This window comes from Chromobacterium sp. INPA-IVC, from assembly GCF_059047085.1.
This window is the reverse complement of sequence record NZ_JBTNLS010000006.1, coordinates 97,756-318,733: the sequence shown is the minus strand read 5'-3', so window position 1 is coordinate 318,733 and position 220,978 is coordinate 97,756. Positions and strand designations below refer to the sequence as shown.

Genomic DNA, 220,978 nt, shown 5'->3' with positions numbered 1-220,978 from the left:
CCCGCAAGGAAATCGCCGCGTTGGCGCGCCGCGGCCTGGACGGCTACGTTTACCCGGGCACCTGCCGGCGCGGCTGTCCCGGCGACCGCGAGGGCCGGGCCTGGCGCTTGGCCGTGGCCGAAGGGGAGCGGGTGGTGGACGACAGGCTGCAGGGCGCATACCCACAGGATCTGGCGCGCGACATCGGCGATTTCGTGCTGCTGCGCGCCGACGGCTTTTGGGCCTATCAACTCGCGGTGGTGGTGGACGATGCCGAGCAGGGCGTCACCGACATCGTCCGCGGCGCGGATCTGCTGGTGTCCACGCCGCGCCAACTGGCGGTTTACGACGCGCTCGGACTGCCCGCGCCAGGCTATTGCCACCTGCCGGTGCTGACCAACTCCGCCGGCGAGAAATTGTCCAAACAGACGCTGGCGCCGGCGATATCGACCCGCGACGCCGCGCGGCAGCTGCGCGCGGCGCTTGAGCTGCTGGGGCATGTCCCGCCGGCAGACTGCGAGAGCCTGGACGAGCTGTGGCGCTGGGCGGTGGCGAATTGGTCATTGAGCCGCGTGCCGGCCGGTCCCTTGCAACTCCCTCATTCCTGACGATTTTCCATTTAAATGACGCAAGCATTTGTCTGCTAACGGTTTTTTGATGAAAAAAATCGTCAATGCGACATGTTTTTACGTCAAAACTGTGTTTTAATGCGCCCTTTTTTTGGCGCGGCGGCAGGCCGCACCCGGCTGCGGCGCAGCCGAGCGTTCCGGCTTCAGCTATCTTGAAGCCATGGCCAATAGGCCTGCCGATGCGGTTTTGACCTTTGCGCATGTCTGACGCCGGGTGCGACCACCCCGGCGCGCGATGCTTTCGTTCCCACGGAGAGTCAGGTTTGAACGAAAACAGTTCCACTAAAAAGAAGGGCTCGCTCGGAGTCTGGATGTGCACCGCCCTAGTGGTGGGCAATATGATAGGCTCCGGCGTTTTCCTGCTGCCGGCTTCGCTGGCGCCCTTCGGCGGCGTGTCGATGCTGGGCTGGCTGCTGACTTCCTGCGGCGCCATCTGCCTGGCGCTGGTGTTCGCCCGCCTGTCGGCCATCCTGCCGCGCGAGGGCGGGCCGTACGCCTACATCCACGCGGGCTTCGGCGATTTCGCCGGTTTCTGGATCGCTTGGGGCTACTGGATCGCGCTGTGGGCCGGCAACGCCGCGCTGGCGGTGGCGGCCACCAGCTATATGCAGGTGTTTTTCCCGGTGTTGGGGCACAACGAGCCGCTGGCCGGCGCGGTCGCCATCGGCCTGATCTGGATCGTCACCTGGATCAACAGCCGCGGCGCGCGCAGCTCCGGCGTGGTGGCGGTGGTGACCACGCTGCTGAAGCTGCTGCCGCTGGCGGCGGTCACCTTCATCGGCTTCTTCCATTTCCAGCCGGAAAATCTGACATTCAACCCGCACAACAAGCCGCTGCTGTCCTCGTTGTCCGCGACGATGGCGCTGACGTTGTGGGCCTTCCTCGGCCTGGAGTCGGCGTCGGTGCCGGCCGGCGACGTGGTGGAGCCGGAGAAGACCATCCCGCGCGCCACCGTGATCGGCACCTTGCTGGCCACCGTGCTCTACATCCTGTCCACGGTGTCGCTGATGGGCCTGATGCCGGCGGATACGTTGGCGGCTTCGCAGGCGCCGTTCGCTGACGCGGCCAAACTGATGTGGGGCGACTGGGGCTACTGGCTGGTGGGCTTCGGCGCGGTGGTGTCCTGCTTCGGCGCGCTCAACGGCTGGAGCCTGATGCAGGCGCACGTGCCGGCGGCCGCGGCCAAGGATGGTCTGTTCCCCAGCCGTTTCGACCAGCGCAACGCGGCCGGCGTGCCCATCTTCGGCCTGGTGCTGTCCAGCGCGCTGGTCACCATTCTGATGGCGATGAAGTATGCCGGCGGTGACAGCGGGGTGAAGATCTTCGAATTCATCATCCTGCTGGCCACCGCCACTACGCTGCTGCCGTACGCGTTCTGCTCGATGGCGCTGATCGCCATCATGCTGATGCGCGGCAAGGAGTTCGCGCCCAAGGATTACGTCGCTCCCGGCTTCTTCGCCGGCATCGGCTTCGTTTACTCGCTGTGGGCGTTGTACGGCTCCGGCGCCGATATTGTCATGTGGGGCATGTTGCTGTTGCTGATGGGCCTGCCCATCTATGTCTGGCAGTTGAAGGAACGGTTCGTTGGGGATTGAACGACGTTCCGGTCAGCGAAAAAGCGCAGCGCGAAAGCCTGCGCTTTTTTCGTTTTCGAACCATTTCAATGCATGAGGATGAGCGGTTTTTTTCCTTGAAAAACATTTATTCAGACTGTTTGATATAGAAATAATATTGGCTTGCCAAGGCCCGGATATTGACACCATAATCGCCGGGTCATACAGGAGAGAGCGGCTTTTCGGCCGCCGCCGAAGGCGCAAGCGCACCCGCAATCGCTCAGGCAAAAGGACTGTATTATCGGCCGGCGGCAGCCGGTTCGCGCAATCTGGAGAGCGGCGCCCGCGCGGCGTCCACCGAAGGGGCTAACGGCTTATCCGGCCGGAAAATCTCAGGTGCAGGGACAGAGGGGTGTGGTTGATAGAGGATATCCACACTTTGCTCGAAGGAACCGCGCCATGACGGCCCCGAAACGTACTCCGCTGTATGAAGCCCACCTCGCCGCCGGCGCCAAGATGGTCGATTTCGCCGGTTGGGAAATGCCCATCCATTATGGTTCCCAGCTGAAAGAGCATGAGATCGTCCGTACCGACGCGGGCATGTTCGACGTTTCCCACATGACGGTGGTCGACATCACCGGCTCCGACGCCAAAGCCTGGCTGCAAAAACTGATCGCCAACGACGTGTCCAAGCTCGGCTTCGAGGGCAAGGCGCTGTATTCCGGCATGCTGACTCCGGAAGGCACTGTCGTCGACGACTTGATCGTCTATCTCACTTCCTATGGCTACCGCATGGTGGTCAACGCCGGCACCACCGAAAAAGACCTGGCCTGGATGGAAAGCCAGAAGGCCGGCCTCGACGTGGCGCTCAAGGTACGCCGCGATCTGGCGATGCTGGCGGTGCAGGGCCCGCAAGCCATAGACAAAGTCTGCGCCGTGAAGCCGGAACTGGCCGACGCCATCCGCGCGTTGAAAGTGTTTCAAGGCCTGCCGCAGGATGAATGGTTCTACGCCCGCACCGGCTACACCGGCGAAGACGGCCTGGAAATCATGGTTCCGGCCGACCAGGCCATCGCCTTCTTCAACCAACTGCAAGCCGCCGGCGTGTCGCCGATCGGCCTGGGCGCGCGCGACACGCTGCGCCTGGAAGCCGGCATGAATCTGTACGGCCACGACATGGACGAGACCGTGTCGCCGCTGGAAGCCGGCATGGGCTGGACCATCGCCTGGGAGCCGGCCGAGCGCAAGTTCAATGGCCGCGAGGCGCTGGAAGCGCAAAAGGCCGCCGGCGTGAAGATGAAGCAGGTGGGCCTGGTGCTGGAAGGCCGCGGCGTGCTGCGCGAGGGCCTGAAGGTGGTGGTGGAGGGCGTCGGCGAAGGCGTGATCACCAGCGGCACCTTCTCGCCGACGTTGAAGCACTCGATCGCCATCGCTCGCGTGCCGGCCGCCACCGGCGCCGCCGCCCAGGTGGATCTGCGCGGCACGCTGACCGATGTGCGCGTGGTGAAGATGCCTTTCGTGCGCAACGGTAAGAAAGTTTTCGAATAATCGGGCAGCGCCTCTAGGCGACTGCCGTCACCATTGATCTGATCTTAAGCTGGAGAACTTCAAGATGAGCAACATTCCCGCCGAACTGAAATACGTCGACAGCCACGAGTGGCTGCGCCTGGAAGCCGACGGTTCCGTCACCGTGGGCATCACCGCGCACGCGCAGGAATTGCTGGGCGACATCGTCTTCGTCGAGCTGCCGAAAGTCGGCGCGAAGCTGGCCAAGGATGAGCAGGCCGGCGTGGTGGAGTCGGTGAAGGCCGCTTCCGACGTCTACTGTCCGATCGCCGGCGAAGTGCTGGCCGTCAACGAGGAGCTGGAAGGCGAGCCGGAGCTGGCCAACACCGATCCGTACGGCGACGGCTGGTTCTTCAAGATCAAGCCGGCCAACGCCGCGGATCTGGACGGCCTGATGGACGCCGCCGCCTACGCCAAGGAAATCGGCGCCTGATAGCCTGACCGCCCCGCCGTCGCAAGACGCCGGGGCGTTGTTTTTCCCGGCGCGGCCTCGCGCAGGCCGCCGCAAAGAAGGAAGTCCCAAGCATGTCGCTCTCCGAACTCTTCAATCACCACGAATTCATCGCCCGCCACATTGGCCCGTCCGACGCCGAGCGCGCCGAGATGCTGGCCGCTGTCGGCGTGCCGTCCATCGACGCGCTGGTCGACCAGACCTTGCCGGCCGACATTCGCCTGAACCGCCGCCTGGATCTGCCGTCGCCGCAGCCGGAAGCCGAGGCGCTGGCCGCGCTGAAGGCGGTAGCATCCAAGAACGTGGTCAACAAGTCCTTCATCGGCCTGGGTTACTACCCGGTGCTGACGCCCACCGTCATCCTGCGCAATGTGCTGGAAAACCCGGGCTGGTACACCGCTTACACCCCGTACCAGGCCGAGATCGCACAGGGCCGTCTGGAAGCATTGCTGAACTTCCAGCAGATGGTGATAGACCTGACCGGCCTGGAAATGGCCAATGCGTCGCTGCTGGACGAGGCTACCGCCGCCGCCGAGGCGATGGCGATGGCCAAGCGCGTGTCCAAGTCCAAATCCGCCAGCTTCTTCGTCGACAGCCGCGTGCTGCCGCAGACGCTGGATGTGATGAAGACCCGCGCCAAGTACTTCGGCTTCGAGCTGGTGCAAGGCCATCCGGAAGAGGCTGGCAACGGCGATTACTTCGGCGCGCTGTTCCAGTATCCGGGCGAAGCCGGCGATCTGATCGACCTGACCCCGCACATCGCGGCCATCAAGGCCAAGGGCGGCGTGGTCGCCGTCGCCGCCGACGTGATGGCGCTGGTGGCGCTGAAGTCGCCGGCCGAAATGGGCGCCGACATCGCCCTGGGCAACACCCAGCGCTTCGGCGTGCCGATGGGCTTCGGCGGCCCGCACGCCGCTTACTTCGCGTTCAAGGACGAGATGAAGCGCTCGGCGCCGGGCCGCATCATCGGCGTGTCCATCGACGCCAAGGGCAAGACCGCGCTACGCATGGCGCTGCAGACCCGCGAGCAGCACATCCGCCGCGAGAAGGCCAACTCCAACATCTGCACCAGCCAGGTGCTGCTGGCCAATATCGCCGGCCTGTACGCGGTCTACCACGGCGCGGAGGGCGTGCAGCGCATCGCCGCCCGCATCCATCGCCTGGCTGCGATCTTCGCCCACGCGGTGAAAGAGGCCGGCGGCAAGCTGGCGTTCGACCGCTTCTTCGACACCGTGCAGGTGGAGGCGGCCAAGGCCGACGCCATTTACGCCGCCGCGCTGGCCGCCGGCTACAACCTGCGCCGCGTCGGCAAGACCGTGTTGGGCGTGGCCTTCCATGAGGCCGCCACTGAGTCGGACCTGGCCCGTCTGATCGAGCTGTTCACCGGCAAGCCGGCCGACATCGCCGCTTTGGACGCCGCCGCCCAGGACGCGATCCCGGCCGCGCTCAAGCGCGAGTCGGCCATCCTGACCCACCCGGTGTTCAACACCCACCATAGCGAGCACGAGATGCTGCGCTATATGAAGAAGCTGGAAAACCGCGACCTGGCGATGAACCACTCGATGATCTCGCTGGGCAGCTGCACCATGAAGCTGAACGCCACCAGCGAGATGATCCCGATCACCTGGCCGGAATTCGCCAATATGCACCCGTTCGCGCCGCGCGAGCAGACCGTCGGCTATCTGCAGCTGATCGAAGGCCTGCAGACGCAGTTGAAGGCGATCACCGGCTTCGACGCGATCTCGATGCAGCCCAACTCCGGCGCCCAGGGCGAATACGCCGGCCTGTTGGCGATCAGCCGCTACCATGAGTCGCGCGGCGAGAGCCACCGCGACATCTGCCTGATTCCGCAATCGGCGCACGGCACCAATCCGGCCACTGCGCAGATGATGAATATGCAGGTGGTGGTGGTGAAGTGCGATGAAGCCGGCAACGTCGACGTGGCCGATCTGAAGGACAAGGCCGAGCAGCACGCCGCCAATCTGGCCGCGCTGATGATCACCTATCCGTCCACCCACGGCGTGTTCGAGCAGGGCATCAAACAGATCTGCGAGATCGTCCATAGCCATGGCGGCCAGGTCTATATGGACGGCGCCAACCTGAACGCCCAGGTGGGCCTGACCCGTCCGGCCGATATCGGCGCCGACGTGTCGCACATGAACCTGCACAAGACCTTCTGCATCCCGCACGGCGGCGGCGGCCCGGGCATGGGCCCGATCGGCCTCAAGGCCCACCTGGCGCCGTTCATCGCCAACCACGTGGTGGCGCCGGTGCCGGGCGCGGTGGAAGGCCAGACCGCGGTGTCGGCCGCGCCGTTCGGTTCCGCCTCCATTCTGCCGATCTCGTATATGTACATCGCGATGATGGGCGCGGAAGGCATGAAGCAGGCCACCGAGAACGCGCTGCTGTCGGCGAACTATCTGGCTACTCGCCTGGCCGAGCACTTCCCGGTGCTGTATACCGGCGCCAACGGACGCGTCGCCCATGAGTGCATCATCGACCTGCGCCCGCTGAAGGCCGCTTCCGGCGTGACCGAAGTGGACGTGGCCAAGCGCCTGATGGACTACGGCTTCCACGCGCCGACCATGAGCTTCCCGGTGCCGGGCACGCTGATGATAGAGCCGACCGAATCCGAGCCCAAGGCCGAGCTGGACCGCTTCATCGCGGCGATGGCCGCTATCCGCGCCGAGATCGACCAGGTGCAAAGCGGCGCATGGCCGGCGGACAACAATCCTCTCTGCAACGCGCCGCACAGCAAGGCCGACATCGCCGGCGACTGGAACCGCCCGTACAGCCGAGAGCAGGGCCTGTTCCCGCTGCCTTACGTGCTGGAAAACAAGTTCTGGCCGAGCGTGAACCGCATCGACGATGTCTATGGCGACCGCAATGTGGTATGCAGCTGCCCGGGCATGGAAAACTACGCGTAAACGTCTGCCGGCCTTGCCGGTTCAGCCTCAACCCGCCGCATTCAGTCGGCGGGTTTTTTATGTCTGATAAATGTGTAAGGGTAAATACTTAGAAATAGTAACTAAGTAGTCATACGTTCATGTACGAACTATCACTAAGGGGGATGCAACGCGGCCTGGCGGGGAAGGCGCGCAGGCGCATATTTGAGCAAGAGGCGAGCGGGAGTGAGCGGAAATGTGTGTCGCTAATTTTGATGCTTTTTATCGAGGGAACGATTCGTTTTATGGCGACCGGCCGGCGTTGTCGCTGATGTATTTCCTGGAGAAGTACGGCGTGGGCGGCGGCGGCAGGGGGCTGGACCTGGCTTGCGGCCAGGGGCGCAACGCGCTGTACCTGGCGAAACGCGGATTCTCCATGTTCGGCGTGGACGAGTCGTCCGAGGCCGTGTCCAAGATGGGCGAGCAGGCTGATCGGCGGCGTCTGGATGTCAGCGGCAAGGTGGTCAATCTGACCGAGCTGGAAATCGAGCCGCAGCGTTACCGCATCATTGTCGCCTATACCGCGCTGGACCATGTCGACGCCGCCGCCGGCGAGCGGCTGGCCCAGGCGATGATGGAGGGGCTGGAACCCGGCGGCTATCTGTTCGCCGCGGTGTTCATGGTGGACGACCCCGGCTGCGCCGGAACGGGCGGGGGCGTCAGCGAAACCGCGGCTTATGTCCGCCACTACTACCAGCCGGGAGAGCTGCGCGAGCAGTTTTCCGGATTGACGCCTCTGGCGTACCAGGAGGAGTTCGCGCTGGATCTCAGCCATGGGCATCCGCACCATCACAGCATGGCCAGGCTGTTCGCCCATAAGCAGGCCGCCTGAGCGCGATCGCAAATCAAGAAAACAGGGCGTCAGCCCTGTTTCTCATTGCGGGAATGCATAGCGGGAATGTGCATCGGGCCAGGATCGCCCGGGCCTGATTCCTCGATGAGCAAAAAACGCGTCAGGAAATGAGACGTGTTTGTTACAATGGCAGGCGCCCGCGATGGCAGTCGCGCGGCGCTTTTTTGATGAATAAATAAAAGGTTAGCGGCGGACATGCCGATAAGAAGCGTACTTTCCTGGCAGGGGGGCGACCTGGAGCTGCTGGAGGCCTTGAGCCTGCCGGTATGGATTTTCGATATCGACCACAAGCGGGTGTTCTGGGCCAACGAGGCCGGATTGCAGGTGTGGGGAGCGGCCAGCTTGCTGGAATTGCAGGCGCGCGACATGTCGCAGGACATGTCGGTGTCGGTGGCGCAAAGGCTGGCCCAGTATCAGCAGGACTTCGAGCGCGAAGGCGCCTGTTTCGTGGAAAGCTGGACGCTGTATCCCAACGGCCGGCCCAGCGTGCTCAAGGTGAAGTTCCGCGGCATACGGGTGAATGGCCGGATGCTGATGTTCTGCGAGGCGCAGAACAGCCTCAGCGCCGACCCGGCGTCCCTGCGCAGCACGGAAGCGCTGTTGCACACCTCGGTGCTGATCACGCTTTACGATGGCAACGGCGGCGCGCTGTATCGCAACCCCGCCTCGCGCGAGCAGGTGGCGGTGGCCGGCGAAGGCTGGCGCCAGCATTTCGTCCACGACAGCGACTGGCAGCAGTTGCGGCAGGGCGTGGCCGCCTGCGGCGAATCGCGGCTGCTGGCGAGGGTCAATACGCGGGAGGGCATGCGCTGGCACGAGGTGTCGGCCCGCGCTTGCCGCGACGCGGTCACCGGGCAGGACGCGCTGCTGGTCAGCGAAGTGGACATCACCGATCTCAAGCACGCCGAGGCGCGCGCCAGCTTCCTGGCCAATCACGACGTGCTGACCGGCTTGCCCAACCGCAACGGCATCCGCAGCGAATTGCTGCCGCATCTGCAGCAAGCGCTGCGCAATGGCCGCCAGGTGGCGCTGATGTTCATCGACCTGGATCGCTTCAAGAACGTCAACGACTCGCTGGGCCACGCCTGCGGCGACGAGCTGCTGATCCGGATGGCCGGCCGGCTGGTCGGCCTGCTGGGCCATGACGAGAGGGCGGCGCGGCTGGGCGGCGACGAGTTCCTGGTGATGCTGAGCGCGCCGCAGGTGGCGGAGCAGGCGGAGGCGCTGGGGCGGCGCATCCTGCAGGCGCTGGCGGTGCCGATGCGGCTGGAGGGCATGGACGTCGGCGTGTCGGCGTCTATCGGCGTCAGCGTATGCGAAGGCCGGACGCTGGACCTGGAGCAGATGATGCGCCACGCCGATCTGGCGATGTACGCCGCCAAGGATGCGGGGCGCAACAACCTGATGTTCTTCACGCCGGCGCTGGAGGCGCGCAGCCAGGCGCAGCTGGCGCTGGAGAACGATATTCGCCGCGGCCTGGAGCACGGCGAATTCATCGCCTATTTCCAGCCGCGGGTGGACATCGCCAGCGGACAGGTGGTCGGCGCCGAGGCCTTGGCGCGTTGGCGCCATCCCTTGCGCGGCCTGTTGATGCCGGATAGCTTCATTCCCATTTGCGAGGATTGCGGCATGGTGATGGAGCTGGGCCGGCAGATACTGGTTCAGGCCGCGCGCCAGCAGCGCCAGTGGCGAGATCGGGGGCTGGACTTGCTGGTGTCGGTCAACCTGTCCGCCAGCCAGTTTGTCGATCCCGGCCTGCCTGGCCTGGTGGAGCAGATACTGGCCGACAGCGGCTGCCAGCCGGACAAGCTGGAGCTGGAGATCACCGAGTCGGTATTGCTGGGGCACGATGAGCAAACCATGAACACCTTGCAGGCCTTGCGCGCGCTGGGGCTGCGCATCGCGGTGGACGATTTCGGCACCGGCTATTCCAATCTGGCCTACCTGCAGCGCTATCCGCTTACCTCGCTGAAGATAGATCGTTCCTTCATCGCCGATCTGGACGACAAGCCGGCCATCACCGAACTGATCACGACTCTGTGCCGGATGATGGGACTGAACATGGTGGCGGAAGGCGTGGAAACCGAAGCGCAGCTGGCCTGGCTGGCCGAGCGCGGCTGCCAGGAATACCAGGGCTATCTGTGCAGCCCAGCCTTGTCCGCGCAGGAATTCCTGCAGCGCTTGTTCTAGCGCTGTCGATAGCGGGGGAGGCGAGAGCGGCCCCCGATTATCGTTTCTCCTCCACGGTCGCCGGGCGCCATGGACGGCCTCTTTATATCAATATGTGGATTAAATCGTTGGATTCGCGGCATTCTTCGCTTACCCTATGCCGGTAATGCAGGCGGCATGTTCCGGCCTGCGGCAAGGAGAATGAGATGAAGACATTGTGCGCCGCCGCGCTGGCGGCCCTGTTGCCGATGGCCGCTTTCGCGGCCAAGCCCCTGACCGTATGCACCGACGCCAACCCTGAAGGCTTCGACGTGGTGCAGTACAACTCGCTGGTCACCACCAACGCTTCCGCCGACGTATTGATGAACCGCCTGGTGGAGTACGACGCCGCCGCCGGCAAGCTGCAGCCGGGGCTGGCCAGCAGCTGGGAAGTGAGCGCGGATGGCCTGAACTACACCTTCCACCTGCGGCCCAACGTCGGCTTCCACAACACCGACTACTTCAAGCCGACGCGCAAGCTGAACGCCGACGACGTGGCGCTTACCTTCGATCGGATGCTGAACCCCGACAATCCCTGGTACAAGACCGCGCCGGCCGGCTATCCGCACGCGCAGGCGATGCAGTTTCCCAAGCTGATCAAGGCTGTGCGCAAGCTCGATCCGCTGACGGTGCGCTTCGAGCTCAATTATCCCGAAGCCACCTTCCTGTCCAGCCTGACCATGGGCTTCGCCTCCATCTACTCCGCCGAATACATGTCTCAGCTGTTGGCCGCTGGCAAGACCGGCGAACTCAACAGCAAGCCTGTCGGCACCGGCCCTTTCGTGTTCAAGAGCTTCGCCAAGGACGCCTTGGTGCGCTACGCGCCCAATCCGGGTTATTTCGGCGCCAAACCCAAGGTCTCGGCGCTGGTGTACGCGATCACGCCGGATTCCAATGTGCGGCTGCAGAAGCTGCGCGCCGGCGAATGCCAGATCGCGCTGTCGCCCAAGCCGCAGGATGTGCAGGCGGCCAAGGCCGACGGCAAGCTGCAGGTGTCGCAGACGCCGGCCTTCATGACCGCCTTCGTCGCCTTCAACAGCCAGAAGAAGCCGCTGGACAACCCGCAGGTGCGACAGGCCATCAATCTCGCCTTCGACAAAGCCAGCTATTTGAAGACGGTGTTCGGCAATGCCGCCAGCGCCGCCAGCCTGGTCTATCCGCCCAATACCTGGAGCTATGACAAGACCATCAAGCCTTATGCCTATGATCCGGCGCAGGCGAAGAAGCTGCTGGCCCAGGCGGGTTATCCCAACGGTTTTGATGTTTCTGTGTGGGTGCGCCCCAGCGGCAGCACGCTGAATCCCAATCCCAAGGCCGGCGCGGAGCTGTTGCAGGCCGACTTGGCCAAAGTGGGCATCCGGCTGCAGATCAAGGTGCTGGAGTGGGGGGAGCTGATCAAGCGCGGCAAGGCCGGCGAGCACGAGATGCTGTTCATGGGCTGGGCCGGCGACAATGGCGATCCGGATAATTTCCTGACGCCGCAGTTTTCCTGCTCCGCGGTGCAGTCCGGCACCAATTTCGCCCGTTATTGCGACGGCAAACTGGACAAGCTGATCGCCGACGGCAAGAAAACCAGCGACTTCAAGGCCAGAGCCAAGCTATACCAGGCGGCCCAGCACGCCATCCATGAACAAGCGTTGTGGCTGCCGTTGGCGCATCCCATCGCCTATGGTTTGGCGCGCAAGGAGGTGACGGGCTATGTGGTTAATCCTTATGGCCGGGTCAATTTCGCCGCAGTGGGCTTGAAATAAGCGGTTTCCCGAGTAAAAATAGACCACTTTGTTTTATAAACAGAGTGGTCTCTTTCTTTTTTGGCATGCTTGCGCCAGAGCAAAGCCGCATTTCTCCTGGGCGGAGATAATGCTCGATGGCGCGCAGGATGGGGCGTCGCCGCGACAAAGCGCTTATGCGTGGCGCAGCGACGTGTTGCCAGTTGCATGCAGACCGCCGGGATTTGGTAGTATTGCTGAAGCGGTCGCGCTTGGCGCGGCCGCTGGGAGAGAGAGGAGCGCCTTGCCGTTGGCGTGTCTTGCTTGTTCTTAGAATGTGCCCGCCCTCGCTTGAGCATGCGCTTTCGCGTATCATGCGCCGGGCTCGGGCCGATAAATGATAAAACAATAGATGCAAACTAGACGAACACAGCAAAGCCGCAGGGAGTCCACCATAGGCAAACTGGTGGAGGCGGCGATCGAATGCCTGCTGGAAAGCGGCTATCACGGCACCAGCGTGCAGCTGATCTGCGGCCGGGCTGGCGTGTCCCAGGGCGCGCTGTTCCGCCATTTCGCCACCAAGAACGAGCTGATGCAGCCGGTGGGGCGCAAGGTGGTGGACGACATCTTCGAATCCGCGCTGACGCTGGCGGCGCAATTGCCGGCCGGCATGTCCGAGGAGGAGCGCATCATCGCGCTGATGAAGGCGCTGGTGATGTCGCCGCGCCACATCGTGCTGCTGGAGCTGCTGATGGCAGCGCGCACCACGCCGGATCTGCGCGACATCTTCCTCGGCAGCTCCAGCACCTATTTCCGCGACCGCTTCGTCGCGATGATGGCCTCGCTGTTCCCGCGCTACGCGATCTCCACCGGTTTCTTCGCCACCCTGCTCACCATGATGACCACGATGCACGGCATGGCGCTGTACCGCACGCTGGCCGAACATCCGGAAGGAGACAAGATGCGCGAGCAATGGCTGCTGTCCGCGTTGAGGGCCGAACTGGAGCGGATACGGCAGGAAGGGGCGGATACCCGCAACCCGGTTTACCAGCTGCCGTTCTGAATATCCGTTTTTCAGCTAAAACCCCGTCGCTTGCGGCGGGGTTTTCTTTATCTATTGAATTTGGAGTTGATCGGCTAGCTGGGGCGGGATATGCGATTGTGCGGCGTTAGCCGCTAGGATTGTTTTATCCATTTGAAACGGACATGAAAAAAGACCCGCCGAAGCGGGTCTTTTTTGCGTCTAAGTTCGCAGGTTCTTGCGTCGAACCGTTGAATTAGAAGGCGTGAACCATGTTCAGACCGAAGGACTTCAGGTCTTTGTTTTCGTACTTCACGCCATTAACAACGTAGCTACCGCCAACAGCGATTTGGCCGTATTGAGCACCGACGGTGGTGCGCTTGGACAGAGCGTAGTCAACGCCCAGTACGTACTGATCGTACTTGGTGTTATCCAGTTTCACGCCGCCAACTTCAACCTTGTCGCCGTGGGCGTAGGTGAATTTCGGAGTGATAGCACCGAAGGTGTAAGCAGTAGTCAGAGCGTACTCGCGGGTCTTGACCTTGCCGTTGGCGCTGATGGTTTGGCCTGCCGGAACCAGTGCAGCGGTAATTACTTGGCTGCCCCAGGTGCTGCCCAGTACATCCAGACCACCCTTAGCTTGTTGGTAGCCGAAGCCAACGAACAGGTTGTTGGCGTTGTAGCCAACTTCCAGACGATGCTTTTCGTTGGCAGTATCGTTCAGACCGAAGCCGGCAACAGCAACGTGATTGGCATCTACGGCACCAACAGACACGATTTTGCCAGTAGCTTTGTCTACAACGACAGCAACGTTGCTAGCAGCTTTGCTTTCGTGGCTGTAGTTGTACTTACCGAAGAAGCCGCTGTTCTCGTAGCCCAGACCCAGGTTGTAGGTTTCGCGGTCGGAGGATACTGCGCCCTTGGTTTCCTTGGCGCCGTATTGCAGAGCGGCGGTCAGGCCCGGAACCACGGTCGGCAGATCGTAGCGCACGGAGTTCTTCAGACGGGTAGCGTCGCGGGTGAAGATGCCCAGGCCCAGAGCGTTGCTGGAGTATTCCCAGGTGTCAACGGTGCCCATATCGCTGTCCAGGAAGTTGGACACGTTACCGAAACGCAGAGTACCCAGATCGCTTTGCAGGCCCAGGAAGGTGTTGCGGTTAGCGAGGGTGCCGCTGTTCGAAGAGCCGTACTGGGACGGGTTGCCGTCAACAGAGTAGCCGGTTTCAACTTGCCAGATGGTCTTCAGGCCGTTGCCCAGATCTTCAGTACCTTTGAAGCCGATACGGGAACCCAGGTCGTCGATATTGGTTTGCTTGGTAACGCCGTTGTCGTTGTATTCAACGCCAGCTTTGATTTTGCCGTAGATGGTTACATCGGCGAAAGCGGCAGCCGGCAGGGTGGCTACCAGCAGGGCGATCAGACTCTTTTTCATGGTCAAGTCATCCTTTTTTAGGTTTAGGAATGTGAGCAAATGCTATTGGCTGGGTTGTGAAAATGCAACTTCACCTGCCGAATTGTGTTGCTATCAAGCAACTGATGTTGTGTTTTGCGCAATCTTAAATTCGATTTTGTTTGTTGTAAGTTGCTGAATTGTCAGGATTGTTACTGTGATTTTATGATGCGCTGTATGTTGTTGCAAAAAAGCATCAATGTTATTAAATGCTTATGATTATTGGGTTTTGTGAGGATGCTTGCCTGTAGTCGGCAAAAAAATAGCCCGTCCGGAAGGGGCGGGCTGAAAAATCAACGTGACTTGAAGTGAATCCTGCAGGCGCGGATAGCATCCACATGAATTCGCTTTCGATCATGATAAAAGAAAGCATTGGCTCTGTAAATGGAGTAGATATTCCATTTTTTGACTATTTGTTAATGCAGAATGTATTCAACTTATTGATTCTATTTGAAATTTTCCATATTAAGTAAGTTGCACAAAAACGCATCAACTGCTGAGCGGTGAGGTGTTTTGGCTGCGGAATCAAGCGCTTTCGGGGCCGGGGGAGGCTGGCGCGGCGGAAGAGGTTGGCGGAAATCACCTACAATGTCGCCATCGAATCAGGGGCTGGGGCCAGGTATATATAAGGTATGCAAACACTGACGGTGGTGGGGTTGGGCAGATTGGGGCGCAGCGTGGCCAGGCTGGCGGCGGTGAGCGGCGCGTATCGTCTGCTCGATGTGATGGGGCGGCGCTTGCCGCCGCTGGAGGAGGCGCGCGCCTTTGTCGGCTCCGGGCGGTTGGTGAGCGATATGAGGCAGTTGGCCCCGGCCGATCTGTATCTGCTGGCGGTGCCTGACGCCGCAATCGCATCTTGCGCGCGCGGCCTGGCGGCGGCGGGCGTGGCGCCGGAGGGCAGTGTGGTATTTCACGCCAGCGGCGCGGGCGACGTTTCCTTGTTGCAGCCTCTGGCGGAGCGGGGGGTATTGACCGCCAGCCTGCACCCGGCGTTTTCCTTCGCCGACCCTGAGCGGGCCGTGGAGGGCTTTGCCGGCACGCTTTGCGCGCTGGAGGGCGGCGAGGAGGCTTGCCGCAGGCTGGAGGTTTTTGCGCGCGCGCTGGGCGGGAGGCCGTTCCGGCTGGCGCCCGGCGGCAAGGCCGCCTACCACGCCGGCTTGTCGGTGGCGTCCAATTTTCTGGTGGCGCTGACCGAGATGGCGCGACAGTTGACGGCCCGGGCCGGCGTGCCTGAGGAGCTGATTCAGCCTTTGCTGGGCGGCTTGATGCGGCAGACGCTGGGCAATGCGCTGGAGATGGGGCCGTACGAGGCGCTGACCGGGCCGATTCTGCGCGGCGATATCGGCACCGTCGAGCGCCATCTGGAAGTGTTGGCCGATACCGGCTTGCTCTCCGCTTACCGCGCGCTGGGCCGCCAGGTGGTGGCGCTGGCCGGAGATCGCCTGCAAGAGCCGGCGCGCCAGCAGTTGCTGGCGCTGTTGTACTGAGAAGGTTTGGAAAAAAGCTTGCGAAATGCCTGAGTCAAGGCGCGCCGACTTATGTCGTGCCGGTCGTGCCGGTCGTGCGGCCAGGAGGCGCAGCGCAGGATCAGGGTTCTGTTGCCGGCTCTTGACGCGGGGCGGGCACCTTGAATACCTGGCGCAGGTAGGCGAGGAAGGTTTCGTCGCTGCACATGGTTTTGCCCGGGCTGTCGGATAGCTTGGCCACCGGCTGGCCGTTGCAGCTGACCAGTTTCAGCACGATTTGCAGCGGTTCCAGCCCCATGTCGTTGGTGAAGTGGGTGCCGATGCCGAAGCTGACCTGGATGTCCGGGCTGAAATGGCGCTGCAGTTTCAGCGCGCTGTCGACGCTGAGGCCGTCGCTGAAGGTCAGCATCTTGGTTGCCGGATCAATCCGTAGCTTGCGGTAGTGGGCGATCGCCCGTTCTCCCCATATATAAGGATCGCCGCTGTCGTGGCGCAGGCCGTCGAACAGCTTGGCGAAGTAAAGGTCGAAATCGGCGAGGAAGGCGTCCATGCCGACCACGTCGGTCAGCGCGATGCCTAGGTCGCCGCGGTATTCCTGCACCCATGACTCCAGCGCGGCTTTCTGGAAGTCCCTCAAACGCACGCCCAGGGCCTGGAAGGCCTGGAAGAATTCATGCGCCATGGTGCCGATCGGCGTGATGCCCAGCTTGCGGGCCAGGTAGACGTTGCTGGTGCCGCGGAACACCTGCGGCAGCGCATGGTTCAATCTCTCTACGACATGGGCCTGCCAGTCGCGGCTGAAGCGGCGGCGGGTGCCGAAGTCGGCGATCAGGAGCGGGAAGCGCTGGCCGGCGGCTTCTTCGCGCTGGAAGCGCTCCAGTTCGGCCAGCTTGGTTTCCAGCCGGCGACGGCCTTCCTCGCGCACCGCCTTGCTGTCCAGCGGGCGGAAATACAGCTCGTTGACGATGGCCAGCACGAAGATCTCGAAGAACATCGCCTGCACCATCGGGCCTTTGATCCGGATGGCCAGCTGCTCGCCTTCCTCGCTGACGCTGATGAAGCGGCGCTGTAGGTGGAACAGTTCCAAGTAGTCGACATAGTCGCTTTTGATGAAGCGCAGGCCGCGCAGATAATCCAGCTCGTCCTGGCTGAAGCGCAGTTCGCACAGCATGTCCAGCTGCGCCTCCAGTTGCTGTCTCAGCAGGGCCAGCGGCGTGTCAGGGTGGTTGCGGCAGCGGAATTCGTACTCGCCGTGGGCGGCGGGAAACTGGTGCAGCACCACCTGCAGCATGGTGAACTTGTAAAGATCGGTATCCAGCAGCGATTGGATGATGGGCGTGTTCTTGAGCATGGCGCTTCTCAGGCGGCGTGGATCACGAAGATGGCCGGCCGCTTGTGCAGGTCGGGCGGGTTTTGCGGCCAGTCCTGCACCTGATGGCTGACGATGGTCTGCGTCGGCAGGGTCAGATCGCAGGCTACCGCGAGCCGGGTGGAGGGCGCCAGCATTTCGCGCAGCTGTTGCAGCAGCGCGTTGTTGCGGTAAGGCGTTTCGATGAACAGCTGGGTCTCGTTGTTCTTGCGCGAGCGTTGTTCCAGTTCTTTCACCAGCTTGGCTTTTTCGACGGCGTCCACCGGCAGGTAGCCGTGGAAGGCGAAGCATTGGCCGTTGGCGCCGCTGGCCATCAGCGCCAGCAGGATGGAGGAGGGGCCGATCAACGGCTCGACGCGGATGCCGTGCTTGTGCGCCAGCGCCACCAGCTGCGCGCCGGGGTCGGCCACCGCAGGGCAGCCGGCCTCGGAGATCAGGCCGACATCGTGGCCAGCCTTCAGCGGCGCCAGCAGCGCGGCGACGTCCGCCTCCTTGGTGTGCTCGTTCAGCGTGCCCATGGACAGCTCGCGGATCGGCGTCGTTACGCCCAGCGCTTTCAGATGCTTGCGCGCGGTTTTTTCCGCCTCGACGACAAAATGGGCGATGTGGACGACTTTGGCGCGCTCGCCCTCGGGCAGCCAGGCGATGCTCTCATCGCCGAGCGGAGCGGGGATCAGAAACAGGGTGCCGCTCATTTCAGCACCTCCACGCCTTCATTCGCCAGCATGGAGATCAACTGGAACAGCGGCACGCCGATCAGCGCGTTGGGATCGTCGGACTCCACCTTTTCCAGCAGCGCGCCGCCCAAGCCTTCGCTCTTGGCGCTGCCGGCGCAGTGAAGCGCGTCCGGCTCGCGAGTGAGATAGTTGCGGATCTGCGCTTCGGTCAGCTGGCGCAGCGTGACGCGGGTGATGCCGACGCATTCCTGCAGCCGGCCGCTGTCGCTGTTGTACAACGCCAGCGCCGAATGGAAGATCACCGTGCGGCCGCTCATCCACTTCAGCATCTCCACGCCTTGTTCGAAGCCGCCGGGCTTGCCGATCTGCTTGCCGTCCAGCAGCGCCACTTGGTCAGAGCCGATAATCAGAGAGGCTGGGTGCTTGCCTGCCAGCGATTGGGCTTTGGTGTGAGCCAGGCGCACGGCGGTTTCCAGCGCGGTTTCGCCGGTCAGCGGCGTTTCGTCGCAGATGGGCGGTTCGGCGCTGAAGGGCAGGCCTAGGCGGGCGATGATTTCTTGACGGTAGCGAGAGGTGGAAGCCAGTACGATGTGCATGATTCGAGCCGGTTGGCGGCAACGCCGACGGCGCGGCCGAGTCGGCCGGCGGCCATGGTTCAGCCTTGCCTTGTTTCTTTTGACAAATCAGGGGAATGGATTGTACCATGCGGAGTTTATGTCTAAACCGATTTTGATCGATCCGCTCAAGTTCGCCCGGGAGGGGCGCTCGCTGTCCGGCAAACTGCCGGTTGGCGGGTTGGACGAGCGCGTTCACAGCGACCTGTCGGACACCTCTGGCGAGGTGTCCTATCAGCTCGACGGCTTTCGCGACGAGCTGCAGCGTTCTGCGCTGCGCATCCGCCTGACGGCGGATTTGCGAGTCACTTGCCAGCGCTGCCTGGACGGCATGCCGTTCAGCCTGGACACCGATTCGGTGCTCACGCTGTTCGCCAGCCAGGAAAAGCTGGAGGAAGCCTGCGAGCAGGACGAGGAGCTGGACGCCGTTCTCGCCGAACCCGAACTGGACGTGATTGCGCTGATCGAAGACGAAATCATCATGGGCTTGCCGCATTCGCCGAAACACGACGAATGCAGCAGGGATACTCTCTCGCTCGCCAAGGCTGACAAGCCCAACCCGTTTGCGGTGCTGGCGGCGCTTAAGAGACCCAAGTCCGAGTAACCCGGATTCGCATTAGAATCTACTTGAATTTCTTAGGAGTCGACCATGGCTGTTCAACAGAACAAAAAGTCCCCGTCCAAGCGCGGCATGCATCGTGCACACGATTTTCTGACCGCTCCGGCTCTGGCAGTTGAAGCCAGCACCGGCGAAGCCCACCTGCGCCACCACATCAGCCCGAACGGCTTCTACCGTGGCCGCAAGGTTGTGAAGACCAAGGGCGAGTAATCTCCCCGTCCTCACTTCCTTTCCTTTTTTGGTAGGCACTTTATACCGCAATCGTTGATGACTATCACCGTCGCGGTTGATGCTATGGGCGGTGACGTTGGCCTCAAGGTTACCGTCCCGGCATCGATCCAATTCCTGCAAGACCACCCCGACATCCATCTGATTCTCGTAGGCGACCAGCCAGCCCTGGAGGCTGAATTGGCCCTGCACGATGGCGCCGTGCGTGAGCGCATCCTCATCCAGCATGCCACCCAAGTGGTGGGCATGGACGAGGCGCCTCAGCTCGCCCTCAAGAATAAAAAAGATTCGTCGATGCGGGTGGCGATCAATCTGGTCAAGGAAGGCAAGGCGCAGGCCGCCATTTCCGCCGGCAACACCGGCGCGCTGATGGCTACCGCCCGCTTCGTCCTCAAGACCATTCCGGGCATCGACCGTCCCGCCATCGCCAAGCTGCTGCCCAATGTCAAGGGCACTTCCTGCGTGCTGGATCTGGGCGCCAATGTCGATTGCACCCCAGAACAACTTTTGCAGTTCGGCATCATGGGTTCCGAGCTGGTGGCCTGCCTGCAAGGCAAGGCCAATCCTTCCGTCGGCCTGTTGAATATCGGCAGCGAAGATATCAAGGGCAACGACAATATCAAGAAGACTGCCGAGCTGTTGCGCCAGTCGGAGCTGAATTTCTACGGCAACGTGGAGGGCGACGACATCTGCAAGGGCACGACCGATGTGGTAGTCTGCGATGGTTTTACCGGCAACGTGGCGCTCAAGACAGCTGAGGGGCTGGCGCACATGTTCGCCGTATTCCTGAAGGAAGAGTTCGGCCGCAGCTGGTGGACGCGCTTGTGCGCGTTGGCCGCGCTGCCGGTGCTGGGCCTTTTCAAGAAGCGCATCGATCCGCGCCGCTACAATGGGGCCAGCTTGCTGGGCCTGCGCGGCATCGTGGTGAAAAGCCACGGCGGCGCCGATGTCACGGGATTTCGTTACGCGTTGGCGCAGGCATGCGAGGAGGCCGGTTCCGACGTGATTGCACACATCGCCGATCGGGTTGCCAAACAACTAGACAACCTCAAGCAATCCGAGGCGGAAGCGAACTGAAACATATGGGCTATTCCCGCATTCTCGGCACTGGCAGCTTCCTGCCGTCCCAGGTGCTCACCAATGCGCAATTGGCCGAACGGGTGGAAACCAGCGACGAGTGGATTGTCTCTCGCACCGGCATCCGCGCGCGCCATATTGCCGACGAAGGGCACAAGACCAGCGATCTGGCGCTGAGGGCGGCGGAAGCCGCCATCGCCAGCGCCGGCATCGACAAGGGCGAGATCGACCTGATCATCGTCGCCACCACCACTCCCGACATGATTTTCCCCAGCACCGCCTGCATCTTGCAGGAGAAGCTGGGTTTGCCCGGCGTGCCGGCTTTCGACGTGCAGGCGGTGTGCGCCGGCTTCGCTTACGCGCTGGCCACCGCCAATGCCTACATCAAGAGCGGCATGTCGAAGAAGGCGCTGGTGATCGGCGCCGAAATCATGTCGCGCGTGCTGGACTGGGATGATCGCCGGACCTGCGTGCTGTTCGGCGACGGCGCCGGCGCGGTGGTGCTGGGCGCATCCGACGAGCCCGGCATCCTGCATGCCAAGCTGGCGGCCGACGGCCGTTATCAGGGCTTGCTGAATACTCCGGCGCAAATCTCCGGCGGCAAGATTCAGGGCATGCCCTATCTGCACATGGACGGCCCGGCCGTATTCAAGTTCGCCGTCAAGTCGCTGTCCGAAATCGCCGCCGCCACGCTGGCGGAGGCCGGCGTGGACAAGGCCGATCTGGATTGGCTGGTGCCGCACCAGGCCAACCTGCGCATCATCGAATCCACCGCCAAGCATTTGGGCCTGCCGATGGATAAGGTTGTCGTCACCCTGCCTGAGCAGGGCAACACTTCGGCCGCTTCCATTCCGCTGGCGCTGGACGCCGCGGTGCGGGATGGACGCATCCAGCGCGGCCAGACCGTGATGCTGGAAGGCATCGGCGGTGGCTTCGCCTGGGGCGCTGTGCTGCTGACCTACTGATTGGAATTCCGCAAAGTGGCTTTTTCGCCGCATGATCGCCGATAATGACAACGTTTATTGATCGGCGGCGTGGCGCGAGCGGCCGCTTTGCGTCATCCTTTGCGTCGAATTCTGTGGAGTCGACTATGGCTTTTGCTTTTCTTTTTCCGGGACAGGGCTCGCAGAGTCTGAAAATGATGGACGGCTTCGCCGACCTGCCCGTGGTGCAGCATACTTTCGAAGAGGCGTCCGACACGCTGTCGCTGGACCTGTGGGCGATGCTGCAGGTGGATGGCGCCGACGCGATCAATGCCACCGTGAACACCCAGCCCATCATGCTGGCCGCCGGCTACGCCACGTATCTGGCATGGCAGGAGTTGAACGGCAAGCAGCCGTCCATCGTGGCCGGCCATAGCCTGGGCGAATACACCGCCCTGGTGGCCGCCGGCGCGTTGCCGTTCGCCGAGGCGGTGAAGCTGGTGCGCCTGCGAGCCGAGGCGATGCAGGCCGCGGTGCCGGCCGGCGTCGGCGCGATGGCCGCCATTCTCAATCTGTCCGACGACGACATCCGCGCCGCCTGCGCGGAAGCCGCCCAGGACGAGGTGGTGGAAGCCGTCAACTTCAACTCCCCGGGCCAGGTGGTGATCGCCGGAAACAAGGGGGCGGTCGAGCGGGCGATGGATCTGTGCAAGGCCAAGGGCGCCAAGCGCGCGCTGCCGCTGCCGGTATCGGTGCCGTCGCATTGCTCGCTGATGCGGCCGGCCGCAGAGCGCCTGGCCGAGGCGCTGCAGGGCGTGCACTTGAGCGCGCCGGCTATTCCGGTGCTGCACAACGCCGATGTGGCCAGTTACAACGACGCGTCGCAAATCCGCGACGCGCTGACCCGCCAGTTGTACATGCCGGTGCGCTGGACAGAAACCATCCAGAAGCTGGCTGCGGATGGCGTCACCATGATGGCCGAGTGCGGCCCGGGCAAGGTGCTGGCTGGCCTGGCCAAGCGCATCGACGGCAACGTCAAATGCCTGGCGCTGACCGACCGCGCGGCGCTGGAAGCCGCGCGCGAAGAGCTGGCTTGACGCGACATTCCGGCGGGCCGGCTTGGGCCGGACCGCCATCGCCCCCTTCGGCGAGAGCCGGGCGGGGCGTTGACAATAAGGAGACACATTGATGAGTCTGCAAGGCAAAGTGGCGCTGGTGACCGGCGCCTCGCGCGGCATAGGCGCGGCGATCGCCGACGCGCTGGCCGCCGAGGGCGCGGTGGTCATCGGCACCGCCACGTCGGAATCCGGCGCGGCCTCCATTCATGAGCGCTTGTCGGCCGCCGGCGGCGCCGGCCGCGTGCTGAACGTCACCGAGGAGGGCGCAGTCGACGCGCTGATCGAATCGGTGGAGAAGGAATTCGGCGCGGTGGCGGTGTTGGTGAACAATGCCGGCATCACCCGCGACGGCCTCCTGATGCGGATGAAGGATGAGGACTGGGACGCCATCATGGACACCAACCTGAAGTCGGTGTTCAAAACCTCCAAGGCGGTGATGCGCGGTATGATGAAGGCCCGCAGCGGCCGCATCATCAACATCGCCTCTGTGGTGGGCGCGATGGGCAATGCCGGCCAGGCCAACTACGCGGCCGCCAAGGCGGGCATCATCGGCTTCACCAAGTCGATGGCTCGCGAGGTCGGCAGCCGCAACATCACCGTCAACTGCGTGGCTCCGGGCTTCATCGACACCGACATGACCCGCGCGCTGCCGGAAGCGCAGCGCGAGGCGCTGGTTGGACAGATTTCGCTGGGCCGTTTGGGTGATGCCAAGGACATCGCCGATGCCGTGGTATTCCTGGCGTCGGACCGGGCATCCTACATTACGGGCCAGACTTTGCACGTGAATGGCGGCATGCTGATGCCTTAATTCCTGTCCGGCTGGCGCCGGATAGAGATTTAGGTAGGCTGCTCTAATTTTTTTTTGTAGAATACCGGGGTTTTGTGATCCCGAATCAGAAAGGTCAAGGGTTTAAACAAATGGAAAACATCGAAGCGCGCGTCAAGAAGATCGTTGCCGAGCAACTGGGCGTGAACGAAGCCGAAATCAAGGTGGAAAGCTCTTTCGTCGACGATCTGGGCGCCGATTCCCTGGATACCGTTGAACTGGTGATGGCACTGGAAGAAGAATTCGAGTGCGAGATCCCGGACGAAGAAGCCGAGAAGATCACCACCGTTCAACAAGCCATCGACTACGTGACTGGCCATCTGAACAAGTAATCCCTCTTTTCGGGACCAGGACCTCTGCGTGGTGTGGCTTCGGCTCGCCTGCAGAGGTTCTTTTGTTAAGAAGGTTCCAAACGCGCGTTTGAACCTGGCTTGTGCTTGTCAGACGCGCGTGGTTTCATCGGGAGACTGCCCTCCCATCTATCACGGAGATTCTTCGTGTCCAAACGCAGAGTAGTAGTCACCGGCCTGGGCCATGTGTCCCCGGTCGGCAATGATGTCGCCACCGGCTGGGCCAACCTGTTGGCCGGCAAGAGCGGCATCGCCAAGATCACCCGATTCGACGCCAGCGACATGGCTTGCCAGATCGCGGGCGAGGTCAAGGACTTCAATATCGGCGACTATATCTCGCCGAAGGAAGCGCGCCGCAACGACCTGTTTATCCATTACGGCATCGCCGCGGCCCTGCAGGCCGTCGCCGACGCCGGGCTGGATGACATTCCGGGCCTGGACAAGACCCGCGTCGGCGTCAATATCGGTTCCGGCATCGGCGGCTTGCCGCTGATCGAGGAGACCGGCGTGGCGCTGATGGAGGGCGGCCCGCGCAAGATCGGCCCGTTCTTCATCCCGGGCTCGCTGATCAACCTGATCGCCGGCCAGGTCTCCATCCTGAAGGGCTATCAAGGCCCCAGCTACGGCATCGTGTCCGCCTGCACCACCGGCGCGCACTGCATCGGCGACGCCGCTCGCCTGATTCAGTACGGCGACGCCGATGTGATGGTGGCCGGCGGCGCCGAGGGCGCGGTTTCGCGCCTGGGCATCGGCGGCTTCGCCGCGATGAAGGCGATGTCCACCCGCAACGACGACCCCGAGGCCGCCTCCCGTCCGTGGGACAAGGGCCGCGACGGTTTCGTGATGGGCGAGGGCGCCGGCGTGCTGGTGCTGGAAGAGTATGAGCATGCGGTGAAGCGCGGCGCCAAGATCTATGCCGAGCTGATCGGCTTCGGCATGAGCTCGGACGCGCACCACATCACCGCGCCCAGCTCCGAAGGTCCGGCGCGCGGCGTGAGCAACGCGCTGCGCGACGCCGGCATCAACGCCGACGCGGTGCAGTACGTGAACGCCCACGGCACGTCCACCCCGCTGGGCGACGCCAATGAAACGACTGCCATCAAGATGGCTTTCGGGGATCACGCCAAGAAGCTGGTGGTCAACTCCACCAAGTCGATGACCGGCCACTTGCTGGGCGGCGCCGGCGGCGTGGAGGCGATCTACACCATCCTGGCGATCCACAACCAGGTATCCCCGCCGACCATCAATCTGGTCGAGCAGGATCTGGAGGCTGGCTGCGATCTGGATTACGTGGCCAACACCGCGCGCGACATGAAGATCGAGGTGGGCATTTCCAACTCCTTCGGTTTCGGCGGAACCAACGGCACCCTGGTGTTCAAACGGGTCTGATCGTCGCCGCAGGCGATTGACAGAGCGAACCGCTGCGTTACACTCGCAGCGGTTTTTCTTTTTTCGCCGCCGCTCAAGGCGGGCGGCGGTGTTGCAAATCAGTGCCGGGCCTTGCCGGCCCAGGACAGTAGATGTTCACTCAGAAACTCGACTTCATTCCCGATCTGCTGGCGCTGCACGCGGCTGACCGGGAGCACTTTCCCTATCTGATGCAATCGTCCGGCGACAGCGGCTGGGATCTGCTGCTGATGCAGGGCGAGCGGCGCGTGTTCATGGCGGGCGAGGGGCAGGCTTTCCTCGACGAGGTTCGCGGATTCCGGCCGCAGGCGGTGTCCAATCCGCACGGCCTGCCTTTTGTCGGCGGCTGGTTCGTCTATCTCGCTTACGATCTGTTGTCGGAGTTCGAGCCGCATGTGCCCGCCGCCCTGCCGGACAGCTTCCCATTGGCGGTATGGGCGCGCGCGCCGGCCGCGGTGCTGGTGGACCGCGCCAAAAACGAAGCCTGGCTGGTCGGCGAGACCGCCGACGACTGGCACGCGCTGGAACGGCTGGTGGCGGCCAAGCCTGCTTTCGCGCCCAAGCCGGTGGCGCTGGCCGGCCTGGAGGAAGATCCGCCCGAGTGGTACACCGACGCGGTGGCACGCCTCAAGCGTTACATCTACGAGGGCGACGTGTTCCAAGTGAACATTTCGCGCGGCTGGCGGGCCGAGCTGGCCGAGGGCATCGCCGCGCCCGATCTGTTCGCCGCGCTGCGCCGCGCCAATCCTGCGCCGTTCTCGGCGCTGGCGGACTTCGGCGACGCGCAGATCGTCAGCTCCTCGCCGGAGCGCTTGGTGAGGGTGAGGGACGGCTGGGCCGAGACCCGGCCGATCGCCGGCACCCATCCGCGTTCGACCGATCCGGCCGAGGACGCCGAGCTGAAGAAGCGGCTGATCACCAGCATCAAGGAGCGCGCCGAGCACGTGATGCTGATCGATCTGGAGCGCAATGATCTGGGCCGCATCAGCCATCCGGGCACGGTGGAAGTCAACGAACTGATGGCGGTGGCCAGCTATGCCTACGTCCATCACATCGAATCCAATGTCCGCGGCAAGCTGCGCGACGACGTCGCGCCGGCGGACGTGCTGCGCGCGCTGTTCCCCGGCGGCACCATCACCGGCTGTCCCAAGGTGAGGACCATGCAGATCATCCGCGAGCTGGAAAACAGCGCGCGCCGCGCCTATACCGGCAGCCTCGGCTATCTGAACCGCGACGGCACCATGGACTTCAACATTCTGATCCGCACCTTCATGCAGGAAGGCGGCAAGCTGCGCTTCCGCGCCGGCGGCGGCATCGTCGCCGATTCCGACCCCGAGCGCGAATTGCAGGAAACCCGCCACAAGGCGCGCGGCCTGCTCAGGGCGCTGGGCGTGGAGCAGGCCTGATGGCGATGCTGGTCAACGGCCTGCCGGGCGAGGCGGTCTCGGCGCTGGACCGCGGCTTCAACTACGGCGACGGCGTGTTCCGCACCATGCAGCTGCGCCACGGCCGGCCATGGATGTGGCGCTGGCAGTACGCGCGGCTGGCGGATGACGCCGCGCGGCTGGCGCTGACGCTGCCGGACGAGCAACTGTTGTTGGACGAGTTGATGGCGCTGGGCCGCGAACACGCATTGGCGGTGGGCAAGATCGTGATCACCCGCGGCGTCGGCGCGCGCGGCTACGCGATGGCCGGCGCCGGCGCGCCGACACGCATCGTATCGGCGGTGCCGTGGGCCGGTTATCCGGCGGAATGCGGCGAGCGGGGCGTCGAGGCGCGCTGGTGCGAGCTGAGGCTGTCGCTGCAGCCGCGCCTGGCCGGCGTCAAGCACCTGAACCGGCTGGAGAGCGTGCTGGCGCGGTCCGAATGGAACGACCCGGCGATACGGGAAGGCCTGCTGCTGGATCAGGATGGCTGGCTGGCCGAGGGCACGATGAGCAATGTCTACCTGCTGCGGGAGGGGGAGATCCTGACCCCTTTGCTGGATCGCTGCGGCGTGAACGGCGCGGTGCGGGATTGGTTGACGGACAATGTTTCAAATTTCGGACTTAAATTTTCAGAAAAGCGACTTTCCGCCGCCGATTTGATTGACGCTGACGCGGTGTTTCTCTCCAATAGCCTGATGGGCATCTGGCCGCTGGCTCGCCTGGGCGAGCGCGTCTGGATGCCTTCACCTTTGCTGCAGGCATTGCGGCAAGCCTTACTACAACAAGCCTGATGCATGGCGCCGGGGAACGTCGGCGCGATGTTCCGCTTGCCGCGCCGGCCGGCTCCCTCTCTTCTTCCGAATCGATCCGATCGCGCCGGAGCGGACGGGTTTTGTCCGGCGTCGCGCCAGGCGCGGCGGGCTGGATAACCCGGAAGAGGTTGCCTGTGAAATTGATTCTCAAACTGCTGGCCGGCATGGCGATCGGCCTGCTGCTGGGCCTGTACGCGCCCGGACCGCTGCTGACGCTGATGCTGACTTTCAAAGGACTGTTCAGCCAGTTCATCGGCTTCATGATCCCGCTGATCATCGTGTTCTACATCATGAGCGGCATCGCCGCGCTGGAGACCGGCTCCGGCCGCATGCTGGGTTGGACCGTGGGGCTGGCTTACGCGTCCACCATTCTGTCCGGCGTGCTGGCTTTCGCCGCGGCGTCCACATTTCTGCCGCAATGGCTGGGCGAGGCCGCAGCCGTTCCGGCCGCCGCCGACAAGCTGGCGCCGTTGTTCAAGCTGGAGATCAAGCCGCTGTTCGACGTGATGACGGCGCTGATGCTGGCCTTCGTCTTCGGCCTGGGCATCGCCGCCACCGGCGCGGCTCGGCTGCGCGAGATCGCCGATCAGGGCAAGGATATCGTCGAGATGGTGCTGGCGCGCGTGTTGGTGCCGCTGCTGCCGGCCTACATCGCCTGCGAGTTCGCCGACATGGCCGCCGCCGGCACCGCCTTCGCCACGCTGAAAACCTTCGGCGTGGTGTTGCTGATGGCGATTGCCCTGCACTGGCTGTGGCTGGCCGTGCTGTACGGCGCCAGCGGCACGCTGCTGGGCCGCAATCCGCTGTCGCTGCTGCGCGCGATGCTGCCGGCCTATTTCACCGCGCTGGGCACCATGTCGTCCGCCGCCACCATCCCGGTGGCGCTGCGCTCGGCCGGCAATATGAAGGTGTCGCCGCCGGTGGTGAATTTCGTGATGCCTCTGTGCGCCACCATCCATCTGTGCGGCTCCACCATCACCCTGGTTAGCTGCGCCACCGCGGTGATGCTGATGACCCATGGTCTGGAAGTGCCGGGCTGGGACGTGATGCTGCCCTTCATCCTGCTGCTGGGCGTGACCATGGTGGCCGCCCCGGGCGCGCCGGGCGGCGGCGTGATGTCGGCGCTGGGCATCCTGTCCAGCGTATTGGGCTTCCCCGAGGCCAGCCTGGCGCTGATGATCGCGCTCTATCTGGCGCAGGACAGCTTCGGCACCGCCTGCAATGTGGCCGGCGACGGCGTGGTCGCGCTGTGGGTGGACCGCCTGGTGGGCCGTGCTCCGCAGCCAGCCGGCGAGGCGGCCGTCCAGCGCGGCTGACGGTGATTTGCTAAGCAGAACAAGTGATTTGGGGGAATGGGCGGCGCTGGTTATAGTGTTCGCCTGACCGTTTGGCTGCCGCCTCAGCGCGGGGGTTTCGGTTTCTCTCGTTAATCGTGTTTGTTTTTGGCCGGGCCGCGCGCCCGGCTTTTTCTTGCCCGCCCGTTTTGCGGCTATAGCGGCTGGAACCATTCCTCGCTGGCCGGCAGCGACAGGCCGTGGCGCAGGCGGGCCGCCTGCCAGGCCGAGCGGAATGCGTCGCGGTCGGCGATGCCGGGGTAGACCTCCATCCAGGTGTCGGCGTCGTCGCAGCGGCGCAGCAGTTCGCCGGTCCAGCCGGCGGCGGCCAGCTCCATCTGCAGCGCGCGGAATCGGCCCAGCACGGTTTCAGGCTCGGAAGGCGCCTTGAAATAACAATACAGCGTCGCGGTCATCCAAATCTCCAGACTGGCCATGGCGGCAAAATTGTTTATGATAGACCTTCTCGCCGCGCAAGTGGCGGCAGGACAAGGGGGATGCAGGTGCAGCAGCAGATAGACACCCTGGTGGTGGCGGGCGTCGGCCTGATCGGCGGCTCGTTCGCGCTGGCGCTCAAGCGCGCCGGCAGGGTGAAGACCGTGATCGGCGTCGGGCGCACGCTGGCCAATCTGGAAAAAGCGCTGACGCTGGGCGTGGCGGACGAGATCAGCCGGGACATCGGCGCCGTCGCCCATCGCGCCGACATGGTGCTGCTGGCCTCGCCGGTGGGCCAGATGGGCGCGTTGATGGCGGGGCTGGCGCCGGGCTTGCGGCCAGGCTCGGTGGTGACCGATGGCGGCAGCACCAAGAGCGACGTGGCCGCGCTGTACCGCCAGCACTTGCCCGATCATCTGCCGTGGTGCGTGCCGGCCCACCCGATCGCCGGCTCCGATATGTCGGGCGCGGTGGCGGCCCAGTACGGTTTGTACGAAAACCGCCGCGTGGTGCTGACGCCGCTGGCGGAAACCGCGCCCGAGGCGGCGGAGACGGTGGCGGAGCTGTGGCGCGCCTGCGGCGCGGAAATCCATTGCATGGACGCGGCCGAGCATGATGCGGTGTTCGCCAGCGTCAGCCACCTGCCGCATCTGCTGGCTTTTTCCTACGTGGATCGGGTAGCGGCCAAGGCGAACGCCGAGCGTTGCTTCGATTTCGCCGCCACCGGCTTCCGCGATTTCACCCGCATCGCCGGCAGCCACCCTGAAATGTGGACCGACATCAGCCTGGCCAACCGCGACGCGCTGCTGGCCGAGCTGGCCGACTACCGCGCGGGCCTGGACCGGATGGCAGCGTTGCTGGAAGCCGGCGACGCGGAGGGCCTGAACCGTTTGTTCGGCGAAGCGCGCGCCGCGCGCACGCGCTGGCATCAGCAATTCTTGAGGAGAGGCTAGGATGGACGGCAAAGTGGCCTTGGTGACCGGCGGCACGCGCGGAATCGGCGCGGCGACCACGCGCTTGCTGGTCGCCGCCGGTTGGCGGGTGGCCGCCAATTATCGTTCGGACGAGGCCAGCGCCGCCGCGTTGAAGGCTGAGCTGGGCGAGGCGGTGCAGTTGTTCCGCGCCGACGCGTCCGAGGAAAAGGCCATCGTCAGGCTGTTCGACGACGCGATGTGCCATTACGGGCGGCTGGACGGGCTGGTCAACAACGCCGGCGTTACCGCGCCGATGTGCCGGCTGGAGGATTACAGCGCCGAGCGGGTGGAGCGGGTGTTGCGCGTCAATGTGCTGGGGCCGCTGCTGTGCTGCCGCGAAGCGGTGCGGCGCATGTCCACCCGCCGCGGCGGCGACGGCGGCGCCATCGTCAACGTGTCCTCGGCCGCGTCGAGGCTGGGCTCCGCCGGCGAATACATCGATTACGCCGCCAGCAAGGGCGCGATCGACACGCTGACCCTGGGCCTGGCGCGCGAAGTGGCGGAAGAGGGCATCCGCGTCAACGCGGTGCGCCCCGGCCTGATCGCAACCGATATCCACGCCTCCAGCGGCGAGGCGGGCCGCGTGGCGCGACTGGCGCCGACAGTGCCGCTGCGGCGCGGCGGCCAGCCGGAAGAGGTGGCCGAGGCCATTGCCTGGCTGCTGTCCGACGCCGCCTCGTTCTGCACCGGCAGCCTGCTGGACGTGTCGGGCGGCCGTTAGTCTCCTCGCACCCCGGCCAGGAAATTGGCCACCAAGGGCGAGCTCTCGTCGCGGCGGACGGCGATGCCCATGGACAGATAAGCGCCGTCATCCGACAGCGGCACGTAGCGCACCGCCGGTATCTGCACGCATTCCAGAGGTGAGGGCAGGATGGCGATGCCGACGCCGGCCGCGACCAGGCCGATCTGGGTGATCGCCTCGCCCGCCTCCTGCACCATTCTCAATTCCAGCCCGTTCTGCAGCGCCAGCTGGCGCACCACATCGCTGAGGCCGGAGCCGGATTCGCGCGGATAGCCGATCAGCGGCTCGCCGGCCAGCCGCCTCAGCGGCAGCGTTTTTTCCGCGGCCAGCGGATGGGCGCTGGGCACCACCGCCAGCAAACGGTCGCGGTGCAGCTCTTCCACCCGGATCAAGGGGCTGGGCGTTGGGCCGTTGAAACGGACGAAGCCCAGGTCCAGCTGGCGGCGTTCCAGTGCGTCGAATTGGCCGGCGGTGAACATTTCGCTCAGCGTCAGCCTGACCGCGGGATAGTCTCGCCGATAATGCTGCAGGCTGTGGTGCAGGATGGGCGTCAGCGGCAATGACGAAGTGAAGCCGATGCGCAGCTCGCCGGTTTCGCCGTCGGCGGCGCGGCGCACGGCGGAGGCGGCCGCCGCGCTGTCGGCCAGGATCTGCCTTGCGCGTGGCAGCAGTTGCAGCCCGGCGGCGGTGAGCTCCACCTTGCGCTGGTGGCGGCGGAACAGCGGCGCGCCCAGCTCGGCCTCCAGCGACTGGATCTGCTGGCTCAGCGGCGGCTGGCCGATGTGCAGCCGCTCGGCGGCGCGGGTGAAGTGCAGCTCTTCGGCTACGGCGATGAAGTAGCGCAGATGGCGCAGTTCCATATTGATACTTTAAAAGTATTAATCATGGTTTAAATATATATTGGACTGAGGTTTTTCCCAAGCCTAAGCTGACGGTGTCGTTGAAGAAGAGATTGATGCCGTGTCCGCCCCCTCCGTTACGCTGCAAGACAGCCAGCCTGATTCCGTTTCGCCATCCGGCAAGCTTCATGCCGGCACGCCGGCTTTCCGCTCCACCGCGCGGGCGATGTTCGTCGGCGGTTTCTGCACTTTCGCCATGGTTTACGGCACCCAGCCCTTGATGCCGCTGTTCGCCCATGATTTCTCGCTGACGCCGGCCGCGGCCAGCGGCGTGGTGTCGATGTCCACCGGCGGCCTGGCGCTGGCGCTGATTCCGGCCAGCTTGCTGGCCGACCGTTTCGGCCGCCGGGCGCTGATGAACCTGGCGCTGGCGCTGGGCGCGGTCTTGATGCTGATGTCGGCCTTTGTCGCCGGCTTCGGCGCTTTTCTGCAATTGCGGGCGGTGTTCGGCCTGGTGATGGCCGGCTTGCCGGCGGTGGCGATGGCCTATTTGAGCGAGGAGGTGGATGCCAAGTCGCTCGGCCACTCGATGGGGCTGTACATCGCCGGCAACGCGCTGGGCGGCATGTGCGGCCGGCTGCTGGCCTCGCTGCTGGCCGACCACGTAGGCTGGCGCGGCGCGGTGCTGGCGTTGGCCGTGATCGGCGGCGTCGGCGCCTGGCAGTTCTGGCGCTGGCTGCCGGCCTCGCGCCATTTCCAGCCGCGCCGCCACGACTTCGCCCGCATGGGGCGCGAACTGCGCGGGATGCTGCGCGACGGCGGACTGCCCTGGCTGTTCCTCACCGCCTTCCTGCTGATGGGCTGTTTCGTCAGCCTGTACAACTACCTGGGCTTCCGCCTGCTGGCCGCGCCGTTCCATCTGAGCCAGAGCGCACTGGCGCTGGTGTTCTCGCTGTATGTGGTGGGCATCTGGTCATCCGCCTGGGTGGGGCGTCTGGCCGATGGCCTGGGCCGGCGCAACGTGTTGTGGATGATGGTGCTGATGATGCTGGCGGGACTGCTGCTGACGCTGGGCGATACCTTATGGCTGCTGGTGCCGGGTGTGGCGCTGTTCACCTTCGGCTTCTTCGCCGCCCATTCGGTGGCCAGCAGCTGGGTGGGCCTGAGGGCCCGGGAGGGCAGGGCGCTGGCCTCGGCGCTGTATCTGACTGCCTATTATCTGGGTTCCAGCGTGTTCGGCTCGATGTCAGGCCTGATGTGGGGGCGCGGCGGCTGGCATGGCGTGGCAACGGCGCTGGCGCTGGTTTTGCTGGTCCAGCTGGGCGTCAGCCTGTGGCTGAGGCGGCTGCAGCCCTTGCCGCAGGCTTGAGCGGCTCATGAAAAAAGCCCCGCGACGCGGGGCTTTTTTATTTGCGGGGCTTAGCGGATGATGCCGCCGCCCAGGCAGATGTCGCCATGGTAGAGCACGGCAGACTGGCCCGGCGTCACCGCCCATTGCTTTTCCGCGAAGGTGAGCGTGGCCTGGCCGTCGACGATGGGCGACAGCGAACAGGCGGCGTCCGTCATCCGGTAGCGGTTCTTGGCGCTGTATTCGCCAGGCTGCGGCGCATCAGGCAGCGTCCAGCTGAGGTCGGCCATCGCCAGCGTCGGCTTCAGCAGCAGCGGGTGGTCGTGGCCCTGGACCACGATCAGCCTGTTGCCAGGAATGTCCTTGCCGGCGACGAACCACGGCTCGCCGTTGCCGTCGCGGGAACCGCCTATGGTCAGGCCCTTGCGCTGGCCCAGCGTGTAGTACATCAGGCCGATGTGCTCGCCCACCACTTTGCCGTCCGGGGTCACCATCTGGCCGGGCGAGGTGGGCAGGTAGCGCTGCAGGAACTCGCGGAACGGGCGCTCGCCGATGAAGCAGATGCCGGTGGAGTCTTTCTTGGCCGCGGTGGGCAGACCGGCCTGCTCGGCCAGCTGGCGCACTTCGGTCTTGCGGATGTCGCCCAGCGGGAAGATAGCCTTGGCCAGCTGATGCTGCTGCAGGCGGTACAGGAAGTAGCTTTGGTCCTTGGTGTGGTCCACCGCCTTCATCAGGTAGTGGGTGCCGTCCTGTTCCAGCTTGCGCGCGTAGTGGCCGGTGGCGATGCAGTCGGCGCCCAGCTCCATCGCGTAGTCGAGGAAGGCCTTGAACTTGATCTCGGCGTTGCACAGCACGTCCGGGTTCGGCGTGCGGCCGGCCGAGTATTCCTTCAGGAAGTACGAGAACACGCGGTCCTTGTATTCCTTGGCGAAATTGACGATTTCCATGTCGATGCCGACGATGTCGGCCACGCTCATCGCGTCCAGCGCGTCCTGCTTGATCGAGCAGTACTCGTCGTCGTTGTCGTCTTCCCAGTTCTGCATGAACACGCCGATCACTTCATGGCCTTGCTGCTTCAGCAGCCAGGCGGTCACCGACGAATCCACGCCGCCGGACATGCCGACGACTATGCGTTTCTTACCCGTCACGGGGCCTTTCCTTCCTTGCTTTTGCTTGCCTGTTTGACAGGCTCGGATACGGCCGGAGGCTCGTATCCCGTCATCCAAACTGAAAGGGGAACCACCACGGGCGGTTCCCCGAAATCCTTGAACCAGGTGTCCACCGCCCAGTCCTGATTGGCGGCGTTGTCGTGCAGCACGCCGGTGTAGTGCAGATCCAGAATCCACGGCGCCCGCCATTCAGGTGGCGCCGCGCGGTGGAATTTCAACCATCCCTGCCGCTGCAGGTAGTTGAGGAAAGTGGTGACGTTGCTGCTGTGGTCCACGCAGTCCATCCGGCCTTCAGCCGGGCCATCGCGGAAATTGCCGCCCTTGTCCTGCCAGATCGGCGTCGCGCGCGCGGCGATGCGGTACAGCGTCAGCACGGCGTCGGACACCGCTTCGCGCTCGGACGCGGCGGAGTCGGAGCGGCCCATGCGCGCGGCCAGCCAGTCATGCTCCTCGTCGGAGATGTCGAATTGGGCGTGTCTGGAACATCCGTAATGATAACAGATGTTTAGCCCGTCGGCGCGCGCGGCGGGAAGGAGCAGGGCAAGCAGCAGCGGCATCAATAGTCGCATCGGGCATCCTGTGGCGGGCGGGTCAGCGCAGGTCGCGTATCAGTTGCAGAGGATACGCGATGCCATTGAGATAGTCTGCCAGGCATTGCAGCACCACCGGGCTGCGCAGCCGCGCCGCCTGTGAGGCGATGTCTTCGTAGGCCAGCCAGTGCACGGCGACGATGCCCTCGTCCAGCCGCGGCGGGGAGGCGGGCGGGACGGCGTCGCCGTGGAAGGCGAAGCGCATATAGGTGATGTCGCCGTCCTGGGCGTCAGCCAGGTAGATGCCGGTGAGCCCGCGCGGCGTGAACAGCCAGCCGCTTTCTTCGAGGGCCTCGCGTGCCACCGCCTGCAGCAGCGTTTCGCCTTGCTCCAGGTGGCCGGCGGGCTGGTTGAGCCGCAGGCCGGACGGCGTCTCCTCCTCGATCATCAGGAAGCGGCCGTCGCGCTCGATGATGGCGGCGACTGTTGCATTCGGCTTCCATTGACGTTCTTTGTTATTGACAATCATTCTTGTTTGTTTCTATGATGATGATAATTATTCTTGATTGTAAGCCAGAGGGGGCTTCCGATGTATGTCTGCTTGTGCAATGCAGTGACCGACAGCCAGATCCGCCAGGCGGTTCATGGCGGTGCCACGCGCATGTGCGACCTGCGTCGGGAATTGGGCGTAGCCTCCGATTGCGGCAAGTGCGCCTGCATGGCCAATCAGATACGCAAGGACGCGCAAAGCGAACTGACCGTCTGCTCGGTGGCCCGTACCGCCGCCTGATCTTCTCCCAAAGGGGCGGAGCGCCGCTCCTCATGCCAGCCGGCGAGCTGGCTATTCCCATTTATGCCTTGAGCTATGCGTCTGCTGTGCCATAATGCCTGAACGATTTTTCAGGAGAACGTGACATGCAAGGCGACAAGAAGGTCATCAAGTACCTGAACCAGATTCTCAAGAACGAGCTCACCGCGATCAACCAGTACTTCCTGCATGCCCGCATGTACAAGAACTGGGGTCTGAAGAAGCTGAACGAGCACGAATACGAAGAATCCATCGACGAAATGAAGCACGCCGACAAGCTGATCGAGCGCGTGCTGTTCCTGGAAGGGCTGCCCAATCTGCAGGACCTGGGCAAGCTGCACATCGGCGAAAATCCGAAGGAAATGCTGGAGTGCGACCTGAAGCTGGAGCTGGAGGCGCTGCCGCTGCTGCGCGAGGCCATCGCCTACTGTGAAACCTCCAAGGACTACGTCAGCCGCGACATGCTGGAGGACATCCTGGAGAGCGAGGAAGAGCACGTGGACTGGCTGGAAACCCAGCTGGGCCTGATCGAGAAGGTCGGCCTGCAGAACTACCTGCAAAGCCAGATGGAAGACGCTTCCTGATTCCGGGCGGAGCAAAAGAAAAAGGGCTGTCGTTGCGACAGCCCCTTTTTTGTGCCTGGCTTATTTTTTCGCCGCAGGTTTGGCCGGCTCCGCGGCGGGAGCGGAGGCGTCGATGGTTTCTTCGTGCTCCTCCCACGGCAGCGGCACCTTCTGCTGGTGTATGGTCAGGCCCTTGGCATCGTATTTCAGATCGGTGGAAATCTGGCCGTTGTCCTCCACCAGGTAACCGCCTGATTTCCATTGCGTCAGCTGGCTGTCCAGCAGGCTTCTGGCCAGGTCTTCCACTTCCTGCATGTTCGGCTGATCTTCGGCGCTCTGGTCGACAGTGAACAGGTTGCGGGCCTGGGTCAGCACCAGTTCTTCCAGCGTCTGGCGCGGCAGGCTCAGCTTGGCGTCGGCCTCGATGCGCTTGGCCAGCTGCGTGATGTCGTTCAGGTCGGCCGGGGTGAAGCCGTTGATGCCCAGGCTGCCCTGCAGCTTGGCCTCGCCGGCCGGCATCTTCAGGTAGAACTCGTTGATCAGCAGCTTGGGATTGTTTTGCAGCAGCGGGATCGCGTTCTTCTTGATGGTGTCGACGTACTGCTTGCGCAGCACCGCCGGGTCCACGCCTTCGAACGGAATCTCGCTGATCGCCTTGTCCAGCTTCACCAGCGTCGGGCCGTGCAGGTGGTTGGCGGACACGTCCAGCCGCAGCGGGCCGTAGCGGTTGGCGTTGAAGCTCAGTTCGGCGAAGTTCACCTTGCCGCGGGTGTTGACGAACTCGTCCTGCTCGCTGGTGACGATCTGGTAACTGAAGTTCTTCAGCACCACCGACGACGGCTTGAATTCGCCGGACGGGTTGACGAACTCGCCGACGCGGACGCGGGTCATCAGGTAGATCAGCTCGTTCAGCTTGATGCTGTACGGCACGCTTTCACGCGAGCTCAGCTGAACGTTGCCTATGGTCAGTTCGCTGGTGCCGAGCTTGATGCCGGTGTTGCCCGGGCGCATGTCGGACACGTAGCGCACGCCTTCGAACGAGATGCTGCCCTTGCTGGCGGCTTCCAGCAGGAAGCCCGGCGACAGCGCCTCGGTCTTGTATTCCTTGTAGCCGTTGGCGTAATCGACCTTGAGATCGAAGCCTTTCCATTTCATCTTGACGCCGGACAGCGCCTCTTCGTAGTCGAAGGCGGGCACCGCCACTTCCAGCAGGCCGCCGCCGCCGAAACCGATGCGGTTGGTGATGGCGATCGGCTCCTTGTCGCCGAAGAAGGTCTTCAGCGTCTTGCGGGTGGCGTCGCTCATCGCGAACTCGGTGCGCACCAGCGCGCGGCCCGGGCGGAAGTCGAAGCCGGCCAGGCCCGGCAGCGGGCCGTGCTTGACGTTGTTGGTGAACTTGATCGTGGAGTTCAGCAGCGGCTTCATATTGTCCGGCAGCATGTTCTCGTACGGGCCGGACAGATGGCGGTTGAACACCAGCTCGGTGGTCTCGGTGGACGAGAACCAGCCGCGCTGATAGCTATGCGATTTGACCTTGAACAGCGGCAGGCCGGAGAGCATCCGGTACTGCTCCTGCAAGGTTTCCTCGGCCTTGACGCCGGCCCAGTAGCTGGAGCCCGCGTACAGGACGAACAAGCCGCCGATGGCGGCGCCGGCAATGATCAGTCGACGTTTTGGCAACACTAGTATTTTTCTGAACTAGGGTGAAATGATGCCCTATGGTACACCAATGCACCGGCGGATGCGCTCCCGGCGCGCTTGACCGGAAAATTTGATTCTGCATGGCGGCAGGGCTTGTTATAGAATAGAGCTTTGTCTCTAAGTCAACGGACGCATCGAATACATGAACCTGAACTGGCTCAACGGTCTGTTGGATCTGCCATGGTGGGGCAATATCGTCGCCGCCCTGATCCTGACCCACATCACCATCGCCTCGGTCACGATTTTCCTGCACCGCCACCAGGCCCACCGCGCGCTGGACCTGCACCCGATTCCCAGCCACTTCTTCCGTTTCTGGTTGTGGCTGACCACCGGCATGGTCACCAAGCAGTGGGCGGCCATCCATCGCAAGCACCACGCGCGCTGCGAAACCCAGGAAGACCCGCACAGCCCGCAGGTGCTCGGCATCAAGAAGGTGCTGTGGGAAGGGGCCGAACTATACCGCGCCGCCTGCAAGGACCAGTCCATCATGGACAAGTTCGGCCACGGCACGCCTGACGACTGGCTGGAGCGCAATGTCTACAGCAAGCACAATGCCAAAGGCATCTTGCTGATGCTGATCATCAACCTGGCGTTGTTCGGACCGATCGGCCTGTCGATCTGGGCGGTGCAGATGGTATGGATTCCGTTCTGGGCCGCCGGCGTGATCAACGGCCTGGGCCACTTCTGGGGCTACCGCAACTTCGAGAACGAGGACGCTTCCACCAATCTGGTGCCTTGGGGGATCCTGGTGGGCGGCGAGGAACTGCACAACAACCACCATACCTTCGGCACCTCGGCCAAACTGTCGTACAAGTGGTACGAGTTCGACATCGGCTGGATGTACATCCGCATGCTGGAAATCTGCGGGCTGGCCAAGGTGCGCAAGGTGGCGCCGCAACTGGCCCACGATCCGTCGCGCCCGCAGCTGGATCTGGAGCACCTGCAGGCCATCATCGCCAACCGCTACGCGATCGCTTCGCGTTACGCGCGCGAGCTGAAGGCCGAGTGCGGCGCGGAATTGGCCAAGCTTAGCCTGCCCGAGCTGCCGCAGGTCAACCTGCCGCGGAAGATGAAGGTGTGGCTGAAGCAGGACGCCAAAGACCTGCCCGAGTGCGACCGCGACCAGCTGGCCCGCATCCTGGAACAGAGCCACGTGCTGGCCACCATCTACAATATGCGCCAGGAACTGACCCGTCTGTGGGAGCGTTCCAGCCTGACTCGCGAGCAATTGCTGCAGGAGTTGCAGGACTGGTGCGCGCGCGCCGAAGCATCCGGCATCGCCGCCTTGCAGCGCTTCTCGCTGAACCTGAGGCAGACCGCGCTGGCCTGACGCCTGATTCCGTTTTCATCGCAACCCCGCATCCGACGATGCGGGGTTTTTTATCGCCCGGCATGCTGTTAGAGTTTTTTTCTATATTCAAATAGAAAATAAAGTTTGATTTCAAAATAGCTGAAAGAAATATAATGATGGCCTGTTGCTATCCGAGCGAGGTCATCGAGATGAGTGCATTGCAATTGGCGCAGACGCAGTCCGATCTGCCCTACATCCACGGTTTTTCCGCCACCGAGCAGGCTAGGCTGGTGCGCCAGGCGCGCTTTTCCGAGGCGATGGTGTACCGCGACGTCGATTTTTCCGGCGTGCAAAAGTTGCTGGAGGTCGGTTGCGGCGTGGGCGCGCAGACCGAGATCCTGCTGCGCCGCTTCCCCGAGGTGGACATCACCGGCCTGGATTTCAGCCAGCGGCAGCTGGCGGTGGCGCGCCAGCGCTTGCAAGGCAGCCCCGAACATGGCAGGGCGACGCTGCTGCACATGGACGCCGAGGATCTGGACTTCCCGCCCGCCAGCTTCGACGGCGCCTTCCTGTGCTGGATTCTCGAGCATGTGCACTCGCCGGAGCGCGTGCTGGCCGAGGTGCGGCGGGTGCTGAAGCCCGGGGCTAGGCTGTATGCGACGGAGGCGATGAACGCCACCTTCTTCCTGGCGCCGTATTCGGCCAATCTGCAAAAGTACTGGATGGCTTTCAACGACCACCAGCTGTCGGTGGGCGGCGATCCCTTCGTCGGCGCCAAGCTGGGCAATATCCTGATGCGACTGGGTTTTCGCCATGTGGAGACCAAGGTGAAAACCTGGCATCTGGACAGCCGCGAGCCGCACCGGCGCCAGCAGGTGCTGGACTACTGGACCGAGCTTTTGCTGTCCGCCGCCGATCAATTGATAGAAGCGGGCAGGGTGGACGCCGAGCTGGTCGAGTCGATGACAAGGGAATTAAGGTTGCTTAGGAGCGACCCGGAACTGGTATTCTTCTACAGCTTCATGCAGGCCAGTGCGGTGGTGTGAAGGCTGATTATATTTAGTAGGACTACTTCAATTTTGTAGAAGATTTTGCAATTTTTATATAACAAAAAATTACTAAAAGTAATTTTAAAATAGCCAGGAGTATGGAAATGCAGGACAATACCGTTTTATCGCTGATCGGCAACACGCCTCTGGTCCGCGTCAGCCATCTGGATACCGGCCCGTGCGAGCTGTATCTGAAGCTGGAAAGCCATAACCCGGGCGGCTCGATCAAGGACCGCATCGCGCTGACCATGATCGAGGCGGCCGAGCGCGACGGCAAACTGAAGCCCGGCGGCGCCATCATCGAGGCCACCGCAGGCAACACCGGGCTCGGCCTCGCGCTGGTGGCGGCGCAGAAGGGCTATCCGCTGACGCTGGTGGTGCCGGACAAGATGAGCCGGGAAAAGATTCTGCACCTGCAGGCCTTGGGCGCCCAAGTGGTGCTGACCCGCTCGGATGTCGGCAAGGGCCATCCGGAGTATTACCAGGACATGGCGGCGCGCATCGCCAGCGAGACGCCGGGCGCTTACTACATCGATCAGTTCAACAATCCGGCCAATCCGCTGGCGCATGAAACCACTACCGGACCGGAGATTTTGCGCCAGATGAACGGCGAAGTGGACGCGGTGGTGGTCGGCGTCGGCTCCAGCGGCACGTTGACCGGCCTGACCCGTTTCTTCCGCGCGCAATCGCCGGCCACCGCCTTCGTGCTGGCCGACCCGGTGGGCTCGGTGATGGCCGACTACGTCGAGACCGGCAGTTTCGGCCAGGCCGGAAGCTGGTTGATCGAGGGCATAGGCGAGGATTTCATCCCGCCGCTGACCGACCTGTCGATGGTGAAGCGCGCCTTCCGCATCAGCGATCAGGAAAGTTTCGATACCGCGCAGCAGTTGCTGAGCAGCGAGGGCATCCTGGCTGGCTCCTCGTCCGGCGCGCTGCTGGCGGCGGCGCTGCGTTACTGCCGCGAGCAGACCGAGCCCAAGCGGGTGGTGACGTTGGTGTGCGACAGCGGAAACAAGTATCTGTCCAAGATGTACAACCGCGACTGGCTGGTGGATCAGGGCATGCTGAGGCTGCCCGAGGTGGGCGGCCTGACCGACCTGATCGTCCGCCGCCACCAAGACGGCAGCACTGTGTCTTGCCATTCGGACGAACCGCTCAACGTCGCTTACCAGCGCATGCGGCTGCATGATGTGTCGCAGATGCCGGTGCTGGACGACGACAAGGTGGTCGGCGTGCTGGACGAGTGGGACCTGCTGTTGTCGGTGCACGGCGAGCCGGAAAACTTCCGCCAGACCGTGGCCACGGCGATGAGCAGTCATGTGCGCACGCTGTCGCCGCAGGCCTCGCTGCAAGATCTGCTGCAGGTGTTCAACGACGGCCACATCGCGCTGATCGTCGATAAGGGCCGCTATCTGGGCCTGATCACCCAGGCGGACCTGCTGTCGTTCTGGCGACGCCAGCCGCGCGCTGCTTAAACCGATTTTCCGCCCTGGCGCCATGCGCCGGGGCGCATGATTTTGAGAAAGGATAAAACATGACCGATTTCCACACCCTGGCCGTGACCGCAGGCGCCCATGAGGATCCGTTCGGCGCGGTGATGCCGCCGATCTACGCCACCTCCACCTACCGCCAGAGCGCGCCGGGCGAACATACCGGCTATGAGTATTCCCGCTCGCAGAACCCGACCCGCGAGGCGCTGGAGCGCGCGGTGGCCGAACTGGAAGGCGGCGTCCGCGGCTACGCTTTCGGTTCCGGCCTGGCGGCGATTTCCACCGTGCTGGAGCTGCTGCCTGCCGGCAGCCACCTGATCGCGGTCAATGATCTGTACGGCGGCACCTACCGCCTGTTCGAGAAGGTGCGCAAGGCCAGCGCCAATCTGGAGGTGACCTATGTCGCCTCCGAGGACAGCGCCGCGCTGGAGGCCGCGATCCGGCCGAACACGCGGATGATCTGGGTGGAAACGCCGTCCAATCCGCTCAACCAGTTGGTGGATCTGCAGCAAGTGTCCGCCATCGCCCGCCGCCATGATCTGATCGGAGTGGTCGACAACACCTTCGCCTCGCCGGTCAACCAGCGGCCGCTGGACTTCGGCTTCGACATCGTCGTCCACTCCGCCACCAAGTATCTGAACGGCCACTCCGACGTGGTGGCCGGCGTGGCCGTAGTCAGCCGCGACAAGCCGGAACTGGCCGAGCAGCTGGCCTTCCTGCACAACGCGGTGGGCGCCATTCTGGATGCCTTCCCCAGCTTCCTGGTGCTGCGCGGCCTGCGCACGCTGGCGCTGCGCATCGAGCAGCACAACCGCAACGGCCTGGCCATCGCGCGCTGGCTGGAGGCGCAGCCCTGGGTGGAGAAGGTGTTGTATCCGGGCCTGGAAAGCCATCCGCAGCATGAGCTGGCGCGCCGCCAGATGCAGGGCTACGGCGGCATCGTATCGTTCTACCTGAAGGGCGACGTCAAGGCCTTCCTGTCCAGGCTGAAACTGTTCACGCTGGCCGAGAGCCTGGGCGGCGTCGAGAGTCTGGTCTGCCTGCCGGCGGCGATGACCCATGCGTCAATTCCGGCGGAGCGCCGCGCGGCGCTGGGCATACACGACAACCTGATCCGCCTGTCGGTCGGCGTCGAGGGCGAAGCGGCGCTGATCGCGGATCTGGAGCGGGCGCAGCGGGACAGCTGAGCGCTTTATCGCTAGAATCAGCCGTCATGCCCACCCACTTATCCAATAAGGAGAACGATATGAGCATTTACCGTCACAAGCAGGGCGCCCGCCTGGCCGAAGCCGTGGTCACCAATGGCCTGATCTTCCTGGCGGGCCAGGTGCCGGAAAACACCGACGCCGACGCGCGCGGCCAGACCGAGAATGTGCTCGCTCAGATCGACGCCTTGCTGGCAGAGCTGGATTCGGACAAGAGCAAGATCGTCGACGTCACCATTTTCCTGGCCAGCCTGGCCGACTACGACGCGATGAACGCCGCCTGGGACGCCTGGGTGCCGGCCGGCAACGTGCCCGCCCGTGCCACGGTGGAGGCCAAGCTGGCGAATCCGGCGTGGAAAGTGGAAATCAAGCTGGTGGCCGCGCGCTGATTTGCCGCGCATCCATCTTGCCAGGGGATTGACGGCGGCGACGCCGTACCCGGCGAAGTTCAAAAGCCCGGAACCTGCAATGCAGGCTCCGGGCTTTTTCATTTCGTCAGCTCATCTGTTGATTCCATAGCGCAATCGCTTGTCCATTTTCTTTTCCCCCTCGGGCGCGCCCAGCTGGGCCTTATCGGGACAAGAAGAAAACATTCCTAAGTAATTTCAATTAGTTGTTTTTTAATTGAAACGTCATTTTGTCTTCGCTAGAACGGATGTAGGCGCTTCATTCAAGCCGGCAGGCAGGGATGGGCGCCTTTTCCATATCCGGCCGCTTCGTTTCCGGCCGGAAAGGCTTCCAGGGAGATACGCAAAATGTTCATCCGCAAATCGATCGCCGGCGCTGCTGTCCTGCTGGCCTGCCTGGCCAGCGGCGTCAGCCAGGCGCAAAACGCAGTGCCCGTGGATGTCGCGGCCACCTGTACGGTGACCCCGGGCATATTCCAGAGCTGGTTCCTGCTTGACCGGGTGACGCCCAACGGCGCGGTCACGCCGGCCAATAGCGTCAAGTTCAACCACGACACCGTCAATCCGCCGGCCAGCAACAAGACCATCAATTGCAATTTCTACCAGTGGTCGCAGCGGATGTTTCTGTGGCTGACGTCCTCGCCGATGCGCATGTACGGCGGCAACGGGACGGTGATGGATTCGGTGGCGTTCTACAGCGTGCTGGATAGCGACGACGGCAAGGCGCGCTGCCTGGTCAACCGCGAACTGGGGGTGAACACCTGCGGCGGCAAGCCGGCCTCGGCGTTCCGTATCCGAGTGAATGAGCCGCGCATCGATAAGACCGATGCCGTCGATAAGGACAGCGCCGTCAATCAGGCCGACGGCGGCGGGCCGAAGCAGGCGGACGGGGCGGCCTTGATGGCGCAGGGCGGCAAGATGGTTTACTACACCATCCTGGTCAACGATGTGTATGCCTTCTTCGCATCGGCCAGCGGCACCAAGAACCCCAGGCTGCGTTTTCCCACCACCCAAGCCGAACTCGACAAGGTGCTGGCTTGGGCCAAGCAGCACCATCACCAAGTGCCGGACGCCGACGCGCTGGCGCTGGAGCTGAAGGCTTCCTGGGTGGAAGCCAGCGGTCTGGATACCAACCGCTACGTCACCACCGTGGGCGAGATTCCGGTGTTCGATACCCGCGATCCACAGAAATGGGTGCAAACCGGCAGCCGCCAGGCGTTGCTGGCGCTGGTGGGCCTGCATGTGGTCGGCAGCGCGGCCGGGCATCCGGAAATGATCTGGGCCACCTATGAACATGACAACAACTCGCCCAATGGCGCTTACTCCTATGTCAACGCCAAAGGCGCGACGGTGGCGGTGCCGCAGGAAGTGCCGCGCGGCATGCTGTTTTCGGCCAATGGCGCGACTGGGCCGTTCAATGTCCAGCATATGTACGTCGATCCGGATGCCAGCCCGCTTACCGTCAGGGCTAGCGACAAGCAAACCATCTCTCCCAGCGATACCTTGCGCACCTACCCCTGGGGCGTGTCCGCCGCCTTGCCGATACTGCCGGCGCAAAGCGCGGCGGAGGCCAACAGCGAGGTGATTTCGATCAACAACAGCGTGCGCAGCCTGTTGATACCGGGCGACATCCGGCGCAACTACTTGTTGATCGGCGCCACCTGGACCAATGGCGGCAATGATCCGTACAGCCCGTTCCAGCCGGAAGGCGCCAACAACCAGCCCAATCATGTCGGCGGCAATGCGTTGGCCAATTCGACGATGGAAACCTACGTCACCCTCGAAAACAAGCTGTACAACTGCTTCTCCTGCCACAACGCCGGCAGTGCCACCAACACCAATGTCAAGGCCACGGTGAGCGTCAGTCATATCTACGAGAGCATCAAGCCGTTCACCGATCCCAAGCTGAACCAGCTTTGGGAGCGCGCGCTGACCAGATGAGCGCGGAGCAGCGGCGCGGCTCGGATGGGCCGCGCCGTTTTTATTCCGGAGTCAGGAAGAGATGCCGCCCGCGCAGCTTATTGCGGCGGGGAAGGCTTGTCGTTTCGCGGCGGAGGAGGAGGATGGTCGGGCACCGCCGCCATCCGGGCCGGCATCATCTTGCACTTGCCGGTCATTTTTTCGCCGCGGGGCGTGGTGAACGACACGGTGTCGCCGGCTTGCTTGCCGTTGCAGGCCTGGAACGCCTCGTCGGGCGGCACGCGCTGATGTTCCGGAGCAGGGGCGGCCTGGATTGATGCCGCTGCCAGCAGGGCATACAGGGGCGGCGGAATGGAGATGCGCATGGGACGTCTCCCGGGAAGATGTTTCACGATAGGCGGACGTTTGCATGAAGAACAAGACGACTCCTGATCTTCCGAACAGTTTTTGTCTGATTTTTTACTTTAAAAATATCGCGCAAGTAAATGTAATCCATTGATTTTTTATTGAAAATTCAATGGATTGGACCTTGTTTGCAAATTTGAACCGCAGATTTTCGACCGCTAAGACTACTGGTATGCGTTTGGTATTGTCGACGCAGTGAACTAAAACCGCATTCCCAGTAAGGAGAGTCCAGCCATGCAGTCGAAATCCGCAATCATTCTGGCGGCCGCGCTCGGCCTGGCCGCCATCGCCGCCGGCTCCGCGTATGCGCAGCCGCTCCCCACATTAAGCGCAAGCCAGGAGCAGGGCATCGCCGACGCCGCCCGCCAGGGCCTGGCCGGCTTCGTCAAGCGGAACCTGGCCGAATACGGCGCCCGCCTGCCGGACGGCTTTCCGCTTTCGGTGGCGGACGGGCGGGAATTGGCCTCGCTGCGGCTCGGCCGGGGATTCCCGGTGTACAGCGTGAATCCGCAGCGCCTGCTGGCCGCCGATGCCGACCTGAGCGGCTTGATGGCGCCCACCGGCAGCTGGCGCTTCGTGGCGCTGTCCGGTTCGCGGCCGGTGGGGCTGGTGACTGTGGAGAAGGTGGAAGGCCGCTGGCAGGCGATTGCCTTCGGCGCCGCCGAGCTGGCCAAAAATGTCGAAGCCGCGCAAGCGGGCATCGGCGGCCAGACCCGCTTCTTGCGCGTCTACCAGGCCCAGTCCGACTTTCTTGAAGTGGCGCAGGCCGGCGGCAAGCCGCGCTTCGCCGCGCTGATGTCCGCCCGCGAGACGCTGTCGCTGAAGCAGCAGCCGGCGCTGTTGGACGGCGCGGATCTGCTCGAGCCGCTGCGCGCCGCGGTGCGCGCCAATCTTGCCAGCTTCCGTTGAGGAGGGAGTGAACATGAACAAGCGCTTGAACACGACGATTCTGGCGGCGGTCCTGCTGGCGGCGACGGCCGCCGCTCAAGCGGACAGCAAGGTGCTGGGCGTGCCCCTGACGGTGCAGGAGCACAGCCAGTGGTGCTGGGCCGGATCGAGCAAGGCGGTGCTGGCGTGGTACAAGCAGACGCCCAGCCAGTGCGCCATCGTCAATTGGGCCTTCGGCATCAATTACGCCTGCGGCAACAGCAATTTCAACTGGAACAGCCAGGCCAACAGCCCCAACAATATGTTCGGCGGCGGCGGCAGCCTGCAGGACATCTTGAGCAACTGGGGGGTGTCCAACTTTACCGTCTACGACTATCTGTCATGGACCCATGTGCAGCAGGACATCCAGGCCAACCGCCCCTTCGTGATCCGTTACGGCTGGACCAATGGCGGCGGCCACTTCATCGTCGGCCGCGGCTATCAGACCGGCAGCGGCAATTACCTGTACATGATGAATCCGTGGCCGGGCGAGGGGATGACCTACGCCTCGTACAACAGTGTAGTGTCGGCCAGCGACCACGATTGGACCCACACGCTGAGGATGAGCGTCAGCCCCTGAGCGGGAGGGCGGATGCGAGAACGGCGGGCTGAGCCCGCCGTTTGCCGTTCAGAAGCCGCCGTCGTAGCGCAGCGATGCGGCCGGGGGCCGGCCGGCCAGGAAGTCGTCCACCGCGTCGCCGAGCAGCGCGGCCAGGCCGTCCCGCTGCGCGTCCACCGGAATCACGTCCAGGCTGCGCGTCCAGGTCAGCTGGCGCTTGGCCAACTGGCGGGTGGCGGCGACGCCGCGCTCGACGAATTCGTCCAGGCCGTACAGGCCGTCCTGATGTTCCCAGGCCTGGCGGTAGCCGACGCAGCGCATCGAGGGCAGATTCAGCGTCAAGTCCGGATATTCCGCGCGCAGCCGGCTGACCTCGTCCAGAAAACCTTGCTCCAGCATGATGCGGAAGCGTTCGGCGACGCGCGCGTGCAGCCAGCCGCGCTCGCGCGGCACCAGCGCCAGCGGCAGGAAGCGGAAGCCGGCGGCGGCTTCCTTGCCCTGGGCGATCAGCTCCGACATCGGCCTGCCGCTGAGCAGGCAGACTTCCAGCGCGCGGTGGATGCGCTGCGAGTCATTGGGATTGAGCCGCGCCGCGGTGGCCGGGTCCAGCTCGGCCAGGCGGGCATGCATCGCCGGCCAGCCCAGCAGCGCGGCGTCGGCGTCCAGTTCGGCGCGCAGCGCGGCGTCGGCTTGCGGCAGATCGGACAAGCCTTCCAGCAGCGCCTTGTAATAAAGCATGGTGCCGCCCACCAGCAGCGGCAGCCGGCCGCGGGCCTGGATCTCCTCAATCAGCCGGTTGGCGTCGGCGTGGAACTGCGCGGCGGAATAGTTTTGCAGCGGGCTGATGATGTCTATCAGATGGTGGGGGCAGGCGGCCATTTCCTCGGCGGAGGGCTTGGCGGTGCCGATGTCCATGCCGCGGTAGACCAGCGCCGAATCGACGCTGACGATTTCGACGGGAAAACGACGGGCCAGCTCCAGCGCCAACCCGGTCTTGCCGGAGGCGGTGGGGCCCATCAGCAGTATCGCTTGCGGGGTGTCGCTCATGGAGTTGCTCGTTGCGGTCAGGGGGCGATTGTCGCATAGCCGGCGGGGACATGCGCGAAAGGCTTGACCTTGCCGCTCAGCTGTTTACGATGTGAGTATCGACCCTGGGAGGCGTCAATGAAAATCGAAGCAGCCAGCGAGCAGCATCTGTCCGTCTATCGCCGCTATTTTCAGGCTTGTCGCGATGAGGACTTCGAATACTATCGCGGCCTTCCCTGCGATGCCGATGGCTGGCTGCGCAAGGTGGTGCAGCACGCCGACGGCGAGGCGCTGCCGGATGGCTGGGTGCCTTGCCAGACCTGGTTCCTGCTGAGCGACGACGGCGAGATCGCCGGCGCGGCGCGGTTGAGGGAGGGCGAGACAGCGGTGATCCAGGACGTGATCGGCCACATCGGCTTCGAAGTCCTGCCGCAGTGGCGGGGCAACGGCTACGGCCGGGTGTTGCTGCAATACGTGCAGGCGATGGCGCCGCCGCCGGCCTGCGGCAACTGGGTGCTGGTGTGCGACGCCGACAATCCGGCGTCGGTGCGTACGGTAGAGGCCTGCGGCGGGCAGCGGCTAGAGGACATGCCGCAGCCGGACGGCCGCGTGCTCAGGCGCTACAGCCTGGCTTCGTTGGGACTGATCCAATAGTTTCGCGCGCGGCGGAAGTCGTGTAGAATCCTCGGCTTCCCGCGCTTAAAAACCCAGAACTCCCCGGCACTCCGGTTTAATGTCCACCATTACCGATTTAAAGTATTTGAAGATTGTGCTGGAGACGGCTTTGCTGACAGCGCAGGAACCCTTGTCGGTTTCCCAGTTGAAACGGCTGTTCACCGAGGACGTCAAGGCCGCGTTGATCAACGACATCCTGGAGGATATCCAGGGCGACTGGCGCGGCAGGGGCATAGAGCTGATCAAGCTGGCTTCCGGCTGGCGCTTCCGCGCCCGGGCCGAATTCACGCCGTATTTGAACCGGCTCAATCCGGAAAAACCGCCCCGCTACTCGCGGGCGGTGATGGAAACCCTGGCGATCATCGCCTACAAACAACCTGTGACCCGTGGCGACATCGAAGCGATACGTGGAGTATCGGTGTCCACCAACGTGATGCAGACCCTGCTGGAGCGGGGCTGGATCGAAGTCATCGGCCATAAGGACGTACCGGGCCGCCCCGGCCTGTACGCCACCACACGCAAATTTCTGGATGATCTGAGCTTCGTCTCGCTGAACGACCTGCCGCCGCTGGCGGAGTTGGGCAGCCTGGTGGTGCCGGACAGCCAAACGCAGGACGACGGCCCCGACGCGGGCGCAGACGATCTCCCCCTCGACGATGAGGCGGACAATTTAGAGCCAGTCGCGGAATAACGCTTCCGCCAGTTGCTCGCATGGAAAGAGCAAGCACATGTCTACAAAAGGACAACGTAACCACGCGCGCCAGCCGGTAGCGCGTGCCAAAGGTCATGAAACCTCGCAGCCGCGCCAGAATGCCGGCCGCAGCCAAGGCCAATCGCGCCAGGGCCAGGGCAAGAACACCGCAGCCGGCGCTCAGCCGCGCTTCCCGCAGCAGCAAGCGCAACAAGGCCAGCAGGGCCGCCGCGGCGGTCAACCGCGCCAGGCGCGCGACGCTTACGGCAACCCCATCGCGCCGACGCAGAACGGCGCGCCGCTGTTCAAGCTGAGCCGCCGCGAGCAGGAGCAGCAGGCGCTGGCCGCAGGCAACCGCAAGCCGCAGTATCAACGCGACAGCAATGGCGACGTCAACGGCAATGTGGCGCTGGACCACGAGCAGCGTTTCGGCAACAAGAACGCCGCGCGCCCGGCCGCCAGCGGCAACGCCGCGAGGGGCCGCAAGCCCGCGGCCGCCCAGGCTCAGTCCGGCCAGGCTCCGGCGGCGGAAGCCAAGCCTCGCGGCGACGCCAAGCCCAAGCTGCAGGTGCAGAAAGCCAAGAAACTGCGTCTGCGCAGCCCCAGCCAGGACATCAAGAGCAAGGCGCAGAAGCTGAAGGAAGTGCGCGTCGATCTGAACGAGATCGAGCCGGTGCGTCTGCAGAAGGCCCTGTCGTCGTCCGGCGTCGGCTCCCGCCGCGAGATGGAAGAGTGGATCGAAGCCGGCCTGGTGACCGTTAATGGCAAAAAGGCCAGTCTGGGCGACAAAGTAGGTCCGCAGGACAAGGTGCTGGTCAAGGGCGACCAGATCAAGCTGAAGTGGCCGGACCGCCTGCCGCGCGTGATCATGTACCACAAGGAAGAGGGCGAGATCGTCACCCGCGACGATCCGGAAGGCCGCGTCACCGTGTTCGACCGTCTGCCGCAAGCCAAGTCCAGCCGCTGGGTGGCCATCGGCCGCCTGGACGTAAACACTTCCGGCCTGCTGCTGATCACCACCAGCGGCGAGCTGGCCAACCGCATGATGCACCCCAGCTTCGAAGTGGAGCGCGAGTACTCGGTGCGCGTGCTGGGCGATCTGACTCCGGAAATCATGAAGGACATGACCAAGGGCGTGGAACTGGAAGACGGCGAAGCCCGCTTCGACCGCATTTTCCAGACCGGCGGCCAGGAAGAGTCCGCCAACCAGTGGTTCAACGTGGTGATCAAGGAAGGCCGCAACCGCGAAGTGCGCCGCATGTTCGAGCATTTCGGCCTGACGGTCAGCCGCCTGATGCGCGTGCGTTTCGGCAATATCGGTCTGCCTCCTCGCCTGAAGCGCGGCCAGTTCTATGAGCTGAACGCCGCCGAGGTGGCCGCGGTGATGAAGTGGTCCAACCTGACTGTCACCGGCGGCAAGAAGACCGGCGGCCAGCGCCGCGGCTCGCCCCGCAAGCCCAAGGCCGCGCGCAGCGAGTAAGCCGGATTGACCGCGAAAGCGGAATCCGCGTCGAAGATATGGGCGACCGCCGAGAGGCGGTTGCCCGTTTTGTTTTGGGGAGGTCTGTTGGAAGAATTCGAACAATGCCAGGCCGGGCAGCCTTTGCCGGAGCCTGCGCGCAAGCAGCGCGCGTCCATCGTCATCATCGAGGACGGCAGGCTGCTGTTGATGCACAGGGTCAAGCCGGGCAAGGACTATTACTCGCTGCCCGGCGGCAATATCAAGCGGAGCGAGACGGCGGCGATCGCCTGCGTGCGCGAGACGCGCGAGGAAACCGGACTGAACGTCTGGCTGGAGCCCGGCCCGCTGTGCGTGCTGGAGAGCGAGAGCCGGACCGAGCACGTGTTCGTCGCCCGCGAGCATCGCGGCATGCTGAGGCTGGGCGGCCCGGAGCTGGCCAAGCTGTCGCCGGACAATCTCTACGAACTGGTCTGGCTGGACGTCGAAGCCTTGGCGGGAGTCAAGCTGCGGCCCAAGTCGCTGCGTCCGCATTGCCTGGCCTTGCTGGAGGCGGCAGGGCAGGCTGGGGCATAATGGCGCAACCCGCATCAGGATGAACGACATGAGCAAGGCGTTTACCAAAGAAGACGAGCAGCAGGACGATGACCTGCCGGCCGAGCGCCGCCTGCCGGCTTCGACCAAGAACTACATCACGCCGATCGGCTGGCAGCGGTTGAAGGACGAGTTGTACCACCTCGTCAACCGCGAACGGCCCGAGATGGTGCAGGTGGTGAACTGGGCGGCGAGCAACGGCGACCGCTCTGAAAACGGCGATTATCTGTACGGCAAGCGCCGGCTGCGCGAGATAGACCGCCGCATCCGCTTCCTGACCAAGCGGCTGGAGATCGCCGAGGTGGTGGACCCGGAAGCGCGCGAAGCCACCGATCAGGTGTTCTTCTCCGCCACCGTGCTGATCCAGCGCGGCGACGGCAACGAGCAGCGCCTGTCCATCGTCGGGGTCGACGAGATCGATCTGGCGCGCGGCCGCATCAGCTGGATCTCGCCGATCGCGCGGGCGCTGCTGAAGTCGCGCGAGGGCGATAGCGTGCTGTTCCGCGGCCCGGACGGCGACGAGGATATCGAAGTGCTGGAGGTCTGCTACGTCCGCCTGGACTGAGGCGGAACGCGGATGGAAAAACAGCGGCCCGGAATATTCCGGGCCGTTTCTGTTTGGGCGATGGGCGGGATCAGGGCTGCATGTGCTCGGACAGCTTGCCGTTGATCATGAACCAGTCGCGGGTGGCCTTGTCGCCGCAATCGTCGAAGGCGTTCTGCAGCACCCGCTGCTGCTCGCGGTGGAGGGCTTCCTCCAGCCTGAGGCCTTCCTCGCTCAGCGTCAGTTGCTTGACGCGCTTGTCGTGCGGCGCCGGCTGGCTGAGAACCAGCTCCATTTCCATCAACTGGCGCAGCGGGATGTTGATCGCCTGCTTGGTGACGCCGAGGAAGGACAGCAGATCCTTGACCGACAGCTTGGGATAGCGCGCCACGAAGAACAGGATGCGGTGGTGGACGCGGGCCAAGCCGCGCCGGGCCAGCATTTCGTCCGGTTTGGCGGTCAATGCCTTGTACGCGTAGTAGAAAATCTCGATCGCTGCCCGGGTGTCCAGACCGGTTTCCGCCTCCTTGCTTGCAACAGACTGGCTCATGTCGTGTCCTGTTCAGGTTGATGGGCGCCGGCGGCTGCCGGCATGGATGAATGGCTTCAGCGCTGGCGAATCACAACGTTGACGCTGGAAAGCGGGTGGGAGCTGATTTCGCCGACCGCGACGGATACCCAGGTGTCGTCCTTGTGCGCGACCAGGTAGCGGTCGGTCTTGTGATAGACGATGAAGGACGAATTCTGGGCGGTCTGCCAGAGGTTGGGGTCATTGGCGCAGGGCTTGTCGCAGACGAAGTCCAATGTGTAGCCGTTCTGGCGCAACTGGCTCTGGTAAGCGGCCCATACCTGCATCGTGCTCTGGGTTTCCGGGTGCTCGTACAGATCCTTGTAGACCTGGCCGCGCAGCAGCTCGGATTTGACGACGCGGATCGAGCCGTCGTTGTTCAGATTGGGGCGGCTCAGGAACACCGTTTGCTCGTCCAGTTCCTTATAGCTGTGGCGGTATTCATCCAGCTTGGCCGGCAGCGGCGAGGCGACCGGCGACGGCTGGCTCAGCCGCAGTCTGGGCGTGGTGGATTGGTCGCCGGTCTGGTTGGAGCCGATGGCGCCGCCGACGCTTTTGACCGTGTCGACGGCCTGGTTGACCGAGTTGAGCACCGAGCCCAGATCGAAGGCCTGGGCCTGGCTGCAGGACAATGCGGAAAAGGCGAGGCAGGCTGCGGCGAAGCGGCGCATGCGCATCTCCATTGAATGGGTTGATCACGGATGCGTCAGTATCCCGGCAGCGACTGAATAGATCAATGACATTTTCATTTCCGCGACGCCGAGAGGGGGATGAGTGTTGCGGCGCGGCTGCGGGGCTCGGATTGTTAGCGCTAATCTTGGCGCAGCGCCTTCCGACAAGGCCGATTCGCTGCGGTGGGCGGACTGGCGCGGCGTTCCGGACGCCAGTCCGACAGCGAGCGCCCTAGCTTGCCAGCCCTCTTTTTTTCAGCATGGCCTGAGCCGATGGTTCCCGTCCGCAGAACGCCTGGAAGGCTTGTCGCGGGTCGCGGGCGTTGCCGGCGCTGTAGATGTGGCGGTGCAGCGCGTCGGCGAGCCCGGCGTCGAACAGGTCGCCGCTTTCCTCGAAGCGGGCGAAGGCTTCGGCCTCCAGCACTTCCGCCCATAAGTAGACGTAGTAGCCGGCCGCGTAGCCGCCGTTGAACAGGTGATTGAAGTGGGGCAGCGAATGGGCGAGCCCGGCTTCTGCCGGCAGGCCGTAATGCTGGCATAGCTCGGCTTCGAAGGCGGAGGGATCGTCGACGCCGTCGGCTTCCTGGTGTAGCGCCAGGTCCAGCAAGGCCGATATCGTGTAGCGAACGGTGGCGTAGCCCTGCTGGAAGTTTTGCGCGGCGAGGATGCGGGCGCGCAGTTCCGGCGGCATCGGCTGGCCGGTTTCGGCGTGGCGCGCGTGCTTGTCCAGGATATCGGGCGCCAACGCCCAGTTTTCCATCAGTTGCGACGGCAGCTCGACGAAGTCGCGCAGCACTTGGGTGCCGGATAGGCGCTGGTAGTCGACATCCGATAGCAGGCCGTGCAGCGCGTGGCCGAATTCGTGGAACAGCGTGCGCACGTCGTCGAGGCTCAGCAGCGTCGGCTCGCCCCTGGAAAAATTGGTGTTATTGACCACGATGGGCAGCGAGATGCCGCCGTGGCGGCCCTGTGCGCGGTAGACGCTCATCCAGGCGCCGCCCTTCTTGCCGGGGCGGGCGAAGTTGTCGCTGAGGAACACGCCGATCAGCGAGCCATCGCGAAGCACTTCCCAGCCGCGCACGTCCGGGTGGTAGCGCGGCAGATCGCCGCGTTCGGCGAAGCTCAGGCCGAACAGGCGGCCGGCGGCGTCGAACATCGCGGCGATCATGTTCTCCAGGCTGAAGTAGGGTTTGATTTCGGCATCGTCCAGCGCGTAGCGCTCCAGCCGGACTTTCTCCGCCAGATAGCGCCAGTCCCAGGGCGCGATGTCTTCGGGCAGACCTTCGCGCCTGGCTGTTTCCTGCAACAGCGCCTTTTCCCGCGCGAACTGGCCGAGAGCGGCTTCCCAGGTCGGTTCCAGCAGGCGGTACACGGCCTGGGGCGTGCCGGCCATGCGGTCGCTCAGCGCGTAATCGGCATAGTTGGCGTAGCCGAGCAGGCGGGCCTGGCGCTGGCGCAACTGCAAGATGCCGCTGATCAGCGGACGGTTGTCCCGCGCGGGTGTCGCGCCGCGCGAAGTCCAGGCGCGCCACAGCGTCTCGCGCAGGTCGGCGCGGCTGGAGTGGGTGAGGAAGGCGATGGCGCTGGAGCGCGCCAGCGTGATCGCATGGCCGTCCAGGCCGCGCTCGCGCGCGGCGAGGGCCGATGCGTCGCGCAGCCAGCCGGGCAGGCCGGCGAGATCGGCCTCGTTTTGCAACTGGAGCGCGTATTCCGTTTCGTCGGCCAGCACGTTCTGGCCGAAGGCGGTGGACAGCGACGCCAGCTCGGCGACGCAATCGGCGAATTCGCGCCGCGCCGCGCCCTCCAGCTTGGCTCCGGCCAGCGTGAAGTCCAGATGCCAGCGCTGCAGCAGGCGGCGTTGCTCCTCGCTCAATTCCCAGCCGGGAGCCGCGCGCATCGCCTCGTCCAGCCTGGCGAACAGCCGGGCGTCGAGAAAAACGGCGCTGTAATGGGAGGCCAGCCTGGGCGCCAATTCCCGCTCCGCGGCGCGCAATGCCGGCGTGGTGTGGGAGTTGCACAGATTGTGCAGCGCCAGCGTCACCCGCTTCAGCGGCAGCGCCGCGGCGTCGAGCGCCTCCGCGGTATTGGCGAAGCTGACGGCGCTGGGCTGTGCTGCGATGGCGGCGACAGCTTGCCGATGTTCGGCCATCAGCTGTTCCAGCGCCGGCGCGAAATGCTCGGCGCGGATCAAATCGAACGGCGGCAGTTGGTGCGGGGTGAGCCAGTCCTGCAGCAGCGGGTTGTTCATGATGGTTCCTCTATTGTTGTTGTCGACTGGGTCCGTTCACGGCACCAGGATGGTTTCAGTCCAGGTTTCGGCATGCAGTCGGTACAGACGCCGGTCGTGCAGGCGATCGGCAAGCGATGCCCGGCCGATTTCCAGCAGTTTGGGCTTCAGCAGCAGGCGGGATACGGCGGGCGGCGCGGCCATGTCGTTTTCCAGCTCGGCATCCAGCGCGGCAAGCTCGTCCAGCAATGTCTGCCTTGACGGCAATGGAGCGCTTTGCGGCCGCACGCGTTGGTGGTACAGGTCGGCCACGCGGCTGGCGCGGGGCTTGGCCAACCATTCCTGCCGCACTGCCTTGGTTTGTTCCAGTTCGGCGTCGCCGCGCAGCCGGTATTGGACCATGATGCTTGGCCAGAAGCCGGACAGCTCCCATTTGCCATTCATCCGCCAGTGGCGGATCTTGGGGCTGTCGGCGTTGACCAGCAGTGCGATGCCGTCTTGATCCAGGCTGCGCAGGGTGACGATGCGCGAGGTCGGCTGGCCTTCTTCGTCCACCGTAGCCAGCGTGGCGAAATGGGCGCAAGGGTCGCGTTGCTCGATGGCGGCTTGATGCAACGCACCGAGCCGGTTCAGTGGCGTAGTCATGCGATGTTTGTCGGGGGGAGGCAAAAAAGCCAGCCCTGCGGAAGGGCCGGCCGGGATAAGGCGAGCTTACAACAGCCCGCGGTTCTTCAGCATCGCTTCCGCTTGCGGATCGCGGCCGCGGAAGGCGCGGAAAGCCGCGCGCTGCTCCCGGGCGTCGCCGGCGCTGTAGATATGGCGGTAGAGCTTGTCCGCCAGTTCCGGGTTGAACGGATCGCCTGTCTCCTCGAATGCGGCGAAGGCTTCGGCTTCCAGCACTTCCGCCCACATATAGACGTAGTAGCCGGCGGCGTAGGCGTCGTCGGAGAAGATGTGACCGAAGTGCGGCGGGCGGTGGTTCATGCCGGCCGCAGGCGGGATGCCGAGGCGCTCGCGCTCGGCGGTTTCGAAGGCGGCGATGTCGATGCCCTCTGGGTCGTCCCGCTCATGCAGCGCGAGGTCGATCAGCGTCGACGCCGCGTAGCGCACCGTCTCGAAGCCCTGGTTGAAGTGGCGCGCCGCCTTGATCTTGGCGACCAGTTCGGCCGGGATGGCCGCGCCGGTTTCAGCGTGGCGGGCGTGCTTTTCCAGCACTTCCGGCACCAGTGCCCAGTTCTCCATCAATTGCGACGGCAGCTCGACGTAGTCCCACGGGCAGTTGGGGCTGGCCAGCAACCGGTATTCCACATTGGACAGCAGGCCGTGCAAGCCGTGGCCGAATTCGTGGAACAGCGTGCGCACGTCGTCGAAGCTCAGCAGGGTCTGGCCGTGGCCGGCCTTGGCGAAGTTGTTGTTGTTGACGACGATGGGCAGCGCCTCGCCGCCGTTGCGGGCCTGATAGCGGTAGACGCTCATCCAGGCGCCGCCGCGCTTGCTCTGGCGGGCGTAGTTGTCGCCGAGGAAAAGGCCGATCACCTTGCCGCCGCGGCTGACGTCCCAGGCGCGCACGTCCGGGTGGTAGAGCTTGAGGTCATGGCGTTCGCTGAAACCCAGGCCGAACAGGCGGCCGGCGACGTCGAACATCGCGGCGACCATATTGTCCAGGCCGAAATAGGGCTTGATCTCGGCGTCGTCCAGCGCGTAGCGGGCGATGCGCACCTTCTCCGCCAAGTGGAACCAGTCCCAGGGCTGGATGTCGGCCGGTTCGCCGAGCCTGGCGGCCTCTTCGCGCAGCATCGTCTTTTCCGCTTCGAAGCGGGCCTTGGCCGGCTCCCATACCTGGTCCATCAGCGCATGCACCGCGGCCGGCGTGCCGGCCATGCGGTTGGCGATCGCGTAGTCGGCGAAGCTGGCGTAGCCCAGCAGCTTGGCCTGTTCGACGCGCAAGGCCAGGATTTGCTTGGCCAGCGGGCGGTTGTCGCGCTCGGCGTGCTCGCCGCGGCCGGTCCAGGCGCGCCAGGCGGCTTCGCGCAGGTCGCGGCGGGCGGAGAAGGTGAGGAAGGGCACGATGGACGAGCGCGACAGCGTGATGGCCCAGCCTGGCCGCTTGCGCGCTTCGGCCGCGGCGCGGGCGGCGTCCAGCAGGAAGGGCGGCAGGCCGGCGAGATCCGCCTCGCCCAATTGCAGCGCGTACTCGCTTTCGTCGGCCAGCACGTTCTGGCTGAAGGCGGTGGTCAGCTCGGCCAGGCGGGACACGATTTCAGCGTAACGTCGGCGATCATCGCCCTGCAGCTTGGCGCCGGCGCGGACGAAGTCGCGGTGGATCAGGTCCAGCAGGCGGCCTTGTTCCTCGCTGAGGCCCAGGCTGTCGCGCTGAGCGTGGACCTGGTCCAGCCGGGCGAAAAAGCCTTCGTGCATGTGGACGCGGCTGTGGTGGTCGGCTAGCTTCGGCGCCATGCGGCGTTCCACTTCCTGCAGTTCGGGCGAGGTTTCCGACCCGGTCTGGTTGTCCAGCAGCAGCTGGGCGCGTTCCAGCTTATGGCCGCTGCGGTCGAAGGCGGCTGCGGTGTTGTCGAAACTGGCCGGCGCCGTCAGCGCGGCCAGGGCGTCGATCTGGGACAGGTGCTCGGCGAACAGCGCGTCGAAGGCCGGTTCGAAGTGCTCGGGACGAATTTGCTCGAACGGGGGCAACTGATGAGGGGTGGTCCAGTCTTGCAGCAGGGGATTGGCGTTCATGGCGCTCTTCTCGCTTGGGTTGGCGTTGAGCTCATGACTTTAGCATTGTTTCTGGTCGGAACAAACCAATCCATGCTGCCGGAATGTCACAGGTTCTGCGCGATCCGCCACAGCACGCCGGATGGATCGGTCAGCGTGAAGTCCAGCATGCGCCATGGTTGCTGCTTCAGGTCTCCCATTTCGATCCGGTATGTCTCGGCGATGCCGCGGCGTTTCAGTTCCTCATGCCAGGCGGCGGCGTCTTCGACCAGCAGATGCATCATGCAATTGGCGGCGAATTCGGGATGGTAGTAGTCCTGCAGCAGGAAGCTGCAGTCGCCATGGGCGAAGTAGGCGATGCCGTCGCCGACGAATTTCCTCTCGAAGCCGATGTCCTGATAGAAGTCTTGGGACAGAGCGAAGTCGCGGCTGGGGATGAAGGCTTTCAGTTCGACGGTATTCAGATTCGGCACGGCGATTCTCCTCCAGGATGTGAAAAACCCGCCTAGGTTGCGCCGGGCGGGTCATCAGACTACGGAAATGGCGGCCTCACGCCAGCTTCGGTTCGCCTTCCAGCATCACCACGTCCGGCAGACCGGAGCGGAACACCGCCTGCCGCAGCGTTTCTATCGCCTTCTTGCGGAAGAACTGCTTGCGGGTCACCAGCAGCACGCGGCGCTGCGGAGCGGGCGCGTCGAAGGGGACGATGGACAGCAGCGACTCGTCGCCGGCGCCGACCGAGGTGGCCGGCATCACGGTGACGCCCATGCCGCTGGCCACCATGTGGCGTATGGTGTTCAGCGAGCTGCCTTGCAGCGCGCTGGCCAGATTGTTGCCATGGTTCTGCCGGCTGGACAGCTCGCTGCAGGTTTGCAGAACCTGGTCGCGGAAGCAGTTGCCCTGGGTCAGCAGCAACACGCTTTCCTCGGCCAGCTGACAGGGGTCGATGACCTGCTGCTTTTCCCAGGGATGGCCTTTGGGCGTGGCGACGACGAAGGGCTCGTCGTACAGCGGCCAGGCTTCGATGCCGGTTTCCTCGAAAGGATCGGCGACGATGATGGCGTCGACCTCGCCACGCTTGAGCATTTCCGCCAGCCGGGAGGTGTAGTTCTCCTCCAGGATCAGCGGCATGTCGGGCGCCAGGATGCGCAGCGCCGGAATCAGCTTGGGCAGCAAATAGGGGCTGATCGTGAAGATCACCCCCAGCTTCAGCGGCCCGGCCAGCTCGTTCTGGTGTTCGCCGGCCAGGCGCTTGACCGCCTCGGCCTCTTCCAGCACGCGCTGGGACTGCTCGATGATGCGTTCGCCTATTTCGGTGACGGCCACTTCCTGGCCGCCGCGTTCAAACAGGGTGATGCCCAGCTCGTCTTCCAGCTTCTTGATGGCGATCGACAGCGTCGGCTGGCTGACGAAGCAGCTCTGGGCCGCGCGGCCGAAGTGGCGCTCGCGCGCCACCGCCACGATATAGCGCAGTTCGGTCAGCGTCATGGCTTAGCGTTGGTGTTCCGGCAGCACGATGTTGACCTCCAGGACTTCGTAGTCGTCCTGGCGCTCGACCTGCACCTTGATGTCTTCCAGGTTGACGGACACGTACTTGGAGATCACTTCCATCAGCTCGCGCTGCAGCGCGGGCAGGTAGTCGGGCGCGTGGCGGCCGTTGCGCTCGTGCGCGAGGATGATCTGCAGGCGTTCGCGGGCGATGGCGGCGGATTTTTGGCGCTTGCCGAAAATCATATCGATCAATGACATGGCTTAACCTCCGAACAGGCGCTTGAAGATGCCCACTTTGGGGGCTTCCAGGAAGCGCATCGGGCGTTCTTCGCCCAAGAAGCGCGAGATCACGTCGCCGTAAGCGTCGGCCACGTCGCTGCCCTTCAGGTGGATGGCCGGGGTGCCGGAGTTGGACGCTTGCAGCACGCTTTGCGACTCGGGAATGACGCCGATCAGCGGCACGCGCAGGATTTCCTTCACATCGTCGACCGACAGCATTTCGCCCTTGTCGACGCGGCCCGGCGAGTAGCGGGTGATCAGCAGGTGCTCCTTGACCGGCTCGCGGCCTTCCTCGGCGCGTTTGGACTTGGACGACAAAATGCCCAGGATGCGGTCGGAGTCGCGCACCGACGACACTTCAGGGTTGGTGACGATCAGCGCTTCGTCGGCGAAGTAGAGCGACATCAGCGCGCCCTTCTCGATGCCGGCCGGGGAGTCGCAGACGATGTAGTCGAAGCCGGCTTCTTCCAGCTCCTTCAGCACTTTTTCCACGCCCTCCAGCGTCAGCGCGTCCTTGTCGCGGGTTTGCGAGGCCGGGAGGATGTAGAGGTTGTCGCAGTGCTTGTCCTTGATCAGGGTCTGGTTCAGGCTGGACTCGCCGTTGACCACGTTGATCAGGTCGTACACCACGCGGCGTTCGCAACCCATGATCAGATCCAGGTTGCGCAGGCCGACGTCGAAGTCGATCACGGCAGTCTTGTGGCCGCGCAGTGCCAGGCCGGAAGCGAAGCTCGCGCTGGTGGTGGTTTTGCCTACTCCACCCTTGCCGGATGTCACAACGATGATTTTTGCCACGGGGCTTTCCTTTGAAAGTGTTACTCGCCGAGCGCGGTCATCACCAGCCGCTCGTTCTCAAGATAGATTTGGGTCGGCTTGCCCAGAATGCTGTCCGGCAAGGCCTGTTCGATCGTGCGGTACACGCCGGCGATGGACACCAGTTCGGCCTCCATGCTGCGGGCGAAGATGCGGGCGGCGTGATTGCCGCGCGCGCCTGCCAGGGCGCGGCCGCGCAAAGGAGCATAAACGTGGATGTTGCCGTCGGCGATGACTTCGGCGCCGGCGCTGACCATCGCCAGCACCACCAGATCTCCGCCCTTGGCGTAGATCTGCTGGCCGGCGCGGACCGGACGGTCGACGATCATGGTCGCGGCGGCGGGCGACGCAACTGTTTCGACGGCCGGCTTGGCCGCCGGTTCCGCGGCGGCCTGCGCCGAGCGCGGCTGGGCGGCGCTGTTGGCGAAGGCGAGGCCGAAACGGCTGGCCATGGCGGCCAGCGCGTTGTCCGGGTGGCGCAGCGCCACCGCGCGGATGCCGCGGCGACTGAGCAGGGGCAGCAGGCGGCCCAAGTCCAGCTCAGCCGGGTTGGGCAGCGCCTCCACGTCGAGGACGAAGGCCTCGGCGGGGGCATCGCTGGTGTCGCCGAAACGCGCGTCCAGCGCCTGGCTCAGTTCGTCCAGGTTGTCGGTGCGCAGCAAGAGCGCCAGCAAGTCCAGGCTGGCGGATTTAATGTCGAAGGCGTTGGCCACGGGGCTCATTGGGCTAGCTTTAATTTTGGTAGATAGATTTCTTCTATGGCGCGAGTGTACTGGCTTGGGCGCGGCCTTTCAATGGCGGCGATCCGCCGGGGAGCCATGTCGTGGCGGCGCTCAGACATTGCCGGGCCGGCGCCGAGGCCGGAATGCGATCAGGGCTGTTGCAGCGCGAAAATTTCTAGCCGGAATCTTGCCTCGGCGGACAGGTGTGGCCTTGTCATGATTATGGAATAATCGCGTGATAAAACCGTGGCGAAATAGCCATTTAGTGTATTGTGCGTTGCGTCAAATTCTTGACTGGGCGAGTCGTCCGGCGTTAAAGTGGAATTGTTGCAATGCAGCATTCGCGGAACAGCGGTGTTGTCGCTGCCGTACCGAGTCGTTGTCTACCCGACATACTAGGAGCCGATCACATGTTTACCACAACCCAGGAACTCTCCGCCCTCGGCCAGTCGCAGTTCGACAAGGCCGTTCGTCTGTCCTCCATTGTCCTGGCAGGCGCCGAGCGCTTCGCCAGCCTGCAGCTGGACTTGTCCCGCAAGCTGCTGAACGACAATGCCGAGACCTTCAAGGCGCTGAGCGAAGTGAAGGACGCCAAGACGCTGGGCGAATTGCAGACCAGCCTGGCGCAGCCGGCGCTGGACCAGGCTTTCTCGGCCGCCCGCAACGTCTACGACGCCGCGCTGACCACCCAGAACGAGCTGAGCAGCTTCGTCGAAGAGCAGATCGCCGAAAACAGCAAGGCGCTGCAATCCGGCCTGGATCGCCTGTCCAAGAACGCGCCCGCCGGCTCGGACGTCGCCGTCGCCGCGCTGAAGACGCTGCTGAACACCTCCACCGCCGCGTTTGAAAGCGTGTCCAAGACCGCGAAGAAAGTGGGCGCTGAAATCGCCGAAGCCGGCGTGGAAGCCGCCACCAATTCCGCGAAGGCCGCCAGCGCCGCCGTTTCCCGCAGCAAGAAGACCACCACTAGCGCCGCCTGATCCCGCGTTCTGGTCAAGTCCCTCCCGCCGACGGCATGCCGCGGCGGGTTTTTCATTTCCGGGCGTCGTCCCGGCTTTGCAGATGGGCGGCCAGCTCGTTTTGCAGCTCGGCCCAGTCGTGCCCATCGGGCAGCGCCAGCAGGATGGTCCTGGCCAGGTTGGCGGCGTAATGGACTGCGGTTTCGGGCAGCGGTTCGGCGTAGGGCGGGAGCAGGCCGACGCGCTCGGCCAGATAGGCTTTCGCCAGTTGACGCAGCTTGTCGGCCAGCGCCCACTGCTTCTGCAGTATCGCTTCCCACTCCAGGGCGCGAGGCTGGTTGTCGGGTTCCGGCATCGCCGCGCGTCCGGCATGCATCAGGCCGTCGAAGGCGCGCTGGCAGAAGCGGGCGCTGTGGATGGGACCGCTGTGCAGCCAACAGCTGGGCTGGGGCGCCAGCGCGTCGAGAGCCAGGCGGGCGGGGGCGGCGGGAGGAGGCGGGTCGCCTACCAGCAGGATGAAGCCGAATTCTGCGCCTGCCGGCGCCCAGCCGCCGGCCAGCTCCACGAAGGAAAGGCCGGCGTCGCGGCAGCGGGCGGCGCGCTCGGCCAGCGCCTGGTCGCCATCGCGGCCTAAGTCCAGCCAGCAATCGGCAAATTCCAGGCCCGCCCAGTCGGCGGGCAGCCGGCTGGGCTGGTCGCCTTCCGGCGCAGCCGCCAGTCCTTGCGCGGCGAGGCGGCGCAAGAACCAGGGAATATGGGGGGCTTGTCCCCCGATGCGGTAGGAAACGACCATCATTCGGATACCACGGACCACCATGAAGCGAGGTTGCATGGGAAGCGTGGCAGATAACGCCGGCCACGGCAAACCATTATCCCGTGGAAGATAAGGGTTGTGCAATGCAGCATGCGCCGGGCGATAAAAAAACCGGCCATGAGGCCGGTTTGTTTCGCGGGGAACGGCTTATTTGCCGAAGCGCTCGATGCCTTCGACCAGTTCGGCTTTGGCGTCTTCCAGCGTGCCCCAGCCCTGGATCTTGACCCATTTGCCCTTTTCCAGATCCTTGTAGTGCTCGAAGAAGTGCACCATCTGCGCGCGCAGCAGCTCCGGCAGGTCTTCCAGCTTCTGGATGGACTTGTACATCGGGCACAGCTTTTCGACCGGAACGGCGACCAGCTTGGCGTCCACGCCGCCGTCGTCTTCCATCTTGATCAGGCCCAGCGCGCGACAGCGCACCACCACGCCCGGCGGCAGCGGGAACGGGGTCACCACCAGCACGTCGACCGGATCGCCGTCGCCGGCCAGGGTTTGCGGCACGAAGCCGTAGTTGGCCGGGTACATCATGGAGGTGCCCATGAAGCGGTCAACCACCAGCGTGTTCCATTCCTTGTCGAATTCGTACTTGATCGGAGCGGCGTTGGCGGAGATTTCGATGACGACGTTGAAGTCGCCCGGCATGTCCTTGCCCGGGCCGATGCTTGCGAGGTTCATTGCGCGCAATCCTTGAGTAATAAACGGGTTTAACCGGCCGATTATATCAGCTGCTGCCGGCGCTGTGCCCGCGAGGTATAATCTGCCGTTTGACGCCATTCACGCGAGGAAGAACGCGCCGATGCTGGACAAGCTGATCACCGAACTGGACAAGGGCCTGCGCACATTGTGCGCGCCGGCGCACAGCGCCCGCGCGCATCCGGACCAGGGCGTCGACGAAGCCGATCTCTCCGCGGCCGAGAAGCGCCACGCGCTGGGGCTGATGCGGGTCAACCACTGCGGCGAGGTATGCGCGCAGGCCTTGTATCAAGGCCAGGCGCTGACCGCGCGCGACCCATCCGCCCGTGAAGCGCTGCGGCAGGCGGCGCAGGAGGAGGTGGAGCATCTGGCCTGGACCGAGCGCCGCATCCGCGAGCTGGGCGGCCGTCCCAGCCTGCTGAACCCGCTGTGGTATACCGGCTCGCTGGCGCTGGGTGTCGCGGCCGGCGTGCTGGGCGACAAGTGGAACCTAGGCTTTCTGCAGGAGACCGAGCGCCAGGTCGGCGCGCATCTGGACAGCCATCTGAGCGCGCTGCCCGAAGACGACGCCAGGAGCCGCGCCATCGTCAGCCAGATGCGCGACGACGAGCTGCAGCATGCCGAGATGGCGCACGAGCTGGGCGCGGCTGAATTGCCCGCGCCCTTGAAGGCGGCGATGAAGCTGTCGGCCAAGGTGATGACCGGCAGCAGCTACCGCATCTGATTCTCCCTGGCTTTCATCCCAAACCCGCGGCCATCCGGCGCGGGTTTTGTTTTGCCGCTTGTTGACCGGAGTCATGGAGTGGGCGCGCCGCCAGGCCGCGCGTCGCAGTCGCTTGACCAAGGTCTAGGGCTTATCTTTCATCCTCGCCTAGCCTGTCGGAAACGTTTCGATTCCAGCAGGAGGCAGCAGATGAAAACCTACCAGGCCGACATCGCGATCGTCGGCGCCGGCGGGGCCGGATTGCGGGCGGCAATCGCCGCGGCGCAGGCCGATCCCGGGCTCAAGATCGCGCTGGTGTCCAAGGTCTACCCGATGCGCAGCCACACGGTGGCGGCGGAGGGCGGCTCGGCGGCGGTGAAGCAGGGCCATGACAGCTTCGATGCCCACTTCCACGACACCGTCGCCGGCGGCGATTGGCTGTGCGAGCAGGATGTGGTGGAGTATTTCGTCCGCCAGTGCCCGCAGGAAATGGTGCAGCTGGAGCATTGGGGCTGTCCGTGGAGCCGCAAGGAAGACGGCAGCGTCAATGTGCGCGCCTTCGGCGGCATGAAGATAGAGCGGACCTGGTTCGCCGCCGACAAGACCGGCTTCCACATGCTGCACACCTTGTTCCAGACCTCCATCCAGTTTCCGAACATCCAGCGCTTCGATGAATACTTTTGCGCCGACCTGATTGTCGATGACGGCCAGGCGCGCGGCGTGCTGGCCATCGAGATCGCCAGCGGCGAAAGCCTGCTGATCGAAGCCGGCGCGGTGGTGATGGCCACCGGCGGCGCCGGGCGGGTGTTCCGTGAGAACACCAACGGCGGCATCGTCACCGGCGACGGCATGGCGCTGGCCTACCGCCACGGCGTGCCGCTCAGGGATATGGAGTTCGTCCAGTACCACCCCACCTGCATGCCGCGCACCGGCCTCTTGTTCACCGAGGCCTGCCGCGGCGAGGGCGGGCTGCTGATCAACAAGGACGGCTACCGTTATCTGCAGGACTACGGCCTGGGGCCGGCGGAGGACAAGCCGCGCAACAAGTTCATGGAACTGGGCCCGCGCGACCGTCTGAGCCAGGCCTTCTGGTACGAGCAGCAAAAGGGCCGCACCGTGGAGGGCCCATGGGGCTCGGCGGTGTATCTGGACCTGCGCCATCTGGGCCATGCCAAGCTGCGCGAGCGCTTGCCGCAGATCTGCGAGCTGGCTGAGGAGTTCCTCGGCATCGATCCGGCGAGGGAGCCGATCCCGGTGCGCCCGGCGGTGCACTACACCATGGGCGGCATCCTGGTGGATGGCCGTTGCGCCGCGCCCATGCCCGGCCTTTACGCGGCCGGCGAGTGCTCCAGCGTCGGCATCCACGGCGCCAACCGGCTGGGTTCCAATTCTTTGGCCGAGTTGTCGGTGTTCGGCAAGGTGGCCGGCGTCGAGGCTGCGCGCTTCGCCCGCGACAGCAAGCCGGCCAAGCGCGAGCGGCTGCTGAAACAGGCCGAAGCAGCGGAGGCTCGCCTGCACGCGCTGCGCGCCAAGGACGGCAAGGAGCGCATCGCCGATTTGCGGCGCGAGATGGCGGAAACGATGGAGGCCGGCTGCGGCATCTACCGGATGGAGGATAGCATGCGCGCCACTTGCGACAAGCTGGCAGAGCTGAAGCAGCGTTTCCACAACGTCAATGTGGAAGACAAGTCCAGCGTGTGGAACAGCGACTGGCTGCTGGCCATCGAGCTGGGCTACCAGCTGGACGTGGCAGAGGCGATGGCGCACTCGGCGCTGCAACGCCGCGAATCGCGCGGCGCCCACCAGCGGCTGGACGGCTATGAGCGACGCGACGACGCCAACTTCCTCAAGCATAGCTTGGCGGTTTATCAACCGGACGCCGCGCCGCGCATCGAATACGGCGCGGTCAGAATCACCACCTCCCAGCCTGGCGTGCGCGCTTACGGCGCGGCGGGCGTGGCCGCAGAGCAAGGAGAGCGGGCATGACGGACCAGACGATCAAGATCGAGGTGCTGCGTTACCGGCCGGAGCAGGACAAGGAGCCATGGCTGCAAGGCTTCGATGTGCCGTACCGCGACGACATGTCGGTGCTGCAGGGCCTGCAATACATCCGCGATTATCTCGACGGCACGCTGGCCTTCCGTTGGTCCTGCCGCCAGGCCATCTGCGGCAGCTGCGGCATGATGGTGGACGGCGTGCCCAAGCTCGCCTGCAAGACCTTTCTGCGCGACTACCCCGGCAAGGTGCGCATCGAACCCTTGAATCACTTCCCGATCGAGCGCGATCTGGTGGTGGTGCTGGACGACTTCATCGAGAAACTCGAAAGCATTACGCCTTATATCGTGCCCAAGGAAGACAAGCCCTTGTCCGAGGGCGAATACAAGCAGACGCCGGCGCAGATGGACTGGTACGCCCAGTTCAGCGGCTGCATCAACTGCCTCTTGTGCTACGCTGCCTGTCCGCAGTACGGCCTGAATCCGGACTTCCTCGGCCCCGGCGCCATCGCGCTGCTGCATCGGTACAACCAGGACAGCCGCGACGGGGCTTGCGGGCAGCGCATGGAGCTGCTGGCCGCGCAGGAGGGCGTGTTCAACTGCACGGCGGTCGGCTACTGCTCGGAAGTCTGTCCCAAGGCGGTGGACCCGGCCAACGCGGTGAACCTGAACAAGACCGCGGTGGCCAAGGATTATTTCCTGCGATTCGCCAGGCCGAAGGGAGCATGCAAATGAGCAAGCGCAAGCCTTATGTCCGGCCCATGGAAGGCTGGTGGAAGAAAAATCCCTACTTCATCGAGTACATGATCCACGAGGGCACGGCGCTGTTCGTCGCCGCCTACGCCTTCGTGCTGCTGTGCGGCCTGTGGCGGCTGAGCCAGGGCGAGGCGGCGTGGAATGGTTTCATGGCGGCGCTGCAGAGCCCGCTGGCGCTGCTGTTCCACCTGATCCTGTTCTTGATGGTCGGCTACCACGGCTACACCTGGTTCATGATCATGCCGCGCACCTTGCCGCCGGTGATCATAGGCGGCAGGCGCGTGTCCGCCGCCGCCATCACCGCCGGCGGCTTCGCCGCCACCTTGCTGGCCAGCCTGGCGCTGCTGGGCATCGTCTGGGGGATCTCGCAATGAAAAACCGGCAATTGAAGCGTTCCCATGCGCCCATTTTCTGGGGGCTGTTCGGCGCCGGCGGCATGCTGGCGGCGCTGTTCGGGCCAATGCTGGTTTTACTCACCGGCTTCGCCGCGCCGCTGGGCTGGCTGCCGGCCAAGGCCGCCAGTTACCAGGGCATGCTGGCGCTGGCGCAGAGTCTGATTGGCAAGGCGGTTTTGTGGGTATTGATCAGCTTGCTGCTGTGGCATGCGGCGCACCGGATCTACCACAGCCTGCACGATGTCGGCGTCCATGGCGGTCCGCTGGCCAAGGCGCTGACCTACGGCGTGGCGGCGGCGGGCACGCTGGCGGCGCTTGGGTTGCTGGCGCAGATTTGATTAGGGCGTTAAGTAGCAATACTTAACCGACGGGGTTGAGGCGGCCTGCCTACCATCCTGTGCTTATAGTGAAGCAAGGTATATGTATTTATCATTTTAAATATACTAGTGCTTCCTATTTCCGGATGGCGGCTCGGTTTTTGCCGGCGGGACCGCGGGCGTGGCACTGGTTGAGAGGAGAGTGCCATGTCCATCAGCGCCATCAGCAGCCCCTTCTCGTCCATTGGCTACGCGCCTGCGGTCAATCCGCTTTCTCCGCCTCAGGCCCAGGGCGGCCCCGATGTCTCCCAGGTTGCCGGCGCGTCTTCAGAAGGCGGCCAGCCTGGCGGCGGCTTTGGCCAAAGCGTCATGCTGGCTTTGCAAATGAGCGGGATCAATGTGTCGGCCTCGAGCGCCGCGGGGGAGTCCGGGCCTGGCGCGGTTGGCGGGGCGTCTGGCGAAACTCTCGCCGGCGCGGCCCAGCAGGCGCTTCATACTTTTGTCCATGCGGTATACCAGGCGGTGCAGGCCGAGAGTTTTTCCAGCGGCGACTCCGGCGGAGGCCTGGGCTCGCCATCCGACGGGTATGGCGCGTTCCAGGACAATCTGCAGAAGCTGCTGCAGGATGTCGGCAACGGCGTGCAGAACGGCGCCACGCAGAACCTGGCTTCGGCTTTCCGCGATCTGCAGCATTCGCTGGGAGGCTCGGCCGCCGCCTCCATGTCGCGGCAGGCCTCCTTGCATGACTTCCTGCAAAATCTGGTCACCCTGCAAAACAATCCGCTGAACTCGTCGGGGGCTCTAGGGTCTCTGGTCAACACCTCAGCCTGAGGCTGAGCGCGGCCATGGGGGACGGTGTTGATCGACCTTGCGCAATGACGATTTTGATGTTTTCCTTGAATTAACAAAGATTTGCACTTTGTTGCTGTGCTTCGCAGTCTGAGTGCCGATATACCGATATCAGCGCAGGCTGGGCGTGGGCCATTAGGTTCTTCCTTGGAAGGAGAGCGTTATGTCAGTTAGTTCTCTCGGCAATAGCTCCATTTCTTTGCAGTACACGCAAGTGGACATACAGGAAAGCTTCTCTTCGGATTCGGGACAGTCGGCGGGCAGCGGCGCCGTTCAGGGAGGCGGCGGCCATCACCACCGGGGAGGCGGCGGCCAGTTCGCGCAGAGCGTGTTGCAGGCCTTGCAACAATCGGGTTTGCTGCAGCAGGCATCGTCAGGCTCTTCCAGCGACGACAGCGGAGCGTCCGACAGCGGAAGCGACGGCGCGGTGGGCGCGGCCGGCAGCAGCCAGCAGGCGATACACACCTTCATGCATTCGCTGTTCCAGGCTTTGCAGCAGGAAGGCGCGTCCGTTTCCGGCGGAGCCTCAACCAGCAGCGACGGCACGGATAGCAGCGGGCAGGATCAGGCGACCGGGGGTTACGGCGGTTTGCAGAACAATCTGCAGCAATTGCTGCAAGACCTCGCCAACGGCACGCAGAACGACGCCACCACGGGCATCCAGTCCGCGTTCCAAAGCTTGCAGCAGGCGCTGGGCCTGACTTCCCAGTCGGGACAGTCGTCGTCTTCGTTGCAAGCCTTTCTGCAGAACCTGGCTAATAATCTGCAGCAGAACCAGCCCGGCGCCAATGCCGGGGTCGGCGCTTTGCTGAGCACTTCCGCCTGACCAGGTTGCCCCGCGCGGGGCGCCGGGTCGGGATGGAAAAAGGCCGGGGGAAACCCCGGCCTTTTTCCTGTCCGCGGCAGCGGCTCAGCGTTTGTTGCGCGAGGGCAGGCTGGTCAGCACGCCCAGGCCGATGATGGCGACGCTGATCAGGCCGGTGGTCACTTCGCCCAGCTCCACGTGCAGCGCGGCGGCGAACATGATGGCCACCAGCGCGGCGATTGCCCAGAACGCCGAAACTTCCAGGTATTTGAACTGGCCCATCACATCGCGCTCCACCAGATAGAGGGTCAGCGAGCGCACGAACATCGCTCCTATCCCCAGGCCGGCGGCGATCAGCCAGAAATCGTTGGTGATGGCGAAGGCGGCGATCACGCCGTCCATCGAGAAGCTGGCGTCCAGCACCTCCAGGTAGACGAAGCCGATCAGGCCGTTTTTGGCCGCGGCGGTCTGGATGTCCACGCCGCCGAACAGCTGCTTGAACATATGCAGCACCATGAACGCCACATAGCCCCAGAAGCAGCTGCTGATGAAAGCCATCCGCTGGCCGGCAGGCAGCAACGCGGCGATGGCGGCCACGACGACGATGGTGACCAGCGACTGCGCGTTCTCCACGCTGCCCAGCTTGGCCAGCAGCGGCTCGATGCCGGGCAGCCAGTGCTCGTCCTTCTCGTGCTTGACGAAATATTCGATCACCACCATCAGCAGGAAGGTGGCGCCGAAGCCCATGATCATCAGGTGGCTGTCGTGCATGATCCGCTGGTAGCGCTCCGGCTGCTTGGTGGCCACCGCGAAGGCCTCGGCCAGCGACACGCCGCCGGCGGTGGCGACGATCAGCAGCGGAAACAGCACGCGCATCCCGAACACGGCCACCACGATGCCGACGGTCATGAAGATCTGCCGCCAGCGCGGGCTCATCGCCTTGAGCACGGTGGCGTTGACCACCGCGTTGTCGAAGGAGACGCTGGTTTCCAGCACCGCCAGCACCGCGGCGGTCAGCAGGAAGGCGCCGGCCTGTTCGACGCCACCGCGCGCGTGGCCGTACCAGGCGACGGCGGCCAGCACGGCGATGCCGAAGAGCAGCGAGCCGCGAAAATAGGAAAAAGTGGAACGCATGGGGTTAACCTGAGCAAGTGCGGCGTCGCCGCTATTTTTTTGAATGTATGAACGGCCGGAAGGGCCGGCCGTTGCGTGGGCATTATATGACGCCGTCAGCGCTTGCGCATCCGCGCGCTGATGGCGGCTGTCACAAGCGCTCAGATATTGCCGGGCTCTTCCACGGAGATGTCGCCATTCAGCGCTTGAACCGTGTAGGACACGTTTTTGCGGATAAACACTTCGATGTAGTTCGGATTGGCGCTCAACGCGGGGCATCGTCCCGCGCCCAGCCGGTTGTCGGGATGGTTCGTCTCGTAGATGGCGAAATCAGCCGCGCCGAGCGGATGGATGCGCCGCACTCGGATGCTGAAGTCACGCAGGGTGCTGCCGGCGAAGTTGAGCTGGCTTTGGCCGGGGACATTGCTGGTTGCCATGATGGTTCTCCTGTCTTGGGAGAAGCCGCGCGCAGTCCAGAATGGGCGCGCCGAAGCGCAGCCGCGGCCATTCCCACTTGCCGGGACGAGCATGGGCCGAACCTGTGAAGGCCGAGTTGATTGAACGCGGCAGATGGCCTGCCCGTTTGAGCCGGCTCAGGCTCCGGCGGCCAATTCCGGAGCGCTGAAAGGGAGGAGGGCGGTCTCGCCTCAGCGCGCGCCGGCCGCGCGGGTCAGGCATTGGCGGTAGCGGCCGTCCACCCGCTTGGCGAACCACTCCGTGGTCAGCTTGCGGCTGATCTTGGGGCTTTTCAGATCGATCTGCGGCATCCGTTCGCGCGGCAGCGCGCGGCCGGCCAGCCTGTCCGCCAGCGCGAACACCTGCCGGTAGAGCGGGGTCTGGCCGAAGGCGGCGTTCTTTTCCAGCTGCAGGTCGCGCTGGATGGCGGCGGCGCCCATGCCCAGCCGGCCGGACAGCGACAGCGCCGCCTGCTGGCTGCCGGAGGCGGCCTTGCCCTGGTAGTTCAACAGGTCTCCGTCCAGCGCCAGTTTGCGGCCGGAAAGCTGGGACAGCGCGGCCTGGAAGGCGGCGTTGCGGCTGCTGTAGCGGCCGGCGTTGAAGTCGGCGAAGCGGTAAAGCATGTCCTGATACGGGGCCGGATACTGCAGCAGGATGGCCGCGCCGAAATAGACGCCGCCGCGGCGGCTGAATACCTCGTGGCGTATGCTGCCCTGCACCGGATAGGGGTAGGGCCAGACTCTGGCGTGGCCTTCGGCGAACTCCACGCTGACCTGCATCGGCCCACCGGTGCGTATCGGATTTTTCATGTCCAGCGGCAGGCCCAGCTTCTGCGCTTCGCGCGACATGTCCTCGTACAGCAGGTTCATCTCGCGCTCGGTGCGCAGATTGTCTATCCGCGTCTTGTAGCTCTGGCCATTGGGCGAGGTTTTCAGCAGCGCGCCCTTCACCACGGTCAGCGGCACCAGGTAGCGGTGGGCGCGTTCTTCTATCTTGCCCCAGACGATCTTGGGCAGGCCCGGCACCACCGGGTCGGCTTGCCAGCTGGATTCCTGCTCGATCACCGCGGCCAGCGCGCAGGCGTTGTCGGCTGTGGCCGGGATCTGCAAATGGCGGAAGGCGGCGTCGATGTCGGCGATCCAGCCCTGGCGGTCGCGCGCGCTGCCGGGCACGGCGGCGGCGATGAAGGCGCGTGAGGCCGGCTGCGGCTTGGGCTGACTGGCAGGCGGCGTTGCGGGAGCGGCGGGCTGCGGCTCGACGATAGCGGGCTGCTGGGGGAGCGGTTCCGCCGGCGGCGGCGCGGCTTCAGGCAGGAGCGCCGGCGCGGAAGACGGAAGGGGGCGCGTGCCGGCGCAAGCGGCCAGCAGCGCGCACAACAGGATCAGGCTGATTGTTCTCATTGTATTTGGAGCGAGGGTGCGACAGCGGCGAGCTTAGGCCAAGCCGCCGCCGCGGGCAAGCGAAGCCTGGCGGCCATTCGCGCTCGGCCCGCGCGGGCGGTCAGCGCGGCGGCAAGTAGGCGGCGGGGTCCACCACCCGGGTGCCCAGCCGCAGCTCGAAGTGCAGCATCACCCGGTTGGCGCCGGAATCGCCCATGGTGGCGATCTGTTGGCCGGCGCTTACTTGCTGGCCTTCCTGCACCAATAGTTTCTGGTTGTGGGCGTAGACGGTCAGCGTGCTTTCATTGTGCTTGACGATCAGCAGATTGCCGTAGGCGCGTATGCCCTTGCTGGCGTATATCACTTTGCCGGCGGCGGCGGCGCGCACCGGATCGCCGGCCTTGCCGGCCAGATCCAGCCCCTTGTTGCGGTTGCCGTCGAAGCCGGATATCAGCGCGCCGTCGGCCGGCCATTGCAGCTTGATGTCCAGCTTCGCCGGCGGCGGAGCCGGCCTGGTTTCGGCCGGCTTCGACGCAGCAGGCTTTGACGCGGCAGGCTTGCCGGCGCCGGATGGCGCGGGCTTGGCCGCGCTTCCTGGGGGCTGAATCCGCAGCAATTGTCCGGCCTGGATGCTGGAGCGGTCGGCCAGCTGGTTCCAGCGGGCCAGGTTGGCGACGCTCTGCTTGTTCTGGCGGGCGATACGGTACAGCGTGTCGCCCGGCTGCACGCGGTAATAGCCGGCGGGCGCCGGAGAATTGGGCGTGGACGGGGTGGCGCAGGCAGCCAGCAATAAGCTGCTACAAAGAATAAGGGTACGCAGGGACATGGTTTGGGATTCTATCACCGTCCGCCGTCCGGACTGCTGTCCGGGCGAGAGGACGAACGGGGCTCCGCGATGAGGAAATGGTTTTGGCTTGGCTTGTGCTGCTTAGGTTCCCTTTGCCGGGCGGAACCCTTGATCAACTTGTATACCGTCGATTACCCGCCTTTTGTGATCCGCGAAGGCGCCGACCATACCCCTCATGGCATCGCCGTCGAGCTGCTGGCGCAGGCGCTGGCGCGTAGCGGGGCGCGCGCGCAGTACGTCGATCTGCCCTGGAAGCGGGCGCAGATGCAGGTCCAGGCGGAGGGGAATGGCTGCCTGCTGCCGCTGACCCGTTCGCCCAAGCGCGAGGATACCTACCGTTGGGTGGGGCTGATAGACGAGAGCAGCCAGTCGTTGTTCGTGGCGGCCGGCAGCAAGCTGCAGCTTCGCGGCGTGGCGGATCTGAAGGGCTTGCGCGTGGTGACGCTGCTGGGCTCGTCGATGGCGGAGTGGCTGCGGCTGCATCAGGTGGCGTTTTCCGAGCTGCCGACCACCGAGGACGCCTACCGCGAGTTGAGCAGCGGCGTGGCCGAGGTTTGGGCGGTGCACAGCCTGGTGGCGCGTTACATGGTGAAGAAGCAGGGAAGCGGCGCGGTGCCGATACGCGAGGCGCTGAAGCTGCAGAGCACCGGCATCTATCTGGCTTGCAGCCGGCGTTTGCCGGACGACGTGGCGCAAAAGCTGGGCGCCGCGCTCAAGCAGCTGCATGAGGATGGCACCAGCGCCCGCATCGTGGCGCGCTACCTGGATTGAGGGCGGCAAAAAGCCCCCGCGGGCGGGGGCTTGGAGACGCGACGCGGATCAGCGGGTGATCGGCTTGTAGCGGATGCGCTTGGGCTTGGCGCCTTCCTCGCCCAGTCGCTTCTTCTTGTCGGCTTCGTATTCCTGGTAGTTGCCGTCGAAGAAGGTCCATTGCGATTCGCCTTCCGCCGCCAGGATATGGGTGGCGATGCGGTCCAGGAACCAGCGGTCGTGGGAGATCACGAACACGGTGCCGGCGTATTCCAAGAGCGCGTCTTCCAGCGCGCGCAGCGTTTCCACGTCGAGGTCGTTGGACGGTTCGTCAAGCAGCAGCACGTTGCCGCCCTTGAGCAAGGTCTTGGCCAGGTGCAGGCGGCCGCGTTCGCCGCCGGACAGCATGCCCACCTTCTTCTGCTGGTCGGCGCCCTTGAAGTTGAAGCGGCCCAGGTACGCGCGGCTGGACATCTCGAAGCGGCCGACGGTGAGGATGTCGGCGCCGGCGGCCACGTCCTCGAACACGGTCTTGTCGCCATCCAGGCCTTCGCGGCTCTGTTCGACGAAGGCCATCTGCACGGTCTGGCCGATCTTCACGTCGCCGCTGTCCGGCTGTTCCTTGCCGGCGATCATCTTGAACAGCGTCGACTTGCCGGCGCCGTTGGGACCGATGATGCCGACGATGGCGCCCGGCGGGGCCTTGAAGCTCAGATTGTCGATCAGCAGGCGGTCGCCGAAGCCCTTGGACACGCCGTCGAACTCGATCACCTCATTGCCCAGGCGCTCGGCCACCGGGATGAAGATTTCCTGGGTCTCGTTGCGCTTCTGGGTTTCAAAGCTGGACAGCTCCTCGAAGCGGGCGATGCGCGCCTTGGACTTGGCCTGGCGGCCCTTGGGGTTCTGGCGCACCCATTCCAGCTCCTGCTTCATCGCCTTCATGCGGGCGCCTTCGCTCTTGGCTTCCTGCGCCAGGCGCTCTTCCTTCTGCTCCAGCCAGGACGAGTAGTTGCCCTTCCACGGGATGCCTTCGCCGCGGTCCAGCTCCAGAATCCATTCGGCGGCGTTGTCGAGGAAGTAGCGGTCGTGGGTGACGGCCACCACGGTGCCGGGGAAGCGCACCAGGAACTGCTCCAGCCATTCGACCGATTCGGCGTCCAGGTGGTTGGTCGGCTCGTCCAGCAGCAGCATGTCCGGCTTGGACAGCAGCAGTTTGCACAGCGCCACGCGGCGCTTCTCGCCGCCGGACAGCGGGCCGATCTTGGCGTCCCACGGTGGCAGGCGCAGCGCGTCGGCGGCCAGTTCCAGCTGCAGCGCCACATTGTCGCCGGCGCCGGCGGAGATGATGGCTTCCAGCTTGGCCTGCTCTTCGGCCAGCGCGTCGAAGTCGGCGTCCGGCTCGGCGTAGGCGGCGTAGACTTCCTCCAGGCGTTTTTGCGCGCCCATCACGTCGCCCATGCCGCTTTCCACTTCCTCGCGCACGGTCTTGTCATTGTCCAGCTTCGGCTCCTGTTCCAGGTAGCCGATCTTGACGCCGGCCAGGTGCTGCACCTCGCCGTCGTATTCCTTGTCCACGTTGGCCATGATGCGCAGCACGGTGGATTTGCCCGCGCCGTTCAGGCCCAAGAGGCCGATCTTGGCGCCGGGGAAGAAGCTGAGGGAGATATCCTTGATGATTTGCCGCTTGGGCGGGACGATCTTGCTCACGCGGAGCATCGACATCACGTATTGGGCCATGAGTGCGTTCACATTGGTTGGATGGGGCTAATCGCTGATTATAACGAAATCCGCGCTCATTCAGCGCGCAGGATGCGCGCATGGGCGCTCAGCGGCAGTTTTTGCGGAAGCTCAGCAAGATATTCATCGCTAGCGTCGGCCGCTCAGCCAGCCGCTGGGGCAGAAAGTCCGGGCCGTAGACGTCGACGAAGCCCGGCTGGCTGCGGATGGCCGCGTCATCCAGCCGGGTGAAGCCCATGCGCCAGTTGGCGAAGCTACGCCGCTCAATGTCCTCGAGCAGGATTTCTATCAGATTATGGTGGCGCGGGTCGTCCAGGATGCGCTGGTAGGTTTCGGCGACGGCTTCGGCTTCGCCTTCCAGCACCTGGATGAAGTTGCCGGGGCCATACAGCAGCACGCCGCTGATGTCGTTCTGCAGATTGTGGCGCACGCAGGATTCAAGCAGCGTTTCCAGTTCCGCGTTGTTCAGCTCGCGGCGGGCGGTGCTGACGTAGATCAGATGCTGCAGTGCCATGGCGGATATCCTCGGCTGAAGGGGCGGGCGCTATCGATCGCAGCAGCATAGCAAAATCTGGGCGCCCGGTGCCGGGATGGCCGCGCCGGCCATCCCCATGGCCAGGGGGTTACAGCGCCAGCGCCAGCGCGGCGGTGGCCAGCATCGCGAAGGCGCAGGCCACCTTGGCCACCGCGCCGACGATGAAGCCGATGAAGGTGCCGACGCCGACCTTGCCGGCCTGGAACGCGTCCTTGCGGGCGATGAATTCGCCGACGATGGCGCCGATGAGCGGGCCGAGAATGACGCCGGCGATGCCGAAGAACATGCCGACCAGGCTGCCGATGAAGGCGCCCCACAACGCCTGGCGGCTGGCGCCGGTGGCCTTGGCGCCGAGCAGGCCGGCGACGAAATCTATCAGCAGGCCCAGCGCGGCCAGCACCGCGAGCACGGTGAGGCTGACGGCGCCGAGGTGGTTGAAGCCGTCCAGCCAGGAGGCCAGCAGCAAGCCGCCGAACATCAGCGGCAGGCCGGGAATGGCGGGCAGGATGGTGCCGGCGAGGCCGGCCAGCACCATCAGCGCGGCCGCGATATAGCCAAGTATTTCCATGCGTTTATTCCGCCTCGGGGTTGCCGGTGTAGGAGGCCAGCAGCTCGCGCTGCGCGCAGTGCGGCTTGCCGCGGCTGGAGCGGCGCTTGTAGCCGCCGTCGGGCAGCATCTCCCAGCTGTTGACGTTGTCTTCCAGATACAGGCGCAGCGCCTCCTTGATGATGCGGCGCTTCAGCTTGCTGTCCAGGATCGGCGCGCAGGTTTCGATGCGGCGGAAGAAGTTGCGGCTCATCCAGTCGGCGCTGGACATCAGCAGGTCTTCCTTGTGGTCGTTGTAGAAATAGAAGATGCGCGGATGTTCGAGGAAGCGGCCGACGATGGAGCGGACCGAGATGTTGTCCGACAGGCCCGGTACGCCGGGGCGCAGCGCGCACACGCCGCGCACGATCAGCTGCACCTTCACGCCGGCCTGGCTCGCGCGGTACAGTGCGTGGATCACTTGCGGCTCCAGCAGCGAGTTCATTTTGGCGATGATCTGCGCCGGTTTGCCGGCCTGCGCGTGCTCGGTCTCGCGCTGTATCGCCTCCATGATCATGCTGTGCAGCGTGAACGGGCTTTGGTACAGCCGTTTCAGGCTGCCGGCGCGGCCCAGGCCGGTCAGCTGGATGAAGATGTCGTTGACGTCGCTGGCGATTTCCTCGTTGCAGGTCAACAGGCCGAAGTCGGTGTACAGCCGCGCGGTGCGCGGGTGGTAGTTGCCGGTGCCCAGGTGCACGTAACGGTGCAGGCCGGGGCCTTCGCGCCGCACCACCATCAGCATCTTGGCGTGCACCTTGTAGCCGATCACGCCGTACACCACGTGGGCGCCGGCGTCTTCCAGCCGGCTGGCCCAGCCGATGTTGGCTTCCTCGTCGAAGCGAGCCATCAGCTCCACTACCACCGTCACTTGCTTGCCGGCGCGGGCGGCGGCGATCAGCGACTCCATCAGCACCGAGTCGGTGCCGGTGCGGTACACCGTCATCTTGATCGCCACCACGTGCGGATCGGTCGCCGCTTGGGTCAGGAAGTCGATCACCGGCTGGAAGCTCTGGTACGGATGGTGCAGCAGCACGTCGCCCTTGCGGATGACTTCGAACAGCGAGGATTTGGACTTCTTCTGCAGATTGGCCGGCAGCGTCGGCGTGAACGGCGCGAACTTGAGATCGGCGCGGTCCACCAGGTCGGGCACCTGCATCAGCCGCACCAGGTTCACCGGACCGTTGACGCGGTAGACGTCGCGCGGCTGCAGATTGAACTGGGTCAGCAGGAAGGATTCCATGTGCTGCGGGCAGGTGTCGGCGATCTCCAGCCGCACCGCGTCGCCGAACTGGCGCTGGCGCAACTCGCCCTGCAGCGCGGTGCGCAGGTTCTTGAAGTCGTCGTCGTCGACCGACAGCTCGCTGTCGCGGGTGACGCGGAACTGGTAGCAGCCCTTGACCGTCATGCCGGGGAACAGCTCATGCACGTGCGAGTGCAGTATCGACGATAGGAATACGAAGCAGTGCGGGCGGCCTTCGCAGGCGTCGGCCGGCAGCTTGATCACCCGCGGCAGAATGCGCGGCGCCTGCACGATGGCGGTGCCGGAGGCGCGGCCGAAGGCGTCGCGGCCTTCCAGCTCCACCGCGAAGTTCAGCGATTTGTTCAGCACCTTGGGGAAGGGGTGGGACGGATCGAGTCCGATCGGCGTCAGGATGGGCATCAGCTCGCGGAAGAAATAATTCCGCACCCATTCCTGCTGCTGTTCCGTCCACTCGCTGCGGCGCAGGAAGACGATGCCCTGTTCGCGCAGCGCCGGGAACAGCACTTCGCTCATCACCGCGTATTGATCGCGCACCAGCTGGTGGCTGGCGCGGGCCACCTTGACCAGCGCCTGCTCCGGCGTGGCGCCGTCGGCCAGGATGCGGTCCGGCGTGGCGTGGGCCGCGTCTTGCAGCCAGGCGACGCGGACCTCGAAGAATTCGTCGAGATTGGAGGAGACGATGCAGAGGAACTTCAGGCGTTCCAGCAGCGGCAGATCCGGGTCCTCCGCCTGGGCCAGCACCCGGCGGTTGAATTCTATCAGTCCCAGTTCACGGTTCAGCAGCAGGTCTTGCGGTTGTGACATACGGTAGCGAGCCAAAATGACGGTGATCGGAAACAATAAAGCCCTCGCTTGGAGGGCTTGTTCACGGCTTTAGTTCTGCGGCGGCGTATAGCCCGCCGGCGCGTCGGCGCCCTGGCCGAAGAAGTAGGCGTCCAGCTGGCTGGCCAGATACTGGCGAGCGCGGGCGTCGGCCAGGCTGAGACGGTTCTCGTTGATCAGCATGGTCTGGTAGCGCAGCCAGCCTTGCCAGGCTTCCTTGGACACGCTTTCGTAAACGCGCTTGCCCAGTTCGCCCGGCAGCGGGGGAAAGTCGAGGCCCTCGGCTTCGCGGCCCAGCTTGATGCAGTTAACGGTTCGGCTCATCGCTTGAAATCCTTGCTTGAAATCGGATTGAAACAACAGGCTATTGTGTCACAGAGCCCGCGCCGTTCCAACCGTGGCGGCATCATCGCCGTTAATTGTTACAGCTTCTTTACGAATACCTTGGAACGGCGCTGGTAATTGTAAAACTGTTGGCGGGCCAGCGGCAGCGAGCTCTTGTCGGCCTCGGCGAAGCCGCGCTCGACGAACCAGTGCGAGGTCTGGGTGGTCAGCACGAACAACGACTGCAGGCCGCGGGTGCGCGCCTGGTATTCGACGTGCTTGAGCAGCATTTCGCCGAAGCCGCCGTCGCGCTTCTCCTGCGACACGGCGAGGCAGGCCAGCTCGGCGGTTTCCGCCTCCGGGAACGGGTGCATCGCTACGCAGCCGTAGATCTTGCCGTCGTGTTCCAGCACCGAGTATTCGCCGATCTCCACTTCCAGCCGCTCGCGGCTGCGCCGCACCAGAATGCCTTGCTCCTCCAGCGGGCGGATCAGGCCCAGGATGTCGCCGACGTCCTCGATGCTGGCGTTGCGCACCCGCACCAGCGGATCGCGGGCGATCATGGTGCCGTTGCCGCCGCGGGTGAAGTGCTCCAGCAGCAGCGCGCCGTCCTGATGGCGGCTGACCAAGTGGGCGCGCGGGATGCCGTCGCGGGTGGCGCGGATGCAGTAGGGCAGGTAGGTGGCCACGTCGTCGGGAAGGCTGCCCGATTGCAGCATCTCTTCGGCCTGGTGGGAGGTCAGCGAGCTGACCAGCTGGCCGTCGTGTTCTACGACGCCGCGGCCCTCGACCACGTAGATCAGTTTCTCCGCCTTCAGCGCGATGGCGGCATGGGCGGCCAGCTCTTCCATGGTCAGGTTGAAGCTTTCGCCGGTCAGCGAATAGCCAACCGGGGTCAGCAGCACCAGCTCGCCGGCGTCCAGCCGCTGGCGGATGGCGGCGGCGTCCACCCGGCGCACCTGGCCGGTGTACTGCATGTCCACGCCGTCCAGCACCCCCAGCGGCTGCGCGGTGACGAAATTGCCGCCGGCCACATGCAGGTGGGAGCCGTGCATCGGCGAGTGCGGCATGCCCATGGACAGCCGCGCCTCCACATCGTGGCGGGTGGCGCCGGCGGCTTGCTTGACGATGTCCATGGTGGCGGCGTCGGTGACGCGTCGGCCCTGGTGGAACTGGGGGGCGATGCCCTGGCGCTGCAGCAGGGTTTCGATCTGCGGCCGGATGCCGTGCACCAGCGCGATGCGCACGCCCAGGCTGACCAGCAGGTTGATGTCCTGCGCCATGCTGGAAAAGTCGCCGTCGAGCAGGCTTTCGCCGCCCATGGCCAGCACGAAGGTCTTGCCGCGGTAGGCGTTGATGTAGGGCGCGGCTTCGCGGAAGGTATGGACGAACTCGCGGGTCAGCATGCGGCGGGCTCCGGCCGGTGGAAGGGATGGATAACCATCAAGAATATCAGGATTGCCGCGGCATTGTGTTTCGGAAAGTACGCGCGGCGGCATGAAAAATGCCGCCCGGCGGAACCGGGCGGCACGATGTCGGGAACCGGAGGCTCAGTTCTCGTTTTTCTGCAGGATCTGCTGCACCTTGAGCACATTCAGCGCCTGAGACAGCTGGTAGTCGTTCTTCGGATTCGGCATCCGTTGCCCGCCCTGCGCATCCGGCGCGGCCGGCTCCTTGTCCTTGCTTTCCGGCGCGGGGGCCGGCGGCGGCACCGGCTTGGCGGCAGGCTTGGCCGTCTTGGCCGGCTTGTCGTCGCCGTTGGGATTGGCCAGGTGGTTTTCCAGGTCCGCCTCGCGCACGCGCAGCGCCTGATCGGCGGCGGTGAGCGTCGCGTCCTCGGCCACCACGTCCGGCGTGATGCCCTTGGCCTGGATGGAACGGCCGCTAGGCGTGAAGTAGCGGGCGGTGGTCAGCTTGATGCCGCCCTGGCTGCCCAGCGGCAGGATGGACTGCACCGAGCCCTTGCCGAAAGTCTGCGTGCCCACCAGCACCGCGCGCTTGTGGTCCTGCAGCGCGCCGGCGACGATTTCCGACGCCGAGGCGGAGCCGCCGTTGACCAGCACGGCCAGCGGCACGCTGCGCACCGCCACCGGCAGCTTGGCCAGCGGGTCGCTGCCGTTCTGGCGGGCGTAGTTCTGCAGCGTGGCGGTCAGGCGCATCTTGGCGTCCGGCGTGCGGCCCTCGGTGTAGACCACCAGCTTGTCCTTGGGCAGGAAGGCGGCGGCGACGCCGACGGCGCCGTTCAGCAGGCCGCCCGGGTCGTCGCGCAGGTCCAGCACCAGGCCCTTCAGCGGCTGCTTGTTCTCCTGGTACAGCTTCTGCAGGCCGGCGGCCAGGTCTTCCGCGGTATGTTCCTGGAACTGGGCGATGCGCACGTAGCCGTAGCCCGATTCCAGCATCTTGTACTTGACGCTCTTGGTCTTGATCACCGCGCGCGCGAGCGTGAAGACCAGTGGCTTGGCTTCGTTCTTGCGGGCGATGGTCAGGGTGACCTTGCTGCCCGGCTTGCCGCGCATCTTCTTCACCGCGTCGTTCAGCGACAGGCCGCGCACCGGGGTGTCGTCGATCTTGATGATCAGGTCGCCGCTCTTGATGCCGGCCTTCTGCGCCGGCGTGTCCTCGATCGGCGACACCACCTTGACCAGGCCGTCCTCGGCGCCGATCTCGATGCCCAGGCCGCCGAATTCGCCCTGCGTGCCTTCGCGCAGTTCCTTGAATTCCTCGGCGTCCATGTAGTCGGAATGCGGATCCAGGCCGGTCAGCATGCCCTTGATGGCTTCGTCGATCAGTTTCTTGTCCGTCACCGGCTCGACGTAGCTTTGCTTGATCACGCTGAACACCTCGGCGAAGGTGCGCAGTTCGTTCAGCGGCAGCGGCGAGGCTTCCTTGTCGGCCAGGGCCTGCATGCTGAGGGTCAGTACGCCACCGGCCATGGCGCCTGCCACCAACCATGCGATTTTCTTCATTTTTTGGCTGCTCATGCTTTGCTGATTCTCCGTGTCCGGCACCTTAGCGTGTCCAGGCTTGCGGGTTGAGGGTGCGGCCCAGGTGCCGGATTTCAAAGTACAATCCGGATTCCCCGTTGTCCAGCGATCCAGTGTTGCCGAGTGTTTCCCCGGCCTTGACGCTGCCGCCGGACGATTTGGCGATGGCGGACAGATTGGTGTACACCGTCATGTAATTGCCGCCATGGTCTATGATCACCGCCTTGCCGAATCCGCGCAACTCGTCGGCATAGACGACGGTGCCGTCGGCCACGCTGCGCACCGGCTGGCCGGCTGCGGCGCGGATGAACACGCCCTTCCAGGTGGTGCCTTCCTTGCGCGGCTTGCCGTAGGCGCCGCCGATCTGGCCGGCCACCGGCATCTTCATCTTGCCCTGCAGGCTGGCGAAGGCGCGGCCGGAGGCGCTGTCGTCGGCGACGTCGTCCACTTTCTGGACCGGCTCTTCCTTGACGATCACCGGCTTCTTCGCCTCTTCCGGCACCGGCTTGCCCTGTTTCTTGGCTTGCTCGGCCAGTTTGCGGCGGCGCTCGTTTTCCTTGCGCGCGGCTTCGCGAGCCGCGGCCAGCTTGGCTTTGCGCGCCTCGGCGGCCTTGCGCGCGGCTTCCGCCTTGCGGCGCTGGATTTCGCGGTTGATCTGGGCGATCACGTTGGCCAGGTGCTTCTCATCCTCCTGCAGCTGGGTCAGCTTGCTCTGGCCCTGCTTGATCTCGCCGGCCACTTTGTTCAGTTGCTGCACCTGCTGGGTCTTGTCCTTTTCCAGATCGCTCTTTTCCTGCGACTTGCGGTCGGACAGATTGTTCAGCCGCGCCAGCTCCTGTTCCAGCTGCGCGGACAGCGTCTCCAGTTGCTGCCGCTGGGCGACCAGTTGCTGGACCAGCTGTTGTTCGGCGCGGGCGATGTGCTGGTAGTAGGCGAGGTCGCGGGCGCTCTGATTGGGGTCGTCGGCGTTCAGCATCAGCTTCATCGCGTCGTGCCGGCCATTCTTGTACTGTCGCACCAGCATCTGGCCGACGCGCTGGCGGGTGTTCGCCAGCTTGGCCTGGGTCTGCTCGATCTTGCCGCGCAGCTCGGCCAATTGCTGTTCCGAGCGGCTCTGGCGCTGCTCCAGCGTGGCCAGCGCCTGCTTGGTCTGGGTGATCGCCTGCTCAGACTCCTGGATCGCGGACTGCGCCTCTTTCTGGACCGTCTGTTTCTGCGCCAGATCCTTTCTCAGGCTGTCGATTTCCTTGCGCACGTTTTTCAGGTCCTGCTGATGCGGCGCGGTGGACAGGCTGGTGGAGGAGGCGTTGGTGTTGGCCGCCTGGGCGGCGCCGGCCAGCAAGGCCAGCAGCAGGTAAGGTTTCATGCCCTTGGTATTCTTTCGCTTGAGGCAATAGCGGCGGCCATGCCGGAACATGGCCGCCGCTCCGTGAGGCGATTATTGGAAGTCGATCAGCGATTGACCGGTCATCTCCGCCGGTTGTTCCAGTCCCATCATTTTCAGCAGCGACGGCGAGATGTCGCGCAGCGAGCCGCCGGCGCGGATCTTGGCCGGGCGGCCGATATACAGGAAGGGCACCTGGTTGGTGGTGTGCTGGGTGTGCGGCTGGTGGTGCTGGCCGTCGTACATCTGCTCGCAGTTGCCGTGGTCGGCGGTGATCAGCACCTCGCCGCCGGCGGCCAGCATCGCGTCCACGCAGCGCTCGATGCAGCCGTCCAACGCCTCCACCGCCTTGACCGCGGCGTCGAACACGCCGCTGTGGCCGACCATGTCGCCGTTGGCGTAGTTGCAGAAAATGGCCTGGTACTGGCCGGACTGGATCGCCGCGACGATCTTGTCGGTGACTTCGCCGGCGCTCATTTCCGGCTGCAGGTCATAGGTGGCCACCTTGGGTGACGGCACCAGGATGCGATCCTCGCCCGGGTAGACCTGTTCCTCGCCGCCGTTGAAGAAGTAGGTGACGTGCGGGTATTTCTCGGTTTCGGCGATCCGCAGCTGCTTCAGGCCCTGCGACGACAGGTATTCGCCCATGCCGTTGTGGATCTTCTGGGGCGCGTAGGCGGTGGGCAGCGCGGAATAAGCTTCGCCGTAGCTGGTGAGGGTGGCGTAGCAGCCGAACTTGGGCTGGCGGGCCTTGAAGCCGTCGAAGGCTGGGTCGGTCAGCGCGGTGGTCAGCTGGCGGGCGCGGTCGGCGCGGAAGTTCATGAAGATCAGCGCGTCGCCGTCCTGCATCTTCACCGGCGCGCCGATGCCGGTGGCTTTGACGAATTCGTCGTTTTCGTCGCGGGCATAGGCGGCGGCCAGCGCCTCCAGGCCGGTTTCGGCGTGGAACAGGCCTTCGCCATCCACCAGCAGCCGGTAAGCGGGCTCGACGCGCTCCCAGCGCTTGTCGCGGTCCATCGCCCAGTAGCGGCCGGTCACGGAAACCAGGCGCGCGTTCGGGCACTCGGCCAACACCGCGTCCAGGCGCTTCAGATAGGTTTCGGCGCTGCGCGGCGGCGTGTCGCGGCCGTCGAGGAAGGCGTGGACGTAAATCTTGGGCACGCCGGCGGCCTGGGCGGCGCGGATCAGCGCGTGGATGTGGTTTTCGTGGCTGTGAACGCCGCCATCGGACAGCAGGCCCAGGATATGCAGGGCCGAGCCTTGAGCTTTGCTCATGGCTTGCTGCAGCGTGTCATTGTCGGCGAAGCGGCCGTCCTCGATGTCGCAGTCGATGCGGCTGATGTCCTGCTGGACGATGCGGCCCGCGCCGATGTTCAGATGGCCTACCTCGGAGTTGCCGAACTGGCCGGAAGGCAGGCCGACGAAGTTTTCCGAGGCGTTGATCGTTCCGTACGCGTACTGTTCGCGCAGGCGGTTCCATACCGGCATTCTGGCGTGCAGGATGGCATTGTCATCGCCTTCCGTGCGGTGGCCGAAACCGTCGAGGATCAATAACAACACTGGCTTGATGGATTTCATGGCATTCGCATTCAGAATATTAGAAAACCTTGATAGTATCTGGTTTTGTGGATACTATTGTACCGCAGTCAAATCAAAAAAATGTCAGGCTACATTAGGAGAAAAGCTTTGCTGTTCAACGACGACCAGATCGAACAGACATCGCGGGCGATGAAGGCCATGTCGCATCCGCTGCGTCTGAAGATCATATCGGTGCTGGAAGACAGGGAGGTGAGCGTGCAAGACATCGTCGAGCAGGTTGGCACTTCCCAGAGCAATATTTCCCAGCACTTGGCCATTATGCGGGACAAGGGCGTTTTGCGCACGCGCAAGGACGCCAACCGGGTCTACTACCGGGTGGGCGACATCCGCACGCTGGACGTGCTCAGGATGATGCGCGAAGTGTTCTGTGGTTTCGGGGAGTAAGCGCTTCCCGGGATCCATGTAGAAAAAGCCGCTCGATGCGGCTTTTTCTACATGGATCCTGCTCATCGGCGATCCGGCTTTTTGCGGACGTACAGCGTCTTGTGCACCACGGCCACCAGCTCGTCGTCGGCGTCGCGGATCTCCACCGTCATCTCCGGCAGATGCTTTTCGCCGTCGACGGTGCGCTCGCGGATGTCGGCCAGTTGTTGGTCGGTGAGGTCGAACAGCGCGCGCACCGTGCCGCGGCCGGGTTTCAGATAGTCGATGCTGCCGGTCTTGTCCCACACGTAGTAGTCGCCGCCCAGCTGGCGCAGCAGCATCAGCATGTAGAACGGGTCTGTCATCGCATATAGGCTGCCGCCGAAATGGGTGCCGACGTAGTTACGGTTGCCCAGGCCCAGTTTGAGCCTGACCTCGGCCTGGCGGAAGTCGGATGACAGTTTGTGCACGCGGATGCCGGCGCCGAGAAAGGGCGGCCACAGATTGAACAGCAGCTTGATCAGCCAGATGGGCAGGTTCATTTTTATTCAAACGGTCGTTTGGATATTTCCATCGTCGGCAAAGCTTTGACCGGTGTCAATGCCGGCGCGGAAAAATCCGTCCATGCGCTTGTCGATTTATCCACAGCAATCGCGGAATAACCTTGTGGATAAGTTGCGCGGCAAGCCGATGGCAACGGCTTTTGACAGTGCTTGCCCAAAAAAGTGGCAGGCGGCGTGAAATTTATTCCCGCGAGGTTGCCTGAACCCGGCTGTAGGGAATAAAGTCTGGCGTTTGTATCGATGACGGAGAATGCTTCGTGTGGGCTATCGTTGAAGCGGCCGGCTGGCCGATCTGGACCATCATCGCCGCGTCGGTGGTGTCGCTGGCCATCATTCTGGAACGCCTGTACACGCTGCGGCGCGGCGCGGTGGTGCCGCAGGGGCTGCTGGCGCAGACCTTGCAGGAATACCGGCGCATAGGCGACAAGGACGAGCTGCTGCAGCGATTGCAGGGCCATTCGCCGCTGGGCCGCCTGTTCGCCGCCGGCCTGCGCAATGTGCACGGCAGCCGCGAAGTGATGAAGGAAGCGATCGAGGACGAGGGCCGCCAGGTCGCCCATCTGTTGGAGCGCCTGCTGACCACGCTGGGCACCATCGCCGCGATGGCGCCGCTGCTGGGCCTGCTGGGCACGGTGATCGGCATGATCGAGATCTTCGGCTCGCAGAACGCCAGCGGCGCCAATCCGCAGCAGCTGGCGCACGGCATTTCCGTCGCGCTGTACAACACCGCCTTCGGCCTGATCGTCGCGATCCCCAGCATGATGTTCTACCGCTATTTCCGCTCCAAGGTGGATGGCCTGCTGGTGGAAATGGAGGCGCAGGCGGTCAAGCTGGTGGAAGTGGCGCACGGCGAGCGCAAGAACGGGAGCTGAGCATGGATTTTCGTCGCGGCAGAGCCCGGGAAGAGCCGGAGATCAATTTCATCCCGCTGATCGACGTGTTGTTGGTGATCCTGATCTTCCTGATGGTCACCACCACGTACTCGCATTTTTCCGAACTGAAGATCAACCTGCCGACCGCGCAGGGCGAGCAGCAGCAGAGCAAGACCGTCGAGATCAAGGTGGCGGTGGCCGCCGACGGCGCGATGGCGGTGAATGACGCCAAGCTGCCCGGCGGCGACAAGGCCGCGCTGCTGGCCAGCCTGAAGGCCGCCGCGGCCGGCAAGCGCGATGTGGTGGTGGTGGTCAACGCCGACGCCAGGTCCACCCATCAGTCGGTGATCGCCGTGATGGAGGCGGCCCGCGAGGCCGGCTTGTCGCAACTGACTTTTGCCACCCAGAACCTGAAGTGAAGCCTGAGGCGGCATGCGTTTGATAGAACAACACTGGTACCGGCCGCGAGGCTGGCTGACAGCCCTTCTGGCTCCGCTGGAAGGGCTTTTTGCGCTGCTGGCCGCTTTGCGCCGGCAAGCGTTCCGCCGCGGCTGGAAAACGAGCGAAAAGCTCGCGGTTCCGGTGGTGGTGATCGGCAACATCAATGTCGGCGGCGTCGGCAAGACGCCGTTGACGCTGGCGCTGCTGCGCGATTTCGCCGCGAGAGGGGTCAAGGCCGGGGTGATCAGCCGCGGCTACGGCGGGGAGGCGGCGACGCCGACCGAGGTGAAGCCGGACAGCGATCCGGCTTTGGTCGGCGACGAGCCGTTGCTGCTGGCCGCCGCCGGCGCGCCGGTGGTGGTGGGGCGCGACCGCGTCGCCGCCGGCCGCCGCCTGCTGGCGCTGCATCCGGACGTCGAGCTGATCCTCAGCGACGACGGCCTCCAGCATTACCGGCTGGCGCGCGATCTGGAGATCGCGGTGCTGGACGGCAGGCGCGGCCTGGGCAACGGCAGGCTGCTGCCCAACGGCCCGCTGCGCGAGCCGCCGTCGCGGCTGGAGACGGTGGACGCCGCCGTGGTCAACGGCGAGGGCGGGATGTTGGCCTTGCCGGCGGCGCTGCCGCGCTTCGCCATGACGCTGCGCCCCGGCGCCTGCCATGCGCTCGATGACGCGTCGCGCACGCGGGACGCGGCCGGTTTTTCCGGCTTGAAGGTGGCGGCGCTGGCCGGCATCGGCCACCCCGAGCGCTTTTTCGACACGCTGGCGGCGCAGGGCATCGTCGTCGATCGGCGGCTGGCTTTTCCCGACCATCACGCGTTCGCGCCCGGCGACATTCCCGCCGACGCCGACGCGGTGATCGTCACCAGCAAGGACGCGGTCAAGCTCGCGCGCGCGCTTCATGACGCGGCGCAGCGTGCTAGACTATGGGTTTTGCCGGTTCAGGCCTCGCTGGCGCCTGATCTGTGCGAATGGATACTAGCCCGCTTGAAGACGAAACATGGACGCTAAATTTCTGGAAATCCTGGTGTGCCCGCTGTGCAAGGGTCCGCTGGTGTTCGACAAGAGCAAGGAAGAGCTGATCTGCAAGGGCGACCGCCTGGCGTTCCCGATCAAGGACGGCATTCCGATGATGCTGGAGAGCGAGGCGCGCGAGCTGCCGCCGGAAGAAGAAGTCAAATGAACGGTTTCGTCGTGGTGATTCCGGCGCGGATGGCGTCCAGCCGCCTGCCGGGCAAACCGCTGGCCGACATCGCAGGCAAGCCGATGGTGGTGCGCGTGGCCGAGCAGGCGGCGAAGAGCCGCGCTTCCCGCGTCGTCGTCGCCACCGACCACGCCGACATCCTGGCCGCCTGCGCCGCCCACGGTGTCGAGGCGGCGCTGACGCGCGAAGACCACGCCAGCGGCACCGACCGCCTGGCCGAGGTGGCCGCCAAGCTGGCGCTGCCGGCCGACGCGCTGGTGATCAATGTGCAGGGCGACGAGCCGCTGATCCAGCCTGAGCTGATCGACCGGCTGGCCGAGTTGCTGGCCGCCGGCGACGCGCCGGTGGCGACGCTGGCGCACGCGCTGCACGACGCGGCCGACCATTTCAATCCCAATGTGGTGAAGGTGGCGCTCGACAAGAACGGCCGCGCGCTCTATTTCAGCCGCGCGCCTATTCCTTACGCCCGCGACGCCTACGCCGCAGACCATTCGGCGCTGCCGGCCGGACTGCCGGTCTACCGCCATATCGGCATGTACGGTTACCGCGCGGGCTTCCTGGCCGCCTACGCCGGCCTGGAGCCGGGACCGCTGGAGCAGTACGAGGCGCTGGAACAATTGCGCGTGCTCTGGCATGGTTACAGCATCGCGGTGGCATTGGCGGACGAGGCGCCGGCCGCCGGGGTGGACACGCCGGAAGACCTGGAACGGGTGCGACGGCTGTTCGCTTGAGGGGGCTGTAGGCGCTCCATAAAGAATTCATAAATCAAACAGACTGGAGTCACATAAATGCGATTGATCCTGTTGGGCGCTCCGGGCGCCGGCAAAGGCACCCAGGCCAACTACATCCGCGAGAAGTTCGGCATCCCGCAAATCTCCACCGGCGACATGCTGCGCGCCGCGGTCAAGGCCGGCACCCCGCTGGGCCTGGAAGCCAAGGCCATCATGGATGCCGGCGGCCTGGTCCGCGACGACATCATCATCGGCCTGGTCAAGGAGCGCATCGCCCAGGACGACTGTGGCAACGGCTTCCTGTTCGACGGCTTCCCGCGCACCATTCCGCAGGCCGAGGCGATGATCGCCGCCGGCGTGGACATCGACTACGTGGTTGAGATCGACGTGCCGGACGCCGCCATCGTCGAGCGCATGGCCGGCCGCCGCGTGCACCTGGCCTCGGGCCGCACCTACCATGTCGCCTTCAACCCGCCGAAAGCGGCCGGCAAGGACGATGTGACCGGCGAAGAGCTGGTTCAGCGCGACGACGACAAGGAAGAAACCGTCAAGAAGCGCCTGTCCGTCTACCACGAACAGACTGCCGTGCTGGTGGGCTTCTACGGCAAGCTGGCTGAGAGCGGCAGCGCCAAGGCGCCGAAGTACGTGAAGATCGACGGCACCCGCGCGGTGGAAACCGTGCGCGACGAGGTGCTGAAGGCGCTGGGCGCCTGATTCCGGCGGTGGTCGGGAAACAAGCGGGCCTCGGCCCGCTTTTTGTTTGAGCAAACCGCTGGTCTTGGACCGTCGGACGGGGGACAATGGAACCTTGAGGAGCGAATGAGGCTCCAAACTGCAGCAAGCGCCGGCCGGATGCCGGCCTCGAGGAAAAACAATATGTATCGCGGCGAACGCTTCAACGGCTATTCGCATCTTGCCGGCACCTTGCTGGCGATAGCCGGTCTGGTGGTGCTGGTGGTCGAGGCGGCCATGCAGCGCGATCCTTGGAAAATCGTCAGTTTCAGCCTGTACGGCGGCACGCTGGTGACGCTGTACCTGATCTCGACGCTGTACCACAGCTTCAGGGGACGGGCCAAGGCCATCCTGCAGAAGTGCGACCATTCGGCGATCTATCTGCTGATCGCCGGCAGCTACACGCCGTTCGCGCTGGTGACGCTGCGCGGCGCCTGGGGCTGGACCCTGTTCGGCGTCAGCTGGGGGCTGGCGCTGTTCGGCATCATCCAGGAGCTGACGCTGGGACGGCGCACCCGCATCCTGTCCATGATCCTGTACGTGGCGATGGGTTGGCTGGTGCTGATCGCGATCAAGCCGCTGATCGAGGCGCTGGAGCCTGGCGGCCTGTTCTGGCTGGCGTTGGGGGGCCTGCTGTACAGCGCGGGCATCTACTGGTTCCTGAACGACGAGAAGATACGCCACGGCCACGGCATCTGGCATTTGTTCGTGCTGGGCGGCAGCATCTGCCAGTATCTGTGCGTGTTGAACTACGTGGCCTGAGCTTATCGGGCGGAAACGAAAAAACGGCAGCGTTTCGCTGCCGTTTTTCTTTTGCGGGCGCCGAGGCTCAGTCGCCGAACTGAACCGGCAGCCTGTCTTCGTCCACCAGCCGGCTCAAAGCGGCGACCACGTGCGGGTCGAACTGGGTGCCGGCGCGGCCATTGATGTACTTCATCGTGTCCTCCATGCTCCACGGCTCCTTGTAGGGACGCTTGTTGAGCAGCGCGTCGAACACGTCCACCACCGCGACGATGCGGGCGGACAGCGGGATGTCCTGGCCTTTGAGCTTGCTGGGATAGCCGTTGCCGTCGAAGTGTTCGTGGTGGCCGCCGGCGATTTCCGAGCCCAGCGACAGATAGCTGGCGCCCTCCACCAATTGGGCGGACTTGGCCAGGATCTGCGCGCCTATGGTCGCGTGCTGCTCCATGATGGCGCGCTCGTCAGGGTCCAGCTTGCCGGGTTTCAACAGGATATTGTCGGGCGTCGCCACCTTGCCGATGTCGTGCAGGATGCTGGCCATGCCCACCATGTCCATGAACTCCCGGGTCATCAGCTCGGGGTAATGGTTGTCGCCGGCCATTTCCTCGGCGATGGCGTCGGTCAGCTTCTGCACCCGCAGCACGTGGTCGCCGGTGTCGGTGTCGCGGAATTCCGCCAGGTCGGCCAGCGCCACCACGGTGGCCTCTTGCGCGCTGCGCAGCTGGTTGTACAGATAGAGGTTGTCGTAGGCGGCCGAGATGCGCTGGCAGAACACGTCCAGCAAGTCGCGCTCCACGGCGTCCAGCGGCCATTGCGGCATGAAGTGGACGGCGAATTCGCGGCGGTTGCGCGAGGAGATGTACAGCACGTCGTAGGGATGCTGGTAAATGCTGCGCTTTTCCTTGAATACCTGCTGGAACACCGCTTCCAGGTGCGGCTCGTTGGACAGGTCGCCGGATTCCGCCAGGTATTCGTAGGCGCCGGACACCGCCAGGATTTCCAGTTCAGGCCGGCCGACCAGGTTGTCGTTGCGCACGCACAGAATGCCGTCGGTGCCGATGTCCAGCAGCGCGCTGATCTGGCGCAGCACGCCGGACGCGAACTCCCGCAGCGAGTGCAGCTGGTACAGATCGGACGCGCTCTCCAGGATCTTGGCCAGGCCCTGGCGGTTCTTTTCCAGCGACACCAGGTTTTCGTAGGCGCGCAGCGAGGCGATGGTGGTGGTGAACAGCTTTTGCGTGGTGAGCTCGGTCTTGGTCTTGTAGTCGTTGATGTCGTAATTGAGGATGACCTCTTGCTCGGGGGCCTGTCCGGGCTGGCCGGTGCGCAGCACGATGCGCACCACGCCGTTGGTGAGCTCCTCGCGGATGCGGTGCACCAGCCTCAGGCCCGCGTCCTCGCTTTCCATCACCACATCCAGCATGATCAGCGCGATGTCCTGATGCTGCTGCAGCATCTGGAAGGCCTCGGCGCCGCTGTAGGCGCTCAGCAGATCCAGCGGGCGCTCCTTGTAGCTGATGCCGCGCAGCGCGATGCGGGTGGCGGTGTGCACGTCCTTTTCGTCATCGACGATCAGCACTTTCCAGGGCTTGCGCACTTCGGACGGACGGGGCGTTTCCTCGCCGTCGTTGTCGTCCAGCAGCCAGTTGTCGTCGTCTGGAAGGGATGCTTGTTGGCTCATGCCACATTCTCCTTATGCTGGACGGTGGGGGCGATGCAAGGCATGTCCAGCGTGAATCGGGTGCCCTGTCCAACCTCGCTGTGAACCTCGATGTTGCCGCCCAGTCGCTGCCGCACGATGTTGTAGACGATGTTGAGGCCGAGGCCGCTGCCGCCGGTGCCCCGGCGGGTGGTGAAGAAGGGTTCGAATACCCGGCTCAGGTTTTCCTGCGTGATGCCCTTGCCGCTGTCGCTGATGGTCATCGATACATGCTGGGCGGCGTTGCGATGGGCCTCGATGACGATGGCGCCGGTGATCTCGCCGCCTTCGTAGCCGTGTATCAGCGCGTTGACCACCAGATTGGTCAGCACCTGGGCCAGCGCGCCGGGGTAACTGTCCAGCAGGATGTCCTCCTCGCACTGGATGTCTATCGAGACCTTGGTGTGCTTGAAGCGGGGTTTCAGGCTGGTGATCACCTCGTTCAGGTAATCGTGCAGGTGGAAGCTGCGCCTGGCCTCGCTGGTCTGGTCCACCGCCACCTGCTTGAAGCTGTGGATCAGGTTGGCGGCGCGCTCGGAGTTGGCCAGGATCAGCTCGCAGCATTCTTGCGCCGTCTCCAGATAGCTCTGGAAGTCGCTCTTCTTGATGTTGCCGCTGTCCAGCTTGCCGGTGATGTGCGAGGTGGCGGTTCCGAGGTGCGAGGCAGCGGTCAGCGTGATGCCGACCGGGGTGTTGATTTCGTGGGCGACGCCGGCCACCAGGCTGCCGAGCGACGCCATCTTTTCCGCCTCCACCAGCGTCTCCTGCGTCGCCATCAGCTGGCTGTAGGCCTGCTGCGCCTTCTCTTTTTCCTCGCGGGCGATCGCCTCGGCCGCGGTCCGCTTCACCAGGTCGGCGGCGGTGCGGGCGACGATGCGGTTGAAGCCGTTGACGATGCCGCCGATCTCGTCGTCGGCCAGATGGGTGATCTGGGCGCCGCTGGCGTCCGGCGCGCGGATCGCGGTGTTCAGCGCCTGCTGCAGCTTGGCCAGCGGCTGGAAGATGAAGCGCTGCAGATTGAACGACATGATGAAGAAGATCAGTCCGTCCAGCAGGACGATCTGGGCGACGATGGTGATCAGGTGCTGGTCTTCGCGCGCGCGCAGTGCGTCGTGCGACAGGTAGACGGTGGCGGTGCCCAGGTGCTCCTTGCCCTGGTAGATGATGGGAATGCTGAGGGTGTCGTCGACCTTGGGCTGCTCGTTTGGCAGCATGTCGCGCAGATTGCCGTTGGCGTCGCGGGTGCGGCCCAGATTGAGGCCGCTTTCGCCCTTGACGTTGATGGCGATCACCGAGGGCCAGCTCAGCTCGCTGTCCAGTGCCAGGCGGACGTTTTCGTCGTCTAGCTGCCAGATGCCGTGCGGCAGGGACAGGGAAAGCCGCGACTGCACGGCGGCGCGCTGGGTCTGGAAGTCATTCTGGTCGATATTGTAGTCATGGATGTAGAAATACAGTCCAGTCGTCCCCAGAATGGTGGTGATCCATGCCATCAGCCATAACATTAACCTTGTCTTGATACTTTTCATGGTGCCTGTTTACCCGTGCCCTCAGAATGAATCGTAGGCAGAGGGCGAAGGAATTGCCATGCCGGATCGAGAACGGCTCTTGGTCCGCGCGCGGTCGCGGCTCAGGACGGAGGCGCGGCCAGCGGTTGCGTTTGCGAGCGGCGCAGCGGCAGCTTCTGCGCGAGCAGGCCGCCCAGGATCAGCGCCAGGCCCAGAAGCGTCGACGGCAGGATGGCCTCGCCGACGATCAGGTGGATCAGCAGCAGCGACGCCATCGGCGCCAGGAAAATCAGGTTGGCGATGCTGGCGGTGCTGCGCGTCAGCTTCATCGCCGACAGCCACAGCACGAAGGTGAAGCCCATTTCCAGCGCGCCGACATAGGCGGCGCCGGCCAGCCCTTGCCAGGCCGGGAGCGCCAGTTGGCCGTGCCAGGCGCACCAGGCCAGGCTCAGCGGCAGGCTGCAGGCGAAATTCAGCGTCAGGCCCAGCACCGGCTCGCGAGCGTCGCGGGTGTTGAAGATCCAGTAGCCGGCCCACAGCAGCGTCGAAACGAGCGCCAGCAACACGCCCAGCTGGTTGGAGAAGTGCAGCTCCAGCAAGCGCCCCCGGGTGCCGATCACCAGCACGCCCAGATAGCAGATCAGCGCGGCGGCGGCGTCCTGGGCGCGCAGCCTCTGCTTCAGCAGCGGCACGGCCAGCAGGGCCATCGTCAGCGCCCAGGTGTAGTTGATCGCCTGCGCTTCCTGCGCCGGCAGCAGCGAATAAGCTTCGAACAACACCAAGTAGTAGACGAAGGGATTGACCGCGCCGAACAGCAGCGAACTTTTCCAGTGGCGGCGGAAGGCGGAGGCCAGCTCGGGCAAGCGGCGCTGCCAGGCCAGGATGGACAGCAGAGACAGCAGGGAGGCGGCGCTGGCGTACAGCACCAGTTGCATCGGACTGAGGTGTTGCAGGCTGAGCTTGAAGGCGCTGGCGACGGTGGACCAGGCCAATACGGCGCCGAGGCCGAAGGCGTAGGCTTTTTTCTGATTATGGGCGGACGACAAGACGGCTCTCCGATGTGGGACTTGCCGCTTGATCTTAACCACAAACCGCTGTCATCGGCAAAACGCTTCAGCCTCCGGCCAGCAGGCGGTTGAGCGCGCGGCTGAGGCGAGGGATGGTCGCGGAGGCGGAGAGGCCGATCGGGCCGCCGTTTTCGGCGCGGTAGCCGTCGCCGGCCAGCCCGTGCAGCCGGACCGCCAGCGAGGCGGCGTCGAAAGCGTCCAGGCCCTGGGCCAGCAACGCGGCGATAAGGCCGGTCAACACATCGCCCTGTCCGGCGACGGCCAGTTCCGGTCCGCCGCTGTCATTGACGCGGTAGTAGCCATCGGGCCGCGCGATCAGACTGCCGGCGCCTTTCAGCACGACGACGCTGTTGAGGCCTGCGGCCAGCCGGCGGGCATGGGCCACGCGATCGGCCTGGATCTCTTGAGCGCCCAGCCGCAGCAGCCGGGCGGCTTCGGCGGGGTGGGGCGTCAGCACGGTAGGCGCCTTGCGCTCGGCGACGAGGGCGGCCAGATCGCGGCGGACCGCCAGCAGATTGAGCGCGTCGGCGTCCAGCACCAGGGGAACGGCGCGGGCGATGGCTTGCTCTAGCAGCCGCTCTGCCAGTTCCTGTCTCCCCAGGCCGGGGCCGACGGCCAGCACGTCGGCGACGGGCAGGTCCGCGGCCTCGTCCGCCGGGCGCACCATCAGTTCCGGCGCGGCCGGATCGACCGGCAGCCTGTCGTCCAGCGGGCACAGATAGACCTTGCCGGCGCCGCCGGCCAGCGCGGCGCGGCCGGCGAGCAGCGCCGCGCCCAGCATGCCAGGCGCGCCGCCGATGACGGATACGGAGCCATAGCTGCCCTTGTGGCTGTCCCGGTTGCGGGCGAGCGCCGCGGCCGGCGGGCGGTTGAGCTCGCCTTCGGCTTGCGGATACAGGCTGGCGGGGCAGTCCAGCATGGCCAGCTCCACCTGGCCGGCGAGGTCGGCGCCGGGGCCGCCGAACAGCCCCGGCTTGTGGCAGAGGAAGGTCAGGGTGTGGTCGGCGCGGATGGCCGCGCCTTGAGGCTGCCCGGTATAGGCGTCCAAGCCGCTGGGGCAGTCCAGCGCCAACTTGGCGCAATCGAAGCGATTCAGCCGATTTATCAGGTCTTGCCAGGTGGGGTCCAGCGGACGGGACAGGCCGATGCCGAACAGGCCGTCTATCAGCAGCGCCGGAGGCGGCGCGCGGTCGGGCAATTCGGCCAGGATGGCGAGGCCGGCTTTTTCCGCCTGCCTGCGCGCGGCGCGGCATTCGTCGCTGGCCGGCGCGACGGGTTGCAGGACCGTCAGCGGATGGCCGCGCTTGCGCAGCGCCAGCGCCGCGTGCAACGCGTCGCCGCCGTTGTTGCCGGGGCCGGCGCAAACCAGCAGCGGCGAGGCGGGCGGGCAATGGCGGGTGACCCAGTCCGCGGCGGCCTGCGCGGCATGGCGCATCAGATTCAGCCCATGGTCGGCGGCGGCCTGTTCCAGCCGGCGCAGCGCTTCCAGGCTCAGGATCGGGCCGCCGTCTATGCTCATTCTCCCCAGCGCGGCGTCAGCGTTTGTTCGACGCCCAGTTGATCGAGGATGCGGGAGACGACGAAGTCCACCATGTCGTCCACGCTCTTGGGATGGGTGTAGAAGCCGGGGGCGGGGGGCAGGATCACCACCCCCAGGCGCGCCAGGTCCAGCATGTTTTCCAGGTGGATGGCGGACAGCGGCGTTTCGCGCGGCACCAGCACCAGCTTGCGCTGCTCCTTGATGCAGACGTCGGCCGCGCGTTCGATCAGATTGTCGCTCATGCCGTGGCGAATTGCCGCCAGCGTGCCCATCGAGCACGGGCAGACCACCATCGCGTCCGGCGGATTGGAGCCGGACGCCGCCGGCGCGAACCATTCCTCGCGGCCGTACACTTCCAGTTGGCCGTCGCCGGCGGGATAGCGCGCTTGCAGCCAGGCCTTCATTTCGGCCGGACGCGAGGGCAGGGTCAGTTGCATTTCCTGCTTGGCCACCACCTGGGCGGCTTGGGAATACAACACCCACACCCGCGCGCCGGCGGCGAGCAGGGCCTCGATCAGGCGCAGGCCGTAAGGCAGGCCCGAGGCGCCGGTGAGGGCGACGGTGACGGTCTTGCGGGTCATCGGCTTCTTTCTCCAGCCGGGCTGGACGGGCAGGGCGGCGGGCCCCGCCGATGGTCAGTGTTCGCGGTAAAGCTGGCGGTGGCGGACCAATACCTGGCGGTCGGGAAAGGCGCGCGCCAGATTCTCGATGATGTACACCGAGCGGTGCTGGCCGCCGGTGCAGCCGACGGCCACCGTCAGGTAGCTGCGGTTTTCCTTGCCGTAGCAGGGCAGCCACTTGGCGATCATCGCCTGGATGTCGGCTATCATCTCGGCCACTTCCTGGTGGCCGGCGAAGAAGTCGATGATGGGTTGGTCGCGGCCGGTGAACGGGCGCAGCTGCGGATCGTAATAGGGGTTGGGCAGGCAGCGGGCGTCGAAGACGAAATCCGCGTCCTGCGGCACGCCGTGCTTGAAGCCGAACGATTCGAAGATCAGCGTCAGCTGGTTGCTGTCGGCGTCTACCAGTTCGCGCACCCAGCTTCTGAGGGCGTTGGCGGACAGCTCGCTGGTGTCGATGCGGGTGCCCAGCTCCAGCACCTCGGCCAGCATTTCCTGTTCCAGCAATATGCTTTCCTCCACCGTGATGCCGGTGTCGGACAGGGGATGGCGGCGACGGGTTTCGGAGAAGCGTTTGACCAGGGTTTCCGGCTTGGCCTCCAGGAACAGCAGCCGCACATCGATGCCTTGGGCCTTCAGGGATTCCACCACCTTGGGCAGCGCGCCCAGCGTGGGGCCGGAGCGGGTGTCCACGCTGATGGCGATGTCCTTGTAGCCGAAGTCGGCATACATCGCCATCGCTTCCGGCAGCATGGTGGCGGGCAGGTTGTCCACGCAGTAGAAGCCCGAGTCTTCCAGCGCGCGCAGTGCCACCGACTTGCCGGAACCGGACAGGCCGCTAATCAATATCAGGCGCATTTTCCTGGTCTCGCAAGAAATTGGTGTGGCGTTCGATGAATTCGCGGGTGCTGTCGATGCCGCGCAGCTGCAGGATGTAGTTGCGCACGGCGGCCTCCACCAGCACCGCCAGGTTGCGGCCGGCGGCCACGGGCAGCACTACCTTGCGCACGGTGACGCCGATGATGTCCTGGGTCTCGGACTGGATGTTCAGCCTATCCAGCGCCTGCATCGCCTGGTCGTTGGCCTTGACCAGATGGATGATCAGTTTCAGCACCTTCTTGGGGCGGACCGCGGTCTCGCCGAAGATGGTGCGGATGTTGAGGATGCCGAGGCCGCGCACTTCCAGGAAGTCGCGCAGCAGCGGCGGGCAGCGGCCTTCCAGCGTATCTGGGCCGATGCGGTACAGCTCGACGGCGTCATCGGCCACCATGCCGTGGCCGCGGGAGATCAACTCCAGCGCCAGCTCGCTCTTGCCCATCGCGGAGTCGCCCATGATCAGCACGCCGATCTCGAACACGTCGAGGAACACGCCGTGCAGCACGGTCGACACCGCCAGCGCGCGGGCCAGGTAGATCCGCAGCACGTCCATCAGGTACGGGCTTTCCAGCGTGCTGCACATCAGGGGCACGTTGTGGCTGTGGCAGTAGTCGCGCAGCAGCCGGGGCACCGGCTGGTTGTTGGTGACCATCACCACCGACATGCTCTTGTGGAACAGCTGGTCCAGCGCGGTCTTGGCCGCCGACTGCTCCAGTTTGTTCAGGTAGTCGACCTCGGCGAGGCCCAGCACTTGCACCCGGTTGGGGTGGATGAAGTTCAGGTGGCCGACCAGGGCCAGCGTCGGGCGCTGGTCGTCGTTGCCGATCACGTTGTCGGAGCCGCCGGTGCCGGCGACCCAAGTCAGATTCAGCTTCTGCTGGTTTTCCTGATACAGCCGGCGCACGGTGATGCTAGGCATGGGGCGTCCATTCGCAAAGCAGCTTGTACAGTTCGTCGCGCGCGCCGGTGCCCAGCATCTGCTCGCGCATCTGGCGGCTGGAGAACAGCTGCGCCAGCTCCGACAGCACCTGCAGGTGCAGGTCGGTGGCGTGCTCGGGGACCAGCAGCACGAACAGGCATTGCACCGGCTTGCCGTCCGGCGCGTCGAAGGGAATGGGCGCCTTCAGGCGGATGAACACGCCAGTGGCTTCCTTGAGGCCGCGCGCGCGGCCGTGGGGAATGGCCACGCCCTGGCCGAGTCCGGTGGAGCCCAGTTTTTCACGGCTGAACAGGCTGTCGAAAACCTCGCTGCGGGCGATGCCGCGGGTATTCTCCACGAGCAGCCCCACTTGTTCGAACACCCGCTTCTTGCTGGCGACGTCCAGATCCAGCAGGATATGGTCCGGGGTCAGGATCTTGCCGATGAGAGTCATGTTGGATTATGCATGCGGCTCTTGGGGTGAAACTGTGAATTCTACGTTGCCTTGATAGTACTGAAAACCGGCAAGCGCAAAGAAAAACGGGAACCGTCAGGCTCCCGTTGTCTTCAGCTAGGCCTTACAGCGTGGCCTGGGTCTGAGACGCTTCGCCCGAGCCCAGCGCGCGGTGCTCGGTCAGCTTTTCCTTGTACTTCAGGACTTGGCGGTCCAGCTTGTCCATCAGGAGGTCGATGGCGGCGTAGAGGTCGGCCTCGGAAGCTTCGATGTGGATGTCCTTGCCGGACAGGTGCACATTGACTTCAGCCTTCTGGACCAGCTTGTCCACCGACAGGGTGACGGAGATATCGATCACGTGGTCGACATGGCGGGTAATGCGCTCGAGCTTGTTCTCGATGTATTCGCGCAGCGACGGGGTGACTTCCAGGTGCAGGCCAGTTACTTTGAGGTTCATACCCTAGCTCCTTCTGGTGTTGACCACCCGGTCGGGTTGCCGGGCGGCATTGTATTCTTGAGGCGCCCTACAGTGCCTTGCGCAGATTCACCGCCGGAATCTGCATGGCTTCACGATACTTGGCTACGGTGCGTCTGGCAACCTGTATTCCCTGCTTGGCCAGCGCGTCGGCGATGGCGCTGTCGGACAACGGCTTCGCGCGGTCCTCGGCGTCTATCATGCCGCGGATATGGGCCTTGATCGCCGTGGCGGAGCACTCTCCGCCGCTTTCAGTTTCCAGCGAACTGCCGAAGAAATACTTGAGTTCGAACAAGCCCCGCGAACAAAGCAGGTATTTCTGGCTGGTGGATCGGGAAACGGTGGATTCGTGCAGGCCCAGTTCTTCCGCGATGTCCCGCAGGATCAGCGGGCGCATCGCCACTTCGCCGTGCTCAAAGAACGATTGCTGGCGCTCAACGATAGCTTCCGCCACTTTGAGTATGGTGTCAAACCGTTGCTGGATGTTCTTGACCAGCCAGCGCGCCTCCTGCAAACGGCCGGACATTTCGCCGCCGGCGCGCTGGTCGGCCAGCATGCGCTCGTACAGCCGGTTGACTCGCAGGCGGGGCATCGCCGCGCGATTGAGCTCGGCCGCCCAGCGGCCGCGCAGCTTGCGCACGCTGATGTCGGGAATCACGTAATGGATGTCGCCGTGGCCGAAGCCGGTGGCCGGGTGCGGGTTGAGGCGGGCGATCAGCGCCTGCGCGCCGCGCAGCGCCGCGTCGTCGCAGCGCAGCAGCTTTTTCAGCTTGGCGTAGTCGCGGCCGCCGAGCAGGGCCAGGTGCTCGCGGACGATGGCCAGCGCCAGCGCGTGCCCGGGCTCGCCGCCGGGAAGGCGCTGCAGCTGAAGCGTCAGCGATTCTGCCAGCGAGCGGGCGCCGACGCCTGCGGGATCGAATTGCTGCAGCAGCTTGAGGCCCACGGCCAGCTCGTCGACTTCCAGCTCCAGCTCCAGCGGCAGGTTGCCGGCCAGCTCGTCCAGCTCCAGCGGCAGGTAGCCGTCGTCGTCCAGCTCCTCGATCAGCAGGCGCATCACCGCGCGGTCGCGGTCGGAGAGGGCGATCTCGCTCAATTGGGTCAGCAGGTGTTCGCGCAGGCTGACCGGGCAGGGCACGTTGAGCATGGGGTCGAAGTCGTCGTCGTCCCCCCTGCGGCTGCCCGCGCCCCAATCTAGTAGCTCGCCGGCGCTGTCGTCGCGTCCATCCGCCTCTTGCGGCTCGGCCGCGCTTTCGGGCTGCTCCGCGCTGTCGGCCGCGGCTTCGCCGTCGCGGGGCTCGTCGCCGCGCTCCAACAGCGGATTGTCCAGCAGGAAACGCTCCACCTCCGTCTGCAGGTCCAGCGTGGACAGTTGCAGCAACTTGATCGATTGCTGCAGCTGCGGCGTCAGCGTCAGTTGCTGGGATACCTTGAGCTGAAGTGCCTGTTTCATCGTTTACAGATGGAAGTGCTCGCCGAGGTAGACCTCGCGCACTCTCTCGTTGTTGACCAGTTCTTCCGGCTCGCCGGAGGCCAGCACCGAGCCGTCGCTGATGATGTAGGCGCGGTCGCAGATGCGCAGCGTCTCGCGCACGTTGTGGTCGGTGATTAGCACGCCGATGCCGCGCTCCTTCAGGAAGGAGATGATCTTCTGGATGTCGATCACCGCGATCGGGTCCACGCCGGCGAACGGCTCGTCCAGCAGGATGAAGCGCGGGCGGGTGGCCAGCACGCGGGCGATCTCCACCCGGCGGCGCTCGCCGCCGGACAGCGACAGCGCGTTGCTGTCGCGCAGGTGGCCGATGTTGAGGTCGTCCAGCAGCAGGTCCAGCTCTTTCTCCAGCTCCTTGCCCTTGAGGCCGGAGATTTCCAGGATGGCGGCGATGTTCTCTTCCACCGTCATGCGGCGGAAGATGGACGCCTCCTGCGGCAGGTAGCCGAGGCCGAGCTGGGCGCGCTGATGGATCGGGTAGTGGGTGATGGACGCGTCGTCCAGGCGGATGTCGCCGTCGTCGGCGCCGATCAGGCCGACGATCATGTAGAAGCTGGTGGTCTTGCCGGCGCCGTTGGGACCGAGCAGGCCGACGACTTCGCCGCTCTCGATGCTGAGCGACACGTCTTTGACCACGGTGCGCTTCTTGAAGCGCTTTTTCAGGTTGGTGACGGTGAGGATGCTGTGCTTCATTGCGCGGCGGCTCCGGCGGCGGGCTTGGCGGCCGCCGGTTGCGACGCGGTGTTCTTCGGCTGCAGGATCACGGTGGTGCGTCCGCCCTTGCCGGCGTTGGCGCCGCCGCCCATCACCTGGTAGACCTCGCTCTGGGTGTCGTAGGTGATCACGTTGCCGATCACGAGGTCGCCGTTGCGCTTGACGCGGGCGTTGCCGGTCAGCACCGCGAAGTGCTTGGCGCTGTCGTAGTCCAGCTTGCTGGACTGGCCTTCGATCCAGCCGCTGTTGTTGTCCAGCTTCTGGCGGAAGGTGACGATGCGGCCGGTGGCCTGCAGCGTCTGGTTGCCTTGCGGGTCTTGGGTGGCGACCACCTTGTCGGCGTTCAGGCGCAGCGTGCCCTGGATCACCACCACGTTGCCGGTGCAGGTGGAGACGCCCTTGGTCTGCTCCATGGTGCAGCCATTGTCGCTGGTGATCTCGATGGGCTTGGTTTTGTCTGCCTGTTCGGCGTGCGCCAGCGCGGAGGCGGACAGCAGCAGGCCGGCCAGCAGGATGCGGGAATTATTTGGCATAGACGATCTTGGTCTTGGAATACAGATTGAGCAGGCCCAGCGACTCCTGATAGCTGAAGCCGATGGAGTTGGCGACCGAGTTGCCTTGGTAGATCACCGACGGCGCCTTGGAGCTGGCGAAGCGCTTGCCGGTATCGACGAACATCGCGCTGCTGACCAGCCGGGTCTCGGGCTGCTTGCTGTCTGCGGGTTTGATCAAAACGACTTTCTTGTCGAAGTAGGCCTGCTGGCTCTTGTTGTTGTAGCGGCCGGTTTCCCCGGTGACATGGTATTGCAGCACGCCCTGCTGGTACTGATACAGGTCGGGGTTCTCGAAATAGGCGTCGGGCTTGCCCGGATACTGCCACATGCGGGTGGCGATCAGCCGGTCCATCAGCTTGCCTTGCTTGTCGTAGCGGGTGGCGATCATGTTTTCCGCCACGTACTCGGGCTTGTCCGGGTCGAGTTCGCGGCGGTGGCTGTCCCAGCGCGAAATCTGGTCCAGCCATATCGTCAGCAGCGCGGTCAGTCCGACCAGCAGCACCGGGAACAGGCGATGGGAGCGCAGCAGCTTGATCATGCCAGATACCGGGCGAGCACGCCTTCGAACGTGCCCTGGGCCTGCATGATCAGCTCGGCCAGCTCGCGCACCGCGCCGTGGCCGCCGGAATTGCCGGTCACGTAGTGGCAATGCTGGCGCACCTGCGGCGGAGCCTCGGGCACCGCCACCGCCAGGCCGACCCGGGTCAGGATGGGCAGGTCGATCAGGTCGTCGCCGATGAACGCGCATTGCTCGGCGGACAGGCCGGTCTTGTCCAGCAGCTCGGCCAGCGCGACTTTCTTGTCGTGGACGCCGCCGTAGTAGTGGTCGATCTTCAGCGCCTGGGCGCGGTGCTCGACGCAGCGGTCGGCGCGGCCGGAAATGATGGCCAGCTGCACGCCGGTGCCTTGCAGCAGGCGCAGGCCGAGGCCGTCCTGCACGTAGAACGACTTGCTCTCTTCGCCGCGGGCGTCGTAGTAGATGCGGCCGTCGGTCATCACGCCGTCCACATCCATGATCAGCAGTTTCACCTTGCGGGCCTGCTCGGAAATCATACGCATTGCTTGATCCTTGCCGCCGCCAGTCGCTGGGACTGGCCGGCTGGTTTTAAAACACGCCGGCGCGCAGCAGGTCGTGCATGTGCAGCACGCCGGCCAGCTTGCCCTGGGCGTCGACGACCACCAGGCTGGTGATCTGGTGTTGTTTCATCAGAAAGCCGGCTTCGGCCGCCAGCTTGTCCGGCTGGATGGAGCGCGGCTTGCGGCCCATCACCTCGTCTATCTTCAGGCTGTAGACGTCCACGCCTTTTTCCAGCGTGCGGCGAAGGTCGCCGTCGGTGTAGATACCGTGGAGCGTGCCGTCGGCCTCGCTGACCGTGACCATGCCCAGCCGTTTTTGCGACATTTCCAGCAACGCGTCCTTCAGCAACGTGCCCGGCGCCACCCGCGGCAGGTCGCCGCCGGCGTGCATCAGGTCCTTCACGTGCACCAACAGGCGCCGGCCCAGGCTGCCGCCCGGGTGGGACAGCGCGAAATCGCTCTGGCCGAAGCCGCGCGCCTCCATCAGCGTGACGGCCAGCGCGTCGCCCAGCGCCATCTGCGCGGTGGTGCTGGTGGTCGGGGCCAGGTTCAGCGGACACGCTTCGCGCTCGACATGCGTGTGCAGCAGGACGTCCGCGGCCTGGGACAGCGTGGATTCCGACCGGCCGGTCACCGCGATCAGCTTGCCGCCCTTCAGCTTCAGCGCCGGCAGCAGCGACACCACTTCGGCCGACTCGCCGGAGTTGGACAGCGCGATCACCACGTCGTCGCCGGTGATCATGCCGAGGTCGCCGTGGGCGGCCTCGGCCGGATGCACGAAGAAGGCCGGCGTGCCGGTGCTGGCCAGCGTGGCGGCGATCTTGCGGGCGACGTGGCCCGACTTGCCCATGCCGGTGACGATCACGCGGCCCTGGCAGGACAGAATGATCTCCACCGCCTCCAGGAAGTCGCCGTTCAGGCGTTCGGCCAGCGTGTTCAGCGCGGCCGCTTCTTCATGCAGCACTTCGCGCGCCGTTTCCAGCCGGCTGGTGTGATTTTTTTCCATAAGGCAAAAGTATATCAAAGGTTATAATCGATTGACGCGGGTGCTGGTGCAAGTTTTGCTTGGCGGTCGTGTTTTCCGTTGCCAATCGTATCCTGGAGCCCCGACCGCCGATGCATTCCATGGCCCCCATCGTCCTTGTCCTGTTGGCCGCCGTGCTGGTGGTCACCTTGTGCCGAAGCCTGAAGGTTCCGGCCATGCTCGGCTACCTGGTGGTGGGCTTCCTGACGGGGCCGGGGGTGATGAATCTGATCCCGCAGGGCAAGGAAACCGCCTTTCTCGGCGAAATCGGCATCGTGTTCATGATGTTCACCATCGGCCTGGAGTTTTCCCTGCCTAGGCTGAGGGCGATGCGGCAGCTGGTGTTCGGCGTCGGATTCGCCCAGGTGGCGCTGACCATGCTGCTGGTGGCGATGGCCATCGCCTATCTGACCGGCAGCCCGCTGACTGGTTTCGCCGTCGGCGGCGCATTGGCGATGTCGTCCACCGCCATCGTCAGCAAGCTGCTGGCGGAAAGGCTGGAGCTGAACCAGCCGCACGGTCAGCTGGCGATAGGCGTGCTGCTGTTCCAGGACATCGCCGTGGTGCCGCTGCTGATCATGCTGCCGGCCTTCGCCGGCGGCAGCGACACGCTGTGGCTGGATCTGGCCAAGGCGGGCGGCAAGGTGCTGGTGGTGCTGGCGCTGCTGCTGTTCTTCGGCCAGCGCCTGGTGCGGCCGTGGTTCCACCTGGTGGCGCGGCAGCGTTCCGGCGAACTGTTCATGATCAACGTGCTGCTGGTGACGCTGGGCATCGCCTGGATGACCGAGCTTTCCGGCCTCAGCCTGGCGCTGGGCGCCTTCGTCGCCGGCATGCTGATCTCGGAAACCGAGTACCGCTACCAGGTGGAAGAGGATATCAAACCCTTCCGCGACATCCTGCTGGGCTTCTTCTTCATCACCGTGGGCATGAAGCTGGAGCTGTCGGTATTGTTCGGCCGTTTCGGCGATGTGCTGTTGCTGCTGGCTTTGCTGCTGCCGCTGAAACTGGCGGTGGTGTTCGGCCTGGGCCGGCTGTTCGGCCACCGCTCCAACGACGCGATGCGCTCGGCGCTGGCGCTGGCGCAGGGCGGCGAGTTCGGTTTCGTGCTGCTGTCGCTGGCGCTGAACCTGAACCTGGTGGCTGCGCCGATGGCCCAGGCCGCCATCGCCGCCATCCTGATTTCGATGCTGGCGGCGCCTTTCCTGATCATGCACGGCGAGCGCATCACCCGCCGGCTGATCCGGCAGGACTGGATGCTGCAGTCGCTGGACCTGCACCAGATGCTGGTGGCGGGCATGAGCAAGGACGATCACGTGCTGATCTGCGGCTACGGCCGCAGCGGCCAGGCGCTGGCGCGGCTGTTGGAGACCGAGAAGATCAATACCTTCGCGCTGGACATGGATCCAGAGCGGGTGCGCGAGGCGGGCGAGGCCGGCGACCAGGTGGTGTTCGGCGACGCCGGCAAGAAGGAGGTACTGCTCGCCGCCGGCCTGATGCGGGCCAAGGTGGTGGTGGTGACCTTCGCCGACACCCACGCCGCGCTGCGCATCCTGCACACGGTGCGCGAAGTGCGGCCGGAGCTGCCGGTGATCGTGCGCACGATAGACGAGAGCGAGCTGGATGTGCTGCGCCAGGCCGGCGCCGATGAAGTGGTGGCCGAGGTGATGGAGGGCAGCCTGATGCTGGCCTCGCAGGCGCTGCTGGAGGCGGGCGTGCCGCCCAGCCGCGTGCTGCGGCGCATCCGCGCGGTGCGGGAGGAGCGCTACGACCTGTTCCGCGGCTTTTTCCGCGGCAGCAGCGACGAGACGGAGAGCCTGGAAGAGTCGCTGGTGCCCCGTTTGCTGAGCGTGCAGGTGTGCGGCGGCGCGGCGGCCATCGGCCAGCCGTTGGGCGCGCTGGGCCTGGCCGGCCTGGGCGTGGAGTTGAAGGCGATCCGCCGCAACCGCGTGCGCCGCACCGATTTCGACGACAGCTTCGAAGTGGCGCCGGACGACGTGATGGTGCTGCTGGGCACGCCGGAGCAACTGGCGCTGGCGGAGTCCCGGATCCTGCAGGGCGATTGAGCGCAGCCAGAGAAGAGAAGGCCTGATTTCGCGCGAGGCGCGCTGGACGCGCCGGCAGCAAAAAGCCCCGGGAAACCGGGGCTTTTCGTTCGAGCCCGGGGCTCAGGGCAGGATGGTGGTGATCTGCTTCTGCAGCTGCTGTTTCAGCGCCTGCTGCTTTTCGCCCTCGGTCTTCTTGCCTTTGACCAGCGCGTTGAAGTCCAGCGCGTACACCGGCGCATTGAGCGGGCCGGTGATCTTCAGCGGCACGTTGACGCCTTTCAGCCGGACGAACTCCTGCGGATTGGCCTGCACGTCCATCGTGTAGTCGACGATGCTCTGCTTCAGGTCCACCTTGCCGCCGCCGTTGACGTTGACCAGCTGCGAGGCCAGCTTCAGGTCCTGGCTGCGCGCCACGCCGCTGTCCAGCTTGAAGCTGGTGGACAGCGTGGAGAAGGTGGTCTTCTGGTCGTTTTGCGCGGCGGCGTTCCACTCTTTGAGTTCGGCCGGCAGGTTCTTCAGCGCCGCCACCAGGTCGATGCCGGTCAGGGCGCCGTTGTTCAGGCTGAAGGACGCGTCGCCGTTGAGCGTGCTGCGCAGCTCGGCGAAGGATTTGCCGTCGGCGTTGATGTCGATCTTGCCGTTGCCCTTGCCGTCCAGGCGGTTGAAGTTGAACAGGTCCACCAGCAGCGGGCGGATCTTCATGCCCTGCAGGGTCTGCTTCACCTGCAGATGCGGCACGTCGCGGCGGCTCAGCGAGGCGTCGCCCTGCAGGCGGCCGTCGTAGATGTCGGCGGACATCTGGTCCAGCTCCAGCGCGCGCGGATTGATGCGCACATTGCTGGTGATGTGGTTGATGCGGAAGCGGCCCATCGCGAGCTCGCCTATCGCCACCTTACCGTTCAGGTCGAAGAAGTCCAGCCAGTCCAGCGGGATTTCATTGGTGTTTTGGAAGATCGCCACCGGATCGCCCTGGGTTTCGGGCAGGTAGCGGTTCAGGTCCAGTTTGCCGATGGACAGCATCGCTTCGTGGCGCGGCTTGATCAGGCCGTACTGGCTCAGCGTGGCGGACACGTCGGAGCCGTCCAGCTTGCCGGCGACGCGCAGATTGAAGCGCGGCTCGTCGATGTCGCCGTCCAGCGCGCCCTCCATGCTGGCCACCAGGCGGCCGCGCGGCAGCGCCGGTGTGGTGATGGTGCTGGTCAGCTTCAGCGGCTGCATCAGCAGCTGATTCATGCCTGCCAGCGACAGCGGTGCGTTCAGCTTGACGTTGACCTTGCTGGAGCCGGCCAGCCAGTTGAACTCGCCGTCCAGCTTGTCGGCGTAGAGACCGCCCTCGCTCAGCTTCAGGTTGTCCAGCGCCGCTTGCAGCTGGTACTGGCTGCGGGCGTAGCTGAGCTTGGCGCTGAGAGTGCCGGACGGCATGGTCAGCTCGCGCAGGCTGGCGTTGATCTGCGGCAGGGTCAGCTTGACTTCGCTGCTGGGGCGCTCGCTGGTGAAGCTGACGGTGACGTCGCTGCCGGTGGCCTGCAGCGACGCGAAGTTGAGCTTGTACTGGCCGGCGACGGTCAATTTGGTTTCGCCGAGGCCCGGGATGGTGCTGATCGCCACCGCCTCCAGTTCAGGCAGGCTGACCTGGTCGTCCTGTATCGCCAGCGGCGTGGTCAGCGCCAGGCGCACCGGACGCTTGTCGTCGTCCAGAATGGCGCCGAAGCTGACGTCGGCGGTGCCGCGCAGGTTGTCGGCGTCCAGGCTGATGCTGGCCAGGCGCTTGTCGGTGTGGGTGAGCTGGTCGGACAGCAGCAGCGTGCCTTCGCGCACGGTCAGCCGGTCCAGCTTGAGGGTGTAGTTGTCCTGGCGGCGGCGCTGGAACAGGTCGGCGATGTTCAGTTGCCCGTCCAGGCCGCGGCTGACGCCGGCGCTGGGGCCGTACAGATCCAGCGCCTTGACTTCGCGGTTGCCCAGCAGCAGCGGCAGCCAGGCCAGCGACACGCGCAGCATTTCCACGCGCGCGAAGGCGTCGGGCTTGCCGGGCTCGCTGACGCTGAGTTTTTCTATTTCAATGCCGGGGTAGGGGAAAACCTGGGGCGTGATGCGGCCGTCGATGCGGACGCTGCGCCCGGTGTCTTGCAGGGCGTGGGTCAGGCTGCCGCGCACGGCGGCTTCGTCAAATTGCCAGTAGATCAGCGCTCGGATCAATACCAGCAGCAGGACCACGGCCAGGGTGCCGTAGGTCGCGATTCTTAGCCACAGCCGGCCGGAGTTCAATTTCATCGGGGTCGCTCGGAGAGGCCATGCATGGAGTTGTCTGGGAGGTGCGGGAAGCCTGTGGAGCGGGTGAAGGGAATCGAACCCTCGTCGTAAGCTTGGGAAGCTTCTGCTCTACCATTGAGCTACACCCGCGCGCTTCTAGAGCCGACGAATTTAGCGGGTTTCGCCGGGATTGGCAAGATTTTGCGGCGCAGCAAAATCACCATCCGGGACGGATTTGACGGAGGCGGCGCGGTTTGTTTTTCTAAGTGTTTGATGTGAAAGGATTCGCGTGGGCGCTGGCTCGGCGCCGCGCGGCGAGGGGGCAAAGTCCCGGAACGCGTCCCTCGTTGTCAGCGGCCCGGCCGGTACCACAGCCTGGCGTCGTCCAGCGGGGTGTCTTTCGGCAGCAGCGGATTTTCCAGCCGGATCAGCGTCCGGCTGTCCAGCTCGGCGCGCCGTATCGCCGCGCCGTAATGCTGCAGGAAAAACCTGTCGTAGGAGCCGTCCTTCAGCATCAGGCGCAGGCCTTCCTCCACTCGCTTGGCCAGCTCGGCGCCGCGTTCGCGATTGAAGAAAAAGTAATATGGCCACGGGTAGTAGAGCAGCAGGGCCTTGTCCACGGCCAGGCCGGGATAGATGGGCGCGCGGCTGTCGAATTCGGGGAAGACCTCGCCGATGCCGCGCGGAAACAGGTCGAAGCGTTTCTTGTCCAGCATGGAAAACAGCAGCTCGTAACCAGCCTCGGTCACCTTGATGCCGTTGTAGCGGTACAGCTGGATGTCTCCCCAGCCCAGCCCCTGGCCCACGCGCAGGCGGCGCAGGCCGGCCAGGTCGCGCACGCCGGCCATAGCCGTTTGGCGGTCGGCCGGGATCAGCGCGATTCGATAGCCGAGCAGGCCCTTGTCCAGCGGGATGCGCACGGCCAGCATCTGCCGTTCGCGCTCTTCGGTGGTGGAGCTCCAGATCACGTCGAGATTGCCCTGCTGCAATTCCTGCAGATAGCGGGACTCGTTCATCGTTCTGGAAGAGGGCTGCAGCGCGGCGGGGCCGTATTTGGCGTTGGTGTGCTCGACGGCTTCGCGCAGCAGGTCGAGATAGGGCTGGAAGCGGGTTTCGGATCCCTGCGGAAACGCCGGATAGCGGATCGGGGCCGGTTCTCCCGCCGCCATCGCTGCCGCCGCCCACGCCGAGCACAGCAAGGCCGTCAGCCTATGGCGGCCCGGAACGGCGAGACGGGTCCGGCGTTTCATCGATTCGTCGGTCGGCGTCGGCTTCATCGCGGGGAGAGATGCTGGCATATCGTTCGAGGCCGCTCGGGATTCAATTTCGCGGCGGCTGCTGGAAATATTCCATCTGCCGGCGCAGGCTGTCGGCGCGCTGGGCCGTTTCGTGAGCGGCCGCCGACAGCTCTTCGCTGGTGGCGGCGTTGTCTTGGGACAGATGGCTCAGGCCTTGCATCACCGAGGTGATGTTGCCGACTTGGCGGGCCTGGGCGGACGCGTCCCGGGAGATGCCTTCCACCAACTCCCGGGTTTCGCGGCTGGAGGCGACGATGGCGTCCAGGCTGGCGCCGGCGCTTTCCGCCAGCTGCACGCTGCGGGCGGCCACCTGGCCGATCTCCTTGGCGGCGTTCTGGCTGCGTATCGCCAGCTTGCGCACCTCGTCGGCCACCACGGCGAAGCCTTTGCCCACCTCGCCGGCGCGCGCGGCCTCGATGGCGGCGTTCAGCGCCAGCAGATTGGTCTGGTAGGCGATGTCGTCGATGATGTCGGTGCGTTGGGCGATGCGGCGCATCGCCTGTATCGCCTCGCCGACCACGCGGTTGCCGGCGTCGGCCTGGCTGGCGGCTTCGTTGGCGATCTCGCCGGTATGGCTGGCCTGGTCGGCCATGTCGAACATCTGGCGGCTGATGCTGTCCACGGTCACGCAGGTCTGCTCGATGCTGGCCGAGGTGCCGCAGGCGCTGGCGGACAGGTTTTGCGAGGCGTTGTTCAGCTGCAGCGAGGCATTGGCCACCGCGTCGGCGTCGGCCTGCACCTGCAGGATCACGGCGGACAGCTTCTCGCCCATCTTGCGGATGTGGGCGGCCAGGCTGCGCGTATCGCGTTTGGCCAGCGGCAGGGTGAAAGCCAGCCTGCCGTCGGCCAGCTCGCGCATGCCCTGCGCGACGTCTTCCGGCTCCGCGCCCAGGGTGCGGACGATGTCGCGGGCCAGCAGGATGGAGGCGCCTATCGGCAACAGCAAGGCCAGCCAGCTGGCCAACGCCAGCCAGCTGCGGCGCCGGGCCTGTTCGGCCTGGTCGGACGAGCGCTGGCGGATGTCCAGCAACATTTGCCGCTGCAGGCGGTACAGGGCGTCGATTCGCGCGCTGGCGGTCCGGAACCAGGCTGCCGGGGAAAGCCGCGGCCTCAGTTCGCCGGGTTCGCTTTCCAGCAGTCTGTCGCGCATGGCTTCGAAATCGCGCGTGGACTGCAGGGCCTGGGCCAGCGCGGAGGGGTTGCCGCCGTGTTGCAGATACAGCTGCTCGCATAGGGTTTCTTGCGATGTCACGCCGCTGACCCGGCGGACGTCGGCCACCGTTATCCGGCCGGATGACAGCACGCCGTTGACCAGGCCGCGGGTCCGGCCGGTGTATTCGCTTTGGCACTGCAAGGCCGACCATTGCTGCACGCTGGCCCGGATGTCTTCGCTCTGCGCGTCGAACAGCGCGACCACGCCTGTCAGCTGCTCTATCATCGTCGAATAGGCGGAGAACATCTCCAGCGGCGCGATGCGGTGGATGTCGACGCGCTCGCGCAGGCGGTTGAGCTGGTCCGCGGCGGGGACATTGCTGTCGATGAAGGCGCGCAGCCGCGGCTTCAAGCCGTCGGCCGGCTGCCGCCGCAGCCTGTCCAGCAGCGACGAGGCTTCTACGCGGCGCTGGCGCAGCGCGTCCGGCATCGGCGCCGAGGCGTTCAGATAGCCGTTGCTGAGACCGCGCTCGCTTTGCAGCGCATGGATCAACTCTCCGATCAGCGCCGCGTTGTCCGCCAGCTTCACGTCCTGTTGCAGCTGGTCCGCGGCATGCCGCCGATCCAGGGTGTAGGCGGCTGCGCCCGCCAGCAGCAACAGGGCCAGCGGCGCGGTGAGCAGCACCAGCTTGTGGACCAATTTCAAACGATGAGGCATGGCCGGGTTATTCCGCGAGATGCTTGAAGCGGTCCACCAAGCGCACCAGTTCCCCCGCGGATGCGTTCAGCCGGTCGGACAGTTTGGCCACCTCTTGCACCAGCGAGGCGTTGTCCTCGGCCAGCGAGGCGATCACGCTGATATTGGTGGCCACCTCATTGCTGGCCGAGGTCTGCTCGGCCATCGCGGTGGCGGTGTCCTGGCTCTTGTTGGCGGCGTGGCCGGCTTCGGCGTGTATCTGCTCCAGATCGTCGACGGTCCGGCTGACCAGCTGCAGGCCGGACTCCATCCGATCCTGCGCTTCCTGCATGTGGTGGGCCGCGGTCTGCGTCTCGCCGCGGATGTCCTCGATCAGAGCGGTGATGTCCAGCGTTTCCTTGCCGGTGCGCTCGGCCAGCTTGCGCACCTCGTCGGCCACCACCGCGAAGCCCCGGCCCATCTCGCCGGCTCGCGCCGCTTCGATGGCGGCGTTCAGCGCCAGCAGGTTGGTCTGGTCGGCGATCTCGCGGATGGCGGTGATGATGGAGCGGATGTCCTCGGATTTGCGCTGCAGCGATTCGATGCGGTTGCCGGCGTCGCCGAGCACCGACGAAGTCTGGTGCATGGCCGAGGTGGTGTCGCCCATGCGTTCGCGGCCGTCGTGGACGCTGCGCTGCATCTGCTGGGCCAGGGTCAGCGATTGCTGGGTGTTGCTGGTGACCGACTCGATGCCGGCGGACATCTGTTCGACGGCGGCGGCGATTTCAGTCGCCGACTGGCTTTGCGTTTCCGATGCCTTGGCCGCCCGCTCCGCGATGTCCAGCATGCTGTTGGCGGCGTCCACCAGAGTGTGGGCGTTGCGGTTGACCTCGTTCAGCGTGTGCGCGAAAGCATCCACCAGGTGGTCGAAGGCCTGTCCCATGCGGGCGATTTCGTCGTGGCCCTGGATCGTCGCCCGCGGACGCAGATCGAAATCCTGGCTCATCGACGTCATCAGCACCTCCAGCCGCTGCACCGGCACGTGTATGCCGCGATAGATGCCGAAGCCCAGGCCGCCCAGCAACAGGATCACCAGCGCCGATCCGCCCAGCGTCAGCGTCAGGTCCGAGCGAGCCTGCGCCACTTTGACGGCCACCATCTGCGCCATCTGCGCCAGCAATTGGTCCTGTCCGCTTTTCAGCGCGTCGATGCGCCTGGTGGTGGCCTGGAACCATGCGGCCGGCGCCACGCCAACCGGCTGGCCCAGCGCCTGGCTCATCACCTTGGCTCGCAACGCCTGCACCGCGCGGCTTTCGTCGCCGCTGTCCAGCGCTTCCTTCTGGGCGCGGAGGGCGTCGCCGGCGATCAGCTTGAACTGGCTGGCGCAGGCGTCCTGCTTGGCGATCAGGCTGGCCGCCTGCGCGTGGCTTTGCTGGTTGAGCACCCCGGTCTGCAGCAGGCCGTTGACGTAGCCGCGCTCCCGCCCCGCGAACTCCTTCTCGCACTGCAGATTGAGCAGGGCCATGGTGCTGCGCAGCAGGTCGCCGTCGTTGTTGGCTTGCGCCAGCCGGGCGATCAGACCGATCAGGCTGTCGATGTCCTTGGAGTAGGCGGCGAAGGCGTCCGGGGCGGCGATGCCGCGCTTCTCGATGTCCGCGCGCAGCTGGGCCAGGCCTTGCAGCTGGCTGTTCAGCCCGCCCAGCGTTTCCTTCAGCCGGCTGTCGCGCAGCTCGCCGCTGGCGGAGGCGAAACCGGCCAGCGACTTGTCGCCGTTGGCGCGCGCCGCCTGCAATGGCGGAGGCAGCGCGGCGGCTTGCCCGCTGAGGAAGCCGTTGCTGAGGCCGCGCTCGGTCTGGAGGTCGTGTATCAGCTGGCTGGAGTCGCCGGCGATGGCGATCAGCCGGTCCGAACGCTGCAACTCGTTCAGGGTTTGCAGGCGGTCCAGCGACAGGATGCTGGCGAGGCCTACCAAGGCCAGGGAAAAGGGCAGCAGCAGCAATAGCAGCTTGCTGGCGATCGATAGCCGGGACAGCATGCGTTACTCCCTTGATGGGATGAGGAATCCGGATGCCATGAATACGGGCATCGGATTTCACTATAGGCAAAGTCGCCGAGGAGGCTCGCGGGAGATGGGGATCGGATGAGGCCGTTTGCCGCGAAGCCGGCGGGATCCGAGGCGCGCGCGCCGGCTCGGCTTCAATATGTTGCTATCGGCTGACGCCTCCTGGCTTTGGCGGAGGCGTGTCCGGCAAAGCCGGGCGACGCATGCCGGACGGTTGGTTTGTAAATTCTTGGTGACATAAAGTTGCCCCAGGAATATGCTAAAAGGTTTCTTGCTGGATTTTGGCATGGCGAACGTCCTGGGGAGGCCGTTTGCGTGAAGGCGAATGATGGGAAGAGGCGCTTGCCTGTTTCCGGGGAACATAAAAGAGGGTGGGCCGGGCGGGGTATATGGGGCCGGTGGCGCGTCGCGGGCGATGCGGACCGGCGGCGCATGCATTCTGTTTGGGTGGTGGGCAAATGCACAAGATATTGCAAATACTGTCGTGGCTGCCGTTGGCGGCCTGTCTGGGCATGCCGGCGTTCGCCGCGGAGGCGGTGAGGCCGTACCAGGGGCCGCTCAAGTGCGCGGCGTCGGAAATGGCGGACATGTGGCTGGACCAGCGTCTGGGCTGCCTGAAGTCCGGCAGTCGGTTCATCGTCAATGCCGCTGGGGCCGAGGGCGCGGTGCAGGACATGGCCTACGTGGTCAACGAAGCCATCTATGACAAGGACTTCTACCTGATCAACAACCGCAAGGTTCGCTATTTCCAGTCTTTCTTGTGCGTGCGCAACCATCCTCAGGGCGTGCGCGCGCTGTTTCTGTCCGGCGATCTGGCCAATGCGCTGGAGCTGAACAATCTGGGCCGCAAGCCAGCCGGCGTCGGGCCGACTTCGGTGAACATCTCGGGAGGCGACAGGGCGGGCGGCGTCGCGACCACCTGCGATCCCGCCAGGCACCCGCTGATCGTCGATTACAGCAGCGGCAAGGTAGAGTCGGTCAATCCGCTGGCCCTGCAAACCCTGCAGGTATACGAACTGCCGTATAACTAAGCGGGTTGCCGTTGGCGCGGCCTAGGCTTCTCCAGGGCGCAGCCAGACCGATTTGAAGTCGAACCAGCCCATGCTGTTGAGACGGAAGTCTTCTATCTGGCCCGGCCCCTTCAGGCGCAGCCAATTATGAAACAGCGGCAGCATCCAGTGCCGCCTCACAGCCTGGGCCGCCAGGCTGTGCGCCTGCTCCTCGCCGCGGCGCCAGCCGCGCAGCCATTGTTCCAGCGGCAGCGCCGGCGCCAGGCAGCGCCGCAGCAGCGGCGTGCCCAGCAGCCAGGCCGGCACCGCATAGTCTATATCGCAGCTGAAATTGACCGTGCCCAGCCATAGGTCGGCCTCTCCTTCGCCGTATTCCCAATCCTGATAGCTGCAAGTCCGGCATTCGACGGCGATGCCGTGCGGCGCCAGGCATTGTTCGATGGCGGCGGCGATCTGCCGGTATTCTGGATGCTGTTCGTAATAGGCCAGCCTAAGCGGCGGGAGGCTGGGCGCGGGGGAGGGCGTTTGCGGCTGGCTGTGGTGCCAGCGCGGCAGCAGGCCGGCCGCCGCCACCCAGAACTGGCGGGCGGCGGGCGGGGTCTGCTGCATGATGGCCAGCGGCGTCAGCGCCTGGGCCAGCCATCGCCGGATGGCGTCGTCCCGCATCAGGGGAGAGCGGCCGTCGCACAGCAGGAAATAAACACCGGTTTCCAGCGACATTTCGGTTTGCTCCTGCGCCGGCCGCGGATTGATTTCCACGGTCAGATCGCAGATGCCCTGGACGTCCAGCTCCAGCTGGTCGCCCAGCTTGGGCACCATCCAGATGTCCACCTGGTCCAGCAGCGCGCGGTGGCCGAAGTAGTCGTCGAAGGCTTGCAGCGACAGCCGGTGCGCATCGTTGATCGCCACCCGGTAGGGGCCGGTGCCGACGGGACGGGAGGCGAAGCCGGGGCGGGCGCCGTGGTCGGCCGGCAGCGCCAGCGCGGCCGGGTCGGCCAAGAGCCGGGGCAGCCGGGGATCGGGCTCGGACAGCTGGATGGCGATGCTGCGCGGCGATAGCCGGCGCATGCCCGTTAGATGGGAAAACAGGGGCTGGGTGCGCAAGCGCGCCAAGGTGGCGGCGATATCGTCCAGGCTCAGCTCGCGGCCATCGTGCCAGCGTACCCGCGGCCGCAGGTGGAAATGCCACTCTCGCTCCGAATGTTGTTCCCAGTGATGGGCGAGATCGCCTTCTATTTCCCCTTTTTCCTCGTTTAGCCGGGTCAGTCCGTTGAAGATCTGGGACACCAGATGGCGTTCGGAGCGCCTGAGCGGCGTGCCGGGCATCAGATTGGGCATCGGCCGGTAATAAGGCACGCCCAGCACCTGGCGGTCCTGGCTCCAGCGGTGGCCCAGGCGGGACAGCAGCAGCGGCGCCAGTTGCCGGGGATCGTCGTCCAGCAGCGCCACCGCCTGTTCCACCTTGCCTTGCTCCAACAGCGTTTCCGCTTGCCGTCGCTGCAGTTCCCCCACGCCGCGCAGAAAGCGCAGGCCGGAACGGCTGCCGCGGCCGGCGCGGGCATCCCATTCCAGCCAGCCCAGTCCCTGCATCTGGACCAGCAGGCTGCGCATGTGGCGGCGGGTGCAGCACAGCAGGTCGGCCAGCTGCTGCAGCGAGGCTTCGCCATCCTGGCCGGCGAAGCCCTGGCGCAGGCGGCTGTATTGTTGCAACAGGCGATTATGGCTCATAAAGGGGAAATTTGTAGGAAAAAGTCAGCAATTTTTTGTTCATGTTATCAGCGCGACAATGCGGCATCCAGCATGAGGAGTGGAATATGGAGAGCAAATCGTTGTCGCGTTTTTTACATGACTATCTGAGCGGACAGCGCCCGTTGTTTGGCATTGATCCTCAAGAGGCCTTGAGCCGCCTGAACGAGGTGATGCAATGGGATGACGAAAAAAACGGCCGGGATGAGCCGGCCGCAAGCGGAGGAACAAGGGATTGATCCGGGCCCGCGGCTGGCGCGGGCCGGGAGCGCTCAGCGCAGATAAGGCAGGTAGGGCGCTTCGTCGCGGATGGCGTAGGTTTTTCCGTTCAGGCCCACTGTGTAGTGGCTGGGGCCGGAGATCGGCAGGTAATACACCACGTCCAGCGTCACGCTTTGTCCGGCGCCCAGGCTCTGCCAGCTGGGCAGCTTCACCGACACGCGGTTGAAGTCGCCCTTCAGGCCGCCGACGTTGCTGCCGCTGTGGCCGGCGCTGATCACCTTGAGCCCGAAGCCGGACTGGTCGGCGATATTGGCCGGCGCCGAGGTCGGCACGTCGAACTGGAACTCGGTGCCGCCGGGCAGCGTGGTTTGCGAGCGGTTGACGATGGTCAGCTTGGGATTGATCGGATAGTTCTGATCGCCCAGCTTGAAGCCGCCCAGGCTGAAGCCCACGTCTATCGCCGCGGTCGGCGCCGGCGCGGCGTCGGCGCGGCGGGCGCTGACCTTGGCCGGTTGGCTGAAGGTGTTGTACAGCAGCGAGGTCAGCGTGGTGCCGATGAAGTACTCGCCCTGGCCGTTGTTGCGCTGGGCTTTCCAGTCATAGTCGCCGGCCAGTTCCCAGAACATCACGCCGCCGATGTTGTTGGCGTCGATCCAGGCCGCTTTTTGCGCGATGGACTGCTCGTCCTCGGTGGACAGGAACACGTTCTTGCTAGCGTTCCACAGCCACGGCGCGGCCAGCGCGCTGTTGTAGCTGCGCTGATAGCTGCCGGTGAGCTGGTTGATCGGCAGCGTGGTGTCGATGCCGTAAGAGGCGAGGTAGCTGCCGGCCAGGCCTTTCTCCAGGTTCTTGGCGTGCCACATCGGGTTGGAGCCGCCCGGGATCTCCTTGCCGCTGTCGTCCAGGTCGTGCCAGATGTTGTCGATCCCCACCGCGCCGTCGCCGCATTCGGTCAGGCCGGTCGGGCAGTTGCTGCCCACCGAGCTGCCCCACAGGCCGTTGCTGCCGCCGGTGACGTTTTTCCAGCCGCGGGTGTAGTAGGGCACGCCCATGTTGACGCGCGAGGCCGGCAGGCCGCCGCGGTAGTAGTGGTAGGCCCAGTCGGTGTTCAGGTAGCCGATATTGCCGTACTGCGGCGTGCTGTACACGTTCCAGAACGCCAGTTCGGCATCCTTGCCGTCATCGTACAGCGCGGCGTTGGGGCCGACGAAACGGTTCCAGGCGCCGTGCAGGTCGTACGACATCACGTTGACGAAGTCCAGATACTTCAGGCCCTGGAAGGTTTCCATGCCGCGCAGCAGGTAGCCGGAGGCCGGCACCGCGGCGGTGATCTGGTAGTAGCGGCCGTCTTGGGCGGCGGCGCGGTCCAGGCGGTCGCGCAGCGTCTGCAGCAGCGCCACATAGCCCTTGGTCAGTGAGCCCAGGCGGGCGTTGGAGAAGCTCCAGTCCAGCGGGTTGCCAGCGTTGTTCATCGAGGTCGGGTATTCGAAATCGATGTCGACGCCGTCGAAGCCGTATTTGCGCAGGAAGGCGACCGCGGAGTCGGAGAAGGCGTTGATGCCGGCCTGGTTGACGGTGCCGTCGGCGTTGACGGTCATGCTGTAGAAGCCGCCGCTGGCCACGCGCTTGCCGCTGGCGTCGAAGTAGCCGCCGGTTTCCGCCCAGCCGCCCACCGAGATCAGCGTCTTCACGCCCGGGTATTTGCGTTTGTACTGGGTCAGCAGGTTGAAGTGGCCCTTGTACGGCAGGCTGGCGTCCATTTCGGCGCCGGCCACGCCTGGCCAGGTCATGTCGGTGGCTGGATTGCCCGGCGCGGCGTCGTTGACCGACAGCTTGTTGTCGCCGTCGACATGGGCGAAGGCGTAGTTGATGTGGGTGAGCTTGTTCCAGGGGATGTCGCTGGCCAGATAGGCCGGGCTGCCGTCCTTGCCGGTGCGCCAGCTGGTGAAGTAGCCGATGATGCGGCGGCGGCTGCCGTTGGCCAGCTGTTCCGAGCCGCCCTGCTTGTAAACCGCGCAGTAGGGAACGTCCACGCCCTGGGTCTGCGCCAGCGCCTCGGGCCGGCACAGCGCGTTGCCGGTGGGCGCGGGCACCTGCACCAGCGGCGGATCGACCGGCGGTGGATTGCCGCCGCCGCCGCACTGGCCGATCAGCTGCCAGGGGCTGGCGTCTCCGGCGGAGGGCGTATTGCCCTGGGTCCACCATTTGGCCTGCCAGGTCTGATTCTGGTAGCTGACGCGCTGGCCGCCGGTATAGACGGCGGTGGCGTTCCAGGCCGGGTCGGCGCAGCTGCTGTCTGCGGTCTTGAGCAGATAGGAGGCGGAATGCGTCGCCGGGAACGGGGCGCCGGATGGCACGGTGCCGGCCACCAGCGCGACGCCGCCTATGGCGCCGGCCGCGAGGCCGCTTTTCACAAGCATCAGGGTCTTGCTCACTCGGTATCTCCCTATTGTGATTGGGTGCGAAACAAGCGTTGTGAGTTGTATTGAAGTGGTATTGCAAGTTGGAATGTAGCGACTAGGATAAAAAATGACCCTGTACTTTTTTACAGGTCGATCTTGTAATTAATAACTTTCAGATTGAATTGGCTTTATTAATCAATTTTGATTATTAGAGGAAAAGCACTAAATGACATTGTCTTTGATTGGGATGGGTAAAGGCTTGTAGGGCGAGATTCTGCAAGCCTTGAGGTGCTGGCTGGGGATGGGGAGAGAGGGAGGTCGGGCGCGCTGGCACCGGCCTTGGTTTCAAGCACGGCTGGTCATCAGGTCAGTGAGTCTGTCCTGAATGTGTTGCATACCAGATACATACCAGATGTCAGGGATGGGGCGATGGCGCGCGATGGTGAGGCGCGGGCAGCAGGCCCTGGCTGAGCAGATGCCAGGCCAGCCACAGCAGCACCAGCGCGCCTAGCGCCGCGGCGAGGCAGACCAGCAGTTTGAGCGCGGGGCTGAGGCGGGAGTCGTTCCGTTCGCCGCTTTGCCGCGGCTCGGCCGGGACAGGCATCGGGGGCGAAAGCGTTTCCGCCGCGATGGCGGTTTCTGCGGACGGGACCAAGGGGAGGGCGGCTGGAGTCTCGGCAGGCGCCGAAGCCGGAATGGCTTCGGCCGGGCCTGAGCCTGTTCCGGCATCGCCCAGGCTGGCCAGCTTGCGGACCAGGGGAGCGAACAGCGGCAGGGGAGGCGGCGAGGCGGGCAGCTTGGCCCGCTGTTCGCGGACGATGCGGCTTTGCAGCAGCACGAAGCCCGCGCCCATAAGCGGCGCCATGACCAGCAGGGCCGGCACCTGGCTGGCCACCCAGTCGCCCCACAGCGCGTCGCTGGCGGCCAGGCCGCCGGCCAGCCAGCCCAGCACGGCGGCGCCGGCCGGGATCAGCAGCGGGTAGTCGTCCATCAGCTTGGAGAGCAGCAGGCTGCCGTACATCAGCAAGGGCACGCTGAGCGCCAGGCCCAGCAGCAGGAACAGCGCGTTGCCTTGGGCGGCGGCGGCCAGCGCCACCACATTGTCCAGGCTCAGCGCCAGATCGGCGCCCACCACCAGCATCACCGCGTTCCACAGTTGCTGGCTGTGGCCGGCCCGTTCCGCCAGCGCCTCGCCGCCGCCGTCTTCGTCTCCGCCCAGCAACAGCTGGATGGCGATGGCCAGCAGGATGACGGCGCCGATCAGCTTCAGCATCGGCACCCGCAGCAGCGCGCCGGCGGCGGCCGCCAGCAGCAGGCGCAGGACGATGGCGAAGCCGGTGCCCCACAGCACGGCGCGGCGGCGCAGCGCCTCGGGCAGCGAGCGGCAGGCCAGCGCGATCACCAGCGCGTTGTCGCCGCTGAGGATCAGGTCCAGGAAGGAGACCTGGAAGGTCAGGCTCAGCGAGTGGGCGAGGCTGTCGGGTTCCATACCGTATTCCTTGAGGGGCGGGCCTCAGCCCAGGCTGCCGACGATGCCGGCGTAGAGGCTGAAGCCGGCGAGCAGCAGCAACAGCGGCGCCAGCGCCATCCGGTAGCGGCGGCTGGGCGCCAGCGGCGCGGGCAACTCGCGGCAGGCCAGCCAGTACAGCCCGGCCAGCATGACGGGCAGCAGCAGCGCGTTGGCCACCGAGGTGACGATGGACAGCTTGACCAGGTTGATGCCGGAGGCCACCAGCGCGCCGGCGCCGGCCAGCATCGCGGCGAAGCCGCCGTAGAACCAGGGCGCGTCCAGCGGATGTTTTTCCAGCGAGTCGCGGCGTCCGGCCAGCTCGCCCAGCGTCCAGGCGCTGGTCAGGCAAACCACGATGGCGGCGACCAGCGCGCCGCCGCCCAGCGCCAGCGCGAACAGCAGGCGGCCGCCGGTGGGGCCGAGCAGGCGGGTGAAGCCGCCGGCGATCTCGGGGATGCTGTCCAGGCTCTGGCCGCCCGCGCCGTTGCCGAAGGCCGCGGCGGCGGCGATCAGGATGCCGGCGGTGATGATCTGGCACAGAATGGCCCCTAGCAGCGTGTCCATCCGCGCCGGCTTCAGGTCGTCCAGCGTCAGACCCTTGTCCAGCATCGCCGACTGCTGATAGCTGAGCGTCCACGGCATCACGCAGGTGCCGATGTTGGCGGCGGCCAGCAGCAGGAAGTCATGGTTGCCCAGCGGCAGGCTGGACAACTGCGCCGCCATCTGGCCGGGATCGGGGTGGGCCAGCCAGGCTTCGGCCAGGAAGGCCAGTTCGAATACGCCCAGGCAGATGGCGATGCGCTCCACCGAGCGGTAGCTGCCGCTGCACACCATGGCCAGGATCAGCGCGCACAGCAGGGTTATGGTCTGCCAGGCCGGGATGCTGAACAGCTGGCCGATGCCGGCCAGACCCGCCAGCTGGGTGGCCAACGCGCCCAGGCAGCTCAGCAGCAGCACGGCGGCGGAGGCCTGCTCGGCGCGGCGGCCCCAGCGGCGGCGGACCAGCTCGCCGTAACTCAGCCCGGTGCCCAGCGCCAGCCGTATCGTCAGCTCCTGCGCCAGATACAGGAAGGGAATCAGCACGAACAGCAGCGGTAGCATGCGGTAGCCCCAGTGCGCGCCGCTCTGGGCGGCGGCGATCACGCTGCCGGTTTCGGTGTCGGCCAGCATCACCACCAGGCCGGGGCCGAGCGCGGCCAGCAGATGGCGCAGCGTGGAGGCTTGCAGCGGCATGTCGGCTCCGTTCATGGCTTGCCGCCCGCGGGGCCGGTTTTCAGGTCATGCAGCAGCGCGGAGTCGGGCGACAGCACCAGCGTCGGCGCGGAGTCGGCCAGCGACTGGCGGTAGGTTTGCAGCGAGCGGTAGAACTTGTAGAACTTCGGGTCCTTGCTGAAGGCCTGGGCCAGGGTGCGGCCGGCGTCGGCGTCGGCTTCGCCGTGGATGATGGCGCTTTGCCGCTGCGCCTCGGACAGGATCACGGTGCGGTCGCGCTCGGCCTTGGCCTGGATCTGCTGCGCCCATTCCGCGCCCTGGGCGCGCAATTCCTTGGCCTCCTGCTGGCGGGCCGATTTCATCCGGTCGTAGATGGCCTGGCTGGTTTCCAGCGGCAGGTCGGCGCGGTGCAGCTGCACCTCGGTCACTTCCAGGCCCAGCGGACGGGCGCGCTCCGCCACCTCCTGCTGGATGCGGGCGACGATGGCGCGCCGGCCGGGAGACAGCAGGTCGGTCAGCGGCGCCTTGCCCAGCTCGCGCCGCAGCGAGGTGCTGACCAGCTGGGTGAGCTGGGCGCGCGCCTGTTCCTCGGTGCGCAGCGCCTGGTAGAAGCGCAGGGTGTCGGCGATGCGGTAGCGGGTGTAGGTTTCCACTTCCAGCCGCTTCTCGTCGCCCAGAATCACCTGCTCCGGCGGCGGCGCCAATATCTGCAGCCGGGTGTCGTAGTACTGCACGCTGTCCACCAGCGGCAGCTTGAATTTCAGCCCCGGCTCGCCGTCCACGTTGACCGGCGCGCCCAGCCGCACCACCAGCGCCTTCTGTCCCTCGTTCAGCGTGTATTGGGCCGACAGCGCCAGCCAGACGGCCGCCAGGCCCGCCGCCCAGCCGATTCCGCGCCATTGCTTGTCCATCAGCGGTTCTCCTTGCCGGCCTTGGGCTTGTCTTGCAGTTGCAGCAGCGGCAGCACGCCGGCGCCGCTCTTGCCGCTGCCGTCTATCACCACCTTGCTGGCTTTCTTCAGCATGTCGTCCATGCTTTCCAGGTACAGCCGCCACGCGGTGACGTCCTTGGCCTGGGCGTAGGTCTGGTACACCGAGTCGAAGCGTTTGGCTTCGCCCTGGGCCAGGTTGACCACCTGGCTGCGGTAGGCCTCGGCCTCCTGGCGGATGCGCTCGGCCTCGCCGCGCGCCTTGGGCAGGATGTCGTTGCTGTAGGCCTGGGCTTCGTTGCGCGCGCGCTCCTGATCGGCGCGGGCGCGCTGCACGTCGTTGAAGGCGTCGATCACCGCCGCCGGCGGGTCCACCCGCTGCAGCTGCACCTGAGTGATCAGGATGCCGGCCTGCTGCGCGTCCAGCCGCTGCTGGATCAGGCCGCGGGCCTCTTCGGCCACTTGCTGGCGGCGGTTGGACATCGCCGCCTGGATCGGCGTGCGGGAGATCACTTCGCGCAGCGCGCCTTCGGCGGTGATGCGCAGCGCTTCTTCCGGCTTGTTGGCTCGGAACAGGAACTGGCCGGCATCCTTGATGCGCCAGAACACCGCGCAGTCGGCCTCGACGATGTTCTCGTCGCCGGTCAGCATCTGCTTCTCGCGCGGGTCGGCGGCGTCGGGCGGGCCGCTTTCATACAGATTGGCCAGCTTCAGCTGCTTGATCTGAGTGACCTTGGGCAGCTGGATGGTCTCCACCGGCCAGGGCAGGTGGTAGTGCAGGCCGGCCGAGGTGGTGTCGCTCCAGCGGCCGAAGCGCTGCACCACGCCCTGCTCGTCCGGCTCCACGCGGTAGACGCCGGAGGCCAGCCAGAGGATGGCGACGATGCCGGCGAGCAGCGCCAGGCCCTTGCCGCGCATGCCCAGCAGTTCCAGCGTGTAGTCCAGCCGCTGCCGCAGCGCGGCCAGCGGGGAGGGAGAGGGCGGTGTCGGGAGACGGGTGTTGGGCATGTCGGGCTTGTCCTGATTTTAACCATGCTTGCTGTCGGGTTTAACGCGGCAAATGCCGGAAGGATGACAAGGAGCGCAGATTTAGGGATGCGGCAATGCCTGAGACAGATCAAATGAAGCCGAGCGCACGGGCGTTAGCATGAAGTCATGGCCGGCGGCGCCGGCCCCACCCACCGCGAAGGAGATGCCGATGTTTCCCGAATACCGTGAACTGATCACCCGCCTGAAAACCGAGGACACGCATTTCGCCCGCCTATTCGACAAGCATAATCAGCTGGACCAGCAGATCAAGAACATGGAAGAGCGCATCCTGTCGGCGACGCATGAAGAGATCGAAACGCTGAAGAAGGAAAAACTGAAGCTGAAGGACGAGCTGTACACGCTGCTGAGGGCCCGCGCCTCCTGATTCGCAGGCGAGGCGGAGATCCGAAAGCCGGCCGTTTGCGCCGGCTTTGCGATTTCCGGCCTGCAAATCGGCAGAGTTGAGACTAATACTAATAAAACAACTCTATGCCCCGGGGAAGGTTTCCATGCATTTCGACGAGATCCAAAGCAAGCATTTCGTTACCCTCAGCCGCACGCCGCTGCCGCATACGCTGATCGAGCAGGCGCTGGTCGCGATGGGAGGAGGCGGGAACGATGGCATGAATTTCCGCAAGCAGGCGCTGGCCGCCGCCGGCTGGAGCCATGACGGTCTGGTGCCGTTCGCCAAGCATCCGGACAAGGCCGCGGAGGCGTTCAACCGCCTGCGGGAGGCGATGGCCGGGGCGGAGTCGCCCGACGCCTTGTTGAAGGCGCTCGGCGCCGAGTAAGCGTCGCCGGTTTTCGCCAACGCCCCGAGTGGATGCCGCCGGGGCGTTTTCGCGCGCGGCGTCAGTCGTCGCGATAACGGCGGCGGATGGCTTGCAGCCGTCCGTCGGCGCGCACCCGCTCCAGCGCGGCCTGCAGCCGGGCCGTCTGTTCCGGCGGAGTCTGCGGATTCAGGGCGAACCAGTACTGCAGCTTGCCGTCCAGCAGCCAGGCGGGGGAAACGTTCTTTTCCGGCAGCCGCTGCTGGCGCATCTGCCAGGCCATCGCCCAGTCCAGCATCGCCACCAGGTCCACTCGCTTCAGCAACAGTTTTTTCAGATTCACTGCGTCGCTCTGGCCCAGGTCCAGATTCTGGCCGCTTTGCAGTCCCAGCGCTTGCAGCTGGTTGGCGGAGGCCGAGCCCGCCAGCACGCCGTTGCGGTAGCGCACCAGGTCGCTGGCGGCGTCGACGCGGATGTCGCCGCGTTTGTCCAGACGGTACATGTAGATGCGGCGCGAGCCGATGGGACCCACCCACTGGAACTGGGCTTCGCGCTCCGGCGTGCGCACCACGGTGTAGAGCAGGCCGCCCGGGGTATCCCTGGCCTTGGCGTAGGCGCGCAGCCAGGGCAGCACCTCTATCGTCAGATTAAGCCCCGCCTCGCGCGCCACCAGCTGCAGCACCTCGGTGGAGTAACCCTTCACGCTGCCGTTGTCCAGGTAGTTCAGCGGCGGAACGTCTTCGGTATAGGCATGGAGCTCCGCGGCCGGCGCGCAGCCGAACCAGCAGGCCGCCATCAGCGCCAGCATGCTTTTCATCACGGTCCACTCCATCCGGCTTGTCGTCGCCATTGTTTACATCAGCATAGGCCAAGAAGATTACCATTTGGCGTGGCCGGCGCATGTCCCGATGCCGCGCCGGCGCGCCTGGCCTCCGGCGGAGATGGGGTGGCGGGAGAAGGTCAGCGGCGGCGGAAGCTGATCAGTAGCACGTCGCGGTTGCCGTCGCGGGATGGATCCAGCTGGCTGACCGGAGTGACGCCGTGCAGCACGCGCTCGTCGTTGACCAGCGCGATGTCCAGCGGATCGGTCAGCGTGAACGAGGCGAGCGGCTGCTTTTCCAGATTGAACAGCTCGGTGGCGCCGCTCACCAGATTGTGGCGCTTGACCATCATCATCATCAGGAAGTGCACGCCGTCGCGGTGGACGCCTTCCGGCGTGGGCCAGCCGGGCTGGCGGTTCCGCGTTTCGATGCGGAATTGGTGCGCTTCGATGTGCCATGGCGTGTACGGCGATAATTGGCCGAAGATGGCGCAACCCAGGCTCAGCGCGGCCTGCATGGTGGCGCCGTGCAGGATTTCGTTGCGTATCGGCTCGAAATGGCGCGGCACGCCGCCATTGAGCGGGTTGTACAGTTTGCTCTGATAATGCGGGCGGTGGGCTTCGGCGCGCGCGGCGCGGGCGGACGGTTCGGCGCTGAGCGTCGCGTGCAGCCGTTTGCGGTAGCGCCCGCCATCCGCCATGAACTTGTCCTGCTGCAGATGGTTCCAACTGTCCTGAAAGGCCGCCCAGTCAGCCAATGCGCCCGGAAAGCGTTGCAGTAGGGAACGGCTTTGCTCCGCCGGCAGCAGGCAGAAATCGTGCAGCGCCAGGCGTTGGCAGATCTGCTCCAGCTGCGGTTCGGGGTGGGGCGGGGTTTGAGGGTGGTGGGCGGCGAGTGCCGAGCTCATGATCTCTCCAATGGTTCTTGTGCTTGTAGTCTGAATTCTGCTGTAACTGAATCGAAAAGAGAAATATTTTATGCAATATGAATTTAATCTGCGGCGATGCCCGCCCAATAGTCTGGGGGGCGCGTGTTGCGCGCATTCGACACGGGAGGATATTCATTGATGACGAGCTTGCTTCGCCGTTTCGTTCTGGCGCGCATGGTGCTGGCGCGGCCCAGGCTGGCCTGGTCGGCGCTGTTCGGCCTGCTGGCGATCGTGGTCTTGCCGCATGTCGTGGCGATCCACGACGTCACGCGCTACATCGTCGGTTGGAACGCCGGCGCCTGGCTGTACCTGGGGCTGGTCGGCTGGATGATGTTCGGGACCGGGCGCAAGCAGATACGGCACTGGGCCAGGGTGGAGGACGAGGGGCAGTGGCTGGTGCTGCTGCTGGTGTGCCTGGCGGCGGCGGCCAGCCTGTCGGCCATCGTGATGGAGCTGGCGGTGGTGAAGGACATGCATGGCTGGCTGCGCGCCGCCCATATCGTGCTGGCGGTGTTGACGCTGCTGTCCTCGTGGGCGTTCACCCATGTGATGTTCGCGTTGCACTACGCGCGCGGTTTCTACGCCAGGGAGGCGCATGGCTTGCCGGGAGGATTGGAGTTTCCCGGCACCCGGCAGCCGGATTATGAGGATTTCCTGTATTTCGCCTTCATCATCGGCACCTCGGGCCAGACCGCCGACGTCAGCTTCACCGACGGCAGCCAGCGCCGCACCGGCACCGTGCACTGCGTGCTGGCCTTTTTCTTCAACGCCACCGTGCTGGCCTTGATGATCAACATCGCCGCCGGTTTGATCTGAGCGGCCGACAATGCGAAACGCCACCGCGTGCGGTGGCGTTTTTTATCCGAAGGCGAGGCTCAGGCGACCGGCGGCTCGGTGTCCTGGAACGACTGGCGGGCATGGAGGCGCTGCAGCAGCGCGTCCAGATTGGGGTGGGCGGCGCGCCAGTCGATTTCCGGCGCGCGGAAATCCAGATAACCCAGGCAGCAGCCGACGGCGATGTCGGCCAGGCTGTAGCCGTGGCTGGTGCACCATGGCTTCTCGCCCAGGTCCTCCGACAGGGTGGCCAGTCCGCGCAGGATTTTGCCGCGCTGGCGCTCCACCAACTCCTCCATCTGCTTCGCCGGCGGACGGCGGCGCTCCAGCACGATGGCCACCATCGCGTCGATGATGCCGTCGGCCAGCGCTTCCCAGCGGCGGGTGAGGATGATTTGTCGATTGTCCTGCGGCAGCAGGCGCGACACCGGCGAGCTGTTTTCCAGGTATTCGACGATCACGCGGGAGTCGTACAAGGTGGAGCCGTCGTCCAGCTCAAGCACCGGCACCTTGCCCAGCGGGTTGTACTCGGTGACGCGGGTATCCGCGTTCCAGGGCACGTCCTCCTCCAGCGGGCAGTCGATTTTCTTTTCAGCCAGCACGATGCGCACCTTGCGGGCATAGGGGCTGGTCAAAGAGGCGATCAGTTTCATGTTAGGAGCGATGGCGAGGGATCGGAAGATGACGCCGGCCCCGAGACGGGGCCGGCGAGCGCAGTGCTTACTTTAGCGCAAGCGGGCGGGGGCTGAAAGCCTTACTTGAGTTCAACCTTGCCGCTGACTTGCAGTTGCAGCTGGGTCTGGCCCGGCTGCAGGTCGGGCTGGCTGACGTTGGACTCGGCCCCCGCCATCGCCGCCTTCATCATCATGACCGGCGGCCGGAAGCCGTGGTTTTGCTGGCCGATGTCCAGTTGCTGGATGTTGACCGTGTTCTTGCCCAGCGCGCGCGCGGCCACTTCCGCCTGGTTCTTCAGATTGGAGATGGCCTCGGGAATCATGCTTTGCTCGGCCTTGCGGCGGGCCTCGTCGGAAACGCCGAACTGCACGCCCTCCAGCAGCATGGTCTGCTGCAGCTTGGAGATCAGTTCGGCGGCCTGGGCGAAGTCCTTGCTCTTCAGCTGGATCTCGGAACGGCCTTGCCAGCCGGTGATCTTGCCGTTCTTGTCGTAGCTGGGCCAGGTGCTGTAGCTGCCGCTGGACAGCTGCACGTCCTTGTAGCCGCGACCGATGGCCATGCCGTTGGCGGTGGCCTTGTTCAGCCTATCGGCCAGCACGGCGGCCTGGTTGTTGCTTTGTTGCACATACAGGGTGGCGCTGATCTGGTCGTTGGCCACGTCGCGCTGGGCGCTGGCCGACAAATTGAGCTGCACGCCGTCGGCGGCGGAGGCCAGCGGCGCGGCGCCTGCCAGCATGAAACACAGCAGCATGGGCTTGATTCGGTTTTTTCTCATTTCGGCTCCTGGGCTGGATGTGAGGGAAGTAGACTCCGCTTCGATCGGCTTGGCAAGCGCAGGTTCCGTGCCTGCGGATGCCGCCGCCGTGGGCAAAAATGCCAAAAGGCCCCGGAAGGGGCCGTTCGGATCGCCGGATAATCAATCAGGCGATGTACTCGTAGCCCGGCAGCGTCAGGAATTCGACGAAGTCGTCCGAGGTGGTCAAGAGGTCGAACATCTTGGCCGCGTCTTCGTATTGCCGGGTCCAGCGCGCGCCGTATTCGGCTTGCAGCTTGGCCACTTCGCGGGCCTGCAGCTCGCGGAACAGCTCAACCGTCACCTTGCGGCCGTCGTCCAGCACGCCTTTGGGCGAGCGTATCCACTGCCAGATCTGCGAACGCGAGATCTCGGCGGTGGCGGCGTCTTCCATCAGGTTGTGGATGGGCACGCAGCCGTTGCCGGAAATCCAGGAACCCAGGTACTGGATGCCGACGTTGATGTTCATGGCCAGGCCGGCTTCGGTGATCGGCGCTTCCGGCTGGAAGTTCAGCAGGTCGGCGGCGGAAACCTGCACGTCCGGGCGCTGCTTGGCGATCTGGTTCGGCGCGTCGCCCAGCGCCGCGGTGAACGCCGCGTCGGCGATCGGCACCAGGCCCGGGTGGGCCACCCAGCCGCCATCGTAGCCGTCGGTGGCGTCGCGGTCTTTGTCGGCCTTGACGCCTGCCAGCGCCTTTTCATTGGCGTCGGCGTCGTTCTTGATCGGAATCAGCGCCGCCATGCCGCCGATGGCCGGCGCGTCGCGGTGGTGGCAGGTTTTCAGCAGCAGCAGCGCGTAGGCGCGCATGAAGGGCACGGTCATCGTGATCAGCGCGCGGTTGGCCAGGCAGAAGTCGCGGTTCTGCTTGAACTTTTTGATGCAGCTGAAGATGTAATCCCAGCGGCCGGCGTTGAGGCCGGCGGAGTGCTCGCGCAGCTCGTAGAGGATTTCGTCCATCTCGAAGGCGGCGAGGATGGTCTCGATCAGCACCGTGGCCTTGATCGTGCCTTGCGGGACGTTCAGCTCATTCTGGGCGAACGCGAAGACGTCGTTCCACAGGCGCGCTTCCAGATGGCTTTCCATCTTGGGCAGGTAGTAATAGGTGGCACTGCCGTTTTCGCGCAGGTAATGGATGTTGTGGAAGAACGACAGGCCGAAGTCGAACAGGCTGCCGGACACGATCTCGCCGTCCACCTTGACGTGCTTTTCCATCAGGTGCCAGCCGCGCGGGCGCAGCAGCAGGGTGGCGACGGTATCGTTCAGCCGGTACTGCTTGCCTTCCGGGCTCTGGTAGGAAATGGTCTTGCGATAGGCGTCGCGGACATTGATCTGGCCGGCGATCTGGTTGTCCCAGCTCGGGCAGTTGGAGTCCTCGAAGTCGGCCATGAAGCTCTTGGCGCCGGAATTCAGCGCGTTGATCATCATCTTGCGCTCCACCGGGCCGGTGATTTCCACGCGGCGGTCCAGCAGGTCCTGCGGCAACTGCGCGATCTTCCAGCCGCCAGCGCGCACGGCTGCGGTTTCCGGCAGGAAGTCCGGCAGCTTGCCGGCGTCCAGCTCGGCCTGGCGCGCGGCGCGGGCGGCGATGCGTTCGCGCCGGGTCGGCTCGAAGCGGCGATGCAGCTTGGCGACGAAAGCCAGCGCCTCGGGAGTGAGGATTTCGGCGTAGGCCGGAGTGATGTCGGCGAGAACTTCCACGCCCTGCGGGAGATTGACTGCCATGCGCGCGCTCCTTGGTAGGGGAAATGACATGATGATGCTGCAATGCAATGTTTGACAGTCTATTCGCCATCCAAGTAAAAAGAAATGGCATGAAAAACATAACATTTTTTACTTTTAGGTAGCTAATGAGCGAGCTGAAGCAGCTGGAGACCTTTGTCGCCGTGGTGGGACTGGGCAGCTTGTCGGCCGCAGCGCGGCAGCTGGGCGTGGTGCCAGCCATGGTGGGCCGGCGCCTGGACGCGCTGGAAGAGCGGCTGGGCGTGCGCCTGTTGGCGCGCACCACCCGCAGCGTCACGCCGACGCAGGAAGGCGAAGCGTTTTACGAGGACTGCCAGCGGATACTGGCCGATCTGACAGAAGCCGAGGCTGCGGTGGCGTCCGGCAGCGGCAGGGCGCGCGGCCATCTGCGCTTGTCCGCGCCGGCCGGCTTCGGCCGCCGTCACGTGGCGCCGCATGTCGCCGCTTTCCAGCGCCTGCATCCGGAGGTGAAGGTGACGCTGGACCTGTCCGACCGGCTGGTGGACCTGCAGCGCGACCGCGTCGACTGCGCCATCCGCATTTCCGACCTGTCCGATTCCGGCCTGGTGGCGATCCGGCTGGCGGAAAACCATCGCGTGGTGGTGGCGTCGCCCGCTTATCTGGCCATCCGCGGCGCGCCGCGGGCGTTGGACGATTTGCAGCATCACCAATGCCTGTCGCTGGGCGAAAGCCAGAGCCGCGGCTGGAGCTTCGTGGTGGACGGCAAGCCGGTGAATCTGAAGGTATCCGGCGCGCTGGAGTGCAACGACGGCGCGGTGCTGCACGACTGGGCGCTGCAGGGTCTGGGTCTGGCCTGGCGCTCGCTGTGGGAGGTGAAGGACGATCTGTCCGAAGGCCGGCTGGCGACGGTGCTCGACGATTTCTCGTCGCCGGACTACCCGGTGTACGCGGTGGTGCTGCAGCGCAAGCTGCTGCCGGCCAGGGTGCGGCATTTCATCGAACACCTGAAAGCCGCCTACGCCGCGCCAGGCTATTGGGATTGAGGGCGGTTTGCCGCGCCGGCCGCGGCTTGCTAAGGTAGGGCCTCGCCGCGCAGGGGGCGCGCGCACAAGAAGACAAACAACGTGAACAAATACCATCAGATCTATTCCGACATCGTCGCCGACATCGACAACCGGCGCTACGCCCAGGGCGAACGCATCCCGTCCGAATCCGAGCTGATGCACAGCTACGACGCCAGCCGCGGCACCGTGCGCAAGGCGGTGGACATGCTGCAGGAGCGCGGCTATGTGCAGAAAATCCACGGCAAGGGCATGTTCGTGCTCAAGCCAGGCAATATCGAATTCCAGCTCAGCGGCATCGTCAGCTTCCAGGAAATGAACGAGCGCATGGGGCGCAAGGTGGTGTCGCAAGTGGCGGAGCTGGCGGCGCAGCCCGCCGACGCGCTGTTAGCCCAGGCTACCGGCTTGGCCGAGGGCACCAGCATGGTCAAGATCAAGCGGGTGCGCAATATCGACGGCGAGAATGTGATCCTGGACATCAACCACTTCGTGGCCGGCCTGGTGCCCGGCCTGAACGCGGACATCGCCGCCGGCTCCATCTACCGCTACATCGAGCAGGATCTGGGGCTGACCATCAGCTACGCCCAGCGCATCATCGAGGCCCAGCCCTGCAACGACGACGACCGCCGCTACCTGGACCTCAACGGGATGGACCACGTGATCGTGGTCAAAAACCTGACCCACCTCTACGACGGCCGGCTATTCGAATACACCGAATCGCGGCATCGGCTGGACAAGTTTTATTTCACGGATATTGCGAGGCGCTAGTATTTCCCCTCAGTGCGAGGGTATGCAGAGTTTTGTGTGAGAGGATTTTGGGCAGGGGAAAGGGGAAATGGGCCACGTTTAATTTCATCTCGCTGAATTGATGGAAATTGTGGTCTGTTCCCCTTTTTTCGTCCAAGCCGAGGCATTGCTTTTTATCCGCTTTGCAATCAAGTGAACCGCTTTCGGCTATGCATGACGCTTGCGCGATAGACACGGCCGCAATGGCAAGTATCAGTCGAATGGCTCCGCCTAACGTTGAAATTACCCGTTGGCGTTAGCCCGTCTAGGGTGAATAAGGTGTTAGGGTTTAGGTAGCCCGGTTTTAACGCGTAAGCGTACAAAATTTATCCTGGCTTTTTCATATGCCAGCCAAGCTAAACGATCCTCTGCAAGTAAATTGGCCGCTTTTAAAATAGCCTCGCCAGTATTGAGTCCTCCTGCAACTAACCCGAATCGTGCTTCGAACATTTTCCATGTGTCGTTAAAGCCTAGTGGTGCATGAAGTGTAAGGGCATGACGGAGACTCATGTACCGCAGCCCATTTGGCAGCGTTTCATTTCTTGCGTTACGAATATCAGTCCAAAAAGTCACGGTAGCGCTAGTACCTGGATTAAGCCGCGCGGCGAAGCGACGTCAGCTTGAATGAATTGTTAGGCCTCGACCACATGGAGGGCACGAGCCAACTGGTACACATTGTCGGAAGCCTCGGTGAGCATTTTCATGAGGGCGTTAATGTGGCCATTGTGTCAAGGAAGCATACCACGTACCTCGAATATTGCCATGATGGTGCAACTCGGCGGAACGCCCAGCTTTGCCGAGATTCCGCGCCTACAGCAGATGATCTTTCGTAGGCTGGATGCCCCGCATGGGCGATCCACCGCTGATAGCAGAATGGATCGAATGAGTCAGGCCCGGCGCGGAGTGATCCGCCCGGGCCTTCTCTTTGCCGCTGTTGCGAAATGGCGGCAGTCGGTTTGACTTTTCGCAAACTCGTACAGACGAGTGTTGACCGGCTTGTATGTACGAGTTAACTTGCCCCCAGTTGTTATGTAGACAATCACCACAAACAGGCGGATTTCCGGCATCGTTGCCGGAAGCAAACCCACCGCCGCAACAAGGGACAGGGAGGGACGATGAGTCACGACTATCAGGCGATCGCCGCGCGGATACTGGAAAACATCGGCGGCGCGGGCAATATCCGCCAGGCGGCGCACTGCCTCACCCGGCTGCGCATCTCTTTGCACGACGAATCCAAGGTGAATGGAGACGCGCTGCGCCAGGTGGCGCTGGTGAAGGGGCACTTCAGCAATGCCGGGGTGTTCCAGATCGTGATCGGCGCCGGCGACGTGGACCGTGTCTACGCCGAGATGGTGAAGCAGGGCAGCGTGGCCCGCGCCACCATCGCCGACGTCAAGGCCAGCGGCGACGCCAAGCAGAACCGGCTGCAGCAGCTGGTGAAGGTATTCTCGGACGTGTTCATGCCGATATTGCCGGCCATCGTCATCGCCGGCCTGCTGATGGGCGCCAACAATCTGTTGGGCGCCAAGGGCATGTTCATCGCGGACCAGAGCCTGCTGGACGCCTACCCGGGCCTGTCCGGGCTGTGGGGGCTGATCAATATGATGGCCAACACTTCCTTCGTGTTCCTGCCGGCGCTGGTGGGCTGGTCGGCGGCCAAGCGCTTTGGCGGCAGCGAGATTCTCGGCATCGTGCTGGGCCTGTTGCTGGTGCATCCGGACCTGCTTAACGCCTGGAATTACGGCAAGGCGGCGGCCGGGCTGGACGGCGCGTCGGTGCCTTACTTTGATCTCTTTGGCCTGCGTATCGAAAAAGTGGGCTATCAGGGCCAGATTCTGCCTATCCTGGCCGCCGCCTGGGTGATGTGCCGCGTCGAGCTGTGGCTGCGGCCGCGGGTGCCCAACGCGGTGCAACTACTGGTGGTGCCCATCGTCACCATCGCGGTCAGCGGCTTCCTGGCGCTGGCGGTGATCGGCCCCTTGGCCCGCCACCTCGGCATCGCCGTCACCGACGCGCTGGTCTACGTGTTCAACCTGGCGCCGTGGCTGGGCGCGGCCTTGTTCGGCGCGCTGTACGCGCCGCTGGTGCTGACCGGCATGCACCACATGTTCATCGCGGTGGATCTGCAACTGATTGCCAGCCAGGGCGGCACCTTCATCTGGCCGATGATCGCGCTGTCCAATATCGCGCAGGGCAGCGCCGCGCTGGCGATGTTCTGGCTGGCCAGAAACGCCAACGACAAGAACATGGCGTCCACCTCGGCGGTGTCGGCCTTCTTCGGCATCACCGAGCCGGCGATGTTCGGCGTCAATCTGCGCCACAAGCTGCCGTTTTACGCGGCGCTGGCCGGCTCCGCCTGCGCGGCGGTGCTGATCAGCCTGGGCCACGTCAAGGCGTCGGCGATCGGCGTCGGCGGTCTGCCGGCCTTCATCTCCATCATTCCGCAGTACATCCCGCTGTTCCTGGCGGGCATGCTGGTGGCGCTGATCGTGCCCTTCGGCCTGACCTGGCTGCTGGCGCGCCGCCAGTTGGCCGCGGCCGCCCAAGCGGAGGCCGCGCAGCATGCCTAAGGACATGAAACAGGCGGTGGTGTACCAGATCTACCCCAAGAGCTTCAGCAGCCACCGCAACCAAGCCACCGGCGACCTGCTGGGCGTGGCGGACCGGCTGGATTATCTGGCCTGGCTGGGTGTGGACTATTTGTGGCTGACGCCGTTCTACCGCTCGCCGCAAAACGACAACGGCTACGATGTCAGCGACTACTACAGCATCGATCCGGCCTACGGCAGCATGGAAGACTTCGAACTGCTGCTGGCCGAGGCCAGTCGGCGCGGCATCGGCGTGATGCTGGACATCGTGGTCAACCACACTTCCACCGAGCACGCGTGGTTCCAGCAGGCGTTGCAGGGCAGGGACAACCCCTACCGCGATTTCTACATCTGGCGCGACGCGCCCAACAACTGGCAGTCCAAGTTCGGCGGCAACGCCTGGGAGAAAGACGAAGCCAGTGGCCAGTATTACCTGCACCTGTTCGACAAGACCCAGGCCGATCTGAACTGGGACAACCCGGCGCTGCGCCAGGCGGTATTCGAGATGATGCGCTTCTGGCGCGACAAGGGTGTGGCCGGCTTCCGGCTGGACGTGATCAACCTGATTTCCAAGGACCCGGCCTTCTCCGAGGACGATAGCGACGGCCGCCACTTCTACACCGACGGTCCGCGCGTGCATGAATACCTGCAGCAGATGCACCGCGAAGTGTTCGATGGCCATGAGCTGATGACGGTGGGCGAGATGTCGTCCACCTCGCTGGAGCACTGCATCGCCTATAGCCGCCCGGAGCGGCGCGAGCTGAGCATGACCTTCAACTTCCACCATCTGAAGGTGGATTATCCGGACGGCGAGAAGTGGCGGGCGGGCGAGGTGGATTTCATCGCGCTCAAGCGCATCCTGTCCGACTGGCAAATCGGCATGCACGCCGGCGGCGGCTGGAACGCGCTGTTCTGGTGCAACCACGATCAGCCGCGCGCGCTGTCCCGTTTCGGCGACGGCGGCCGCTGGCGCACCGAGTCCGCCAAGATGCTGGCTACCGCGCTGCATGGCCTGCAGGGCACGCCCTATATCTACCAGGGCGAGGAGATCGCCATGGCCGATCCCGGCTTCAGCGACATCGGCCAGCTGCGCGACGTGGAAAGCCTGAACGCCTATCGCCAGCTGTTGGCGGAGGGCTATGCCGACGCCGAGGCGATGGCGGTGATCCGCCAGCGCTCGCGCGATAACGCCCGCACGCCGATGCAGTGGGACGACGGCCCGCACGCCGGCTTCAGCGCGGCCGAGCCGTGGATAGGCGTGGCGGCGGACGCGGCCGAGATCAATGTCGCCGCCGCCATCGGCGACAAGCATTCCGCGTTGCATCACTACCGCCGCTTGATCCAGCTGCGCAAGCAGTACCGGGTGTTCGCCGACGGCGACTACCGCTGCCTGACGCCCGACCATCCCAGCTTGTGGGCCTACACCCGCCGCGGCGACGGTGAAATGCTGCTGGTCATCAACCACTTCGGCGCCGACAACATCCATTACCAGCCGCCGCCGGACGCCGTGCCGGAGGGCTGGGCGCTGGAGCTGTTGCTGTCCAACCACCCGCCGCATGCCGATGGCCAGCTGAGGCCCTGGCATTCGCTGCTGTATCGGGCCGCGCCGCCAAGCGTTTCTTAACCGCCCCCGCACCCGAATACCGCTTTCATGCCGGCCGCCAGGCCGGCAGGGCGGAGCTTTGCCCGCGCCAGGCGCGCGACCATCGATAAATACAAGGAGACAAGAATGAGGACGAAAACAATAAGCTGGCTGTGCGTGCTGTTGCCGTTGGGGAATGCTCTGCCGGCCTGGGCGGACGATGCGCCCGCCGCCGCGCCGGCGCCGCAGATCAGCGCCGAGCAGTTGAGCGGCGCGGTGAAGAAGGCGCTGGACGACATGGGCTTTCAGTTCGACGGCTATCTGCGCAGCGGCTTCTACGGCAGCGCCGGCGATAATCTGCCCAAAGGCCAATACCAGCTGGGCGGCGATCTGCAGCATTTCCGCCTGGGCAACGAGGGCGACACCTATATTGAGTTCGGCGTCGGCAAGAAATGGACATTGGGCAACGGCGTCAGCTGGGGCGCTTACGTGATGCCCACCATCTACAACGGCAAGACCAGCGCCTCGCAGGTCTATGGCTACATCAGTGGGCTGGAATTCGCGCCCAATCTGACGCTGTGGGCCGGCCAGCGCTACCACCGCGTCCAGGACATCCATATTCTGGACAACTGGCTGATGCAGGACGGCGACAACTACGGCGCCGGCGTGGACGGCATCGCCGTCGGCAGGGCCAGGCTGAACCTGTCGGTGTCCTCGTCCGGCAGCTACGCCAACAACAACGCCACGCCCAACAACGCGCGCCGGGCCAATTTTCAGCTGACGGGCATCGAGACTAACCCGGGCGGCAAACTGACGCTGACCGGCGCGGCGATAGGCGGCGATTTCGCCATCGGCAAGCCCGGCGCGGCGCTGGGCCTGCTGCACAATCAAAAGGATTTCCTGGCTCAGGGCGTCAATAATTCGCTGTTCCTGCAAACGTCCACCGGCCACGCGTCGCTGTCCGGCCAGTTCTACAATCTGGACAGCAACGGCGCGGCGCAGGCCGGCGCGCGGCAGAATCGCATCGCCGAAGTGGTGGACTGGCAGCGCGGACGCTTCGGCGGCCAGGCGGTGCTTGGCTGGCAGACGACGGCGCCGGACAACGCCGCCAAGTACCGCGATTCCACTTTGGGCGGCAGGCTGTCCTACGGCGTGGCGGCCAACGTCAAGCTGCTGACCGAGATCGGCCTGACCCGGCGCAATGCCGATGACCAGCCTGCGCAGCAACTGAACAAGGCCACGCTGGCGGTGGCGTTCTCGCCGAATACGGACTTTTGGACCCGGCCGGAGCTGCGGGTGTACGCCAGCCATTACAACTGGAACAACGCGGCGGCGCAGGCCAATCTGACCACTTTCGCCGCCAATGGCCGCACCCACGCCAATACCTTCGGCGTGCAGCTGGAGGCGTGGTGGTAAACGCGGTTTGAGCAGTTTTGCAAACGATTGTTTACGGTGCCGCGGCGAGAGTCGCGGCACTTTGTCGTTTGGGGGTAGTCTGTCTGGCATGACGAAATATCGGGAGAGGGCGATGAGCGGTTTGCTGACGGGCGGTTTGGCCGCCTTATTGCTGGTTTCCGGCCTGGCCTGGGCGGACATCGGCGATTCCGCGGCGTCGGCGCCTCGCGTCCGGCTGGAGTGCCTGCCCGACGGCGACGGCGCCGACTGGCATGGCTGGCTGTTCGCCAGGCTGGCGCTGCGCGGGCTGGAGGAGGGGCCGCCGCCGGGCTGGCGGCTGTGTTTCGCCGAGGAGCAGCGGCAGCAGTGGGTGGATCAGCCGATGGACTGGCGTTACGACGGCTATTGGCGGCAGCCGCCGTACCGGCTGGAGCAATGGGCCGAGCTGAGCCTGACGGTGAAGGGCGAAGATGGCGCGGTATTGTGGAGCGGCCGGGAACGGCTGGGCGATGGCGACAACCATCGCGCCAAGTTGGAGCAGGCCGCCAGACGGCTGGTGGACAGGATGCCGCTGCCGTAAATTGTCCTTGATATGACTATTGATTATTTGCTTGTAAGATATTGGTGTTTTCCCGTATTGTGACCGCAGCCTCCTGCGGTAGTATCGATGGCCTCCGCGAGCATGACCTGCACATGGCAGACAAGACAGGGCAGCCGCAGAGGGACAAATCAGATCACAAACAGCCGAATCCGAGTATGAGGCGCCCGCCTGGACAGCGGGCGTCTTGTCGTTTCAGCGCCGCCGCCATGTACGGCGGCGCGGACCGGTGCGGGCAAGATACGGGATAGTAGACAATGAGTTTGATGCGCAAGAAGAGCGTGCAAGGCATGTTGGCCGCCGCTCAGACTTCGCGCGGGCTGCGAAAAGAGCTCTCCGCGTTCGACCTTACCATGCTGGGCATCGGCGCCATCATCGGCACCGGGATTTTCGTGCTCACCGGCACCGGCGCCACCATCGCCGGCCCCGGCCTGGTGCTTTCCTTCGTCATCAGCGCCTTCGCCTGCGGCTTCGCGGCGATGTGCTATGCCGAATTCGCCTCCATGCTGCCGATTTCCGGCTCCACTTACACCTATGCTTACGCCACGCTGGGCGAGCTGATCGCCTGGATCATCGGCTGGGACCTGCTGCTGGAATACCTGCTGGCCTCGTCGGCGGTGTCCGTCGGCTGGTCCGGCTACTTCCAGAGCCTGTTGTCCGGCTTCGGCGTCACGCTGCCGCAGGCGCTGACCGCCGCCGCCGGCTCGGTGCCGGGCAAGGAAACCTTGTTTAATCTGCCGGCCTTCTGCATCGCGATGATCATCACCGCGCTGCTGGCCTTCGGCATCAAGGAGTCCAAGCGCGTCAACAATATCGTGGTGCTGATCAAGGTGGCGGTGGTGGTGCTGTTCATCGCCATCGGCGTGTGGCACGTGAAGCCGGCCAACTGGGAGCCGGCGTTGCCGTTCGGCTTCTCCGGTGTGTTCCACGGCGCCGCCATCGTGTTCTTCAGCTTCATCGGCTTCGACGCGGTCACCTGCGCGGCGGAAGAAGTGAAGAACCCGGCCAAGGACATCCCGCGCGGCGTGATCTGGTCGCTGGCGGTGTGCTCCATCCTGTACGTGGTGGTGGCCGCCATCATGACCGGCATCGTGCCCTATATGCAGTTCGCCGGCGTCGACCACCCGGTGTCGCTGGCGCTGCAGGTGGCCAAGCTGGACTGGTTCGCCGGCTTCGTCGACCTGGGCGCCATCCTGGGCATGATGACGGTGATCCTGGTGATGACCTACGGCCAGACCCGAATCCTGTTCGCGATGAGCCGCGACGGTCTGCTGCCCAAGATCTTCTCCGAGGTGAACCCGAAATACGGCACGCCGTACAAGGCCACCTGGCTGATCGGCACCATCATCGCGCTGCTGGCCGGCTTCGTGCCGCTGCACACGCTGGCCGAGCTGGTGAACATCGGCACCCTGGCCGCGTTCGCGCTGATCGCGCTGTCGGTGATCGTGCTGCGCAAGCGCGAGCCGGATCTGCCGCGCAAATTCGTCTGCCCGGCGGTGCCGACCATTCCGGCGCTGGCCATTCTGTGCTGCGGTTTCCTGATGACCCAGCTGTCGCTGCTGACCTGGACCTGCTTCGCCGCCTGGCTGATCATCGGCTTGGTGGTGTACTTCGGCTACTCGCGGCGCAATTCGCTGCTGCACAATCCGGCCTGATTAAGGCCGTGCGCGAAAAAGCGGAGCCCATGGGCTCCGCTTTTTTGTTTTCCGCCTCAGGCTGGCGTGTCAAGCCGGCGCAGCAGCAGGTGGCAGGCCCGCTCGCCCGGCAGCTGTTCCGCGCATTGGTAGCCGAGCGCGGGCAGGTCCAGCCCGGCGAACAAGGCCTCGCCGCGTCCCAGCAGCGTGGGCGCGATGGCGAGGTGCAGTTCGTCGATCAGGCCGACGCGTAGGCATTGCCGCACCGTGTCGACGCCGCCGCCCAGCCTCACGTCCCGGCCGGCAGCCGCTTCGCGGGCCCTCTCCAACGCGGTCTGGACGCCGTCGGCGACGAAGTGGAAAGTCGTCCCGCCCTTCATGACGAGAGTCGGGCGGGGGTGATGGGTCAGCACGAACACTTGAGTGTGGTAGGGCGGCTCCTCGCCCCACCATCCTTTCCATTCCAGATCGGGCCAGGGGCCGCGCACAGGGCCGAACATATTGCGTCCCAGTATCCAGGCGCCGACATTGTCGAAACCCCGTTCGATGAAATCGTTGTCGACCCCGGTTTCGCCGCTGATGCCGTCACCGTGCAGGCGCTGGAAGGCGGAGGTGGCGAACGCCCACTGGTGCAGGGCCATGCCGCCGATGCCCAGCGGGTGGTCCAGACTCTGTTCCGGTCCCGCGCCGAAACCGTCTATGGACAGTGAAAAGCAGGCTACGCGCAGCTTGCCCATCGCGTTCTCCATTGGTGGAAAAATCAAGCCATGTCGGATTTATAGACGCGGAAGCGGGATGAAAAAACGCCGCCCATTGGGCGGCGTTTTTTTGTCGGAGCGGACGGGCTCAGTCGGTGCGCAGCGCGATGTAGAGCACTGCTTCGCCGCGGCGCACCAGCAGCGCGGCGTGGCCGCCGGCGCCGGCCAGCGCCTTCTCGAAGGCGTTGATGCTGGTGATGTCGCTCTGGTTCAGCCCCAGAATGATATCGCCCGGCATCAGGCCGGAGCGCGCGGCCGGGCCTTGCGACTTCTGGATCAGCAGGCCGCCGCGGATGCCGAGGTCGGCGCGCTGGTCGGCCGTCAGCTCGCTCAGCGTCAGGCCCAGCTTGCCGAACTGGTAGCCCTGCGGGGAGTTGTCGCTGGCGGGCTTGGTGGCGTTGCCCGGTTCCGGCGCCTGTTCCACCAGCGTGGCTTCCATCGTCTTCTCGAAGCCCTTGCGCCACACCACCAGCTTGATCTTGGTGCCGGGGCCCAGCGAGCCCACCAGCATCGGCAGGTCCTTGGAACTGTCGATGGACTGGTTGTTGAGCTTCAGGATGATGTCGCCGGCTTGCAGGCCGGCCTTGGCGGCAGGGCCCTTGGGATCGACGCGCACCACCAGCGCGCCGGACGGGCGCTGCAGGCCGAACGATTGCGCCAGCTCCTGGGTCACTTCCTGGATGTTGACGCCCAGCTGGCCGCGGCTGACCTTGCCCTTGGTCTTCAGCTGGTCGGCCACCTGCATCGCCAAATCGATGGGAATGGCGAAGGAAATGCCCATGAAACCGCCGGAACGGCTGTAGATCTGCGAGTTGATGCCGACCACTTCGCCGCGCAGGTTGAACAGCGGGCCGCCGGAGTTGCCGGGGTTGATCGCCACATCGGTCTGGATGAAGGGCACCAGCGTCTCGTCGGGCAGGCTGCGGCCCTTGGCCGACACGATGCCGGCGGTGACGGTGTTGTCGAAGCCGAACGGCGCGCCGATGGCGGCCACCCATTCGCCGACCTTCAGATCGGCTGGGCTGCCTATCTTGGCCACCGGCAGGTCGGCCGCAGCCACCTTGAGCAAGGCCACGTCGCTGCGCTTGTCCAGGCCCACCAGCTTGGCGCGCAGTTCGCGCTTGTCGGTCAGCGTGACGCGGATCTGGCCGCCGTCGGCCACCACGTGGGCGTTGGTCAGGATGAAGCCGTCGCTGCTGATGATGAAGCCGGAGCCGTAGGACACGCTTTCTTCCGGTCCTTGCTCCTGCTGCGGCGGCTGGTTGGGCATGAAGCGGCGGAAGAAGTCGTATAGCGGGTCGTCTTCCGGCACCGGGAAGGGCATGTTGCCGCTTTGCTGCGGCGCGGCCGCGCCGCCTTCGCGGGTGGCCTGGATATTGACCACGGCCGGGCCGTCGCGGCTGACCAGCTGGGTGAAATCGGGCAGCAGCATGGCTACGCGGCCATCCTGCTGGGCAGGAATGGCGACGGGGGCGGGCTGGCTGCTGCCTTTGACAAACTGCTCGATTCTGTCGCAGCCGGACAGTAACGACGCCGCGAGCAGGGCGCCGGCCATGATGCGAAGACTCGTTGTCACTGGCAATCCTCTTGTTAGCTGGCTGATTCGAAAAGGTAAATGGGGGCGAACAGTGGAATATACAATCCGTCTTCTGTCATCGATATCGAATTTCGACTCTATTTTTATCATAACGGTTTTGCCGGATATTCGCAGAGGTCCGCGATCACGCAGCGTTGGCATTCGGGCTTTCGGGCCTTGCACACGTAGCGGCCGAGCAGGATCAGCCAGTGGTGCGCGTCCAGCTTGAATTCAGCCGGCACGAACTTGATCAGTTTGTCCTCCACTTCGCGCACGTCCTTGCCCGGCGCGATGCGGGTGCGGTTGGCGACGCGGAAGATATGGGTGTCCACCGCGATGGTGGGCTGGCCGAAGGCGGTGTTGAGCACCACGTTGGCGGTCTTGCGGCCGACGCCGGGCAGGGCCTCCAGCGCCTCGCGCGTTTGCGGCACCTCGCCGCCGTGTTTTTCCAGCAACAGCCTACAGGTGGCGATCACGTTTTTGGCCTTGGTTTTGTACAGGCCTATGGTCTTGATGTATTCGGTCAGGCTTTCCTCGCCCAGGGCCAGCATCGCGGCCGGGGTGTTGGCCACCGGATACAGGCGGCGCGTCGCCTTGTTGACGCCAACGTCGGTGGCCTGGGCCGACAGCAGCACCGAGATCAGCAGCTCGAACGGCGTCGCGTATTCCAGCTCGGTGGTCGGGCGCGGGTTGTCGTCGCGCAGGCGGCGGAAGATTTCTTGGCGTTTGGCGGCGTTCACTCTGGGTCCTTGTCTGCTTCTTGCTGGGCGGCCTTCATGGCGGCGGCGCGCTCCATCGCGGCGCGTATCACCGCCATCTTGTCGGCGGACGCGGTGGCGGCCACCGGCGCCTGCTGTTTGGCGCGTTCCATCGCCTTGCGGATCAGCTCGTTCTTGTCGGCGGCGCTCGCGGCGGCTGTGGGTGCCTGGCTGGCTGCAGGCGCGGTAGATGGGGTGGGCGCGGCCACCGCGGCGCGCTCGGCCAGGCGCTTGGCTTTGTCGGCGGCGTCGCGGTCCTTGCGCGCCTGGCGGGCGTCGTAGCGCTTGCGCGCCTGGGCGGCGCGGGCCATCACCATGCGGCGCTCGCCGTCGGCGGGATCGTCCACCGGGACGAGGTCGATGCAATCGACCGGACAGGGCGCCAGGCATAGCTCGCAGCCGGTGCATTCGTCGGCGATCACGGTGTGCATCTGCTTGGCCGCGCCGACGATGGCGTCCACCGGACAGGCCTGGATGCACAGCGTACAGCCTATGCAGCTGTCTTCGCGGATCACGGCCAGCGCGCGGGGCTTGGGCTGCGGACCGGCGTGATCGAAGGGGATGGCCGGCTTGCCCAGCAGTTCCGCCAGCGCCCGGATGCCGTCTTCGCCGCCCGGCGGGCAGCGGTTGATCGGGTCGCGGCCTTCCGCCAACGCTTCCGCGTACGGGCGGCAGCCGGCGTGGCTGCATTGTCCGCACTGGGTCTGGGGCAGCAGGGCGTCGATCCGTTCGACGAGACTGATCACGGGCATGCTTCGAATTCCGCTTCAAAAACCGTTAATTATCGATGTTAAGCGCCTCCGCTTCAACACCCGGGGTGGTCAATTGCGCCAGCAGAATGTCGTGCAGCCGCTGCGCCGGCGCTGCGGGCCGGGCTTCGGCGCGGCACAGCAGCAGGTCGATGGCGGGCAGGGACGGCAGGCGGTGCTGGGCCGGGTCCAGTATCCGCAGGCCGGGCGGCAGCTGGACGGCGGTGCGGGCGGTGACGCCCAGCCCGGCGCGCACCGCCGACCACAGGCCGGCCAGGCTGCTGCCGCTGGCCGCCATGCGCCAGGGGCGGCCGGCGCGGTCGAGCGCGCCGCATGCCTGGGCGCGGATGACGCAGGGCGGGTCGAACAGCGCCAGCGGCAGCGGGCCGGGAGGGAGCGGGCCGCTATCCGGGCCTATCCAGTGCACGGCGTAGCGGCCGATGGCCGCGCTGTGCGGCGCGCGCGGGCCGGAATCCCAGGCCAGCGCCAGGTCCAGCTCCCCGGCCATCACCGATTGCTGCAACTCCTGGCTGCGGGCCACCCGCATTTCCACCCGCACGTCGGGGCAGGCGCGGGCGAAGCGCCCCAGCGCCTGCGGCAGCAGGCCCTCGCCGAAATCCTCGGCCATGCCCAGGCGCACGCAGCCGGCCAATGAGGCGCCGCGCGTCGCCTCCACCGCTTCGTCGTTCAGTTCCAGCAGCCGGCGGGCGTAGGACAGCAGCACTTCGCCGGCGGGCGTCAGTTCCAGTCCGCGGCCGCTCTTGCGCAGAATGGCCACGCCGGCTTGTTCCTCCAGCTTCTTCATCTGGGCGCTGATGGCCGAGGTGGAGCGGCCCAGTCTGTCGGCGGCGCGGGCGAAGCTGCCCAGCTCCACGCCGCTGGCCAGGCTGGCCAGCACGTCCAGATCCAATAAAGTTCGTCTCATGATAACCATCCTGAAATTTGGAACTATTTGTAAAAATATATCTGATTTTAAGGATGATGTGACGGGTTTACAGTGGAATGGCCAATCCAAACATAGGAGTCCGGAATGTTTACCCTCGCCGATGCCATGTCCAGGCTGGCCCCAAAACTGGCGGAACTGTCCAGCCAGGTCTTGTTCGATGATGTCTGGCGGCGGCCGGGCTTGAGCCCGCGCGAACGCAGCCTGGCCACCATTGCCGCCCTGATCGGCCAGGCCCGACCGCATGCGTTGGATTTCCACCTGCGCCGCGGCTTGGAGAACGGCTTGAGCGCTGAAGAACTGGGCGAGCTGCTGACCCACCTGGCCTTTTATGTCGGTTGGCCATCCGCCACCGCCGCGCTTGAGCAATTGGACGCGGTTTTGACTTCGCAAGCTGAATAAGGAGAACACCATGCCCTATGCACGCATTTCCCTGCGCAAAGGCAAGCCGCCGCAATACCTGCGCGCGCTGGCCGACGGCATCCATCAAGCGATGGTGGAATGCATCGCCGTGCCGCCCAAGGATCGTTTCCAGGTGATTCATCAGCATGAGGCCGAAGAGATGATCATCGACCCGGATTACGGCGGCGGCCCGCGTTCCGACGATTTCGTGCTGGTGACGCTGCATCTGGGGCGGCCGCGGACTAAAGAAGCCAAGGCGGCGTTCTACGCCAGGATGGCCGAGCGCTTGAGCGCGTCGCCGGGCCTGGAACCCGCCGATCTGATGGTGGTGTTGATCGATGGCGAGATGGACAACTGGTCGTTCAGCCATGGCCGCCAGGCGTCGCAATTGCCGCCGGAGGCGCTGCTGCCATGATAGCCATGCGCTACCGGATCGCGCTGCCGGCCGATTATCCGATGGAAATCATTGAGCGCCGCATCGCTGAGCGCGGCCATCTGACCGACGGCCTGCCGGGGCTGGGCCTCAAAGCCTATTTGTACAGCCGCGCGGGCGAGGATGGCGCGGCGGCGAACGCCTACGCGCCGTTCTACCTGTGGCGAACTTCCGAAGGCATGCGCGACTTCCTGTCCGGCCCGGGTTTTGCCGCGCTGTGCGCGTCGTTTGGCAGGCCGGCGGTGGAGAGCGCGTTTGCCTGGTTCGGCCAATGGAGCGGCGATGTGGCTGAGGCTCGCTATGCGATGGTGGAGAAGTTGCCGATGGCGGCCTCGGCGGGCATGGATGCGCTGAGGGACGTTCAGGAAGGCTGGCGCGGCGGTGAGGATGTGCTGGCCGCCGCGGCAGCCTTCGATCCCGCGAGCTGGACCCTGGTCCGCCTGAGCTTGTCGCGGCGGATGCGGGAGCCCGCCGGCGGCGCCAGCGAGCTTTACCGGGTGGGTAGGGTATCGCTTGGCTAGCGGGGATGAGCGGGCGGTTTTTGTAAAAAAATGAACAGGATGACTTGGACGTATGTACAGGTGCGCTATGGTGAAAATACTCACTTTTCCCTGGCAGCCTGTCATGAAAATCGCTCACAAAGCCGGCCTGATTTCCGCGCTGGTGCTGGCCGCCACCTTGTCCACGCTGTCGTGGCTGCAATACCTGAGCGTCGCCGACAGCATCCGCAGCGGCAAGGAGCAGGAGGTGGTCCAGACCAGCCAGGTGCTGGCCGAGCAGATCGCCAACTGGCTGAACGGCAAGTTGGCGCAGATCCAGCTGATGTCGGAGACCATAGATTCCAATTTCAGCGGCGAGCGCATCCTGGAGGTGTTCCAGCGCCCGATGCTGAAGAAGGAGTTCAAGCTGATCTTCGGCGGGCTGGACACCGACGGCAAGAAAATCTCCAACGATTCGTCGTGGAATCCGCCGCCGACCTGGGACGCCCGCAAGCGGCCGTGGTACCCGGTGGCCAAGGCCGCCGCCGGCGTCGGCCTGACCGATCCTTATCCCGACGCCGCGTCCGGCGAGATCCTGATTTCGGTGGTGGCCAAGCTGACCGACAAGGGCGCGTTCAAAGGCGCTTTCGGCGGCGATTTGAGCCTGAAGTCGGTTTCGGACGCGCTGAATACCGCCACCTTCAACGGCGCGGGCTACGCCTTCCTGCTGTCGTCCGACGGCAAGATCATCAGCCATCCCGACGCCAAGCTGAACGGCAAGAGCGTCGCCGAGCTGTTCGGCGGCACCGCGCCCGCTCTGGGCGACAAGGTGCAGGAGCTCGAGGTCGGGGGCCAGCGGCTGATGGTGGCCTTCCACCCGCTGGATCGTCTGCAGCCGGCCAAGTGGCTGGTGGGGGTGGTGCTGGACGAGGACAAGGTGATGGCCGAGGCCAGGCAGATAGGCTGGCGCGGCTTCTGGGGCGCGGTGATCGGCGTGGCGCTGAGCATGGCGATATTGAGCACGCTGATGCAGCAGATCCTGCGCCGTCCGTTGCAGCAGTTGAAGCTGTCGCTGGCCGAGCTCAACAGCGGCAACGGCGACCTGACCCGCCGTGTCGACGAGTCGTCCAATGATGAGTTCGGCGAAGTGGCGCGGGAGCTGAACCGCTTCATCGCTTACCTGCAGCGGCTGATCGGCGATATCCGCCAGATTTCGACCCGGGTCTCCCAGGGCGCAGAACAGAGCGCCGGTGAGGCGCGGCAGAGCAGTGGCGAGGCCAGCCGGCTGCAGCAGGAGCTGGAGCAATTGGTGGCGGCCATCCGCCAGATGGCCGAAGCCGCCGGCGAGATGACCTCCAGCGCCGGCGCGGTGGCCGAGTCCGCGCGGCTGGCGCACGAGGAGACCGGCAGCCGGGTGTCGCTGGTGACGCAGTCCAGCCAGTCGATACGCCGTCTGGCCGACACGCTGGACGAAACCTCCCGCTCGATGAACGAGCTGGCCGAGTTCAGCAAGAACATCGAGTCCATCGTCCGGGTGATCACCGGCGTGGCCGAGCAAACCAATCTGCTGGCCTTGAACGCGGCGATCGAGGCGGCGCGGGCCGGCGAGATGGGGCGCGGCTTCGCGGTGGTGGCGGACGAGGTGCGCAAGCTGGCGTCGCAGACTCAGCAGGCGACGCAGGAGATCCGCACTATGATAGAGCAGTTGCAGCGCGGGGTCGGGGAGGCGAGGCAGAAGATGGACGAAAGCCGCGAGCGCGCCAGCAGCACGGTCAAGGACGCCGAGCAGATCAGCGAGATGCTGCTGCGCATCCAGGACGTGATTTCCGACATCAACGCCAAGAACGGCGAGATCGCCGGCGCGGTCGACCGCCAGAGCCGGATGACGCAAGAAATCAACGACAGCGCCGGCAATATCCAGCACATCGGCCAGCGCGTCAGCGACGCGGCCCAGGTGCAGCTGCGGCACTGCGACGACACCGCCGCCGACGTGGCCGAGCAGGACAAGATGATAGGGCGGTTCCGGCTGGAGTGAGCCGTGCCTTTATCGCCATGCCAAGCCGGGACTCATGTCCCGGCTTTTTTGTCGCGCGGTGGGCGTGGGGCGATATGGTCAGATCGGCACGAACAGCGACAACCAGGCGTTCCAGCCGGCGGTGCGGTTCTTGGCGTCGAACTCGTCGTAGGCCTTCAGATTGGCGTACCACTTGTTCTTGCCCACCTTGAAGAAATAGCCGGCTTGTGGCCCCAGGCCGGCGACTTGGGATTTCAGGTCCTTGTTGCCGATGCCGGGCGCGGAGTCGTTGCTGAGCTGGTGGTAGGCATAGCCGACCAGGCCGATGTGGAAATCCTCGTTCAGGAATTGCGACAGCGACACGTCCAGATGGGCGTCGGCGCCGTTGCGGTAGTCTGTATCCGGATTTTTCTGGTTGACGGTGAATCCGAGCACGGCGGAGAACTCGGTGCCGCTGTTCTCGTTGAGATAGGTGTAGCCGCCGCCTGCATCGTACGACCAATGGTTGAGTCCCAGATTGGCGTTGCGGTTGACGTCGTAATCGCCCACCGGCACGCCTATGGAGGCATAGGCCAGATAATTGTGGTTGCCCAGCTTCCATTTCAACGTGGCCATCGGGTACAAGTCCCCCATGCCGGTGCGGCTGTCGTCGCTGCTGGCCGAGCGGGTCCGGCCGCGCGCCGAAGTGACGGCTTCGTTGTCGTAGACGTCGGTGCGGCCATACAGGCCGGTCAGCGAGAAAGCCGCCTGCGCGCCGGCGATAGGCGTGGCGAAGGTGTAGGCTGGCGCGATGAACAGGGTGTCGCTGGGCGTGCTCAGGGCGCTGTCCCGCACCCGCCCGTTTTTGTTCTGCTTGCGGGTCTCCGAGTTGGCGTAGGCGTGGTAGCCGCTGAAGGTCCATGACCAGCCTGGATCGTTCTGCACCGCGGCGAAGGTGCCGATCTGGCCGGGCAGCCAGAAACCCAGGCCGCCTTCGTCGGCGCGGGCGGGCGCGGCGAACAGGCATCCCGTCGCCAGGATCAGAGAGGAGAGGCGGGCGAGGGGGAAAGTGTTGTTCTTCATGGCGGAAGCTCTTGCGGTATGGCTGGGGCCTGTCGGGCTCTGATGAATGCCATTCGAGTTTCGCACAATATCATGACGGGGAATAGCGGAGCGGCCGCAAATGAAAAAGCCGGAGCCGCGATGCGGCTCCGGCGCGGCGGACCGGGGATCTACAGCGGCTGCTGCAGCTGCGCGAGAATTTGCGGATTCTCCAGCGTGGACACGTCCTGGGTGATTTCCTCGCCCTTGGCGATGGAGCGCAGCAGGCGGCGCATGATCTTGCCGGAACGGGTCTTGGGCAGGTTCTCGCCGAAACGGATATCGTCCGGCTGCGCGATCTTGCCGATCTCGTGCGCCACCCAGTTTTTCAGCTCGGCCGCCACCGCCTTGGCGGCGTCGCCCTGAGGGCGCTCGCCCTTCAGCACCACGAAGGCCACCACCGCCTCGCCCTTGACCTCGTGCGGCTTGCCGACCACGGCGGCTTCTGCCACCAGCGGGTTGGCCACCAGCGCCGACTCGATCTCCATCGTGCCCAGGCGGTGGCCGGACACGTTCAATACGTCGTCGATGCGGCCCATGATCCAGAAGTAGCCGCTCTCGTCGCGGTGGGCGGAGTCGCCGGCCAGATAGTACTTGCCGTCGAACTCGTCGGGGAAATAGGTTTTCTTGAAGCGCTCCGGGTCGTTCCAGATGGTGCGCACCAGGCTGGGGAACGGTTTCTTGATCACCAGGAAGCCGCCGCGGCCCGGCTCCACCTGGGCGCCGGACTCGTCGACGATGTCGGCGATCACGCCCGGCAGCGGCAGCGTGCACGAACCCGGCTTGGTGGCGACGGCGCCCGGCAGCGGGGCGATCATCGCCGAGCCGGTCTCGGTCTGCCACCAGGTGTCGACGATGGGGCAACGGCCGCCGCCTACGGTTTCGTGGTACCAGATCCAGGCTTCCGGATTGATCGGCTCGCCGACGGTGCCCAGCACGCGCAAGGATGACAGGTCGTATTGTTTGGGCAGGTCCGCGCCCAGCTTGATCAGCGAACGGATCGCGGTGGGGGCGGTGTAGAAGATGGATACCTTGTGCTGCTCTATCATGCGCCAGAAGCGGCCGGCGTCCGGGTAAGTGGGCACGCCCTCGAAGATCACCTGGGTGGCGCCGTTGGCCAATGGACCATAGCAGACATAGCTGTGGCCGGTGATCCAGCCTACGTCGGCGGTGCACCAGTAGACGTCGTTGGGCTTGTAGTCGAACACCCAGCGGAAGCTGTTGAGCGCGCCCAGCAGGTAGCCGGCGGTGCTGTGCTGGATGCCCTTGGGCTTGCCGGTGGAGCCGGAGGTGTAGAGGATGAACAGCGGGTCTTCGGCGCTGACCCATTCCGGCTCGCAGGCCTCGCTCTGGCCTTCGGTCAGCTTGTGCCACCAGATGTCGCGGCCTTCCACCCAATCGGCGCCGCCATTGGTGCGCTGGTAGACCACCACGTTTTTCACCGATTCGGCGCCTTCCAGTTTCAGCGCCTCGTCCACGGTGGCCTTCAGCGGCACGCTCTTGCCGCCGCGCACGCTCTCGTTGGCGGTGACCACCACGGTGGCGCCGGCATCCTGGATGCGGTCGCGAACCGCGCCGGCGGAGAAGCCGCCGAACACCACCGAGTGGATGGCGCCGATGCGGGCGCAGGCCTGCATCGTCACCACCGCCTCGATGCCCATCGGCATGTACACCACCACGCGGTCGCCTTTCTTGACGCCCAGGCTTTTCAGGCCGTTGGCGAACTGGCAGACGCGGCGGTGCAGTTCGGAATAGGTGACGCGGGTGACTTCGCCGTCGTCGGCTTCGAAGATGATGGCGATCTTGTTGGCGTTGGCGGCCAGATGGCGGTCCAGGCAGTTGTAGGACGCATTGAGCACGCCGTCGTCGAACCATTTGAAGAACGGCGCGGCGCTGTCGTCCAGCACGCGGGAGAACGGTTTTTTCCAGGTGATCAGTTCGCGCGCCAGATCCCCCCAGAACGACAGGTAATGATCGTCCGCCTGCTCGCACAGCGCGTGGTAGGCCTCGATGCCGCTGACGGCCGCCTTGCGGCGGAATTCTTCCGATGGGGCGAAGCTGCGGGTTTCCTTGAGGATGGAATCTAGCGTGGACATGCGTTTCTCCAAAGTCTTTGGTGTTATCGCCGCGCGCCGTCATCCGGCGCGCGGCATGTCAATGATGATGACATTTAATGCTTGCTGGCGCCACTGGCCCCGATGCCGGTCATCGCCCGCACGTACTGCGCGTCGAACTTGGCTTTTTCTTCTTCCGCCTGGCGGGAGGTGTCAAGCGTCGAAACCAGCCAGGTGACCACGAAGGCCAGCGTCATCGAGAAGATGGCGGGATTCTTGTACGGGAACACGGCGTGCTCGTGCTTCAGCACTTCCACCCATACCGCCGGGCCCAGCACGATCAGCACCACCGCGGTGAGCAGGCCCACCAGTCCGCCGATGACCGCGCCGCGGGTGGTCAGCCCCTTCCAGAACATCGACAGGAACAGCACCGGGAAATTCGCGGAGGCGGCGATGGAGAAGGCGAGGCCCACCATGAAGGCGATGTTCTGTTTCTCGAACACCAGGCCCAGTACGATGGCCACCACGCCCAGCACCACGGTGGTGATCTTGGAGACGCGGATTTCATCGGCCTCGTTGGCTTTGCCGTGCTTGATCACGCTGGCGTACAGGTCGTGCGACACCGCCGACGCGCCGGACAGCGCCAGGCCGGCCACCACCGCCAGGATGGTGGCGAAGGCCACCGCCGAGATGAAGCCGAGGAAGATGTCGCCGCCGACGGCGTCTGCCAGGTGGATGGCCGCCATATTGCTGCCGCCCACCAGCTGGTGCACTTCCTTGCCGTCCTTCATCACCGTTTCCATCATGCCCGGCTGGTTCAGCACCAGCATGATGGCGCCGAAGCCGATGATGAAGGTCAGGATGTAGAAGTAGCCGATGAAGCCGGTGGCGAAGAAGACGGATTTGCGCGCCTCCTTGGCGTCGGCGACGGTGAAGAAGCGCATCAGGATGTGCGGCAGGCCGGCGGTGCCGAACATCAGCGCCAGGCCCAGCGAGATGGAGTCGATCGGGTCAGCTTTGCCCGGCGCCATGATGGCGGCGCCCTTGCCGTGCGCGGCCACGGCTTTTTCGAACATCACTTCCGGACTGAAACCGACGGTGGACAGCACCATGATGGCCATGAAGGTGGCGCCGGACAGCAGCAGCACCGCCTTGATGATCTGCACCCAGGTGGTGGCCAGCATGCCGCCGAACAGCACGTAACAGACCATCAGCACGCCGACCAGCAGCACCGCCGAGCTGTAGCTCATGCCGAACAACAGCTGGATCAGCTTGCCGGCGCCGACCATCTGCGCGATCAGGTAGATCGCCACCACCACCAGCGTCGACAGCGCGGCGAAGCTGCGCACCGACGTCTGTCCCAGCCGGTAGGAGGCCACGTCGGCGAAGGTGTATTTGCCCAGGTTGCGCAACCGCTCCGCCACCAGGAACAGGATGATGGGCCATCCCACCAGGAAGCCCATCGAGTAGATCAGGCCGTCGTAGCCCTTGTCGAACACCAGGGCGGAGATGCCGAGGAAAGACGCGGCGGACATGTAGTCGCCGGCGATCGCCAGACCGTTCTGGAAACCGGTGATGCCGCCGCCGGCTGCGTAGAAGTCGCTGGCCGACTTGGTGCGGCGCGCCGCCCAGTAGGTGATGCCCAGCGTGAAGGCGACGAACAGGAAGAACATGATGATGGCGTGCCAGTTGGTGGCCTGCTGCTTGACATCGCCTTCAATCGCGCCGGCCGCGCAGGCGAGCGCGGGCAGCAACGCCGCCGCGCCGGCGGCGAGTTTCAGTTTGGTTTGCCGCATTATTTGGCCTCCTCGACGATCTGCTGGGTCAACGGGTCGAACTCCTGGTTGGCGCGGCGCACGTAAATGCCGGTCAGCACGAAGGCGGACAGGATGATGAACACGCCGACCGGGATGCCCACGGTCATGGTGGCGCCCTGGTACAGCGGCGTGCCCAGCAAGGACGGGGCGAAAGCCAGGACCAGGATAAAGCCGTAGTAAATGACCAGCATGACGATGGCCAGCGTCCAGCCGAGGCTGGTTTTCTTGTGGACCAGTTCCAGATACTTCGGATTGGACTGGATCTTCTTCAGAGTCTCCTCATTCATGACATCCTCCTTTGGGGGTGCTGCGCTCGTGTGGCGCTGCTGAAAAAATAAAAGAGGAAACCGGGGGGATGCTAATCGTATTTTCTGATGCTTTGAATTAGCCAGACCGATGATTGCCTGGCAAACAATACAAAAATCAATAGTTTGCGGTGGAATGTTTACTCGATATTCAGCGGCGAGCGCGCGATTTTCCGCCCGAGGCGCGTTCGATTCTGACAAAATCGATTTGCCGAGGCATTATGACGATGGAAAGGTGTCCGCATGGGAGAGTCATTGTACGGTGAGCCTTTGCTGGCCCAGGTCTATGACCTGTTCAACGCCTGGGGCGAAGATAATGATTTTTATCTGGGCCTGTGTTCGCCGGCGGTGGGAAGCGCGCTGGATCTGGGCTGCGGCACCGGCCTGCTGGCGGCGAAGATGGCGGAAAGGGTCGAAGTTGTCGGCCTGGATCCGGCGTCGGCGATGCTGGACATCGCCCGGACCAGGCCTGGCGGCGGACAGGTTGCATGGCGGCTGGCCGACGCGCGTGATTTTGAATTGAACCGGCGTTTCGATCTGATTTATTGCGCTGGCCACGCTTTCCAGTCATTTTTGGCCGAAACCGACAGGCGCGCGGTATTCCGCCAAGTAGGGCGCCATCTGGCGCAGGGCGGTCGTTTCGCGTTCGAGACGCGCAATCCGGCCGCGCGCGCCTGGTTGAGGTGGGAGAGCGCTGAGCCGCGCCGAGCGGCGCATCCGCGCTGGGGCGAGGTGGAGCTCAGCCAGCGCCTGCTGTCGGAGCGGGACGGCTTGGTGTCTTACCGCAGCCGCTACCGCTTCATCGATCAGGACAGGACGCTGGAAGCGGATGCCAGGCTGCGTTTTTGCGGTTTGGCGGCGCTGCGCGCCGAGCTGGAGTCTGAGGGGCTGAGCGTGCTGGCGCTGCATGGCGACTGGCAGGGCGGCGAGTGGCGCGAGGACAGCGAAGAGCTCATCCTGACGCTGACGCGGGCCGGCGATCAGCCGGTCTTGGACTGAAAGCGCATGCACGGCTGGCCTGAGGCCTCCTGCACGTCCAGGCAGGGCGCGCGTTTGCTGGAGAAGCCCATCGCCCGGCAGCCGTAAGGAAAGCGCGGGTCGTGGGTGACGAAGTAATGGCGGCAGCGTCGGCAAAGCGGGGCGCCGCGTCGCTCGGCGGGGCTCGGGGGCATGGCGGAGGAGAAAGCGTCGATACCGTCCAAGCTTAGCAGCGAGGCCGCTGATGCGGTAGTTGCCGGATGTTTGCCGCGAGGAGCCAGGATCTGCGATGCTGACGGTATTTCCTGGCCGGAGGCGGGCGATGCCGAGCGCGCGCGAGGAAAATGGTTTCCGTAGATTGTTTCCTGACAGGAAATGATTAATTTGCCTTCGCCGTCTATTTCGCGCAATGAAAAGCGCTTAGAGTTTTAAGCAAGCGGCATCCCCCGCGCACGGCAAGGCCGGGCGGAACGGGGGAGGCCGGCTTTTCGTTGAATTCACCAAGAGGCTGTCCATGTCGCAAACGCGTTACACCCCTACCGCCATGCTGCTGCACTGGCTGATGGCGGTCATGCTCGTCTGTCTGTTCGGAGTGGGCTTCTACATGCACGGCCTGCCGTTCTCGCCGTTGAAGCTGAAGATCTACTCCTGGCACAAGTGGGCCGGCGTCACCGTGTTCCTGCTGGTGTGGCTGCGCCTGGCCTGGCGCTTCGGCCATCGTCCGCCGGCGTTGCCGGCCGGCATGGGCAAGCTGACGCAGGCGATGGCTCACGCGGGCCACCTGATGCTGTATTTGCTGATGGTCGCCATTCCGCTGTCCGGCTGGCTGATGAGCTCGGCCAAGGGCGTGCAGACCGTCTACTTCGGCGTGCTGCCGCTGCCGGACCTGATCGCGCCGGACCAGGCGCTGGGCGAAAACCTGCAGCGCCTGCATGGCCTGCTCAACTATCTGCTGGCCGCGGTGGTGGCGGGACACGTTGCCGCCGCGCTCAAGCACCACCTGATCGACAGGGACGATGTGCTGACCCGCATGCTGCCCTGGCGCACCAAATCCTGACCCCCTCCGGAGACCTCACCATGGATATCAAACGCATCGCCATGCCGCTGTTGCTGGGCGGCCTGCTGGCCGCGCCGCTGGCGGCGCAGGCCGTGGAATACACCGCGATCCAGCAGGACAAGAGCAACATCGCCTTCGGCTACAAGCAGATGGGCGTCGGCATGCAGGGCCACTTCAAGAAGTTTTCCGCCCAGCTGAGTTTCGACCCGGCCAAGCCGGCCACCGCCAAGGCGCAGCTGGACGTCAATCTAGCCAGTATCGACACCGGTTCGACCGAGGCCAACGAGCAGGTGGCGGACAAGGATTGGTTCAACACCAAGCAGTATCCGAACGCCCGCTTCGTTTCCAGCGCCATCAAGCCGCTGGGCGGCAACCGCTTCCAGGTGGACGGCAAGCTGACCATCAAGGGCCGCACCCAGCCGGTCAGCGCGGTGGCCACGATGACGCCGCAGGGCAATGCCGCGGCTTTCGACGGCGCGTTCGCCATCAAGCGCGCCGACTTCGCCATCGGCGAAGGCGACTGGAAGGATTTCGGCACCGTGGCCAATGAAATCCAGATCAAGTTCCATCTGCTGGCGCGCGCCAAGTAAGCGCCGCCCAAACCAAACCGAGGAAGAAGCCATGAACAAACTGACCCGCCTGACCTTGGCCGCCGTGGCCGTCGCCGGCTTCAGCAGCGCCGCGCTGGCCAAGCCGGAAACCTATGTGATCGACGGCACCCACACCTTCCCGCGCTTTTCGTACAGCCACCTGGGCTTCTCCACCCAGCTGAGCCGCTTCGACAAGACCAGCGGCAAGATCGTGCTGGACAAGGAAGCCAAGACCGGCTCCGTCGACGTCACCATCGACATGAAGTCGGTGGATACCGGCTACCCGGTATTCAACGGCCACATCCAGGGCGCCGATTTCTTCGACACCGCCAAGTTCCCGACCGCCACCTTCAAGTCCACCAAGGTGTTGTTCGACGGCGACAAGCCGACCGCGGTGGAAGGCAATCTGACCATCAAGGGCGTGACCAAGCCGGTGACCCTGGCGCTGTCCAGCTTCACCAACAAAGAGCACCCGATGCTGAAGAAAGACGCCATCGGCGCCAACGCCAGCGTCAAGATCAAGCGCACCGAATTCAATGCCGGCAAATACGCCCCGTACGTGGGCGACGACGTCACCATCGACATCGCCGTGGAAGCCATCCACGAATAAGCCGCGCTGCTCGCATTCGCAGCGAAGCCGCCGTCCCTAGGGACGGCGGCTTTTTTCATTCCGCAGGACGGGGGGCAAAGCGGCAGCCGCGGCCAACGTTTTTTATGAGCGGGGCTGGTATGTATTAAAAATGTAAATGGAATATTAATTTTATAGTAATTAACCATAGTGAAAGAAAACTGATCCAGCCTTTGCCGCTTCCTTCACCCACCAAAGGATGACCGATGAAAGCCTGGCGTTTTCTGCTCTGCGCGGCGCTGCTGCCCGCCGCCTCCCATGCCGCCTATCCCGACGACCTGAAGCTCGCCACCTGGAACGCGATGCTGCTGCCGCAGGCGCTGTATCCCAACTACGGCCAGATGCGGCGCGTCGAGCTGATGGTGGCCTCACCCATTCTTCAGCGGCAGGACGTGCTGGTGTTCCAGGAATTGCAGGACAACGCCGCGTCGGAGCGGCTGCAGGCCTTGCTCAAGCCGCGCTTTCCCTACCAGACGCCAGTGATCGGCCGCACGCAGCAGGGTTGGGACGGCACCGAGGGCTGGAACGGCATGAAGCCGGAGGACGGCGGCGTGGCGATCGCCAGCCGCTGGCCCATCGTCGAGAAGCGGCAGTACCTGTTCCAGACTCCTGGCTGCAGCTGGGACGGCCAGGCGCTGAAGGGTTTCGCCTACGCCAGGATCGCCGTCAACGGCCAGTTCTATCATGTGATCGGCACCCATCTGCAATCCGAGGACAGCGGCTGCGCCAACCATGCCGACATCGGCGTGCGCCAGGCGCAGTTGCGCGAGATCGCGGCCTGGATCCAATCGCGCCATCTGCCCGCCGACGAGACGGTGATCGTCGCCGGCGACATGAATACCGACCGCTACAAGACCGCCGAATACCGGGCGATGCTGGACATCCTGCAGGCCAGCGAGCCGCGCTACGCCGGCATGCCGCACAGCTTCGACACCGCCGGCAACGGCATCGCGCTGGAGCGTTACGGCGCGCGCAGCGGCGACGCGCCGGAATACCTGGACTACATTCTGACACTGAAAGGCCACCGCCAGCCAGCGGCTTGGCACAACCAGGCGCTGGATGCGCCGTCGCCGCAGTGGACGGCGCAGTCGGCGGTCGCGAAGCAAACTTACGCTTACACCGATTTCAGCGACCACTATCCGGTACAGGCTTTCGCCTGGGCCGACGCGTCCACGCCGATGCGCTCGTTGACCGCGCAGCCGGGCGCCTACCGCCAGGTCTCCCTGCAGAACCTGGCCAGCGGCCGCTATGCGCAGGCCGGGGACGCCAACGACGGCTGGCTGAAGACCGACGCCGCAGCGGCGGGCGCGCGGGCCCGCTTCAATCTGTCCAACAACTTCTCCATGCGCGACAACGGCTGCGTCCGCTCCGGCGAATACGTGAGGCTGGAGCGGGCCGATCGTCCCGGCTGGTTCTGGACCTGGTGGGGGACGGCGGGCGGCAACCAGTACGCCTACTACACCGCCCAGGGGCCGCTGAACCGCTCCGCAGAGCTGCGGCTGGTCAATCACAGCCGGCCGGACGGCTGCCTGCAGGACGGCGACGTGGTGTCGTTCAAGGATTGGGCGCGCGCGGCCGACTACTACCTGACCGCCTGGGCCGGCGGCAGCCATGCCGACCAGCTCTACCTGTGGCAGCCGGCCGCGGGTGATGGAGAACGCTTCAGGGTGAGGATAGGCATGGCGCCCCAGTATCTGGACTGGCGCGGACAATTGTCATACGCCAAGCGTCGTTGATTTCCGCAGCCTTTTGTCTCCGTTTCCATACGTCATACCCTGACCCTTCGAACAGGATCTGCCATATTGTCAGACAATACGGTTGATGAATGAGTTCGGTTGAACTACTGTGGCTGAAAATTACAAAGGCATTTAATTTTAAAAATATAAATGCTTTATAAATTTCATGCCGGTAAACCGGTCATGACGAGGATACAAGAGGCTGCATCCTGATTCCGAGGCGAGAGTGCCAAGCATTACGTCGTCCATGCCAGTCCGCCATTGCCGCGCGGCGGGCGTGAACCGAACAGTCAAAGGGACATTCGCGATGAAGCATTCCTCCGATATCTGCATTGTCGGCGCCGGCATCAGCGGCCTGACCTGCGCCAGCCATCTGCTCGACTCGCCTGCCTGTCGCGGCCTGTCGCTGCGCGTCTTCGACATGCAGCAGGAAGCGGGAGGCCGCATCCGCTCGAAAACGCTGGACGGCAAGGCCTCGATCGAACTGGGCGCAGGGCGCTACTCGCCGCAATTGCACCCGCACTTCCAGAGCGCGATGCAGCGCTACAGCCAGAAGAGCGAAATCTATCCGTTCACCCAGCTGAAATTCAAAAACCATACCCAGCAGAAGCTGAAGCGGGCGATGAGCGAGTTGTCTTCCCGGCTGGGAGAACACGGCAAGGAATCCTTTCTCCAGTTCGTCAGCCGCTATCAGGGCAAGGAGAGCGCAGTCGGGATGATCCGCTCGATGGGTTATGACGCCTTGTTCCTGCCCGACATCTCGGCCGAGATGGCTTACGACATCGTCGGCAAGCATCCGGAAATCCAGAGCGTGACCGACAACGACGCCAACCAGTGGTTTTCGGCAGAGCAGGGCTTCGATGGCCTGATCCAGCAGATCAAGACCAAGGTCAAGGCTGCCGGCGCGCGCTTCAGCCTGGGTTACCGCCTGGTGTCGGTCGAGGCCGACGGCGACGGCTACCGTCTGCAGCTGGCCGGCGACGACGGTTGGAAGCTGGAACACCGGACCCGCCACCTGATCCTGGCGATTCCACCATCGGCGATGGCCGGGCTCAACGTCAATTTCCCCGAGGCGTGGAGCGGCGCGCGCTACGGCTCGCTGCCGTTGTTCAAGGGTTTCCTGACCTATGGCGAGCCCTGGTGGCTGGATTACAAGCTGGACGACCAGGTGCTGATCGTCGACAACCCGCTGCGCAAGATCTACTTCAAGGGCGACAAATACCTGTTCTTCTACACCGACAGCGAAATGGCCGATTACTGGCGCGGCTGCGTGGCGGAAGGCGAGGATGGCTATCTGGAGCAGATCCGCACCCATCTGGCCAGCGCGCTGGGCATCGCCCGCGAGCGCATTCCCCAGCCCCGCGTCCATGTGCACAAGTACTGGGCGCACGGCGTCGAGTTCTGCCGCGACAGCGGCATCGACCACCCGTCCGCGCTGAGCCACCGCGACAGCGGCATCATCGCCTGCTCGGACGCTTACACCGAGCATTGCGGCTGGATGGAGGGCGGCCTGCTGAGCGCCCGCGAGGCCAGCAGGCTGCTGTTGCAGCGCCTCTCCGCTTGAACGGTGCGGCGGCCTGGCCGCCACACCGCGTCGCCGCCCGATGTCCGGGCGGCGGTCGTCAGCCATGACCGCTCGGGAGACACATGAGCATTCTGGATTTTCCACGCATCCATTTCCGCGGCTGGGCGCGGGTCAACGCGCCCACCGCCAACCGCGATCCGCACGGCCAGATCGACATGGTCCGCAACGCGGTGTCGATCAATGGCGAGCCGTTCGACCTGGCGCGCCATCCGACCGAATTCCACCATCACCTGCAGTCGTTGCCGCCGCGTTTCGGCCTGGACGGCCGGCCTGATCCGGAGGGGCCGTTCGGCCTGGCGGAAGGCTACAACGCGGCCGGCAACAACCATTTTTCCTGGGAGAGCGTCACCGTCAGCCATGTGCAGCTAGATGGCGGCGAGCCGGACCGCGGCGACGGCCTGGTCGGCGCCAAGCTGGCGCTGTGGGGGCATTACAACGACTACCTGCGCACAACCTTCAACCGCGCGCGCTGGGTGGACAACGATCCCACCCGCCGCGACGCGGTGCAGATCTACGCCGGCCAGTTCACCATCAGCCCGGCCGGCGCCGGGCCGGGCACGCCCTGGCTGTTCACCGCCGACATCGACGACGCCCACGGCGCGCGTTGGACGCGCGGCGGCCACGTGGCCGAGCGCGGCGGGCATTTTCTGGACGAGGAGTTCGGCTTGGCGCGGCTGTTCCAGTTTTCCGTGCCCAAGAGCCATCCGCACTTTCTGTTCCATCCCAGGCAGTTAGACTCCGAGGCCTGGCGCAGGCTGCAGCTGGCGTTGGAGGACGACGACGTGCTCGGCCTGACGGTGCAGTACACGCTGTTCAATATGTCGACGCCGCCGCAGCCCAATTCGCCGGTGTTTCACGACATGGTCGGCGTGGTCGGCCTGTGGCGGCGCGGCGAGCTGGCCAGCTATCCGGCCGGCCGGCTGCTGAGGCCGCGCCAGCCCGGGTTGGGCGATGCGACGCTGCGGGTGCAGGGCGGCCGGGCGACCCTGAATCTGGCCTGTGCGGTCCCGTTCTCCACCCGCGCGGCGCAGCCGTCCGCGCCGGACAGGCTCACGCCCGATTTGGGCGGCAAGCTGCCGCTGGGCGACCTGCTGCTGCGCGACGAGGACGGCGCGCTGTTGGCGCGGGTGCCGCAGCCGCTGTACCAGGATTACTGGATGAACCACGGCATCGTCGACCTGCCGCTGCTGCGCGAGCCAAAAGGTTCGCTGACTCTGTCCAGCGAGCTGGCCGAGTGGCGCGAGCAGGACTGGGTCACGCAATCCGACGCCGCCAATCTTTATCTGGAGGCGCCGGACCGCCGTCATGGCCGTTTCTTTCCGGAAAACATCGCGCTGCGCAGCTATTTCCGCGGCGAGGCCCGCGAGCGGGCGACCATTCCCTACCGGATTGAAGGCATCGGGCTGGTTGGGGTGGAGGCACGCCAGGACGGCATCGCCGCCGAGTGGCGGCTGACCGGTTTGCGGCCCGGCCCGGCCCGCATCGTGCTAGGCGACGGCGAAGAGGCGATCCAGCTGCGGGTGCTGCCGGACGACTGGGAGCTGGACGACGCGACGGTGGAAGAGGTCGATTACGCCTTCCTCTACCGGCACGTGATGGCCTACTACGAGCTGATCTACCCGTTCATGTCCGACAAGGTGTTCAGCCTGGCCGACCGCTGCAAGTGCGAGACCTACGCCAGGCTGATGTGGCAGATGTGCGATCCGCAGAATCGCAACAAGAGCTACTACATGCCCAGCACCCGCGAGCTGTCGGCACCCAAGGCCAGGCTGTTCCTCAAATATCTGGCCCATGTCGAGGGCGAGGCCAGGCTGCAGGCGCCGCCGCCGGCCGGACCGGCGCGCATCGAGAGCAAGGCGGAGCTGGCGGCCGAGCTGCGCAAGGCGGTGGACCTGGAGTTGTCGGTGATGCTGCAGTATTTGTACGCCGCTTATTCCATTCCCAATTACGCCCAGGGCCAGCAGCGCGTGGCCGACGGCGCGTGGACGCCGGAACAGCTGTTGCTGGCGTGCGGAAGCGGAGACCGGCGCCGCGACGGCGGCATCCGCGCCGCGCTGCTGGAGATCGCCCACGAGGAGATGATCCACTACCTGGTGGTGAACAATCTGCTGATGGCGCTGGGCGAGCCGTTTTACGCCGGCGTGCCGCTGATGGGCGAGGCGGCGCGGCAGGCGTTCGGCCTGGATACCGAGTTCGCGCTGGAGCCGTTCTCGGAGTCGGCGCTGGCGCGCTTCGTCCGGCTGGAATGGCCGCATTTCATCCCGGCGCCAGGCAAGTCCATCGCCGATTTCTACGCCGCGATCCGCCAGGCCTTCCTCGATCTGCCCGGCCTGTTCGACGGCGAGGCCGGCAAGCGCGGCGGCGAACACCACCTGTTCCTCAACGAGCTGACCAACCGCGCCAATCCCGGCTATCAGCTGGAGGTGTTCGACCGCGACAGCGCGCTGTTCGGCATCGCCTTCGTCACCGATCAGGGCGAGGGCGGGGCGCTGGACTCGCCGCATTACGAGCATTCGCATTTTCAGCGGCTGCGCGAGCTGGCGGCCCGGATCATGGCGCAGCCCGCGCCGTTCGAGCCGGCGTTGCCGGCGCTGCGCAATCCGGTGCTGGACGAGGAGCCGGGCTGCCAGCGCGTCGAAGACGAGCGGGCGCGGGCGCTGATGGGCTTGTACCAAGGCGTGTACGAACTGATGTTCGCGATGATGGCGCAGCATTTCGCGGTTAAGCCGCTGGGCAGCCTCAGGCGTTCGCGGCTGATGAACGCGGCGATCGACCTGATGACCGGCCTGCTCCGGCCGCTGTCCTGCGCGCTGATGAATCTGCCGTCGGGCATTGCCGGACGCACTGCCGGACCGCCGTTGCCCGGTCCGGTGGACACCCGCAGCTACGACGACTACGCGCTGGGCTGCCGGATGCTGGCGCGGCGTTGCGAGCGGCTGCAGGAGACGGCGTCGGCGCTGGCGCCGGGCTGGCTGCCCGACGCGCAATTGGAGCTGCTGGATTTCTACCGCCGGCAGATGCTGGACTTGGCTTGTGGAAAGCTTTCTAGAGAGGCCTGAAATGAAAAAAGCAATCATAGTCGGAGGCGGGCTCGCCGGCGGTTTGACCGCCATCTACCTGGCGAAGCGCGGCTACGAGGTCCACGTGGTGGAAAAGCGCGGCGATCCGCTGCAGGACCTGTCGTCCTACGTGGACGTGGTCAGCTCGCGGGCGATAGGCGTCAGCATGACGGTGCGCGGCATCAAGTCGGTGCTGGCCGCCGGCATTCCGCGAGCGGAGCTGGAGGCCTGCGGCGAGCCCATCGTGGCGATGGCGTTCTCGGTCGGCGGCCAGCACCGGATGCGGCCGTTGAAGCCGCTGGAGGATTTCCGTCCGCTGTCGCTCAACCGCGCGGCGTTCCAGAAGCTGCTGAACAAATACGCCAATCTGGCCGGCGTCCGCTACTACTTCGAGCACAAATGCCTGGACGTGGATCTGGATGGCAAGTCGGTGCTGATCCAGGGTCTGGACGGCCAGCCGCAGCGGCTGCACGGCGACATGATCGTCGGCGCCGACGGCGCGCACTCGGCGGTGCGGCAGGCGATGCAGAGCGGCCTGCGCCGTTTCGAATTCCAGCAGACCTTCTTCCGCCACGGCTACAAGACGCTGGTGCTGCCGGACGCCCAGGCGCTGGGCTACCGGAAGGACACGCTGTACTTCTTCGGCATGGATTCCGGCGGTCTGTTCGCCGGCCGCGCCGCCACCATCCCGGACGGCAGCGTCAGCATCGCGGTCTGCCTGCCCTACAGCGGCAGCCCCAGCCTGACCACCACCGACGAGCCGACGATGCGCGCCTTCTTCGACCGTTACTTCGGCGGGCTGCCGCAGGACGCGCGCGACGAGATGCTGCGCCAATTCCTGGCCAAGCCCAGCAACGACCTGATCAACGTCCGCTCCAGCACCTTCCATTACAAGGGCAATGTGCTGCTGCTGGGCGACGCCGCCCACGCCACCGCGCCTTTCCTCGGCCAGGGCATGAATATGGCGCTGGAGGACGCCCGCACCTTCATCGAGCTGCTGGACCGGCATCAGGGCGATCAGGACAAGGCCTTTCCCGAGTTCACCGAGCTGCGCAAGGTGCAGGCCGACGCGATGCAGGACATGGCGCGCGCCAACTACGACGTGCTCAGTTGCTCCAATCCGGTCTTTTTCATGCGGGCCCGCTACACCCGCTACATGCATAGCAAGTTTCCCGGCCTTTACCCGCCGGATATGGCGGAGAAGCTGTATTTCACGTCGGAACCGTACGACAGGCTGCAGCAGATCCAGAGGAAGCAGAACGTTTGGTACAAGATAGGAAGGGTCAATTGATGAAAGTTCTGGTTATCGGCGCGGGTCCGGCCGGCCTGGTGTTCGCCAGCCAACTGAAACAGGCGCGTCCGCAGTGGGCGATAGACATCGTCGAGAAGAACGACCAGCAGGAAGTGCTGGGCTGGGGCGTGGTGCTGCCCGGGCGGCCCGGACAGCATCCGGCCAATCCGCTGTCCTATCTGGACGCGCCGGAAAAGCTGAATCCGCAGTTCCTGGAGGATTTCAAGCTGGTGCACCACAACGAGGCCAGCCTGATGAGCACCGGGGTGCTGCTGTGCGGCGTGGAGCGCCGCGGCCTGGTGCACGCCTTGCGCGACAAGTGTCGTTCGCAGGGCATCTCCATCCGCTTCGAATCGCCGCTGCTGGAGCAAGGCGAGCTGCCGCTGGCCGACTACGACCTGGTGGTGCTGGCCAACGGCGTCAACCACAAGACTTCCCACTTCACCGAGGCGCTGGCGCCGCAGGTGGACTATGGCCGCAACAAGTACATCTGGTACGGCACCAGTCAATTGTTCGACCAGATGAACCTGGTGTTCCGCACCCATGGCAAAGACATCTTCATCGCCCACGCCTACAAGTACTCGGACACGATGAGCACCTTCGTCGTCGAGTGCAACGAGGAAACCTACGTCCGCGCCCGCCTGGGCGAGATGTCCGACGAAGCATCGGCCGAATACGTGGCCAAGGTGTTCCAGGCCGAGCTGGGCGGCCATGGCCTGGTGAATCAGCCTGGACTCGGCTGGCGCAACTTCATGACGCTGAGCCACGACCGCTGTTATGACGGCAAGCTGGTGCTGCTGGGCGACGCGCTGCAGTCCGGCCACTTCTCCATCGGCCACGGCACCACGATGGCGGTGGTGATCGCCCAGTTGCTGGTGAAGGCGTTGTGCACAGAGGCTGACGTGCCGGCCGCGCTGCGGAGCTTCGAGGAGCGCGCGCTGCCGCTGGTCCAGCTGTTCCGAGGCCACGCCGACAATAGCCGGGTCTGGTTCGAGACGGTGGAGGAGCGCATGCACCTGTCCAGCGCCGAGTTCGTCCAGAGCTTCGACGCCCGGCGCAAGTCGCTGCCGCCGATGCCGGAAGCGCTGGCGCAGAACCTGCGCTACGCGCTGCAACGCTGAGGAGGCCGCATGGAAAACCGGGAACCGCCGCTGCTGCCGGCGCGCTGGAGCGGCGCCTACGTGTCGTACTGGAGTCCGATGCTGCCGGATGACCAGTTGACGTCCGGCTACTGCTGGTTTGACTACGAGCGCGATGTCTGCCGCATCGACGGTCTGTTCAATCCCTGGTCGGAGCGCGACACCGGCTACCGGCTGTGGATGTCCGAGGTCGGCAACGCCGCCAGCGGCCGCACCTGGAAGCAGAAGGTGGCCTATGGCCGCGAGCGGACAGCCACCGGCGAGCAGCTGTGCGAGCGTCCGCTGGACGACGAGACCGGCCCGTTCGCCGAGTTGTTCCTGCCGCGCGACGTGCTGCGCCGACTGGGCGCCCGCTTCATCGGCCGCCGCGAGGTGTTGGGCCGCGAGGCCGACGGTTGGCGTTACGAGCGTCCGGGCAAGGGGCCGTCCACGCTGTATCTGGACGCCGCCAGCGGCGAGCCGCTGAGGATGGTGACCGGGGACGAGGCGTCGCGCGCCTCGCTGCGTGATTTCCCCAATGTCAGCCAGGCGGAAATTCCCGACGCCGTCTTCGCCGCCAACCGCTAGCGTTCGGATCGGGTAGAGAAACGGGGCTGCTTTCGGGCAGCCCCGTTGTCGTCGCCGGATGGGAGTCAGGCCGGAACGGCCAGCGCCGCGGGCGCGAAGGCGCGGCGCTGCCAGAACGGCCGCTCTTGCCAGCGGCTTTCCTGTCGGTAATGCCGCCGCCGTTCCGCCAGGTAGCGGCGGAAGCAATCGTCGGCGCGTTTGGCGTAGGCGCGAGCGGGCGCCAGGTCGCCGTCCAGCATCGCGGCGATGGCCGGCGCGGCGGCCAGCGCGTCGCCGAGCGCGCAGGCGATGCCGGACGAAGCCAGCGGGTCCAGACCCATCAACGCGTCGCCGACGCAGATCCAGCCGGGGCCGGCGGCGCGGGAGACGCAGCCGCTGTGCGCGGCGAAGGCGTGCACGGCGTCTATCCGCGGCGGCGGGGGCAGCCTCTCCGACAGCAGCCGGGTGGCGCGCCAGGCGGCCAGGAAGTCGGCGGGGTGCTCCAGCCCCTGCGTCCGGGCCAGGTCTTGGTCCGTCATCAGCGTCGCCAACGCGTGGCCATCCGGCAGCGCCGCGGCATACCACCAGCCGTAAGGCGCGGATTCCACCAGCGAGTAGCCGCTCAGTTCCCCGCGGCAGTCCACGCGGCATGCCAGCGCCTGCAGCCGGTCCAGCCTGTACCTGGGAATGCCCAGCCGGGCGGCCAGCGGCGAGCGCCGGCCGCCGGCATCCACCACCACCCGCGCCTCCGTTTCGCCCAGGCCGCGCACCCGCAGCCGCCAGCCGCCATCGGCCGGCTCGATGGCGTCGACGCCGGATTCGCTCAGCACCGTTATGCCGCGCGCCATCGCCTCCTGCCGCAGCGCGCGGTCGAAGCCGGCGCGGTCCAGATGCCAGCCGTGGCCGTGGCCCCGGTACAGGAAGTGGTCCAGCCGCGGCGTCTCGCTTCCCCACAGCGAGAGGTTGCCGTGGTAGCCCGGCTGGCCGTCCAGAGCATGGCCGGCGCCCAGGCGCGACAGCAGGCCGGCGACGTCCGGCGTCGCCGATTCGCCGATGCGGAAGGGCTGGGCCAGCGGACGGTCCAGCAGCAGCGCCTCCACGCCCAGCGCATGCAGCGCCAGCGCGAGGGCGCTGCCGGCCGGGCCCGCGCCGGCTATCGCCACCGGGTAGCGGCTAACGTTCATTGCGCCGTTCCGGCAGCGGTGGATGGGCGGGATCGAACGGCCGGGGCAGTTCGCGCTCCACCTCGACGAAGCGGCGCTCGCCGTCCACCTGCTTTTCCATCACGAAACCCAGGCCGGCCCAGTACTTGACCATGTCGATGTCGTCGGCGAACTGGATGAAGTCGCCGGCCAGCTGGTCGTAGTCGGTGCCCAGCCACGGCACCTGTTTGCCGGTCTCCTGGTCGGGCGGCGGCGGGGGCGAGGCGGCCGCCAGCGTCCGCGGCTGCGGTTGCGGCTCCAGGTAGACGAACTCCGGCCGTTGCGCCGGCCACCACCATAGCCGCCTGCCATCCAGCGGCTGCGACGAGCACTCGTTGAAGTCGGCTTGCCAGGGGATGGCCATGTAGCGGGTGACGTCGCCGGGCTCCATGCCGCGCTTCAGGTCGAAATCCAGGCTCAGCGGGCCTTCGGGCACGAAGTGGTTGCGGATGCGGAAGGGCTGGCGGTAGATGGCCGGATTGCGCGATATCCAGGTCATCTCGATGCCGGGCGAGAACGGCCCGCCGACGCAGTTGTCCAGCGCCGCCCGGGTCAGGCTTTCGGCCGCGTCGCCGTCCTCCGGGTGGTTGACGAACCAGCCGGCCACCCACTGCTGCAGCATGAAGTACTGGGTGTCGGTGAGGCGCATGTACTTGCTGGTGGCGGTGCTGAGCACCAGGCAGTTGTCGCCGGCGAGATACGGCATCATCGTCGCGCCGCTGGCGGTGAGGATGTCGTTCTCCTGGTAGGGCGGGCGGATGAAGTCCAGGATGTACTGGCGGAAACCCTGGTATTCCGGCGCGCCCAGGCCATCCGTTCCGGTCGCTCCCAGTTTTTCGAAATCGAAATGGTGCGGTTTGGGCGGAATGGCGGCGACCCACGGCATATAGGTCGCGCGCTCCAGCAGCGGGCGGATTTCGGTGTGGAAGTTGGGTTTGAAGCCGTCCGCGCCGGACTTCCAGAAGCCGTTTTCATAGAGGGCCGGATAGTGGCCGCTGCGCACCAGCGCGTCGAAGATGGTGTCGTACAGCGTGATCAGGTTGGGGACTTCCGGCGCGTACTTGGGCGGGGCCACCAGCACGTGGGCCGGCAGCGCCTCGATCCGGCTGCCGTCGGAGAGCTCGATCACCGCGCTGACCGGCCCGTCCGAGGTGTCGTCCCACCAGCCGTCGTTGTTGGCGTAGTCGGTGATGGTCGCGTCCGGATCGGCGGAGCCGGAGACGCCGTAGCCGCCCAGCACCAGCAGCCGGCCGTCCTGGTCGGTGCGCAGCTCGCCCAGGGTGTCGATCGAGTCCCGCATCGGATAGAGCGGGCTGGGCGGGAAATGCGCGCCCTCGTAGCCGTCCGGCACGGTGTTCTTGCTGAACTGCTCGCCTTGCTGGCTGCGGCCGGAGATCTGGCGCGGGCCGGCGTCGATCAGCAGCGTGTGGCGGTCCTCGGCTTGCGGGTTGCGCAGCGGATGGTTGGGCGCGTAGCCGTCTTCGCCCTCGGCCGGCACGAAGGTGTACCAGCTGGGTTTCTTGTTGGCCAGGTGCGCGGTCCAGCGTATCGCGTGGACGCCGTCGGTGTTCAGCGTCACCTCCTCGCTGACGCCGTTTTCCACCTTGTACACCTTGAAGCGCGCGGCCTGGCGGCACAGCCGGCCTTCGGCGTCGCGAAAGTCCTGTTGGGTGAACGGCTTGCCGTCCGGCATGAGGGGCAGGCCGCAGTAGCGGTCCGGCTCGATGTAGAACTTTTCCGGCGCGTCGCCGACGCGGGCGATGCCGATGGCGGGGTAGATCCGGTATTCGATCATGATGGCTCCCGATTCATGCTTGTGCGGTCTGATGGGCGGCAGCCAGGCGGCTGACGTTGTCGCGCACGCTCTCCAGCGCGTCTACCATCTCGCCGCGCTCCGCCGGGTCGTCTATCTGTTGCCTGGCCACCTGGACGGCGGTGGGCAGCCGCGTCGCCAGATCGGCCAGCCTGCTGCCGGGCTGGTACAGATAGGTGGGCGCGCCGTTGGGGCCGACGTCGCTGTCGGTATCCTTGTGCAGCGGCGTCTGCATCAGTTTGCGGGCCAGGTTGGGCAGCGCCTGGTGCATCAGTGGCAGGCCCTGGGTGAAGAAACTGTCCTTGGACTGGCCGGCGATGAAGCTGCGCTCCATCGAGTCCAGCATCAGGCTGTAGGCGATGTCGAACAGCTCGGCCAGTTGGATGGCCATCGGATTGGTGAAGTCGCCGCGCTTGGGATTGGACACGATGGGGTAGGTGGGCGGAAAGCCGGCCTTGTCCAGCGACACGGTGCGGAATTTCTTGAAGTGCGACATCTCGTACGGCGAGCCGATGATGGGGCCGTAGGTGCCGTCGGTGCGTTCGCCGTAGGTGTTGTAGGTGGCCCACGGCTCGATCGGAATCATCGACTGTGATTCCGGCACGCTGCCTTCGCCCTGCTGCACGATCTGCTGGACGCCTAGCCGGGCGCTGGCGAGGTCGGTGACCCGCACCGGCTTGCCGCCGAACTTGCCCAGATAGATGTCCAGCCGCTGACAGGCGTCGGCGTTCGGCTGGAACAGCGCCGCCTGGTCCGGATAGGCCGTCAGGCCGTCCAGCAGCGCGTCGTACAGCTGGGCGATGTAGCTGTAGTTGTCGCCGCGCGGCGGCGCGTGCGGCGGCGCCGGGGTTTCGATCGCGGTGAAGGTGTCGTTGAACACCTCCACCGACGCGCGGCACAGGCCGATGAAAGGCGTGGTGCTGGTGTTGGCGTGGGGCAGATAACAGGGATAGACCGGCGCGGCGCTGCCGGTCAGCCGGGGCCGCCCGCCGATGCCCACCAGCAGATTGGCGGCCTGATTGATGTGGAACATCTCCTCCATCATCACGCTGCGCAGCAGCTGGTAGGCCTCGCAGTTGGGATCGCTGATCGAATACAGCGCGGTCAGATACGGCGGGATGGTGGTCATTTCCACCTGGATCGCCAGCTGGGCCGCGTCTTGCAGCGGCTTGCGGGCATCCGCCAGGTCTCCGGCGGCGCTCTGGCCGTAGATGCGGTCGAACAGCATGCCGAAGGGTTTGCTCGAATCGATGCTCATGTTTCCTCCGCGAATCGTCGGGTAGGCAAACGGCGCGGCGCGCTCAGCGCTTGATCAGCGTGGCCACCGACACGTGCGGCCAGATCACTTCGTCGAACACCAGCAGCACGGTCTGGGTGTACTGCAACTGGAGGAACTGGCTGCCGTCCGGGCGCTGCAGGGTTTCGATCCAGAAGATGGAATTCATCTCGGTGGCGTCGGCGTTCTGGACGATGAAGGGAATGTTGGCGATGCCGCCGGAATCCTGGGTGCTGACCGGCAGATTGGTGGTGCTCACCACCTTGAGCTCCAGCTGTTGCTGCTGGTACTTCAGCACGTCCACCAGCGCCTGGTTGGGATTCGACATATCGAAGCCGGGAGGGAACTTGCCGTTCAGGTAGGGATCGGTATAACCAAGAGGCAGCGGTTTGCCATCCACCCGGGTGGGCAGCGGGCTGACCGGCGCGATGTTGGGCGCCCGCGCCTCGCTGGACGCCTGGCCCTGGGCCAGCAGCGAATCGCCGTGGGGGATGGTGGCCTGGCGCGCGATGGTGGGCGGATCTTGAGGCGCGGTGGTGGCCGGCACGTTCAGCCAGATGCCGGGTTCGATGTGTATGCCTTCGCCAGTGTCGGCGTCGCTGACTTGCTGCAGGTAGGTCAAGCCGTAGAGGAAGATGTCGTTCTGTTTGGAGCCGCGGTTCGGCACCGGCCCGCCTATCGGGTTGAAACTGATGGTTTCGATGGTGGCGTTGACGATCAGGCGGAAGATTCCGCCGTTCTGGCGGTTCGGCACGGCGATCATATTGTAGCCATGGCCGGTCCAGTGGCCGGACAGCTCGGCCAGCGGACCGAGGTTGTCCAGGCTTTGCGATAACGGGGCCGAGGCGCGTTGGAATTGGCTGAGGTTCATGGTTGGCTCTCCCAAGACATTGTCGAGATGACGTTGTGCTGCCTGGTGCGTTGCCGACCCGATACCGCGATGTTGTCGTCCGCCTTGGTCGACGGATGATGCCGGATTCGTAAGACTACTTAACCATGATTCTTATATGGAATATCCAGCATGTGCTGGTTATAGCCGGGACCGGCGCCATGTCAAGCGTGGCGCGGTTTGCGATGATGCGACTCCGTGGCGCGATGACTCGCTCAAGGCGCGCTGATTGCGAAGAAAAATGATCAAAAACAGTCATTTTGGACAGTTTTAATCGCGTGGGCGCGGGGTGGTTACGGCATAAGATGAAAGTCCGGCCCATCGATTTGCGCCTTTCGGATCGCGTCGATCCGGGGTGGATTCCGGAGTTTTCGCGCGGAATGGTTGCATCCGCGCCCGCTATCGCAGGAGGCCGCAATGGAAGCCAGGCGTATCAATCAATACCGCGCGCCGCAACTGGTGCCCTTCAGCGCCAGGCTCGACGAGGATGGGCAGACCGTGGTGCTGGCGGCCGATTCCAACGAGTACAAGCTCGCCTTCAAGGGCGTGGAAGGCGGACGGGTGCTGGACAGCGTGCTGTCCATGGCCAATCCGGGCGCGGAAATCTGGTACGACATCCATTCCGGCTCGGCCCAGCCCTGGCAGCTGTCCCTGGCGCGCCAGCTGGATGAACTGTCGCTGATCCGGGACGCGCCGGCCGGCCGCTCCGCGCTGGAGATGCGCCGTCTGGAGCAGGAGTCGCTGATCGGCCGCTGCATCGAGCGGCTGCGGTCCGATTCCGGCGACCGCGGCGGGCAGTGCGTCGCCACCGCGCGGGTGATGCTGCATTTGCTGGACGAGCCGCCTCCGGCCCCCGGCGCGTTTTTCATCGACGATGTCGCCGCGCCGGAGTGGGGCGACAATTTCGCGCTGCAGACCTTCTATCTGCAAAAACTCTATCTGGAAGACAACCTGCCGCAACTGATTCCGCTGTGGCGGAGGGTGCTGACGGGCTTCATCGAGGCATCCGGCGGCGCGGTTCTGGGCCGCGGCACGGGGCGGGTGGCCAGGCCGGACGTGCTGGGCTTTTATTGCCCGGTGCAGGAAGAATCGTACCTGCTGTGCCTGGTGGATCTGGTGCTGCAGGCGCCCTGCGCGGGAGCCCGCCGCCGCCTGCGCGGCTGGACGTCGCCGGCGGCGGCGGACAGCGGCGTCAACTTCATGCGCCGCGCCCGCCAGTGCCTGCAGTCCGGACTGGAGACGCTGGGGGAGAGCCGTTTCGCGCGTCAGGTGGGCGCGGAAGGCGCGGAGGCGGGTTCGCTGGTCCAGGGCCTGTTCATCGAGCAATACCATGTCTCCAGGCGATTCGCCGAGATCATCGCGCCGTTGATGACCCGGCGGATGCGGCTGCCGATGAAGCAGCATGTCCACCGCTACTTTCAGGAGGAGCTGGCGCGCGAGGTGTATGGACGGTCGGTATGCGAGGCGCTGGGCGTGCCGTCTGCCTGGTTGGACCAGGCTTTGCCGCTGCCCTTGTTCCAGGCCTATGTCGATGCCTTCACTGTGCTGGGGCGCTATGATCCCATCGGCTATCTGGCGGCGCTGATGGCTTTCGAGTGCGGATTGGGCATGGAGGGACTGGCGGACATGGGGCAGGACGGCGTGGAGGAGGAACGCGCCGCTTACCGTCCGTTTCCGCGGCGGGACGACGCTTGCCTGGAGGGCGGATGCGCGGCTTTGCCGCAGTTGTTCTTCCGCGAGATCTCGCTGCTGGGGGCCGCCGCGCAGCGGCGCGCGTTGGGCAGCCTGGCTTATATGATGGAGCTGGAGCACCGGGCGATGGACCAGGTCGCCGATTTCTACCGCGTTCAGGAGACGCTGGACATGTGCTCGCTGGATGGTTTCTACGGCGGCGGGTGAGGAGCGGTCATGCGGCCATCGCCTGCCACAGCGCCAAGCCCAGCAGCGCGGCCGCGGAAACGACGGCGGCCGGCCGGCGGTAGCGTTCGGCGGTGGCCAGCGCGGTGATGCCCAGCATCACGGCCACGCCATGCCCTCCGGCGCCCGGCAGCAGCATCAGCAGCCAGCAGCTGCGCAGGCAGGCGACGCCGTTATCCAGTCCATACAGCAGGCAATCGCGGTCGGCGGCCCAGCCAGAGGGCGCCAGCGCGCGGCCGCGGTGGCAAGCCGCCAGGGCGGCGGCCTTGCCCGGGCCAAGCTGCCAGGCGGCCGCGGCGAGGGCCGCGCCGGCGAGGGACAGGGCGCGGTTGTTGACGGCGGACAGCCATAGCGCGGCCGCCGTATCCAGCAGCCAGCCCGCCGCCAGCCAGAGGCCGAGATAGCCGCACAGGAAGACCGCGATTGCCCGGCTCCGCCGCCGCCACAGGCTGTGGAGGGCGGCATAGCGGGCGGGGCCCGCCGCCAGCGGCAGCATCATCGCCGCCGCCATCAGCGGCAGGCCGCCATCCGGCGACGGAGCCCAGCCCAGTTCGCGCCAGGAGAATCCGCCGCGGCAGATCGCCGCGAAGCCGATGCCGCCGGATCTTTGCAGCAGGCATAGCCACGCCGCGGCGCAGAGCGCCAGCGCCCACCATTCCGGATGCCGCAGAAACCAGTCCCGCGTTCGCCGCAAGCCGGCAGGCAGCGGCGCGGCGGGGCGGGCAGAGCCCATCGTCAGCGCGCGCATCGGAGCGATCCGTAAATCACTCGTAATACAGGCTGACCCGTCCCACCCTGACCTCGGCTTCGCGTTTGGCTTGCCGCCTGGGGACAAAGGTGACGCGCAGGTCTTTGGGATCCCAGCCGGGCTCCCGTTCCAGCCGCGCCATCAGCTCGGTGACGTCGAAAACATAATGCAGGCCGGTGCCGGCATGGCCCGCGCCCTGGCGGGACGCCTTGTCCAGGCCGAACAGCGGCAGGACGCCGGCGCATAGCTCTTCCCGGCTGGCCGGTTGGGATTCGCCCGGTGGATGCAGGTAGATTTCATAGCTTGGCGGCATGCCTTTTCCGGTGACCCGCTCAACCCGGAGGTAGGCCTGGCGCGGCCTGCCGGCCGCTTGCGCCTGCAGCGCCGGGCCGGTCGGCGACTCTATGGACAGGCTGACCGTGGCGTCCCGCGACGCCAGCGGGAACGGTTCCTGGGTGGCTGCCACCATCTCGCATGGGTGTTCCGTTGACATGGATGAGTGCTCCCGTGGGGTTGGGCGTCGTTAGCCGACATTGCCCAGCGGATTGGCGAGGTTGTCGTATTGGTAGTGCCAGGGCCCGTTCACGGTGTCCAGAGCGTCCTGCGGCGTGAAGGTGGCCGGCTTGCCGCTGGCGTCGTGGAAGAAGAAGCGGGTGGCGCTCAACCATTTGGGATCGGTGGGATTGGCGTTGCCCATTTTGCGCCATACCTCCCACAGCCGGTCGATGTTGGCGTGGTGCAGCCAGAAGATGGGGTCCTGCGCGGCGGTGTCGGGATCGCCCATCAGGCCGCCGATATCGCTGTGGATCATGTCGTGTGGCACCATCTCCAGCTGCCCCTGATCGCTGTCGCCCATGTGGTTGGGGCCGCGCATCGGCCCGCCGAAGCCGGAGTCGCCGCCCGGCGCCAGGTGTCCGGCGAAGTTGGCGCGCTTCAGGCAATTCAGGCTGACCGCCTTGTTGTCCAGAAAAGGCTTGCCGTCGTTGCCCTGGTCGCGCTCCACCAGCAAAGGATTCTGGCCGGACAGGCCGGCGAATTGCTTGGCGGTGAAGGCGGCGGGGAGCGCCCGGGCGTCCGGCGGGCTGTAATTCCAGTACGGCAGCGCCCAGTCCTGGGGGCCGCCCAGCTTGGCCACGGTGGCGGAGACGATGTCTTCGAAGATGCCCAGATAGACGCGGTGCCAGGGTAGGAAAAACCAGGTGGCGTGCTGGCATTGCGCCCAGGCCTGCTTCTGGTCCTGCGTGAAGGATGAGGGATTCTGCAGCGTGCCGTGCACTGCCGCCTGGTACTGCCAGCTGGTGGCGTCGCTGGGCGGGCGCTGCTGCATGTCGTGTACGGCCCGGGCATACCATTGCAGCGTCTGATCGCTGGCGTCCAGCTTGGATACGTCCTTGCGCATGCGGGGGGTAGGCATTTCGGCTGCTCCTGGTTTGGCGTCGCATTTCGCCGATGGGCTGCCGGACAGGGAGAGCGATGGATAGGCCCGCCTGCGCGGCGGATCATCGGCGTTGCCTTGCAGGTATAGCCGCGGAGCGCGGCCATGCGCTTCGGGGCGAATACTTAAGTGCTAATGCGGATATTCAATATTTTCCTGGTGTTCGGGGCAGGCGCGATATGCCGCTTCCTGGCGGCGGCGTGGCCTTCGCGCTGGGCAAGCAGGCGCAACGCTGGACCAGGAGCAGTGTCCGCAGCGCTAAGTCGCGGGATGCTCCGCGTCGCTCAGCACCGCATACTCCGCGCCATCCAGCGTGAACGCCGCCACTTCGCGCATGCCCAGACGCTGGTGGGCGCGCAGCGAAGCGGGGTTGTCGCGGCGGATGAACAGGATGGCCTCGCCGCCGGGCAGGCTGTCTCGGAGCGCGGCGTACAGGCGGGCCGGCAGGCCTTGGCCTCGTTCTGAGGCGGCCACGCAAATCGGGCCGTAGACATAGGCGTCGGGCCCGCCCGGCCAGGCGCGCAGCATGGCCGCCACCGGAGGCGGCGGCGAGGGTTGAGCCGCGGCGGAACTGAACAGCGCGCCCACGACGCGGCCATCGCGCAGCGCCGTCACCGTCGGCATGCCCGATTGCAGCATCGCGGCGACCTTGCCGCTTGGGAATTCTCCCGTAAGCGAGCCGCCGTTGGATGGCGCATTGGCCTGCAGCAGGGCGGCGATGCCGTGCAGATCGTCCGGGGACGCGAGGCGGATTTGCAGCATGTCGGGCCTTTGGGCTGCGGGCGAGATGCCAAGCCAGGCAGCGCCTATGGTTTGGGAGCGGCCATCGTCGCCCGCCGCCGCCGCGAGGTCAAGCGGACAGCGCGCGCGGGTCGGGAGGGAAATCGCCGGGGAGGCGGCCGCCGTGCTGGCGCAGCAACTCGACGAAAAGATCGGCCGGCAGAGGATGCGAGTACAGGAAGCCCTGGGCGTGCTCGCAGCGACAGGTTTGCAGTATGGCGGCCTGGGCCGGCGTTTCCACGCCTTCCGCGATGACTTTCAGGCCCAGCTTGTGGGCCATGACGACGATGGCTTCGCACAGCGCGTGGTTGCGGGGCTCGTCGGTGATCCGGCGCACGAAGGCCTGGTCTATCTTCAGGCAGTCCAGCCGGTAGCGTTGCAGATAGGACAGCGCGGAGTAGCCGGTTCCGAAATCGTCCAGCGCGATCCGGATGCCGGCCGCGCGATAGAGATCCAGCGCCTCCTGCACTTTGCGGTCGGCGTCGAGCAGCAGGGATTCGGTGACTTCCAGCATCAGCGCCTGGCCAGGCACCCCGGCGCGCCTCAGCTTGTCCAGCCAGCGGGCCGGGTTCTGCAAGTCGCGGAAATGCAGGGCCGACACATTGATCGCGATGCGCAGGTCGTCGCGCACCGTGTCGCGCCATTCGCGTATGACGGACAAGGCCTGGTCGTATACCCATTCGCAGATTTTGCCGCTCAGGCCGCACTCTTCGGCGATGGGAATGAAGACGGCGGGATTGATGACGCCGCGCTCCGGATGGTGCCAGCGCAACAGCGCCTCCGCCTCGCGTATCCGGCCGCTGGCGAGATCGATGATGGGCTGGAATTCGAGCCGGAACTGGCCTTCTTCCAGCGCCTGGTGGAGGCCGTTGGATATCTGCAGCCGGACTTCCGCGGCTTTCTGCATGGCGGGGGCGAAGAAGCAGTAGCGATTGCGCCCGGCGTGCTTGGCTCCGTACATCGCCTGGTCGGCGTTGCGCAGCAGCTCGTCCACGCTCATGCCGTCGGCCGGCGCCATCGAGATGCCTATGCTGCCGGTCACATAGCACACCATCTGCTCCAGCCGCACTGGCTCGGCCAGCCGCTGCAGCAGTTTCTGCGCCATCAGGTCCACGTCGCCCGGGGATTCGATGTCCCCCAGCACGATGCAGAATTCGTCACCGCCCAGCCGAGCCACGGTGTCGCTCGCACGCACGCTGCCTTGCAGCCGGGCGGCGATGGTGGCGAGCAACTGGTCGCCGTGGCTGTGGCCGAGGGAGTCGTTGATGGTCTTGAAGTGATCGAGGTCTATCAGCAGCACCGCCATCATTTTCTGATGGCGAGTGGTCTGGGCCAATCCGTACTCCATCCGGTCTTGCAGCATGCGGCGGTTGCACAAGTTGGTCAGCGGATCATGCTTGGCCAGGTAGGCCAGTTGTTCCTGCGCGGCCAGCACCGAGCTGATGTCGGAGAACACCAGCACGTAGTTGGCGACGCCGCGGTCCGGGCCGGGCACGACGCTGATGCTTTCCCAGATGTTGATGACCTTGCCGTTCTTGTGCAGATAGTTGACGTTGCCTTGCCACAGCTTGCGCTCGTCGGAGGCTGCTGGCGGGCCGGCTCGGGCGAAACTGTGCGGCGTCTGGTAGAGCAGGTCGATATCCGGCCAGGCCATCGCTTCCTCCGCGCTGTAGCCGGTGTGCTGGCTGAAGGCCGGGTTGACCGACACCACCTTGCGGCGCGCGTCCAGTATCGCGATGCCCTCGGAGGTGGAGTCGAATACGGTGGCGGCCTGGCGCAGCCTCTCCTCGGTCTGGCATTGTCCGGTGATGTCCTGCAGCACGCCTATGATGCGCCGGCCGGCGGCGCCGTCGTCGAAACTGCGCGCGCGGGCGTGCAGCCAGCGCTCGTCCTGGCCGGGCTCGGCGCGGGCGCGGAACCGGATGTCCAGCGCGCAGCCGTGGTCGCGGGTGCTGGCTATCGCCTCGCTCACCGCGGCGGCGTCGCGGGCATCCACCTGTTCGATGAAGTGGCGGATCGATTCATTGGCCGCCAGTCCCGACGCCAGCGGCGCGTTGCCCGCGAGGCTGAAGGTCTGCATCTGGTCGGCCTCCACTCGCCATTCCCAGACGTCGAGTTCGGCGGCCTGCATCGCCTTGCCCATCGTGCCCAGTTCTTCGTCGGTCCGGTGCTGGAGTTTGTAGCGGACCATGGCCATTTGCAGCGTGGCGTGTAGCTCGCGCGGAGAAATCGGTTTGACCAGATAACCGTAGGGCATCGCGTTTTTCGCGCGTTGCAGCGTCGCGTTCTCGGCGTAGGCGCTGAGGAAGACGATGGGGATTTTCAGCCGCCGGTAGATTTCACAGGCGGCGTCCACGCCGTCCATGTCTCCCTCCAGGTGGATGTCCATCAGCACCAGGTCCGGCCGGTCCCGCTCGGCGCACGCTATCGCCAGGCTGCCGCTGGCCGCTATGTCGCAGACTTGGTAGCCCAGCGCCTGCAATTGCAGCTGCAGGTCCATCGCGATGATGCGTTCGTCTTCCACGATCAGGATGCTGATGTTTTTCACGCGCTTTCTCCCGCGCCGAATACCGGGAAACTGACTTCCACGCGCACGCCGGGATGGTTGTCCAGCGTCTCCAGCCGGGCGCCCATCTGTTCGGCCAGCATGGGCATCAGCTGCAAGCCCAGCGACGCGGGACGCGTCGCCGGATCGATGTCGGGCAGGCCCACGCCGTGGTCGGCCACCGTCAGGAGGGCATGCCGTTCATCCTGGCGCGCCAGCCGCATCCAGATGGTGCCTTGGCCGCCCGGATAGGCGTGCTTGAGCGCGTTGGTCAGCAGTTCGTTGATCAGCAGGCCGCAAGGCGTCGCCCGCTGCAGTTCGATGCAGGCCAGGCCCGCCGGCGCGTCCAGCTCAATCTTCACGCCGCCGGCCAACTGGCCGTAGCTGTTCAGCAGCAGCTGGTTGAAGCGCTGCAGGTATTCGCCCAGGTCCACCTTGGAGAAGTCGTGGCGCTCGTACAGCAGCTGGTGTATCAGCGCCATCGAGCGGACGCGCGCCTGGCTGTCCTGCAGCACGCTCCGGGCGCTGTCCTCGCGCACGTACTGGCCCTGCATGCTCAACAGGCTGATGATCACCTGCAGATTGTTCTTCACCCGGTGATGAACTTCGTTCAACAAGGTGGTTTTTTCCTGCAGCGCGGTTTCCAGCTGGCGTTGAGCCTGTTTGCGGGCGGTGATGTCGACGATGCCGGCCAGCACCATCGGGCCGGCTTCGGTTTCTATCGGATTGAGGCCGATTTCAATCGGAAATTCGCCGCCGTCCTTGCGCAGGCCGTACAGGTCGCGCCCCACGCCCATGGGCCTGGCCTCGGGCCGGCGCAGGAAGCTTTGGCGCAGCTGGCCGTGGCGGCCGCGGAAGCGCTCCGGCATCAGCTGCTCTATCCGCATGCCTAGCAGTTCGTCGCCGGGATAGCCGAACATCGCTTCCGCCAGACGGTTGAACAGGATGATGGCGCCGGCGCCGTTTATCATGATCATCGCGTTCGGCGATTCCTGGACCATTTGGTGGAAGCGATCCTCCATGCGCTTGCGGTGGCTGAGGTCGCGGGTGATCTTGGCGTAGCCGCGCATGGCTCCATCATCGGCGCGCAGCGGAACCAGCAGGATGTCGGCGAGGAAACGGCTGCCGTCGCGGCGAAGATGCCAGTGTTCGACGGCGTGGCGGCCGCTCTGTTCCGCCTGCGCCAACTGGCGCATCGCTTGCGGATAGGCGCTGTTGGATGGGGGCAGAAGGCAGCTGAAGTGGCGGCCAAGGACCTCGATCGCCAGGTAGCCGTGCATGCGCTCGGCGCCGGCGTTCCAGCTGCGAACCAGGCCGCCAGCGTCCAGCAGGATGATCGCGTAATCTTCCACATATCGGGTCAGCAGATCGAAGCAAACATCGCTCTCCCGGATGCCGGGCAGAGGGAGCGAACCCGTGGCGGGCGTATTGGTTTCCCTGGCGGAGTTGAGCATGGAAAGGTCCGTGGGCTTGCGGTGCGCTGGATGGAAAAGACCAATATCGTTATAAGGCTAATACGCCTCATATGCCATTGGCTTGGTGTTTTTACGCATGGCTTGAAAGTCTGTTTATTGATTATTTATGATGAAAATTGATTGATCTGCGGAAAATTAATCAATTTTTCAAATGGAAATCCTCCCGCACAATGCCAGCCGTGAATTCAAGCAAAGGAACAGCGATGACGAGCAGACGACGGTTTCTGGGCGGGAGCCTGCTGGCGGCGGGGGGATGGCTGGCGGACAAGGCGATGGCCGCAGGCGGCGCGCCGAAGTCGGCCGACGCGTATCGGATGCCGGACGAAGGGGCGCGCCATGCCGCCACCTGGATGGCGTTCGGCCCCAGCCTGGCGGTGTGGGGAGGGAGGCTGTTGCCGGCGGCGCGCCGCGATCTGGCGCGGGTGGCGTCGGCGATCGCCGCCTTCGAGCCGGTGCGCATGCTGGCGCGCGAAGAGGAGCTCGATTTGGCCGCCAGGCTATGCGGCCCGGACGTGGAGCTGGTGGCCCAGCCGCTGGACGATTTGTGGATACGCGACAGCGGGCCGGTATTCGTCAAGAGCGGCGGGGGCAGGCTGGCGGCGGTGGATTTCAACTTCAACGGCTGGGGCGGCAAGCAGGCGCATGGCCGCGATGCCAGGGTGGCAGGCTTCGTCGCCGCCCAAGCTGGCTCGGCGCTCCTGCGCGCCCGCTTGGTGCTGGAGGGCGGCGGCATCGAGGTGGATGGCGAAGGCACAGCCATCATCACCGAGAGCTGCGTGCTCAATCCCAACCGCAATCCCGGCTGGAGCAAGGCGCAGTGCGAAGACGAACTGCGCCGGCTGCTGGGCGTGGAGAAGGTGATCTGGCTGCCTGGGATCGCTGGACGCGACATCACCGACGGCCATACCGACTTCTACGCGCGCTTCGCCAGGCCCGGCGTGTTGGTGGCCGGTCTGGAGACGGACCCGGCTTCCTACGACTATCAAGTGACGCGCCGCCATCTGGCTATTTTGCGCCAGGCGCGCGACGCGCGCGGCCGCAAGCTGGACGTGGTGACGATTCCGGGCCCTGCCCGAGTCCGGCCGGAATACGAGGATGAGGAAATGGCGGCGGGCTACATCAATTTCTATGTCTGCAACGGCGCGGTGATCGCGCCCGAGTTCGGCGACGCCAAGGCCGACCGCAACGCCTTGAGCGCGCTGCGCGAGCTGTTTCCGGAGCGGGAAGTGGTGCAGTTGAACATAGACGCCATCGCGGCCGGAGGCGGCGGCATCCATTGCGCGACTCAGCAACAGCCCGCCTGAGCGCGGATGAAGCCAAGGAGGGAAGCATGGCGGAACATGATGCGCCGGGAGGCGAGGGAGTGTCGGAGCACGCCGGCGCGTCGCGGCTGCCGTCTCTGCGGCTGTTGGCAGGCTTCGAGGCGGCGGCGCGGATCGGCAGCTTTTCCCGCGCGGCCGAGTCGCTGCACCTGTCGCAATCGGCGATCAGCCACCAGATCCAGCAATTGGAGGAGTTTGTCGGCCAGCCGCTGTTCCACCGGGTGGGGCGCGGCGTGGAGCTGACCTTCGCCGGCGAGATGCTGCAGCAGAGCGTGGGGCGCGCGCTGGAAACCCTGCGCCGCGGTCTGGACCGGATAGCCGTCTACACCGATCCCGGCCTGGTGGCGCTGGTGGGGCCGGCCTTCTTGCTGCAAGGCTGGCTGCAGCCGCGGCTGGCCGCGTTGCGCGCCGCGCACCCGGACATTGTGCCTTTGCTGTCCATCGACGAGTCGCCTGGCCAGGCGGATGAGATAGACGTCGACCTGCTGATCTCGCCGCGGCCGCTGTCGCTCGATGGCTGGGAGGACGCGCGCTGGCTGCGCGACGAGTGGCTGTTCGTCTGCGCGCCGGCGCTGGCCGAACGGCTAGCCGGATTGCCGTTCGAACGCCATCACGAGCTGGCGCGGCTGGTGTGCCTGGAGAGGGCGCGGCTGCCGGACGCCGCCGAGGCGGAAACGCAGCGGCTGCTGCGCCGCTTCGGCGTGGCCGCCATCTACGACGATGCCCAGCTGGCGCGCGACGCCGCGTTGCGCGGTTACGGCATCGCCTGCCTGTCTTCGCTGGCGGTGGATGAAGATTTGCGCGATGGCCGGCTGCGCGCGTTGGCCGGCTATCCGCGGCTGCCGGGCGCGCAATGGTGGCTGTCGCGGCCGGAGAACGCCTTGCGGACCGAGGCGATGGAGCGCATGCACGCGTGGCTCAGCTCTGCCGCGCGGGAAGGTGCTGCCAGCGCAGCTGGCGCGGGCTGAGGCCCAGCAGTTGCCGGCACAGCCGGGTGAGGGCGCTCTGGTCGGAAAAGCCGCAACTGGCGGCGATGTCGGCCAGAGAGCGGCGGCTGTGGCGTATCGCGTGGCAGGCCGCCTCCATCCGGGTGCGGCGGATGAAGTCGCCCGCGCATGATTGGAACACCCGCTTCATCCGGCGGTCCAGCTGGCCGATGCTGAGGCCGGACAGCTCGCACAGCTCTTCCAGATGCAACGGCCGGTGGTAATGGGCCTGGATGTGGTCGACGCAGGCGGCGAAACGCTCGTCCAGCAGTTTTTCCCGGGTGAGGTCGGCCAGATCCTTGGAGATGCACACCAGGCCCAGCAGCCGCCCGTCCGGGTCGCGCAGCGGCTGCTTGCTGGTCAGGCACCATCCCGGCGCGCGGTCGGGATAGACCGTCAGATCCAGGCGGTTGCGCAGCGGTCTTTGTTCGGCGAACAGCGCCAGATCCTGTTCGCGATAGCGGTTGGCCATCGCGCTGGGGAACAGTTCGTGCGCGGTGCGGCCTTCCGCCTGCCAGCGGTGGCGCAGCGCGCAGCGGCCGACGCAGCCTTCGCTGATCGTCAGATAGCGGCTGTCCAGATCCTTGACGGCGAACACCACGTCCGGGAGATGGTCGAACAGCGCCGCCATGGCGCGCACCGCGGCCAGGTCGCTGATCAGGTGGGGAGCTTGCGCTGGGATGAGCATGTTGGCGAATCCTTGGGATTACATGATTAATTCCATTGAATTGGCCAATTATTACATTGGCATTTATTGAAAGTACCATGCGCCATGTCTATGCGATTTGCAAGTCTTGGCGGTCCGCCTGGCGGCAAGAAAACAGGCCATGCGTCATGCATGGCCCGCTTGGTTTCACCGGCGGCGCTTACTCGTAGCTGGCGCTGACGGCGACGTTGGCGAACGGCTGCTTCGCCTGCAGCGTCAGGTAGTACCAGTGGCCGGCCTGCGGCGCGGCGATGGCCACCGACTCCTCGTTGCCGGCGCCGGCCGACGCGTAGTCGTAGCTGGCGGGCGTCGGGTAGCGGTCCATGGCCACATAGAGGTCCACGTCGCCGCTGCCGCCGCTGGTCCACAGCTTGAGGTTGCGGGCGCCGGCCGGCATCCAGATGGCGGCGTAGTAGGCGCCGGACGAGGACAGGCTGCTGATCGAGCAATTCTTGCCCAGGCGATTGGGATAGCCCTCGTTGCAGGCCGGCAGGCCGGTTGTCGGCGGCAGCGGCGGCTGGCCGGCGGTGGTGGCGCTTTGCGTCCAGGCGGCGAACTCGCTGTCGTAGCGGCTGCCGATCTGCCGCATCATGCCCATGTAGCCGCCCGCGTAGTCGCCCTTGCGGAACAGCGGCAGCATCGCGTCCACGTCGGCGCGGTGGCGCTCGAACATGAAGCGGGTGGCCATATAGCCCCAGCGGTAGGCGCGGGTGACGTAGTCCGGCATGTCGTAGGTGTTGCCGAAGATCTGGCTCAGCTTGTAGTTGCCGGTCTTGGCGACGTCGATGGCGGTCTGGTTGTCGTTGCGCAGCGACAGGTACTCGGCCAGGCCCTCTATCCACCATACCGTCGGCTGCTGGGTGGCGGCGGAGAAGTCGCCGTACATGTCGAAGCGGCCGTCCAGGTAATGGATGTATTCATGCTCCAGGTTCCACACCTTGAACACCGGACGCAGCCACGAGGCCTCGTGGGCGATGAAGCGGGCCTGGTTGCCCGGATCGGCCGGGTTGCCTTCCAGATACATGCCGCCGTTGTCGGTGGAGATGCCGTAGATCACGCCGGCGTACTTGGAGTAATTGTTGTAGTCGTCGAACACCACCACCTCCAGCGAGGTGTTGTTGTCGTTGGCCACCGGCTGGTTGCGGGTTTGCAGCATCTGGTGGAAGTACGACTCTTCCTTCTGCAGCAGCGCGCATGAGGCTTGCATCTGGTCGGTGGTCATTTCCTGGGCCCGGATGCGGATGGTGGGGCTGCAGGTGTAGCGGTTGACCAGGATGGCGTCGGCCAGTTTGGTTTCGAAATCGCAGGTGCCGTATTCGGCGCAACTGGCGTTGTCGTAATACTTCACCGCTTCCGCCGCCGCCAGCCACAGCTCGTTGTCGGCGCCGGTCATGCTGCTGCCGGCCAGAATGGTCTTGACCTGCGGCTTGATCGCCGGCTTCAGCGCCGGGTACTGCATGAAGCGCAGGCCCTCGCGGGTGGCGTCGCCCAGCTGGAACGCGGTTTCGGTGCCCAGCAGGCTGGCCTTGTCAGCCTGGACGAACTGGGTCAGCGCGGCGGAGTAGCTGCCATCGTTCTGCAGCAGCGGCGCGGCGTTGGCGCGGCCGTGGGCGTAGAAGAACACGGTCAGCGCGCCGGTGAAGCCCTGGCTGGCGGTGGTCTCGCGCAGCGCCTGCGCGGCATTGGGATTGGCCGCGGTGTTGGTGTAGCGCTGGACGATGGAGCGGATGGACGGCAGGTAATAGGCCTCATCCGCCATATTGGTGATCAACGTCATCACCTCGTTGGCGGTGGTCGGCGCCTGGCTGTTGGCGGCGAACAGCGCCGAGCCGTCGGCCAGTTGCTTGATGCCGGGGCGCAGCACGGCCTGCAGATTGGCGTCCAGCGCCGGCAGGGTGCCGGTGCTGGCCAGGTAGTAGCCGGCGCGCAGGTAGAGCGCGAGGTTGACCAGCGTCATCGACGACGCGTTGTAAGCCGCGGCCTCCTGGGCGAAGCGGCCTGCCACGGCGTTGAGGTTGGCCGCGCTGTAAATGGTGGCGGCCAGATTCTTGTCCAGCGCGAACAGGCCGTAGGCGCAGGTGTAGTCGGGCAGGGTGGCCAGGTAGTTGGCGAGGTCGGCGCCGCCGTGGCTGGCCATCGCGTTCATGTCCTGGCATTGCGGGGTCGCCGCGTGGCGAGCCAGCTTTTTCAGCGGCCGGCCGATCACGGTGCGGTTGTCCTGCAAATGGTAGCGGGACTGGAAGTCGGTCGGCGGGCGCTGGCGCCACAGTCTGGGCGGCGCGGGTTGCTTGGGTTTGGCCTGAACCTTGCTCTGATGCGGCATCTTGTAGGTTTTGGGCGCGGCATGGGCCGGCGCCGACAACGCCGCGGCCAGGGCCAGGCACAGCGCGGCGAGGGGAAGGCTTCGCATGTTCTGTCTCCGGAAAGTCAGGGCGTTTCCCTGACCGGAAGATCATGCCAAGCACTCCCGGACATTTCTTGGCGAGTCTTTTCGCCGCCGCGCGCAGATTTGCCAAATGTGGCCGGATGGGGCCGGAGGCGTCGCGCGCGCTCAGGCCGCCACCACCCGGTTGCGGCCCTGCCGCTTGGCCGTGTAAAGCGCGCGGTCGGCGGCTTGCAGCAGCGACTCCAGCGTGGCCGACGTCTCTCCCAGGGTGGCGACGCCGAAGCTGGCGGTGACCGCCAGTTGCTGGCCGGAGGGCAGCGGGCATGGCGATTCGGCTATGCCCGCGCGCAGCCGTTCGGCCAGCGTTTCGCCGGATGAGGCGTTGCCGTGGCTGGCCAGCACCACGAATTCTTCGCCGCCGTAACGGCCGGCCAGGTCGTCCTCCCGGCAGATGCGCTCGATGATGGCGGCGACATGGACCAGCACCGCGTCCCCGCTGTCGTGGCCGTGCTGATCGTTGACCTGCTTGAAGTGATCGATGTCGAACAAGATCAGCGTCGCCGACTCTCCCGTCCGTCTGGCGCGCGCGATTTCGGCGTCGGCGGTCTGGGTGAACGCGCGCCGGTTGGCGATGCCGGTGAGGAAGTCGATCCGCGACACCTCGGTCAGCTCGTCTATCAGCCGCTGCCGTTCTTGCTCCAGCACGCGTTTTTCCTGGCTGTTGCGCCGCAGGATGGCGATGGCGCGCAGCACGTCGCCGATTTCGTCCTTGCGCAGGGTGGCGGGGAGTTCGGCGTCCAGCCTGCCGTCGGCGATGTCGGACAGCAGTCTGGACGCGGCCAGCAGCGGTTTGGCGATCAGCCAGCGGATGTAGGAGAACAGCGCCAGCTGCGCGATCAGCGCGATCACGCCCAGGGCGATGGCCCCGAGCAGATGGCGGAAGGCGGTGAGCCGCTGGACGGCGGCCTCGTCGGCAGCGGTCGACAGCATGGTGTCGCGCAATTCGACGATGCTGTGCAGGCTGGGCATGTAGGCGGCGGTGAAGGCCGCCGGAGTGGCCGCATACGGCCGGCCCAGCCGGCTGGCGAGCAGAATGTCGTCCACTCGGGCCAATCCATTGCGGAAATAGCGGCTTTCCATGCTCGACAAGGCCTGCCGCTGGACCGGTTGCGTCGTGGGCACGCTCAGGCGCAGGCGGATGGTGCCGCGCAATTGCTCGATGCGGCCGCGCAGAATGAACACCTCCCGGGCCTCGGTTTCCGTCAACGGCCGTTTTTCGGTCAGCGCCGGCACCAGGGTTGATCCCAGCCGGCCGGCGTATTCGCGCAGCTCGGTCGCCAGGCGGGCGCCGCTGAGCGGATTGGACAGCTGCGGATAAATGCCGGACGCCTGGAAGGATAGGGCGTTTACGGCTTCAAGCACGACGGGTACCACGTCGAACATCCGCCGGATCGGCGCCATGATTTCGGTAGCGGTCGGCGCCGGATCGGCGATGGTCCGGTCCATGTCGTGCCGGGCCTCGCTCAGCCGCTGGCGCGCGACGCGGATGGCGGCCAGGGCTTGCCGGTGATAGGCGGAGCGGGATGGCGACAGCGCCGTGACCAGGTCTTGCAGCGCGCGGTCGCTGGCCAGCCTGGCGACACGCAGCTTTTCCCGGTCGCCGCCATCGGCAGGCGAGCCTATCAACGCGTTGGCGGGGCCGCGCTCAGTGGAGATCTTTTCCACCGCGACCATGGCGAGATGGGCGATCTGTATCGAGCCCAGCCCCTCGTCGGCCGCATGGTACGCCGCCCATTCGCCGTTGATGATCCAGGCCAGAGGCAGGCAGGCGAGGATGAACAGCACGAAGGTGACGATGGTGAATATCTTGGACAGGCGCATCGGTCGTTCAGTGCAAGGAATGCTGCGATCAGCGCAGACGCTGTGCAAGATTGAGTATATGCGCGACGGCGGCGCGGCAGGGGAAATTCGCCGCGCTCGGCCGCTTCGGCCCGCTATCCGTCCACGCCTTCGCGCAGCTCCTTGAGCCGTTTGTAGATGGTGGCGCGCCCCATGCCCAGCACATTGGCCACGTAGTTGACCGCGCTCTTGCCGCCGAACGCGCCTTCCGCGCGCAGCGCGTCCACCAGTTCCCGTTTTTGCGTCCGTCCCAGCGTGTTGAGGCTGGCGCCGCGCTCGCGCAGCCAGCCGTGCAGGAAGAGGTTGATCCGCTCCTGCCAGTCGTCGCGGAACAGCTCGGCCGGCTGCGGGCGCACGCCGGCGCCCTTGAGCAGGATGTCCAGCGCGCCGCGCATCTCGTCGAACACGGCGATATTGAAATTAAGGCACATCATGCCGGCGGGCCTGGCCTGGTCGTCGAACAGCACCGCGCTGACGCTGCGCATCCGGCGGCCGTCCCAGTTCAGCTTCTCATAAGGGCCGACCATCCGCTCGCGCGCCGTTCCCGGTATCTCTTCCAGCGCGGAATCGTCGCCCGGCTCGCGGCGGGACAGATTGTTGGCGATGTGGAGCACGGTCTGGTCGTGCAGATCGTGGATCACCACTTCGACATAGGGGTGGAACAAGGCGGCGACGCCGTCGGCGATATGGGCGTAGCGGTTGAGCAGCAGGTCTTTCGCCGGGGAGGGCGTGGTTCGGCGCATGGCGGCGGTGGCGTGGGAGTGATGGTTGAGATTATAGACAGTTTGTCTCGATTCTGGACAGCGTCGCCTGCATGTCGCACACGGCGCTTGGGTCGGAAAACCTTATTGATATCGCCGATATTCGACAATTTTCTGGTCAGAATTGGCGCAGGCCATGGCGCTTTCTATCGATCATTTTTTGTACTAATTGTCTATTTTGTAATTTTTGTCTATATTTATCCGAGACAAGCACCCATCTCCCGGCGGCCTCCATGCCCGCCGCCGGTCAAACCGACAGGACGCGACACCATGAATGATTTGTACCCGCGCATAGCGGACGCCCATCAAGCCTTGCGGCCGCAGGTCGCCGTCACGCCGCTGAGCCGCAGCCCGGTGCTGTCGGCGCTGACCGGCTGCGAGGTGTATCTGAAATGCGAGCATCTGCAGCATACCGGCTCCTTCAAGTTCCGCGGCGCCAGCAACAAGATGCGGCTGCTGGACGCGGCGTCCCGCCGTTTGGGCGTGGCCACGGTGTCCAGCGGCAATCATGGCCTGGGCGTGGCGCTGGCCGGCAAGCTGGCCGGCGTGCCGGTGACGGTGTACGCGTCGGCGGCGGCTTCGGCGATGAAGCTGGACGCGATCCGCGCCCACGGCGCGAAGGTGGTCGTGATCGACGCGCCGATGCTGGAAGTGGAGCTGGAGGCGGCGCGGCGCGCCGAGCGGGAAGGGCTGCCCTTCGTCCCGCCGTACAACGACATCGACGTCATCGCCGGCCAGGGCACGATAGGCATGGAGCTGGCCGAGCAGCATCCGGGCCTGGCGGCGGTGTTCGCGTCGGTGGGCGGCGGCGGCATGATTTCCGGCATCGGCGCCGCGCTGGAGGCGGTCAGCCCGGAGACCGAGATCGTCGGCTGCTGGCCTAGGGGTTCCCAGGCGCTGTACCGGAGCATGCTGGCGGGGGAGGTTGTCGAATGGGAAGAGCTGGACACCATTTCCGACGGCACCGCCGGCGGCGTGGAGCCGGGCGCCATCACGCTGCCCATCGCGCGGCGGGTGATAGGCCGCACCGCGCTGATGGACGAGGCCGAGATCAAGGCTGCGATGCGCAAGATGGCCGAGACCGAGCGCTGGATCGTCGAGGGCGCCGCCGGCGTCGCGGCGGCGGGGTTGATCCAGCTGGCCGAGCATTACCAGGGCAAGCCGGTGGCGGTGGTGCTGTGCGGCCGCAACATCAAGCTGGAGACATTCCTGGAGGCTTGCCATGCTGCTGCTTGACCGAGAGGCCATCGCCGCCCGTTTTGACGCGGACCGGGCGCTGGCCGCGGTGGAGGCGGGCTTCATCGCCTATTCGCGCGGCCAGGTCCAGACGGCGCCGGCGCAGAACTTCCGCTTCGCCGACGCCAACGGCGACTGCTGCGTCAAGTCCGCGCACATCGCCGGCGAGGAGGCGCTGGTGGTCAAGGTGTCCACCGGCTTCTACGACAATCCGTCGCGCGGGCTGCCCAGCAACGACGGCCTGATGCTGGCCTTGTCGGCTCGGGATGGCCGGGTGCTGGCGCTGCTGCAGGATCAGGGCTGGCTGACCACGATGCGCACCGCGCTGGCCGGTCGGCTGGCCGCCAGGCTGCTGGCGCCGTCGCAAGTCGCGCGCATCGGGATGCTGGGCGCGGGCGAGCAGGCGCGCGCCCAACTGGAGCAAGTGCGGGCGGCGACCGACTGCCGCGAGTTGAGCGTGTGGAGCCGGCAGCCGGCCCAGGCCGCGGCGTTTTGCGATTACGCCGCCACGCTGGGCTTCCGCGCGCGGCCGGCGGCCGATCCGCGCGAGGCGGCGGCGGAGTCGAATCTGATCATCGCCGCCACGCCGTCGCGCGAGCCTTTGCTGTGGCGCGGCTGGATCCGTCCGGGCACCCACATCACCGCGCTGGGCGCGGACGGCCTCGGCAAGCAGGAGCTGGACCCGGCCATCGCGGCCGAGGCCGACGTGGTGGTCGCCGATTCGCTGGCGCAGTGCGCGGCCTTTGGCGAGCTGTCGCACGCGGTGAAGGCCGGTTTGCTGGACCCGGCCCGCATTGTGGAGCTGGGCGACGCGCTGGCGCGGGGCGCACGCCTGCGGCGCAGCGACGACGACATCACGCTGGCGGATCTGACCGGCGTCGCCGCGCAGGACGCGGCCATCGCCGCCAGCGTGCTGGGCTGACGCCGGCGGCGAAACAATGAGAAACGGCCCCGGAAATCGGGGCCGCGCGGAAGGGCTGGGATCAGGCCAGGTCGGTGATGACCAGCTTGGCGATGTTGAAATAGATCACCAGGCCGGTGCCGTCGATGAAGGTGGCGATGAAGGGCGCGGACACCACGGCCGGGTCGATGCGCATCTTCTTCAGCACCATCGGGATGATGGACGACACGATGGCGCTCCACACCGTGATGGCCACCAGCGTCAGGCACACCACCAGCGCCACTTCGTTGCCCACGCCCAGCATCCAGGCGCGGAACAAGCCCACCAGGCCGATGGCCAGCGCGATCATCACCGAGGTGGTCACCTCCTTGCGCAGCACCGCGCCCAGGTTGCGCAGCCCCACCTCGCCGACAGCCATCGCCCGCACCAGGGTGGACGTGATCTGGGTGCCGCTGTTGCCGCCGGTGCCGATCAGGAGCGGAATGAAGAAGGCCAGCGCGATCACCGCCTCCAGCTGTTCCTCGAATACCTGCAAGATAGTGCTGGTGTAGGCCTCGGCGGCGAACAGCAGCAGCAGCCAGGGCAGGCGCTTCTTCCATAGCGCCCAGGGGCTGCTTTCCAGGTAGGGCGTGTCCAGCGGCAGGCTGGCGCCCTGGCGCTGGGCGTCGTCGGTCTCCTCGTCGCGGATCAACACGGCGATCTCGCGCTCGTACAGCGCGCCGGCCAGTTTGCCGCCGCTGACCACCGGCACGGTGTCGGGTGACTTTTCCTGAAGCTCCGGCGCCACATCGCGACGCAGCTGGCCGGGTTCGACCGAGTAATCGATGGGCTGCATCAGCGCGGACACCGGGCGGGCGTCGTCCTTCTCGGTGAGCAGGGTTTTCAGCGACAGCCGGCCGTGTAGAAAGCCGCTGTCGTCGGTGACGAAGATCTGGGCCGGCACGTCGTCGTCGCGCAACTGGCCCAACATGTGGGCGCGGGCGTCGCCGGCCCTCATGTCGCGCCTGAGCGTGATCAGCGATTCGCTCATGTAGGAGGCGACGGTTTCCTTCAGTTTGATTTCCGCCGCGTTGCCGGCGGCGAGGGTGTGGCTTGCTACGTAAGTCATGGTGAGAAACTCCCCGTTTAGCTGTTTGAACCGCAAACAGTTCTCAATGGGGGCGACAACCAGGAGGAGAGTGCAGGAAGCGATCTCCGCGTCTAGGTTTTGGCACTATGCAACGTATCCGTTGGAAGTCACTTTGGGCTAAACCTTAATCCGATAAAGCCTGTCCTAACCTTGGGCGTCTCTCGACGTCGTCAGATCAGTGACCTGTGTTTGCATAGGAGCCTCGCCGAACGAGACACTGCATCTTTATTTGAAGCGATGAACAAATGCCGGCGCGCATGGCGGATGCCGGTTCCGATCCTGTCTGAAACCGAGTCGCCGTTGCATGCCGAACAGACGGTCTGAATGTGAAAAGTTTTGTTTGTTCCATGGTTTTTTCGTTTTTAACGAATAAATATCGTTCGCATGTTTGTTTTCGCGCAATATCCTTGCGGGATGGCGATTGCGGGGTAGCCGGCGCAATCTGGCCATCTTGCCCCCGTGCTATGCTGTTCCGGTCGCGGCGGCATGCCGCGGCCCGCGATCGTGCCCGCGCAACCGGCACTCGTGTTCTGGATACACCGTATGAGCAAAAGCATCATTTCCGACATGGATGGCGTGATCTACCGCGGCAAGCAGCTGATTCCCGGCGCGCGCGAATTCATCCAGCTTCTGATCGACACCAAAACGCCTTTCCTGTTTCTGACCAACAACGCCGAGCAGACGCCGCTGGATCTGCGCTTGAAACTGGAAAGCCTGGGCATAGGCGGGCTGACCGAGGACAACTTCATCACCAGCGCGATGGCGACGGCGATGTTCCTGAAAAGCCAGACCCGCAAGGCGATGCCCACCGCCTACGTGGTGGGCGGGGCCGGCCTGATCAACGAGCTGTACAACGTCGGCTTTTCCATCTCCGAGTCCCACCCCGACTACGTGGTGGTGGCCAAGTCGCAGACTTTCAGCTTCGAGCAGATCAAGAAGGCGGTGCGCTTCATCGACCAGGGCGCCAAGTTCATCGGCACCAATCCGGACATGATCGACCCGATCGAGGGCGGCGGCTACGAGCCAGCGGCCGGCACGTTGTTGGCGGCGATAGAGGCCGCCACCGGCAAGAAGCCCTACATCGTCGGCAAGCCCAATTCATTGATGATGATGCTGGCCACCCGCAAGCTGGGCGTGCATCCGGAAGAGGCGGTGATGATAGGCGACCGCATGGACACCGACATCGTCGGCGGCCTGGAAGCCGGCATGTGCACCGCGCTGGTGTTGTCCGGCGTGTCCAGCCGCGAATCGATGGAGCAATTCCCCTACCAGCCGGACTACGTGTTCGGCAGCGTCGCCGACATCGACCCGCAGGCGCTGTGAGGCGGAGCGGGCGCTGTCGGCGCCCGTTTTTTTTGGCGAATGGCCGGGTCTTAATGCTGATGCCGGACCGGCAGGTCCGCGCCGTCGGCTTGTCCGGCCGCGCCGCGCGGGAACGCCCGCGGGCTGACCCAGGCGCCGATCAGCGCCAGCAGCGCCGACATCGCCAGGATGGGCAGCGCGTCCGGCGGCGCGGCCGGCCGGGCCAGCGCGTGGATCAGCATGCCGGCCAGCGCCAGCGCGATGCTGGACGACAGCGCGTCGCTCAATTGCAGCGCGGAGGCGTTGCTGCCTTGCTCGTCCGGCCGGGACAATTTCATCGTCAGCACCGACAGCATCGGGAAGCTCAGGCCGATGCCCAGGCCGGTCACCGCCCAGCCGGCCACCACCCATCCCGCATGCAGCGACAGTGCCGCCGCGGCCAGCGCGGAGGACAGGCCGGACGCCATCGCCGCGAAGCCTAGGGTCAGCCCGCGGCGGCGGGCGGCTTCGCCGTGCAGCCGCGCCTGGGTGGCGCTGCCCATGCTCCACATCAGCGCGCTGGCGGTGAGCGCCAGTCCAGCCGAACCCAGGCTCCAGTGGTAGCGGGTGGTCAAAATCAAGGGAATGAAGGCCTCGCTGGCGAAGAATGCGGCGGCGATCAGGCCGCGCATCGCCACCACCGAGGGCAGTCCTTCGGCGGCGCGCAGGCTGCCGGCGGGCAACAGGCGGCGTGCCGCGAAAAAGGCTAGCGCGAAGCCGACCGCGAGCGTCGGCAGCATGTACTGCGTTTGCGGCAGATGGCTGCTGCCGTGCAGGGCCAGCGCGCCGCCGGCGGCCAGCAGGCTCCAGCCCAGCCGCAGCCAGCGCATCGGTTTGGCGGCGCCGGCCGGTTTTTCCTGCCGGCTCAGGGCAGGCAGCAGCAGCGCGCCGGCGATCGGCGCCAGCGCCGCCACAGCCAGGAACACCGCGCGCCAGCCGAATATGTGGACCAGGCCGGCGGCGATGCCGGGGCCGATCAGCGCGGGCACCACCCAGGCGCCGGCGAACATCGCGAACAGTTTGGGATGCAGCGCGGGCGGCACCGCGCGGGACATGCCCACGTAGATGGCGACGCCCAGCAGGCCGGAGCCCAGGCCCTGCATCAACCGGCCCAGCACCAGCATGGACATGTCGGAAGCCGCGCCCGCCGCCAACAGGCCGGCGATGAAGGCGGCCAGGCCCAGCCAGGCGGAGCGGGCCGCGCCGTAGCGGTCGCAGATTTCGCCGCCCAGCGTCATGCCTACTACCGAGGTGGCCAGGGTGCCGCCGAAGGCGATCGCATAGTAATCCAGGCCGCCCAGCGCGGCGGCGACGGCGGGCATGGCCGCGGCGACGGCGATGGATTCGAAGGCCAGCAGCGAGATCAGCGCGATGCCGCCGATGCAGGCCGCGGTTCTGCCCTGGCTGAAGAGACTTTTATTTTTGACGGATGGCTGCATGGGAAAACTCTTGTAGCGGTAAGAACCGTCATGATGAAAGTTGAAGTTAACTTCAAGTCAAGGGCGATGGTTTTCGGCGTCTCACGCGCCGGGGCAGGCGTCGGGCAGATCGTTCAGGCCCTGGCTGTCGCGGCGGAAGCGGGCGGCGGGCTTGCCCTTGCCGTAATCGATGTCGATCACGTACAGACTGTCGAAATCGTTCTTGCCCCAGACTGGCACTTGAGCAGCGCCGTCCTTGCCGCCGTAGCGGCGCATGATGTCGGCGGCCAGCGCCTGCAGTTGCTTGTGTTCCCAGGCGATGTAGACCATCTTGCCGTGGCTCAGCGGATTGACCAGCTGTTGTCGCAGGCCGTCTATCGCCAGCATGTCGAACGCGGTGTTCACCGGCAGGCCCTGGGCGATGGCGGTGGGCTCTATCGTCGCCAGCGGGCGGATGTAGTTGAAGGTGCCGGCCGGGTCGCGCTTCTGGCTGGCGGTGGACGGCGCGTAGATCTGGTCCGCCTTGCCGTATTTGGCCGGCAGGGTCTTGATCAGCGCCAGCGAGCGGTTCAACCCCTTGCAGCTGAGCTGGCCGTAGCCGCCGTCCGGCTTTTCGCCATGGCGCAGCATGACCAGGGTCTGGGTATCGGCGAAGGCGGGCGCGGCGGCGAGCAGGGCCAGGCAAAGGAGGGCAGTTTTCATCGGCGGAGTCCATGAGGGGCGAAACGCCCATTTCGCGCTAGCGCCGCGCTGGATGCAAGCGGAATCGCACATCGGCGCGGCCGGCTCTCCGATTCAGCCATTCCGGGCTGGCTGGGCGTCCCGTTTTTCGATCAGGAAATCCATCAGGGCCCGCACCCGGGGCGGCATTTGCGCGCGCGACGGCACGTAGAGGTAAAAGCCGGGAAACGGCGGACACCATGGCCGCAGCACGCGGACCAGCCTGCCGTCTGCCAGATAGGGCCGCAGCGCCAGATCCAGATGCTGGATCAGGCCGCCGCCCTGCAAGGCCGCGCGGATCATGCTTTCGTCGTCGTTGGTGGTGTAATTGCCCAGCGGTTCCACGGTGAAGTCCCGGCCGGCCTCGCCCGGCGCGGAGAATTCCCAGTGGAAGATGGCGCCGCTGGTGGTGTGGCGGAAGCGTACGCAGTTGTGCCGCGCCAGATCTTCCGGCGAGGCCGGTTCGCCGTGGCGGGCGAAGTAGTCCGGCGAGGCCGCCACCGCCATTTCCAGCCGCGGCGAAATCGGCACCGCGGTCACGTGTTCGGCCAGGCTCTGCCCCAGGCGGATGCCGGCGTCGCAGCCGTCGGCGATGATGTTGGCCAGGCCGTCGTCCATGATCAGCTCCAGCTTCAGCTTGGGATGGCGCGCCAGGAATTCGGCCAGATGCGGTTCCACCAGCAGTTTGGCTGCGCTTCTGGATGTATTGACCCGCAGCAGGCCGGCCGGCTCGTCCCGGCTTTCGCCTATGCCGCGCACCGCGGCCTTGATCGACAACAGCGCCGGAAACAACGTGTCGTACAGCCGCTGGCCTTCCTCGGTCAGCGACATGTCGCGGGTGGTGCGGTAGAGCAGCTTGACGTTCAGCCTCTGCTCCAGCGCCTTCAGGTTTTGCGACAGCGCGGCGCGCGATACGCCCATTTCCGCGGCCGCGCGGGTGAAGCTGCGGTGATGGGCGACATGGGCGAACCAGGCCAGAGAGGGAAGCAGCGTAGGGTCCATGGCAGCTTGATTGTAAATTTCAGCTTAGCACTGTAGTCGTTATTGTGGTCTTGTTCAATATCAATGCTCTCCCTACCATGCATTCACAGATGCCGGACCTGCTGTTCGGCTTGGGAAAACACCATGGACAGGCGCTTGCCCGTCCATCTTCAAACGCAAGAGGCCTGCAAGCGCGACAAGCGCCGGAGGCCGGGAGAGCATCATGGCGGACAGCCGCATCAAGAAAGTCAGTTACCGCAACCTGGGCTGGAGCTCGGCGGCGGATCTATACCTGCCGCCGGACTTCGACGAAGGCCGGCGCTATCCGGCCATCGTCAGCACCCATCCGATAGGCAGCTGCAAGGAACAGACCGCCGGCAATGTCTACGCCGCTGCGCTGGCCCGCGAGGGCTTCGTCGTCATCGCCTTCGACGCCAGCTTCCAGGGCGAGAGCGGCGGAGAGCCGCGCTTCATCGAAGACCCGTCGATCCGGGTGTCCGACATCCGCTTCGCCATCGACTACCTGGTGACGCTGCCCTATGTCGACGCGGCGTGCATCGGCGCCATCGGCATCTGCGGAGGCGGCGGCTACACCATCAACGCCGCGATGAGCGACCGCCGCATCCGGGCGCTGGCCTCGATCACCGGGGTGAATTTCGGCAGGCTGAGCCGCGAGGCCTTCAGCAACTTCGATCCCATCGGCGCGCTGCAGGCGATGGCCGAACAGCGCACCGCCGAAGCTCGCGGCGAAGCGCGGCATGTCATCAACTACCTGCCGCCGTCGCTTGAGGCCGCGATGAGCGCCGGCGTCGCCGACATCGACGCGCTGGAGGCCACCGATTACTACAAGTCGCCGCGCGGCAGCCAGCCCAACGGCGCCACCAGCGGGCTGTTTTCGTTCAACAGCGCGGCGATGGCCTGGGACGCCTTCGCCCACGCCGAGCTGCTGCTGACCCAGCCGCTGCTGGTGGTGACGGGTGACAAGCCGGGCGGTTTCGGCGCCTACCGCGACAGCTGCGAAATCCATGGCCGCGCGGCGTCCAAGACCAAACAGCTGGCGGTGATCGAGGGTTGGTCGCACTATGATCTGTATGACCGTCCCGAGCCGGTGGCGCTGGCGCTGGAAAAGCTGATCCCCTTTTTCAGGGAACAGCTGTAAACCGCGGCGTCATTCGTACCAGATCGACACGCGGTTCAGTTCCGCCAGGGCGCGGGGAGAGATCTTCAGCGTCCTGAGCGGATCGCCGGCGCCGCCGTAGACGAAGTCGTGGGCTAGCAGCAAGCGGTCCATCGCGCAGGGCAGATCCAGGCCCAGCAGCGGCACCGCGCCGGCGTCGCAGCCGGTGATCTCCCGCACGCGGCGGCGGTTGGCCAGCCGGGCCTGGCCGCGGCCCAGCGTTTGCGCCAGTTTGTCCCAGTCCACGCCGTTCCGCCCGCCGGACAGGATGCAGGCGAAGATGTCGCCGTCCGCCTCCACGATCAGCGTGGGGGCGGTCTGGGCCATGGCGATGCCGAAGTAGGCCGCGCCCTCCCGGGCCGAGCGCAGCGGCTTGCCGTGTTCCAGCACCTCGCCGCCGTGGCACGACGCCAGCGCGGCGAACGCTTCCGGATCCCATTCCGTCATTCTTCCCCGCATCGTCACACCATCAGGATGCGCAGGCCCAGCAGCAGCATCAGCGCGCCGCCGCAGCCGTCTATCCACCGGCTTTTGCGGTGCAGGCCGCTCAGGATGGACGGGTGCGAGATCAGCAACGCCAGCAATGCGTACCAGCCGAAATCCAGTCCCATCGCGGTGACGATCAGCAGCACCTGGCTGCCGGCAGGCATGTCGGCGGTGACGAACTGGCTGAGCAGGGCGACGAACATCACCGCCAGGTGCGGATTGGACAGCGATACCGCCAGGCCGGTGCGCGCGGCGCGCCAGGCTGAGGTCGGCGCGGCGGCGGAGATTTCGTTGCTGGCGGCCCGCGCCGGACGGGACGCCGCGCGCAAGCCCTGCACGCCCAGCCAGATCAGATAGGCCGCGCCGAGGCAGGAGATGATCTTGAACAGCAGCGGATGCGCCGCCATCACCATCGCCAGCCCCTGGGCGGCGGCCAGCGCGTACAGGCCCACGCCCAGCGCGTGTCCCATCGCGGCGGCCAGGCCGCCGCCGCGCCCGCCGCGGGCAGTCTGCTGCAATACCATCGCCAGGCTGGGGCCGGGCGACATCGCGCCCAGCATGCACACGGCGGCGAATTGCAGCCAGGTGGTCCAGGTCATAGCTTTCTCCTTGTTTGATGACAGTCCGGACAAAGTCTATGAGCTGGGCGCGGCGGACAGAACCGCCATCGGCGGATAGCCGCTATGCGTTCTCAGAATACTTGCTGACGCCGTGGATGGAGTGGTGCAGCACGTCGAACACGTGGCCGCGGAACCAGCGGTGCGCCGGGTCCTTGTCCGCCCGGCCGTGCCACAGCAGCCAGTAGCGGTAGGTGTAGTCGATGAAGGGCATGGCCTTGGCATGCACCGGAAACTGGCGCTGGAAGCGGATGGCCAGGTGCTCCGGCAGCGTCAGCAGCAGCTGGCTGCGCGAGACGATGCTCAGCGCCGACACGAAATAGGGCGTGGCGATGCGGACTTGGCGGGACTGGCCTTGTTGCGCCAGCTGGATGTCGACGAAGCCGTCCTTGTCGCTGGCGGAGCTGACGCGCGCGTGCGGCCAGGCCAGGTAGTCGTCCCGCTCCAGCGCGGGTTTGTTCCGCAATGGATGGTCGTCGGCCATCACGCACATCGGCTGGTCCTGGCCCAGCGACTTGCCGTAGATATTGTCTGGCACCTCGTCGGCGATGGTGGAAACCAAGTCCGCGCTCCCATCCACCAGCATGTCGAAGCGGCCGGCCTGCCAGGGGAGGAACTTCAGGCGCATGTCCGGCGCTTGCGGCAGCACCCGGTCCAGAATGTCCGGCAGCATGTACTCGGCCAGGTAATCGGAGCCGGCGAAGGAAAACTCCCGTGCGCAGATGGATGGATCGAACTGCGGCGGCTGGTACAGCCGCTCCACCTGCTCCAGCACCGTCTTCAGCCCCAGGCGCAGCTCTTCCGCCCGCTCGGTCAGCACGAAGCGCTGTCCTTCGCGCAGCAGCAGCGGGTCCTGGAACTGCGCGCGCAGCTGCACCAGGTGGCGGCTCATCGCCGACTGGGTCAGCCCTAGCTTGTCTGCTGCGCGGGTGAGGTTGCGCGTTTCCAGCAGCGCCTCCAGCGAGCGCAGCAGGTTCAGGTTGAGGGGGAGAGGCATCGGGTATCCGTCATTGTCGGGCGATCATCGGCCCGGTTCGTTTTGCGTGATCTCTGGATTGTGGGGTGGGCGAAGGTTTTAGGGAAGCGGTTGGCGAGGGCGCGTGATCGAGGGAGGCAGCCGTCATGATTTGGCGGCAATGACTGATGATGGCGGCGGCAATTGTCCACCAGCCACCGAGCCGGCTCGTTTAAGAGCATGCAAGGCGAAGACGCGCCAGATGCGCGGGGTTCGCTATCTCTCTGGCATGACTGCGTAATTTGGTTTGCCGGAGCCAACGGTGATGTTCGCAATCACCAGTTGCACGTCCGGAGTCCGCTTGATGAAGGCTTCGATGCCTGCGGCGGCATTCCGGCTGCGGACGCAGCCTTCCACGTAAACGAAGCGGCGCTGCACGGTAAGCCACAAGCTGGCGTCGGCGAAGCGGCGGCTTTGGGCGAAGCGCCGCCGCAGGCCGGCGGCGATATCCGCGTCGTACATATAGGCATTGGGCTTCGCGCATTGCTTGGCCAGCCAGCAGCTGGTGCCGCGCTCGATGCGCGAATGCGCCTGCTGTTTCATCTCCGCCTCGGTGGCGAATGGGCCCAGAGGAACCGGGCAGGCCGCTATCCGGTTGCGCACCTGGATGAACGGGTCGTTGAACCAGTTCTTGACCGGCGGGGCGGCGCGCGCCGCCCCGCATGCCAGTATCAGGCAATATCCCAGATTCCAGGCGCGGGCGCGCATGAGCTTATTCCGCCTTGAAGTTCATGCACACCGAGTTGATGCAGTAGCGCTCGCCGCTCGGCTCCGGGCCGTCTTCGAACACGTGGCCGAGGTGGGCGTCGCAATGCGAGCAGCGAACTTCCACGCGCACCATGCCATGGGAGGTGTCGGTGATGCGGGCGATGTTGGCGCCGGCGGCTTCGGCCCAGAAGCTGGGCCAGCCGCAGCCGGCGTCGAACTTGGTGTCGCTATGGAACAGCAGGGCGCCGCAGCAGACGCAGAAGTAGTCGCCCTTCTTGTTGTGGAAGTAGTGTTCGCCGCTGAACGGGCGCTCGGTGCCGGATTGGCGGGCCACGCGATACTGTTCCGGCGTCAGCTGCGCGCGCCATTCGGCGTCGGTTTTCTCTATGGTCATGGCGGGTGTCCTTGTGTCGTCCGGCCCGGCTTGCCGGGCGCTTGATGGTTGGTCGCCGCGCGGGCGGCTTTCTTACCGGAGACTAACAAATTCCCGCCGGCGCGTGGAGGGTGTAGTCCCGGCGGCGCGGGCGCTTCCGGACGCTCGCCGCGGGCTGGGTTATTGGATTTCGTCGAGCGCGCCGCTGAGGTGGGATTCGTCGGCCCAGCGGCGCAGCGTCCAGCCGCCGTCCTGATAGTCCAGCCAATTCAGCGCGGCGTTGGGAATGGGGAAGTCGCGCTTGTCTTCCAATGGTTTGGACGTGGCGGCGCGGTAGATGATGTCCAGCACGCCGCCGTGGGTGACGATCAGCACGTTTTCGCCGGGATGCAGCGCGGCGATGCTGGCCAGCCCATCCAGAATGCGGGCGCGGAAACGGCGCAGGCTTTCTCCGCCTTCCAGGTCGAAGTCCGGATCGCGAGCCTGGTGCTGGCGGTAGAGGTCGGGAATTTGCTCGGCCGCTTCCGCATAGGTAAGACCCTGCAGCGCGCCCATATGGCGCTCGCGCAGCTGCGGCGTGTAGTGGGCGTTGAGTTGCAGGCGGGTTTGCAGCGGAGCGGAAGTTTGCCGGGTGCGGATCAGGTCGCTGACGTACAGCGCCTGGAAGGCGTGGTCGGGCCGGAAGGCCTGGGCCAGCTGGCTGGCTTGCTCCAGGCCGGTGTGGTTGAGGGGGATGTCGGTATGGCCTTGCAGCCGGTATTCGCGATTCCAGTCGGTTTCGCCGTGGCGAACCAGGCAGAAGCGGGTAACGGGCTGAGTCATTGTCGCCTTTCTCTGAATATCTACAGAATGCCGACGCCGGACAGTTCGCGCGCCAGGTTGGCGGCGTAGTTGTCAGTCATGGCGCCGACGAAGTCCAGCACCTTCATGTAGGCCTGGTAAAGGCTGTCGCCTTTTTGAATATGGCCGTCCAGCAGGCCCATCGCCAGGTGCGCGCGCGGGGTGAGTTCCTTGTCGTCCTTGGTGACGAAGGCGTGCACCGCGGGCACCAGCACATTGAGGATGGTGGCGATGCAGGGATAGGAGGCCAGCTCGGTCACCAATTTGGTGCGGTGGCGGTACACCTTGTTGCTGGCCAGATCCTTGGCTTGCAGCAGCGCGTCCTGAACGGCGGGATCGCACAGATTGATCAGGTCCTTGGCCGGAAACTCGCCGCGCAGCAGCGAGGGGTGGTGCATCATGAATTTTTCCGCCACTTCGGTCACGCAGCGGCCGATGGCCACGCCGCGCAGGGTGCCGCACTTTTGGCGGACATCGTGCATGCCCCACACGCGCTCGTGTTCGGAGAAGCCGGAGAACAGCGTCTCGAATTCCTTGAAATCCAGGATGCCGATCTCGACCGCGTCTTCTAGGTCCAGAATCGCGTAGCAGATGTCGTCGGCCGCCTCCATCAGATAGGACAGCGGATGGCGGCTCCATTGCAGCGGCCCATGGCGCAGCAGGCCCAGCTCCCCGGCTACCCGTTCGAAATACGGTAGCTCGGTGCGGTAGATGTTGAACTTGTCGCGCTCGTAAGCCGACGGCGCGTCGGCGGTCCACGGATATTTGATCAGCGTGCCCAGCGCGGCGGAGGTGAGGCGCATGCCGCCCTCGCCGTTGTACATTTCCAGCGTGGCCAGCATTCTGAGGCCGTGGGCGTTGCCTTCATAGGTTTGCACGTCGCGGATTTCAGCGTCGTTCAGCGCGCGCAGCCAATGGGCGTTGCGCTCGTCGCGGAACCAGTCGCGCAGCGCGTATTCGCCGGTATGGCCGAAGGGCGGATTGCCGATGTCGTGCGCGAGGCAGGCTACTTGCACCACGGCGCCGATATCGTGCGGCGTGTAGCCGGCAGGCAACAGGCCGTCGTGTTCCAGCATCACGCCCACGCGGTTGCCCAGGCTGCGCCCCACGCTGGCGACTTCCACGCTGTGGGTGAGGCGGTTATGGGTGTGATCGTGGCGGGCCAGCGGGTGAACCTGGGTCTTGCGGCCCAGGCGGCGGAAGGCGCTGGAGAAAACCACGCGGTCGTGGTCGATGTGGAAGTCGGTTCGCAGGCCGGAGCCGCCCTCTTGGGTGGCCGGGGTGCGGGTCTCCTTCACTTCGCCCTGGATGATCTTGAAACGGCGGGTGGAGAGCAGGCTCTCCCAGTTCATGGTTTGGCTCATGGCTTGGCCCGGTGTGGATTCCATCAGGATGATAGGGGTGCGGGCCTTAAAACAAAAGAGCCAGCGCTTGAGCTGGCTCTCTATGTGCGCCTGGGCTTAGTGACGGCCGGTCTGGTGGCCGATCACGCCGCCGACGGCGGCTCCGCCTACGGTGCCGAGGGCGCTGCCGCCGGTAAGCACGGAGCCCAGTACAGCGCCGCCGACGGCGCCGATGGCAGTGTTCTGTTGGCGATGCGACATATTGGCGCAGCCGGAGAGCGTGGCGATGGCGATCAGTCCGGCGGCGGCGAGTTTCAGGCTGGTCTTGGCTGTGTTCATTATCAAGGTCCTACAGGGGTGAGATATAGGTTTTTGGCAGTCGTCGTCGGCGACAGTTCCGTTCGGTATGTTACTGATTGTTATAGATTGACGCAGGCGGCGACGGGTGGTTTGCGCTATGGTCTTTACTGTTAGTGTTTCATTTAGTACATTCAGCGCCTTCCACGTGTTTGGCGCTGTCCCGACGCAGGGCCGCGCCATGGGCCGCCCTTGCGCGCGGAACCGCGCCGTTGCAACAGGGCAGTCATGCATTTCACCATTTTCGATACCCCAATCGTCCGCGATCTGTTTCGCTGGCTGTCCATCGTCATGCTCAAGCTTTGCGGCTGGAAGCTGAAAGGCGAGTTTCCCATGCTGGACAAGTACGTGATGATAGGCGCGCCGCATACCAGCAACTGGGACTTTCCGATTACGCTGGGCCTGTGCTTCGCCGCCCGCGCCAAGATCTACTGGATGGGCAAGCACACGCTGTTCAAGGGGCCGATGGGGCCGGTGATGCGCTGGCTGGGCGGCGTGCCGGTGATGCGGCATCAGAACAATTCGCTGGTGCAGCAGATGGTGGACGTGTTCCAGCGCAGCGACAGGCTGGTGCTGGCGATTCCGCCGGAAGGCACGCGCAAGGCGGTGAAGGAGTGGAAGACCGGTTTTTACCACATCGCCTGCGGCGCGGGCGTGCCGATCGCGCTGGCCTACCTGGACTATGGGCGCAAGGAGGGCGGTTTCGGGCCGCTGTTTCAGCCTAGCGGCGATATCGCCGCGGACATGCCCAAAATCCAGGCCTTCTATGCGGACAAGCAAGGCCGTTATCCGCGTTGAGGCGGGGACGTAAACGACAAAGCGCAGCCATGGGGCTGCGCTTTTTGTTTGGCGGCGCGTCTTATTCGGACGGCTTGGGCGCGAATATCGCTTTCCAGCCGGCCAGGCCCAGCTTTTGAAGCGTTTCGATATTGCGCTCGTAGATGGCCTCGGCCTCCGGAAACGCTTCCACCGCGCGGTCTATGCTGGCTTCGCGGATCAGATGCAACGTCGGATAGGGCGAGCGGTTGGTGTAGTTGTCGATATCGTTGACGCCGGTGCCGTCGAACTGGAACTTGGGGTGGAAGCTTGCCACCTGGATTACGCCGTCCAGATTCAGGTCTTCGACGATGGCGTCGGCGATATCCAGGAATTCATTGAAATCCAGGAAGCGGGACAGCGTATTCGGGTGCACCAGCAGCGTGGTGTCTATTTCCTGCGGGTCGGTGTCGGCCAGCAGCTTCAGCTCGGCGGCCAGCTCTTCAGCCAGTTGTTGCGGATTGGCGGCTTCGCTGACCTGAATGCGCACCTGGTTCTTCACGTATACGGACTTGGCGAACGGGCACAGATTGAGGCCGATCACGGCTTTCTCCACCCACTCGAGGGTGGCGGCGATCACGGTTTCGTGGTTGTCGGACATGCGGGCTCCGATGGCAGTGGCGCGGATCTGCTCGGTCAGAATGCAAAAAACCCGGACGAATCCGGGTTTTCTCATCACTGCCAAGTGATCTCTCGAGAGAGATTAGATGGGCTGGATGTTGGAGGCTTGCTTGCCCTTCGGACCTTCGACGATGTCGAAGCTCACGCGCTGTTGCTCAGACAGGGAGCGGAAGCCCTTGGCGTTGATCTGGGAGAAGTGAGCGAATACGTCGTCGCCGCCTTCGTCCGGGGTGATGAAGCCAAAGCCTTTGGAGTCGTTAAACCACTTAACAATGCCGGTTGCCATTTTGTTAAATTCCTCAAAACGAGCAGTTGAATAAAAGGCACGAAGATCAAGGGAAATGGCGACTGAGGTACGGCTATTGCCACTACGACAACTACACATCACACAACTTGAGCATCCTGCGGGGGGAATAGTGCCTCTAGTTGCACGCCATGGCAAGCGTTTTCTGCAGGTGTGATCTGTTTTTACGAATATTTCAATACATTTGGACAGGATGTTTACATTGAACGGCGCGGCGCGTGTCGGGATGCGGAGCCGCCGTGCTTGCATATACTGGATAAGACGCCAATCCGAAGGGGTTCCATATGGCCACGCAGCAACTGATGCCGGAAATCATCGATCCCATTGCGTTCCAGGACTTTCGCGACGCAGTGTCCGATTACGCGCCGCAACTCGAACAGCTGGTTTGCCAGCTGGAGGACGGCAGCGGCAATGGGGAGAAAATCGCGCAGTTGTTCCGCATCCTGCACAGCATCAAGGGCGACGCCAGCCTGTGTCAGGTGCACTTCGTCGAGCCTTATATGCATGTGCTGGAGCATTTGCTGGACCGGGTCCGGCGCAAGGAGCTGCCATATCTGGACGTGCTGGGCGATGTGCTGCTGCTGGTGATGGACCGGCTGGTGCTGATGCTGGACGCGGTCGCGGACGATGCCCCCCTGGATGACTTGCGGATGGACGCCTTGCGGATGAGGCTGGACCCTTTGCTGGACAAGAGCGCCGAAGAGCTGCCCCAGGCCTGCGCCTGGCTGGTGGCCAGCATGATGGGGCATCCGCCCGTTGTCGCGCAGGCGGCCGCCGAACAAACCGGGACGCATGGCGGCCATCGATTTGCCGACCTGCAGTTTTTCCGGTCGCTGGCGGTACAGCTGGAACATCGTCTGCCGGCTTATGCCGGCCGCACCGAGCGCAACCTGGCGCTTGCGCTAGAAACCAATCGCCTGGCCAAGCAGCCGCTGCCGATGGAGCAATTGGCAGCCGCCATCTATATGCACGATATCGGCATGATGCTGTTGCCGGAGTCGATGTGGCTGAAAGCCGGTCAGCTGAGCGATGAGGAACGGCGTGATCTGTCCGCGCATCCGGGTTGGGCGGCGGGGCTGCTGGAGCGCATGCCGGGTTGGGAGGAGGCGGCAGCGATGGTGGCCCAGCACCATGAGCGTCCGGACGGCAGCGGCTATCCGGACGGGCTGCGTGACGGCGCCATCTGTTCTGGCGCTTGCGTGCTGGCGCTGGTGGACGCGTTCGAATCGGTGATGCTCAAGCACGCCCAGCAAGGCCAGCGCCGCTCGATGCTGCGGGCGGTGGCCGAGCTGAACGCGTCGGAGCGGCAGTTCGATCCCTACTGGCTGCAGCTGTTCAACCAGGTGGTGCGCACCCGGCTGGAGCTGGGCAATGTGGTCGGCGGCGGATAAGCGGCCGGCTCAGTGGACGCCATGGCGGGCGAACCAGTCCAGCATCCTGCGCCAGGCGTCCTGGGCATCCCGCGGGTGGTAGCTGGGGCGGTAGTCGGCGTTGAAGCCGTGGCCGGCGTCGGGATAGACGACGATCTCGCTGTCCTTGCCCGCGGCGTTCAGCGCGGCTTTCATTTTCTCCACGCCGGCGAGCGGAATGCTTTGGTCCTGTCCGCCGTACAGTCCCAGCACCGGCGCCTTCAACTCGCCGACGATGTCCAGCGGCTGGCGCGGCGCATTGGCGCTTGCCGGTCCCTCAAGCTTGCCGTACCAGGTCGCGGCCGCTTTCAACTGCGGGTTGTGAGCGGCGTAGAGCCAGGTCTGGCGTCCGCCCCAGCAGAATCCGGTGACGGCCGCGCGCTTGAGGTCGGCGCCGTGCGCGCCAGCCCAGCGCCAAGTGGCGTCCAGGTCGCTCTGCACCTCGCTGTCCGGCACCTTGGAGACGATGTCGCGCAACAGGCTGTCGATGTCCGGCGCCTGCGCCGGATTGCCGTGGCGGAAATACAGTTCCGGCGCCACGGCCAGGTAACCCTGCTTGGCCAGCCGGCGGCACAAGTCCTGGATATGCTCGTGCACGCCGAAGATTTCCTGGATCACGATCACCAGCGGCCAGGGGCCGTCGCCTTGGGCCGGACGGGCGTAGTAGCCGGACATCGCTCCTTTGCCGGTGTCGATGTCCGGATGGCCGGTCTGCAGTTGCAGGCTGTCGGTGAGGATGGTGCTGGCGGCGATGGGTTGCACGGCCAGGGCGAAGCCCAGGCTGCCCGCGCCGGCGAGAAAGCTGCGGCGGGGAAGGGATGCGCTGTTGTCGCTCATGTCGGGGTGACTCCTTTATCGGGGGCTGGGACTGGTGTCCGCGCCGATTTTCGATAAAATTTGAATAAACACTGGTAGCTGCTCTAAGTAGAACTAACAAAATCGGCAATGCGTCCAAGCATCAGGACACCCTTGGGCGATTTTTGAAGCGATGGCCGGCCAGGCGTCGGCGCAACTGATGCAAGTGGAATATGACGGATTCGTCTGCAAAGGTAAAACTGCCGCGCAATTTTCTCCGCGCCGGCCAACAAGCTCCGGTCGATGTGTACGCCAAGAACGGCGTGCTGTTGCTGAAGCGGGGGCTGTATGTGCTGACCGAGGAGCAGCGCGACCGCCTGGCCCAGCTGGGGCATGGCGAAAGCGATGAGGTGGCGGCCAAGCTCGAGCGGGAACGGCTGGAACGCGCCGCCCAACGCGAGAAAGAGGCAGATCAGCAGCGCAACAGCGCCAACCCGTTGCAGGAAATGGCCTTCTTGCTGCGGCGGGCCGAGGGCGTGCTGCAGCATGGGCTGGCGGTGCGGGACCTGGCCGGCAGCCTGCTGGGCATGGCCGAGGGGCTGCTGGCGCTCAGCCGCCGCCACCCGGACGGCGTGCTGGCCAGCGTGTTTCTGTTGCCGTTCCAATGCATAGGCAGCGCGCAGAGCGTGCACGTGGCCGCGGTGCTGGCGGTATTGGGGCGGCGGCTGGGGCTGTCCGACGCCGAGCTGCGGCCGATGCTGGGCGCGGCCCTGAGCATGAATCTCGCCGTCACCGGTTTGCTCAATCAGCTGGCGGCGCAGAGCGCGCCGATGGACCTGGCGCAGCAGGAGGCGATGTTCGCCCACCCGGCGCTGGGCTCGGCGATGCTGCGGGAGGCGGGCGTCGACGACGAATACTGGCATCTGCTGGTGCAGCAGCAACATGAGCAGCAGGACGGCAGCGGCTATCCGCAGGGCCTGGCCGGAGACGAGATCGAAACCGACGCTTTGTTGTTGCAGATGGTGGATCTGGTGTGCGGCTGCGTGCACAACCCGCAGCCTCAGCTGCCGGCGCTGGTGCTGGGCAGCCTGTTTCGCGGCGAGCTGGGCGGTTTCCCGCCGCAGCATGTGTCCCTGTTGGTGAAGGAAATGGGCATCTATCCGCCCGGCAGCTTCGTGCGGCTGGCCAGCAACGAGGTGGCGGTGGTGACCCACCGCGGCGACAAGGCCAATACGCCCAAGGTGGCGGCGCTGCGCAAGCTGGACGGCCCGCCTTACGCCGACCCCCTGCTGCGCGACAGCCGCCAGCCGGCCTACCATGTGATGGAGCCGGTCAGCGCGGCGGTGGCGGCGGTCAAGCCCGCCTATCTGTACAAGCTGTGGTACAAGCCCTGAGTCGCTTTATGGCTGGGCCGCCGCAGGCATCGCCAGCGGGCGGATCTTCACCTGGCTCAGGTCCTTGATCTTCCATACCCGCCGCATGTGGCCGAAGTCGCGCCGCTGCTCGTCGGACAGCTTCACCTCGGGCAGGAAGGACATTTCCACCTGCACCTGCCCCAGATAGACCGTTTCGCCCTCATCCAGATGGAAGGGCGCATTCAGCCGGAACTGCCTCATCTGCAGATTGGACCCGAAAACGCCGTCGTCCACCCAGTGGCCCCACGCGCCGGATACGCGGTAGTCGCCAGGTGGCAGCGTCATCAGCACCAGCTTGCCTTCCACCGGCGACATGCCTTCCTCGCCGAATACCGTGTCGGTGATCAGGCTGGCGATGTCCTGGGCCGCCGCGCGGCCGCCGGCGTCGCTGACTGTCAGGCCTATGGTGGCGCGGTCGGGGTCGAATGCCTTGCCGGTCAGCGAAACGATGGCGTAGGCCTGGCCCGGCGGCGGCGTCAGCGAGCCCTGGAGCTTGTCGGCCATGGTGGCGCAGCCTGTCAGCAAGGCGAACGCGAAGCACAGTAAGGCGGAGCGGAGCATGGTTCCTTCCTTTTGCCGATCAGCCGGCCGGGGCGTCGAAGATCATGCAGGTGGTGGTGGCGTGGGCGTACAGTTTGCCGGCCTCGTCCTGCAGCCGCGCCTCTGCGGTAGCCATGCGGCCGCCGGCGTGGATGACCTGGCCGCTGCACAGCAGCTTGCCGTGGCGGGGCTGGACGGCGCGCACGAAATTCACTTTCAATTCCAGCGTAGTGTAGCCCTTGCCGCGCGGCAGCAGCGAGTGGACGCTGCAACCCATCGCGGAATCCAGCAGCGTGCTGATCACGCCGCCGTGGACGCTGCCTATCGGGTTGAAATGGGACTCGTGCGGGACGAAGGCGAACTCGACCACGCCTTCCGCTGCGCGGACGAAGTCGAAACCGAGCAGCTTCATCACCGGGGGCGGCGGGATGCGGCCGGCCTCCATTTCCCGCAGGTATTCCAGGCCGCCGAGCGTCTGGGCGGCGCGGGCGCCTATCATCGGATCGTCCCACTGGATGGTGAGGCTGCGCTCGGCGTCTGGGCTCGGCATGGAAAATTTCCCTGGGTGGCAAGTCCTCAAACTTGCCATTTCGGCGGCGGGATCGTCAATGCCTATGACTTTAGGGCGATGTCTTCCGCAGATGCGGCGCGATGAATTCCAGCAGCCGTTGCGGCAGCCAGTCTATGCGGCCCGGGAAGGGGCCGGTGGCGAAGCCGACGTGGCCGCCGTCCTCGGGGAAGTCCAGTGTCACCGCGGCGGATACCTGGCTGGCGTCTGGCAGCGCACTTTCTGGCAGGAAGGGGTCGTTGCGGGCGTTGAGCACCAGGGTAGGGCGGACGATCTGGCCGAGCCGGGGCTTGCTGCTGGCCTGGGTCCAGTAGTTGAGCGCGGTGCCGAAACCGTGGATGGGCGCGGTGACCAGGTCGTCGAACTCGATGAAGGTGCGCGCGCGGCTGAGCCTGGCACCGTCGAACAGGCCCGGGTGGCGTTGCAGCGACGCCATCGCCTTGGGCTTGAGCGTGTCCATGAACATCCGGGTGTAGAGGAGCTTGCCCAGGCCGCGGTCCAGCCGGGTGCTGGCGGCCACCAGGTCCAGCGGCGCGGACACCGCGGCGGCGGCCTGCGGCAGCGCGGCTTCGCCGTCGTCTGCCAGGTAATTGAGCAGCATGCTGCCGCCCAGCGACACGCCGACGGCGGCGATGGCGGCGAAGCGGCCGGACAGCCGCTGCAAGATCCAGCGCACCTCGGCGGCGTCGCCGGCGTGGTAGGCGCGCGGCAGCGGATTGTCCACGCCGCCGCAGCCGCGGAAATGCGACACCGCGCCATGCCAGCCGCGCGCGGCCACCGCCTGCATCAGCGCTTTGGCGTAGTGGCTGGCGCTGCTGCCCTCCAGGCCGTGGAACAGCACCACCATCGGCGCGCCGGGCTGGCCGTCGACGAAGTCCAGCGCGATGCGCGCGCCGTCCGGCGTGTCCCACAGCTCGCGGCGGTAGGGCGGGGCGTCCTGCTTGACCGCCAGCGCCGGCCAGATGGTCTGGGCGTGGCCGCCTCGCAGCCAGCGCGGGGCGCGGTAGCTCATGGCGCCGGCTTGATGGCGGACTTGGGCCGGAAGGCCTTCACCACCGCTTCATCGGTTTCGATGTAGGGCGCGCCTATCAGGTCCAGGCAGTAGGGCACTGCGGCGAAGATGCCGGGCACTTCCACCTTGCCGTCCGCGCCGCGCAGGCCTTCCAGCGTTTCCTGGATGGCCTTGGGCTGGCCGGGCAGGTTGAGGATCAGGCTCTGTTTGCGGATCACGCCCGTCTGGCGCGACAGGATGGCGGTGGGGACGAAGCGCAGGCTGATCTGGCGCATCTGCTCGCCGAATCCGGGCATCACGCGGTCGGCCACCGCCAGCGTGGCGTCAGGCGTCACGTCGCGCGGGGCTGGGCCGGTGCCGCCGGTGGTCAGCACCAGCTGGCAGCCTTCGTCGTCGACCAGCGCCTTCAGCGCGGCCTCGATGCCGGGCTGCTCGTCAGGGATCAGCCGGCTCACCGTCTCGAACGGCGTGGCGATGGCGCGGGACAGCCAGTCCCGTAGCGCGGGCAGGCCCTTGTCCTCGTAGACGCCCTGGCTTGCGCGGTCGGAAATGGAAACCAGGCCTATCTTCAGCATCACTCGTCGTCCTCTTCCTCATCCTTTTGCCAGATGCGCGGCTTGCCCGGCTCGGGGATTTGCTCCTTGATCAGCTGGTACAGCTGGCGGAAGGCCTTCGGCGGCTTGTTGTCCTGCTTTTCCTTGCGCGACTGGCGCACCAGCGAATGCAGCTGCTTGGGATCGGTCTCGGGGAAGCTTTGCAGGAACAGCGGCTGGTTGGCGTCGTCGGCCATCAGCTTGTCGCGCCAGCGCTCCAGCAGCTTCTGCCAGGCGATGTGTTCGGAGGATTCGCCCTTGAGAATCTGCAGGTACTGTTGGATCGGTTCGGGATCGACGCTGCGCATCAGCTTGCCGATGTATTGCAGCTGGCGGCGGATGGCGCCGTGGGCGGTCAGGCGCTTGTGTTCCAGCAGCGCGGAGAGCAAATCCTCCGGCAGCGCCATTTTCTTCAGCGTATCCTTGGACAGCTCGACCAGTTCGCTACCCAGATCCTGCAGCGCGTCCATGTCGCGCTTGCGCTGGGACTTGCTGACGATACCGTCGTCGTCGTTCTGGTGGTCGGTCATTGTTGCTAGGTCTCACTCGGTTTTCAAGGCTGGTATGATACCGGAAAAGGCCGCCGGCCGTTTCCACGTTCCGAAAGATACTATGGCAGATAAGACATTCAGTTTCAGTCCCGATACCTTGAGCGGGATCGCCGGCCGCGTGCTCGAGCTGGCGCGCCAGCAAGGCGCCAGCGCGGCCGAGGCCGATGTTTCCGAGGGCGTCGGCCAGACGGTGAGCGTGCGCCTGTCCGAAGTGGAAACCATAGAATACAACCAGGACAAGGGTGTCAGCGTCACCGTTTACCTGGGCCAGAAAAAAGGCCACGCCAGCACGTCCGACTTTTCCGACGAGGCGCTGTCCGACACCGTGCGCGCCGCGCTGGACATCGCCCGCTACACGGCGGAGGACGATTGCTCCGGCCTCGCCGATCCGCAACTGCTGGCCGACGATCTGCCGGACCTTGACCTGTTCCATCCGTGGCAGCTGCCGGTGGAGGAGGCGATAGCGCTGGCGCGCCGCTGCGAGGACGCCGCGCGCGGGGTGGATGCCCGCATCCGCAATTCCGAGGGCGCCAGCGTGTCGGTGCAGGCCAATCAGTTCGCCTACGCCAACAGCAACGGTTTCCGCGGCGGGTTCGCCGGCAGCCGCCACAGCCTGTCCGCCGCGGTGGTGGCCGAGCAAGACGGCGTGATGCAGCGCGACTACTGGTACTCCTCCGCGCGCCACAAAGACGATTTGGCGTCGGTCGAGGAGATCGGCCGCATCGCCGGCGAGCGCACGGTGCGCCGCCTGGGCGGCCGCCGGGTCAAGACCGGCCAGTATCCGGTGTTGTTCGAGGCACCGGTGGCGATGTCGCTGCTGGGCCATCTGGCCGCGGCGATCAGCGGCGGCAATCTGTACCGCAAGTCCTCCTTCCTGCTCGATGCGCTGGGCAAGCCGGTGATGGCGTCCCGGGTGACGATAGACGAAGACCCATTCCTGCTGCGCGGCCTTGCCAGCAGCGCGTTCGACAGCGAGGGCGTGGCGACGCAGGCGCGCCGCTTGGTGGACGGCGGCGTGCTGCAGGGATATTTCCTGAGCAGCTACTCGGCGCGCAAGCTGGGGATGCAGACCACCGGCAACTCCGGCGGCGCGCACAATCTGGTGGTTCACTCCACCGGCGAGAGCTTCGCCGACGTGCTGTCGCGGATGGGCAGCGGCTTGCTGGTGACCGAATTGCTGGGCCAGGGCGTCAATACCGTCACCGGCGACTACTCGCGCGGCGCGGCCGGCTTCTGGGTGGAAAACGGCGTGATCGCCTACCCGGTGGAGGAGATCACCATCGCCGGCAATCTGCGCGACATGTTCCTCAACATCGAGGCAGTCGCCGACGACACGCTGGACCGCGGCGGCCGCCGCATCGGCTCGGTGCTGATAGGCGGCATGATGGTGGCCGGCGAGGAGTGAGCGGCAGCTTGTTCGCGCCGGACGAAGGGCCGTGGCTTGAGCGGCTGTCGTCTGGCACCGCGCTGTTGCATGGCTGGGCCCGCGCCGGCGACGCGCGGCTGCTTGACGCGGTGGAGGCGGTGCTGAGGCAGTCGCCGCCGCGCGGCATGGTCACGCCGGGCGGGCAGGCGATGTCGGTGGCCACCTCCAGCTGCGGCGATTGGGGCTGGGTGTCCGACCGCCGCGGCTATCGCTATTCCGCCGTCGATCCCGACAGCGGCCAAGCCTGGCCGGCGATGCCCGATCCGCTGCGCGAGCTGGCGCGCGGCGCGGCCGCCGAGGCGGGCTTCGCCGGCTTCGATCCCGATGCCTGCCTGATCAACTGCTACTTGCCCGGCGCCCGGATGGGCCTGCATCAGGATAAGGACGAGCGCGATTTCTCCGCGCCCATCGTCTCGGTGTCGCTGGGCCTGCCGGCGGTATTCCTGCTGGGCGGCCTGCGCCGTTCGGACAAAACCGCCCGCATCCTGCTGGGGCACGGCGACGTGCTGGTATGGGGCGGGCCGGACCGGATGCGCTTCCACGGCGTGCAGCCGATCAAGCCGGACGTTCATCCCTTGCTGGGTGGCCGCCGCATCAATCTCACTTTTCGCAAGGCCCGCTGATCCATGTCCGTCATTCATTGCGATATCGCGCTGCCCGCCGGTTTCCGGCCGCAGGACATCCTGGCTTTCCATCGCCGCGACGGCGAGCGGCTGGCCGAGCAGGTGGACGATGACGGTTTGAAGAAAGGCTTGCTGTGGCGGGGCCTGCCGGCCTGCCTCGATCTGCGTTTCCGTTCCGGCCGGGCGATTCTGAGCTTGGATGTGGACGGCGAATCGGGGGATGCCGGCGAGCTGGAGCGCATGGGGCGGCGCATGCTGGGCCTGAACCAGCCGGTGGAGGCGTTCGAGAGCCAATACCGCGGCCATCCGCAATTGGGCGGCCTGATCGCCGCGCGCGCTGGCCTCAGGGTGCCGCAAACGGCGACGCCGTTCGAGGCGCTGGCCTGGGCGATCACCGGCCAGCAGATCAGCGTGGCCGCGGCGGTGACGATACGCCGGCGCATGCTGCTGTTGTGCGATTGCCGCCATTCCTCCGGCTTGCTGTGCCACCCGGATGCCGCCCGGCTGGCGGCGCTGACGGCCGATCAGTTGGGCGAGGCCGGCTTCTCGCGCGCCAAGAGCCGCGCCATCCTGGCCTTGAGCCAGGCCGCGGCGAGCGGCGAGCTGCCGTTGGATGCCTGGCTGGACGGCGCGGCGGCGGAAGAAATCTCCGAGCGATTGCTGGTGGTGCCCGGCATCGGGCCGTGGACGGTCAGCTACGCCTTGTTGCGCGGCTATGGCTGGCTGGATGGCTCGCTGCATGGCGATGTCGCCGTGCGCAAGGCGTTGGGCATGGTGCTGGGCGCCGCCGACAAGCCCGACCAGCGACAGACGCAGGCCTGGCTGGAGGCATTCTCGCCATGGCGCGCGCTGGTGGCCGCGCATTTGTGGGCCTTGCTGCAGGCGGGAGGTTTCTGAGCGCCTGCTCGAGCGCCGCGCCGTTTGCGAGTTGTCTTCAAACTATCCGCAAGGCCCCTTGATTCCGGTTGTTTTGATCCTGTCTCGCTCTGGCGCTTGCAGTCGCTTCGTCTTGTTGACTATGCCTAAATAGAACTGACAAGGCGTTAAGAAAGAGACGAGCATGGGCGGACCGAGCAGAATCGGTTTGGTGCTGTCGGGCGGGGGAGCCCGCGCGGCCTACCAGGTTGGGGTGTTATTGGGCATTGCCCGCTTGCTGCCGGACCCAAAGCGCAATCCCTTTCCCATCATTTGCGGCACCTCGGCGGGGGCGATCAACGCGGTGGCGCTGGCGGCCGGCGCCGGCAACTTCCAACTGGCGGTGAATACGCTGGCCAAGGTGTGGAAGCATCTGCATATCTCGGACGTTTACGATGTCAGCGCCGGCTACTTCATCAAGACCTTCCTGCATTTCGGCGTGTCCCTATTGAGCGCGGGCCATGCCTGGAACAATCCTCAAAGCTTTCTCGACAACGCGCCGCTGCGCGACACGCTGGGGCGCTGGATGCCGTTCGAGGGCATCGCGCCCTCGATAGACTCCGGCGCGCTGCAGGCGCTGGCGCTGACCGCGTCCTGCTACACCACCGGCATGTCGGTCACCTTCTTCCAGGGGCAGGAGCAATTGGGCGAGTGGGTGCGCTATCAGCGGCTGGGCATGCGCGAGCGGATAGGGCTGGACCATCTGATGGCGACGGCGGCGATTCCGTTGATCTTTCCCTCGGTGCGGATCGGGGAGAAGTTTTATTGCGACGGCGCGGTGCGCCAGCTGTCGCCGCTGTCGCCGGCGCTGCACTTGGGCGCGGAGAAGCTGTTCGTGGTGGGCCTGGCCAGCAAGCGGCCCGACACGATAGAGCGGCGCAATGTCGGCTCTTATCCGATGCCGGCCCAGATATTCGGCCACCTGCTCAACAGCGTGTTCATCGACAGCATGGCGGTGGACATGGAACGTTTGACCCGAATCAATCATACGGTGTCGCTGTTGCAGAGCAGCGAGGAGCTGGCCCACCAGACACAGCTCAAGAAGGTGGATATTTTCCAGCTCAATCCCAGCAAGTCGCTGGAGGGCATCGTCTACCGCCACACCCATTTGTTCCCGGCCATGCTGCGTTTCATCATGCGCGGCACCGGCGCCACCCGGCAGCGCGGCACCGCGCTCGCCACCTATCTGCTGTTCGAGCCCGCCTATTGCCGCGAGCTGATCGCGCTGGGCTACCGCGACGCCTTGCAGCAAAAGGACGCCATCCGGGAATTTTTGGAGCTGTGACGCCCGGAACTTTGCCCGGCGGCCCCAATCTCAGCTTTTCCGTTTACACTGCGTTCACTCACTGGACATGACAGGAAAGGTTAAGGGGGATGGGTTTGAATATCACGAACCGTCAGGGGTTTTTGCTGGTGGCGGCCGCTTGCGCCGGCGCCATGGGGTTTGCGCTGTTCGCGCAATACCAGCTCGGCCAGGAGCCGTGCCCGCTGTGCATTTTGCAGCGCATCGGCGTGATGGCGGTGGGCGCGCTGGCGCTGCTGGCGGCGCTGCATAATCCCGGCCGGACCGGCGCGCGGGTATGGGGCGGCCTGGTGACGCTGGCCGGCCTGGCGGGCGCGGGCGTGTCGCTGCGCCAGCTGTGGCTGCAGAGCCTGCCGGCCGACCAGGTGCCGCAATGCGGTCCGGGGCTGGAATTCCTGATGGAGTCCTTTCCCTTGTGGGATGTGTTGTCCAAGGTATTGAAGGGCAGCGGCGAGTGCGCGGAAATCCATGGCCGCTTCCTCGGCATGACCATGCCGTTCTGGGTGGCGGTGTTCTTCGCGGGCGTTATCGTCTGGACGCTGTGGCTGGTTGCCCGCCGCCGCCGTTGAGCGTTTTCCGGATTCTCAATCCAGTCGCGCGGACGCATCGTCCGCGCTTTTTTTTGCGTCGGCGTCGAGCGGGGAGTAGAGACTGGCGCGGTTGCGGCCGCCGCGCTTGGCTTCGTACAGCGCCTGGTCGGCTTGCTCGAACAGAGTGCGGGTGCTGTCGGCGGGGCCGGGGACGCAGGCGCGCACGCCTATGCTGCAACTGACCTTGCCGAGCGGGCTGGCGGAGTGGGGCAGCTCCATCGCCGCCAGATGGCCGAGAAAGCGCTCGGCGGCGGACAGGGCTTGCGGCGCGTCGCCGGGCGTCAGCAGCACGCCGAACTCTTCGCCGCCCAGCCTGGTGGCCAGTTGGCCTTTCTGGCGAAAACAATCCTTGAGCGCCCGCGCCACTTTCTGCAACGCTTCGTCGCCGGCGTAATGGCCGTAGTGGTCGTTGTATTTCTTGAAGTGGTCGATGTCGAGAATGAGCAGCGCCAGCGGCTTGCGCTTTTGCCGGCTTTGCTCGACGGCGTGGCCGAACACTTCATCGAAGTGGCGGCGGTTGTAGAGCCGGGTCAGGCCATCTGTGAAGGCCAGCGAAAACAATTGGGCCTGGCCGCTGACGTAGCGCAGCGTGCCGCTGAGCAGCAGCAGGATGGCCACCACGCTGCCGCCGGCCCAAATCGAGGCGAAGTAGAGCAGCGCGGCCGACGACAGCAGCACGGCGCCCGAGGCCAGCGCGTATCCGGCCAGCAGGTTGCGGGCGCGCATCCGGCGAGACAGCAGCCAGTCCCCCAGTCCCAGCAGCAGCGCGCCCAGCAGGCATTCCCATGGCAGCGGCATCGGCCGTATCTGCTGGTGGGTGAGCAGGCCGTGCACCATGTAGGCGTCAATGCCCACGCCGGACATGCCGGTATTGTTGGCTGAAACCGGCGTCGGTTGCTGGTTGCCCAGGCCATTGGCGGTGACGCCTATCAGCACGATGCTGTCTTCGAAGAATGAGGGCGGCAGCCGGCCCAGCGCGTCGCTGTACGATACGGTGTGAAAGGGCTTGGGGCCGCTGCTGAACGGCACCATCACCAGGTCGCGCCGTTGCCAGGCCTGCCCGGGGCGGGGCGGCTGGGCTGGCGGGATGGCCTCTTTCTGGCCGTTGGCTACGGCGCAGACGGCGGCGGCGAAGCTGGGGTAGCGCGGCGCGCCCAGGCCGGCCCGCAGATAGACGCGGCGTATGGTGCCGTCTTCGTCGCGTTCGTAATCGGTGTGGCCGAGCGCGGCCATCGCCGATGCGATCGGCGGCAGCGGGCGGGTTTCCAGCAGCTGGCCGGCCTGCAATTCCGGAAACACCGGGCCGACCACCTTGCCGTTGCGGCGGATGGCTTCGGCAAGGTGCCTGTCGGCTTCCGGGTGGTCGCGCGATGGTTCGGCGATGGCGATGTCGAAGCCGACCGCGCTCGCGCCGCCCAGCTTGTCCAGCAGCTGGGCATGGTAGGCGCGGGGCCAGGGCCAGCGGCCCAGCTCGGACAGGCTCTTTTCATCGATGGCGATGACGATGAGGTTCTGGTCCGGCGCGTGCAGCGGATTGGCCCGGGTCAGGCTGTCGTACAGCCAGAAATCCAGCCGGCCCAGCAGCTGGCTGGCGATGAGCAGCAGGCCGAGCAGGGCGAGCAGCAGGGGGATGCCCCTGCTGTAGCGGGATATCTGGGTGGAGCGCATCGCGTGATTTTACGGCAAAAGCAGCGCGGGATACCGTTCTTCGGCATGGTATCCGCCGTCGCCGTCCACCAGGATGGTGACGACGAAGCGCCCGCTGGGCATGCGCAGCAGCGACCAGGCTGGCTCGTCGGCGCTCTGTTGCCAGATGATGCGGCCAGGCTCGTCCGGCCGGGCCAGTTGCAGGGTGTAGCGCGCCTTGGCCACCGGGTAGCGGCGGGATTGCAGCTTGCGGTCGCCGGGGAGGCCTATCTCATACCAGGCCTTGATTCTCAACTCCTGCGTGTTGCCATAGGGGCCGGGCTGGCCCTTGTCGTCCAGGGAGGCCAGCCGCCAGTACCATTTTCCCTTGTCGGGCAGATTGAGCGCGAAGGCGTCTTGTTCCAACCTGCCCTGGTACCAGATGTCGGCGAAGGCGGGATCACGGGCCACTTGCAGCCAGGCGGGATGTTCCGGGCTGGCGCTGCTGCCGATCCACAGCGTCTGCGCGCGCTGGCTGGTCCGCTTGGCGTCGCTGAAGATCAGCGGCGGCAATGGGCTGGCGGCCAGCGTGAAGCCGCGGCTGGCGTCGTAGCCTTCGATGCCTTGGGCGTTGCGGGCGCGAACAGTCAGCAGGTAGCGGCCATTTTGCGGGAGTTCGGGGTAGAAGCGCGCCGTTTCCGTGCTGCGGTTGTACAGTTGCTGCTGGGACTGGGCGTCGGACAGCGCGAGCTGATAGCCGGTTTCGCCGTTCTGCTTGTGCCATTCCAGCAGTGGTGGATTGAAGGGGCTGACGGTGATCACGCCGTCTAGCGCGGGCGCCTTGGGCAGGGCCACCGATTGCTTGCCGCCGCTGCGGCCGCCGAATCCCGCGGGAATGTCCAGCTCTTCGCCGTCGGTCGCCAGGTTGACCTTTCCGTGCAGCACTTCGGCCGCGGTGTCCTGATCGTCCAGGCTGCGCACGCGGAACTCGGTGCCGCGCACCGTGGTCACCGCCGATGGGGTGTAAATCTGGTAACGGTTGGGCATCAGCTGCCGGGGCACCACGGCGTTGCTGGCCGAGCCGTGATCCAGCCGGTTTTGCGACTGGATGGCGCCGGTGGTGGGGTAAAACACCTGCTTGCCCAGCGTCAGCTTGCTGTTGGACCACAACTGCAGCATGGAGCCATCGGCCATGCGCAATTTCAGCATGGCGTCCTTGCCGGTGGAAATCCGGCTGCCGGCCTGAAGGTGGAGGCCGGGCGCAGCCTTCAGCGGCTGTCCATCCGCATCCTGGACGTTGACGGCGCCGGACAGCGCTTCGATGGTGACCGACGATTCGCTTTGCCGAGTCCAGCTATAGGGAACCGCCAACTGGCTGCCGGGTGTCAGCCGGTAGGGATTGGCGATGCCGTTTTGCTGTTGCAGTTTCGGCACATAAGTGGGCGAAGTCAGGTGCTTGGCCGCGAACGACCACAACGTATCGCCCGCTTGAACCGTGTATTGCCATGTGGCCTCTTCGCCGCCGCTGCCGGCCCAGGAGGCGTGGCTGCTCAAGCACAGCGCCAGCAGGGCAGTCTTGTTCATGTGAAATCTCTTGATATGAATTTTTAAAAGTCTGACAGTATTGCCAGCAATCCGGCATTTTGCAACCGCAACATGCGAATGGGGTGGAAGGGCTGCGGCAAGCGGAGCGTGCGCGACGGAGAAATGCAAAAAAGCAGCCTGAGGCTGCTTTTTGCAAGATTGGCGGAGTGGACGGGACTCGAACCCGCGACCCCCGGCGTGACAGGCCGGTATTCTAACCAACTGAACTACCACTCCGTTTTCTGGTGGGCGGTACTGGACTCGAACCAGCGACCCCTGCCGTGTGAAGGCAGTGCTCTACCAACTGAGACTAACCGCCCGAAAACTCTGTATTGCTTGAAACTGTTGGCGGAGTGGACGGGACTCGAACCCGCGACCCCCGGCGTGACAGGCCGGTATTCTAACCAACTGAACTACCACTCCGTTTTCTGGTGGGCGGTACTGGACTCGAACCAGCGACCCCTGCCGTGTGAAGGCAGTGCTCTACCAACTGAGACTAACCGCCCGAAACTCTGTATTGCTTGAAACTGTTGGCGGAGTGGACGGGACTCGAACCCGCGACCCCCGGCGTGACAGGCCGGTATTCTAACCAACTGAACTACCACTCCAACCGAAAACTTTGGTGGGCGTTGACGGAGTCGAACCGCCA

The 220,978-nt window shown here is 65.2% G+C and carries 213 protein-coding genes, 6 tRNA genes and 3 riboswitches (1 of these 222 cut by a window edge); of the genes, 98 read left to right on the top strand and 121 right to left on the bottom strand.

The features are described from left to right. The 9 genes from gluQRS to ACX17K_RS13225 all read left to right on the top strand — a co-directional run. Positions 1-587 carry the 3' portion of a tRNA glutamyl-Q(34) synthetase GluQRS gene (gene gluQRS, locus ACX17K_RS13265; protein ID WP_493775159.1) on the top strand. 310 nt of this gene lie to the left of the window's left edge, so the window shows 587 of its 897 coding nt (coding positions 311-897); its start codon lies off the left edge, out of view; it ends in the stop codon at positions 585-587. A 332-nt stretch (positions 588-919) separates the two neighbouring features. After that, positions 920-2,203, top strand: a complete 1,284-nt coding sequence (locus ACX17K_RS13260) for an amino acid permease (protein WP_493775158.1) — start codon at positions 920-922, stop codon at positions 2,201-2,203. Between the two features lie 173 nt (positions 2,204-2,376). Next, positions 2,377-2,467, top strand: a riboswitch (glycine riboswitch). A 13-nt stretch (positions 2,468-2,480) separates the two neighbouring features. Then, positions 2,481-2,579: riboswitch (glycine riboswitch) on the top strand. Between the two features lie 41 nt (positions 2,580-2,620). Beyond that, positions 2,621-3,709: a glycine cleavage system aminomethyltransferase GcvT gene (gene gcvT, locus ACX17K_RS13255; RefSeq protein ID WP_493775157.1), complete on the top strand. Its 1,089-nt coding sequence runs from the start codon at positions 2,621-2,623 to the stop codon at positions 3,707-3,709. Positions 3,710-3,773: 64 nt separating this feature from the next. Next, complete coding sequence (gene gcvH, locus ACX17K_RS13250) at positions 3,774-4,160, top strand: glycine cleavage system protein GcvH (protein ID WP_493775156.1); 387 nt, start codon at positions 3,774-3,776, stop codon at positions 4,158-4,160. Positions 4,161-4,252: 92 nt separating this feature from the next. After that, positions 4,253-7,105: an aminomethyl-transferring glycine dehydrogenase gene (gcvP, locus tag ACX17K_RS13245; protein ID WP_493775155.1), complete on the top strand. Its 2,853-nt coding sequence runs from the start codon at positions 4,253-4,255 to the stop codon at positions 7,103-7,105. Positions 7,106-7,394: 289 nt separating this feature from the next. Next, complete coding sequence (locus tag ACX17K_RS13240) at positions 7,395-7,955, top strand: class I SAM-dependent methyltransferase (protein WP_343479602.1); 561 nt, start codon at positions 7,395-7,397, stop codon at positions 7,953-7,955. A gap of 216 nt (positions 7,956-8,171) precedes the next feature. Beyond that, on the top strand, positions 8,172-10,166 hold the full coding sequence (locus ACX17K_RS13235) for a putative bifunctional diguanylate cyclase/phosphodiesterase (protein ID WP_493775154.1): 1,995 nt from the start codon (positions 8,172-8,174) through the stop codon (positions 10,164-10,166). 185 nt (positions 10,167-10,351) lie between these two features. Beyond that, the gene (locus tag ACX17K_RS13230; protein WP_493775153.1) at positions 10,352-11,935 is read left to right on the top strand and encodes an ABC transporter substrate-binding protein; all 1,584 of its coding nucleotides are present in this window, start codon (positions 10,352-10,354) and stop codon (positions 11,933-11,935) included. A gap of 370 nt (positions 11,936-12,305) precedes the next feature. Continuing rightward, positions 12,306-12,956, top strand: a complete 651-nt coding sequence (locus ACX17K_RS13225) for a TetR/AcrR family transcriptional regulator (RefSeq protein WP_082106974.1) — start codon at positions 12,306-12,308, stop codon at positions 12,954-12,956. A 214-nt stretch (positions 12,957-13,170) separates the two neighbouring features. Here the strand turns inward: ACX17K_RS13225 and ACX17K_RS13220 are convergent, their stop codons facing one another. Continuing rightward, positions 13,171-14,346, bottom strand: coding sequence for a porin (locus ACX17K_RS13220; RefSeq protein ID WP_493775152.1), 1,176 nt, complete (start codon positions 14,344-14,346; stop codon positions 13,171-13,173). Positions 14,347-14,996: 650 nt separating this feature from the next. Between ACX17K_RS13220 and ACX17K_RS13215 the strand changes: the two genes are divergently transcribed. Next, positions 14,997-15,851, top strand: coding sequence for a Rossmann-like and DUF2520 domain-containing protein (locus tag ACX17K_RS13215; protein ID WP_493775151.1), 855 nt, complete (start codon positions 14,997-14,999; stop codon positions 15,849-15,851). Between the two features lie 100 nt (positions 15,852-15,951). Here the strand turns inward: ACX17K_RS13215 and pncB are convergent, their stop codons facing one another. Genes pncB through ACX17K_RS13200 form a run of 3 tightly spaced genes read right to left on the bottom strand, consistent with a single transcriptional unit; the run spans position 15,952 to position 18,472 of the window. Further along, a complete protein-coding gene (gene pncB / locus ACX17K_RS13210; RefSeq protein WP_493775150.1) occupies positions 15,952-17,181 on the bottom strand; it encodes a nicotinate phosphoribosyltransferase in 1,230 nt (409 codons plus the stop codon). Positions 17,182-17,189: 8 nt separating this feature from the next. Beyond that, the gene (locus tag ACX17K_RS13205; RefSeq protein WP_493775149.1) at positions 17,190-17,894 is read right to left on the bottom strand and encodes an SAM-dependent methyltransferase; all 705 of its coding nucleotides are present in this window, start codon (positions 17,892-17,894) and stop codon (positions 17,190-17,192) included. Then, entirely contained in the window at positions 17,891-18,472 is a 582-nt protein-coding gene (locus tag ACX17K_RS13200; RefSeq protein ID WP_493775148.1) for a Maf family protein, read from the bottom strand. The genes ACX17K_RS13205 and ACX17K_RS13200 overlap by 4 nt, the downstream gene beginning before the upstream one ends. A 118-nt stretch (positions 18,473-18,590) precedes the next feature. Between ACX17K_RS13200 and ACX17K_RS13195 the strand changes: the two genes are divergently transcribed. From ACX17K_RS13195 to ACX17K_RS13145, 11 genes are all read left to right on the top strand, one after another. Next, positions 18,591-19,094: a YceD family protein gene (locus tag ACX17K_RS13195; protein WP_493775147.1), complete on the top strand. Its 504-nt coding sequence runs from the start codon at positions 18,591-18,593 to the stop codon at positions 19,092-19,094. Positions 19,095-19,139: 45 nt separating this feature from the next. Next, complete coding sequence (gene rpmF / locus ACX17K_RS13190; protein WP_011136965.1) at positions 19,140-19,319, top strand: 50S ribosomal protein L32; 180 nt, start codon at positions 19,140-19,142, stop codon at positions 19,317-19,319. Positions 19,320-19,376: 57 nt separating this feature from the next. Continuing rightward, on the top strand, positions 19,377-20,414 hold the full coding sequence (gene plsX, locus ACX17K_RS13185) for a phosphate acyltransferase PlsX (protein WP_493775146.1): 1,038 nt from the start codon (positions 19,377-19,379) through the stop codon (positions 20,412-20,414). 5 nt (positions 20,415-20,419) lie between these two features. After that, positions 20,420-21,379, top strand: a complete 960-nt coding sequence (locus ACX17K_RS13180; RefSeq protein WP_493775145.1) for a beta-ketoacyl-ACP synthase III — start codon at positions 20,420-20,422, stop codon at positions 21,377-21,379. 125 nt (positions 21,380-21,504) lie between these two features. Next, entirely contained in the window at positions 21,505-22,434 is a 930-nt protein-coding gene (gene fabD / locus ACX17K_RS13175) for an ACP S-malonyltransferase (protein WP_493775144.1), read from the top strand. Positions 22,435-22,525: 91 nt separating this feature from the next. Continuing rightward, positions 22,526-23,263: a 3-oxoacyl-ACP reductase FabG gene (gene fabG, locus ACX17K_RS13170; protein ID WP_347751971.1), complete on the top strand. Its 738-nt coding sequence runs from the start codon at positions 22,526-22,528 to the stop codon at positions 23,261-23,263. A 110-nt stretch (positions 23,264-23,373) separates the two neighbouring features. Beyond that, the gene (acpP, locus tag ACX17K_RS13165; RefSeq protein ID WP_043596572.1) at positions 23,374-23,613 is read left to right on the top strand and encodes an acyl carrier protein; all 240 of its coding nucleotides are present in this window, start codon (positions 23,374-23,376) and stop codon (positions 23,611-23,613) included. Positions 23,614-23,778: 165 nt separating this feature from the next. After that, positions 23,779-25,020, top strand: coding sequence for a beta-ketoacyl-ACP synthase II (gene fabF, locus ACX17K_RS13160; protein ID WP_463088229.1), 1,242 nt, complete (start codon positions 23,779-23,781; stop codon positions 25,018-25,020). Positions 25,021-25,151: 131 nt separating this feature from the next. Further along, positions 25,152-26,444, top strand: coding sequence for an aminodeoxychorismate synthase component I (locus ACX17K_RS13155; protein WP_493775143.1), 1,293 nt, complete (start codon positions 25,152-25,154; stop codon positions 26,442-26,444). Next, a complete protein-coding gene (pabC, locus tag ACX17K_RS13150; RefSeq protein WP_493775142.1) occupies positions 26,444-27,256 on the top strand; it encodes an aminodeoxychorismate lyase in 813 nt (270 codons plus the stop codon). The genes ACX17K_RS13155 and pabC overlap by 1 nt, the downstream gene beginning before the upstream one ends. Before the next feature lie 155 nt (positions 27,257-27,411). After that, positions 27,412-28,593, top strand: a complete 1,182-nt coding sequence (locus ACX17K_RS13145; RefSeq protein WP_347751976.1) for a dicarboxylate/amino acid:cation symporter — start codon at positions 27,412-27,414, stop codon at positions 28,591-28,593. A 173-nt stretch (positions 28,594-28,766) separates the two neighbouring features. Here the strand turns inward: ACX17K_RS13145 and ACX17K_RS13140 are convergent, their stop codons facing one another. Then, positions 28,767-29,027 (bottom strand): DUF4936 family protein, encoded by a 261-nt coding sequence (locus ACX17K_RS13140; protein WP_104947805.1) that lies wholly within the window; start codon positions 29,025-29,027, stop codon positions 28,767-28,769. Between the two features lie 81 nt (positions 29,028-29,108). On the opposite strand from ACX17K_RS13140, the gene ACX17K_RS13135 reads away from it, so the two are divergent. Both ACX17K_RS13135 and ACX17K_RS13130 read left to right on the top strand, forming a co-directional pair. Continuing rightward, positions 29,109-29,999 (top strand): prephenate dehydrogenase, encoded by an 891-nt coding sequence (locus ACX17K_RS13135; protein WP_493775141.1) that lies wholly within the window; start codon positions 29,109-29,111, stop codon positions 29,997-29,999. Position 30,000: 1 nt separating this feature from the next. Then, on the top strand, positions 30,001-30,741 hold the full coding sequence (locus ACX17K_RS13130) for an SDR family oxidoreductase (protein WP_493775140.1): 741 nt from the start codon (positions 30,001-30,003) through the stop codon (positions 30,739-30,741). On the opposite strand, the gene ACX17K_RS13125 is transcribed toward ACX17K_RS13130, so the two are convergent. After that, positions 30,738-31,622 (bottom strand): LysR family transcriptional regulator, encoded by an 885-nt coding sequence (locus ACX17K_RS13125; protein WP_493775139.1) that lies wholly within the window; start codon positions 31,620-31,622, stop codon positions 30,738-30,740. The genes ACX17K_RS13130 and ACX17K_RS13125 overlap by 4 nt on opposite strands. A 100-nt stretch (positions 31,623-31,722) precedes the next feature. Between ACX17K_RS13125 and ACX17K_RS13120 the strand changes: the two genes are divergently transcribed. Next, positions 31,723-32,970: an MFS transporter gene (locus tag ACX17K_RS13120; RefSeq protein ID WP_493775138.1), complete on the top strand. Its 1,248-nt coding sequence runs from the start codon at positions 31,723-31,725 to the stop codon at positions 32,968-32,970. Between the two features lie 50 nt (positions 32,971-33,020). Here the strand turns inward: ACX17K_RS13120 and mnmA are convergent, their stop codons facing one another. Genes mnmA through ACX17K_RS13105 form a run of 3 tightly spaced genes read right to left on the bottom strand, consistent with a single transcriptional unit; the run spans position 33,021 to position 35,177 of the window. Further along, positions 33,021-34,097, bottom strand: coding sequence for a tRNA 2-thiouridine(34) synthase MnmA (mnmA, locus tag ACX17K_RS13115; protein WP_331275043.1), 1,077 nt, complete (start codon positions 34,095-34,097; stop codon positions 33,021-33,023). Continuing rightward, positions 34,094-34,687: a hypothetical protein gene (locus tag ACX17K_RS13110; protein ID WP_493775137.1), complete on the bottom strand. Its 594-nt coding sequence runs from the start codon at positions 34,685-34,687 to the stop codon at positions 34,094-34,096. The genes mnmA and ACX17K_RS13110 overlap by 4 nt, the downstream gene beginning before the upstream one ends. Positions 34,688-34,709: 22 nt before the next feature. Beyond that, entirely contained in the window at positions 34,710-35,177 is a 468-nt protein-coding gene (locus tag ACX17K_RS13105) for an NUDIX hydrolase (protein WP_493775136.1), read from the bottom strand. Positions 35,178-35,237: 60 nt separating this feature from the next. On the opposite strand from ACX17K_RS13105, the gene ACX17K_RS13100 reads away from it, so the two are divergent. Both ACX17K_RS13100 and bfr read left to right on the top strand, forming a co-directional pair. Continuing rightward, positions 35,238-35,438 carry a (2Fe-2S)-binding protein gene (locus ACX17K_RS13100; protein WP_021478607.1) on the top strand — a complete coding sequence of 67 codons (201 nt, stop codon included), beginning with the start codon at positions 35,238-35,240 and terminating at the stop codon, positions 35,436-35,438. Between the two features lie 125 nt (positions 35,439-35,563). After that, complete coding sequence (gene bfr, locus ACX17K_RS13095) at positions 35,564-36,040, top strand: bacterioferritin (protein WP_046155655.1); 477 nt, start codon at positions 35,564-35,566, stop codon at positions 36,038-36,040. Between the two features lie 60 nt (positions 36,041-36,100). Here the strand turns inward: bfr and ACX17K_RS13090 are convergent, their stop codons facing one another. Further along, entirely contained in the window at positions 36,101-37,702 is a 1,602-nt protein-coding gene (locus ACX17K_RS13090) for a YdgA family protein (RefSeq protein WP_493775135.1), read from the bottom strand. Between the two features lie 160 nt (positions 37,703-37,862). On the opposite strand from ACX17K_RS13090, the gene ACX17K_RS13085 reads away from it, so the two are divergent. The 6 genes from ACX17K_RS13085 (at position 37,863) to ACX17K_RS13060 (ending at position 45,103) form a co-directional block, all read left to right on the top strand. After that, complete coding sequence (locus ACX17K_RS13085; RefSeq protein ID WP_493775134.1) at positions 37,863-39,050, top strand: DesA family fatty acid desaturase; 1,188 nt, start codon at positions 37,863-37,865, stop codon at positions 39,048-39,050. A 170-nt stretch (positions 39,051-39,220) separates the two neighbouring features. Next, entirely contained in the window at positions 39,221-40,057 is an 837-nt protein-coding gene (locus ACX17K_RS13080) for a methyltransferase domain-containing protein (protein ID WP_493775133.1), read from the top strand. Positions 40,058-40,164: 107 nt separating this feature from the next. Then, positions 40,165-41,535 (top strand): pyridoxal-phosphate dependent enzyme, encoded by a 1,371-nt coding sequence (locus ACX17K_RS13075; protein WP_493775132.1) that lies wholly within the window; start codon positions 40,165-40,167, stop codon positions 41,533-41,535. A gap of 59 nt (positions 41,536-41,594) precedes the next feature. Beyond that, the gene (locus ACX17K_RS13070) at positions 41,595-42,737 is read left to right on the top strand and encodes a trans-sulfuration enzyme family protein (RefSeq protein WP_021478613.1); all 1,143 of its coding nucleotides are present in this window, start codon (positions 41,595-41,597) and stop codon (positions 42,735-42,737) included. Positions 42,738-42,796: 59 nt separating this feature from the next. Then, positions 42,797-43,144: a RidA family protein gene (locus ACX17K_RS13065; RefSeq protein WP_493775131.1), complete on the top strand. Its 348-nt coding sequence runs from the start codon at positions 42,797-42,799 to the stop codon at positions 43,142-43,144. Between the two features lie 366 nt (positions 43,145-43,510). Then, positions 43,511-45,103 carry a hypothetical protein gene (locus ACX17K_RS13060; protein ID WP_493775130.1) on the top strand — a complete coding sequence of 531 codons (1,593 nt, stop codon included), beginning with the start codon at positions 43,511-43,513 and terminating at the stop codon, positions 45,101-45,103. Between the two features lie 77 nt (positions 45,104-45,180). On the opposite strand, the gene ACX17K_RS13055 is transcribed toward ACX17K_RS13060, so the two are convergent. Continuing rightward, positions 45,181-45,447: a hypothetical protein gene (locus ACX17K_RS13055; RefSeq protein ID WP_493775129.1), complete on the bottom strand. Its 267-nt coding sequence runs from the start codon at positions 45,445-45,447 to the stop codon at positions 45,181-45,183. A gap of 274 nt (positions 45,448-45,721) precedes the next feature. On the opposite strand from ACX17K_RS13055, the gene ACX17K_RS13050 reads away from it, so the two are divergent. Further along, positions 45,722-46,396 (top strand): hypothetical protein, encoded by a 675-nt coding sequence (locus ACX17K_RS13050; protein WP_493775128.1) that lies wholly within the window; start codon positions 45,722-45,724, stop codon positions 46,394-46,396. Positions 46,397-46,409: 13 nt separating this feature from the next. Next, a complete protein-coding gene (locus ACX17K_RS13045) occupies positions 46,410-46,994 on the top strand; it encodes a C39 family peptidase (RefSeq protein WP_104947799.1) in 585 nt (194 codons plus the stop codon). Between the two features lie 48 nt (positions 46,995-47,042). Here ACX17K_RS13045 and miaA read toward each other — a convergent pair whose 3' ends face one another. Then, entirely contained in the window at positions 47,043-48,020 is a 978-nt protein-coding gene (gene miaA / locus ACX17K_RS13040) for a tRNA (adenosine(37)-N6)-dimethylallyltransferase MiaA (RefSeq protein WP_493775127.1), read from the bottom strand. Between the two features lie 117 nt (positions 48,021-48,137). Here miaA and ACX17K_RS13035 point away from each other — a divergent pair, with 117 nt between their 5' ends. The 5 genes from ACX17K_RS13035 (at position 48,138) to greB (ending at position 51,983) form a co-directional block, all read left to right on the top strand. Continuing rightward, on the top strand, positions 48,138-48,653 hold the full coding sequence (locus ACX17K_RS13035) for a GNAT family N-acetyltransferase (RefSeq protein WP_493775126.1): 516 nt from the start codon (positions 48,138-48,140) through the stop codon (positions 48,651-48,653). A 79-nt stretch (positions 48,654-48,732) separates the two neighbouring features. Beyond that, positions 48,733-49,365 carry an SMC-Scp complex subunit ScpB gene (scpB, locus tag ACX17K_RS13030; RefSeq protein ID WP_493775125.1) on the top strand — a complete coding sequence of 211 codons (633 nt, stop codon included), beginning with the start codon at positions 48,733-48,735 and terminating at the stop codon, positions 49,363-49,365. A 403-nt stretch (positions 49,366-49,768) separates the two neighbouring features. Next, on the top strand, positions 49,769-50,845 hold the full coding sequence (locus ACX17K_RS13025) for a pseudouridine synthase (protein ID WP_493775230.1): 1,077 nt from the start codon (positions 49,769-49,771) through the stop codon (positions 50,843-50,845). An 87-nt stretch (positions 50,846-50,932) separates the two neighbouring features. Then, positions 50,933-51,400, top strand: coding sequence for an NUDIX domain-containing protein (locus ACX17K_RS13020; protein ID WP_493775124.1), 468 nt, complete (start codon positions 50,933-50,935; stop codon positions 51,398-51,400). A 28-nt stretch (positions 51,401-51,428) separates the two neighbouring features. Next, on the top strand, positions 51,429-51,983 hold the full coding sequence (gene greB, locus ACX17K_RS13015) for a transcription elongation factor GreB (RefSeq protein WP_493775123.1): 555 nt from the start codon (positions 51,429-51,431) through the stop codon (positions 51,981-51,983). Between the two features lie 70 nt (positions 51,984-52,053). Here greB and ACX17K_RS13010 read toward each other — a convergent pair whose 3' ends face one another. The 10 genes from ACX17K_RS13010 to minC all read right to left on the bottom strand — a co-directional run bounded on the left by ACX17K_RS13010 (position 52,054) and on the right by minC (position 61,448). Next, positions 52,054-52,512 carry a MarR family winged helix-turn-helix transcriptional regulator gene (locus ACX17K_RS13010; protein ID WP_493775122.1) on the bottom strand — a complete coding sequence of 153 codons (459 nt, stop codon included), beginning with the start codon at positions 52,510-52,512 and terminating at the stop codon, positions 52,054-52,056. A 56-nt stretch (positions 52,513-52,568) separates the two neighbouring features. Beyond that, complete coding sequence (locus ACX17K_RS13005) at positions 52,569-53,201, bottom strand: hypothetical protein (RefSeq protein WP_493775121.1); 633 nt, start codon at positions 53,199-53,201, stop codon at positions 52,569-52,571. Positions 53,202-53,433: 232 nt separating this feature from the next. Beyond that, positions 53,434-55,449 carry a M3 family metallopeptidase gene (locus tag ACX17K_RS13000; RefSeq protein ID WP_493775120.1) on the bottom strand — a complete coding sequence of 672 codons (2,016 nt, stop codon included), beginning with the start codon at positions 55,447-55,449 and terminating at the stop codon, positions 53,434-53,436. A gap of 36 nt (positions 55,450-55,485) precedes the next feature. Then, positions 55,486-56,073 (bottom strand): pyridoxamine 5'-phosphate oxidase family protein, encoded by a 588-nt coding sequence (locus tag ACX17K_RS12995; RefSeq protein WP_493775119.1) that lies wholly within the window; start codon positions 56,071-56,073, stop codon positions 55,486-55,488. Positions 56,074-56,139: 66 nt separating this feature from the next. After that, complete coding sequence (locus ACX17K_RS12990) at positions 56,140-58,164, bottom strand: M3 family metallopeptidase (RefSeq protein ID WP_493775118.1); 2,025 nt, start codon at positions 58,162-58,164, stop codon at positions 56,140-56,142. An 86-nt stretch (positions 58,165-58,250) separates the two neighbouring features. After that, entirely contained in the window at positions 58,251-58,616 is a 366-nt protein-coding gene (locus tag ACX17K_RS12985) for a VOC family protein (RefSeq protein ID WP_493775117.1), read from the bottom strand. A gap of 76 nt (positions 58,617-58,692) precedes the next feature. Then, positions 58,693-59,631, bottom strand: coding sequence for a LysR substrate-binding domain-containing protein (locus ACX17K_RS12980; protein ID WP_021478630.1), 939 nt, complete (start codon positions 59,629-59,631; stop codon positions 58,693-58,695). A gap of 3 nt (positions 59,632-59,634) precedes the next feature. Then, positions 59,635-59,892, bottom strand: coding sequence for a cell division topological specificity factor MinE (minE, locus tag ACX17K_RS12975; RefSeq protein WP_011136924.1), 258 nt, complete (start codon positions 59,890-59,892; stop codon positions 59,635-59,637). A gap of 3 nt (positions 59,893-59,895) precedes the next feature. Next, positions 59,896-60,708: a septum site-determining protein MinD gene (gene minD, locus ACX17K_RS12970; RefSeq protein WP_231152134.1), complete on the bottom strand. Its 813-nt coding sequence runs from the start codon at positions 60,706-60,708 to the stop codon at positions 59,896-59,898. Positions 60,709-60,728: 20 nt separating this feature from the next. Beyond that, a complete protein-coding gene (gene minC / locus ACX17K_RS12965; protein WP_046155668.1) occupies positions 60,729-61,448 on the bottom strand; it encodes a septum site-determining protein MinC in 720 nt (239 codons plus the stop codon). Positions 61,449-61,858: 410 nt separating this feature from the next. Between minC and ACX17K_RS12960 the strand changes: the two genes are divergently transcribed. Then, positions 61,859-62,428, top strand: coding sequence for a phasin family protein (locus tag ACX17K_RS12960; RefSeq protein ID WP_021478633.1), 570 nt, complete (start codon positions 61,859-61,861; stop codon positions 62,426-62,428). A gap of 52 nt (positions 62,429-62,480) precedes the next feature. Here ACX17K_RS12960 and ACX17K_RS12955 read toward each other — a convergent pair whose 3' ends face one another. Both ACX17K_RS12955 and ppa read right to left on the bottom strand, forming a co-directional pair. Beyond that, complete coding sequence (locus tag ACX17K_RS12955) at positions 62,481-63,203, bottom strand: hypothetical protein (RefSeq protein ID WP_493775116.1); 723 nt, start codon at positions 63,201-63,203, stop codon at positions 62,481-62,483. Between the two features lie 165 nt (positions 63,204-63,368). After that, positions 63,369-63,896, bottom strand: coding sequence for an inorganic diphosphatase (ppa, locus tag ACX17K_RS12950; protein WP_114059815.1), 528 nt, complete (start codon positions 63,894-63,896; stop codon positions 63,369-63,371). 121 nt (positions 63,897-64,017) lie between these two features. Here ppa and coq7 point away from each other — a divergent pair, with 121 nt between their 5' ends. The 7 genes from coq7 (at position 64,018) to ACX17K_RS12915 (ending at position 69,754) form a co-directional block, all read left to right on the top strand. Continuing rightward, entirely contained in the window at positions 64,018-64,638 is a 621-nt protein-coding gene (coq7, locus tag ACX17K_RS12945; RefSeq protein ID WP_493775115.1) for a 2-polyprenyl-3-methyl-6-methoxy-1,4-benzoquinone monooxygenase, read from the top strand. A 189-nt stretch (positions 64,639-64,827) separates the two neighbouring features. After that, a complete protein-coding gene (gene frdA / locus ACX17K_RS12940) occupies positions 64,828-66,603 on the top strand; it encodes a fumarate reductase (quinol) flavoprotein subunit (protein ID WP_493775114.1) in 1,776 nt (591 codons plus the stop codon). Then, positions 66,600-67,346: a succinate dehydrogenase/fumarate reductase iron-sulfur subunit gene (locus ACX17K_RS12935; protein ID WP_493775113.1), complete on the top strand. Its 747-nt coding sequence runs from the start codon at positions 66,600-66,602 to the stop codon at positions 67,344-67,346. Before frdA ends, ACX17K_RS12935 begins: the two co-directional genes overlap by 4 nt. Then, on the top strand, positions 67,343-67,741 hold the full coding sequence (locus ACX17K_RS12930) for a fumarate reductase subunit C (protein WP_493775112.1): 399 nt from the start codon (positions 67,343-67,345) through the stop codon (positions 67,739-67,741). Before ACX17K_RS12935 ends, ACX17K_RS12930 begins: the two co-directional genes overlap by 4 nt. Then, a complete protein-coding gene (gene frdD / locus ACX17K_RS12925) occupies positions 67,738-68,100 on the top strand; it encodes a fumarate reductase subunit FrdD (RefSeq protein ID WP_493775111.1) in 363 nt (120 codons plus the stop codon). The genes ACX17K_RS12930 and frdD overlap by 4 nt, the downstream gene beginning before the upstream one ends. A gap of 186 nt (positions 68,101-68,286) precedes the next feature. Beyond that, positions 68,287-68,910: a hypothetical protein gene (locus ACX17K_RS12920; RefSeq protein WP_493775110.1), complete on the top strand. Its 624-nt coding sequence runs from the start codon at positions 68,287-68,289 to the stop codon at positions 68,908-68,910. A gap of 181 nt (positions 68,911-69,091) precedes the next feature. Then, positions 69,092-69,754 (top strand): hypothetical protein, encoded by a 663-nt coding sequence (locus ACX17K_RS12915; protein WP_493775109.1) that lies wholly within the window; start codon positions 69,092-69,094, stop codon positions 69,752-69,754. 84 nt (positions 69,755-69,838) lie between these two features. Here the strand turns inward: ACX17K_RS12915 and ACX17K_RS12910 are convergent, their stop codons facing one another. The 4 genes from ACX17K_RS12910 to ACX17K_RS12895 form a co-directional block, all read right to left on the bottom strand. After that, positions 69,839-70,867, bottom strand: a complete 1,029-nt coding sequence (locus ACX17K_RS12910) for a DUF475 domain-containing protein (RefSeq protein WP_493775108.1) — start codon at positions 70,865-70,867, stop codon at positions 69,839-69,841. Positions 70,868-71,007: 140 nt separating this feature from the next. After that, positions 71,008-71,283, bottom strand: a complete 276-nt coding sequence (locus ACX17K_RS12905; RefSeq protein WP_493775107.1) for a hypothetical protein — start codon at positions 71,281-71,283, stop codon at positions 71,008-71,010. Between the two features lie 210 nt (positions 71,284-71,493). After that, positions 71,494-72,702 (bottom strand): DUF1615 domain-containing protein, encoded by a 1,209-nt coding sequence (locus tag ACX17K_RS12900; protein ID WP_493775106.1) that lies wholly within the window; start codon positions 72,700-72,702, stop codon positions 71,494-71,496. Between the two features lie 100 nt (positions 72,703-72,802). Continuing rightward, positions 72,803-73,507: a LysM peptidoglycan-binding domain-containing M23 family metallopeptidase gene (locus ACX17K_RS12895; RefSeq protein WP_493775105.1), complete on the bottom strand. Its 705-nt coding sequence runs from the start codon at positions 73,505-73,507 to the stop codon at positions 72,803-72,805. 129 nt (positions 73,508-73,636) lie between these two features. Between ACX17K_RS12895 and ACX17K_RS12890 the strand changes: the two genes are divergently transcribed. Further along, positions 73,637-74,299 carry a substrate-binding periplasmic protein gene (locus ACX17K_RS12890; RefSeq protein ID WP_493775104.1) on the top strand — a complete coding sequence of 221 codons (663 nt, stop codon included), beginning with the start codon at positions 73,637-73,639 and terminating at the stop codon, positions 74,297-74,299. Between the two features lie 48 nt (positions 74,300-74,347). Here ACX17K_RS12890 and ettA read toward each other — a convergent pair whose 3' ends face one another. The 9 genes from ettA to gpmI form a co-directional block, all read right to left on the bottom strand. Then, positions 74,348-76,015 (bottom strand): energy-dependent translational throttle protein EttA, encoded by a 1,668-nt coding sequence (gene ettA / locus ACX17K_RS12885; RefSeq protein WP_493775229.1) that lies wholly within the window; start codon positions 76,013-76,015, stop codon positions 74,348-74,350. An 88-nt stretch (positions 76,016-76,103) separates the two neighbouring features. After that, positions 76,104-76,529, bottom strand: coding sequence for a BLUF domain-containing protein (locus ACX17K_RS12880; protein ID WP_493775103.1), 426 nt, complete (start codon positions 76,527-76,529; stop codon positions 76,104-76,106). 109 nt (positions 76,530-76,638) lie between these two features. After that, on the bottom strand, positions 76,639-77,118 hold the full coding sequence (locus ACX17K_RS12875; RefSeq protein ID WP_493775102.1) for a DUF456 domain-containing protein: 480 nt from the start codon (positions 77,116-77,118) through the stop codon (positions 76,639-76,641). A 4-nt stretch (positions 77,119-77,122) separates the two neighbouring features. Then, complete coding sequence (ppk1, locus tag ACX17K_RS12870; protein WP_231152098.1) at positions 77,123-79,201, bottom strand: polyphosphate kinase 1; 2,079 nt, start codon at positions 79,199-79,201, stop codon at positions 77,123-77,125. A gap of 69 nt (positions 79,202-79,270) precedes the next feature. Next, positions 79,271-79,543, bottom strand: a complete 273-nt coding sequence (locus ACX17K_RS12865) for an oxidative damage protection protein (RefSeq protein WP_021475089.1) — start codon at positions 79,541-79,543, stop codon at positions 79,271-79,273. Between the two features lie 98 nt (positions 79,544-79,641). Continuing rightward, a complete protein-coding gene (gene argA, locus ACX17K_RS12860) occupies positions 79,642-80,949 on the bottom strand; it encodes an amino-acid N-acetyltransferase (RefSeq protein ID WP_493775101.1) in 1,308 nt (435 codons plus the stop codon). Between the two features lie 144 nt (positions 80,950-81,093). Next, entirely contained in the window at positions 81,094-82,509 is a 1,416-nt protein-coding gene (locus ACX17K_RS12855; RefSeq protein WP_231163398.1) for a S41 family peptidase, read from the bottom strand. Positions 82,510-82,552: 43 nt separating this feature from the next. Further along, positions 82,553-83,893: a murein hydrolase activator EnvC family protein gene (locus ACX17K_RS12850; RefSeq protein WP_493775100.1), complete on the bottom strand. Its 1,341-nt coding sequence runs from the start codon at positions 83,891-83,893 to the stop codon at positions 82,553-82,555. A gap of 72 nt (positions 83,894-83,965) precedes the next feature. Continuing rightward, positions 83,966-85,489: a 2,3-bisphosphoglycerate-independent phosphoglycerate mutase gene (gpmI, locus tag ACX17K_RS12845; protein ID WP_493775099.1), complete on the bottom strand. Its 1,524-nt coding sequence runs from the start codon at positions 85,487-85,489 to the stop codon at positions 83,966-83,968. 108 nt (positions 85,490-85,597) lie between these two features. On the opposite strand from gpmI, the gene ACX17K_RS12840 reads away from it, so the two are divergent. Beyond that, on the top strand, positions 85,598-85,894 hold the full coding sequence (locus tag ACX17K_RS12840; protein ID WP_021475094.1) for an ArsR/SmtB family transcription factor: 297 nt from the start codon (positions 85,598-85,600) through the stop codon (positions 85,892-85,894). A 62-nt stretch (positions 85,895-85,956) separates the two neighbouring features. Here the strand turns inward: ACX17K_RS12840 and ACX17K_RS12835 are convergent, their stop codons facing one another. Beyond that, complete coding sequence (locus ACX17K_RS12835; protein ID WP_493775098.1) at positions 85,957-86,415, bottom strand: DUF4442 domain-containing protein; 459 nt, start codon at positions 86,413-86,415, stop codon at positions 85,957-85,959. 278 nt (positions 86,416-86,693) lie between these two features. Here ACX17K_RS12835 and ACX17K_RS12830 point away from each other — a divergent pair, with 278 nt between their 5' ends. The 7 genes from ACX17K_RS12830 to trhA all read left to right on the top strand — a co-directional run bounded on the left by ACX17K_RS12830 (position 86,694) and on the right by trhA (position 91,178). After that, positions 86,694-87,308: a MotA/TolQ/ExbB proton channel family protein gene (locus tag ACX17K_RS12830; protein ID WP_231152077.1), complete on the top strand. Its 615-nt coding sequence runs from the start codon at positions 86,694-86,696 to the stop codon at positions 87,306-87,308. 2 nt (positions 87,309-87,310) lie between these two features. Further along, entirely contained in the window at positions 87,311-87,727 is a 417-nt protein-coding gene (locus ACX17K_RS12825; protein ID WP_021475097.1) for an ExbD/TolR family protein, read from the top strand. Positions 87,728-87,740: 13 nt separating this feature from the next. Continuing rightward, complete coding sequence (lpxK, locus tag ACX17K_RS12820; RefSeq protein WP_493775097.1) at positions 87,741-88,760, top strand: tetraacyldisaccharide 4'-kinase; 1,020 nt, start codon at positions 87,741-87,743, stop codon at positions 88,758-88,760. Then, complete coding sequence (locus ACX17K_RS12815) at positions 88,750-88,932, top strand: Trm112 family protein (RefSeq protein ID WP_046155690.1); 183 nt, start codon at positions 88,750-88,752, stop codon at positions 88,930-88,932. The genes lpxK and ACX17K_RS12815 overlap by 11 nt, the downstream gene beginning before the upstream one ends. Then, positions 88,929-89,684, top strand: a complete 756-nt coding sequence (gene kdsB / locus ACX17K_RS12810; protein ID WP_493775096.1) for a 3-deoxy-manno-octulosonate cytidylyltransferase — start codon at positions 88,929-88,931, stop codon at positions 89,682-89,684. Before ACX17K_RS12815 ends, kdsB begins: the two co-directional genes overlap by 4 nt. A gap of 57 nt (positions 89,685-89,741) precedes the next feature. Beyond that, a complete protein-coding gene (gene adk / locus ACX17K_RS12805; RefSeq protein WP_046155692.1) occupies positions 89,742-90,398 on the top strand; it encodes an adenylate kinase in 657 nt (218 codons plus the stop codon). Between the two features lie 162 nt (positions 90,399-90,560). Then, positions 90,561-91,178: a PAQR family membrane homeostasis protein TrhA gene (gene trhA / locus ACX17K_RS12800; RefSeq protein ID WP_021475102.1), complete on the top strand. Its 618-nt coding sequence runs from the start codon at positions 90,561-90,563 to the stop codon at positions 91,176-91,178. A 67-nt stretch (positions 91,179-91,245) separates the two neighbouring features. On the opposite strand, the gene ACX17K_RS12795 is transcribed toward trhA, so the two are convergent. The 15 genes from ACX17K_RS12795 to ACX17K_RS12725 form a co-directional block, all read right to left on the bottom strand. Further along, positions 91,246-92,838: a DUF3369 domain-containing protein gene (locus ACX17K_RS12795; RefSeq protein WP_493775095.1), complete on the bottom strand. Its 1,593-nt coding sequence runs from the start codon at positions 92,836-92,838 to the stop codon at positions 91,246-91,248. Continuing rightward, positions 92,835-94,346, bottom strand: a complete 1,512-nt coding sequence (locus tag ACX17K_RS12790) for a sensor histidine kinase (protein ID WP_493775094.1) — start codon at positions 94,344-94,346, stop codon at positions 92,835-92,837. The genes ACX17K_RS12795 and ACX17K_RS12790 overlap by 4 nt, the downstream gene beginning before the upstream one ends. 137 nt (positions 94,347-94,483) lie before the next feature. After that, positions 94,484-95,407, bottom strand: a complete 924-nt coding sequence (locus ACX17K_RS12785; protein ID WP_493775093.1) for a DMT family transporter — start codon at positions 95,405-95,407, stop codon at positions 94,484-94,486. A 67-nt stretch (positions 95,408-95,474) separates the two neighbouring features. Next, a complete protein-coding gene (locus ACX17K_RS12780) occupies positions 95,475-96,947 on the bottom strand; it encodes an NAD(P)H-hydrate dehydratase (RefSeq protein WP_493775092.1) in 1,473 nt (490 codons plus the stop codon). Then, positions 96,944-97,549, bottom strand: coding sequence for a flavin prenyltransferase UbiX (locus ACX17K_RS12775; RefSeq protein WP_021476577.1), 606 nt, complete (start codon positions 97,547-97,549; stop codon positions 96,944-96,946). The genes ACX17K_RS12780 and ACX17K_RS12775 overlap by 4 nt, the downstream gene beginning before the upstream one ends. A gap of 54 nt (positions 97,550-97,603) precedes the next feature. Beyond that, positions 97,604-98,446, bottom strand: coding sequence for an RNase adapter RapZ (gene rapZ, locus ACX17K_RS12770; protein ID WP_493775091.1), 843 nt, complete (start codon positions 98,444-98,446; stop codon positions 97,604-97,606). Continuing rightward, positions 98,427-99,383, bottom strand: a complete 957-nt coding sequence (hprK, locus tag ACX17K_RS12765) for an HPr(Ser) kinase/phosphatase (protein ID WP_021476575.1) — start codon at positions 99,381-99,383, stop codon at positions 98,427-98,429. The genes rapZ and hprK overlap by 20 nt, the downstream gene beginning before the upstream one ends. Beyond that, entirely contained in the window at positions 99,376-99,837 is a 462-nt protein-coding gene (ptsN, locus tag ACX17K_RS12760; RefSeq protein ID WP_021476574.1) for a PTS IIA-like nitrogen regulatory protein PtsN, read from the bottom strand. The genes hprK and ptsN overlap by 8 nt, the downstream gene beginning before the upstream one ends. Before the next feature lie 124 nt (positions 99,838-99,961). Further along, positions 99,962-100,294, bottom strand: a complete 333-nt coding sequence (gene hpf / locus ACX17K_RS12755) for a ribosome hibernation-promoting factor, HPF/YfiA family (protein WP_493775090.1) — start codon at positions 100,292-100,294, stop codon at positions 99,962-99,964. Positions 100,295-100,361: 67 nt separating this feature from the next. Beyond that, positions 100,362-101,762, bottom strand: a complete 1,401-nt coding sequence (locus tag ACX17K_RS12750; RefSeq protein WP_493775089.1) for an RNA polymerase factor sigma-54 — start codon at positions 101,760-101,762, stop codon at positions 100,362-100,364. A 3-nt stretch (positions 101,763-101,765) separates the two neighbouring features. Beyond that, a complete protein-coding gene (lptB, locus tag ACX17K_RS12745; RefSeq protein ID WP_046155702.1) occupies positions 101,766-102,494 on the bottom strand; it encodes an LPS export ABC transporter ATP-binding protein in 729 nt (242 codons plus the stop codon). Continuing rightward, positions 102,491-103,048, bottom strand: coding sequence for a lipopolysaccharide transport periplasmic protein LptA (gene lptA / locus ACX17K_RS12740; protein ID WP_021476570.1), 558 nt, complete (start codon positions 103,046-103,048; stop codon positions 102,491-102,493). The genes lptB and lptA overlap by 4 nt, the downstream gene beginning before the upstream one ends. Further along, positions 103,038-103,607 (bottom strand): LPS export ABC transporter periplasmic protein LptC, encoded by a 570-nt coding sequence (gene lptC / locus ACX17K_RS12735; RefSeq protein ID WP_493775088.1) that lies wholly within the window; start codon positions 103,605-103,607, stop codon positions 103,038-103,040. The genes lptA and lptC overlap by 11 nt, the downstream gene beginning before the upstream one ends. Next, positions 103,604-104,128, bottom strand: a complete 525-nt coding sequence (locus tag ACX17K_RS12730) for a KdsC family phosphatase (RefSeq protein WP_021476568.1) — start codon at positions 104,126-104,128, stop codon at positions 103,604-103,606. Before ACX17K_RS12730 ends, lptC begins: the two co-directional genes overlap by 4 nt. A 46-nt stretch (positions 104,129-104,174) precedes the next feature. Then, on the bottom strand, positions 104,175-105,152 hold the full coding sequence (locus tag ACX17K_RS12725; protein ID WP_493775087.1) for a KpsF/GutQ family sugar-phosphate isomerase: 978 nt from the start codon (positions 105,150-105,152) through the stop codon (positions 104,175-104,177). 110 nt (positions 105,153-105,262) lie between these two features. Here ACX17K_RS12725 and ACX17K_RS12720 point away from each other — a divergent pair, with 110 nt between their 5' ends. Then, positions 105,263-107,233 carry a cation:proton antiporter gene (locus ACX17K_RS12720; RefSeq protein ID WP_493775086.1) on the top strand — a complete coding sequence of 657 codons (1,971 nt, stop codon included), beginning with the start codon at positions 105,263-105,265 and terminating at the stop codon, positions 107,231-107,233. 102 nt (positions 107,234-107,335) lie between these two features. Here ACX17K_RS12720 and ACX17K_RS12715 read toward each other — a convergent pair whose 3' ends face one another. The 5 genes from ACX17K_RS12715 to ACX17K_RS12695 form a co-directional block, all read right to left on the bottom strand. Beyond that, entirely contained in the window at positions 107,336-109,486 is a 2,151-nt protein-coding gene (locus ACX17K_RS12715; RefSeq protein ID WP_493775085.1) for an AsmA family protein, read from the bottom strand. A 55-nt stretch (positions 109,487-109,541) separates the two neighbouring features. Beyond that, a tRNA-Gly gene (locus ACX17K_RS12710) sits at positions 109,542-109,615 on the bottom strand. Positions 109,616-109,815: 200 nt separating this feature from the next. Beyond that, entirely contained in the window at positions 109,816-110,763 is a 948-nt protein-coding gene (locus ACX17K_RS12705) for an amino acid ABC transporter substrate-binding protein (protein WP_493775084.1), read from the bottom strand. Between the two features lie 22 nt (positions 110,764-110,785). Further along, positions 110,786-112,633, bottom strand: coding sequence for a methyl-accepting chemotaxis protein (locus ACX17K_RS12700; RefSeq protein ID WP_493775083.1), 1,848 nt, complete (start codon positions 112,631-112,633; stop codon positions 110,786-110,788). Between the two features lie 7 nt (positions 112,634-112,640). Then, on the bottom strand, positions 112,641-114,626 hold the full coding sequence (locus ACX17K_RS12695; protein ID WP_493775082.1) for a methyl-accepting chemotaxis protein: 1,986 nt from the start codon (positions 114,624-114,626) through the stop codon (positions 112,641-112,643). Between the two features lie 485 nt (positions 114,627-115,111). On the opposite strand from ACX17K_RS12695, the gene ACX17K_RS12690 reads away from it, so the two are divergent. Continuing rightward, positions 115,112-115,684, top strand: a complete 573-nt coding sequence (locus ACX17K_RS12690; protein ID WP_493775081.1) for a hypothetical protein — start codon at positions 115,112-115,114, stop codon at positions 115,682-115,684. A 21-nt stretch (positions 115,685-115,705) separates the two neighbouring features. Here ACX17K_RS12690 and sgrR read toward each other — a convergent pair whose 3' ends face one another. Beyond that, positions 115,706-117,391: an HTH-type transcriptional regulator SgrR gene (gene sgrR / locus ACX17K_RS12685; RefSeq protein WP_493775080.1), complete on the bottom strand. Its 1,686-nt coding sequence runs from the start codon at positions 117,389-117,391 to the stop codon at positions 115,706-115,708. Between the two features lie 86 nt (positions 117,392-117,477). Here sgrR and ACX17K_RS12680 point away from each other — a divergent pair, with 86 nt between their 5' ends. Further along, positions 117,478-117,648, top strand: a complete 171-nt coding sequence (locus ACX17K_RS12680; RefSeq protein ID WP_493775079.1) for a hypothetical protein — start codon at positions 117,478-117,480, stop codon at positions 117,646-117,648. Between the two features lie 33 nt (positions 117,649-117,681). On the opposite strand, the gene ACX17K_RS12675 is transcribed toward ACX17K_RS12680, so the two are convergent. From ACX17K_RS12675 to hflK, 5 genes are all read right to left on the bottom strand, one after another. Next, a complete protein-coding gene (locus ACX17K_RS12675) occupies positions 117,682-120,066 on the bottom strand; it encodes a chitinase C-terminal domain-containing protein (RefSeq protein WP_493775078.1) in 2,385 nt (794 codons plus the stop codon). Positions 120,067-120,448: 382 nt separating this feature from the next. Then, on the bottom strand, positions 120,449-121,522 hold the full coding sequence (locus tag ACX17K_RS12670) for a YjbE family putative metal transport protein (protein ID WP_493775077.1): 1,074 nt from the start codon (positions 121,520-121,522) through the stop codon (positions 120,449-120,451). 24 nt (positions 121,523-121,546) lie between these two features. Beyond that, positions 121,547-122,791, bottom strand: a complete 1,245-nt coding sequence (locus ACX17K_RS12665; protein WP_493775076.1) for an NRAMP family divalent metal transporter — start codon at positions 122,789-122,791, stop codon at positions 121,547-121,549. Beyond that, positions 122,788-123,666, bottom strand: a complete 879-nt coding sequence (hflC, locus tag ACX17K_RS12660) for a protease modulator HflC (RefSeq protein ID WP_231152001.1) — start codon at positions 123,664-123,666, stop codon at positions 122,788-122,790. Before hflC ends, ACX17K_RS12665 begins: the two co-directional genes overlap by 4 nt. After that, positions 123,666-124,691 carry an FtsH protease activity modulator HflK gene (hflK, locus tag ACX17K_RS12655; RefSeq protein ID WP_493775075.1) on the bottom strand — a complete coding sequence of 342 codons (1,026 nt, stop codon included), beginning with the start codon at positions 124,689-124,691 and terminating at the stop codon, positions 123,666-123,668. The genes hflC and hflK overlap by 1 nt, the downstream gene beginning before the upstream one ends. A 190-nt stretch (positions 124,692-124,881) precedes the next feature. On the opposite strand from hflK, the gene ACX17K_RS12650 reads away from it, so the two are divergent. Beyond that, a complete protein-coding gene (locus ACX17K_RS12650) occupies positions 124,882-125,097 on the top strand; it encodes an HP1242/YdcH family protein (RefSeq protein ID WP_231151994.1) in 216 nt (71 codons plus the stop codon). A 124-nt stretch (positions 125,098-125,221) separates the two neighbouring features. Beyond that, a complete protein-coding gene (locus ACX17K_RS12645) occupies positions 125,222-125,503 on the top strand; it encodes a hypothetical protein (protein ID WP_231151991.1) in 282 nt (93 codons plus the stop codon). A 61-nt stretch (positions 125,504-125,564) separates the two neighbouring features. Here the strand turns inward: ACX17K_RS12645 and ACX17K_RS12640 are convergent, their stop codons facing one another. Together ACX17K_RS12640 and ACX17K_RS12635 are read right to left on the bottom strand one after the other, a co-directional pair. Beyond that, entirely contained in the window at positions 125,565-126,299 is a 735-nt protein-coding gene (locus ACX17K_RS12640) for a substrate-binding periplasmic protein (protein ID WP_493775074.1), read from the bottom strand. A 143-nt stretch (positions 126,300-126,442) separates the two neighbouring features. After that, the gene (locus ACX17K_RS12635; protein ID WP_493775073.1) at positions 126,443-127,210 is read right to left on the bottom strand and encodes a 2OG-Fe dioxygenase family protein; all 768 of its coding nucleotides are present in this window, start codon (positions 127,208-127,210) and stop codon (positions 126,443-126,445) included. A 159-nt stretch (positions 127,211-127,369) separates the two neighbouring features. On the opposite strand from ACX17K_RS12635, the gene ACX17K_RS12630 reads away from it, so the two are divergent. Continuing rightward, a complete protein-coding gene (locus ACX17K_RS12630) occupies positions 127,370-128,047 on the top strand; it encodes a DUF1345 domain-containing protein (protein WP_493775072.1) in 678 nt (225 codons plus the stop codon). A 59-nt stretch (positions 128,048-128,106) separates the two neighbouring features. Here the strand turns inward: ACX17K_RS12630 and ACX17K_RS12625 are convergent, their stop codons facing one another. The 3 genes from ACX17K_RS12625 to aceB all read right to left on the bottom strand — a co-directional run bounded on the left by ACX17K_RS12625 (position 128,107) and on the right by aceB (position 131,256). Next, the gene (locus ACX17K_RS12625; protein ID WP_493775071.1) at positions 128,107-128,718 is read right to left on the bottom strand and encodes a glutathione S-transferase; all 612 of its coding nucleotides are present in this window, start codon (positions 128,716-128,718) and stop codon (positions 128,107-128,109) included. Positions 128,719-128,819: 101 nt separating this feature from the next. Further along, a complete protein-coding gene (locus tag ACX17K_RS12620) occupies positions 128,820-129,515 on the bottom strand; it encodes an SIMPL domain-containing protein (RefSeq protein WP_046155722.1) in 696 nt (231 codons plus the stop codon). Between the two features lie 145 nt (positions 129,516-129,660). Next, the gene (aceB, locus tag ACX17K_RS12615) at positions 129,661-131,256 is read right to left on the bottom strand and encodes a malate synthase A (RefSeq protein WP_493775070.1); all 1,596 of its coding nucleotides are present in this window, start codon (positions 131,254-131,256) and stop codon (positions 129,661-129,663) included. A 125-nt stretch (positions 131,257-131,381) separates the two neighbouring features. On the opposite strand from aceB, the gene ACX17K_RS12610 reads away from it, so the two are divergent. Further along, complete coding sequence (locus tag ACX17K_RS12610; RefSeq protein WP_493775069.1) at positions 131,382-132,278, top strand: LysR family transcriptional regulator; 897 nt, start codon at positions 131,382-131,384, stop codon at positions 132,276-132,278. Between the two features lie 81 nt (positions 132,279-132,359). After that, the gene (gene treR / locus ACX17K_RS12605) at positions 132,360-133,064 is read left to right on the top strand and encodes a trehalose operon repressor (RefSeq protein ID WP_493775068.1); all 705 of its coding nucleotides are present in this window, start codon (positions 132,360-132,362) and stop codon (positions 133,062-133,064) included. Between the two features lie 300 nt (positions 133,065-133,364). Here the strand turns inward: treR and ACX17K_RS12600 are convergent, their stop codons facing one another. Then, positions 133,365-133,532, bottom strand: coding sequence for a hypothetical protein (locus tag ACX17K_RS12600; RefSeq protein ID WP_493775067.1), 168 nt, complete (start codon positions 133,530-133,532; stop codon positions 133,365-133,367). 665 nt (positions 133,533-134,197) lie between these two features. On the opposite strand from ACX17K_RS12600, the gene treP reads away from it, so the two are divergent. The 5 genes from treP (at position 134,198) to bcaP (ending at position 140,900) form a co-directional block, all read left to right on the top strand. Beyond that, positions 134,198-135,652: a PTS system trehalose-specific EIIBC component gene (gene treP, locus ACX17K_RS12595; RefSeq protein WP_493775066.1), complete on the top strand. Its 1,455-nt coding sequence runs from the start codon at positions 134,198-134,200 to the stop codon at positions 135,650-135,652. Continuing rightward, entirely contained in the window at positions 135,645-137,294 is a 1,650-nt protein-coding gene (treC, locus tag ACX17K_RS12590; RefSeq protein ID WP_493775065.1) for an alpha,alpha-phosphotrehalase, read from the top strand. The genes treP and treC overlap by 8 nt, the downstream gene beginning before the upstream one ends. A gap of 105 nt (positions 137,295-137,399) precedes the next feature. Next, entirely contained in the window at positions 137,400-138,668 is a 1,269-nt protein-coding gene (locus ACX17K_RS12585; protein ID WP_493775064.1) for a carbohydrate porin, read from the top strand. A gap of 112 nt (positions 138,669-138,780) precedes the next feature. Then, positions 138,781-139,227 carry a hypothetical protein gene (locus ACX17K_RS12580; RefSeq protein ID WP_493775063.1) on the top strand — a complete coding sequence of 149 codons (447 nt, stop codon included), beginning with the start codon at positions 138,781-138,783 and terminating at the stop codon, positions 139,225-139,227. A gap of 275 nt (positions 139,228-139,502) precedes the next feature. After that, positions 139,503-140,900, top strand: a complete 1,398-nt coding sequence (bcaP, locus tag ACX17K_RS12575; protein WP_021476537.1) for a branched-chain amino acid transporter BcaP — start codon at positions 139,503-139,505, stop codon at positions 140,898-140,900. Between the two features lie 56 nt (positions 140,901-140,956). Here bcaP and ACX17K_RS12570 read toward each other — a convergent pair whose 3' ends face one another. From ACX17K_RS12570 to ACX17K_RS12550, 5 genes are all read right to left on the bottom strand, one after another. Further along, positions 140,957-141,616, bottom strand: a complete 660-nt coding sequence (locus ACX17K_RS12570; RefSeq protein WP_493775062.1) for a dihydrofolate reductase family protein — start codon at positions 141,614-141,616, stop codon at positions 140,957-140,959. Between the two features lie 109 nt (positions 141,617-141,725). Next, positions 141,726-143,192 carry a DegQ family serine endoprotease gene (locus ACX17K_RS12565; RefSeq protein WP_493775228.1) on the bottom strand — a complete coding sequence of 489 codons (1,467 nt, stop codon included), beginning with the start codon at positions 143,190-143,192 and terminating at the stop codon, positions 141,726-141,728. A 128-nt stretch (positions 143,193-143,320) separates the two neighbouring features. Continuing rightward, on the bottom strand, positions 143,321-143,953 hold the full coding sequence (gene nth / locus ACX17K_RS12560) for an endonuclease III (RefSeq protein ID WP_493775061.1): 633 nt from the start codon (positions 143,951-143,953) through the stop codon (positions 143,321-143,323). Continuing rightward, the gene (gene rsxB, locus ACX17K_RS12555; protein ID WP_493775060.1) at positions 143,950-144,723 is read right to left on the bottom strand and encodes an electron transport complex subunit RsxB; all 774 of its coding nucleotides are present in this window, start codon (positions 144,721-144,723) and stop codon (positions 143,950-143,952) included. Before rsxB ends, nth begins: the two co-directional genes overlap by 4 nt. Positions 144,724-144,748: 25 nt before the next feature. Continuing rightward, positions 144,749-145,645 carry a LysR substrate-binding domain-containing protein gene (locus ACX17K_RS12550; protein ID WP_493775059.1) on the bottom strand — a complete coding sequence of 299 codons (897 nt, stop codon included), beginning with the start codon at positions 145,643-145,645 and terminating at the stop codon, positions 144,749-144,751. Positions 145,646-145,750: 105 nt separating this feature from the next. Here ACX17K_RS12550 and ACX17K_RS12545 point away from each other — a divergent pair, with 105 nt between their 5' ends. From ACX17K_RS12545 to ACX17K_RS12530, 4 genes are all read left to right on the top strand, one after another. After that, positions 145,751-146,065: a carboxymuconolactone decarboxylase family protein gene (locus ACX17K_RS12545; RefSeq protein WP_343479491.1), complete on the top strand. Its 315-nt coding sequence runs from the start codon at positions 145,751-145,753 to the stop codon at positions 146,063-146,065. A 10-nt stretch (positions 146,066-146,075) separates the two neighbouring features. Next, positions 146,076-146,480 carry a tautomerase family protein gene (locus ACX17K_RS12540; RefSeq protein ID WP_343479489.1) on the top strand — a complete coding sequence of 135 codons (405 nt, stop codon included), beginning with the start codon at positions 146,076-146,078 and terminating at the stop codon, positions 146,478-146,480. Beyond that, positions 146,477-147,019: a DUF4865 family protein gene (locus tag ACX17K_RS12535; RefSeq protein WP_493775058.1), complete on the top strand. Its 543-nt coding sequence runs from the start codon at positions 146,477-146,479 to the stop codon at positions 147,017-147,019. The genes ACX17K_RS12540 and ACX17K_RS12535 overlap by 4 nt, the downstream gene beginning before the upstream one ends. A gap of 103 nt (positions 147,020-147,122) precedes the next feature. Next, positions 147,123-149,012 (top strand): methyl-accepting chemotaxis protein, encoded by a 1,890-nt coding sequence (locus tag ACX17K_RS12530; RefSeq protein ID WP_493775057.1) that lies wholly within the window; start codon positions 147,123-147,125, stop codon positions 149,010-149,012. Positions 149,013-149,090: 78 nt separating this feature from the next. Here ACX17K_RS12530 and ACX17K_RS12525 read toward each other — a convergent pair whose 3' ends face one another. The 4 genes from ACX17K_RS12525 to ACX17K_RS12510 form a co-directional block, all read right to left on the bottom strand. Beyond that, entirely contained in the window at positions 149,091-150,053 is a 963-nt protein-coding gene (locus tag ACX17K_RS12525) for a SphA family protein (RefSeq protein WP_493775056.1), read from the bottom strand. A gap of 149 nt (positions 150,054-150,202) precedes the next feature. Then, positions 150,203-152,167: an acetate--CoA ligase gene (acs, locus tag ACX17K_RS12520; protein ID WP_493775055.1), complete on the bottom strand. Its 1,965-nt coding sequence runs from the start codon at positions 152,165-152,167 to the stop codon at positions 150,203-150,205. 74 nt (positions 152,168-152,241) lie between these two features. Further along, entirely contained in the window at positions 152,242-153,921 is a 1,680-nt protein-coding gene (locus ACX17K_RS12515; protein WP_343479480.1) for a cation acetate symporter, read from the bottom strand. Next, on the bottom strand, positions 153,921-154,229 hold the full coding sequence (locus tag ACX17K_RS12510; protein WP_021475461.1) for a DUF485 domain-containing protein: 309 nt from the start codon (positions 154,227-154,229) through the stop codon (positions 153,921-153,923). Before ACX17K_RS12510 ends, ACX17K_RS12515 begins: the two co-directional genes overlap by 1 nt. 261 nt (positions 154,230-154,490) lie before the next feature. Here ACX17K_RS12510 and ACX17K_RS12505 point away from each other — a divergent pair, with 261 nt between their 5' ends. Continuing rightward, positions 154,491-155,246, top strand: a complete 756-nt coding sequence (locus ACX17K_RS12505; protein WP_493775054.1) for a class I SAM-dependent methyltransferase — start codon at positions 154,491-154,493, stop codon at positions 155,244-155,246. Here ACX17K_RS12505 and ACX17K_RS12500 read toward each other — a convergent pair. Continuing rightward, positions 155,228-155,419, bottom strand: coding sequence for a hypothetical protein (locus ACX17K_RS12500; RefSeq protein ID WP_493775053.1), 192 nt, complete (start codon positions 155,417-155,419; stop codon positions 155,228-155,230). The two genes, ACX17K_RS12505 and ACX17K_RS12500, sit on opposite strands and share 19 nt — an antisense overlap. A gap of 320 nt (positions 155,420-155,739) precedes the next feature. On the opposite strand from ACX17K_RS12500, the gene ACX17K_RS12495 reads away from it, so the two are divergent. The 9 genes from ACX17K_RS12495 (at position 155,740) to vioE (ending at position 166,877) form a co-directional block, all read left to right on the top strand. Further along, positions 155,740-156,282 (top strand): cytochrome b, encoded by a 543-nt coding sequence (locus ACX17K_RS12495; protein WP_493775052.1) that lies wholly within the window; start codon positions 155,740-155,742, stop codon positions 156,280-156,282. Positions 156,283-156,302: 20 nt separating this feature from the next. Continuing rightward, positions 156,303-156,872, top strand: a complete 570-nt coding sequence (locus ACX17K_RS12490) for a YceI family protein (RefSeq protein ID WP_493775051.1) — start codon at positions 156,303-156,305, stop codon at positions 156,870-156,872. Positions 156,873-156,903: 31 nt separating this feature from the next. Beyond that, positions 156,904-157,482 carry a YceI family protein gene (locus ACX17K_RS12485; protein ID WP_231151920.1) on the top strand — a complete coding sequence of 193 codons (579 nt, stop codon included), beginning with the start codon at positions 156,904-156,906 and terminating at the stop codon, positions 157,480-157,482. 224 nt (positions 157,483-157,706) lie between these two features. Continuing rightward, entirely contained in the window at positions 157,707-159,236 is a 1,530-nt protein-coding gene (gene sph, locus ACX17K_RS12480) for a sphingomyelin phosphodiesterase (RefSeq protein WP_493775050.1), read from the top strand. 307 nt (positions 159,237-159,543) lie between these two features. Next, positions 159,544-160,800 carry a flavin-dependent violacein biosynthesis tryptophan-2 monooxygenase VioA gene (gene vioA, locus ACX17K_RS12475; RefSeq protein WP_231161746.1) on the top strand — a complete coding sequence of 419 codons (1,257 nt, stop codon included), beginning with the start codon at positions 159,544-159,546 and terminating at the stop codon, positions 160,798-160,800. An 83-nt stretch (positions 160,801-160,883) separates the two neighbouring features. Then, the gene (vioB, locus tag ACX17K_RS12470; RefSeq protein WP_493775049.1) at positions 160,884-163,880 is read left to right on the top strand and encodes an iminophenyl-pyruvate dimer synthase VioB; all 2,997 of its coding nucleotides are present in this window, start codon (positions 160,884-160,886) and stop codon (positions 163,878-163,880) included. A 1-nt stretch (position 163,881) separates the two neighbouring features. Then, positions 163,882-165,171 (top strand): NADP-dependent violacein biosynthesis oxygenase VioC, encoded by a 1,290-nt coding sequence (gene vioC / locus ACX17K_RS12465; RefSeq protein ID WP_231151910.1) that lies wholly within the window; start codon positions 163,882-163,884, stop codon positions 165,169-165,171. Then, entirely contained in the window at positions 165,171-166,292 is a 1,122-nt protein-coding gene (gene vioD / locus ACX17K_RS12460; protein ID WP_493775048.1) for a flavin-dependent violacein biosynthesis monooxygenase VioD, read from the top strand. The genes vioC and vioD overlap by 1 nt, the downstream gene beginning before the upstream one ends. Before the next feature lie 9 nt (positions 166,293-166,301). After that, positions 166,302-166,877 carry a violacein biosynthesis enzyme VioE gene (gene vioE, locus ACX17K_RS12455; RefSeq protein ID WP_347371416.1) on the top strand — a complete coding sequence of 192 codons (576 nt, stop codon included), beginning with the start codon at positions 166,302-166,304 and terminating at the stop codon, positions 166,875-166,877. Between the two features lie 65 nt (positions 166,878-166,942). Here vioE and ACX17K_RS12450 read toward each other — a convergent pair whose 3' ends face one another. Genes ACX17K_RS12450 through ACX17K_RS12435 form a run of 4 tightly spaced genes read right to left on the bottom strand, consistent with a single transcriptional unit; the run spans position 166,943 to position 172,018 of the window. Beyond that, complete coding sequence (locus ACX17K_RS12450; protein WP_493775047.1) at positions 166,943-168,040, bottom strand: NAD(P)/FAD-dependent oxidoreductase; 1,098 nt, start codon at positions 168,038-168,040, stop codon at positions 166,943-166,945. Beyond that, positions 168,030-169,853 (bottom strand): LodA/GoxA family CTQ-dependent oxidase, encoded by a 1,824-nt coding sequence (locus ACX17K_RS12445; protein WP_493775046.1) that lies wholly within the window; start codon positions 169,851-169,853, stop codon positions 168,030-168,032. The genes ACX17K_RS12450 and ACX17K_RS12445 overlap by 11 nt, the downstream gene beginning before the upstream one ends. Before the next feature lie 13 nt (positions 169,854-169,866). Then, positions 169,867-171,129, bottom strand: a complete 1,263-nt coding sequence (locus tag ACX17K_RS12440) for a ferritin-like domain-containing protein (protein WP_493775045.1) — start codon at positions 171,127-171,129, stop codon at positions 169,867-169,869. A 43-nt stretch (positions 171,130-171,172) separates the two neighbouring features. Beyond that, on the bottom strand, positions 171,173-172,018 hold the full coding sequence (locus ACX17K_RS12435; RefSeq protein WP_493775044.1) for a heme-binding protein: 846 nt from the start codon (positions 172,016-172,018) through the stop codon (positions 171,173-171,175). A 435-nt stretch (positions 172,019-172,453) separates the two neighbouring features. Between ACX17K_RS12435 and ACX17K_RS12430 the strand changes: the two genes are divergently transcribed. Next, on the top strand, positions 172,454-173,935 hold the full coding sequence (locus ACX17K_RS12430; protein ID WP_493775043.1) for a hypothetical protein: 1,482 nt from the start codon (positions 172,454-172,456) through the stop codon (positions 173,933-173,935). Between the two features lie 7 nt (positions 173,936-173,942). Here the strand turns inward: ACX17K_RS12430 and ACX17K_RS12425 are convergent, their stop codons facing one another. The 6 genes from ACX17K_RS12425 to ACX17K_RS12400 form a co-directional block, all read right to left on the bottom strand. Continuing rightward, positions 173,943-174,701, bottom strand: a complete 759-nt coding sequence (locus ACX17K_RS12425; protein WP_493775042.1) for a copper chaperone — start codon at positions 174,699-174,701, stop codon at positions 173,943-173,945. A 16-nt stretch (positions 174,702-174,717) separates the two neighbouring features. Next, positions 174,718-175,194 (bottom strand): DUF7868 domain-containing protein, encoded by a 477-nt coding sequence (locus ACX17K_RS12420; protein WP_493775041.1) that lies wholly within the window; start codon positions 175,192-175,194, stop codon positions 174,718-174,720. A gap of 30 nt (positions 175,195-175,224) precedes the next feature. Continuing rightward, positions 175,225-176,115: a tyrosinase family protein gene (locus ACX17K_RS12415; protein WP_493775040.1), complete on the bottom strand. Its 891-nt coding sequence runs from the start codon at positions 176,113-176,115 to the stop codon at positions 175,225-175,227. A 279-nt stretch (positions 176,116-176,394) separates the two neighbouring features. Continuing rightward, positions 176,395-176,898 carry a GNAT family N-acetyltransferase gene (locus ACX17K_RS12410; protein ID WP_493775039.1) on the bottom strand — a complete coding sequence of 168 codons (504 nt, stop codon included), beginning with the start codon at positions 176,896-176,898 and terminating at the stop codon, positions 176,395-176,397. A gap of 88 nt (positions 176,899-176,986) precedes the next feature. Further along, complete coding sequence (locus tag ACX17K_RS12405) at positions 176,987-179,464, bottom strand: two-component system response regulator (RefSeq protein WP_493775038.1); 2,478 nt, start codon at positions 179,462-179,464, stop codon at positions 176,987-176,989. After that, positions 179,461-180,915: a sensor histidine kinase gene (locus ACX17K_RS12400; RefSeq protein ID WP_493775037.1), complete on the bottom strand. Its 1,455-nt coding sequence runs from the start codon at positions 180,913-180,915 to the stop codon at positions 179,461-179,463. The genes ACX17K_RS12405 and ACX17K_RS12400 overlap by 4 nt, the downstream gene beginning before the upstream one ends. A gap of 224 nt (positions 180,916-181,139) precedes the next feature. Here ACX17K_RS12400 and ACX17K_RS12395 point away from each other — a divergent pair, with 224 nt between their 5' ends. Next, positions 181,140-182,240: an agmatine deiminase family protein gene (locus ACX17K_RS12395; protein ID WP_493775036.1), complete on the top strand. Its 1,101-nt coding sequence runs from the start codon at positions 181,140-181,142 to the stop codon at positions 182,238-182,240. A gap of 26 nt (positions 182,241-182,266) precedes the next feature. Then, positions 182,267-183,226 carry a LysR family transcriptional regulator gene (locus tag ACX17K_RS12390; RefSeq protein ID WP_493775035.1) on the top strand — a complete coding sequence of 320 codons (960 nt, stop codon included), beginning with the start codon at positions 182,267-182,269 and terminating at the stop codon, positions 183,224-183,226. On the opposite strand, the gene ACX17K_RS12385 is transcribed toward ACX17K_RS12390, so the two are convergent. The 4 genes from ACX17K_RS12385 to ACX17K_RS12370 form a co-directional block, all read right to left on the bottom strand. Continuing rightward, positions 183,177-183,932 carry a helix-turn-helix domain-containing protein gene (locus tag ACX17K_RS12385; RefSeq protein ID WP_493775034.1) on the bottom strand — a complete coding sequence of 252 codons (756 nt, stop codon included), beginning with the start codon at positions 183,930-183,932 and terminating at the stop codon, positions 183,177-183,179. The two genes, ACX17K_RS12390 and ACX17K_RS12385, sit on opposite strands and share 50 nt — an antisense overlap. Positions 183,933-184,110: 178 nt before the next feature. Beyond that, positions 184,111-186,360, bottom strand: coding sequence for a M9 family metallopeptidase (locus ACX17K_RS12380; protein ID WP_493775033.1), 2,250 nt, complete (start codon positions 186,358-186,360; stop codon positions 184,111-184,113). A gap of 141 nt (positions 186,361-186,501) precedes the next feature. Then, positions 186,502-188,217: a GGDEF domain-containing protein gene (locus tag ACX17K_RS12375; protein WP_493775032.1), complete on the bottom strand. Its 1,716-nt coding sequence runs from the start codon at positions 188,215-188,217 to the stop codon at positions 186,502-186,504. Positions 188,218-188,330: 113 nt separating this feature from the next. Next, the gene (locus ACX17K_RS12370) at positions 188,331-188,978 is read right to left on the bottom strand and encodes a helix-turn-helix transcriptional regulator (RefSeq protein ID WP_493775031.1); all 648 of its coding nucleotides are present in this window, start codon (positions 188,976-188,978) and stop codon (positions 188,331-188,333) included. Between the two features lie 288 nt (positions 188,979-189,266). Between ACX17K_RS12370 and ACX17K_RS12365 the strand changes: the two genes are divergently transcribed. Then, the gene (locus tag ACX17K_RS12365; protein ID WP_493775030.1) at positions 189,267-190,232 is read left to right on the top strand and encodes a threonine/serine dehydratase; all 966 of its coding nucleotides are present in this window, start codon (positions 189,267-189,269) and stop codon (positions 190,230-190,232) included. Continuing rightward, positions 190,219-191,154, top strand: a complete 936-nt coding sequence (locus ACX17K_RS12360; RefSeq protein WP_493775029.1) for an ornithine cyclodeaminase family protein — start codon at positions 190,219-190,221, stop codon at positions 191,152-191,154. The genes ACX17K_RS12365 and ACX17K_RS12360 overlap by 14 nt, the downstream gene beginning before the upstream one ends. A 61-nt stretch (positions 191,155-191,215) precedes the next feature. Here the strand turns inward: ACX17K_RS12360 and ACX17K_RS12355 are convergent, their stop codons facing one another. Further along, positions 191,216-192,241 (bottom strand): magnesium transporter, encoded by a 1,026-nt coding sequence (locus ACX17K_RS12355; protein ID WP_493775028.1) that lies wholly within the window; start codon positions 192,239-192,241, stop codon positions 191,216-191,218. Positions 192,242-192,318: 77 nt separating this feature from the next. Then, a riboswitch (M-box (ykoK) riboswitch) is annotated at positions 192,319-192,483 on the bottom strand. Between the two features lie 322 nt (positions 192,484-192,805). Between ACX17K_RS12355 and ACX17K_RS12350 the strand changes: the two genes are divergently transcribed. Then, on the top strand, positions 192,806-193,585 hold the full coding sequence (locus ACX17K_RS12350; protein WP_021476393.1) for an HAD-IIA family hydrolase: 780 nt from the start codon (positions 192,806-192,808) through the stop codon (positions 193,583-193,585). Positions 193,586-193,635: 50 nt separating this feature from the next. On the opposite strand, the gene ACX17K_RS12345 is transcribed toward ACX17K_RS12350, so the two are convergent. The 3 genes from ACX17K_RS12345 to ACX17K_RS12335 form a co-directional block, all read right to left on the bottom strand. After that, positions 193,636-195,042: an MFS transporter gene (locus ACX17K_RS12345; RefSeq protein ID WP_493775027.1), complete on the bottom strand. Its 1,407-nt coding sequence runs from the start codon at positions 195,040-195,042 to the stop codon at positions 193,636-193,638. A gap of 81 nt (positions 195,043-195,123) precedes the next feature. Next, complete coding sequence (locus ACX17K_RS12340) at positions 195,124-195,723, bottom strand: hypothetical protein (RefSeq protein ID WP_493775026.1); 600 nt, start codon at positions 195,721-195,723, stop codon at positions 195,124-195,126. Positions 195,724-195,816: 93 nt separating this feature from the next. Continuing rightward, on the bottom strand, positions 195,817-196,743 hold the full coding sequence (locus tag ACX17K_RS12335; protein ID WP_493775025.1) for a LysR family transcriptional regulator: 927 nt from the start codon (positions 196,741-196,743) through the stop codon (positions 195,817-195,819). A 202-nt stretch (positions 196,744-196,945) separates the two neighbouring features. Between ACX17K_RS12335 and ACX17K_RS12330 the strand changes: the two genes are divergently transcribed. Continuing rightward, positions 196,946-197,881, top strand: coding sequence for an alpha/beta hydrolase (locus ACX17K_RS12330; protein WP_493775024.1), 936 nt, complete (start codon positions 196,946-196,948; stop codon positions 197,879-197,881). 9 nt (positions 197,882-197,890) lie between these two features. On the opposite strand, the gene ACX17K_RS12325 is transcribed toward ACX17K_RS12330, so the two are convergent. From ACX17K_RS12325 to ACX17K_RS12290, 8 genes are all read right to left on the bottom strand, one after another. Beyond that, the gene (locus tag ACX17K_RS12325; protein WP_493775023.1) at positions 197,891-198,346 is read right to left on the bottom strand and encodes an aminoacyl-tRNA deacylase; all 456 of its coding nucleotides are present in this window, start codon (positions 198,344-198,346) and stop codon (positions 197,891-197,893) included. A 14-nt stretch (positions 198,347-198,360) separates the two neighbouring features. Further along, complete coding sequence (locus ACX17K_RS12320; RefSeq protein ID WP_231151848.1) at positions 198,361-198,984, bottom strand: LysE family translocator; 624 nt, start codon at positions 198,982-198,984, stop codon at positions 198,361-198,363. Positions 198,985-199,066: 82 nt separating this feature from the next. Then, on the bottom strand, positions 199,067-199,999 hold the full coding sequence (locus ACX17K_RS12315) for a LysR family transcriptional regulator (protein WP_493775022.1): 933 nt from the start codon (positions 199,997-199,999) through the stop codon (positions 199,067-199,069). A gap of 234 nt (positions 200,000-200,233) precedes the next feature. Continuing rightward, positions 200,234-200,725: a BON domain-containing protein gene (locus ACX17K_RS12310; RefSeq protein WP_493775021.1), complete on the bottom strand. Its 492-nt coding sequence runs from the start codon at positions 200,723-200,725 to the stop codon at positions 200,234-200,236. A 4-nt stretch (positions 200,726-200,729) separates the two neighbouring features. Beyond that, on the bottom strand, positions 200,730-201,119 hold the full coding sequence (msrB, locus tag ACX17K_RS12305; RefSeq protein WP_493775020.1) for a peptide-methionine (R)-S-oxide reductase MsrB: 390 nt from the start codon (positions 201,117-201,119) through the stop codon (positions 200,730-200,732). Positions 201,120-201,278: 159 nt separating this feature from the next. Further along, entirely contained in the window at positions 201,279-201,920 is a 642-nt protein-coding gene (locus tag ACX17K_RS12300) for a histidine phosphatase family protein (RefSeq protein WP_493775019.1), read from the bottom strand. Between the two features lie 20 nt (positions 201,921-201,940). After that, the gene (locus tag ACX17K_RS12295; protein WP_493775018.1) at positions 201,941-203,302 is read right to left on the bottom strand and encodes a deoxyguanosinetriphosphate triphosphohydrolase; all 1,362 of its coding nucleotides are present in this window, start codon (positions 203,300-203,302) and stop codon (positions 201,941-201,943) included. Positions 203,303-203,398: 96 nt separating this feature from the next. Beyond that, positions 203,399-203,620 (bottom strand): YMGG-like glycine zipper-containing protein, encoded by a 222-nt coding sequence (locus tag ACX17K_RS12290; RefSeq protein ID WP_493775017.1) that lies wholly within the window; start codon positions 203,618-203,620, stop codon positions 203,399-203,401. Between the two features lie 246 nt (positions 203,621-203,866). Here ACX17K_RS12290 and ACX17K_RS12285 point away from each other — a divergent pair, with 246 nt between their 5' ends. Further along, positions 203,867-204,436, top strand: a complete 570-nt coding sequence (locus ACX17K_RS12285; protein ID WP_493775016.1) for a lysophospholipid acyltransferase family protein — start codon at positions 203,867-203,869, stop codon at positions 204,434-204,436. Positions 204,437-204,497: 61 nt separating this feature from the next. Here ACX17K_RS12285 and ACX17K_RS12280 read toward each other — a convergent pair whose 3' ends face one another. Together ACX17K_RS12280 and ACX17K_RS12275 are read right to left on the bottom strand one after the other, a co-directional pair. Beyond that, complete coding sequence (locus tag ACX17K_RS12280) at positions 204,498-205,055, bottom strand: DUF1415 domain-containing protein (RefSeq protein WP_493775015.1); 558 nt, start codon at positions 205,053-205,055, stop codon at positions 204,498-204,500. Between the two features lie 102 nt (positions 205,056-205,157). Further along, positions 205,158-205,361 (bottom strand): cold-shock protein, encoded by a 204-nt coding sequence (locus ACX17K_RS12275; RefSeq protein ID WP_021475250.1) that lies wholly within the window; start codon positions 205,359-205,361, stop codon positions 205,158-205,160. A 302-nt stretch (positions 205,362-205,663) separates the two neighbouring features. Here ACX17K_RS12275 and ACX17K_RS12270 point away from each other — a divergent pair, with 302 nt between their 5' ends. Then, positions 205,664-206,770, top strand: coding sequence for an HD domain-containing phosphohydrolase (locus tag ACX17K_RS12270; protein WP_231151806.1), 1,107 nt, complete (start codon positions 205,664-205,666; stop codon positions 206,768-206,770). Between the two features lie 9 nt (positions 206,771-206,779). Here the strand turns inward: ACX17K_RS12270 and ACX17K_RS12265 are convergent, their stop codons facing one another. Next, the gene (locus tag ACX17K_RS12265; protein ID WP_493775014.1) at positions 206,780-207,625 is read right to left on the bottom strand and encodes a dienelactone hydrolase family protein; all 846 of its coding nucleotides are present in this window, start codon (positions 207,623-207,625) and stop codon (positions 206,780-206,782) included. Between the two features lie 191 nt (positions 207,626-207,816). Here ACX17K_RS12265 and ACX17K_RS12260 point away from each other — a divergent pair, with 191 nt between their 5' ends. After that, on the top strand, positions 207,817-208,977 hold the full coding sequence (locus ACX17K_RS12260) for an HD-GYP domain-containing protein (protein ID WP_493775013.1): 1,161 nt from the start codon (positions 207,817-207,819) through the stop codon (positions 208,975-208,977). 6 nt (positions 208,978-208,983) lie between these two features. Here the strand turns inward: ACX17K_RS12260 and ACX17K_RS12255 are convergent, their stop codons facing one another. The 5 genes from ACX17K_RS12255 to yjgA form a co-directional block, all read right to left on the bottom strand. Beyond that, the gene (locus ACX17K_RS12255; RefSeq protein WP_493775012.1) at positions 208,984-209,559 is read right to left on the bottom strand and encodes a hypothetical protein; all 576 of its coding nucleotides are present in this window, start codon (positions 209,557-209,559) and stop codon (positions 208,984-208,986) included. A 19-nt stretch (positions 209,560-209,578) separates the two neighbouring features. Next, positions 209,579-210,088: a PaaI family thioesterase gene (locus ACX17K_RS12250; RefSeq protein ID WP_493775011.1), complete on the bottom strand. Its 510-nt coding sequence runs from the start codon at positions 210,086-210,088 to the stop codon at positions 209,579-209,581. A 70-nt stretch (positions 210,089-210,158) separates the two neighbouring features. After that, a complete protein-coding gene (locus ACX17K_RS12245) occupies positions 210,159-211,118 on the bottom strand; it encodes a YheT family hydrolase (protein ID WP_493775010.1) in 960 nt (319 codons plus the stop codon). Beyond that, entirely contained in the window at positions 211,115-211,693 is a 579-nt protein-coding gene (mog, locus tag ACX17K_RS12240) for a molybdopterin adenylyltransferase (protein WP_186009504.1), read from the bottom strand. The genes ACX17K_RS12245 and mog overlap by 4 nt, the downstream gene beginning before the upstream one ends. Next, positions 211,693-212,241 (bottom strand): ribosome biogenesis factor YjgA, encoded by a 549-nt coding sequence (gene yjgA / locus ACX17K_RS12235; RefSeq protein WP_493775009.1) that lies wholly within the window; start codon positions 212,239-212,241, stop codon positions 211,693-211,695. Before yjgA ends, mog begins: the two co-directional genes overlap by 1 nt. A gap of 82 nt (positions 212,242-212,323) precedes the next feature. Here yjgA and pmbA point away from each other — a divergent pair, with 82 nt between their 5' ends. The 5 genes from pmbA to ACX17K_RS12210 all read left to right on the top strand — a co-directional run bounded on the left by pmbA (position 212,324) and on the right by ACX17K_RS12210 (position 217,098). Next, positions 212,324-213,667, top strand: a complete 1,344-nt coding sequence (gene pmbA, locus ACX17K_RS12230) for a metalloprotease PmbA (RefSeq protein WP_493775008.1) — start codon at positions 212,324-212,326, stop codon at positions 213,665-213,667. After that, the gene (alkB, locus tag ACX17K_RS12225) at positions 213,664-214,311 is read left to right on the top strand and encodes a DNA oxidative demethylase AlkB (RefSeq protein ID WP_493775007.1); all 648 of its coding nucleotides are present in this window, start codon (positions 213,664-213,666) and stop codon (positions 214,309-214,311) included. The genes pmbA and alkB overlap by 4 nt, the downstream gene beginning before the upstream one ends. 3 nt (positions 214,312-214,314) lie before the next feature. After that, positions 214,315-215,208, top strand: a complete 894-nt coding sequence (locus ACX17K_RS12220; protein ID WP_493775006.1) for a DNA-3-methyladenine glycosylase 2 — start codon at positions 214,315-214,317, stop codon at positions 215,206-215,208. Between the two features lie 163 nt (positions 215,209-215,371). Further along, positions 215,372-216,511 (top strand): patatin-like phospholipase family protein, encoded by a 1,140-nt coding sequence (locus ACX17K_RS12215; protein ID WP_493775005.1) that lies wholly within the window; start codon positions 215,372-215,374, stop codon positions 216,509-216,511. A gap of 89 nt (positions 216,512-216,600) precedes the next feature. Next, on the top strand, positions 216,601-217,098 hold the full coding sequence (locus tag ACX17K_RS12210; protein ID WP_046167135.1) for a disulfide bond formation protein B: 498 nt from the start codon (positions 216,601-216,603) through the stop codon (positions 217,096-217,098). Positions 217,099-217,113: 15 nt separating this feature from the next. Here ACX17K_RS12210 and ACX17K_RS12205 read toward each other — a convergent pair whose 3' ends face one another. The 7 genes from ACX17K_RS12205 to ACX17K_RS12175 form a co-directional block, all read right to left on the bottom strand. Then, positions 217,114-218,787 (bottom strand): CHASE2 domain-containing protein, encoded by a 1,674-nt coding sequence (locus tag ACX17K_RS12205; protein WP_493775004.1) that lies wholly within the window; start codon positions 218,785-218,787, stop codon positions 217,114-217,116. Positions 218,788-218,796: 9 nt separating this feature from the next. Beyond that, positions 218,797-220,329 carry a FecR family protein gene (locus tag ACX17K_RS12200; RefSeq protein WP_493775003.1) on the bottom strand — a complete coding sequence of 511 codons (1,533 nt, stop codon included), beginning with the start codon at positions 220,327-220,329 and terminating at the stop codon, positions 218,797-218,799. 160 nt (positions 220,330-220,489) lie between these two features. Further along, a tRNA-Asp gene (locus tag ACX17K_RS12195) sits at positions 220,490-220,566 on the bottom strand. Positions 220,567-220,572: 6 nt separating this feature from the next. Continuing rightward, positions 220,573-220,649, bottom strand: a tRNA-Val gene (locus tag ACX17K_RS12190). Positions 220,650-220,675: 26 nt separating this feature from the next. Beyond that, positions 220,676-220,752: transfer RNA gene (locus ACX17K_RS12185), tRNA-Asp, on the bottom strand. A gap of 6 nt (positions 220,753-220,758) precedes the next feature. Further along, positions 220,759-220,835, bottom strand: a tRNA-Val gene (locus ACX17K_RS12180). 25 nt (positions 220,836-220,860) lie between these two features. After that, a tRNA-Asp gene (locus tag ACX17K_RS12175) sits at positions 220,861-220,937 on the bottom strand. Positions 220,938-220,978 lie beyond the last annotated feature (41 nt).

Bases quoted from the DNA above. Each gene is read 5' to 3' on its own strand.
- ACX17K_RS13260 (WP_493775158.1), top strand. From the start codon at position 920: ATGTGCACCGCCCTAGTGGTGGGCAATATGATAGGCTCCGGCGTTTTC.
- gcvT (WP_493775157.1), top strand. From the start codon at position 2,621: ATGACGGCCCCGAAACGTACTCCGCTGTATGAAGCCCACCTCGCCGCC.
- gcvH (WP_493775156.1), top strand. From the start codon at position 3,774: ATGAGCAACATTCCCGCCGAACTGAAATACGTCGACAGCCACGAGTGG.
- gcvP (WP_493775155.1), top strand. From the start codon at position 4,253: ATGTCGCTCTCCGAACTCTTCAATCACCACGAATTCATCGCCCGCCAC.
- ACX17K_RS13240 (WP_343479602.1), top strand. From the start codon at position 7,395: ATGTATTTCCTGGAGAAGTACGGCGTGGGCGGCGGCGGCAGGGGGCTG.
- ACX17K_RS13235 (WP_493775154.1), top strand. From the start codon at position 8,172: ATGCCGATAAGAAGCGTACTTTCCTGGCAGGGGGGCGACCTGGAGCTG.
- ACX17K_RS13230 (WP_493775153.1), top strand. From the start codon at position 10,352: ATGAAGACATTGTGCGCCGCCGCGCTGGCGGCCCTGTTGCCGATGGCC.
- ACX17K_RS13225 (WP_082106974.1), top strand. From the start codon at position 12,306: ATGCAAACTAGACGAACACAGCAAAGCCGCAGGGAGTCCACCATAGGC.
- ACX17K_RS13220 (WP_493775152.1), bottom strand. From the start codon at position 14,346: ATGAAAAAGAGTCTGATCGCCCTGCTGGTAGCCACCCTGCCGGCTGCC.
- ACX17K_RS13215 (WP_493775151.1), top strand. From the start codon at position 14,997: ATGCAAACACTGACGGTGGTGGGGTTGGGCAGATTGGGGCGCAGCGTG.
- pncB (WP_493775150.1), bottom strand. From the start codon at position 17,181: ATGCTCAAGAACACGCCCATCATCCAATCGCTGCTGGATACCGATCTT.
- ACX17K_RS13205 (WP_493775149.1), bottom strand. From the start codon at position 17,894: ATGAGCGGCACCCTGTTTCTGATCCCCGCTCCGCTCGGCGATGAGAGC.
- ACX17K_RS13200 (WP_493775148.1), bottom strand. From the start codon at position 18,472: ATGCACATCGTACTGGCTTCCACCTCTCGCTACCGTCAAGAAATCATC.
- ACX17K_RS13195 (WP_493775147.1), top strand. From the start codon at position 18,591: ATGTCTAAACCGATTTTGATCGATCCGCTCAAGTTCGCCCGGGAGGGG.
- rpmF (WP_011136965.1), top strand. From the start codon at position 19,140: ATGGCTGTTCAACAGAACAAAAAGTCCCCGTCCAAGCGCGGCATGCAT.
- plsX (WP_493775146.1), top strand. From the start codon at position 19,377: ATGACTATCACCGTCGCGGTTGATGCTATGGGCGGTGACGTTGGCCTC.
- ACX17K_RS13180 (WP_493775145.1), top strand. From the start codon at position 20,420: ATGGGCTATTCCCGCATTCTCGGCACTGGCAGCTTCCTGCCGTCCCAG.
- fabD (WP_493775144.1), top strand. From the start codon at position 21,505: ATGGCTTTTGCTTTTCTTTTTCCGGGACAGGGCTCGCAGAGTCTGAAA.
- fabG (WP_347751971.1), top strand. From the start codon at position 22,526: ATGAGTCTGCAAGGCAAAGTGGCGCTGGTGACCGGCGCCTCGCGCGGC.
- acpP (WP_043596572.1), top strand. From the start codon at position 23,374: ATGGAAAACATCGAAGCGCGCGTCAAGAAGATCGTTGCCGAGCAACTG.
- ACX17K_RS13155 (WP_493775143.1), top strand. From the start codon at position 25,152: ATGTTCACTCAGAAACTCGACTTCATTCCCGATCTGCTGGCGCTGCAC.
- pabC (WP_493775142.1), top strand. From the start codon at position 26,444: ATGGCGATGCTGGTCAACGGCCTGCCGGGCGAGGCGGTCTCGGCGCTG.
- ACX17K_RS13140 (WP_104947805.1), bottom strand. From the start codon at position 29,027: ATGACCGCGACGCTGTATTGTTATTTCAAGGCGCCTTCCGAGCCTGAA.
- ACX17K_RS13135 (WP_493775141.1), top strand. From the start codon at position 29,109: ATGCAGGTGCAGCAGCAGATAGACACCCTGGTGGTGGCGGGCGTCGGC.
- ACX17K_RS13130 (WP_493775140.1), top strand. From the start codon at position 30,001: ATGGACGGCAAAGTGGCCTTGGTGACCGGCGGCACGCGCGGAATCGGC.
- ACX17K_RS13125 (WP_493775139.1), bottom strand. From the start codon at position 31,622: ATGGAACTGCGCCATCTGCGCTACTTCATCGCCGTAGCCGAAGAGCTG.
- ACX17K_RS13110 (WP_493775137.1), bottom strand. From the start codon at position 34,687: ATGCGACTATTGATGCCGCTGCTGCTTGCCCTGCTCCTTCCCGCCGCG.
- ACX17K_RS13105 (WP_493775136.1), bottom strand. From the start codon at position 35,177: ATGATTGTCAATAACAAAGAACGTCAATGGAAGCCGAATGCAACAGTC.
- ACX17K_RS13100 (WP_021478607.1), top strand. From the start codon at position 35,238: ATGTATGTCTGCTTGTGCAATGCAGTGACCGACAGCCAGATCCGCCAG.
- bfr (WP_046155655.1), top strand. From the start codon at position 35,564: ATGCAAGGCGACAAGAAGGTCATCAAGTACCTGAACCAGATTCTCAAG.
- ACX17K_RS13085 (WP_493775134.1), top strand. From the start codon at position 37,863: ATGAACCTGAACTGGCTCAACGGTCTGTTGGATCTGCCATGGTGGGGC.
- ACX17K_RS13080 (WP_493775133.1), top strand. From the start codon at position 39,221: ATGAGTGCATTGCAATTGGCGCAGACGCAGTCCGATCTGCCCTACATC.
- ACX17K_RS13075 (WP_493775132.1), top strand. From the start codon at position 40,165: ATGCAGGACAATACCGTTTTATCGCTGATCGGCAACACGCCTCTGGTC.
- ACX17K_RS13070 (WP_021478613.1), top strand. From the start codon at position 41,595: ATGACCGATTTCCACACCCTGGCCGTGACCGCAGGCGCCCATGAGGAT.
- ACX17K_RS13065 (WP_493775131.1), top strand. From the start codon at position 42,797: ATGAGCATTTACCGTCACAAGCAGGGCGCCCGCCTGGCCGAAGCCGTG.
- ACX17K_RS13060 (WP_493775130.1), top strand. From the start codon at position 43,511: ATGTTCATCCGCAAATCGATCGCCGGCGCTGCTGTCCTGCTGGCCTGC.
- ACX17K_RS13055 (WP_493775129.1), bottom strand. From the start codon at position 45,447: ATGCGCATCTCCATTCCGCCGCCCCTGTATGCCCTGCTGGCAGCGGCA.
- ACX17K_RS13050 (WP_493775128.1), top strand. From the start codon at position 45,722: ATGCAGTCGAAATCCGCAATCATTCTGGCGGCCGCGCTCGGCCTGGCC.
- ACX17K_RS13045 (WP_104947799.1), top strand. From the start codon at position 46,410: ATGAACAAGCGCTTGAACACGACGATTCTGGCGGCGGTCCTGCTGGCG.
- miaA (WP_493775127.1), bottom strand. From the start codon at position 48,020: ATGAGCGACACCCCGCAAGCGATACTGCTGATGGGCCCCACCGCCTCC.
- ACX17K_RS13035 (WP_493775126.1), top strand. From the start codon at position 48,138: ATGAAAATCGAAGCAGCCAGCGAGCAGCATCTGTCCGTCTATCGCCGC.
- scpB (WP_493775125.1), top strand. From the start codon at position 48,733: ATGTCCACCATTACCGATTTAAAGTATTTGAAGATTGTGCTGGAGACG.
- greB (WP_493775123.1), top strand. From the start codon at position 51,429: ATGAGCAAGGCGTTTACCAAAGAAGACGAGCAGCAGGACGATGACCTG.
- ACX17K_RS13010 (WP_493775122.1), bottom strand. From the start codon at position 52,512: ATGAGCCAGTCTGTTGCAAGCAAGGAGGCGGAAACCGGTCTGGACACC.
- ACX17K_RS13005 (WP_493775121.1), bottom strand. From the start codon at position 53,201: ATGCGCCGCTTCGCCGCAGCCTGCCTCGCCTTTTCCGCATTGTCCTGC.
- ACX17K_RS13000 (WP_493775120.1), bottom strand. From the start codon at position 55,449: ATGAACAACCCGCTGCTGCAGGACTGGCTCACCCCGCACCAACTGCCG.
- ACX17K_RS12995 (WP_493775119.1), bottom strand. From the start codon at position 56,073: ATGACTACGCCACTGAACCGGCTCGGTGCGTTGCATCAAGCCGCCATC.
- ACX17K_RS12990 (WP_493775118.1), bottom strand. From the start codon at position 58,164: ATGAACGCCAATCCCCTGCTGCAAGACTGGACCACCCCTCATCAGTTG.
- ACX17K_RS12980 (WP_021478630.1), bottom strand. From the start codon at position 59,631: ATGACGCTGACCGAACTGCGCTATATCGTGGCGGTGGCGCGCGAGCGC.
- minE (WP_011136924.1), bottom strand. From the start codon at position 59,892: ATGTCATTGATCGATATGATTTTCGGCAAGCGCCAAAAATCCGCCGCC.
- minC (WP_046155668.1), bottom strand. From the start codon at position 61,448: ATGAGCCCCGTGGCCAACGCCTTCGACATTAAATCCGCCAGCCTGGAC.
- ACX17K_RS12960 (WP_021478633.1), top strand. From the start codon at position 61,859: ATGTTTACCACAACCCAGGAACTCTCCGCCCTCGGCCAGTCGCAGTTC.
- ACX17K_RS12955 (WP_493775116.1), bottom strand. From the start codon at position 63,203: ATGATGGTCGTTTCCTACCGCATCGGGGGACAAGCCCCCCATATTCCC.
- ppa (WP_114059815.1), bottom strand. From the start codon at position 63,896: ATGAACCTCGCAAGCATCGGCCCGGGCAAGGACATGCCGGGCGACTTC.
- coq7 (WP_493775115.1), top strand. From the start codon at position 64,018: ATGCTGGACAAGCTGATCACCGAACTGGACAAGGGCCTGCGCACATTG.
- frdA (WP_493775114.1), top strand. From the start codon at position 64,828: ATGAAAACCTACCAGGCCGACATCGCGATCGTCGGCGCCGGCGGGGCC.
- ACX17K_RS12935 (WP_493775113.1), top strand. From the start codon at position 66,600: ATGACGGACCAGACGATCAAGATCGAGGTGCTGCGTTACCGGCCGGAG.
- ACX17K_RS12930 (WP_493775112.1), top strand. From the start codon at position 67,343: ATGAGCAAGCGCAAGCCTTATGTCCGGCCCATGGAAGGCTGGTGGAAG.
- frdD (WP_493775111.1), top strand. From the start codon at position 67,738: ATGAAAAACCGGCAATTGAAGCGTTCCCATGCGCCCATTTTCTGGGGG.
- ACX17K_RS12920 (WP_493775110.1), top strand. From the start codon at position 68,287: ATGTCCATCAGCGCCATCAGCAGCCCCTTCTCGTCCATTGGCTACGCG.
- ACX17K_RS12915 (WP_493775109.1), top strand. From the start codon at position 69,092: ATGTCAGTTAGTTCTCTCGGCAATAGCTCCATTTCTTTGCAGTACACG.
- ACX17K_RS12910 (WP_493775108.1), bottom strand. From the start codon at position 70,867: ATGCGTTCCACTTTTTCCTATTTTCGCGGCTCGCTGCTCTTCGGCATC.
- ACX17K_RS12905 (WP_493775107.1), bottom strand. From the start codon at position 71,283: ATGGCAACCAGCAATGTCCCCGGCCAAAGCCAGCTCAACTTCGCCGGC.
- ACX17K_RS12900 (WP_493775106.1), bottom strand. From the start codon at position 72,702: ATGAGAACAATCAGCCTGATCCTGTTGTGCGCGCTGCTGGCCGCTTGC.
- ACX17K_RS12895 (WP_493775105.1), bottom strand. From the start codon at position 73,507: ATGTCCCTGCGTACCCTTATTCTTTGTAGCAGCTTATTGCTGGCTGCC.
- ettA (WP_493775229.1), bottom strand. From the start codon at position 76,015: ATGGCCCAATACGTGATGTCGATGCTCCGCGTGAGCAAGATCGTCCCG.
- ACX17K_RS12880 (WP_493775103.1), bottom strand. From the start codon at position 76,529: ATGGCACTGCAGCATCTGATCTACGTCAGCACCGCCCGCCGCGAGCTG.
- ACX17K_RS12875 (WP_493775102.1), bottom strand. From the start codon at position 77,118: ATGGAAATACTTGGCTATATCGCGGCCGCGCTGATGGTGCTGGCCGGC.
- ppk1 (WP_231152098.1), bottom strand. From the start codon at position 79,201: ATGTCACAACCGCAAGACCTGCTGCTGAACCGTGAACTGGGACTGATA.
- ACX17K_RS12865 (WP_021475089.1), bottom strand. From the start codon at position 79,543: ATGAGCCGAACCGTTAACTGCATCAAGCTGGGCCGCGAAGCCGAGGGC.
- argA (WP_493775101.1), bottom strand. From the start codon at position 80,949: ATGCTGACCCGCGAGTTCGTCCATACCTTCCGCGAAGCCGCGCCCTAC.
- ACX17K_RS12855 (WP_231163398.1), bottom strand. From the start codon at position 82,509: ATGAAGAAAATCGCATGGTTGGTGGCAGGCGCCATGGCCGGTGGCGTA.
- ACX17K_RS12850 (WP_493775100.1), bottom strand. From the start codon at position 83,893: ATGAAACCTTACCTGCTGCTGGCCTTGCTGGCCGGCGCCGCCCAGGCG.
- gpmI (WP_493775099.1), bottom strand. From the start codon at position 85,489: ATGAAATCCATCAAGCCAGTGTTGTTATTGATCCTCGACGGTTTCGGC.
- ACX17K_RS12835 (WP_493775098.1), bottom strand. From the start codon at position 86,415: ATGAACCTGCCCATCTGGCTGATCAAGCTGCTGTTCAATCTGTGGCCG.
- ACX17K_RS12825 (WP_021475097.1), top strand. From the start codon at position 87,311: ATGGATTTTCGTCGCGGCAGAGCCCGGGAAGAGCCGGAGATCAATTTC.
- lpxK (WP_493775097.1), top strand. From the start codon at position 87,741: ATGCGTTTGATAGAACAACACTGGTACCGGCCGCGAGGCTGGCTGACA.
- ACX17K_RS12815 (WP_046155690.1), top strand. From the start codon at position 88,750: ATGGACGCTAAATTTCTGGAAATCCTGGTGTGCCCGCTGTGCAAGGGT.
- kdsB (WP_493775096.1), top strand. From the start codon at position 88,929: ATGAACGGTTTCGTCGTGGTGATTCCGGCGCGGATGGCGTCCAGCCGC.
- adk (WP_046155692.1), top strand. From the start codon at position 89,742: ATGCGATTGATCCTGTTGGGCGCTCCGGGCGCCGGCAAAGGCACCCAG.
- trhA (WP_021475102.1), top strand. From the start codon at position 90,561: ATGTATCGCGGCGAACGCTTCAACGGCTATTCGCATCTTGCCGGCACC.
- ACX17K_RS12795 (WP_493775095.1), bottom strand. From the start codon at position 92,838: ATGAGCCAACAAGCATCCCTTCCAGACGACGACAACTGGCTGCTGGAC.
- ACX17K_RS12790 (WP_493775094.1), bottom strand. From the start codon at position 94,346: ATGGCATGGATCACCACCATTCTGGGGACGACTGGACTGTATTTCTAC.
- ACX17K_RS12780 (WP_493775092.1), bottom strand. From the start codon at position 96,947: ATGAGCATAGACGGCGGCCCGATCCTGAGCCTGGAAGCGCTGCGCCGG.
- ACX17K_RS12775 (WP_021476577.1), bottom strand. From the start codon at position 97,549: ATGACCCGCAAGACCGTCACCGTCGCCCTCACCGGCGCCTCGGGCCTG.
- rapZ (WP_493775091.1), bottom strand. From the start codon at position 98,446: ATGCGCCTGATATTGATTAGCGGCCTGTCCGGTTCCGGCAAGTCGGTG.
- hprK (WP_021476575.1), bottom strand. From the start codon at position 99,383: ATGCCTAGCATCACCGTGCGCCGGCTGTATCAGGAAAACCAGCAGAAG.
- ptsN (WP_021476574.1), bottom strand. From the start codon at position 99,837: ATGACTCTCATCGGCAAGATCCTGACCCCGGACCATATCCTGCTGGAT.
- hpf (WP_493775090.1), bottom strand. From the start codon at position 100,294: ATGAACCTCAAAGTAACTGGCCTGCACCTGGAAGTCACCCCGTCGCTG.
- ACX17K_RS12750 (WP_493775089.1), bottom strand. From the start codon at position 101,762: ATGAAACAGGCACTTCAGCTCAAGGTATCCCAGCAACTGACGCTGACG.
- lptB (WP_046155702.1), bottom strand. From the start codon at position 102,494: ATGAAGCACAGCATCCTCACCGTCACCAACCTGAAAAAGCGCTTCAAG.
- lptA (WP_021476570.1), bottom strand. From the start codon at position 103,048: ATGCCAAATAATTCCCGCATCCTGCTGGCCGGCCTGCTGCTGTCCGCC.
- lptC (WP_493775088.1), bottom strand. From the start codon at position 103,607: ATGATCAAGCTGCTGCGCTCCCATCGCCTGTTCCCGGTGCTGCTGGTC.
- ACX17K_RS12730 (WP_021476568.1), bottom strand. From the start codon at position 104,128: ATGCGTATGATTTCCGAGCAGGCCCGCAAGGTGAAACTGCTGATCATG.
- ACX17K_RS12725 (WP_493775087.1), bottom strand. From the start codon at position 105,152: ATGGAAAAAAATCACACCAGCCGGCTGGAAACGGCGCGCGAAGTGCTG.
- ACX17K_RS12720 (WP_493775086.1), top strand. From the start codon at position 105,263: ATGCATTCCATGGCCCCCATCGTCCTTGTCCTGTTGGCCGCCGTGCTG.
- ACX17K_RS12715 (WP_493775085.1), bottom strand. From the start codon at position 109,486: ATGAAATTGAACTCCGGCCGGCTGTGGCTAAGAATCGCGACCTACGGC.
- ACX17K_RS12705 (WP_493775084.1), bottom strand. From the start codon at position 110,763: ATGCCAGCATCTCTCCCCGCGATGAAGCCGACGCCGACCGACGAATCG.
- ACX17K_RS12700 (WP_493775083.1), bottom strand. From the start codon at position 112,633: ATGCCTCATCGTTTGAAATTGGTCCACAAGCTGGTGCTGCTCACCGCG.
- ACX17K_RS12695 (WP_493775082.1), bottom strand. From the start codon at position 114,626: ATGCTGTCCCGGCTATCGATCGCCAGCAAGCTGCTATTGCTGCTGCTG.
- ACX17K_RS12690 (WP_493775081.1), top strand. From the start codon at position 115,112: ATGCACAAGATATTGCAAATACTGTCGTGGCTGCCGTTGGCGGCCTGT.
- sgrR (WP_493775080.1), bottom strand. From the start codon at position 117,391: ATGAGCCATAATCGCCTGTTGCAACAATACAGCCGCCTGCGCCAGGGC.
- ACX17K_RS12680 (WP_493775079.1), top strand. From the start codon at position 117,478: ATGGAGAGCAAATCGTTGTCGCGTTTTTTACATGACTATCTGAGCGGA.
- ACX17K_RS12670 (WP_493775077.1), bottom strand. From the start codon at position 121,522: ATGGAACCCGACAGCCTCGCCCACTCGCTGAGCCTGACCTTCCAGGTC.
- ACX17K_RS12665 (WP_493775076.1), bottom strand. From the start codon at position 122,791: ATGAACGGAGCCGACATGCCGCTGCAAGCCTCCACGCTGCGCCATCTG.
- hflC (WP_231152001.1), bottom strand. From the start codon at position 123,666: ATGGACAAGCAATGGCGCGGAATCGGCTGGGCGGCGGGCCTGGCGGCC.
- hflK (WP_493775075.1), bottom strand. From the start codon at position 124,691: ATGCCCAACACCCGTCTCCCGACACCGCCCTCTCCCTCCCCGCTGGCC.
- ACX17K_RS12650 (WP_231151994.1), top strand. From the start codon at position 124,882: ATGTTTCCCGAATACCGTGAACTGATCACCCGCCTGAAAACCGAGGAC.
- ACX17K_RS12645 (WP_231151991.1), top strand. From the start codon at position 125,222: ATGCATTTCGACGAGATCCAAAGCAAGCATTTCGTTACCCTCAGCCGC.
- ACX17K_RS12640 (WP_493775074.1), bottom strand. From the start codon at position 126,299: ATGAAAAGCATGCTGGCGCTGATGGCGGCCTGCTGGTTCGGCTGCGCG.
- ACX17K_RS12635 (WP_493775073.1), bottom strand. From the start codon at position 127,210: ATGAGCTCGGCACTCGCCGCCCACCACCCTCAAACCCCGCCCCACCCC.
- ACX17K_RS12630 (WP_493775072.1), top strand. From the start codon at position 127,370: ATGACGAGCTTGCTTCGCCGTTTCGTTCTGGCGCGCATGGTGCTGGCG.
- ACX17K_RS12625 (WP_493775071.1), bottom strand. From the start codon at position 128,718: ATGAAACTGATCGCCTCTTTGACCAGCCCCTATGCCCGCAAGGTGCGC.
- ACX17K_RS12620 (WP_046155722.1), bottom strand. From the start codon at position 129,515: ATGAGAAAAAACCGAATCAAGCCCATGCTGCTGTGTTTCATGCTGGCA.
- aceB (WP_493775070.1), bottom strand. From the start codon at position 131,256: ATGGCAGTCAATCTCCCGCAGGGCGTGGAAGTTCTCGCCGACATCACT.
- ACX17K_RS12610 (WP_493775069.1), top strand. From the start codon at position 131,382: ATGAGCGAGCTGAAGCAGCTGGAGACCTTTGTCGCCGTGGTGGGACTG.
- ACX17K_RS12600 (WP_493775067.1), bottom strand. From the start codon at position 133,532: ATGTTCGAAGCACGATTCGGGTTAGTTGCAGGAGGACTCAATACTGGC.
- treP (WP_493775066.1), top strand. From the start codon at position 134,198: ATGAGTCACGACTATCAGGCGATCGCCGCGCGGATACTGGAAAACATC.
- treC (WP_493775065.1), top strand. From the start codon at position 135,645: ATGCCTAAGGACATGAAACAGGCGGTGGTGTACCAGATCTACCCCAAG.
- ACX17K_RS12585 (WP_493775064.1), top strand. From the start codon at position 137,400: ATGAGGACGAAAACAATAAGCTGGCTGTGCGTGCTGTTGCCGTTGGGG.
- ACX17K_RS12580 (WP_493775063.1), top strand. From the start codon at position 138,781: ATGAGCGGTTTGCTGACGGGCGGTTTGGCCGCCTTATTGCTGGTTTCC.
- bcaP (WP_021476537.1), top strand. From the start codon at position 139,503: ATGAGTTTGATGCGCAAGAAGAGCGTGCAAGGCATGTTGGCCGCCGCT.
- ACX17K_RS12570 (WP_493775062.1), bottom strand. From the start codon at position 141,616: ATGGGCAAGCTGCGCGTAGCCTGCTTTTCACTGTCCATAGACGGTTTC.
- ACX17K_RS12565 (WP_493775228.1), bottom strand. From the start codon at position 143,192: ATGGCCGGCGCCCTGCTCGCGGCGTCGTTACTGTCCGGCTGCGACAGA.
- rsxB (WP_493775060.1), bottom strand. From the start codon at position 144,723: ATGCCCGTGATCAGTCTCGTCGAACGGATCGACGCCCTGCTGCCCCAG.
- ACX17K_RS12550 (WP_493775059.1), bottom strand. From the start codon at position 145,645: ATGAGACGAACTTTATTGGATCTGGACGTGCTGGCCAGCCTGGCCAGC.
- ACX17K_RS12545 (WP_343479491.1), top strand. From the start codon at position 145,751: ATGTTTACCCTCGCCGATGCCATGTCCAGGCTGGCCCCAAAACTGGCG.
- ACX17K_RS12540 (WP_343479489.1), top strand. From the start codon at position 146,076: ATGCCCTATGCACGCATTTCCCTGCGCAAAGGCAAGCCGCCGCAATAC.
- ACX17K_RS12535 (WP_493775058.1), top strand. From the start codon at position 146,477: ATGATAGCCATGCGCTACCGGATCGCGCTGCCGGCCGATTATCCGATG.
- ACX17K_RS12530 (WP_493775057.1), top strand. From the start codon at position 147,123: ATGAAAATCGCTCACAAAGCCGGCCTGATTTCCGCGCTGGTGCTGGCC.
- ACX17K_RS12525 (WP_493775056.1), bottom strand. From the start codon at position 150,053: ATGAAGAACAACACTTTCCCCCTCGCCCGCCTCTCCTCTCTGATCCTG.
- acs (WP_493775055.1), bottom strand. From the start codon at position 152,167: ATGTCCACGCTAGATTCCATCCTCAAGGAAACCCGCAGCTTCGCCCCA.
- ACX17K_RS12515 (WP_343479480.1), bottom strand. From the start codon at position 153,921: ATGCGGCAAACCAAACTGAAACTCGCCGCCGGCGCGGCGGCGTTGCTG.
- ACX17K_RS12510 (WP_021475461.1), bottom strand. From the start codon at position 154,229: ATGAATGAGGAGACTCTGAAGAAGATCCAGTCCAATCCGAAGTATCTG.
- ACX17K_RS12505 (WP_493775054.1), top strand. From the start codon at position 154,491: ATGGGAGAGTCATTGTACGGTGAGCCTTTGCTGGCCCAGGTCTATGAC.
- ACX17K_RS12500 (WP_493775053.1), bottom strand. From the start codon at position 155,419: ATGCCCCCGAGCCCCGCCGAGCGACGCGGCGCCCCGCTTTGCCGACGC.
- ACX17K_RS12495 (WP_493775052.1), top strand. From the start codon at position 155,740: ATGTCGCAAACGCGTTACACCCCTACCGCCATGCTGCTGCACTGGCTG.
- ACX17K_RS12490 (WP_493775051.1), top strand. From the start codon at position 156,303: ATGGATATCAAACGCATCGCCATGCCGCTGTTGCTGGGCGGCCTGCTG.
- ACX17K_RS12485 (WP_231151920.1), top strand. From the start codon at position 156,904: ATGAACAAACTGACCCGCCTGACCTTGGCCGCCGTGGCCGTCGCCGGC.
- sph (WP_493775050.1), top strand. From the start codon at position 157,707: ATGAAAGCCTGGCGTTTTCTGCTCTGCGCGGCGCTGCTGCCCGCCGCC.
- vioA (WP_231161746.1), top strand. From the start codon at position 159,544: ATGAAGCATTCCTCCGATATCTGCATTGTCGGCGCCGGCATCAGCGGC.
- vioB (WP_493775049.1), top strand. From the start codon at position 160,884: ATGAGCATTCTGGATTTTCCACGCATCCATTTCCGCGGCTGGGCGCGG.
- vioC (WP_231151910.1), top strand. From the start codon at position 163,882: ATGAAAAAAGCAATCATAGTCGGAGGCGGGCTCGCCGGCGGTTTGACC.
- vioD (WP_493775048.1), top strand. From the start codon at position 165,171: ATGAAAGTTCTGGTTATCGGCGCGGGTCCGGCCGGCCTGGTGTTCGCC.
- vioE (WP_347371416.1), top strand. From the start codon at position 166,302: ATGGAAAACCGGGAACCGCCGCTGCTGCCGGCGCGCTGGAGCGGCGCC.
- ACX17K_RS12450 (WP_493775047.1), bottom strand. From the start codon at position 168,040: ATGAACGTTAGCCGCTACCCGGTGGCGATAGCCGGCGCGGGCCCGGCC.
- ACX17K_RS12445 (WP_493775046.1), bottom strand. From the start codon at position 169,853: ATGATCGAATACCGGATCTACCCCGCCATCGGCATCGCCCGCGTCGGC.
- ACX17K_RS12440 (WP_493775045.1), bottom strand. From the start codon at position 171,129: ATGAGCATCGATTCGAGCAAACCCTTCGGCATGCTGTTCGACCGCATC.
- ACX17K_RS12435 (WP_493775044.1), bottom strand. From the start codon at position 172,018: ATGAACCTCAGCCAATTCCAACGCGCCTCGGCCCCGTTATCGCAAAGC.
- ACX17K_RS12430 (WP_493775043.1), top strand. From the start codon at position 172,454: ATGGAAGCCAGGCGTATCAATCAATACCGCGCGCCGCAACTGGTGCCC.
- ACX17K_RS12425 (WP_493775042.1), bottom strand. From the start codon at position 174,701: ATGCGCGCGCTGACGATGGGCTCTGCCCGCCCCGCCGCGCCGCTGCCT.
- ACX17K_RS12420 (WP_493775041.1), bottom strand. From the start codon at position 175,194: ATGTCAACGGAACACCCATGCGAGATGGTGGCAGCCACCCAGGAACCG.
- ACX17K_RS12415 (WP_493775040.1), bottom strand. From the start codon at position 176,115: ATGCCTACCCCCCGCATGCGCAAGGACGTATCCAAGCTGGACGCCAGC.
- ACX17K_RS12410 (WP_493775039.1), bottom strand. From the start codon at position 176,898: ATGCTGCAAATCCGCCTCGCGTCCCCGGACGATCTGCACGGCATCGCC.
- ACX17K_RS12400 (WP_493775037.1), bottom strand. From the start codon at position 180,915: ATGCTCAACTCCGCCAGGGAAACCAATACGCCCGCCACGGGTTCGCTC.
- ACX17K_RS12395 (WP_493775036.1), top strand. From the start codon at position 181,140: ATGACGAGCAGACGACGGTTTCTGGGCGGGAGCCTGCTGGCGGCGGGG.
- ACX17K_RS12390 (WP_493775035.1), top strand. From the start codon at position 182,267: ATGGCGGAACATGATGCGCCGGGAGGCGAGGGAGTGTCGGAGCACGCC.
- ACX17K_RS12385 (WP_493775034.1), bottom strand. From the start codon at position 183,932: ATGCTCATCCCAGCGCAAGCTCCCCACCTGATCAGCGACCTGGCCGCG.
- ACX17K_RS12380 (WP_493775033.1), bottom strand. From the start codon at position 186,360: ATGCGAAGCCTTCCCCTCGCCGCGCTGTGCCTGGCCCTGGCCGCGGCG.
- ACX17K_RS12375 (WP_493775032.1), bottom strand. From the start codon at position 188,217: ATGCGCCTGTCCAAGATATTCACCATCGTCACCTTCGTGCTGTTCATC.
- ACX17K_RS12370 (WP_493775031.1), bottom strand. From the start codon at position 188,978: ATGCGCCGAACCACGCCCTCCCCGGCGAAAGACCTGCTGCTCAACCGC.
- ACX17K_RS12365 (WP_493775030.1), top strand. From the start codon at position 189,267: ATGAATGATTTGTACCCGCGCATAGCGGACGCCCATCAAGCCTTGCGG.
- ACX17K_RS12360 (WP_493775029.1), top strand. From the start codon at position 190,219: ATGCTGCTGCTTGACCGAGAGGCCATCGCCGCCCGTTTTGACGCGGAC.
- ACX17K_RS12355 (WP_493775028.1), bottom strand. From the start codon at position 192,241: ATGACTTACGTAGCAAGCCACACCCTCGCCGCCGGCAACGCGGCGGAA.
- ACX17K_RS12350 (WP_021476393.1), top strand. From the start codon at position 192,806: ATGAGCAAAAGCATCATTTCCGACATGGATGGCGTGATCTACCGCGGC.
- ACX17K_RS12345 (WP_493775027.1), bottom strand. From the start codon at position 195,042: ATGCAGCCATCCGTCAAAAATAAAAGTCTCTTCAGCCAGGGCAGAACC.
- ACX17K_RS12340 (WP_493775026.1), bottom strand. From the start codon at position 195,723: ATGAAAACTGCCCTCCTTTGCCTGGCCCTGCTCGCCGCCGCGCCCGCC.
- ACX17K_RS12335 (WP_493775025.1), bottom strand. From the start codon at position 196,743: ATGGACCCTACGCTGCTTCCCTCTCTGGCCTGGTTCGCCCATGTCGCC.
- ACX17K_RS12330 (WP_493775024.1), top strand. From the start codon at position 196,946: ATGGCGGACAGCCGCATCAAGAAAGTCAGTTACCGCAACCTGGGCTGG.
- ACX17K_RS12325 (WP_493775023.1), bottom strand. From the start codon at position 198,346: ATGACGGAATGGGATCCGGAAGCGTTCGCCGCGCTGGCGTCGTGCCAC.
- ACX17K_RS12320 (WP_231151848.1), bottom strand. From the start codon at position 198,984: ATGACCTGGACCACCTGGCTGCAATTCGCCGCCGTGTGCATGCTGGGC.
- ACX17K_RS12315 (WP_493775022.1), bottom strand. From the start codon at position 199,999: ATGCCTCTCCCCCTCAACCTGAACCTGCTGCGCTCGCTGGAGGCGCTG.
- ACX17K_RS12310 (WP_493775021.1), bottom strand. From the start codon at position 200,725: ATGCGCGCCCGCGCCTGGAATCTGGGATATTGCCTGATACTGGCATGC.
- msrB (WP_493775020.1), bottom strand. From the start codon at position 201,119: ATGACCATAGAGAAAACCGACGCCGAATGGCGCGCGCAGCTGACGCCG.
- ACX17K_RS12300 (WP_493775019.1), bottom strand. From the start codon at position 201,920: ATGACTCAGCCCGTTACCCGCTTCTGCCTGGTTCGCCACGGCGAAACC.
- ACX17K_RS12295 (WP_493775018.1), bottom strand. From the start codon at position 203,302: ATGAGCCAAACCATGAACTGGGAGAGCCTGCTCTCCACCCGCCGTTTC.
- ACX17K_RS12290 (WP_493775017.1), bottom strand. From the start codon at position 203,620: ATGAACACAGCCAAGACCAGCCTGAAACTCGCCGCCGCCGGACTGATC.
- ACX17K_RS12285 (WP_493775016.1), top strand. From the start codon at position 203,867: ATGCATTTCACCATTTTCGATACCCCAATCGTCCGCGATCTGTTTCGC.
- ACX17K_RS12280 (WP_493775015.1), bottom strand. From the start codon at position 205,055: ATGTCCGACAACCACGAAACCGTGATCGCCGCCACCCTCGAGTGGGTG.
- ACX17K_RS12275 (WP_021475250.1), bottom strand. From the start codon at position 205,361: ATGGCAACCGGCATTGTTAAGTGGTTTAACGACTCCAAAGGCTTTGGC.
- ACX17K_RS12270 (WP_231151806.1), top strand. From the start codon at position 205,664: ATGGCCACGCAGCAACTGATGCCGGAAATCATCGATCCCATTGCGTTC.
- ACX17K_RS12265 (WP_493775014.1), bottom strand. From the start codon at position 207,625: ATGAGCGACAACAGCGCATCCCTTCCCCGCCGCAGCTTTCTCGCCGGC.
- ACX17K_RS12260 (WP_493775013.1), top strand. From the start codon at position 207,817: ATGACGGATTCGTCTGCAAAGGTAAAACTGCCGCGCAATTTTCTCCGC.
- ACX17K_RS12255 (WP_493775012.1), bottom strand. From the start codon at position 209,559: ATGCTCCGCTCCGCCTTACTGTGCTTCGCGTTCGCCTTGCTGACAGGC.
- ACX17K_RS12250 (WP_493775011.1), bottom strand. From the start codon at position 210,088: ATGCCGAGCCCAGACGCCGAGCGCAGCCTCACCATCCAGTGGGACGAT.
- ACX17K_RS12245 (WP_493775010.1), bottom strand. From the start codon at position 211,118: ATGAGCTACCGCGCCCCGCGCTGGCTGCGAGGCGGCCACGCCCAGACC.
- mog (WP_186009504.1), bottom strand. From the start codon at position 211,693: ATGCTGAAGATAGGCCTGGTTTCCATTTCCGACCGCGCAAGCCAGGGC.
- yjgA (WP_493775009.1), bottom strand. From the start codon at position 212,241: ATGACCGACCACCAGAACGACGACGACGGTATCGTCAGCAAGTCCCAG.
- pmbA (WP_493775008.1), top strand. From the start codon at position 212,324: ATGGCAGATAAGACATTCAGTTTCAGTCCCGATACCTTGAGCGGGATC.
- ACX17K_RS12220 (WP_493775006.1), top strand. From the start codon at position 214,315: ATGTCCGTCATTCATTGCGATATCGCGCTGCCCGCCGGTTTCCGGCCG.
- ACX17K_RS12215 (WP_493775005.1), top strand. From the start codon at position 215,372: ATGGGCGGACCGAGCAGAATCGGTTTGGTGCTGTCGGGCGGGGGAGCC.
- ACX17K_RS12210 (WP_046167135.1), top strand. From the start codon at position 216,601: ATGGGTTTGAATATCACGAACCGTCAGGGGTTTTTGCTGGTGGCGGCC.
- ACX17K_RS12205 (WP_493775004.1), bottom strand. From the start codon at position 218,787: ATGCGCTCCACCCAGATATCCCGCTACAGCAGGGGCATCCCCCTGCTG.
- ACX17K_RS12200 (WP_493775003.1), bottom strand. From the start codon at position 220,329: ATGAACAAGACTGCCCTGCTGGCGCTGTGCTTGAGCAGCCACGCCTCC.